The organism is Seohaeicola saemankumensis (genome assembly GCF_042678485.1).
Classification (GTDB): Bacteria; Pseudomonadota; Alphaproteobacteria; order Rhodobacterales; family Rhodobacteraceae; genus Seohaeicola; species Seohaeicola saemankumensis.
Genome location: NZ_JBHTKR010000001.1, coordinates 504234 through 730545, shown reverse-complemented (window position 1 = coordinate 730545; position 226312 = coordinate 504234). Strand labels below are relative to the sequence as shown.

The window sequence follows — 226312 nt, the reverse complement described above, 5'->3', positions numbered from 1 at the left end:
CGAACCGGATCGAATGCACGCCACCCACGGAATAGCGGGTCTTTTCGGTCAGCGAATGAAACCGCTTCAGCGTGATCTCGACCACGGCAGGCGTGCTGCCCTTGTGGCCGCTCCGGGCGATGGTCATGCTCTCGGCCAGGATCGCCTCGAGCTGTGCATGACGGTCGCCATAGGCGTCACCGCGCCAGACGATATCACCCATGGGGTAATAGCTGTTGGCCTCGGACACCTTCAGGCTGCGCGGCACCACGATACGCGTCTCGACGACATTGATCGAGGTTTGCGCCAGATGGGCCGCAGCGGATTGCAGCGCCGCATCGGATGACGCGTTACGCGTGGACAGATCATAGCTGCCGCAAGCGGACAGACCCAGAACGAGGACAAGGGCAAAGGCCCGGCGGAAAAGTGTCATACGATATCTCCTTTGGGAAAAAGGGTTTCCCGGAACTGTCGAAAGGTATGCAGGTGCAATAAGTCCAAATCAGGGCAAATTTTCCCCGAATCCGAGAAAGTTTTTCCGGCAAACCCCGGCTTTGCGGCAGGATCGGGGCAGCTTCGCCCCCCGAATGTACAGCGCCGGCACCACCCGCCACAAAGTTGTACCGTCCCTTCCGCGCCGATACGCTTGCACTGTTACCGCTAACGGAATATATCAGGGCCTGTCGTCACAGACAGGGCAGGACAGACCGAGGGGGGATTGCGATGTCATTGCACGATCAGGTGGCGCGCGTCACGGATCGGATCGCGGAACGCAGCCGCGACAGCAGATCGCGGTATCTGGACCTGATGCGCCGTGCCGCGGCGGAGGGTCCCCGGCGCGCGCATCTCAGCTGTTCGAACCAGGCCCATGCCTATGCCGCGATGGGGCCTGACCAGGCCACACTGGCGACGACGCCAGCCCCCAACATCGGCATCGTGACCGCCTATAACGACATGCTCTCGGCCCATCAGCCCTTTGAACGCTTTCCCGACCTGATCCGTCAGGCCGCGCGCCGCGTGGGCGCCACGGCGCAGGTCGCGGGCGGCGTTCCTGCCATGTGCGACGGGGTCACGCAGGGCCAGACGGGGATGGAACTGTCGCTCTTCTCGCGCGATGTGATCGCGCTGTCGGCGGGGGTCGCGCTGTCGCATAACACCTTCGACGCGGCGCTCTATCTCGGTGTCTGCGACAAGATCGTGCCGGGCCTGGTGATCGCGGCGGCGACCTTCGGGTATATTCCGGGCGTGTTCCTGCCCGCCGGTCCGATGACATCCGGTCTGCCCAATGACGAAAAAGCCCGCGTGCGCCAGCAATTCGCCGCCGGACAGGTGGACCGCGCGGCCCTTATGGCGGCCGAGATGGCCTCCTATCACGGCCCCGGCACCTGCACCTTCTACGGCACCGCCAATACCAACCAGATGCTGATGGAATTCATGGGTCTGCACCTGCCCGGCGCGTCCTTCGTCAATCCCGGCACGCCGCTGCGCGAGGCGTTGACGATCGCGGGCACGGAAAGGGCCGCAGCGATCACGGCGCTGGGGAATGACTTCACCCCCGTCTGCGACGTGCTGGACGAACGCGCCTTCGTGAACGGAATCGTGGGTCTGATGGCCACGGGCGGATCGACCAATCTGGTGCTGCACCTGCCCGCCATGGCCCGCGCGGCGGGCGTGCTGCTGGAGTTGCAGGATTTCCACGACCTGTCACAGGTGACGCCGCTTCTGGCCAAGGTCTATCCCAACGGGCTGGCCGATGTGAACCATTTCCACGCCGCGGGCGGTCTGGGCTACACGATCGGCCAACTGCTCGAGGCGGGGCTGCTGCACCCCGACACGATGACCGTCGCCGGCAAGGGGCTGGAGCGTTACACGCATGAGCCAAAACTGACCGAGGCGGGCCAGAACACGGGCCTGAACACGGGCCTGACATGGACACCCGGCGCGCGCGACAGCCAGAACACCCGCATCCTGCGCCCGGTCTCTGATCCCTTCGACGCGACGGGCGGTCTGCGCCAGCTGGACGGCAACCTGGGAACCGGCGTCATCAAGACCTCGGCCGTGGCCCCGGAACGCCATGTGATCCAGGCCCCGGCCCGTATCTTCGACACGCAGGACGCGGTGAAAGAGGCGTTCAAGGCGGGCGAATTCACCACCGATACCGTGGTCGTCGTGCGCTTCCAGGGACCGCAGGCCAATGGCATGCCGGAACTGCATGCGCTGACCCCGGTACTGGCCGTCCTTCAGGATCGCGGGCTCAAGGTGGCGCTGGTCACCGACGGGCGCATGTCGGGCGCCTCGGGCAAGGTCCCGGCCGCGATCCACATCAGCCCCGAGGCCGCCGCCGGCGGCCCCCTCGCGCGGTTGCGCGACGGCGACATCATCCGGCTGGATGCCACCACGGGCCTGATCGAGGCACAGGTACCGGATCTTGACGACCGCGCCCCCGCCACCCCGGACCTGACCGGCAATGGCAACGGCGTCGGCCGCGAGCTTTTCGCCATGTTCCGCGCCAATGTGGGGCCCGCCGCAACCGGCGCCGCCGTGGTGGTCTGATATGCGCGCGCGCCCCTGTTTCTTCTTGCTGCAAATATCCAGATCCCGACGGCAGCCCCGGTTGCCGGCCTTTGCGATGGAACCCTGACCATGACACCGCATCAAGCCTCTGACGCCACATTGGCGCTGTGCCAGATGGCCCCAGTCATCCCGGTTCTGGTGATCCGCGACCCGGCCCATGCCCGCCCGCTGGCGCAGGCGCTGGTTGCGGGTGGCCTGCCCGTGCTCGAGGTGACGCTACGCACCGCCGCAGCCCTCGAGGTGATCGCCGAGATGGGCCATGTCGCGGGCGCGGTCGTGGGCGCGGGCACGGTGCTGTCGCCTGCGGATGTGCGCGCGGTCAAGGCGGCAGGCGCCGCTTTCGCCGTCTCGCCCGGCGCGACCGACCGGCTTTTGTCCGCCTGCGAAGATAGCGCCCTGCCGCTGCTGCCCGGTGCCGCCACCGCGACCGAGGCGATGGCCCTGCTGGAACGCGGCTATACAACGCAGAAATTCTTTCCCGCCGAGGTCGCGGGCGGTGCCGCTGCCCTGCGCGCCCTGTCATCCCCGCTGCCGCAGATCACCTTCTGCCCGACCGGCGGGATCGGCCCGGCGAATGCCGCCGATTACCTGAGCCTGCCGAATGTTGTCTGCGTGGGCGGCAGCTGGGTCGCGCCCTCCGAGATGATCGCGCGCGGCGATTGGGACGGGATCACCGCCCTGGCCCGGGCCGCCGCCGCCCTGCCCCGCACGACCTGACCCGCACGACCTGACGCCCATCAGCCCTGACAGCGCCGCAGGCCGCGTCCCGCGCCCGTTCCGCGCCGTTCCGTCCCGCGCCCGTTTCGTCCCACGCCCGTTCCGCGCCGCGCCCGTTCCACCACGTGTTCGTTCCGTCGCGCGGCCGTTCAGTCGCGCGGCCGTCCGCGCCAGCCACCGCGCCGACCCTGCCGTGTCATCGCCTGCATGCCCTCGCGCATCACGGCCGTCATCGGGTGGTCGGGGGCATCGGCCTCGTGACGCGCAACCAGCACGGCAAGGATGGTGCGGCTGTCGCTGCCATCGGGCAGGCTCAGCGCCCAGTCCAGAAAGATCGTGCGGCACTCGCCAGGTGTGATGCCGTCGATCCGGTAGGCTTCGGCGATCAGACCCTTTGGGTCCTCGGGTGTGCCCTTCTTCATGCCGCATCCTCCGGCGCCTGGCCAAGGACCGCGCTGATCGCGGCGTCGGCGGCCTGTGCAACCTCGACCAAGGCAGCTTCAAGCCCTTCCAGCGTTTCATGACCTGTCTCGTGCAACAGCATCCTGCATCCTCCCTCACCGATCCGCGCAGGATCAAGCGGCTTGTCACTCAGCAGTTTCGATACCAGCTGCACCCGCCAGAACAGCAGATAGGCCTCGGACAGCGCTGCGCCAGCGGCGTCATCCAGCCAGCCGCAAGCGACACAATCGGCCAGCCCCTCGCGGACGCCGCGCGCCTTGCTGCGCGCCATCAGGTTGCCGGCCTGCGCCATCAGTTCCACATCCTGCAACCGGCCCGGTCCCAGCTTGGCGTCCCACGGCCCGTCGGGCGCCTTTGCCGCGGCGATACGCGCGCGCATCGTGGCCACCTCGGCGATGATCCTGTCGCGCGGATGGCCGCGTTCCAGAACCGCGTCGCGCACCGCCTCCACGTCAAGGGCCAGCGCCGTCTCGCCCGCCACGGGGCGCGCACGGGTCAGGGCCAGATGCTCCCAGATCCAGGCCTCGTTCATCTGGTAATCGCGAAAACTGGTCAGGCTTGTCGCGACCGGCCCCTGCGTGCCCGATGGGCGCAGGCGCATATCGACCTCGTAAAGCCTGCCCTCGGCCATGGGCGCGGTCAGCGCCGTCACCATCGCCTGTGTCAGACGCGCGTAATAGGGCCGCGCCGCCAGCGGGCGGCGGCCATCCGACATCTCGACCCCATCGGCATCGTAGATCACGATCAGATCCAGATCCGAGGTCGCATTCAGCCGCGCGGCCCCAAGCGATCCCATGCCCAGCACCATGGCCCCCCGCCCCGGCGGCGCGCCATGCTTGGCCGCGAACTGCGCCACCACGACAGGCCAGAGCGCGCGCAGCACCGCCTCGGCCAGATCGGCATATTGCGGGCCCACGGCTTCGGCCTCGATCAGGCCGCGCAGGTGATGCACGCCGATGCGGAAATGCCATTCCTTGGCCCAGCGACGCGCGGCATCCAGCTTGCGCTCGTAATCGCTCTCGCTGTCCAGCAGGGCCGAGAGTTCCTGCGCCAGCGCGGCGATCCCCGGCCAGGGTGCGAAGAACCCGCCCCCGATCACCGCGTCGAACACGCCAGAATGGCGCGAAAGATGCTGCGCCAGCGCAGGCGATGTGCCGACGATATCGACCAGCAGGTCGATCAGATGGGGATTGGCCTCGAACAGCGAGAAAAGCTGCACACCCGCGGGCAGCCCCGCGAGAAAACCATCAAAGGCCAAAAGCGCCTCATCGGGCTTGGCCGCGCGCGCCAGACGCGACAGGATCTCGGGGCGCAGGCGCTGGAAGATCTCGACCGCGCGGGCGGACCTGAGCGCCGGATAACTGCGCCAGCGGCTTGTCACCTCGGTATCAAACGTCTCGGCCTGCGCGGCAGGCACCTCGGGTGCCGCCACGATCCCGCTTCCGGCAAAGAAGCCTTCGGTCAGCTCGTGCACCTCGCTGATGCGCGCCTTCAGATCGCGCTCAAGCGCCGCCTGTTGCACCCCCATGAAGGCCGCAAGCCGGGCAAAGCCTTCATCGTTGCGCGGCAGGCTGTGGGTCTGCGCGTCATTGATCATCTGCAAGCGGTGTTCCACCTCGCGATGGGCGCGGTAATGCCGCGTCAGGGTTTCGGCCACCTCATCGGGCACCCAGCCCTTGCGCGCCAGCACCGACAGCCCCTCGACCGTGCCGCGCACCCGCAATTCGGGATCGCGCCCGCCCGCGATGATCTGGCGGGTCTGGGTGAAGAATTCGATCTCGCGGATGCCGCCGCGGCCCAGTTTCATGTTGTGATCGGCCAGCACGACCGGCCCGCCCAGCCCCTTGTGGGCGCGGATCCGCAGGCGCATGTCATGGGCATCCTGGATGGCCGCGAAATCCAGATGCTTGCGCCACACGAAAGGACGCAGGGTTTTCAGGAACCGCTCGCCCGCCGCCAGATCGCCCGCCGAAGGCCGCGCCTTGATATAGGCCGCGCGTTCCCATGTCCGGCCCAGGCTTTCGTAGTACCGTTCGGCCGCTTCCATCGCCATGCACACGGGGGTGACGGCCGGATCGGGGCGCAGCCGCAGATCGGTGCGGAACACATAGCCCTGCGCGGTATTGTCGTTCAGCATCGCCGCCATCTTGCGCGTGGCCCGGATCAGCGCGGCGCGCGCCTCGTGATAGTCGTCGGGCGCAAACCGGGTTTCATCGAACAGGCAGATCAGGTCGATATCCGAGGAATAGTTCAACTCGAACGCGCCCATCTTGCCCATGGCCAGCGCCACCAGGCCGCCGCCGGTTTCGGCATCATCCTCGGTTGCGCCGGGCAGCTTGCCGCGCCGGATTTCCGCGCCGATGGCGGCGCGCAGGGCCAGTTGGCAGGCCAGGTCTGCAAAACGCGTCAGCGCGCCGGTCACCTCCTCCAGCGGCCAGGCGCCCGACAGATCGGCCAGCGCCGTCAACAGGGCCACGCGCCGCTTGCCCTGCCTGAGCGCATCCGCCAGCGCATCGGGCGCGACCTGCGACAGATCATGATGCAGCCGCGCCAGCGCGTCCTCGGGATCGTCAAGCGCGGGCAGGATCCAATCCGCCTCTTTCTCAATCAGGGATTTCAGATAGGGGCTGCATCCCCCGGTGCCCTCAATGAGCAGGGCGATATCGCCCTTGGCTGCGGGAATGGCGGCGCGCGCTTCTGCACCCCGATCGGGGTCGAAGGGGCGTGGCATGCGGGTCAGGCGGCTTGCAATCGACATGGCCGCACCTTGAGCGCAACGCTCAAGGCTGGTCAATGGCGCATCGCAATCCGATAGTGGCGCAAGAAACCGCGCAGACACGAACAGACAGGGACAGACACCATGAGCAAAAGCATGGCACGCGTGCGCCGCGCATTGGAAGATGCAGGGCTGACCGCGGATATCCGCGCACTGGGCGAGGCGCGCACCGCCGCACAGGCCGCCGCCGTGGCGGGCTGCGCGCTGGACCAGATCGCCAAGTCGATCATCTTTGCAGGACAGGACAGCGGCGAAGCCTTGTTGTTCCTGACCGCCGGCGGCAACCAGGTGGACGCCAGCCGCGCCAGCACCCTTGCAGGCGAGGCCCTGGGCAAGGCCGATGCCGCGCTGATCCGCGCGCAAACCGGCTTTGCCATCGGCGGCGTCGCCCCCGTCGGCCACCTGACCAAACCCCGCGCCTTTCTGGATCCGCGCCTGATGGAATTTGCCGTCGTCTGGGCCGCAGCAGGCACGCCGCATCACATATTTCCCATCGCCCCCGCCGATCTGCATCGTCTGACAGGCGCGCAACTGGCTGATTTCACGGCCTGATTCCGTTAATGTAAATTTCTTTCACATTACCCCTTGCAAGCAGGCGGCGCCGTACCGATCTTGGGTATGTGAAAGGAATTAACATCAACCCGAAACGGAGAGCCTCATGAATACCGCACTGCATTATTCCGCCCCCCACACGCCGCCGATGAGCTGGCTGTCCCGCGCCGAGGCCTGGCTTGACGCCAAGGGCAAAGGCGCCTGGATCGCAGCCATGGTGTTGGGGTTCATCTTTGTCTGGCCCCTGGGCCTGGCCCTTCTGGCCTATATGATCTGGAGCAAGCGCATGTTTGGAAAATCCTGCCGCAACCGTTCGATGACCCGTCATGGCATCTCGGCCATGTCCTCTTCGGGCAATACCGCCTTTGACAACTACAAGGCCGACACGCTGCGCCGCCTCGAGGAAGAGCAGCACAACTTCGAAAGCTTCCTGCAGCGCCTGCGCGAAGCCCGCGACAAGGCCGAGTTCGACGAGTTCATGGCCGACCGCGCCCGCGCCGCCGCCGCCCCGCGCAACGCGGAAGACACCACGGGCCAGGACAGCGACAAGGCCTGAGCCTGACCAACACACCGACCGCCGCAGGCCCCGCGCCTGCGGCATTCACCTGATCCCTGTCCCTGCGAGTCACTCATGACCTATCACCCCTTGCCGCTGCCCGATCCCGTGACACAGCCCGAATTCTATGCCGATGTGCCGATGAAACGGCTGCTGGCCTGGCTGGTCGATACCGTACTGATCGCCCTGATCTGCCTGCTGATCTTGCCCTTCACGGCCTTCACCGGGCTGTTTTTCTTTCCGCTGCTGATGCTGGTGGTCGGCTTTACCTACCGGGTGGTCACGATCGCCAACCGCTCTGCCACCTGGGGGATGCGCCTGATGGCGATCGAATTCCGCACGGCGCAGGGCGAAAGATTCGGCCTTGGGCTGGCCACGGTGCATACGCTTGTCACCTCGTTTTCCTTCGCGCTGCCGGTGCTGCAGATCATATCGGTGGTGCTGATGCTGACCACGGCACGCGGTCAGGGCCTGACCGATCATGTGCTGGGCAGCGTCGCGCTGAACCGCGCGGCAGCCGCCTGAGCGGGGCGCGCAAGGCCACCCGCCAGCACGATGACAGCAGGACGACAGCACCCTGACAGCATGATGACACTGGGCTAACAGCGCGCGCGGCCTGGCACCGTACGCGTTGTTAACGTGGTCTTTATTCAACTCTTGGCGGATGGAGACTTCGTTGCTATCGTCCCGATACAGCCGGACCAAGGGATATCATGCGTCACACCCTTCCCATAGCGCCACAATTCTACGTGACGGCACCGCAACCATGCCCCTACCTGGAAGGGCGGATGGAGCGTAAGCTGTTCACCGCACTTCAGGGCGAGGGCGCGGAACGCCTGAACGACAGCCTGTCCAAGCAGGGCTTTCGTCGCTCCCAGAACGTTCTTTACCGCCCCTCATGTTCGGATTGCGCGGCCTGCCTTTCGGCGCGAATCCGGGTGGCCGATTTCCTGCCCTCGCGCAGCCAGAAGCGCACGATCAGGCGCAACGCGCTGCTGGAGCGTCGCGCGACCAGCCCCTGGGCGACCGAGGATCAATATGACCTCTTCCGCCGCTACCTTGACAGCCGGCACGCCGATGGCGGCATGGCCGACATGGATGTGTTCGAATTCGCCGCCATGATCGAGGAGACGCCGATCCGCACCAGGGTGATCGAGTATCACGACACAAGCACACGTGATCTTGCCGCGGTCTGCCTGACCGATGTGCTGGATGACGGTGTCAGCATGGTCTATTCCTTCTACCAGCCTGACCGGTCCGGCGACAGCCTTGGCACCTATATCATCCTGGATCACATCCGCATCGCCCGCGAGGCCGGACTGCCATATGTCTACCTGGGCTACTGGGTCCCCGGCAGCCCCAAGATGGGCTACAAGGCAAAATTCTCGGGGCTGGAGCTTTACGTCGGCGGCAAATGGCAGAAGATGCGCGACCCGGCCGACTATTCCGCCGAGATGCACCCGCTATCGACTGATCCGATCGCGGAACAGGTGGCCAATATCTCGCTTCCCGGATCCGTGCCAGCACGTCCCTGATCCGCCGCTCTGCACAGGTTCCGACTTGGGTTTCGCCATGGGTTTCGCCATGGGGTTCGGGATGGGTCCGGCCATTGTCGCCGCGCGCGCGGCCATTTTGACGCCCTGCGGCAGGCAATTAATTCCTTTCCTGACGTTTCAAGGGCGCAAAACGAAATAAAGATACAAAATAATTCGCCCCCGCGACATTAAATGTGCCCGATTGACGGTTGACGCTGCCGCGCAGCACTCATAATGTCCCGCCACGCACGAAGGAGCCGATGGCAATGACACCGCTAGTGATCATCGTAGGAACATGGCGCATGGGCCGGTAACGGACACCCTCAAGGTACCCCATGCGCCCCCGACAAAATCGGGGGCTTTTTTATGCGAATGGATGACGTCGACAACGGAGCAAAGCACATGACACGTCAGATGACCGGAGCGAGAATGGTGGTTCAGGCCCTCAAGGATCAGGGCGTGGACGTCGTATTCGGATATCCCGGCGGCGCCGTGCTGCCGATTTACGACGAGATCTTCCAGCAGAACGAGATTCAGCACATCCTGGTGCGCCACGAACAGGGCGCCGTGCATGCGGCCGAAGGCTATGCCCGCGCAACCGGCAAGCCGGGCGTGGTGCTGGTGACCTCGGGCCCCGGCGCCACCAACGCGGTCACCGGACTGACCGATGCGCTGATGGACAGCATCCCCATCGTGGTGCTGACAGGGCAGGTGCCGACCTTCATGATCGGCAACGACGCCTTCCAGGAAGCCGATACCGTCGGCATCACGCGGCCCTGCACCAAGCATAACTGGCTGGTCAAGGATACCGAAAAACTGTCCGCGACCCTGCACGAGGCTTTTCATGTCGCCACCGCCGGCCGCCCCGGCCCGGTGCTGGTGGACATCCCCAAGGATGTGCAATTCGCATCCGGCACCTATCAGGCGCCGCAGAAAGGTGGCTCGCGCCGCTATCAGCCACAGGTCAAGGGCGATCTTGAGGCGATCACCGAACTGGTGGCCGCGCTTGAAACCGCAAAGCGCCCGATCTTCTATACCGGCGGCGGCGTCATCAACTCGGGCCCCGCGGCCAGCCAGCTTTTGCGCGAACTGGTCGAGGCAACCGGCTTTCCCATCACATCGACCCTGATGGGCCTGGGCGCCTACCCCGCATCCGGCACCCATTGGCTGGGCATGCTGGGCATGCACGGGCTTTACGAGGCGAACATGGCGATGCATGGCTGCGACCTGATGATCAACATCGGCGCGCGCTTCGATGACCGCATCACCGGCCGCGTCGATGCCTTCAGCCCGAACTCGAAAAAGGTCCATATCGACATCGACCCCTCGTCCATCAACAAGGTGATCCGCGTCGATATTCCGATCGTGGGCGATGTCGCCCATGTTCTGGAAGACATGCTGAAGATCTGGAAGGCGCGCGGCCGCAAGACCAACAAGGAAGGTCTGGCCAAGTGGTGGAACCAGATCAACGAATGGCGCAAGGTCGATTGCCTGAAGTTCGAACAGAAAGGCAAGGTCATCAAGCCGCAATACGCGTTGGCGCGGCTTGAGGCCCTGACCAAGGGGCATGATCGCTATATCTGCACCGAAGTGGGCCAGCACCAGATGTGGGCCGCGCAATACCTGAATTTCGAAGGTCCGAACCGCTGGATGACCAGCGGCGGCCTGGGCACGATGGGCTATGGTTTCCCTGCGTCGATCGGCGTGCAGATGGCGCATCCGGATGCCCTGGTGATCAACGTGGCCGGCGAGGCGTCCTGGCTGATGAACATGCAGGAAATGGGCACCGCGATGCAGTTCAACCTGCCCGTCAAGCAATTCATCCTGAACAACGAACGCCTGGGCATGGTGCGCCAGTGGCAGGAGCTGCTGCATGGCGAGCGCTATTCGCACAGCTGGTCGGAATCCCTGCCCGATTTCGTCAAGCTGGCCGAGGCCTTCGGCTGCAAGGGGATCCTGTGCAAGGACGCCGATGACCTGGACGATGCGATCATGGAAATGATCAATTACGACGGGCCGGTGATCTTCGACTGCCTGGTGGAAAAGCACGAGAACTGCTTCCCCATGATCCCCTCGGGAGAGCCGCACAACAAGATGCTGCTGGGCGAAGCCAGCACCAAGGATGCGATCGGATCGAAAGGTGCCGTGATGGTCTGATCGTTCCCCGGAACATCAGCCCCCTGCCCCTGACGCCATAAAGGACCAAGACCATGTCTGCACTACAGATCAAGAAGGGCTCGACCAAGCATTCGGCCTATAACCTGCGGCCCAATTTCTCGGATGTCGAGGAACGCCACACCCTGGCGGTGATCGTCGACAACGAAGCGGGCGTTCTGGCCCGCGTGATCGGCCTGTTTTCGGGGCGCGGCTACAATATCGAAAGCCTGACCGTGGCCGAGATCGACCACGCCGGCCACCTGAGCCGCATCACCATCGTCACCACCGGCACGCCCCAGGTGATCGAGCAGATCAAGGCGCAGCTGGGCCGGATCGTGCCGGTGCATGATGTGCATGACCTGACCGTGGAAGGCGCCGCGGTCGAGCGTGAACTGGCGCTGTTCAAGGTCGAGGGCACTGGCGACAAACGGGTCGAGGCGCTGCGCCTGGCCGATATCTTCCGCGCCAATGTGGTGGACAGCACGCTGAGCAGTTTCGTGTTCGAGATTACCGGCGCGCCCGAAAAGATCGACGCCTTCGCCGAACTGATGCGGCCCCTGGGCCTGCTGGAAGTGGCGCGGACCGGCGTGGCGGCCCTGTCGCGCGGCGGCGCGGTCTGAAAGCATCCGCCATGAAGGGACAAGGCGCGCAGGCAGATGGCCTTGCGCGCCTTTTTCATGTCTCGGCTGTTTTCAGGTCTCGGCTGTCACCAGCCGGTAAAGATGCCAGGTCGCATGTCCCAGCAGCGGCAGCACCAGGAACAGGCCCAGGAAGGCCGGCAGCATCGCCGCGAAAGTCAGCCCCGCGATCAGCGCGGCCCAGGCCAGCATCGGCACCGGATTGGCCAGCACGACCTGGAAACTGGTGATCATGGCGGTCACGAAATCGACCTCGCGTTCCAGCAGCAGCGGCAGCGCGATGACCGTGATCATGTAGAGCAGCAGCGCGAAGATGCCGCCCACCACCGTGCCTACCGCCAGCATCGCAATCCCGTTCGGCGTCAGAAACACCGCATAAGAGCTTGAGACATTGGTCATCGTCGAAAGACCAAGGAACAGCGCAAAGATCATATGCGCCAGAAAGAACCAGAACAGGAACACCATGATGATGATCGCGCAGATCGAGGGCAGTTGCCGGCGCGACTGGCGCAGCACCACGCCAAGGATCTCGGACATGACCAGCGGTCGGCCCTGTTCGATCCTGCGGCTGACATCGTAAAGCCCTACGGCGGCAAAGGGACCGACCAGCGGAAAACCGACGGCGGCGAAGACCAGCCAATAGGTCTTGCCGGTCACCACGGTCACGCCAGCCAGAACAAGGCCAAGCGCCACGTAGACAGCCGCGAAAAACAGGCCATAGCCGGGGGCGCGACGCATGTCCGCCCAGCCACGCCTGAGCGCTTCGGCCAGCATGGCGGTGCTGACCGGGCCAACATCTGGCAGCCCTTCCTTGGGTGTATCCGGCATGGTCCCTCCCCGTCACATTCCGGTATCTGCGGATGAGACCCGCAAACGGGACAAAAAGCAAGTCTCAGGACAGGGGCGGCGGCATCCGGTTGGGCCAGTCGGTCGCCCGGTGCCAGGCCTGGGCCAGTTGCAGCAGGCCCGCATCATCGCCATGGCGTCCGAAAATCTGCATCCCCATCGGCAGCCCCGCCCCCGCTGTGCCCGCCGCGCCGAAACCCGCGGGCAGGTTGACCGCTGGCAGGCCGATCAGGCTGACCGGGATCACCACCTCCATCCAGCGGTGATAGGTATCCATCGGCTGACCTGCGATATCCTTGGGCCAGTCCCATTCCACCGGGAAGGGCCATAGCTGCGCCGAGGGCAGCACAAGCGCGTCATATGTGTCGAACAATTCGGCGGCCTTGGCATACCAGCGCGAGCGGGTCAGGCTGGCACGGTGGATCTGCAACGGGCTCAGCGACAGACCTGTCTCGATTTCCCAGATCGCCTCGGGTTTCAGAAGCTTGCGCTTGACCGGATCGGAATAGATCGCATCAAGTCGGCCGAGATTGGCAAAGGCGCGCAGGGCCACCCAGCTGTCCCAGATCTCGGAGGCGCTGAACGGCGCATCGACCGCCTCGACGATACAGCCCATGTCGCTGAAACCCGTCAAAGCCCCCTCGATCAGCGGCAGGATCCCCGGCTCCATCGGATAGGCCCCGCCCCAACTGCCCAGCCAGCCGATGCGCCGGCCCTTCACATCGGTGTCGATCCCGTCAAGATAGCGGTCTTTGGGCAGGCCGAAGGGCACTTGGGGGTTGGGTCCGGCCTGCACCTCCAAAAGGGCGGCCATGTCGCGCGGACTGCGCGCCATGGGGCCCAGCGTGGAAAGCGGATGCAGGAAGGTATCGCCCACCGGATCAGCCGGAACACGCCCCCAGCTTGGCCGCATGCCGTAGACATTGCACCAGCCCGCAGGGTTGCGCAGCGATCCCATCATGTCCGACCCGTCAGTCACCGACAGCATCCGCGCCGCCAGCGCCGCCGCCGCCCCGCCGGATGACCCGCCCACGCTGCGCGCCGTGTCATAGGGGTTATGCGTCGCGCCATGCACCGGGTTGAACGTGTGACTGCCCAGCCCGAATTCGGGCGTGTTGGTCTTGCCGATGAACAGGCCCCCCGCCGCGCGCATCCGCGCCACCATCCCGCTATCGGCAGCGGGGATATTCCCGGCAAATGCGGGCGAGCCCATCGAAGAGGGAATACCCGCCACATCGGCCAGATCCTTGACCGCCAGCGGGATCCCATGCAGCCAGCCTTTGCGCGGGGCATCATCGGCGATGCGCGCCTCGGCCAGCAGGCTGTCGGCATCGCGCAGGCTGATCACCGCATTGACCGGACCGTTGACGCGGGCGATCTGGTCCAGCGTCGCCTGCATCAGCTCGACCGCGCTGATCTGGCGCGCCTCAAGCATCGCTGACAATTCCAGCGCGTCGCGGTTCATCAGATCATCCATCGAAAAGCCTCCCTGCCCTTTTGCAGATCAGTTTCGACAGATAACCCGCGCAGGATCAAGCGGAATTCAACCCTCGGCCTGCGCCTCGGCGCGGCTCTTGCCCGACACGTCCATGGCCAGGGTCGCGGCCATCAGCCCGTCCAGATCACCGTCCAGAACGCCGCCCGTATCCGACGTCTCGAAGCCGGTCCGCAGATCCTTCACCATCTGGTAGGGCTGCAACACATAGGACCGGATCTGGTTGCCCCATCCGGCCTCGCCCTTGGCGGCATGCGCCTCGTTGATGGCGGCGTTGCGCTTGTCCAGTTCCAGCTGGTAGAGGCGCGATTTCAGCGCCTTCATGGCGATGTCACGGTTCTGGTGCTGCGATTTTTCCGAACTGGTCACGACGATCCCGGTCGGCAGGTGCGTGATCCGCACCGCCGAATCGGTGGTGTTCACGTGCTGCCCGCCCGCCCCCGAGGACCGGTAGGTGTCGATGCGGATGTCGTTAGGCGCGACTTCGATCTCGATATTGTCGTCCACCACCGGATAGACCCAGACCGACGAGAACGAGGTATGCCGCCGCGCCGCGCTGTCATAGGGGCTGATGCGGACAAGACGGTGCACGCCCGATTCCGACTTCATCCAGCCATAGGCGTTATGCCCCGAGATCTTGTAGACGACCGATTTGATCCCCGCTTCTTCGCCGGGGCTTTGGGCCTGCATTTCCACCTTGTAGCCCTTGCGCTCGGCCCAGCGGACATACATCCGCGCCAGAATGCTGGCCCAGTCGCAGCTTTCGGTGCCGCCCGCGCCTGCATTGATTTCCAGAAAGGCGTCGTTGCCATCGGCCTCGCCATCCAGCAGCGCCTCAAGCTCCTTTTCGGCGGCCTTGACCTTGAGCGCCTTCAGCGCGGCCTCGGCATCCTTGACGACCTCGGCATCGTCTTCCATCTCGCCCAGTTCGATCAGGTCGATGTTGTCCTGCAACTCCTGCGCGATGCCCTTGACCGTGTCGATCGCATCGACAAGGTTCTGGCGGTCGCGCATCAGGGCCTGCGCCTTTTCGGGATCGTCCCACAGGGTCGGATCCTCGACCCTGGCATTGAATTCCTCAAGCCGGTGGGGGGCCATGTCCCAATCCATGCGCTGGCGCAGCAGCTCCAGCGATTTCTGGATCTCGGCAATCGTGTTCTGAACCTCGGCGCGCATGGGTCTTCCTGCTGGATGGATCACGGGGATGGATCGAATGATCGCCCCGCCTGATAGACCAGCCATCGCGCCGGGGCAAGCGGGAGGCCCGGATCGGGCCAGCACGCGCGCTAGTAAAGGCCGCCCGACGACACGGTGCCGAAATCGGCCTTGGGCCCGACCGTGGCCGTCTGCCCCGTCGATGTGGTGACCTGACGACCGGCGCGTTCCTGCGCCTCCTGCACCAGTGGCAGGTTCGAGCCCATGGCGAAACCGCCATCGAACATCAAGCCGAAGACGGGTTCTTCGCCATCGCGGAAATATTCGGCCACGACATAATCACCCGAGGCGTCATCGGGCAGCGGCGAACCGGTGAAACGGTCGATCTTGATGAAACGGCCACCCGGCGGCACGGCAAAGGGGCCACCGCCATATTTTTCGGTCGCCTTTTTCATGAACTCCTGGAACACGGGTCCGCACATCCCCCCGCCCGAGGCACCGCGCCCCAGCGGGCGTGGCTGATCGTATCCGATATAACAGCCGGCCACGATGTTGCTGGTGAAGCCGACGAACCAGACATCCTTGGAATCGTTGGTTGTGCCGGTCTTGCCCGCCACAGGCACATCCAGCCCGACCGTGCGCGCCGCGGTGCCGCGTTCGACAACCCCCGTCATCATCGAAGTCAGCTGATAGGCGGTGATCGCGTTCATCACCCGCTCGCGGTTCGTCTCGATCCGCGGGGCCTGCCCCTGCGGGATGCCGGGCACCAGGCAATCGACGCAATTGCGCTGGTCATGGCGATAGATCGTGCGCCCGAAACGGTCCTGCACCCGGTCCACCAGGGTGGGCTGCACCCTTTCGCCACCATTGGCGAACATCGCATAGGCCGCGACCATCTGGAACAGGGTCGTCTCCTCGGACCCCAGCGAATTGGCCAGGAACCGGCCCATGTTGTCATAGACGCCGAATTTCTCGGCATATTCGGCGACAATATCCATGCCCACTTCCTGCGCCAGGCGGATCGTCATCAGGTTGCGCGATTGTTCGATGCCGGTACGCAGCGGCGTCGGTCCGTAATACTGGTTCGACGAGTTGCGCGGCCGCCACAGACCCTGGGGCGTGTTGATCTCGATCGGGGCATCCACCACGATCGTGGCCGGGCTATATCCGCTGTCCAGCGCCGCGGCATAGACGAAAGGCTTGAAACTCGACCCGGGCTGCCGGCGCGCCTGCGTGGCGCGGTTGAACACCGAATCCTGGTAGCTGAAGCCGCCCTGCATGGCGATGACGCGGCCGGTATTGACGTCCATCGCCATGAAACCGCCCTGCACCTCGGGCACCTGGCGCAGGCTCCAGCGCAGGAAACTGCCGTCCCCATCGGCGGTGATGGCGCGCACCAGAACGATATCGCCCACCTCCAGCAGGTCGGCAGGCGCTTGCGCGCGCCGGGCCAGCGTGCCGTTCTCAAGCCGCTTGCGCGCCCAGGTCACGTCATTGGCCTCGATCACGTGATCCTCGCCGGGCTGATCCTCGATCCCGAGACGCGCGCGGCCACCCGACAGTTCCAGCACGACGGCGGGGAACCACTCTGCGTTCAGGTCGATGTCGCGTGGCACTTCGGCCAGGGCCAGTGCTGCGCGCCAGTCGCCCATCTGGTCCGGTGTCAGCTTGCGCCCCGTTCCGCGCCAGATGCCGCCCTCGCGATCATAGGTTTCCAGCGCACGGCGCAGGGCGCGCGCGGCTTCCACCTGCATATCGGGGTCGATCGTGGCGCGTACGGTCATGCCGCCGGAAAAGAATTCTTCCTCGCCGAAATCGACGGACAGCTGCCGGCGGATCTCGTCGGTGAAATAGTCGCGCGGCGGCAAGGCCGAGCGGAAGGTTTCGAAATCGCCCGCCTGAACCGAGCGCAGCGGCATCGCCACCTCGGCCTGATAGACGGCTTCGGTCAGGTATCCGTTCTCGAACATCTCGCGCAGCACGAAATTGCGCCGCGACAGCAGCCTGTCGGCACGACGCACCGGGTGGTAATCCGACGGCGCCTTGGGCAATGACGCCAGGAACGCCGCCTCATGCGGGGCCAATTCGCGCAGCGGTTTGTTGAAATAGGTCGAGGCCGCCGCCGTCACCCCATAGGAGTTCTGACCCAGGAAAATCTCGTTGAGATAGAGTTCGAGGATGCGTTCCTTGCTCAGCGTCTCTTCCAGGCGCGTGGCCAGGATGATTTCCTTGATCTTGCGTTCTGCGGCGCGTTCGCCACCCAGCAGGAAGTTTTTCATCACCTGCTGCGTGATGGTCGAGGCGCCGCGCACATCCTTCCCGCGCGAGGCCACGGCATCATAGGCCGCAGCGGCGATACCGCGCGCATCATAGCCTTTGTGCGTATAGAAATTCTTGTCCTCGGCCGAAATGAAAGCCTGCTTGACCAGGTCCGGGATCTCGGACGCCGGGGTAAACAGGCGCCGTTCCTTGGCGAATTCGTCGATGATCCGCCCCTCGGCCGAATAGATGCGGCTGATCGTGGGGGGCGTGTATTGCGCCAGGCTTTCATGGCTGGGCAGGTCGCGGCCATAGATATAGAACACCGCGCCAATGCTGAGCGCCACGGCAAAGATGCCGAGCGTCACGAAGGTGAATAACCCGCCAAGGGTGGAAAGGATGAATCTGATCACACGGCGCCTCTGAACAAGTCGTTACATTCTATAGCCGCCGACCGCGACAGGGTCAAAACAAGAACCCGCGACCACTGGCGGTGATCCGCCCGCGGCCCCAAGGCCTATTGCCGCACCAGGTCAGACAGGATCGCATCCTCGGCCACCCAGAGCGTCAGCCCTTCGCGGATCGCCTCGGCCATGTGCAGCCGCCACTCCGGATCGCGCAGGTTCTTCAGGTCGCGCGGGCTGGACAGGAACCCCACCTCCAGCAGGATCGACGGGATATCGGCGGCCTTGAGCACTGAAAAGGCCGCGTGCCGCACCGGCCGGCTGTTGAGCGGCAATTCCGCCCCGCGAATGCCTGCAACCAGCGCCTGCGCCAGCCGTTCGGCGCGCGGCTGGGTTTCCTGCCGCGCCAGGTCCATCAGGATGCCGGCAACCTGGTCATCCTGCCCGGTCAGGTCGATGCCCGCCAGCAGGTCGTCGCGGTCATGCCGTTCCGCCAGCGTGGCCGAGGCCGCGTCCGAGGCGCTGTCGGCCAGCAGATGCACCGTCGCGCCATGCGCCTGCCCCTCGGACAGCGCATCCGCATGCAACGAGATGAAGACCTGCCCCCCCGCCGAATGCGCGATCGCCACGCGCCGATCCAGCGAGACGAAACTGTCATCCGTGCGCGTCAGCACCACCTCGAAATTGCCGTCGCGCAGCAGAACCTCCTGCAATTCGCGCGCGAAGGTCAGCATCATGTCCTTCTCGGTCAACCCGTCACGCTCGGCGCCGGGGTCGATGCCGCCATGGCCGGGGTCCAGCACGACGATCAGCGGCCCCTCGCCCACGCGGGGCCGGGCGGTCCGGTCCACCGGCGCGGGCGCAGGCAGATCGAACGCGGGATCGTGCGGCGCCCCCGACTGGGCCGCGAACTCTGCATCGCTGCCCGCGCGCAGCACCACCCGCAGCAACGCCGCCCCGGTGACGGGATCGACACGCAGGCCGGCCTGATCCAGGATCATGGGGCGCGTCAGATCAACGACCATGCGCGACCAGCCCGGCCGCACCGCGCCGAACCGCAGGCCCGCCACATCGGCCACCTGCCCCAGCGCATCGGGCGTCAACCCCTGCCAGTCCACCTCGCGGAAATCCAGCACCAGACGGCGCGGCACCGCGCCCGCCGCCTCCAGCGTATAGGCACGGTAGGGCACGCCCTGTGACAGCTCCAGCTCCAGCGTGACGCTGTCCCCGGCTTGCGCAAGGCGGCTCTGGGCCGGATCGACACGTGCCAGCGCGCTGAAACCGGCGGACTGGGCCTGCACCGCGGCGGCCAGCCCCATCCCCCACAGCAGCGCAACCGCTGCGATCACCCTTACCAGTCTGCTCATATGCCTCGTTCCGGCTGCTTTGTGGCAGGGTATACCACGGGCGCGCGCCATGCACATGACGATTTGTCCAGGAACCGGATGGCAAATACCCGGCAGGCCAGATCCCGGGGCATCACCCGCGCGCGGCCATGAACCGCTGCAACCGCGCCAGCCCCTCGACGATATCGGCCGTGGCCCGCGCATAGGAGAAGCGCAGCGTGCCGCCGCCGCGCACCGGGTCGAAATCCAGCCCCGGCGTCACGGCCACGCCTGCCTTGTCCAGGATTTCCGCCGCAAAGGCGCGGCTGTCATCGGTCAGGTCGCTGACATCGGCATAGACATAAAAGGCGCCATCAGGCGGGGCGATCCGGTCGAACCCCGCGCGCGGCAGCCCCTCAAGCATCAGGCGGCGATTCTCGCGGTAGACATCCATGTTGGCCTGCAATTCAGCTTCGCACTCCATCGCGGCCAGTGCCGCGATCTGGCTGGCATGGGGCGGGCAGATGAACATGTTCTGCGCGATCCGTTCGATGATGCGCACATGATCGGGCGGCACCACCATCCAGCCCACGCGCCAGCCGGTCATGCTGAAATACTTGGAAAACGAGTTGATCACATAGACATCATCACTGATCTCAAGCGCGGTCACGGCTTTCGCCTCGTATTCGATGCCGTGATAGATCTCGTCGCTGATGAAGGCGGCCCCAGCCCCCTGGGCGGCATGGATCAGCGCGGCCAGCGCATCGCGGTCCAGCATCGTGCCGGTGGGATTGGCGGGCGAGGCCACCATCAGCCCGGCCAGGTCAAGCCCTGCGAAATCCGCCGCCACCGGCTGAAACCGGTTTGCGGCCGAGGTGGGCAGATCAACGGGTTGCAGCCCCAGCGCGCGCAGGATCTGGCGGTAGCTGGGATAGCCGGGCGCGCCAATGCCGACCTTGTCGCCACTGTCGAACAGCGCCGTGAACGCCAGGATGAAAGCCCCCGATGACCCCGAGGTGACAACAACGCGCGCGGGATCCAGATCAACTCCGTACCATTCACCGTAAAGCCGCGCGATGCGCGCGCGCAGCGCCGGCAGACCCAGCGCCACGGTATATCCCAGCGCATCGGTCTGCATCGCCTGCACCAGGGCATCCCGCGCCCCTTGCGGCGCGGGTGTTCCCGGCTGGCCCACCTCCATGTGGATGATGTGCCGGCCTGCCGCCTCGGCGGCGCGCGCCGCCTCCATCACATCCATCACAATGAAGGGATCAACCGCCCCGCGCCTTGAGTTTCGCATCGCTTCTTTCCTATGCTGCCCGTTGAGGCGGCAATTCACAGGGAAATGGCGGGCAGGTCAATGCAGAGGCGCGAACGGCAGCTTGGACATCTGATCGCGACGGCGGTGATCTGGCTGGCGATGACCCTGCAGGCCGGGGCCGCGACGCTGATCCGCGATGCCGACCTGGAACATGCCCTGTCCGAACTGGCGCGCCCGGTCCTGCAGGCCGCGGGCCTGTCGCCCAATACGGTGCGGGTGCTGATCATCCAGGACGACACGATGAACGCCTTCATCGTCGACAACAGTCACATCTTCATCCATTCGGGCCTGCTGCTGCGGATGAAAACCGCCGCCATGCTGCAATCGGTGATCGCCCATGAGGCCGCGCATATCGCGAACGGGCATATGGCGCGGCGCGCGCAGAACCTGCAACGGGCCAATACGATCTCGGGGCTGGGGGTTGCCCTGGCCGCAGCCGCCGCCGTGGCTTCGGGTCGCGGCGATGCTGCGGCGGGTCTGGGGCTTGGCGTTCGGGGATCGGCGCAACGCATCTTCATGTCGCACACGCGGGCCGAAGAAAGCGCCGCCGACAGCGACGGCCTGCGCTACATGGAACGTGCGGGCCTGGACACGCAGGGCTTTTCGGACGTGCTGAACATCTTTCGCGGGCAGGAAATGCTGTCGCAGGGGCGGCAGGACCCCTATGCCCGCACGCATCCGCTGTCACGTGACCGCCTGCGCGCGGTCGAGGCCTATATCCAGGCCCGCCGGGGCGAGGTGAAACCCGATCCCGATGCCGCCTACTGGTTCGCCCGGATCGACGGCAAGCTGTCGGCCTTCCTGCGCGCGCCACGCTGGACGCTGGACCGGCTGGACCGCAGCGGAACCGCCGATATCGCCCTGATGCGCGAGGCCGTGGCCTGGCACCGCACACCTGACCCGGCCCGCGCCATTGCCGCCGCCGACCGTCTGGTGGCGATGCGGCCCAATGACCCATTCGCGCATGACCTGCGCGGCCAGATCCTGCTGGAAAGCCGTCAGTTTCCGGCAGCCGTGGCCGCCTATCGCAAAGCCGCCGACCTGGCCCCGCGCGACGCGCTGATCCAGGCGGGGTATGGCCGTGCGCTGCTGGCGGCGGGACAGCCCAAGGCCGCGCTGGGTCCGCTGACCGCCGCGCGCGACCGGGATTTCCGCAATGCCGCGATGCTGCGCGACCTGGCCGTGGCCTATGCCAAGACCGGACAGGAAGGCATGGCCGCGCTGGTCACGGCCGAACGTTTCGCCCTTCAGGGCCGCCTGCCCGACGCGCTGATCCATGCCAATCGGGCAGTGGGCCTTTTGCCGCGGGGATCGGCCCCTTTCAATCGCGCGCAGGATGTGGTCTTTGCCGCCGAAGCCGCCGCCAAACAACGGAGATGAAATTCATGACGCCCCTTTTCCGCGCAGCAACCTTCGGGATGGCTTTCGCCGGTCTTGCCCTCGCCGCCCCGGCGCAGGCCTTCGACATCACCGACATGTCCGAGACCGAGCGCAGCACCCTGCGCGACGAGATCCGCGCCTATCTTCTGGACAATCCCGAAGTGATCATGGAGGCGGTGGCCATCCTTGAACAGCGCCAGGCCGACGCGCAGGCTATGGGCGACGTGGAAATGGTCCGCGCCAATAGCGAGGCGCTGCTCAATGACGGGCATTCCTGGGTGGGCGGCAATCCCGACGGCGACATCACCCTGATCGAGTTCACCGATTATCGCTGCAGCTTCTGCCGCCGCGCCCATCCCGAGGTGGAGCAACTGCTGGAATCCGATGGCAATATCCGCTTCATCCTCAAGGAATTCCCGATCCTGGGCGAAGAATCCGTGCTGTCCTCGCGCTTTGCGATCGCGGTCAAGCAGATCGCGGGTGACGATGCCTACAAGGCCGCGCATGACATGCTGATCAGCTACCGTGGCAACATCACCCCCGAAGCGCTGGAGCGGATGGCCGGTGAACTGGATCTGGATGCCGCGGCGATCACGGCGCAAATGACCAGCGACGAGGTCACACAGGTCATCGCGGCCAATCACGCGCTGGCCGGCCGGCTTCAGATCAGCGGCACGCCGACCTTCGTGCTGCAAGACCAGTTGCTGCGCGGCTACATGCCCCTTGCCGACATGCAGCGCCTTGTCGCCGAAGCCCGCAAGGACTGAGCGCGGGCAGACAGGAATGTTCACTTCGACACAATGGGTCCGCGCGGTTATCTGCTGCGCGTGCCTGTCGTCCGGCCTGACCCTGCGGGCGGACCCCGCCCTGTTCACCCCGCAGGAGCGTGCCGCCCTTGGGGCCGAGATCCGCAAGCTTCTGCTGGACGAACCCGATCTGGTGGCCCGTGCCCTTGCGCCGCCATCGCCCTACCAGGCAGCCGTGGATGACGACATGGCGCGGCTTGAACGGCTTGGCCCGCGTCTTTTCGATCCCGCACAGGACGGTTTCGGCCCGGTCACGGCCCAAAGGCGCATCGCGCTGTTCACGGATGAGGATTGCACCGATTGCGATCAGGCCCTGGCGGACCTGCGCGCGATGGCTGCGGTTCATGATCTGCGGGTCACCCTGTTCAGCCTGTCGGATCCCGATGCTGCGGCCCTGGCGGCCGACCTGGAACTGTCAGACATGCCGGCCTATGTGCTGCCGCAGATGATGTTGCAGGGGCATATCCCGCCGGTGGTGCTGGACCGCTACCTGACCCGCTGAACGCGCCTATTCCGCCGCTTCGGTCGTGGCCTCGGCCTTTTTCTCGGTCTCGATCGCTTCGGCGCGCTTTTCGACCTGTTCGACGATATGGTCGATCATCTGGTCATTGCCCAGCTTGTGGCTTTGCTTGCCCGCCAGATAGACCATGCCCGACCCTGCCCCGCCGCCGGTGAACCCGACATCGGTCATCAGCGCCTCGCCCGGACCGTTCACGACGCAGCCGATGATGCTCAGGCTCATGGGCGTCTTGATATGTTCCAGCCGCTTTTCAAGGATTTCGACAGTCTTGATCACGTCAAACCCCTGCCGCGCGCAGGACGGGCAAGAGATGATGTTGACCCCGCGATGGCGCAGCCCCAGCGACTTGAGGATCTCGAACCCGACCTTGACCTCCTGCACCGGATCGGCAGATAGCGAGACGCGGATCGTGTCGCCAATGCCCATCCACAACAGGTTGCCCAGGCCAATGGCAGACTTGATCGTGCCGGACACGAATCCCCCCGCCTCGGTGATGCCCAGGTGGATCGGTGCATCGGTCGCCTCGGCCAGTTGCTGATAGGCGGCAGCGGCCATGAAGACGTCACTGGCCTTCACGCTGATCTTGAACTCGTGAAAATCGTTGTCCTGCAGGATCCTGATGTGATCCATGCCGGATTCCACCATCGCATCGGGGCAAGGCTCGCCGTATTTGTCCAGCAGGTGCTTTTCCAGCGACCCCGCGTTGACGCCGATCCGGATCGAACAGTTGTTGTCCCGTGCAGCCTTGATCACCTCGCGCACGCGGGCGGCATCGCCGATATTGCCGGGGTTGATCCGCAGGCAGGCCGCCCCCGCCTCGGCGGCTTCGATCCCGCGTTTGTAGTGGAAATGGATATCCGCCACGATCGGCACATCGACCTCGCGCACGATCTGACGCAGGGCGCGTGAACTTTCCTGATCGGGCACCGAGACGCGCACGATATCTGCCCCCGCCTCGGCGGCGGCGTTGATCTGCGCGACAGTCGCGGCCACATCGGTGGTCAGCGTGTTCGTCATCGTCTGCACCGAGATCGGCGCATCGCCCCCCACGGCCACACGACCCACATGGATCTGGCGGCTCTTGCGGCGATAGATATTGCGCCAGGGGCGGATGTGGTTGAGGGACATCGGGAATTTCCTGTTCGCGAGCGGCGCCATCACGCCTGTTGGCATGATCATATCGCGCGACAGACCGCGCCGCAATCACCGCACCGCGTCAATCGACGTGGATCAGTCCGCGACGGGAGCAGCCGGCCCGGCCTCGGCCACGGTGCGGGCCAGATCGGTATCGGTCTGAAGATCGGCCACCTGGTAGGTTGCCGTGACATGATCCACCGACAGCGTGACATTCGACGTGACTGTCCCACGCGGCCCGACCGGGCCATAGTGCTGCCCGTTGACCGCGAAATAGACCGAACCCGATTCGCCCACGCGCAACACGGCCGGGTCTTCCGTCGGCGGCACGGCATAGCGATCACCCGCTTCCATGATGCCTTCGAAGATCACGGTTCCGTCCGACGCGTTCACCCTGACCCAGGCAGAGCGTACGGCCACCATCTCGACCCCGGGGCTTGGCTCGGCCACGACACGCGGCATCTGCGGCCCGAAGGGCAAGGCGTCGCGCGCGTCGGTTTCGGCCAGGGCAAGGCTACGCTCGCCGGTCCCGCGATCGGCAAAGGCGCCAACCGTCGAAGGGTCGATCGTCGCGATGGGGGCATCGCGCGCCACAAGCACAGGCACGTCAAGCGCCTGCGGACGGTACATCCGCGACAGTGCATCGTTGCGTGCCGCCGTGCTGCCGCCAGAGGCAAGCGTATCGGTCACGCTATCGCCACGCGGCGCGGGGGCTGCCTTGAGCGGATCAAGATCGCTCAGCACATCGGGCGTATTCTCGACCGGGGCAAAGGTGACGCGCTGCACTTCGTTCAGAACCGACCAGCCGCCGTAACCGATCGTTCCGATCAGCATCAGCAACACCAGCGTGGATCCCACGGCACGCGGTTCGATCTGGCTGAAGAACGCATCCTTTGCGGGGGCAAACGGTGTGGTGGGCGTGGCGAAGGGGTCGCGTACGCTGGGGGCCTGCCGGGCCGCGGGCATCTTGCGGGCCGAGGATGCGGCCGCCGACATGCCATGGGCGGTGGAAAAACCGCTTTCGGCGCAGAAGGCCGCAAAAGCCTGATCGGGATCCATGTTCAGATAGCGCGCATAAGACCGCACATAGCCCGCGATGAAACCGGGGGTGTCAAAGGCAGAGGGGTCGCAATTCTCGATCGCGGCGATATAGGCTGCACGAATCCGCAGCTCGCGCTGCACGTCCAGCAGGGATTTGCCCATCGTGGCGCGTTCGCCCCGCATCAGGTCACCCAAACGCAGATCGTAATCGTCAAAGCCTTTCGGCTCGACAACCTTGTCTTCGACCTTTCGGGTGAATCTGCGCCCGATCATGCCCGCTGCCCCGTTGCTTGAGGTTTCAGACTCTCACCGTCGCCGATTCGAGCCTCACTCTTTCTTGATATAACGGTAACACAGCACAAGAACATTTACACGCAATCGGTGGTCAGGCGCTCATTTCGGCGCGATTCAGCGCACAATGCGCCCATAGCTCGTCCATAGCGTGTACGAGGCGGTCCATCTCCTTGGGTCCATGCACCGGCGACGGCGTGAAACGCAGCCGCTCGGTGCCACGTGGCACGGTCGGAAAGTTGATCGGCTGGACATAGATGCCATAGCCCTCAAGCAGCATGTCAGACAGCTTCTTGGTATGGACCGGGTCGCCCACGATGACGGGCACGATATGGCTGCCATGGTCGATGATCGGCAGGCCCAGCCCCTTGAGCCGGGTCTTGAGGATCTTCGCCTGTGTCTGGTGCTGCTCGCGCAGGGCATTGTCACGCTTCAGATGCGCCACCGACGCCGCGGCCCCCGCCGCGATCGCGGGCGGCAGCGAGGTGGTGAAGATGAAGCCCGGCGCATAGGACCGGATCGCGTCGCACATCTTGGCGCTGGCCGCGATATAGCCGCCCATCACGCCATAAGCCTTGGCCAGCGTCCCGTTGATGATGTCCAGACGGTGCATCAGGCGGTCACGTTCGGCCACCCCTGCCCCGCGCGGGCCATACATGCCCACGGCATGGACCTCGTCGATATAGGTCAGCGCGCCGAATTCGTCCGCCAGGTCGCAGATCGCCTCGATCGGGCCGAAATCGCCATCCATCGAATAGACGGATTCGAAGGCGATCAGCTTGGGCGCTTGCGGATCGTCCGCCGCCAGCAGTTCGCGCAGATGGGCCACGTCATTGTGGCGGAAGATGCGCTTGGCGCCGCCGTTGCGGCGCACCCCTTCGATCATCGAGGCATGGTTCAGCGCGTCGGAATAGATGATCAGGCCGGGGAACAGCTTGGGCAGCGTGCTCAGCGTCGCATCATTCGCGATATAGGCCGAGGTGAACAGCAAAGCCGCCTCCTTGCCATGCAGGTCCGCCAGTTCCTTTTCCAGCCGCTTGTGCCAGACAGTCGTGCCCGAGATGTTGCGCGTGCCGCCCGATCCCGCACCCGTGGCGTCCAGCGCCTCGTGCATCGCGGCCAGAACCGCGGGGTGCTGCCCCATGCCAAGGTAATCGTTGCCGCACCAGACGGTGATCGGCGCCTCCGTTCCATCGGGCTTGCGCCACACGGCATGCGGAAAATGCCCGCGCTGACGCTCGATATCGATGAAGGTGCGGTAACGGCCTTCCTTGTGCAGGTTGTTGATCGCCTGATCCAGCTGGGCTGAATAATCCACCGGCATCCCCCTTCTTTCGTCTTGACCCGCCAGGGCGGGACGGCCCCGAGGCCCATATAGCCAATTTGGAATGGATATAGTTTCAGACCATTCCATGCAACAGGTTACAAATTGCCGCTGCCGCGCCGCTTTGATCTGCATCAAGGGGATAGCACCTTCAACGCTGCTTTCCAGTGCCCGTGGGACCATGGGCGCAAAGGGTCGCACCTGGTCTCTGGACAGCGGGATCAGGCCTGCTACGGTCTGCGGCAAATGCCCCGCACCGGGCGCAAGACTGCACGGAAAGGACCCCCATGCCGCTGAAAGACGTACTTGCCCGCATCGACGCGGACCTGCCGGCCGCGACCGATCGTTTGCTGGACCTGCTGCGCGTCCCCTCGATCTCGACCGACCCGGCCTTCAAGGCCGATTGCCAGACCGCGGCCGAATGGCTGGTCAGCGATCTGGCCAGCATGGGAATCACCGCCAGCGTCCGGCCCACGTCGGGCCATCCGATGGTGGTGGGCCATGTCGATGGTCCCGAAAACAGCCCGCATGTTCTGTTCTACGGCCACTACGACGTGCAGCCTGTCGATCCGCTTTCGCTGTGGCATTCGGATCCGTTTGATCCACGCGTCGAGGATACGCCCAAGGGCAAGGTGATCCGCGGGCGCGGGGCGGCCGATGACAAGGGCCAGCTGATGACCTTTCTCGAGGCCTGCCGCGCCTGGAAGGCCGTGAACGGCAGCCTGCCCTGCCGCATCACCTTCCTGTTCGAGGGGGAGGAGGAATCAGGCTCTCCGTCCCTCATCCCCTTCCTGCGCGACAATGCCGACGAGCTGCGCGCCGATGTGGCGCTGATCTGCGACACCGGCATGTTCCAGGACACCGCGCCCGCGATCATCACCATGCTGCGCGGCATGGCGCGCGAGGAATTCACCATCAACGCCGCCACGCGCGATCTGCATTCGGGCATGTATGGCGGCCCCGCGATCAACCCGATCCGCGTGCTGACCCGCATCCTGGGCGGTCTGCATGACGATCATGGCCATGTCACCGTGCCGGGTTTCTATGAAGGCGTCCCCGAACTGCCCGACGCGATCCGCGCGCAGTGGCAGAACCTGGCCTTCGATCACGCGACCTTCCTGGGCGATGTGGGCCTGTCGCAGCCCGCGGGCGAGGATGACCGCACCCCGCTGGAAATGATCTGGTCGCGCCCGACGGCGGAGATCAACGGCATATGGGGCGGCTATACCGGCGAGGGGTTCAAGACCGTGCTACCGGCCGAGGCCCATGCCAAGATCAGCTTCCGCCTGGTCGGCCAGCAGGATCCCGACGCGATCAGCCGCAATTTCCGCGACTGGGTGACGGCACAACTACCGCCCGATTGCCGCGTGGAATGGAAGGAACTGGGCGGCGCTGCCGCAAGCCAGATGCAGATCGACCATCCCTTGTTCGAACAGACCCGCCACGCCCTGACCGAGGAATGGGGCACGCCCGCCTCTTATGTCGGCTGCGGCGGCTCGATCCCGATCGCAGGTTATTTCCAGTCGATCCTGGGCATGGAATCGATCCTTGCGGGTTTTGGTCGCGACGATGACCAGATCCATTCCCCGAACGAGAAATACGACATGGAATGTTTCCACAAGGGCATCCGCAGCTGGGCGCGGGTTCTGGATAAACTGTCATGATATCAGGTTTTTCCGAAGCGATCTTCAACAACGACGGCGTCGATGTGGCCTATGGTGCGGGCGGCGACGGCGCGCCGCTTGTGCTGCTGCACGGCTTTCCCCAGACACGGGCCATGTGGGCGCATATTGCGCCCGCGCTGGCGCAAGGGCGGCGCGTGATCTGCCCCGACCTGCGTGGCTATGGCAAATCCGGCAAGCCTGCCGATGTGGCCGATTACAGCTTTCGCGCCATGGGCGGCGACATCCTGGCGCTGATGGATCATCTGGGCCATGACCGGTTCGACCTTGTGGGGCACGACCGGGGCGCGCGCACCGCGCACCGGATCGCGCTGGATGCGCCCGCGCGGGTGAACAGCCTGACGGTGATGGATATCATCCCCACCCACATGCTGCTGACGCAACTTTCATACCAGGTTGCAAAAGCCTATTATCACTGGTTTTTCCTGGCACAGCCCGAACCCTTTCCCGAAACCATGATCGGGGCGGACCCGGATTTCTACTACCATTCCTGCCTGCTGGGATGGGGCGGCGCCACGCTGGAGGATTTCGATCCCGCGCAGCTGGCCGCCTATCGCGCGTCATGGCGTGACCACGACACGATCCGGGGCATGTGCAACGATTACCGCGCCGCGATCCAATACGATCTGGCGCTGGACGGGGCCGACCTTGACCGCCGCGTGACCTGCCCGACACTGGTGCTTTACGGGGCTGACGGGGCCATGGCGCGGGCCTATGACGTGCCGGCCACCTGGGCCGACCGCTGCACCGACCTGCGGACAGGCACCGTGCCGGGCGGGCATTTCTTCCCGGACACCGCGCCGCAAGACACATTGGCCGCGCTGCGCGCCTTTCTGGACCGGGGCTGACCCGGTTCAGACCACGCCGACGAACCGTTCCGGCAAGATGAACTGCTGCTTGTAATCCGGCCTGTCGAAACAATAAAATCCCGTATCGCCACGCGGGCGAAAGCTGCGGCGCATCTTGCGGCGATAGGGGGTCATGTCGAAACCCTCGACCATGTCCAAACCGGCGAACGCCTCGAAGACCGCGCGATCCTCGCCGCGCGCCTCGGCGAACCAGTGCCGTCCGATGGCGGTGTCCTTCACATCGCCGCCCACCTCGGCCGTGGTGGCATTGCGGCGGTCCATCACCTCGGCATAGGCCGAGAAATCGCAGAATTTCAGATGCAGCAGATAGAGCTCATCCGGCGCATGCAGCTTGGCATACTGGGTGTAATGCCCGCCCCGCGCGATCTTGGTCCCGGTCGATACGATGCAGGGTTTGGAATAATGCGGCGCCACGCGTACATGGCGTCGCGGACCGATGATCCGGTCGGTGACCGGATCGGGCTCCTGGTCGATGCGGTGGATCACTTCCAGCCCAAGCGGGGTTATCACCTGTTTTTCGGGCGTTACGGCAAGGTATTCAAGCAGATTTTGCCCCTTGGCGGGATCAATCACCACCAGTTCATCGACATCCCCGACGATCACATGGCTGTAATAGGATTTCAGCCCCGCCACCAGATTGTTCAGAAGCCGCCAGCGCTTCATGTCAAAATTCTTGTGAGGATCGCCCGGTATCCCGATGATATTGCAGCCTTTCGCCAGATCGTTGACGATATCGCCGCGCCCGTGATTGACCACGTAGCAATTCTCGCGCCCGAACAGGCCGCCATAGTGGCGCAACCACGCATTCAGAAAGAACGCATCATCCCGCACCATGGTCACGGCTGCCGCAACTGTCTGCATCACTGAACCTCACCTGCACTTGCCCATGCCCTGATTAGCCTGTTTGCTGCGCCAGGAGAATCATTAAAACACAAGTGGATGTTACCCGGTGGCAGGAAAGACCGAAATGATCCCGGCCGATTTTGCCCGGACCGGCCTGCACATCGCCGGTAACGGGACACGCCCCACCCGCTTTCAGGTTCTGGGCGAACGCAGTTCAGGCACCAATTACGTCAAGCGGCTGATCGGCAAGAACGTCGCCCTGAAACCGACCGAGGCGCTGGGATGGAAACATGCCCATACCCATGCAAAAGAGGTTCCCGCAGATCTGGCGCTGATCTGCGTGGTGCGCCATGCGGTGCCATGGGTGCTGTCGATGCATGCCAAGCCCTGGCACTGCACCCCCGCCATGCAGGCGCTGGAATTTCCCGCATTCATCCGCGCGCCCTGGGATACGATCTTTGACCGGTCGCGGTATTTCAACGTGCCCGAGCGCGTGCTGGGTCGCCCGCTCAAGCCGGACCGCGACCCCGAAACGCTGGAACGCTATCCCGACCTGATCGCGCTGCGACAGGGAAAGCTGGACAGCCTGCTGGCCCGTCGCGCCGCCGGATGCACCTTTGTCCTGCTGCGGATGGAAGAGGCCGTGACCCACCCCGGCGAAGTGCTGCAGGCGATCTGCTCGGGGCTGGACCTGCCCGCGCCCAAGAACCCGGTGCGGCGCGTGGTCAAACGCCTGGGCGCCAAGTTCAAACCTGCGATCCCGGACAGGCCGCAAACCCCCAAGGCCCTTGCCCCCGAGGATATGGAATGGCTGCGCGGTCGCCTGGACCTGGATCAGGAAGCCGCCCTTGGCTACAGCTACGACTGACGCAGACCGCGCCACCCTTTCAGGATGGCCAGCAGCCAGGGCAAGGCGTGCCACAGAAGATCAAAGACATCGATGGCGCGGCGCAGCTCGCCCGCCGCCAGCATCTTCAGCTTTTCCCACAGATGCGGTTCCGGCGCGAAGGGCGCCAGGCCCAGCGTCAGGCAAAGCACGGCCACGATTGGCCAAGAGATCCTGTCCAGCAAGGCCATGGGGCATCCTGTGAAGTCTGTAATAATGGCGCGGTTGACGGGGCTCGAACCCGCGACCCCCGGCGTGACAGGCCGGTACTCTAACCAACTGAGCTACAACCGCGCATCGCGCGAGGGGCAACAAGGGATAGCGATGGCGCGGTTGACGGGGCTCGAACCCGCGACCCCCGGCGTGACAGGCCGGTACTCTAACCAACTGAGCTACAACCGCTCGCTATCCGCATGGTCTCCCAAGCGTGAGAGGCTACTTATGCGGTCCATCCCGCCCCGTCAACAACGATTTACCCAAAAAGCGACAGCCCATCGGGCAGCGCGGATTACCGTGGCGGCAGGGGTATGTGTTCGGCATCGTCACCGGGCGGCAGGCGAAAGCGGCCATGCTCCCAGTCACCTTCGCGCCAGGCTTCCTTGGCCGCCTCGATCCGCTCTTTCGAGGACGCCACGAAGTTCCACCAGATATAGCGCGGCCCCTCCAGCGTCTCGCCGCCCAGCAGCAGCACACGCGCCCCCTGCGGCCCCGCCTTCAGGCTGATCCGGTCTGCGGGGCGGAACACCATCATCCGGCCCGCGTCAAAGCTCTGGCCCGCCACATCGACCTGGCCGTCCATCACATAGACGCCGCGATCCTCGTGATTGTCCGGCAGGGGAATCGCGGCGCCCGGCTGCAATACCGCATCGGCATAGAACATCTCGGACGGGGTCTTGACCGGCGCCTGCGCGCCCCAGGCATTGCCCAGGATCAGGCGCAGGGTCTTGCCCTCGCCCTCCAGCAGCGGCAAGGAGTCCTTGGCGGCATGCGCGAACGCGGCCGCGCCATCCTCGGCCCCCTTCGGCAGGGCAACCCATGTCTGGATGCCCAGCAAGCTGTGCGGCGCGCGGCGGATCTCGCCATCGGTGCGTTCGGAATGGGTGATGCCATTGCCCGCCACCATCCAGTTGACAGCACCCGGCGTGATCCATTGATCGGTGCCCAGGCTGTCGCGGTGATGGATCTGGCCTTTCATCAGATAGGTAACAGTGGCCAGACCGATATGCGGATGTGGACGCACGTCGATCCCCTGCCCGGTCACGAATTCCGCAGGCCCCATCTGATCGAAAAAGATGAAAGGCCCGACCATCTGGCGGCGCGGCGCCGGCAAGGCGCGGCGCACCTCGAACCCGCCCAGGTCACGGGCGCGCGGCACGATCACGGTTTCGATGGAATCGACGTCATCGCCGGTGGGGCAATGGGGATCAAGGGCGGGGTTCCAGCTCATGCTTGGCCTCTTTCGCAAGGGATTGATGACGACACCACCCTACACCCAAACATTAATGCACGAAACTTACGTATTTTGGCATTTAATGTGCGAAAATTCACATACTGGCGGCGCGCGCCTCATCCACCTGCGGCAGCGCCTCGACGGCATCGGCATTCATCAGGCCCGCGACCCGCTCCAGCGCCGACATCAGCATCAGCTGCTCCCACTCCGGCAGGCCCTCGAAACGCGCGCTGAAGGCGGCGTAAAGCGGGTTGGGCGCATTTGCCAGCAACCTGCGCCCCTCTTCGGTGGCGGCAACACGGATCAGCCGGCGGTCCTGCACGCTGCGGCGGCGGGTCACCAGACCGCGCGCCTCTAGCTTGTCGATCAGGGATGTGATGGTGGCCTGGCTGACGCCGGACCGGCGGGCAATCTCCTTGGGGGTGGTGCGATCATCCTCGGCCACGATTTCAAGAACGATCATCTGCGCCAGGGTCAGCCCGGTGCGCCGCGCCAGCGCGCGCGCGTTCGTATCCGTGACATGCATGATGCGGCGCAGGGTGATGAGGGCGGATTCGGATCGGCTGGTCATGTCGATACCCCATGTGGACGGCGCGCCATTCTGGGCGGAACCCGTTTCACTTGCAAGAATATCGTTAGACTGACGAAGCATGAAGCTTCCTCCTTTAAATTCGATTACCAAAGCATTTATCCAGGATTTCTACAGGATCATCCTGGCCACACATCCAATATATAGTGAATATAAGCATAAATAGCAAATTCCTGCTCATTTCCGTAAAGGGGTTGCAATTCGATGACCAAAGCTTATGTTTCGGCCATCGAATGAAATAGCGACATGAGGGACTGATGTCTGACACTGCAAATCCGCTCAAGACCCGAAGGCCGAACGTCCGGCTGCGCAAACCGACCGTCGCGGACGGCTCGGATGTCTGGGCGCTGATCAGCGCCTGCAAGCCGCTGGACGAAAATTCGATGTATTTCAACCTGATCCAATGCGACCATTTCGCGGACACCTGCATTCTGGCCGAACGCGACGGTCAGATCGTCGGCTGGATTTCGGGGCATATCCCGCCCGAAAAGACCGACACGCTGTTTGTCTGGCAGGTTGCCGTCAGCGCCGAAGCACGCGGGCTTGGCCTTGCAGGCCGGATGCTGCGCGCGCTGTTCGATCGTCCAGAACTGGCCGATGTCAGCCGGATCGAAACCACCATCACACGGGACAACAAACCCTCTTGGGGATTGTTCCGGGCCTTCGCGCGCAAGCGCGGCGGTATATTGACCCATGCCCCCCATTTTGAACGCGGCGCCCATTTCGACGGCGCGCACGCGACAGAATACCTGGTCGAGATCGACTTTTCCGAAGCAACGAAAGCCGCCGTGCAAGACGCGGCGCGCGCAGCATCGGACGCCCGCCAGGCCCAGGACAGCGCCCGCCAGCAAGCGGCCTGATCCACCTTCCCTCATAAGCACCGAAAGGTTCACACCATGACACGCACCGACCACGCCGGTGTCTCCGGCATCTATACCCGTCGCGAATCCGAAGCCCGCAGCTATTGCCGCAGCTTCCCCACCGAATTCGTCAAGGCGTCCAACGCCACGATGACGGATGCATCGGGCCGCGACTACATCGACTTCCTGGCGGGCTGTTCCTCGCTGAACTACGGGCATAATGACCCGGACATGAAGGATGCGCTGATCGCCCATATCGCGGCGGACGGCGTGACCCATGGCCTGGACATGCATACCAACGCCAAGACCGCCTTTCTGGAAACCTTCGAAGACGTGATCCTGAAGCCGCGCGGCATGGATCACAAGATCATGATGACCGGCCCCACCGGCACCAACGCGGTCGAGGCCGCGATGAAGCTGGCCCGCAAGGTCACGGGGCGCCACAATATCGTGGCCTTCACCAACGGCTTTCACGGCATGACGCTGGGCGCGCTTGGCGCCACCGGCAACGCGGGCAAGCGCGGCGGTGCGGGCATGCCGATCCCCGGCGTGACCCACCTGCCCTATGAAGGCGCCTTCGGCCCCGGCGTCGATACGCTGGCACAGATCGAGATGATGCTGGACAACCCCTCCTCCGGCATGGACGCGCCCGCTGCCTTCCTGCTGGAACCCGTGCAGGGCGAAGGCGGTCTGAACGCCGCATCCGCCAAATGGATCAAGGGCATCGCAGCCCTGGCCAAGCGTCATGGCGCGCTGCTGATCCTGGATGACATCCAGGCGGGCATCGGCCGCACAGGCACGTTCTTTTCCTTCGAGGAGATGGGCGTTGTCCCCGACATGATCCCGCTGGCGAAGTCGCTGTCGGGCATGGGCCTGCCCTTCGCGGCCCTGCTGATCCGGCCCGAATTCGACATCTGGAAGCCGGCCGAGCACAACGGCACGTTCCGGGGCAACAACCATGCCTTCATCACGGCCCGTGTCGCGCTCAAGAAATTCTGGTCGGACGACAGGTTCCAGACCGAGATCGCGGAAAAGGCCAAGGTGCTGAACCAGCGTCTGGCCGATATCGCCGCCCTGGTGCCCGGCGCCACCCTCAAGGGGCGCGGCATGATGCAGGGCGTCGATGTGACCTCGGGCGAGCTGGCCGGTGCGATCTGCGCCGACTGTTTCGATCAGGGCCTGATCATCGAAACCTCGGGCGCGCATGACGAGGTGGTCAAGGTACTGGCCCCGCTGACCATTCCGATGGCGCAGCTCAAGGCCGGTCTCGATATCCTCGAGGCCGCGACACGCGCCCGGACCGCCCCCCATAGCCACAGCCAGAAGATTGCAGCGGAGTAAGCAGACATGATCGTTCGTGATTTCAATATCGAGAAGAAGACAGATCGCCGGGTGGCGGATCAGAAATGGGAATCCGTGCGCCTGCTGCTGGCCGATGACGGAATGGGCTTTTCCTTCCACATCACCACCATTCAGGCCGGTAGTGAGCATACGTTCCACTACAAGAACCATTTCGAGAGCGTCTATTGCATCTCTGGCGAGGGCGAGATCGAGGATCTGGCCACCGGCAAGGTCCATCAGATCACGCCCGGCGTGATGTATGCGCTGAACCTGCATGACAAGCACACGCTGCGCGCGCGCCGCGAACTTGTGCTGGCCTGCTGCTTCAACCCGCCGGTCACCGGCAAGGAAGTGCACCGCGCCGACGGCTCCTACGCGCTGGCCGACTGATCGGCTTCACCGCGGCACATCCTGACATTTCACATACGAAAGGGCGACCGGCCGTCACTGGCCGGCGCGATTCCCACATGACACATACCGTTGAAAAGATCGGCGGCACCTGCATGAGCCGCGCCCCCGAACTGCTGGACAGCCTCTATCTGCGTGATGATCCCTATGGGCGCATCTTCGTGGTCTCGGCCTTTGGCGGGATCACCAATGCGCTGCTGGAGCACAAGAAATCCGGCCAGTCCGGCGTCTATGCCCTGTTCGCGGATGCCGATAACGACGAAGGCTGGTCCGAGGCGCTGACCGCCACGGGCGCCGAGATGATGCGCGTGCATGGCGAGATCCTGACCGACATCGGCGACCGGCACAGCGCCGACGCCTTCGTGCGTGACCGGATCGAGGGCGCGCGCGCCTGCATGATCGACCTGCAGCGCCTGTGCTCTTACGGGCATTTCCGGATCAACGCCCATCTGCTGACCCTGCGCGAACTGTTGTCGGGCCTGGGCGAGGCGCATTCCGCCTTTGTCACCACGCTGCTTTTGAACCGCCACGGGGTGAATGCGCGCTTCGTCGACCTGACAGGCTGGCGCGACGACAGCCAGCCCAGTCTGGACCAGCGCCTTGAACAGGGGCTGGAAGGGCTGGACCTGACCTCGGACCTGCCGATCGTGACGGGCTACGCCCAATGTTCCGAAGGGTTGATGCGCGAATATGACCGCGGCTACACGGAAGTGGTCTTTGCCCATCTTGCCGCGCGCACAGGTGCGGCCGAGGCGATCATCCACAAGGAGTTCCATCTGTCCAGCGCCGATCCCAAGCTGGTGGGGCTGGAGGCCGTGCACAAGATCGGGCGCACATCATATGACGTGGCCGACCAGTTGTCGAACCTGGGGATGGAGGCGATCCACCCCAATGCCGCCAAGATCCTGCGCCAGGCCGATGTGCCGCTGCGCGTCAAACATGCGTTCGAACCCGAGGATCCCGGCACCTTCATCGGCCCCGATGGCGGCACGCCGGGCCGGGTCGAGATGGTCACGGGCCTGGGCGTCTATGCGTTCGAACTGTTCGAGCCGGACATGGTGGGCGCGAAAGGCTATGACGCGGCCATTCTGGATGCGCTGACGCGGCATGACATCTGGATCGTGTCCAAGACCTCGAACGCCAATTGCATCACCCATTGGCTGGACGGATCGCTCAAGTCCATCCGCAGGGCCGAGCGCGATCTTGCGAAACGCTTTCCCAGCGCCGAGATCACGACACGCAACCTTGCGCTGGTCTCGGTCATCGGCAGCGACCTGTCCAGCCTCGGTGTGATGCGCCGCGCGCTGAACGCGCTGGATGCGGCGGGCATCCACCCCATCGCGATGCAGCAGGGCACCCGCCGCGTCGAGATGCAGGTGATGGTCGACAAGTCCCAGATGGCCCAGACGATCAAGGTGCTGCACAAGGCGCTGATCGAGGACGCACAGGACGACGATACCGCCCCTTTCCGCCCGGCAATCGCCGCAGCCTGATCCGCGTCAAACCCGGTGATCTACAGGGCGCGCACCATACCGGTGCGCGCCTTATCCTTTTGAAAACACCGCCATCTGGCTGGCGCCGCCCAGATCCGGATGCGCCCCCGCGATATCGCGGATCCGCACCGCATAGCCTGTCCTGCCGGCCACAGCCGTGACCCAGTCGCGAAACTGCGCCCTTGTCCATTCGAACCGATGATCAGGGCGGCGGAACCGTGTCCTTGGCACCCCCAGCAGATCGTTGAATTCGGCATTGGGCGTGGTCACGACCACCGCCCCGGGCCGCATCACGCCGAACACGGCCCGTTCCAGCGCGGGCAGTTCGGCAGGCGGCAGGTGTTCGATGGTTTCCACAAGGCAGGCACAATCGAAACCCGCAAGATCGGGATGCAGCCCGGTCATGGACCCTTGCCGCGCCTCGCCTCGCGCCCCCCGTGGATGGGCGGCCAGCCGCGCGCGGCACCTCTCCAGCGAGGTTTCGGACAGATCAAGCCCTACAACGCGCGCGATCCAGGGCTGATCCAGCAGCGGCAGCATCAGATCACCAGACCCGCAGCCAAGATCCAGAACGCGCCCTGCGCCCGTGACCTGCACGGCCTCCAGCACCGCGGCCAGCCGTTCCTGATGCCACCAGGTGCTCATGCGCTGTGCCGGATCGTCATGCGGGGCCCTCTGTCCGGATGGTTGCAGACCTCTTAGCAGAGAGTTTGGCACTGGACAGCCCCAAGTCCTTGGCCGATCATATTCAAAATACGGAGGATATTGCATGACACTCGCCCCAATGATCCGGCGTCTTGGCCCTGTTCTTGCCGTCGCGTGGCTGGTGTTGGCGCCGGTTCAGGCCCTTGCCGATGTGCTGACCGTGCAGCCCGTGACGCAAGACATCTGGGCGATTGTCGGCCCCAAGGAACAGCGCAACGCCGAAAACCTTGCCAACAATGCCACCTTCGGGCTGATCGTGACGCCGGAAGGTGCGGTTCTGGTCGATCCGGGCGGATCGTGGAAAGGCGCCGCCATGATCCATACCGCGATCCGCACGATCACTGATCAGCCGGTGCGCCATGTGATCAACACGGGCGGACAGGATCACCGCTGGCTGGGCAATGGCTACTGGCAGGCACAGGGCGCGCAGGTGATCGCATCCGCTGCCGCCGTGGCGGACCAGACCGCCCGCGCATCAATGCAGATGAGCGGGCTGGCGCAATTCCTGGGCACGGGGCTGGACGGGACGGAACCCGCCTTTGCCGATGTCACCTTCGAGACGGATCACGTGCTGGACCTGGGCGGCTTGCGGATCGAGATCATGCACCGTGGTCAGGCCCATACGCCCGGCGACAGTTATGTCTGGGTGCCGGCGCGCCAGACCGTGTTGACCGGCGATATCGTCTATACCGAACGGCTGCTGGGCAACGGGCCGCAATCCAATGTCAGAAGCTGGATGACCGTGTTCGAGGCGATGGCAAGCCTTGCCCCCGCGCATCTGGTGCCCGGCCATGGGGCCGCAACCGATCTGGCAAAGGCGCGGCGCGACACCTATGACTACCTTGTGAACCTGCGCCAGCGGATCGGCGCATTGATCGAGGACGGCGGCAACATCATCGACGCCCCCGCCATCGACCAGTCCGCCTTTGCCTATCTGGAACAGTTCGACGCACTGGCCGGGCGCAACGCACAGGCCGCCTATGAGCAGATGGAATGGGAATGAACGCGCCTTGCCTCATTCAACCCGTTTGCCAGCCCGTTTGCCAGCCGCCCAGGAAACTGGTCAGGTTCGCGCCAAGATCGGGCTGCAGATAGCCGCCTTCCTGCACGATCAGCGCAGGCAGACCCATCGCGGCGATACGTGCCGCGATCTTGCCAAAACCATCCGTGGTCACGGCCAGGCCCTTGAAGGGATCGTTTTCATGCGCGTCCAGCCCCAGCGCGACCACGATCACGTCGGCCCCGAAATCCGCGATCCGCTGCAGCCCCCGGTCCATGACCGCCAGGAACCCCGCATCATCCGTGCCGCGTGGCAGCGGCAGGTTCAGGTTATAGCCCAGCCCCGCGCCCGCGCCCCGTTCATCCGCATGGCCCCAGAAGAAAGGATAGAAACGCGCCGGATCGGCATGGATCGACACGGTCAGCACGTCGCGGCGGTGATAGAAGATACCTTGCGTGCCATTGCCATGATGCACGTCCACGTCCAGAATCGCAGGCCGCTTGCCCGCGCGCAGAAACGCCTCGGCCGCGATGGCGGAATTGTTCAGAAAGCAAAAGCCCCCCGCCATGTCCGCGAAGGCATGATGCCCCGGCGGGCGCGACAGCGCATAGGCCACATCCGCGCCCCCCAGCACCGCCCCGGCGCCGCCAAGCGCCGTCTGCGCCGACCAATAGGCAGCCTGCCATGTACCCGCCGCGATGGGACAGGCCGTATCGGCCTGGTGATAGCCCGCCTGACCCACCGCCGACAGCGGATAGGACGCGCCGCGCCGGTCGGGATGAATATTCGGGATCACCTCGTCGCTGGCGCCTTCGATACGCGACCAGCGGGCGTGGATCGTTTGCAGGAAATGCAGATATTCCGGCGAATGGATCGCGGCCAGCGGCCCCATGCCGTGATCGGCGGGGGCGGCAAAGCGGCATCCGGCGGCCAGCGCGGCCCCATGCAGCACCTCGATCCGCCGCGGCTGTTCGGGATTGGGTGACAGCGCCCCGTTGGCCATGAACATCTTTGGATCATGCGCCCATTGGCGTTCGTCGAAAAAAGCTTTCATCGCGGTATTTTCCTTCAGTTTCAGGCCAGGGGCGGATCAGAACCCCACCTTGTCCGGCCCCTTCAGCCCCAGCATGGCGCGCGCCTCGTCCGGGGTGGCAAGGCTATGGCCCAGCGCCTCGAGCAATGCGCGCAGCTTGACCACCTGTTCGGCATTCGAGCGCGCAAGAACGCCCCTGGACAGGTACAGGTTATCCTCGAGCCCCACGCGCACATGCCCGCCCATGCTGGCCGAGACCAGCGCCATCGACATCTGCTGGCGCCCCGCCGCCAGGGTCGAGAAAAGGTAATCCTGCCCGAACAGCCGGTCGGCGGTTTCCTTCAGATGGGTCAGATGTTCGGGCCGGGCCGCCACGCCGCCCAGCACCCCCATCACGAACTGGATGAAGATGCGGCCCGTGATCAGCCCGCGATCGCGGAAATGCGCCAGCATGTAGAGATGGCCCAGATCGTAGCATTCAAATTCGAACCGCGCGCCGCGTTCGGCCCCCATCAGGCGCAGCACCGCCTCGATGTCGCGGGGGGTGTTCTTGAAGACCAGATCGTCGCTGTCGCGCAGAAAGGGTTCTTCCCAGTCGTGCAGCCAGTCGGTGCGCTTGCCCAGCATCGGGTAGAGGGCGAAATTCATCGTGCCCATGTTCAGGCTGCACATCTCGGGCGCGGCGGCCATGGGCCCCGCGATCCGGTCCTGCAGGGTCATCACGGCGCTGCCGCCAGTGGTCAGGTTCACGATGGCATCGCATCCTGCCTTGATGCGCGGCAGGAAGGCCATGAAATCCTCGGGCCGGGCCGAAGGGCGGCCATTGGCGGGATCGCGCGCATGCAGATGCAGGATCGCGGCCCCCGCGTCGGCGGCGGCGATGGAGTGTTGCGCGATCTGATCCGGCGTGACCGGTAGATGCGGCGACATGCTTGGCGTATGGATCGACCCGGTGATCGCGCAGGACAGGATGATCTTGGCCATGGCCTACACCGCCTGCGCCATGGCGCGCAGGGCCTGCGGGGCAAAGGCCGACAGTGCTGCGGTCAGCTTGTCGATGATCTCGTCCACATGGGTTTCGGTCGCGGTCATCGGCGGACAGACCAGGAAATGATCGCCCGCGCGCCCGTCGCGGGTGCGGCGGGCATAGATGATCAGCCCTTCGGCATAGGCCAGTTCCACCAGTTCCACATAGGCGTTCAGCTCCGCGGGCAGCGGGTCCATCGTCTGGCGATCCGCCACCAGCTCGAAGGCCAGCAGCAGCCCCTTGCCGCGCACGTCACCGATGAAGGGAAAGCGGTCCATCAGCCCTTCCAGCCGCGATTTCAGCAGCGCGCCGATACGGGCGGCATTGGCGGTCAGGCCCTCGGCCTCGATCACCTCGAGCACGGCCAGACCGGCGGCGCAGGCCAGCGGGTTGCCCGCATAGGTGAAGCCATGCGCGAAGCCGCCCTGGTCCAGCACAGGGTTCACGATCCGGTCATGGGCGATCATCGCGCCAAGCGGCGCATAGCCCGCGCCAAATCCCTTGGACAGCGCGATGATATCCGGGGCCACGCCCCAGTGATCGCCCCCCAGAAAAGCGCCGGTGCGCCCGCCGCCGCACATCACCTCGTCATGGATCAGCAGCACGCCGTGGCGCGTGCAGATCTCGCGCACCGCCTGCATGTAGCCCGCAGGCGGCACCAGCGCCCCGGTCGAGGCGCCGCCTATCGGCTCCACGATGAAGGCCAGCACGCTGTCAGCGCCCTGCGCGATGATCTCGGCCTCAAGCATTGCGGCGTAATGCGCGCCGGTGGCGGGATCATCCGCATCCAGACCGTCCAGGTAGGCGCGCGGCGCGGGGATCTTGGGCATCACCCGCATCATCGGCGCGAATGGGTCGGCCAGCGGGCCATAGCCGGTGATCGCCAGCGCCCCCAGCGTGCAGCCGTGATAGCTGGGCTGGCGCGAGATCACCTTCCACCGGCTGCCCTGCCCCGTGGCCAGCGCGTATTGGCGCGCGATCTTGAGAGCACTTTCCACCGCCTCCGACCCGCCCGAGACGAAGAACACCTTTTCCATCCCCTCGGGCATCAGCGCGGCGGTCTTCGCCGCCAGCCGTTCGGATGGATCGGTTTCGAAATGCAGCCGGTAGCCGAAGGTGGACTTGTCCATCTGCGCGCGCATCGCGGCCAGAACATGCGGATGCGAATGGCCGATATTGCTGACCATCGCCCCGCTGGAGCCGTCCAGATAGCGCTTGCCCTCGACATCCCAGATATGGAGGTCGCGCGCCTCGGCCAATACGGGGCGGCGGGCACGGGTCTGGTAGAACAGGTGACTTTCGGGGCGGGCGTTCAACAGGGGCTGGGTCATGTCAGGGGTCTTTCAGCTGACGGGAAGGGCCGCGCAATCGCGTGGCAAGAGGCGCAGCATCACGCTATCGCCTGCACGGAAAGGCGCAACATCGATCATGTTGATGGCCTGCAGCGCGTGATCGCCCACGCGCAGGAAATAACGCGCGGACTGGCCCTGGTAATCCACACCTTCCACCTTGGCGGGGATCATCATGGCCTTGTCGTCACGGCTGTCCTGCGGCATCAGGTGCAGTTTCTCGGCGCGGATCACCAGCCTGGCATCGGGCGCATCGCCCAGGTGCGGCGCGCGCGCGCGCGGGATCACCACGCGGGCGAAACCGGGCACATCAAGCGCCAGATCATCGCCGCGCCGGTCCGTCACCCGCGCCGGCAGGATATTGGCCGCCCCAAGGAAGCGCGCCACGAATTCGGTGGCGGGGGTATTGTAGACCTCGGCAGGGGGGCCGACCTGTTCGATCCGACCCTCGGACATCACGATGATCTGGTCCGACATGGCCAGCGCCTCGGACTGGTCATGGGTCACGAAAATCGACGTGACGCCCAGCCGCGTCTGGATATTCTTCAACTCGACCCGCATGTCCTCGCGCAGGTTGGCGTCCAGCGCCGACAGCGGCTCGTCCAGCAGCAGCACGTCAGGTTCGATCACCACGGCGCGGGCCAGCGCGATGCGTTGCTGCTGCCCGCCCGACAGTTCAGACGGGTAGCGCTGCGACAGATGCGGCAGCTGCACCAGCTCCAGCGCCTGCGCCACCCGGCGCGCGGCGCTGGCCCGGTCGACATTGCGGTATTTCAGGCCGAATCCCACGTTCTGCGCCACGGTGCGATGCGGAAACAGCGCGTAGTTCTGGAACACGATCCCCAGGTTGCGCTTGTGGATCGGGATATCGTTCACCCGCTTGCCACCGATGCTGATATCGCCCTCGGTCGGGTCAAGCAGCCCTGCCACCATACGCAACGTGGTGGTCTTGCCGCAGCCTGACGGGCCCAGAAGCGTGCAGAAACTGCCCTCGGGGATATCCAGGGACATCGGATGCACCGCCGTGAAACGGCCGAACCGCTTGACGATATTGCTTAGGGTCACAGTGGCCATTGGCTTTCCTTTGGAACCGGATGCGGATGCCCCAAAGCGGGGCATCCGGCGTTTCAGGCGCGGATCAGAAGCCGCGTTGCACACGGCTGAAGGCTTCGGACCATTCCGCTTCGTTCCCGTTCCAATAGGTCGGATCCGCAAAGGTCAGCGCCGACAGCGTGCCGGTCGGGTCATAGGCGGGCAAGGTGGGGATCTTGGTGCCAAGATCCACCTTGGTGCCATCCAGCGCGGGCGGATAATTCTGCCCTTCGGCCACCGCGATCGAGGTTTCGGGCGCCAGCATGAAGTTCAGCAATTCCTCGCAGGCTTCGACCGGCGAGCCCTTGATCACGAACAGGCATTCCTGCCAACCGAAACCATTGGGCGGGTCGTAATAGCCGATATCATGGCCTTGCTGCTGCAGCGCCGCGATCCGGCCTGACCAGCCCTCGGTCACGTAGATCTCTTCCTCGGCCAGCAGGCTCATCAGCTCGGCCCCCGATCCCCAGTATTTCAATGCAAGGTCGCGATGGCTGCGTACCGCATCCCAGACCGCTTCCATGTCGGCGATGGCGTTGGGATCCTGCCCGGTTTGCAGCGCGCCATACCAGACGCGGGTGCGCCAATCGGCCCAGCCGCCGATCTTGCCCTTGTAGGCGGCATCGATCAGGATGCTGGCGCCTTTTTCCTTCATCTCCTCGTCCGAGATATATTTGCGGTTATAGGCCAGCCCCGTGGTGCCGTAGTCATAGGGCACCGCCGAAAGGTAATCCGGCGTGACGCGCCGGTAGGCATTGGTCAGCGCGTCCATCACCAGCCCCATGTTGGGGATGTTGTCCGTGTTCAGTTCGACCGTCAGGCCGAAATTCGCGTAGCGGGCATAGTCGAAGACGCCCGACAGATGGGCGATGTTATACTCCCCCTCCTGGCTGGAGCGCACCTGCGCCAGGTATTCGTCGCCGCCCGAAAACGTGCCGTCGACCACGTTGATGCCGGTCGCCGCAGTATAGGGATCGAAGGCATGTTTGCGGAACGCCTCGGATACCACGCCGCCCCACCCGTCAAAGCGGACCTGCTGCACGCCTTGCGCCCTGGCGTATCTGGCGAAGGGGGTCTGCAGGCCATAAGCCGCCCCCGCCGCACCGATCAGCCCCAGAAAGCTGCGCCGGTCCATGTCGCCGTTGCGATACCGCTCCAGCAGGCGTTCGTATCTCTTGGTATTGTCCATTTTCGATCTCTCCTTGGTTGGGATGCGCGGTTCTAGGCGCCGCGTTTCATTGACAGGCTGCGGGCGATGGCCGCCCCCAGAAGTGGAAGGCCCACGGTCAGCACGATCATCACCGTGCCCAGCGCGTTGATTTCAGGGCTGATCGAATTGCGCAGCATCGAGAAGATCTGCGTGGGCACCGTCTCGACGCCACCGGGCTTCCAGAACAGCGTGCCGGTGATGTCGTCGAAACTGATGGTGAAGGCGAACAGCGCCCCCGCGGCAACGGCGGGCAGCAGAAGCGGCAGGGTGACGGAAAAGAAGGTCTGCACCGGGGATGCGCCAAGGCTCAGCGCCGCCTCCTCGACATCGCGGCGGATGCTGACAAGCCGCGCCTGCACCACAAGGATCACGAAAGGCAGCGTAAAGATCACATGCCCCGCCAGCAGCAGCACGAAGCTTTTGCCGATGCCCAGCCAGTTCAGAAACAGCAGCAGCGCCACCGCCAGCACCACCTCGGGCACGAGAATGGGCGCGATCAGCACGGTCGTGATCAGGTTGCGGCCGGGCAGCCTGTAGCGCACCAGCGCCAGGCTTGCCAGAACGCCCAGCGTGGTCGATATCACCGCCGTCATCAGCCCCAGCACCAACGAGGTGCGGAAGGCCCGCATCACGGCTTCATTGTTCCACAGCGCCTCGAACCAGCGCAGCGACAGGCCGGTCATGGGAAAGCTGCCGAACTGGTTTGCATTGAACGACAGCAGCACCACCACCGCGACCGGCAGGAACATGAAGCCATAGACCGCGATGGCGTAAAGACGGATCAGACCCCAGCCCATCAGCCCAGCCCCTTGGCCAGCTGCGCCATGCCCAGATAGCGGTTGTAGACCGCCACCAACGCCCCCAGCACCAGCAGAAGCAGCAGCGACAACGCCGATCCCAGCGGCCAGTTGAGTTGTGTGATGATCGCCTCATAGACGAGGTTGGCGAACATCGCGTCACGCGGCCCGCCCAGCACCAGCGGCGTGATATAGGTGCCTGCCCCCAACACGAAACACAGCAAGCCCCCGGCGGCCAGCCCCGGCAGCGACAGCGGCAGCGTCACCTGCATGAAGGCCTGCCATCGCGAAGCCCCCAGCGAGGTGGCGGCATCTTCGAGGTTGGTGTCGATCCCGTCCAGGCTGACATAGACATTCAGAACCATGAAGGGCAGCAGGAAATGGACAAGCCCAAGGATCACGGCGGCCTCGTTGTACAGCATCTGCAGCGGTGCGCCGATCACGCCCAGCGCCAGCAACGCACTGTTCAGCGCGCCAGATGCGCCAAGAATGTTGATCCAGCTCATCGTGCGGATGATGTAGCTGATCCAGAAGGGCAGCATCAGAAGCAGCAGCAGGATCATCCTGTTGCCGCCGGAACGCGCGATGAAATAGGCGGCCGGATATCCCAGAACCGCGCAAAGCACCGTGGTGATTGCCGCGATCTTCAGCGTGTTCAGCAGGATGTAGCGATAGAAGGGATCGGTCAGCGCCTTTACCCAGTTGTCCAGGTGAAACCCCGCCGTATCGGCCCCCACGGCGGAACGCAGCCAGAAGGAATAGACCACGATGAACAGCAGCGGCACCAGCAGCAGCAGGCTGACCGCGCCCAGTGCGGGGGATAGCAGGATCCAGGGCTGACGCGCTTCGCGCCGTTCGATGCTCATGTCGGGTGCTCCGTGTTGGCGGCAGGTTGACACGGGGCAATTCATTGATCCAATAGATAACTAAGATACCGACTATAGGCTTGATCAATGCACCCATCGCCCGAGAAGCTGGCCCGCGACCTGGACTGGAACCTGCTGCGTACCTTCGTGGTGCTGGTCGATGCGGGGTCGGTCACCCGCGCCGCCGAAGCGCTGGGATTGCAACAGCCCAGCGTCTCCAGCGCGCTGAAACGGCTGGAAAGCCACATGGGCCGGCAGTTGATCGACCGCAAGCCGGGCCGTTTCGTTCTGACCGATGCGGGGCGTCTGCTTTATGCCGAGGCTCTGGACATCACCGGCGCGATCCTGCGGATCGGCACCGTCATCCGCGAGGTCGAGGAAGAGGTAAGAGGCCATGTCAACATCGCGATCGCCAGCCATGTGGTTTGCCCGCTTCTGAACGAGGCGCTTGGCGAATTTCATGCCCGCCACCCCGCGGCCACCCTGTCGATCGATGTCAGCGCCAGCCGTCAGGCGCTGGAAAAGGTGCTGGCGCGGCGCGTGTCCTTCGCGGTCTGCCTGGTCAAGGACCGCAACCCCAGGCTGGAATACCGCCACCTATTCCGCGAGTTCTTCGGCCTGTTCTGCGGCCCCTCGCATCCGCTGTTCGGGCGCGAGGGGCTGTCCACCGCCGATCTGGCGGGCGCGGCATCGGTCAGTTTCGTCACCGACCAGATGAACGATGCGCTGCGCCCGGTTACCCTGATGCGCGCCGCGGCGGGGCTGGAGGATCGGGTCGTCGGGTCCTCGTCGAACCTGGAAGAGGTGCGCCGCATGATCATGGCGGGTATCGGCGTGGGTCCCCTGCCCCTGCATGTGATGCGCGAGGATGTGGCCATGGGGCGGCTGTGGCGTCTGCCCCCCTACGAAGATCCGCCCGCCATCGACGTGCATGTGGTCTGGAACCCCCGCGCGCGACTGAACCGGGCGGAACGGTCGCTGCTGGAAGGGTTGCAGGCCAAGATCGAAACCACCCCCGAGGCCGATCGCATCTATAGCTGACCACCTGACGCATCGCCCTTGAAGCGGCCCCGAATCTGCCCTAGCCTTACCCGTGCAAACCGTTGGGGTGCCCCGCAAGGGGCTGAGAGGCGACACGCCAACCCATCGAACCTGATCCGGGTCATACCGGCGGAGGGAACGGTGCTTTAGATGGGCCATTCACGCCCCTGATCCGTTCCTTGCCGTCGCTGATCCCCATGACGCAAGGACAACCGGGCATGACGGTCATCGCACTTACCATCGCAGGCTCCGACAGCGGGGGCGGCGCCGGCATCCAGGCCGATCTCAAGACCTTCTCGGCGCTTGGCGTCTATGGCGCCAGCGTTATCACCGCGCTGACCGCGCAGAACACCCGTGCGGTGACGCGTGTGGAACCCGCAAGCCCCGCGATGATCGCCGCCCAGATCGCGGCGGTTTTCGACGATCTGGACATTCGCGCCGTCAAACTGGGGATGCTGGGCGGGGTGGACGCGATCCGCAGGGTCGCCGCGGGCCTGTCCCATCGCAACGTGCCCCTGGTGCTGGACCCGGTGATGATCGCCAAATCCGGTGATGCGCTCTTGCCGGATGACGCCGTGGCCAGCCTGCGTGCCGACCTGCTGCCCATGGCGACACTGCTGACCCCCAACCTGCCAGAGGCCGCGCGCCTGCTGGACACCGCCCCCGCGCGGGACGAGGCCGCGATGCAGGACCAGGGCCGCGCGCTACTGGCGCTTGGCGCGGGGGCGGTTCTGATGAAAGGCGGGCACGGTTCGGGCGAGACCTGCACCGATCTGTTGATCACCGCGGGCGGCACCCTGCGCCTGACCGCGCCACGCCGCCTGACACGCAACACCCACGGCACCGGCTGCACCCTGTCCGCCGCCATCGCCGCCGGTCTGGCGCAGGGCATGGACATGCCCGCCGCCGTCACCCGCGCCCATGCCTATCTGCAAGGCGCGATTGCCGCCGCCGACACGCTGCATGTCGGCCATGGGCACGGCCCCGTGCATCATTTCCACGCGGTCTGGTCGCATGGCTGACGTGACCATCATCGGTGCAGGCGTTGCGGGTCTCTGGGCCGCCTACGCGCTTGCCCGGCGCGGCATCACGCCCCGCCTGATCGACCGCAACGGCGCCCCCGGCGCGCATGGGTGTTCGTGGTGGGCCGGCGGGATGCTGGCGCCCTTCTGCGAAGGCGCCACATCGGAACCCGCCGTGATCGCGCATGGCCGGCAAGCGGCAACAGACTGGGCCGAGGTGACGCAGGTTGTGCAGAAAGGCTCTCTCGTCGTGACCCTCGCCCGCGACCGGGCCGAGCTTGACCGCTTCGCCCGCCGCACGACAGGCCACAGCCGCATCAGCGGCGCGGCGCTTACCGACCTGGAACCCGACCTTGCGACAGCGGGGCGCGAGGCGCTGTTCTTCGCAACCGAATCCCACCTGTCACCGCGCCGCGCGCTGGCCGATCTTGTCGCCGCCCTCGCCCAACGCGGCATCACCATCGAACGGGACGAAGCGCGCCCCGACGACATCCCCGGCACCGTTCTTGATTGCCGTGGTCTTGCCGCCAAGGCCCCCGGCCTGCGCGGCGTGCGGGGCGAAATGGTGATGCTGCACACCCCCGAGGTCACGCTCTCGCGTCCCGTGCGGCTGCTGCATCCGCGCCATCCGCTTTATATCGTGCCACGCGGCGACGGTGTCTTCATGCTGGGTGCAACCCAGATCGAAAGCGCAGGGCCCGGCCCCGTCACGGCCCGCGCCCTGCTGGAACTGTTGTCGGCCGCCTATGCGCTGCACCCCGCCTTTGCCGAGGCCGAAGTGATCGAAACCGGCGCGGATCTGCGCCCCGCCTTTGCCAATCACGTCCCCCGCGTGATCCGACAGGGCCGCGTGCTGCATCTGAACGGCCTTTTCCGCCACGGCTACCTGATGGCCCCGGCACTGGCGCATCAGGCGGCGGATTACCTGCAAACCGGCACGAAAGGAGACCTGTTCCATGAGGATTGAGGTGAACGGAGAACCACGCGAAGTGACTGCAACAACTCTGGCCGATGCGCTGGTCGAACTGGGCTGGGGCGCGGCGAAGGTCGCGACGGCCATCAACGGCGATTTCGTCCCGGCCAGCGCCCGCGCCACGCAGACCCTGCGCGACGGCGACCGGATCGAGGTGCTTGCCCCGATGCAGGGGGGCTGAGCGATGCGCGATTTCTATGGCGTGACGCTGGACAGCCCGCTGATGCTGGGCACGGCGCAATACCCCTCGCCCGCCGTGATGGAGGCGGCGTTCCGCGCCTCCGGCGCCTCGGTCGCCACCGTGTCCCTGCGCCGCGAAACCGCAGGCGGGCAAATGGGTGGCGGGCAGGCGTTCTGGCAGATCATCAAGGGACTGGGCGTTCATGTGCTGCCCAATACCGCCGGCTGCTACAGCGCGCGCGAGGCGATCACCACCGCCCGCATGGCCCGCGATGTGTTCGAGACGAACTGGATCAAGCTGGAGGTGATCGGCCATGCCGACACGCTGCAACCCGACCCCTTCGGCACGCTTGAGGCGGCCGAGACCCTGTCGGCCGACGGGTTCGAGGTGTTTCCCTACATGACCGAAGACCAGGTGCTGGCCCAGCGCCTTGTCGATGCGGGGTGTCGCGTGCTGATGCCATGGGGCGCGCCCATCGGCTCCGGTCTGGGGCTGAACAACCGCTATGGTCTGCGGACGCTGCGCGCGGCCTTTCCCGACATTGCCATGGTCGTGGACGCCGGGCTTGGCCTGCCCAGCCATGCCGCCGACGCGATGGAGACCGGATTTGACGCGGTGCTGCTCAATACAGCCGTGGCGCAGGCAGGCGATCCCGTCGCCATGGCCGAAGCCTTCGGCCTGGCCGCGCGCGCAGGTGCGCTTGCGTATCGCGCGGATCCCATGGCGCCGCGCGACATGGCTGTCCCCTCCACCCCCGTGATCGGAAAGGCATGGCTATGACGCTGCCCCGTTTCTATCCCATCTTCGACAGCGCCGCATGGCTTGCCCGCGCCCTGCCGCTTGGCGTCCGGCTGGTGCAACTGCGGATCAAGGACAAGGACAGCGCCAGCACCGAGGCCGAGGTCCGCGCCGGTCTGACACTGGCCCGCCAGCATGGTGCCGCACTGGTGATCAATGACCACTGGCAGATCGCCATCGACGCGGGCGCGGACTGGCTGCATCTGGGGCAGGAAGACCTTGAAACCGCCGATATCCCCGCGATCCGCCGTGCGGGGCTGAAGCTGGGCCTCTCGACACATGACCATGCGGAACTGGACCGCGCACTGGCGCTGTCGCCCGATTATGTCGCGCTGGGGCCGGTTTACCCCACGATCCTCAAGCAGATGAAATGGCATCAGCAGGGGTTGGCGCGGGTGACCGAATGGAAGCGGCTTGTTGGTGACGTTCCGCTCTGCGCGATCGGCGGGCTGACCCCCGAACGTGGGCAAGCCTGCCTGAACGCCGGGGCCGATCTGGTCGCCGCGGTGACCGACATCACGCTGAACGCCGATCCCGAGGCGCGGATGCGCGACTGGCTGAAGGTGGCCGGATGACCCGCTACGCCCGTCAGGTGATCCTGCCGCAGGTCGGCGCAGAAGGTCAGGCACGGCTGGCCGCAGCCCATGTGCTGATCGTGGGCGCGGGCGGGCTGGGCGTGCCGGTGCTGCAATACCTCTGCGGCGCGGGCCTGGGGCGCATCACCCTGGTCGATGGCGACCGGATCGCCGCCCATAACCTGCACCGTCAGCCGCTTTACCGGATGGACCAGGTCGGGCAGTTCAAGGCCGGGGCAGCCGCCACGGCCATGGCCGCCCTGAACCCCGAGGTCACGGTCAATGCCGTCACCGCATGGCTGGACCCGGCCAATGCGCCCGCCCTTGTCGCCCGTGCCGATCTGGTGCTGGATTGCGCCGATACATTCGCGGCCAGCCTGACCCTGTCGGATGCCTGCATGGACGCAGGCAAGCCGCTGATCGCGGCCTCTGCCCTTGGCCTGTCGGGCTATGCGGGGGGCTTTTGTGGCCCGGCACCCAGCCTGCGGGCCTTGTTCCCCGACCTGCCCGACCGGGGCGCCACCTGCGACACGGCGGGGGTGATGGGGCCGGTCGTCGCCACCATCGGCGCGATACAGGCGCAGATGGCGCTGTCGAGCCTTCTGGATCTCAGCCCCTCGCCCCTTGGACAACTCATCAGCTTCGACGCCGCGCGCTGGCGCTTTGGCGGCTTTCGTTTCGATACCGCACCGGAACCGGCACACAGCCTGCGGTTCATCGCGCCCGCGCAGATCGCGGCGGATGACCTGATCATCGACCTTCGCACCGAAGAACCCGCCCCCTTCCGCGCCGATGCCCTGCATCTTGGCCCCGATCAAGGCTACACCCCACCCCCCGGCACGTCGCGCGTGATCCTCGCCTGCCGCACCGGCCTGCGCGCGCATCACGCAGGGCTGGCCCTGCAATCCCGCTGGCCGGGCAAGATTGCCCTGCTGGCCGTCCCTCCCACCGATTCCTGACCCCCTGAAAGGCCCGTGATGAAACGCATGCTGACAACCCTCGCCCTGAGCCTGAGCCTCGCCCTGCCCCTACAGGCACAGGCACAGGACAAGCTGACCCTGATGCTGGACTGGTTCGTGAACCCCGATCACGGCCCGATCATCCTGGCCCGTGAAAAGGGGTATTTCGCCGAAGCGGGGCTTGAGGTCGAGATCGTCACCCCCGCCGATCCCAACGATCCGCCCCGCATGGTGGCGGCGGGCCGGGTGGACCTGGCGGTGTCCTACCAGCCGCAACTGCACCTCAGCCGCCATGCGGGCCTGCCGCTGGTGCGTGTGGGCACATTGGTGGAAACCCCGCTGACCTGCCTTGTTGTGCTGGCGGACGGGCCGGTGCAATCCATCCCCGACCTGAAAGGCCGCAAGGTCGGCTTTGCCGTGGCCGGCGTACAGGAGGTGATGCTGAATGCCATGCTCGCCCATCACGGGCTGACCCCCAAGGATGTCGAACAGATCAACATCGGCTGGTCGATCAGCCCCGCGCTGATGTCGGGGCAGGTCGATGCGGTGATCGGCGCCTTTCGCAATTTCGAGCTGAACCAGCTGGCTTTGGAAGGCAAGACCGGGCGCTGTTTTTTCCCCGAGGCCGAAGGCATCCCCAGCTATGACGAGCTGATCTATGTCGCCGATCCCACACGCATGGACGCGGCCCTGATCGCGCGCTTTCTGACCGCCACGGAACGCGCGGCGCTGGATATCGTCAACGATCCCGACACGGCATGGCAGATCTTCCGCGACACCGACAAGGCGCTGGATACCGATCTGAACCGGCTGGCCTGGGCCGATACCTGGCCGCGCTTTGCCCTGCGCCCCGCCGCGCTGGACCTGGGGCGCTATCAGCGCCTCGAGGCGTTTCTGGCCGCGTCCGGCGCAACGCCCGGCGGCATCCCCGCCGCCGATCTGGCGGTGGATGTCAGCGGGGCCACGGAATGACCGATCCCGACTATGGCCGCGCCTTCGCCATCTGGCGCGATGCAGCGCCGCAGTGGCAGGCCTATACGCATCATCCCTTTGTCGAAGGGTTGCGGACGGGCCAGCTGCCCCGCGCGGCATTCCTGCGCTACCTGGCGCAGGATTACGTGTTTCTGATCCATTTCTCCCGCGCCTGGGCGCTGGTTGCCGCAAAGGCCGATACCCTGGCCGAGATGCAGGCGGCTGCCGCCACGCTGCACGCCCTGACCCATGTGGAAATGCCCCTGCATATCCGCATCTGCGCGCAGGCCGGGATCACCCCGGACGCCCTGGAAAGCACCGAGGAGGTAGCCGCGAACCTGGCCTATACCCGCTATGTGCTGGAGGCCGGGTATTCCGGCGATATCCTCGATCTTCTGGCGGCACTTGCGCCCTGCGTTCTGGGCTATGGCGCGATCGGCGCACGGCTGGCGGGTTCGGGCGGGCGCTATGCGGACTGGATCGAAACCTATGGCGGGCAGGACTATCAGCAGCTTTGCCACGATGTCGGCGCGCTGATCGACACCGCGCTGGAACGGCGCCTCGGGCCGGGCTGGGCCGACCTGCCCCGTGCGGCCACCCTGGCCGCGCGCTTTGCAACGGCGACACGGCTGGAGGTCGGCTTTTGGGACATGGCCGCGCCATGACCGCACCCGACCTGCATCTGATGGGCGATTTGCGGATGGGCGATCGGCTGCTCTGCCCCGGACTGGACCTGCATTGCGCGGCCGGTGCCTGGACCGTGCTGCTGGGGCCATCGGGGGTCGGCAAATCCAGCCTTGCGCGGCTAGTGGCCAGCCTGCCCTGCCCCGCGTATCTGACGGGGGGCATCACCGCTGACGATGGCGCATCACTGGCGGGTCGCGTCACACTCATGGCGCAGACCGACCAGCTGCTGCCCTGGGCCGATGCGCTGGAAAATGTCACGCTGGGCGCAAGGCTGCGTGGCGCGCGCCCCGACCGTGGCCGCGCCCTTGATCTGCTCAGGCGCGTCGGGCTGGACGGCCATGCCAACCGCCGCCCCGCCACACTGTCGGGCGGCCAGCGCCAGCGCCTGGCCCTGGCCCGCACGTTGATGGAAGACCGCCCCGTGGTCGTCCTGGACGAGCCGTTTTCCGCACTGGATGCCGCCACCCGCGCCACCATGCAGGATCTGGCCGCCGAGGTTCTGACCGGATGCACCGTGATCCTGATCACCCATGACCCGTTGGAGGCAGCCCGCATGGCGACACGGGCCTGGCTGCTGGATCCGGCGGGGGCTGCCCCCCTTGATCTGCCGGTGACACCGGCGCCGCGCCGGCTGTCGGACCCTGCCACCCTGGCCGCGCAGGCCAGCCTCTACCGCCGGCTGATGGCGGCGGATGACGCCGCATGAGACGCCTCATGCCCCCAATTCTGGCATTGGCCTTCGGGCTTGGCCTGTGGCAGGCGGTTGTCTGGGCGACGGCTGTTCCGCATTTCATCCTGCCAAGCCCCGTCCGGGTGGCGGCGGCATTATGGGAAAATACCGCCCTTCTGGGTGCACAGGCCGCAGTCACGCTGGGTAATCTGGCCATGGGGCTGGGCGCGGGGATCCTGCTTGGCATGGCCACCGCGCTCAATCTGGCCATCTCACCGTCCGCGCGCATCCTGCTGCGTCCCCTGATGGTCTTTGCCCAGGCCGTGCCGGTCTTTGCATTGGCCCCGATCGTGACCCTCTGGCTGGGCTATGGCGCGCCGTCCAAGATCGTGATGGTGGCGCTGGTCACCTATTTCCCGGTGACATCGGCCTTCTTTGACGGGCTGATGCGCCTGCCTGCCGATCTCGATGATCTGGCCCGCCAGATGCAGGCCCGCCCGTGGCCGCGCCTGATGCTGCTGCAACTGCCCCATGCCCTGCCGTCACTGGGCTCGGGCCTGCGGCTGGCTGCGGTGCAGGCCCCATTTGCGGTGATCATCGCAGAATGGGTCGGCGCCTCGAAGGGCCTGGGGCATCTGATGCTGTTGTCGAATGGCCGCGCCCAGACCGACCTGATGTTCGCCGCCCTGATCCTGCTGGCCGCAATCAGCCTTTGCCTTTTCCTGGCGGCTGACCGGCTGGCACGACACTGGGACCGCTGATCGGCGCAAGCGTCTGATCTGCATAGCCTAATTTCGCTTCATGACAGGATGGTGGGTGATGAGAGACTCGAACTCCCGACATCTTCGGTGTAAACGAAGCGCTCTACCAACTGAGCTAATCACCCCTGCGGCCTGATTAGCCAAAGCTGTCACCGCGCGCAAGACCGGATCGGCACGCTTCGCGCAGGGTGGATCAGAAAATCCCATGCACATGCAAAGCACCCCGCGCGGCACCGCGCAGGGAGGTTGGTGCACCATCGAAAAGAAAGGATGGTGGGTGATAAGAGATTCGAACTCCTGACATCTTCGATGTGAACGAAGCGCTCTACCACTGAGCTAATCACCCGGTCCGAGGGCTTTTAGACTCAGTCGTCGTCCTCTGCAAGAGCCTCTTTATCCGCTTTTTCGCCCCCGGCATTCTGGCGCAGCTTGCAGATCAGGACCTGCCCGCCATTGGTCGGCTTGACACGCGTCACCTTGAGCCGCCCCATCGGTTGCAGGACCATCTCGCGCTGCTCCGCAAGCGTCTCGCCCAGGATCGCCAGCATCGCGTCAACGACCTGCTTGGCATCCTTTTTCTTGACGCCCGAGCGTTTCACGACCGCATCCACCAGTTCGCGTTTCTTCATCTCGGGGCCCTGCACCTCAGGCGCGGTGGGCTGCACCAACTTGGGGGTTGCAGGGATCGCGTCGCTGATCGGCGGCAGACCTTCCAAGGCGGCAGGCTTGATCGGGGCTGCGGGGGGCTCTGCCGGTGGCATTGTTGCCGCCTCAGCAACAACCACCGCTGGCGTGACCGGCTTCACCGTTGGCGTATAGGACTGTCTTGCGCCAGTTTTCGCAGCCTGTGCAGGTTTGGCCGCAGCCTTGGTTCTCAAAGCGGACTTGGGCTTTGCCGTCGCGGATTTTGCTTTTGTCGCCTTGGGTTTGGTCATCATCATATTCCCTAACTTTTCAGAACCGTTCACCAGCACACCGCCCCTCGGCATGAGTCTGTTGCAAGACAGGAAACACATATCGCTGCCTGCAAGACAAGGCCGGAAAAAACGGCAGCCCCATCACAGGGCTGCCGTCTGCCTTTTTTGCACCGCATTCCGTCACGCCAAAAAGGCGCTCCGGCCGCGCGCCATCAATGGGCGATCGCGCTGGGCGGTTCGGACTTGGACACCGCGGCGGCGGCTGCCGCCTCTTCGGCTTCCTCGTCCCAGTCGATTGCCTCGGGCTCGCGGACAAGCGACAGTTTCAGAACTTCCGAGACATGGCTGACCGGGATGATCTTCAGCCCTTCCTTGACGTTGTCCGGGATCTCGGCCAGGTCCTTTTCGTTCTCGGCCGGGATCAGCACTGTCTTGATGCCGCCCCGCAAGGCCGCCAGCAGCTTTTCCTTGAGACCGCCGATCGGCATCGCATTGCCGCGCAGGCTGACCTCGCCCGTCATGGCGATGTCTTTCCGCACCGGGATCTGCGTCAGCACCGACACGATCGAAGTGACCATCGCCAGACCGGCGCTTGGCCCGTCCTTGGGGGTCGCCCCGTCCGGCACGTGCACGTGGATGTCGATCTTGTCGAACTTCGTGGGCTTCACCCCGATCTTCGGGCTGATCGAGCGCACATAGGAACTGGCGGCGTCGATGCTTTCCTTCATCACGTCACCCAGTTTGCCCGTCGTCTTCATCCGGCCCTTGCCCGGCAGGCGCAACGCCTCGATCTGCAGCAGGTCACCGCCCACCGACGTCCAGGCCAGCCCGGTGACGACACCGATCTGATCCTCGGCCTCGGCCAGACCATAGCGGAATTTCTTGACGCCCAGGAATGTATCCAGGTTGTCCTCGTCCACCACGACCTTGGTCGCTTCCTTCTTGACGATCATCGTCACCGCCTTGCGGGCAAGCTTGGCGATCTCGCGCTCCAGGTTCCGCACGCCCGCCTCGCGGGTGTAGCGGCGGATCATTTCGTTCAACGCACCATCGGTGATCGTGAACTCGCCTTTGCGCAACCCGTGATCCTTGGTCTTCTTGGGGATCAGGTGATGCTTGGCGATCTCGCGCTTCTCGTCCTCGGTGTAGCCGGCAAGCGAGATGATCTCCATCCGGTCCAGAAGCGGGCCGGGCATGTTGTAGGAGTTCGCCGTGGTCAGGAACATCACGTTCGACAGGTCATATTCGACCTCAAGATAGTGATCCACGAAGGTGGCGTTCTGTTCCGGGTCCAGCACCTCAAGCATGGCCGAGGCCGGATCGCCCCGGAAATCCTGGCCCATCTTGTCGATCTCATCCAGCAGGATCAGCGGGTTCGTGGTCTTGGCCTTTTTCAGCGCCTGGATGATCTTGCCAGGCATCGAGCCGATGTAGGTCCGCCGGTGACCCCGGATCTCGGATTCGTCGCGCACACCGCCAAGGCTGATGCGGATGAACTCACGCCCCGTCGCGCGCGCCACCGATTTGCCAAGGCTGGTCTTGCCGACGCCCGGAGGGCCGACAAGGCACATGATCGGGCCTTTCAGCTTCTGGCTGCGCTGCTGCACCGCCAGATATTCGACGATCCGTTCCTTGACCTTCTCAAGCCCGTAGTGATCCGCATCCAGAACCTCCTGCGCCTTGTGCAGGTCCTTCTTGACGCGGCTCTTCAGACCCCAAGGCAGGCCCAGCATCCAATCCAGGTAGTTGCGCACCACCGTGGCTTCGGCCGACATGGGTGACATGGTCTTGAGCTTTTTCAGTTCCGCATCGGCCTTGTCGCGGGCTTCCTTGCTCAGCTTGGTGGCCTTGATGCGCTCTTCCAGCTCGGCCAGTTCGTTGCCGCCTTCCTCGCCATCGCCGAGTTCCTTCTGAATGGCCTTCATCTGCTCATTCAGGTAATACTCGCGCTGGGTGCGCTCCATCTGGCTTTTCACGCGGGTCTTGATCTTCTTCTCGACCTGCAGCACGGACATTTCGCCTTGCATCTGGCCATAGACCTTTTCCAGCCGCTCGCTCACGCTGAGGGTCTCAAGCAGGTCCTGCTTCTGGTTCACATCGATGCCCAGGTGACCGGCGACCAGGTCGGCCAGCTTGGCCGGGTCAGTGGTTTCCGACACGGCGACAAGCGCCTCTTCGGGGATGTTCTTCTTGATCTTGGCGTAACGCTCGAATTCGGCCGTGACGGTGCGCAGCAGCGCCTCGATCGTGGCGGCATCGCCCGTGGTCTCGGTCAGGTATTCGGCGCGCGCCTCGAAGAAGCGGTCATTGGTCAGGTATTCGGTGATACGCACACGCGCCTGGCCTTCGACCAGCACCTTGACCGTGCCATCGGGCAGTTTCAGCAGTTGCAGCACGTTTGCCAGCACACCGGTGCCGTAGATCCCGTCAGACGCCGGATCGTCGATCGAAGGGTCGATCTGGCTGGACAGCAGGATCTGCTTGTCGTCGGCCATGACCTCTTCCAGCGCGCGGACGGATTTCTCGCGGCCAACGAAAAGCGGCACGATCATGTGCGGGAACACGACGATATCGCGCAGCGGCAGAACGGGATAGGAGGGGTTTAGGGGTTCTTGCATGCTCGGTCCTTTGTTCGGCAGACGTCGCGATCCCGACAATCGGCAACCGGGGCGTCTCCTTTTACCTGTTGTTAATCTGGGGCGCGGACACTCCGGTTTCAAGCGCTGGCCCCTGACACTTGTGCCTAGAATGCCCCCGCGCTTCGGTCAGGGCAAGGCGCGAAATGCGCATGATTTGATCATTGGCGGACAAGCGCGCCCTCAAACGGCGCGACCTCGGGCGCAGAAACACGACACCTCGACCGGCAGATCGGACCTGGCCTGGGCAAGGTCCAGCCGCTGGCGGATCAGCAGCGCCTCGGCCGTGGCATCGGCTCCGCGCGCCTTGAGGCAATCCATCAGACCGCGCAGCGCCCAGATGTTGTCGGGATGCACCTGCGCCCGCGTCAGGTTGCCCCCCAGACCCAGGTCTTCGCGATAGACCGCCTCGGCCTCCGCCACGCGCCCCTGTTCCAGCAAAAGCGCGCCCAGCGCGTGGCGCGTGGGCTGCATCCAGCCCCAGGGCTCGTCATAGGGCAGGTTGTCATCTGCCGCGACCGAGGCGCGCAGATGCGCGAAGGCCGCGTCGTAATTGCCCTGCCGGTATGCGATCTCACCCGACAGCATCTCCTCGGCGATGGCGAAAAGGTCCTGGCAGGTGTTGTTGTGCAAAAGCCGCGTGTCGGGCACACGGGCGCGGGCGGCCCGGAACAGCGCCTGTTCCGCCAGCGCCCGGTCGACCTGGCCCAATGCGGCATGCGCCACGCCCCTGGCGTAAGGGATCATCGCCGTCAGGTTCGAGAAAAGCACCGGGTCATCGGGCAAATCCTGCGCGATGATCTCCTCCCACTTGCCGAAACGCACCAGCACATGCTGCTTGACCGCCAGATAGCTTTCGAAGAAATCCGCCATCGGCGGTGACGGGATGCGCAGAAACTCTGCGGGCATCGTGGCGATCAGTTCCTCGGCCGCCGCCAGGGCGGGCCGGTACTGTCCCAGGAACATCGCACCATAGACCGCGAAATGGTAATCATGCACGCGGTAGCCGGTGTAGAAATTCATCACCCCTTCACGGTCCAGGTATTTGCGATCCGCCACGATGGCCGCCTGGTTCCAATGCAAGGCGTCGTGGTAATTGCCGCACAGCACGTCGATATGCGTGGGCATATGCACCAGATGACCCGCATCCGGCACCAGGGTTCGCAGAATATCCGCCGCCTGCAACGCCTTTTCGGGAAACGGCGACATCTCCATCAGATGCACATAGAGATGCAGGATACCGGGATGACCCATCGCGCCGGGCAGATCGCGCATGGCCCCTTCCAGCAGGGCGCGCACCTCGGCCGTCGCGGCCTTGGCCGCGGGCTGGCCGGTCTTCAGGTCCCACATCTGCCAGGGGGTCAGGTCCATGATCGCCTCTGCGGTGACCGACAGGATATCAAGATCGCCCGGATGCGCCCGTTGCGCCGCGCGCATGGCATCGGCAAAGGCCCGGTCCCAGGGCCGCATGTCGGGGATGGGTACGGCCTGCGGATAGCGCGCGGCCAGCGCGCGGATCAGCGCGGCCTCGGGCGGGGTGACGGTTTCGATCACATCCAGCGCCGCCTGGGTGGCCGCATGGGCGCGCGCCAGCGCCGCCGCCTTGCCCGGCTCATCGTAAAGCACCCAGGGCATGTTGTAATTCGGCCCCATCGCATAGGCGATGCCCCAATGGGCCATGGCGCAGCCGGGATCGGCCTCCAGCGCGCGCTGGAAACACGCCACCGCTTCCTCGTGATTGAAGCCGAAGGTCCAGTTCAGCCCCCGGTCGAACCAGGTTTGCGCCTGAGGCGATGCTGTGCTGACGCGCCGCCCGTAGCTACCCAGATCATAGCCGTAATCCATCCCCTGCCCCCCTTTGCGCCTGCCGCAGCGGCAGATGGATATTTAAGGCAAGAAGAAACCGAATGTTAAGGTTAATCCGCCAGAATGATCACGCGGTACAGGCGGGGACGCCGATGACCGTGCAAGGAGAAACCCCCTTCCGCGCCCGCCACCGGCCCCTCTGCCGCCCGGCCCCGTGCGGAAGGGGCGCAGGGCCTGCCCGTTTCTTCTTGCCTCAAATATCCATGCCGCCCTTGCGGCCAGGCTTAAAGCGGCGGGATATCCCCTTCGGCCCGCCGGGCGTGGAAATCGGCCTCGAATGCGGCGAAACGCTGTGCCGCGATGGCATCGCGCATGCCCTGCATCAGGTCCTGATAGTAATGCAGGTTGTGCCATGTCAGCAGCATGCCCGAGATCATCTCGCCCGCGCGGAACACATGGTGCAGGTAGGCGCGGCTGTAGCCCCGGCAGGCGGGACAGGTGCACCCCTCGTCCAGGGGGCGCGGATCGTCCTGGTGGCGCGCGTTCTTGATGTTGACTACGCCGTGCCGGGTGAAAGCCTGGCCGGTGCGCCCGGATCGCGAGGGCAGCACGCAATCCATCATGTCGATGCCGCGCTTGACCGCGCCCACGATGTCGTCGGGCTTGCCCACGCCCATCAGGTAGCGCGGCTTGTCTTGCGGAAGCATGTCGGGCGCATAGTCCAGCACGCCGAACATCGCCTCCTGCCCCTCGCCCACGGCAAGGCCGCCCACGGCATAGCCGTCAAAGCCGATGGCGCGCAGCGCCTCGGCGCTCTCGGCGCGCAAATCCTGCGTCACGCCGCCCTGCTGGATCCCGAACAGCGCATGGCCCGGCCGGTCCCCGAAAGCATCGCGTGATCGCTGCGCCCAGCGCATCGACAGGCGCATGGCGCGGGCCACCTCGGCATCGGTGGCGGGCAGCGCGGGGCATTCGTCGAAGCACATGACGATGTCACTGCCCAGAAGGCGCTGGATCTCCATGCTGCGTTCGGGGCTGAGGTGGTGGCGCGATCCGTCGATATGCGATTTGAAGGTGACGCCTTCCTCGGTCAGCTTGCGCAGCGCGGCCAGACTCATGACCTGAAAGCCGCCGCTGTCGGTCAGGATCGGCTTGTCCCAGTTCATGAAACGGTGCAGGCCGCCCAGCCGGTCGATCCGTTCCGCGGTAGGGCGCAGCATCAGGTGATAGGTATTGCCCAGCAGGATGTCGGCGCCGGTCGCGGCGACGCTTTCGGGCAGCATCCCCTTGACCGTCGCCGCCGTGCCAACGGGCATGAACGCCGGTGTGCGGATCGTGCCGCGCGGCGTCGTGATCGCCCCGGTGCGCGCCTTGCCATCGGTCGCCGTGAGGTCGAAGCGAAACCGCCCTGCCGTCTGTGTCATCTGTCAGCCTCTTGTGCCCATCGTCGCATGCGCCCCCTATGGGACGTTTTGCGCCAAATGCCAAGACGGCAGGCCGGTGGGCGCGGGGCCGCTACTTGACGGATTTGCCGCCAACGCTCAGCGCGGTCTTTCCCGCGCCGGAATTGGCTGTCGCCAGAACCCGCGGCTTTTCCTGCTTGGGTTTCTTGGCTTCCTTGTTGCCTTTGGTCTTGTTGCCTTTTTTGGACATGACCGGTTCCTTCCGGCTGAAGCGCCGCGCGGCGGATGCCGTGCGGGTCGATCCCGGCCATCACCCGCGTGACCACCCCGCACGAAAGCTGCGGGATAACGGCACGGGGGCGAATGAAAAAACGACCGGGGGCAGGCAGGCGGCGGGCCGGGTCAGCCTCGGCGCGCAGCACACCATCCAAAGATAGGCTTGCGGGCCTTGCGTTGCAAGAGCGGCGCCTGATGCCGGGCGTCCCGCCCAATCTTGCCACCGATGCCGCGGCGACACTGGACGAATCCGCCCCCTATCCTTATATGTTCAGTCAGGAAATCCGCAGGACAGACCCCAGGACAAAGAATGACCCAGAATGCAGAGCCGCTTGAAGGCACCCCGTTGATCGCCCCCTCAAGCACCGATCACCCGCTCTACGACCAGGTCGTCGAGGCCTGCCGCTCGGTGTATGACCCGGAAATCCCGGTCAATATCTATGATCTGGGGCTGGTCTACACCATCGACATCAACCCGCAGAACGAAGTGCGCGTGATCATGTCCCTGACGGCCCCCGGCTGCCCCGTGGCCGGCGAGATGCCGGGCTGGGTCGCCGATGCGATCGAGCCGCTGCCGGGCGTCAAGCATGTGGATGTGGAACTGACCTGGGAGCCCCAGTGGGGCATGGACATGATGAGCGACGAAGCCCGGCTTGAGCTGGGGTTCATGTGATCCGGCCCGCAGGGCCGACGAAACGCTGAGAGGCTGGAACGATGTTCGCCATACCCGGAAAACAGGCTGTCACCATCACCGAGGCCGCCGCGCGCCAGATCGCGCGACTGATGCAGAAGGATGGCCACAAGGGCCTGCGCATCGGCGTCAAGAAAGGCGGCTGCGCGGGGATGGAATACACGATGGAATATGCCTCGGACGTCAACCCGATGGACGAGGTCGTGGAACAGGACGGCGCGCGGGTGATGATCGCGCCGATGGCGCAGATGTTCCTGTTCGGCACGCAGATCGACTATCAGACATCGCTGCTGGAATCGGGGTTCAAGTTCAACAACCCCAATGTCGAGGATGCCTGCGGTTGCGGCGAATCGATCAAGTTCAAGGATGTCGAGGCCCTCGCCGCGGAACGCGGCGAAAACTGACAGCTCGCGGAACGCGGCGAAAACTGACAGCTCGCGGAACGCGGCGAAAACTGACAGCTCGCAGAACGCGGCGACAGCCGATCGGGTGGATGGCCGGCTTCGGTCTGGAATTGCGCGCCCCCTGTCTGTAAGGAAAGGCGGCAACGGAACGGAGGGCGGCACATGCGGCGCAAGATGGCGGCGGGCAACTGGAAGATGAACGGTCTGCTGGCCGATCTGGTGCAGCTGGACCGCATCGCGGCGACCTGCCCCGCACCTGACGCCGATCTGCTGATCTGCCTGCCTGCCAGCCTGATCCATCCCGCATCGCAACAGGTCCGTCACAGCGCCATGATGATCGGCGCGCAGGATTGCCACTGGAACGCGGCGGGCGCGCATACGGGCGACATCTCGGCCGTGCAACTGGCAGATGCCGGTGCTGCGGCCGTGATCCTTGGCCATTCCGAGCGTCGCGCCGATCACCAGGAGGACGGCGCCACGGTGCGCGCCAAGGCGCAGGCCGCCCAGGCGTCTGGCCTGATCGCGGTGATCTGTGTGGGCGAGACACTGGCCGAGCGTGACGCCGGCGCCACGCTGGATGTGATCGGCGCGCAGCTTGATGCCTCGGTGCCCGACAGCGCCACCGCCGACAGCGTGGTGATCGCCTATGAACCCGTCTGGGCCATCGGTACGGGCCGCATCGCCACCACCGACCAGATCGCCGAGGTGCATGCCTTCCTGCGCGCGCGCCTGATCGACCGTTTCAGCCCGCAGACAGGCGGCGCGATCCGGCTGCTTTATGGCGGCTCGGTCAAGCCCGACAATGCCGCGCAGATCTTTGCCGTGCCAGAGGTGGACGGTGCTTTGGTCGGCGGTGCCAGCCTGACGGCGGATGATTTCTGCCCCATCGTGGCCGCGCTCGAGGCCAGTCGGACCTCCTGAAAACGAACCACGTCAAAATGAAGAACGGCGCGAGGTTGCCCCCGCGCCGTTTTGCGTTTCCGTGACCCTGGCGCGCTAGCGCACCAGTATCTCTGGTCCCATCATCAGTGTCGGCAACCACGTCGAGATGATCGGCACATAGGTGATCAGGATCAGGAACACGAACAGGACCGCCAGGAAGGGCAGCGCCGCGCGCACGACGCGCATCATCGGCATGCCCGCCACGCCCGAGGTCACGAACAGGTTCAGACCCACCGGCGGCGTGATCATCCCGATCTCCATGTTCACCACCATGATGATGCCCAGATGGATCGGGTCGATCCCCAGTTCCATCGCGATCGGGAAGACCAGCGGTGCCACGATCACGATCAGCCCCGAGGGTTCCATGAACTGTCCGCCGATCAGCAGGATCACGTTCACGATCACCAGGAACATGACCGGGCCGAACCCCGCCGCCAGCATGGCGCCCGCGATCTGCTGCGGGATCTGCTCGTCGGTCAGCACATGCTTGAGGATCAGCGCGTTGGCGATGATGAACATCAGCGTGACCGTCAGCTTGCCCGCCTCGAACAGGGTGTTGCGAATGTCACGATGAAAGAAGGCCGTGACCAGCGCGATGGGTCTGTCCAGCAGGGTCAGGTTGCGCTCGCCCTCGGGACGGGCCAGCGGGCCCATGTCACGATAGACGAAGCAGGCGATCAGGAAGGCATAGACCGCCGCCACCGCTGCCGCCTCGGTCGGGGTGAAGATACCGCCATAGATACCGCCCAGGATGATGACGATCAGCATCAGCCCGAAGCCCGCATCACGGCCCGAGGCCCAGACCTCGCCCCAGCCCAGCCACTCGCCCTTGGGCAGGTTGCGGACACGCGCGATGACATAGATCGTGACCATCAGCATGAAGCCGGCCAGAAGGCCCGGAATGACGCCCGCGAGGAACATACGTCCCACCGACACATCCGTGGCCGAGGCATAGACCACCATCACGATGGACGGCGGGATCAGGATGCCCAGCGTGCCTGCCACCGCGATCACGCCAGCGGCGAAATCGCGGGTATAGCCGACCTGCCGCATACCCGCGATCACGATCGTGCCGATCGCCACCACGGTGGCGGGGCTGGATCCCGACAGGGCCGCGAACATCATGCAGGCAAACACGCCCGCGATGGCCAGACCGCCCGGCAGATGGCCCACCAGCGCGATGGAAAAGCGGATGATCCGCCGCGCCACGCCGCCCGTGGACATGAAGCTTGACGCCAGCACGAAGAAGGGGATCGCCAGCAAGGTGTAATGCCCGGCCATGCCGTTATAGAGCGAGGCCGCCACCGCCGCCAGCGAGGTATCGCTGAGCGCCAGCATGAACAGGATGGAAGACAGGCCCAGCGACACGGCGATCGGCACGCCGATCAGCATGAGGCCGATGACCATCGTGAAAAGGATGAAGACGTCCATTTACTGCTCCTGTTCCCGACGGTTCCGGGCCATTTCGTCAAGCGCGTCCTCGACTTCATGGCTGACGATCATGCTCTGCTGCTCGCCCTTCACGATGCGGATCGTGACCTGGATGATGCGGAACAGCATCAGCAAGGAGGCAATCGGCAGGATCATGTAGGGAATAGCGCGCGGCAACTTGGAATAGGTTTCGCCCTGGTTGATCGCATCCTCCAGAAAGCGCAGCCATTCCAGCATGGGCACCTGATCGGTTTCGAAGAAGGCGCGATCCCGCGTTCCGGCATCGAATCCGGTGGGGAACCAATGGCCCGTGGTCTGCTGCAACCCGGCGAAAGGCGCCCAGTAATCCCAGGCTCCCTTGGCGATCAGCATCGCATAGGCCAGGCAGCATGCGGCCGCCAGCAGCGCCAGGACATAGCGCGCCCGTGGCGACACGATCGAGATGATTGCATCCACGCCCAGGTTCGCCGTGACCTTGAACGCATAGGTGATGCCGAACAGCACCAGCCACGCAAACAGGATCAGAACGACCTCAAGGCCCCAGATCACCATCGAGTTGAAGACATAGCGCATGATGACGTTGACGAAGGTCAGCAGCGTCATCAACCCGAGCATCACCGCGATGGCGGTTTCCTCGAACTCATGCACGACCTTCCCCAGCATGCTGCGCGGCTCGTATCGGCCTGGCCCAGACATCGGTAGTCCCCCATGTTGTAATGATTTCGTGTTCCGCATCCGGAACGACGGGGCGCGCCTGTTGTGGCGCACCCCGGTGTGATCCGGTCGGATCAGTTGTTGAAGGCTTGTGCCGCAGCGATGTTCTCGGCGCCGACTTCGGCCTCAAACTGCGCCCAGACGGGCTTCATCGCTTCAACCCATGCCGCACGCTGCTCGGGTGTCAGCTCGACGATCTTGCCGCCGGCATCCAGGATCGACTGACGTGCAGCACGGTCCACTTCCAGAACGGCCGCGTTGCGCGCGGTGGTGACTTCGTCAAGGATGGTGGCCAGCTGGTCACGCACGTCGGCGTCCAGCGATTCCCACCAGTCGACACTGGTCACGACCATGTAGTCGATGATGCCGTGGTTGGTTTCGGTGACACCGTCCTGCACTTCGAAGAACTTCTGGCCGTAGATGTTGGACCAGCTGTTTTCCTGACCATCGACAACGCCGGTCTGCAGCGCGCCGTAGACTTCGGCAAAGGCCATCGGCTGTGCGGTGGCGCCCAGCGCGTTCATCTGCGCGACCAGCACGTCGGACGGCTGCACGCGGAACTTCAGGCCCTTCGCATCTTCGGGCATGATCAGCGGCTTGTTGGCCGAGAACTGCTTCATCCCGTTGTGCCAGAAGCCCAGGCCCAGAACGCCACGGCGGGTCATCGACTGCAGCATCTCCTGGCCGGTGCCCGATGCCTGGAACGCGTCCACGGCCGCGATGTCCTTGAACATGAAGGGCAGGTCAAACAGGCGGAACTGCTTGGTGATCGGCTCGAACAGCGACAGCGAGGGGGCCGCGAACTGAACGTCGCCCTGCAGCATCGCTTCCAGGACCTTCTCGTCCGTGTAGAGCGTGGAGTTCGGGAAGACCTCCATGCAGGCCTTGCCGTTCATCTCGGTGTTCACGCGCTCGGCCAGAAGCGTGGCGGCGATGCCCTTGGGGTGCTTGTCCGAGTTGGTCACGTGGCTGAACTTGATGACGATCTCACCCGGATCACAGGCTGCTGCGGCAGCCCCTGCGGTCACGGTAAGTGCCAGTGCCATTGCGGCGGATGTCAGGAATTTCATAGGTCTCTCCTCCCAGAATTGAGACGTTGCATGTCTTGCCCCCACGGGGGGCGCTGCGGTGCAAACACTGACCGCAATCACGCAAGTCTCAAGCAAATGTGCGCGATTCACGGGCGGTTTGAGAAAACCCATATAAGGCAATCACTTACCCATGCACTCAGCGCATGGCGGCGTTGCGCGCAACGCCGGCCGTGCGGAAATCCGCACAGGCATGAGGCCGATATTGCGGAAATCCGCACAGAGCGAAACGAATCAGTGGCACGAATCGGTTTTATCGATTCCCCGGCTGCCCCCCATACGCCCCCGGTTGCGCCCCCGTGGCGCCCCCGTCGCGCGGTTCAGCGAAAATCCTCGGGGCGCAGGCCATAGCGCGTCAGCTTGTCGTAAAGCGTCTTGCGTGGCAGCTTCAACTCGCGCGCGGCCTCGGCCGCGCGACCCGCATGCCGCCGCAGCGCCGCCACGAGGATCGAGCGTTCGACCTGGGCCATCTGTTCGGCAAGACCGCGCCCCGCATCCTGCCCGTCAACATCATCGCCGCCTGTTCCGGCCTCAAGCCCAAGCGCGAACCGCATCGCGGCCGACATCAGCGCGCGGGCATTGCCCGGCCAATCCCTGGCCATCAGCGCGCCGATCACCTCGGGCCCGACCGGCGGCGGGGTCAGCCCCGCCTGTTCGCTGGCCAGGGCCACGTAATGGCGAAACAGGATCGGAATATCCTGCGGCCGTTCGGACAGGGCGGGGATCTGCACCGGCATCACGTCCAGCCGGTAGTAGAGATCCGGGTTCATCCGGCCTTCCGCGACCATCGCCGCCAGGTCACCGCTGCTGCCCGCGATCAGGCGCATGTCCTGACCGGTCTCAAGCTGTTCCAGCAGGGCAAATTGTGCATCCGCGGGCATGGCGCCCAGTTCATCCAGAAACAGGCTGCCCCCCTTGGCGCTGTCGATCGCGGCGGCGACACCGGCCGCATCCAGCCCGGCGGCGGGTACCTTGACGAAAGGCCCCTTGGCCATGGCGGAACACAGGTGAATGACCTCGGCCACCTTGGAAATGCCGCTGCCGGGCGGGCCGCTGACCAGCACCTCGGCGCGGGTGCGCGCCACGGCACGCACCCTGTCACGCAGCGCCACGGCCAGCGGCGATGTGCCGAACAGCATCCGCGCCGCCGGATCGCCCGCCTCAAGCTGGGCCTTCAGACGGCGGTTTTCCAGCACCAGCGCGCGGGTTTTCAGCGCGCGCTCGACCTCGGCCAGAAGATCGGCGGCAGCGCAGGGTTTTTCCAGAAAGCCGAAAGCCCCCTGCCCCATGGCGCGCACGGCCATGGGAATATCCCCCTCACCCGTCAGCAGGATCACCGGCAGATCGGGATCAATCTTGCGGCTGTGTTGCAACAGGAAGAACCCGTCGCGCCCCGGCATCCGGATATCGGACAGGATCACCCCCTCGAACCCTTCCGAGATATGGTCCTTGGCTTCGATGAAACTGCCGGTGCAGCGCGGGCTGAGATCGGCCAGCTCAAGCGTCTGGGCCAGCGCCTCGCGCACGGCGGCGTCATCGTCGACGATCAGCACCTGCCGGATCATGCCGCGACCTCCGGGGCGGGCATGTCAGGGCGCGCGGCGGGCGTCAGTTCCACCGTGAAGATGGCGCCACCCTCGGGTCGGTTGCGGCCACGGATGGCGCCGCCAAAGCTCTGCACCAGCCCGTAGGAGATCGACAGCCCCAGCCCCATCCCCTCGGCCGCGCCAACGGCCTTTGTGGTGTAGAACGGATCGAATATCTTCTCGGGCTCCTCGATCCCGGGCCCGGTGTCGGCCACCTCCAGCAGCACCCGCTCATCCTGGTGGCGCAACGAGATCTGAATGCGCCGCACCGGCAGACCCGCCATCGCATCGGCGGCGTTCCCGATCAGGTTGACCAGAACCTGGCCCAGCCGCACCTCGCCGCCCAGCACATGGATCGGCGCGGGCGGGGCCCAGTCCACGGTGATCCCGTCGCGCGCCAGGCGCGTTTCCGACAACTCCAGCGCGGCATTGATCACGGCCACCAGATCGACCCGGCCCATCGGCTCGCTTTCCTGCCGGGCAAAGGCGCGCAGGTTGCGGATGATGCGCGCCATGCGATGGGCCAGATCGCCGATGCGGCGCAGGTTCTGGGCCGCCACCTCGGGCTTGCCACGCTCCAGCAGGGCCGCGCCATTCTCGGCATATTGGCGGATCGCCATCAGGGGCTGGTTCAACTCGTGGCTGATGCCCGCGCTCATCTGCCCCAGCGCCGACAGCTTGCCCGCCTGCACCAGATCGTCCTGCGCCTTTTTCAATGCAGCTTCGGCCGCGATACGCTCGCTGACCTCGCGGCGCAACGCGGCATTGGCGCCAGACAGCTCGCGCGTGCGCTCGGCCACGCGCCCCTCCAGGCGCGCATTGGCCAGGGCCAGGGTGCGCCGCCGTTCGGTCGCCAGGAACAGCAGCGCGCCAAAGGCCAGGCAGACGGCCGCCACCAGACCGGCCTGCAACATGGCCAGCCGTCGCGCGGGCTCGACATCCACCAGCGCCTCGGCGCGCATGCCGATCACCGGCAGATCGCGTGACAGATGCATTGCGCGTTCCGGGATATAGGGGCTCCAGTTTTCATGCCAGATCACGTGATCGCCCTGACGCGTAAAGGAAAATTCACCCGCCGTCCCCTCGGGCGGCGAAAGGCCCACCTGCCCCGGCGCGCGCGTCCACAGCAACAGCTCGGACCGGTTTGTGATGAACACCAGCCCGGCATCATCGGTGAAAAACACCGTGGGGCGCGCGCCGCGCCACTCGGCCTCGACCAGGCCGATATCGGCCAGCACCATGACCGCGCCCTGCACCCGGCCATCGTCACCGAACAGGGGTGCGGCAAAGGTATAGCTGCGTTGCCCGCCCACCGGGTTGATCCCGTGCCCCTCGCCCAGGGCGCCGGTCATCGCGCGCTGGAAAAAGCTGCTGCCGCGCAACTCCGGATCGGCCAGCCCATTGGCGCTGGCCAGCACCCGGCCCTGCCGGTCCGCCAACTGGATATCCATCGCACCGGTCTTGTCCGCCGTCGACACCAGAACCGCGGCCACCGCCGCCCCCTCGCCCGTGGCCAGGGCCTGCGCCAGCGCGGGATGCGCGGCCATGATCACCGCCAGCTGCTGATAAAGCTGCAACTGCCCGGTCAGCCGGTCCGACGCCAGCAACAGGTCAGCCTCGCCGCGCTGCGCCGCCTGGTCCAGCGCCTGCAGGTAACCCGTACGCCAGACTCCGGCCGCGAAAACGGCAACAGCCAGAAGGAACAGGGCAAGAACCGCAATGCGGCGGGTGGTATCGGGTTTCATCCGCACAATCTAGCCGCTGTGGCCTTGCCTTGACCAGAGGGCTCGGGCATCCCTTGGCGCATGTATCGCTGGCAGCAATCCCCCACCGATCCCGCCTTCGTGCAGGATCCCTACCCGGCCTATGCCCGCGCGCGGCGCGACGGCGGCCCGCTGGTCTGGTGGCAGGATTACGACATGCCCTGCGCGCTCAGCCATGGCGCGGTCAACATGATCCTGCGCGACCGCCGCTTCGGCCGCGAAATCCCCGCCGAACTGGCCAGCCCGCCACCCGCGCACCTGGTCGCCTTCCACGCGGTCGAGGATCATTCCATGCTCGAACTGGAACCGCCCCGCCACAAACGGCTGCGGGGGCTGGTGCTGCGGGCCTTCACCTCTGGCCGGATCGCGGGGCTTGCGCCTGACATCGCCGCGCTGGCGCATCGGTTGATCGACGCCTTCCCGCAAGGCGATGCGTTCGATCTGCTGCCCGCCTATGCACAGGCCATCCCGGTCATCACCATCGCGCGTCTGCTGGGCGTACCCGAAGACCGCGCCCCTGACCTGCTCGCCTGGTCCAACGCCATGGTCGGCATGTACCAGGCGCGCCGCACCCGCGCGATGGAGGATGCGGCCGACAGCGCCGCCGCCGCGTTCACCGCCTTCCTGAGCGATCACATCGCAGGGCGGCGCAACCGCCCCGCCGACGATCTGATCACCCATCTGATCGCCGCCGAACAGGACGGCGCGCGCCTGTCCATCCCCGAGATGATATCGACCTGCGTGCTGCTGCTGAACGCCGGACACGAGGCGACGGTACATGCCATCGGCAATGCCACCCGCCTTTTGCTGGCCCAGCCCGACCCGCGCGCGCATCTGGCGCCTGACCGGATCGCGGCCACGGTCGAGGAACTGCTGCGCCTTGATCCGCCTTTGCACATGTTCGCCCGCTACGCCTATGAGGACGTGACCCTGCATGGCCATGCCTTCCGGCGCGGCGACCGTGTGGGCCTTTTGCTGGGCGCGGCCAACCGCGACCCTTCGGCCTGGCAGGATCCAGACCGCTTCGATCCCGCACGTCCGGTCAAGCCGCATATGGGCTTTGGCGCCGGTCTGCATTTCTGCCTCGGCGCGCCGCTGGCGCGGCTGGAAATGCAGATCGCCCTGACCACCCTCTTCGATCGCTGCCCGAACCTGCGCCTGGCCACCGCGCCGCGCTTTGCCGACAGCTACCATTTCCACGGGCTCTCGGCCCTGATGGTCAGCATCTGACCCCCGGTTCTTCTTGCCCTAAATATCCATCCGCCCTGGCCACCCGCCACCACGGGCGGCGGGGGCGGCGGGGGCGCGGATCAGAGTGGCAGCGCGGTGGTGGACTTGATCTGCTCCATCGACAGAAGGGCCGTGACGTTATGCACCTTCACCTCGGAAATCAGCGCCTGGTAGAACGCGTCATAGGCCCGCGCGTTCTTGACCCGCACCTTCAGGATATAGTCGATATCGCCGGCCAGGCGATGCGCCTCCTGCACCTCGGGGCGCTTCTGAAGCGCCTTGAGAAAGGCCGCCTGCCAGGCCGCCTCATGTTCCGATGTGCGGATCAGCACGAAGAAACAGGCCTCGAATCCCAATGCCTCGGCATCAAGGATCACGGTCTGCGGGCCCATGATTCCCGCCTCGCGCATTTTGCGGATTCGGTTCCATACAGGCGTCTTTGAGGACCCCACCTGTTTGGCGATCTCATCCAGCGACTGGCCCGCATCGCGCTGCAACTCTGCCAGAATTTTCCTGTCCGTGGCATCCAACCGGATCGACATTTCCTTTGACTCCGCTTCAGTGGAATTTCATCACGCCAACCCCTCCTGACAGAAACATTGTTCCTTATCTGCCGGTGATACTGGCGCATTACCGGGAATATTTCCTATATTGCGGCAAAGGTCAAACCGAAAACAGACCGCTTCGGAACACGCGTCAAGGAGATGTCCATGCCCCGCTTCACCCCCAAGGTCGTCACGGCCAACGCGCTACTGGAAGGTGACGTGATCTACCTGGCCGCCGATGACAGCTGGACCCGCAGCCTGTCGCAGGCCGAGGTGATCGACGATGAGGCCATCGCCCAGTTGCGCCTGCTGGATGCCCAGCGCCAGCCGCACCGCGTCGTGGGTGCCTATCTGGCGGATGTGATCCCCGGCCCCCGCGGGCCGGAGCCTGCCCATTTCCGCGAGGATTTTCGCCGCAAGGGCCCGTCGAACCATGCCCATGGCAAGCAGGAGGATACAGCGCATGTATGAATATACCGAATTCGACAGGGCCTTTCTGGCCGAACGCAACGCGCAGTTCCGCGCCCAGGTCGCGCGCCGCATTGACGGTTCGCTGACCGAGGATGAATTCAAGCCGCTGCGCCTGATGAACGGTCTCTACCTGCAACTGCATGCCTATATGCTGCGGGTCGCCATTCCCTATGGCACGCTGAATTCCGCCCAGATGCGGCAATTGGCGCTGCTGGCCGAGAAATGGGACAAGGGCTACGGCCATTTCACCACCCGCCAGAACATCCAGTACAACTGGCCCAGGCTGACGGATGTGCCCGACATGCTGGACGCGCTGGCCGAGGTGGGGCTGCACGCGATCCAGACCAGCGGCAACACGATCCGCAACGTCACCGCCGATCATTTCGCAGGTGCCGCCGCGGATGAGCTGGCCGATCCGCGTCCCGTGGCCGAGCTGATCCGCCAATGGTCCACGGATCACCCCGAATTCCAGTTCCTGCCGCGCAAGTTCAAGATCGCCGTGACCGGCAGCCCCAATGACCGCGCCGTGACCCGCGCCCATGATATCGGGCTGCGTATGGTCGAACGGAACGGGGAGGTCGGGTTCGAGGTGATCGTGGGCGGCGGGCTGGGCCGCACCCCGATGATCGGGCAGGTGATCCGGCCTTTCCTGCCACGCGCCGACCTGCTGCCCTATCTCGAGGCGATCGTCAGCGTCTACAACCTGCTGGGACGGCGCGACAACAAATACAAGGCGCGCATCAAGATCACCGTGCATGAGAACGGGATCGACCGCGTCCGCGACCTGGTCGAGGAACGGTTCACCACCCTGCGCCGCGCCTTCAACGGGGCGGATCAGGCGCTTCTGGCAGGGATCGAGCCGCAATTCGCGCCGCCCGCCTTTGCCGCGCGCGACACGCACCCCTATGACATCGCCTATCAGAACGATCCGGTGTTCCGGTCCTGGGCCGATACCAACCTGACCGCGCACCGCCGCGCGGATCATGCGATCGTGTCGATCAGCCTCAAGGCGCATGGCGCGACACCCGGCGATGCCACCGCGGGCCAGATGCGCCTGATGGCCGATCTGGCCGCGCGCTATGCCTATGACGAGCTGCGTATCAGCCACGAACAGAACGTGATCCTGCCCCATGTCGCCCGCGCCGATCTGCCCGCGCTGCATGCCGCGCTGAAAACCGCCGGGCTGGCCACCGCGAATATCGGCCTGATCAGCGATATCATCGCCTGCCCCGGCATGGATTACTGCGCCCTGGCCACGGCCCGGTCGATCCCCGTCGCACAAGAGATCGCAACCCATTTCGACGCGCTCAGGCTCGAGCATGACATCGGCCCGCTCAAGATCAAGATCTCGGGCTGCATCAATGCCTGCGGGCATCACCATGTCGGCCATATCGGCATTCTGGGGCTGGATCGCGCGGGCGTGGAAAACTACCAGATCACGCTGGGCGGCGATGGCACGCAGGATGCGGTGATCGGCGAACGCGCAGGCCCCGGCTTTGCCGCCGAAGATCTGCTGCCCGCCATCGAACGGCTGATCCGCGCCTATCTGGCGCTGCGCGAAGATGCGTCGGAAACCTTCCTTGAGGTCTATCGCCGCCTGGGCCTGGCGCCCTTCAAGGCAGCACTCTACCCGGAGGCACGCGATCGCCATGCCGCTTGAGGCCCCGCTGGAACCCGTCGAGACGCGCGCGGACGATCTGAACCTGCGCTACCGGCACCACGCGGCCAGCGCGGTGCTGCGCCATGCGCTGTCCGATCCCCAAGTGGGCCGGATCGCGCTGGTCAGCTCCTTCGGGGCGGAAAGCGTGGTGCTTTTGCACATGCTGGCCGTGATCGACCGGACCGCGCCGGTGCTGTTCATCGACACCCGGATGCTGTTTCCCGAAACGCTGGACTATCAGCGGCAGGTGGCGGACCGGCTTGGCCTGACGGATCTGCGTATCATCCAGGCCCGGCCCGAGGATCTGGCCCGGCAAGACCCCGCGGGTGACCTGCACGGCAGCAACCCTGATGCCTGCTGCACGCTGCGAAAGACCCAGCCGCTGGAACGCGCGCTTGACGGGTTTGACGCCTGGATCACCGGGCGCAAGCGGTTTCAGGCCGGCACCCGCGCGGCGCTTGAGTTTTTCGAGGCCGATATCGACGGGCGCCTCAAGGTCAATCCGCTGGCCCATTGGGACAAGGCCGATGTGCAGGACTACATGATCAACAACCGCCTGCCGCGTCATCCGCTGGTGGCACGGGGCTATCCCTCGATCGGTTGCGCGCCCTGCACCTCGCCCGTGAAACCCGGCGAGGATGAGCGCGCCGGCCGCTGGCGCGGGGCCGCCAAGGAAGAATGCGGCATCCATTTCGTGAATGGAAAGATGGTCAGGACAGGAGCAGGCCAATGACTTTGAACAGCACCGTGATCGTGCGCGACAGCGGCTTTGTGGCCGATGACTGGACCCTTCCCTTTGCCACCCCGTCGAATGTCACCCCGGACACCCAGGCGTTGGACCTGCCCGCCGAGGCCGATCCGGACGCGCTGGCGCTGGACGGTTTGTGTCTGATCCGCATCCCCTTTGCCAGTTTCGCGGACGGGCGCGGTTTTACCCTGGCTCGCCGCCTGCGCCTGCGCGGCTATCAGGGCCGCTTGCGCGCCTCTGGTCACGTGATCGCCGATCAATATGCCATGGCGCGGCGCGCAGGCTTTGACGAGGTCGAGATTTCCGCCGAACTGGCGGCCCGCCAGCCCGAGGATCAATGGCTGGCCCGTGCCGACTGGCGCGCCCATGACTATCAGGCGCGCCTGCGCGGGTAATCCCGTGCTTTCATCTGACATGGATCAAAGATAGGAAAAGGATGCCGGTTTAGTGCCCGGCATGATGCATATGACCGAAAGCCTGACAGTGACCGAGATTTCGATTCCCAAGACCCCCACCCTGCCCGATGCCCAGACGGTGACATCCGTGACCCATTGGACGGACCGGCTGTTTTCCTTCCGCGTGACGCGCCCGCAAAGCCTGCGGTTCCGGTCGGGCGAATTCGTGATGATCGGCCTGATGGGCGAGAATGGCAAACCCTTGCTGCGCGCCTATTCCATCGCCTCGCCCAGCTGGGACGAGGAGCTGGAGTTCTACTCGATCAAGGTGCAGGACGGGCCGCTGACATCGAAGCTGCAGCATATCCAGCCGGGCGATCAGATCATCCTGCGGCCCAAGCCCGTGGGCACGCTGGTTCTGGACGCGCTGCTGCCGGGCAAGCGGCTGTGGTTCTTCGCCACCGGCACCGGGCTTGCGCCTTTCGCCAGCCTCATGCGCGACCCAGAGACCTATGAGCGTTATGACGAGGTGATCATGATGCACACCTGCCGCGATGTGGCCGAACTGGAATACGGCCGCCAACTGGTCGAAAGCCTGCCCGAGGATCCGCTGATCGGGGAATTCGTGGCCGGAAAGCTGCGCTACTATCCCACCACAACGCGCGAGGACAGCGCGCAGATGGGCCGGATCACCGACAACCTGACCAGCGGCAAGGTCTTCGCCGATCTGGGCATCCCGCCGATCTCGCCTGACACCGATCGCGGGATGGTCTGCGGCTCGCTGGCCTTCAACACCGACATGAAGCAGGTGCTGGAAGGGTTCGGCCTGCGCGAAGGGGCCAATTCGGACCCCGCCGAATATGTCGTGGAAAAGGCTTTCGTCGGCTGATCACGGCAGATCCGGCAAAACAGGCCGCACCGGGCTGCCCCGGCGCGGCCTTTCGCTTGGCGGCCTTTCGCTTGTCTGTGTCGCGATCAGAGACCCAGCGCGCTCCGGGTCTGGTCCAGGGCCAGCCTCAGCAGGTCAGGATTGCCCTGCGCCTGTTCCAGCCCGCTGGTCAGCAATGTTTTTCGCAGATCGCCCAGGTCCGAGGCCGCGACGATGGCGGCGGCACGATCGAAATCGAACCCCTCGACACTCAGCGCGGCCACTACATCCGCCTCGGTCATGCCTGCGTCTGCGGCGACTGACGCAAGCGCCTGAGCGGACGCCTCAGGGCTGGCCGGGGCTGCGCCCGTGGCCGTGTTCAGCGCCTCGCGCGCCGCATCGGCCACGGCCTCGGCGGCGGTATCTGCCGCTGTCGTGGCCTCTTGCACCGCGCGATTGACGGCGCTTGCAGCCTCCTCGGCGATGTCGCGCGCGGCTTGCGTTACGTCCTGCGCGGCGTCCTGCGCCGCCTCGGCGGCCTGGTTGACGGTCTCTTTCGCAGTCGTTTGGGCGGTTTCGGCAGGGGCCGGCGCAGTCTCGGGCGCGGCAGTCGCCGGCGCTTGGGTCGGCGCGGCGGGCGTGGCCGTCTCCACGGCGGGACTGTCGGATGTCCTGTCAGGCAGGGTGATGTAGATGGCAGCACCCGCAACCACGGCCACCGCAGCGGTCAGAATGGTCTTGTTCATGGCTGTCTTCCTTTCTGTGTGGTTGGCGCGCCGCATGATGCGAAACGCCCCTGCCCACCCAGATGAGAACCCCGCCTGCGCGGCGCAACCCGGCACCTGAACCCTCGGCAGGGATCAGCCGATTTGACGCTTGAAGAAAGCTTCGCCCAAGGTTAGGTTGCGACCTCGAAATATGCCAACAAATGAAGGAACAATACCATAGCCCGCAGACCGCATAACGCGCCCCCGCAGCGCGAAACAGGCCCCCGCATCAACGAACGCATCCGCGCCCCCGAAATCCGGCTGATTGGCGCAGATGGCGAGAACGTCGGCGTCGTCACGCCCGAGCGGGCCCTTGTGATGGCCGAAGAAGCGGGCCTTGACCTGGTCGAGATTTCTCCCAATGCCGCGCCGCCGGTCTGCAAGATCATGGATTTCGGCAAGTACAAATACGAGACGCAGAAGCGCGAATCCGAAGCGCGCAAGAAGCAGAAGATCATCGAGATCAAGGAAATCAAGTTCCGCCCGAACACCGACAAGCATGACTATGAGGTCAAGATGCGCTCGGTCTTCAAGTTCCTGGAGGAAGGCGACAAGGTGAAGATCACCCTGCGTTTCCGGGGCCGCGAGATGGCGCACCAGAACCTGGGCCGCGAATTGCTGGAACGGGTCGCCGAGGACACCAAGGAGGTGGGCCGCGTCGAGAACTTCCCCAAGATGGAAGGCCGCCAGATGATCATGCTGATCGGACCGCTGCCGAAGTAATCCGGCCAATATGGCTGATTGAACCGCCCCCGTACACGCGACGCCGGGGCGGTTTTAATTTGGGCCGGGGCCAAAGGCCCGTCCCACGATGGGACATTTCCCGCATAGAGCGTTTTCAATGGGTTACGCGGAGGCGTTCAGGATCTGTTAGGGATGATTGAGGGTTTGGCAAGGGCTTGAGGTCATGTCGGAAGGGGGCCCCACAATCGAAGCCTTGCGCACCGGTCCGACGTGAGACGTCAAAATGAGCCAAAGACGCTCTGCGTTCCGGTGATGTTCAGCAATTCAATGGCCGCGTGAGCATCGTCGTGGTCCGTGTCGCGCGTTTGAACGTCATTCTCGGAAGTGGGAAGGCCTTGCCATCAACGACCACGGCCCTGCGACCTGCGTCGAGTGTCACTGTTGCAGGTAAATCCCTGCCGATGTCGATTTCCAGACTCAGCGAGCTCCCCCACATGAAATCCGTATACCGGTTTTCGGAACTGTTGCGGGACTGGCGTGACTTGCCATCGAGCCTGATCCGAATGTCCGAAGCGTCAAAGTAGATCGACTTGCGGCTTCTTGTGGACCAGCCCGTGAATACCACCTCCAGCACACCGTCTTTTGGCAAGACGCTGACCCTGACCTCTTCCGGCTTGGTACGCCACGCGGGCACGGGAAGACCAGGGTCATCCAGATTGAATCGGTAATAGGACCAGGCGACACCCGTGCAGCCGCCACCCGAGCCTTTCTCGGCACCTGGGCCCTGGGCTTCGTAGACGACGGTGGTGGTTTGCGACGGAAGAGGAACGCATCCGGTTGCCAGAAGTGCGGCGACAAGGACCATCAGGATTTTCTTTTTCATCTCCCCCCATCGGTTTGATCCGGGCAAGCCCCTGATGCTTACAGGCCGTAGGGTGCGTGCTTGCACGCACCGCTTGTTGACGCGGAAGGGCTAGTGGTGCGTGCGAGCACGCACCCTACGAAAACGCCCCCGCGGTGTCCCGCGGGGGCGTTTCCTAATACATCAAACCCAAATCACGCCGCGGCGGCAACGGCCCGCTTGGTCATGACGGCGACCAGATGGGCGCGGTATTCTTTCGACCCGTGCAAATCTCCGATCATGCCATCGGCGGGGACGGTCAAACCGTTCAGCGCGTCGGCGGTGAAGGATTTGGACAGCGCCTCCTCGGCCTCAGCCCAGCGGAAGACGCCTTCCTCGGATGCGCCCGTGACGGCCACGCGCACACCGTCGGCGTATTTGGCCACGAACACGCCCACCAGCGCGAAGCGCGAGGCGGGTTGTTCGAACTTCTGGTAGCTGGCCTTTTCCGGCACCGGAAAGCGCACTTCGGTGATGATCTCGCCGTCATGCAGGGCGGTGGTGAACATCCCCTGGAAGTAGTCATCGGCCGCGATGTGGCGGGTGTTGGTGACGATCACCGCGCCCGACCCCAGCGCCGCAGAGGGGTAGCAGGCCGAGGGATCGTTATTGGCCAGGCTGCCGCCGATGGTGCCACGGTTACGCACCGCCGGGTCACCGATATGGCTGGCAAGCCCCGCAAGCGCCGGGTATTTCGCCGCCGCCTCTCGCGCGACCACGGCATGGGGGGTGGCCCCCCCGATGCACAGATGGCCCTCATCCGAGGTGCAGACGCCCTGCATCTCGGGGATGCCGGTCAGGCTGACCAGCGTTTCGGGGCTGGCCAGACGCTGCTTCATGGTGGGCAGAAGGGTCTGCCCCCCGCCCAGCGCCTGCGCGCCTTCATGGCCCAAAGCCGCCACGGCATCCGCGATCGTCTTGGGGCGGACAAACTCGAAGTTATACATGATGGCTTCTCCTCAGGCGTTCATTGCGGCCCACACCCGGTTGGGCGAGAGCGGCATATCGATATGGGTCACGGTTTTGCCGGCCGATTGCAGCGCGTCGATCACGGCATTCACGACAGCGGGTGGCGATCCGATGGCCCCGGCCTCGCCGCAGCCCTTCACGCCCAGCGGGTTGTGGGTGCAGGGCGTGACGCAGGAATGATCCACCGTGTAGAACGGCACATCCGAGGCGCGCGGCATCGCGTAATCCATGTAGGACCCGGTCAGAAGCTGGCCGTTCTCGTCATAGACGCAGCCTTCCAGCAGCGCCTGGCCGATACCCTGCCCGATCCCGCCATGCACCTGCCCCGACACGATCATCGGGTTGATGATATTGCCGAAATCATCCGCAGCGCTGAACCGTTCGATGGTGACGCGCCCGGTGTCCGGATCGACCTCGACCTCGCAGCAATAGGCGCCCGAGGGGTAGGTGAAGTTCGACGGATCGTAGAAGGCGGTTTCCTCGAGCCCCGGTTCGATATCTTCCAGCGGGTAGTTGTGCGGCACATAGGCCGCCAGGGTCACATCGCCCCAGGCCACGGATTTGTCGGTGCCCGCGACGTGGAACTTGCCGTCCTTCACCTCGATATCCGCGTCCGAGGCCTCCATCAGGTGGGCCGCGATCTTCTTGGCCTTGTTGATGATCTTCTCGGTCGCGCGGACCATCGCGCTGCCGCCCACGGCCAGCGAGCGCGAGCCATAGGTGCCCATGCCCATCGGACCCTTGGCGGTGTCGCCATGCACGATTTCGATCATCGACTCGTCGATGCCCAGCATTTCCGCGATCACCTGCGGGAAGGCGGTTTCATGCCCCTGCCCGTGGCTGTGGCTGCCGGTCATCACGCTGATCGAGCCGGTGGCGTTCACCCGCACGGTCGCGCTTTCGTAAAGCCCGGCGCGCGCGCCAAGCTGGCCCACAAGGTTCGACGGCGCGATGCCGCAGGCCTCGATATAGCAGTTCACGCCAAGGCCGCGCAGCTTGCCCTTGGCCTCGGACGCCTTGCGGCGCGCCTCGAAGCCGGACAGGTCCGCGATCTCTTCCAGCTTGTCCATCGTGGCGACATAGTTGCCGGTGTCATATTCCACCGCCACCGGGGTGGCATAGGGGAATTGCGTGATGAAGTTCTGACGGCGCAGCTTGATCGGGTCCACACCCAGTTCCCGCGCGGCCTTGTCGATCACGCGCTCCAGCTGATAGGTCGCCTCGGGACGGCCCGCGCCGCGATAGGCGTCAACCGGCACGGTGTTGGTGAACACCGCCTTGACGTTCACATAGATCAGCGGCGTGCGGTAGTTGCCCGCCATCAGCGTGCCATGCAGCCATGTCGGCACTGACGGCGCGAAGGTGGACAGATACGCGCCCATGTTCGCATAGGTTTCAGTCCGCAGCGCGACAAAATTGTTGTCCTTGTCCAGCGCCAGTTCGATCTTGGTCACATGGTCACGGCCATGCGCGTCAGACATGAACGCCTCGGACCGGGTCGAGGTCCATTTCACCGGGCGCTTCAACTGCCGCGCGGCGAAGGTGCAGAAGGCCTCTTCGGCATAGTGGAAGATCTTGGTGCCGAAACCGCCGCCCACATCAGGGGCCACGACACGAAGCTTGTGCTCGGGGATACCCAGCACGAAGGCGCCCATCAGCAGGCGGATCACATGCGGGTTCTGGCTGGTGCTATAAAGCGTCGATTCATCGGTCGAGCGGTTATAGTCGCCTACGGCCACGCGCGGCTCCATCGGGTTGGCCACAAGACGGTTGTTGACCAGTTCCAGCGTGGTCACATGCGCGGCTGTCTGGAACGCCGCGTCGGTGGCGGCCTTGTTTTCCTCGACGAAACCCCAGTCATAGCAGAGGTTCGAGGTCAGATCGTCATGCACCTTCGGCGCGCCCTCCTTGAGCGCGGCCTTCATGTCGATGACGGCGGGCAGTTCCTCGATATCCAGCACGATGGCTTCGGCGGCGTCGCGCGCCTGCTCGTAGCTTTCGGCGACGACGGCGGCGATGGGATCGCCTACATGGCGCACCTTGCCCTGGGCCAGAACCGGGTGGCCCGGTTCCTGCATCGGCTGGCCGTGCTTGTCGGTGACCTGCCAGCCGCAGGGCAGACCGCCCACCCCGGCGAAATCGTCGCCCGTGAAGATCCGCACCACGCCGGGCATGCCTGCCGCATCCGAGGTATCGACCTTGTTCAGCCGCCCATGCGCCACATCCGAGCGCAGGAAATGCACGTAAAGCTGTCCGTAAAGATTGATGTCATCCGTGTAATTGCCGGTTCCGGTCAGAAACCGCAGATCCTCGCGCCGCTTGGGGCTGGCGCCAATTCCATGATCCTTGGGCATGGTGTTCCTCTCCCTGAGTGAAAGACGGCCCCCTCCTCGGGGCGGTGCCTTCCGTTATCCTAGGTTATGCGAAGACAGCGCCGCGGTGGCGCATCCCTCGATCTTACTCGGCTGCGATCTTGCTCACGTCCTGGCCGGCTGCGGCCATGATTGCCTTGACGATGTTGTGATAGCCGGTGCAGCGGCAGATATTACCCTCCAGGTAGGCGCGGATTTCGGCCTCGGTCGGGTTGGGGTTCTCGGCCAGAAGGGCTGATGCGGACATCACCATGCCGGGCGTGCAGAACCCGCACTGCAGGCCATGATGGTCCTGAAATGCCTGCTGCACGGTGTTCAGCGATCCATCGGCATTGGCCATGCCTTCGATCGTGCGGATCTCGGCGCCTTCGGCCTCGGCCGCAAGCATGGTGCAGGCTTTGACCGCCTGACCGTTCACATGCACCACGCAAGCCCCGCATTGCGAAGTGTCGCAGCCCACATGCGTGCCCGTCAGGTGCAGGTTTTCGCGCAAGAATTGTACCAGTAGTGTACGGCCTTCCACGTCTCCCGACGCGGCCTTGCCATTCACGGTCATAGAGACCTGTGCCATGACGCTCCTCCCAGAGTCTGTTTTTATGTCGTTCACATCGCCAGTCTAAGCATGGCCCCGGCCATATGAGAAGCACGAATTTTACCGCCACTCGCAGGGATGTGACTTGCTATCGCTTTCGCGGTTGGAGCTGCGCGTCAGTCTTGATCACCGGCAGGTGTGGCGGCCTTGCGCCCTGCGCGCGGCATCGGCCTTGACGGGATTTCCTTGAGCAATCCGCCGATCCCCATGCCCGCGATGTCCTGCGCCGACACCGTCAGACCGCAGGCCAGACGCGACAGGACCCAGTCCGCACCATTCAGCGCAGGCGAGCGCGCGCAGCCCGGCAGACCCAGGACCGGGCGTCCGTCGCAATGCCCCAGAAACAGAAGGTTGCCGGGATCGACCGGCATGCCGAACCTGTCCACCTGCCCGCCCGCAAGCCGCAGCGCCGAGGGGCCCACATCGTCGATATCGGACGTGGCCGATCCGGTCAGGATCAGAACCATGTCACTATCTGCTGCTGCAATGGCCTGCGCCAGTTCTTGCATTCGGTGCGGCACGGCCACGACCGCGTCCAGCGCCATGCCCAGCGCCGTCAGCCGCGCCATGATGGCGGTGCGGCCCTTGTCGGGGCCTGTCGCCTCGGTGCTGTCCAACCCGCCGCCGATCTCTGTCACGATCAGCGTGGCGCCGCGCAGAACGGGTCGCGCCAGCCGGATCGTGCCCGCGCCCGCGCCCCGCGCCAGCGCGCAGGCCTGATCCAGATCCGCCCCCGCGACCCCGTAGGAAATGATCTTGACCGTCGCGACCATGCCGCCCCTGGCCATCTGCTGAAACGGCGGCACGGTCGCCAGGGTGATCATCGGGGCCACAGCGTTCAGCGCGGTCAGGGCCGGCACATCCAGCACCGCGACACCCGGCCCCTCGGCGATCAGGTTCACCCGGCCGGTAAAAGGCGCGGTCAGGCGCAGCCCCGCGGCCCCGGGATTGGGCACCAGCGCGGCGGCAAGGGCGGCAGCGGCGGCATCCTCATGCACATCGCCCGCCTCAAGCCGCGCCACGATCACGCGCGCATGCCCCGCCGCCGCCAGCGCCGCCACATGCCCCGCCTCCAGCATCACGCCCTTTCGCAGCCGCTTGCCGCCCAGATCGACGGAATGCGCGAGGATCGCGCCCGTGGCATCGGCCAGGGGGACGGGTCCGAATTTCATCCTTTCCTCAGCACTTGCGTGCATTCCGCCAGGATCGACAGCGCGATCTCGGCCGGTCCGGCAGCACCTATGTCCAGCCCCACGGGACCATGGATGCGCGCGATCCGGTCCGGCGCGATCCCCTTGGCCGCAAGGCGTTCCACCCGTGACGCATGGGTGCGTTTCGATCCCAGCGCCCCGATATAGAACACGTCCGAGGCCATGGCCGCCTCGATCGCGGGATCATCAAGCTTGGGATCATGGGTCAGCAGCACCAGCGCGGTGCGCGCGTCCAGACCCAGCGTGGCGATGGCATCATCGGGCCAATCGTTCAGGATCGTCTCGCCGGGAAAGCGGGCCTGGCTGCCGAAGGCATCGCGCGGGTCCACGATCACCGGGTCATAACCCAGGATCCGCGCCATCGGCACCAGCGCCTGCGCGATATGGACCGCGCCCACCACGATCATCCGCAGCGGCGGGTTGTGGATCGCGACGAAAACGCGCCCTTCGTCCTCAAAGCCCGAACGATCCATGCGGAACCGCTCGGGATAGCCATCCGTGGTCAGGCGCCGCGCGCCGCTGTCCAGATCGGCGACATAGGCCACCGCGCGGCGCGCGGTGCGTGCCGCCACCAGGGCCGCCAGCAGATCCTCGGTCAGTTCGGCGCCGACAGGTTCCACCAGCACGCGGATCGTGCCGCCACAGGCCAGGCCCACGGCAAAGGCGTCGCCGTCGCTCACGCCATATTCCAGCATCCGCGCGCGGCCCTCCTCCAGCGCCTCCAGCGCCTCGGTCACCACCGCGCCCTCGACACAGCCGCCCGAGACGGACCCCTCGATCTCGCCCTTGCCGGAAATCACAAGCTGACTGCCGACGCGGCGCGGGGCCGATCCCCAGGTCTCGACCACCGTGGCGATCGCGGCGCCGCGCCCGTCGCGGTGCCAGTCCAGCGCGATCTCGGGGATCCGGTCATATCTTTCGGTCATGTCTTTGCCCTCCCTTGGCGCGCGTGACGCGCGCGGGCCACGTCGGTCATCCCGACCGCAGCGCCGCCATCAGCCGTGTCTTCTCGCCCGTATCATCCTGCTTTGATATCGCGGCGGCAAGCGCTTCCAGGCTGTCGATGGAATGCCCGGCGCGGAAGCTGTCCACATGCGGCAGCATGGCGGCGATCCCGCGCGCCTTGGGCGCAAACCCGTCCCAGCGCAAGAGCGGATTCAGCCAGATCAGGCGGCGGGACGACAGGTGCAGGCGGTCCATCTCGCGGCCCAGGTCGGCGGCACTGTCGCGGTCCAGCCCGTCGGTGATCAGCAACACGACCGCCCCCTGCCCCATGACGCGCCGCGACCAGTCGCGGTTGAAAGCATGCAGGCAAGTGCCGATCCGCGTGCCGCCCTCCCAATCCTGCGCCTCGGCCCCGGCGGCTTTCAGTGCCTGATCCACGTCGCGCGTGGCCAGGTGGCGGGTGATATTGGTCAGGCGCGTACCAAAGGTGAAGGCATGCACCTTCGCCCAGCCCGCCCCCTTTTCATTCGCCACGGCATGGAGGAAATGCAAAACCATCCGGCTGTATTGGCTCATCGAGCCGGAAATATCGCAAAGCACCACCAGATTGGGCCAGCGCGGGCGCGGTGTATTCAGCGCCAGGCCCTGCAGTTCGCCGCCCCGCCGCATCGACGCGCGCATCGTGCGCCGCCAGTCGATACGGTGGCCGGTCAGACTGGGCTGGCCACGCCGCGAGGGGATCGGCTTCACCGGCAGGCTCATCCGCGCCAGCATCCGCTTGGCGGCCGCGATCTCGGCCGTGCTCATCTGTTCGAAATCCAGTGTCTTCAGCCGCTCCTCGGTCGAGATGGTCATCGAGGCATCGACCTCGATCATCGTCTCTTCCTCGCGCGGGCTGTCCTGCTCGACAGGCCGGTTCGCGCCGTCCAGCAACGCCTCGGCGGCGCGCTTTTCGGCGGCCTGGGCCGTGCGCTCCTCCTGCACGCCGCGAATGGCGGGCAGCATCATCGACATCATATGCTCAAGATAGCGCGGATCGCGCCAGTAGAGGCGGAAGATCTGCGCGAAAACCGCCCGGTGTTCGGGCCGGTTCACGAAACAGGCATGCAGCACCCAGAAGAAATCGCGCTTGTCGGTGAACCCCGCCGCCTGCACGGCGCGGATCGCGTCGATCACGCGGCCTGTGCCGATGGGCAGGCCCGCCTTGCGCAGGGCGCGGGCGAAATGGGTGATGTTCTCGGCCAGTCGCGGATTGTCCGGCAGGTCCAGGGGGATGTATTCGGCCACGCCCTACCCCCGCTTCTTCTTGCGGCAAATATCCTCGGGGGGGTGCGGGGGGTGGAAAGCCCCCCGCTGCAACGCGGACCGCATCACGCAGGCTCCAGCGATGCGCGCGCCTCGTCCAGCAGGCGTTTGGCCTCGCTGCCCTGCAATCTGGCGATATCGTCCTGATATTTCAGGATCGCGCCCAGCGTGTCGGCGATCACCTCGGGGCTCAGGCTGATCACATCAAGCGCCAGCAAGCATTTCGCCCAGTCGATGGTTTCCGCGACACCCGGTTTCTTGAACAGATCCTCGGTCCGCAGGCGTTGGACGAAGGCCACCACCTCGCGGCTGAGCGCCTCGGACGCTTCCGGCGCGCGGGCCTGCAGGATCTCGATCTCGCGCGCGAAGGTCGGATAATCCACCCAGTGATAGAGACAGCGACGTTTGAGCGCGTCATGCACCTCGCGGGTGCGGTTCGAGGTCAGGATGACGATGGGCGGCTCGGGCGCGCGGATCGTGCCCAGTTCGGGGATCGTCACCTGGAAATCCGACAGCGCCTCCAGCAGGAAAGCCTCGAACGGCTCATCGGTGCGGTCAAGCTCGTCGATCAGCAGCACCGGCGCGCCGCCCGGCTGCGGTCGCATCGCCTGCAACAGCGGACGCTCGATCAGATAGTCTTCGGTGAACAGCTCGGAGGTCAGCGCGTCACGGTCGGCCCCGCCCGCAGCCTCTGCCGTGCGAATGGCGATCATCTGCGCGGCGAAGTTCCATTCATAGACGGCCGATGCCGCATCCAGCCCCTCATAGCATTGCAGCCGGATCAGACGGCGGCCCAGTGCTGCGGCGATGGCCTTGGCGATCTCGGTCTTGCCGGTGCCGGCCTCGCCTTCCAGAAACAGCGGACGTCCCAGTTTCAGCGACAGGAACGTGACCGTGGCCAGCGCCCGGCCGCAGACATAATCCTGTCCGGCCAGCAGGCTTTGCACCTCGTCGATGGATTGCGGCAGCGGCATGAATGATCCTCCCTTTCGCGAGAACCCTGCAACTGACCCTGCCCGCCGTCAAGGCAAGACGGCGCGCCCCCGATGCCCGAAGATTGCGGAAAATTCATCGAAAGATTGACGGATTCGGCATGACCTGCGATGGTTTTGCACAAGAACAACCTGCCACAATGGCGGGATATCGGATGGTGGAAAAGCTGTCCGGGGCAGACGACGGGCAATGGTGTCATGAGTGAACGGGACAAGGCCCAGCAGGCGGGCCTTCGCAGCGAACAGGACGCGGGCATGCGGATCACCGCGGTGACCTGCGTGAAGAACGAAGGGCCCTTCCTGCTGGAATGGATCGCCTTCAACCGCGTGATCGGCGTGACCGATTTCCTGTTTTATTCCAACGACTGCAGCGATGGCACCGACCGTTTGCTGGATGCGCTGGCCGCGCGCGGCGTGTTGCGCCACCTGCCCAACCCCGCAGAGGGGCGCAATTACCAGATGGAGGCGCTGAAACACGCCACCACGCAGGACATCGTAACCCGGGCCGACTGGGTCTGGATCGCGGATGTGGACGAATTCCTGAACATCCACGTGGGCAATCACACCATCCCCGCGTTGATCGACGCCTGCGGCGACCCGCAGGCGATCAGCGTGACCTTCCAGTTCTTCGCCAATGCCGGTGTCGAGGCTTTCGACGATCGCCCCGTGATCGCGCAATTTACGCGCAGCCATAACCCCGACATCTGGTGCGGTGAAACCGCGATCGAGGTCAAGTCCCTGATCCGGCGTGACTTTCCGCTTCAATATTACGGCGCACACCGGCCCTTTTTCAAATCCAAGCTGCCGCCGCGCAAACATCCGCGCTGGACTGACGCCGCCGGGCGGGAGGTGCCGCACAAGTTCCTTGTCGCCGCCAATCCGCGCCGCATCCGCAAGTTTCCGGCCGCCGGTGCGCGCCTGCACGCCACGCTGAACCACTACGCGCTTCGCAGCCTGGACAGCTACCTGGTCAAGAACGACCGGGGCGATGTGAACCGCGAGAACCGCGCCTTCGATGACACCTACTGGCGCGAGCGTAACGATCCCGCCATAGAGGACACCAGCATCCATCGCTATCTGCCGGCGCTTGAGGCCGAATTGGCCCGGCTGCGCGCCGATCCCCAGATCGACGCCCTGCACCTGGAATGCGTGTCCCTGCACCGCGCGCGCCGTGACGCGCTGTTGCAGCAACCCGCCTACCAGCAGATGCAGGCGCAATTGCGCGCAGCCTCCACCCTGCCCCCGCAGGAAGAGGCGCTGCTGCGCGAACTGAACCTGTGGGAGGGTGCCGCATGACCGATCAACATTACCGCCTGCGGGTCATTAACCTTGGTCTGCCGAAGACGGGCACGACGTCCCTGGCCCATGCGCTGAAGCTGACGGGTCTGAAAGTAGCGGATTTCCGCATTCGCCGCCGACAGACCACCGACACCCGGCTGCATGGCGCCTATGTGGCCCGCAGCTTTTATGATGGGTATTTCAATACCGGCGATCCCCTGGCCGGGCTTGAGGCTTTCGACGCCTTCACCGAGATCAGCAGCCTGCGCGATGGTCAGTCGCTTTGGCCGCAGATGGATTATGGCCTGATCCGGGCCCTGCGCGCGCATCACCCCGGCCTGCGCTTTCTGGCCAGCTGGCGCGAGCCGCGCGCCCTGTCCGACAGCATGCTGCGCTGGTCCGACCTGGGCACCGAACGCCTGCCTGCCAGCGATATCCCCGGCCTGCCGCGCGGTTTCGGCGCCACCACGGCCGAACGTATCCGCTGGATCGAAGGCCATTACGCCCATCTTGACGCGCTGTTTCGCGACGATCCGAGCTTCCTGCGCTATGACGTGGCCGATCCCGAGGCGCCGGCGCGGATCACGGCCCATATCGGTCGGAAACTGACATGGTGGGGCCGCGCCAATCGCAACCCCAAGGCGGCCCAAAGCGCGCAAGGATGTGCAGCATGACCCGGATTCACCTGCATATCGGGCTTGATGCCCCGGCCACCGCGCGCCTACAGGCGGTCTTGGCCGACAAGCGCGAACAATTGCTGTCCAAGGGCATCCTGTTTCCGCGCGCGGCGGGGGCGCGCAACCACACGCGGCTGTTCATGGCCGTGACCGACCCCGATCATGTGGATGCACTGCGCTTCAATCGCGGCCATGCCGATCCGGTCAGGCAGGCCGCCCTGCGCGCCGAACTGGCCACGACCCTGGCCCGCGACATCGCCACGCATCAGCCGCGCGCGGTGATCCTGTCGGCCAGCCACCTGGGCCAGTCCCTGGCCCGCCGGTCCGAGCTTGAGCGGCTGCGCGACCTGCTGGCGCCGCTGGGTGACGATATCCGCCTGCATGCCCATGTCGACACCCCTGCCCGCATGCTGGCGCATCACTACGCCGCGCAGGTCATGGAGGGGCGCACCCGCCCGCTGACGCTGGAACAAGGGCTGACCACGGGCCCATGGTGGGACGCGGCCCTGGCCGAAGCCCCCGCCATTGATCCGGCCATTGACCCCGCGAAGGGCAATTTCTTCGAGACGGAAACGCCGCCGTTCTGGCTGGATCTGCCCCGTCTTGTGCAGCACTGGGAGGGTGTCTTTGGTGCGGGCAGTCTGACCCTGCGGCGCAGCGATACGCCCGACATCTACGGCGAGGACGCGACCGAAGAGATCCGCGCCACCTTCGATATCCCCGAAACACTGGGCCGCGCGGCGCCCGCCACCCCGGCCGGGCAACCTTCGGCGGCCTGGATCACCCGCGCCCGCCAGTTGAACCAGATGTTGCAACGCCTGCAGGAGGTGACCGGCCAGATCGTGCCGCGCCCGCTGTGGCAAAAGTTGATTCAGGAAATCAGCATCGACGGCGATCCCATTGATCACGCGTCACTTTCCGCAATCGTCAAACCGCTTGACGTTGATCTGCACAAGCTAATGGGCAGCCAACCCGGCCTTGCGGGGCTGCTGCCCGAGCAGCCTGCGCCCCGCAAAAGCAGGGCCCGGACGGTCAAGCCCCTGCCCGAGGCCGATCCCGGCCAGGGCTTCCGCGCCAGCCAGTACCTTCTGGCCTTCCGGGCCCGGATCGAACGGGCCCAGCGTGTCGCCGCCAGGGAAGCGCGGCAGGAGGCACGCGCCGCGCAGGCCCCGACGCCATCCACGGCCCCGGCGGCCCCGGTGACGCAGACAGCCCCGCATGTCGACCCCCAATCTGCGCCCCAAGCCGCGCCCCTGACCGGGCAACCTTCGGCCGCGCCGCGACCGGCGGCAGCGCGCGGCAGAACGCCCCCCACCCCGCTGAGCGACGTGGCCGCACGGATCATGCCGCCGCTGGCGGTGGAAAACTTTCACAAGCTGCACGCCTCGCCCTTTCGGCCGCATAACCGGCTTGGCATGGTCAACGAGGAAGATCTGGCCGCCGCCTACACGCCCCTGTCCCCGCGCAGCCTGCCAGCCGGATCGACCGGGCGCGTGATCGTGGGATGCATGAAGAACGAGGCGCCCTATATCGCGGAATGGATCGCCTATCACCGCGCCATCGGGGTCGATAACTTCCTGATCTATACCAATGATTGCACCGACGGCACCAGCGAGATCCTGGACCGGATGCAGCAGATGGGCCTGCTCCAGCATCGCAACAACGATGGCTGGAAGGGCAATTCGCCTCAGCAATCGGCCCTGAACAAGGCGCTCAAGGAACCGCTGATTCGCGACGCGGAATGGATCATCCATATCGACGTGGACGAATTCATCAATGTGCGCTGCGGCAATGGCACGCTGGACGATTTCTTTGAACGCGTGCCGGATGCCACCAATGTGGCGATGACCTGGCGGCTGTTCGGCCATGGCGGCGTGACCGACCTGTCGGACGGGTTCGTGATCGACCAGTTCGAATGGTGTGCTCCGCGTTTTTGTCCCAAGCCGCACACGGTCTGGGGCTTCAAGACCATGTTCCGCAACATGGGCGCCTATGCCAAGCTGAGTTGCCACCGGCCCAACAAGCTGCGCGATGACCTGCGCGACCAGGTGCGCTGGGTCAACGGATCGGGCCAGGACATGACGCGCGAGGCGGCGGAAAAGGGCTGGCGCAACTCGGTCAAGTCGATCGGCTATGACCTGTTGCAACTCAATCATTACGCGCTGCGATCCGCCGAAAGCTTTCTGATCAAGCGCCAGCGCGGCCGCGCGCTGCATGTGGATCGCTCGATCGGGTTGAACTACTGGATCCGCATGGACTGGTGCGATGTGCGCGACATCACGATCAAGCGCAACACGCCCCGGATGCAGGCGGAATACGACGCCATGATGCGCGATGATACGCTGCGCGCCTTGCAGGAACGGGGCCTGGACTGGCACCGCGCCAAGGCAGCCGAGTTGCACGAAATGCCCGAATTCAAGGAATTGTACGAGCAGGCGCTGGAGGTCAGGCTGACCGCGCAGGAGCGGGTGGCCTATGCGCTGGCCCTGGACATGGAAAGCTGATGCGCGCGCTGGCCATCCTGACCCAGCGCAACGAGGGGGCGTTCCTGCTGGAATGGCTGGCCCATCACCGCGCCGTCGGCTTCACCGATTTTCTGGTGTTGTCGAACGATTGCCAGGACGGATCGGACCGGATGCTGGACCGGCTGGCGGAACTGGGCGTGCTTGCACATGAACGCAACCTGCCCCCCTATGACAAGGCGGGCATCCAGTTCTCGGGCCTCAAGCGGGCGGCGGGTCATCCGCTGTTGCGGCAGGCGGACTGGATCCTGCCGCTGGATATCGACGAATTCGTCAACATCCATGTGGGCGACCGCAGCCTTGCGGCCCTTCTGGCCGCCCTGCCGGACGCGACCGCGATCACACTGACATGGCGGCTGTTCGGCAATGCCGGTGTTGTCGCCTACGCCGACCATCCGGTGACCGCGCAATTCACCCGTGCGGCCCCTGCGGTGATCCACTGGCCCTGGCGCGCGGCGATGTTCAAGACGCTCTATCGCAACGATGGCACCTACGGCAAACCCGGCATTCACCGCCCCCGCGCGCCCGATCCGGGCCGGGTGGACAGCGCGCGCTGGTTCGATGGCGAGGGGCGCGAACTGCCCACGCGCTTTCGGCGCACGGGTCTGTTTTCGCCCTTCGGCCGCCCGAACCACCGGCTTGTCCAGCTGAACCACTATCCGCTGGGCGCGATGCAAAGCTATGTGCTCAAATCCGACAGGGGCCGCGCGGTGCATGCCGCAGACCGCCTGGGCCTTGATTACTGGGTCGAGCGCAATTTCTGCAGCGATGAGGACCGGTCGATCCTGGCGCTGGCCGCGCAGATGCAGGCCGAACTTGACCGGCTGCTGGCCGATCCGGTGCTGGCCGGGCTGCACCGGGATGCGGTGGCGTGGCGGCATGCGCGATTCGACACGCTGATGCAGGACGAGGAGATGCGCGCCCTGATGGGCCGGCTGCAGATGACGCCCCCATCCCGCGCGCTGGACCGGGCGGAGGCTGCCCCTCTTCTGGCCCATGCCATGGCCGCGATGGCGGCCCGCGCAGATACCCGCGCCGACGACTGAGAACCACCACGCCCGGCAGGGGCGGTCTTATGCCCTGCAATGGCCTTGAACTGGTTCCAATTCTCCCCAATTTCGCCCAAAATGACCGCTATTCCAGATTGCAACGAAACCTGCCACACAAGGCAGGCAAATGAGGACGTGCAGTCATGCCCGATACCGAGATCTTGCCAAACCGGTCGCTGTCCGGTCTGAAAAAACGCGAATGGATCGCGCAGATCTCTGCGATTGCAGAGGATTTCGGCAGTTTCGACGACCTTGGCGGGCGGCATTTCGCAACCCGCATCGACGGTGACAGCACGCTGCTGGTCAGTTTCGAGACCATTCAGGGGATCCAGCTGCATTCCGATATCGGACAGCCTCTGGGCTGGGAGATGGTGCGCGACAAGGGCTGGTCGCATCTGTGCCTGATCAGCGATGGCGATACATGGTTCCGCGATCCGCAGGTCTATGCCCTGTTCGATCGCCTGACCGATGAAGGTTATTTCGAGGAATATGACCGCGTGGTGTTCTACGGCGCCGGTCCCTGCGGCTATGCGGCGGCGGCCTTTTCCGTGGCCTCGCCCGGTGCCATCGTGCTGGCCGTGCAACCGCAAGCCACGCTTGACCCGCGCGTGACCGAATGGGACAGCCGCTTCACCCATATGCGCCGCACCAACTTTACCGACCGCTACGGGTATGCACCCGACATGATGGATGCCGCCCATCAAGCCTATGTGATCTATGATCCGGCCGAGGATCTGGACGCGATGCACGCGGCCCTTTTCACCCGCCCCAATGTCATCAAACTACGTCTGCGCCACATGGGCGACGCGCTGCAAGGCGACCTGGTCGAGATGGAAATCCTGGCCCCTCTGCTGATGCTTGCCGCCGAAGGCCGGCTGAACGCTGTGTCCTTTGCGCGCCAGGCGCGCGCCCGGCGGGATCATCCGGCCTATCTGCGCAACCTTCTGGGCCATCTGGACGCAGGGCATCGCCCCTACCTTGCGATGCTGCTGTGCCGCAATGTGGTTGAACGGATGAACGCGCCGCGAATCCGCCGCCGCCTGGACGGGCTGGAAAAATCCGCCGCCGCCGGCGAATTCACCCCGCCCCCGCCCGCGCGCAACGGCAATGGGTCCGCCACGGCGCAAAAGGCTTGAAAAGCGCCTGAAAAGCACCCGACTGCGGCGCTTTTGCCGCCGGCACCTCTAGCCCTGTGCGCGCGCATTGTGTAAGCGACGGGCATGAGCACCTCGATCACGATCCGCCGCCCCGACGACTGGCACCTGCATCTGCGCGATGGCGCAATGCTGCGCGCGGTCCTGCCGGAAACGGCCCGCCATTTCGCGCGGGCGATCATCATGCCGAACCTGGTGCCCCCCGTGGTCACCGGCGCGCAGGCGGCCGCCTATCGCGACCGGATCATGACAGCCCTGCCGGCGGGCATGACATTTGATCCGCTGATGACGCTTTATCTGACCGAAGACACCGATCCCGATGACGTGGCAGCAAGCCATGCCAGCGGCCTGGTGCGCGCGGTCAAGCTTTACCCGGCAGGCGCCACGACCAATTCGGCCTCGGGCGTCAAGAATTTCGACCATGTCCGCGCCGTGCTGGACCGGATGGCCGAGATCGGTCTGCCGCTCTGCGTCCATGGCGAAGTCACAAGCCCCGAGGTCGATATCTTCGACCGCGAGGCGGTGTTCATCGACAAGGTCCTGGACCCGATCCGCCGCGCCACGCCCGGCCTGCGCGTGGTGATGGAACATATCACAACCTCGGACGGGGTGGATTACGTCAAATCGGCACCCGAAGACCTGAGCGCCACGATCACCACCCATCACCTGATCATCAACCGCAACCATATCCTGGTCGGCGGGATCAAGCCGCATTACTACTGCCTGCCCGTGGCCAAACGCGAAAGCCACCGCCTGGCGCTGCGCGCGGCTGCCACCTCGGGCGATGCGCGCTTTTTCCTCGGTACGGACTCGGCCCCGCATGTGGATGCGCTGAAGGAACATGCCTGCGGTTGCGCCGGATGCTTCACCGCGACCAACACGATGTCGATCCTCGCCCATGTCTTCGAGGATGAAGCCGCGCTGGACCGGCTGGAAGGTTTCACCTCGATCAACGGTCCGGCCTTTTACCGCCTGCCGCTGAACGAGGGCCATATCACATTGACCAAGGGCGCGGATCCCGTCGCCTACCCGGCCAAGATCGACGGCGGCGATGGCCCGGTCACGGTCTTCGATCCCGGCTTTCCGCTTTACTGGCGGGTTGCCCCGTAACCCATCCTTGCCGATCAGAAGGACACGCTCATGATTCCCTCCTCCTACCCTTCCGCGCAGGAAATGGCGCGCCTGACCGCGCGGATGCTGCTGGAAATCAAGGCCGTGCATTTCAACTCGGACGAGCCTTTCATCTTCGCCAGCGGTCTGCCCTCGCCGGTCTATATCGATTGCCGCAAGCTGATCTCCTATCCGCGCATCCGCGCCACGCTGATGGATTTCCTGACCGTCACGGTAATGCGCAACGCCGGTTTCGAGGCTTTCGACAACATCGCGGGTGGCGAGACGGCGGGCATTCCCTTTGCCGCGCTGGTGGCCGAACGCATGGCCCTGCCGATGACCTATGTGCGCAAGAAACCCAAGGGTTACGGCCGCAACGCCCGGATCGAGGGCGCGATGACCGAGGGCGAGCGCGTGCTGCTGGTCGAGGACCTGACCACCGATGGCGGCTCCAAGCTCAGCTTCGTCGATGCGATTCGCGAAACCGGCGCATCCTGCGGGCATACTGCGGTGATCTTCTACTACGGGATCTTCCCGCAGACCGAAAAGGTGCTGGCCGATCATGGGGTCGCGCTGCATTACCTGTGCACCTGGTGGGATGTTCTGGCCGAGGCGCGCGCCTCGGGCGCCTTCGACGAGGCGACCATGGTCGAGGTCGAGGCCTTCCTGACCGCCCCCGACGCCTGGCGCGAGGCCCGCGCCGGAAAGTAACGCGCGCGCCTGGCAGCGGCCGAAAGGACCCGCGACGCACAGCCATCCGGCAGCGGACGCGCAACGGGCAGGCAGCGGGCGGGCACTGGCCAGCCACAAGTCGGACAGGGGTCAGGCCGGCGTCGCACCGCGCAGGCATGGCCGTCAGATCATCAACATGTTGACCTGCGCCCCCCGCAGGCCGCATGATGCGGTATGGTTCGGACAGGGTCAGGGATATGCACAGCCTATCCCCAGAAACATACAATTTGCTCTCGGCCTTCGCGCTTTCTATGACACTGGCTTGGGATGACAGGGACGATCATGAACACGATAACCGCATTCAACGCCACCGGCACCGTTGTCCAGGACCCCGACACGATGCCCCACTCGATCGAGGCCGAGCAGCAATTGCTGGGCGCGATCCTGACCAATAACGACGTCTATGACCGTGTCGCACAGATCATCGGGGCACAGCATTTCTTTGACCCGGTACATGCGCGCATCTTCGAGGTGGCGGCCGCCCGTATCGCCAAGAACAACCTGGCCTCGCCCGTCACGCTGAAGGCGTTTTTCGACGGCGACTCGGGGCTCGAGGAACTGGGCGGGCCGGCCTACCTGGCGCGGCTGGCGGGCGCGGCGATCTCGGCCTATGCGGTGCGCGATTACGCGCAGATGATCTATGACCTGGCGATCCGGCGCGAACTGATCGGGCTGGGGCGCGACATCGTGGCCAAGGCCGCCAAGGTGGATATCGCATCCGAGCCGCGCGAACAGATCGTCGAGGCGGAACAGGCGCTCTACAAGCTCAGCGAACAGGGCAAGGCGGATTCGGGTTTCGTGTCCTTCCTGCGCGCGGTTACAGATGCGGTGAACGTGGCCAACGCGGCCTATCAGCGTGAAGGCGGGCTGGCGGGCATCTCCACCGGCCTGATGGACATGGACAAGAAACTGGGCGGCCTGCACAAGTCCGACCTTCTGATCCTGGCGGGCCGTCCGTCGATGGGCAAGACATCGTTGGCGACCAACATCGCCTTCAACGTGGCCAAGGCCTACAAGCGCGGCATGCTGCCCGACGGGCATGAAGGCACGGTGGAAGGCGGCGTTGTCGGCTTTTACAGCCTGGAAATGAGCGCCGAACAGCTGGCCGCGCGGATCCTGTCCGAAGCGGCCGAAGTGCCCAGCGAACAGATCCGGCGCGGCGACATGACCGAGGGCGAGTTCCGCCGCTTTGTCGAAGCCGCCAAATCGCTCGAGGCCTGCCCGCTCTATATCGACGACACCCCGGCCCTGCCGATCAGCCAGCTGGCCGCCCGCGCCCGCCGCCTGAAACGGACCCATGGGCTGGACCTGCTGATCGTGGACTATCTTCAGCTGGTGCGCGGCGCTGGTAAGTCCGAGAACCGGGTCAACGAGATCTCCGAGATCACGATGGGCCTCAAGGCCATCGCCAAGGAGCTGAACATCCCCGTGATCGCACTGTCGCAGCTCAGCCGCCAGGTCGAAAACCGCGAGGACAAGCGCCCGCAGCTGAGCGATCTGCGCGAATCCGGCTCGATCGAACAGGACGCCGACGTGGTGATGTTCGTGTTCCGCGAGGAATACTACAAGGAACGCGAGAAGCCGGGCGATCACGAGCTGGAAAAGATGGCCACCTGGCAGGCCGAAATGGAACGCCTGCACGGCAAGGCCGAGGTCGTCATCGGCAAGCAGCGCCACGGCCCCATCGGCACCGTCGAACTGAGCTTCGAGGGCCGCTTCACCCGCTTCGGCAACCTGGTCAAGCCCTGGCAGCAGGGCAGCGGCGAGGACGTGGGATTCTGAAACGGGCGCGCGGGGGGGCTGTCTGCCCCCCGTCCCTGCGGGACTCCCCCCGAGGATATTTGACGCAAGAAGAAGCACGCGGCGCCTTCCTGCTTCTTCTTGCAAAAAATATCCATTCGCGCGGCCTGCCGGGCGCGCGCCGTCCGATTTGGCCTTGACCTTGGAAGCCTGCATGCCACAACGACGCCATGACCGCAGCCAGCCTGACCATTGATCTTGACGCGCTGACCGCCAATTGGCGGGCGCTTGATGCTGCCTCGGGGTCGGGTGTCGAAACCGCCGCCGTGATCAAGGCGGGCGCCTATGGGCTGGGCGCGGGCCGCGTGGGGCGCGCTCTGGCGCGGGCGGGCGCGCGGCGCTTCTTCGTGGCCGTGACGGAAGAGGCGGCCGAGCTGCGCGAGGCATTGGGGCCAGGCCCAGAAATCAACGTCTTTTCAGGGCATATGGCGGGCGATACGGACCGCATCCATGACCTGCATCTGACGCCGATGATCAATTCCATCGACCAGATGCTGCGCCATGTCGAGGCGTTGCCGGGGCATCCTTTCGGGGTGCAGCTGGACAGCGGCATGAACCGGCTGGGGATGGAGCCCGCCGAATGGGCGGGCCTGCGCGACATCGCGCTGGCGCAGAACATCACCCTGCTCATGTCGCATCTGGCCTGCGCGGACGAGCCAGATCATCCGATGAACGCGGCCCAGCTGGCCAGTTTCCGCGCTATGACGGACGGGGTGGATGTGCCGCGTTCGCTGGCTGCGACGGGCGGCATATTGCTGGGGCCCGCCTATCATTTCGACCTGACCCGTCCCGGCATCGGGCTTTACGGTGGCGCGCCCTTCGCGCAGGCCCAACCCGTGGCCCATGTCAGCCTGCCCGTGATCCAGACCCGCGTGGTGGAAGCGGGCGAAACCGTGGGCTATGGCAATGCCTGGACCGCCACGCAGCCGATCCGTCTGGCCACCGTTGCGGCGGGCTATGCCGATGGCATCCACCGGGCGCTGTCCAGGGGCTTGACCCTTTACGCGGGCGATACGCCCTGCCCGGTGCGCGGGCGGATATCGATGGACCTGATCACCGTTGACATCACCGGCCTGTCCGAAACGCCGGCAGCGCTGGATCTGCTGAACCATGTTCAGACCGTCGATACGCTGGCGGACCTGGCCGGCACCATCGGCTACGAGATCCTGACATCACTGGGGCGGCGCTATCAGCGGCGCTATAGTGGCGCATGAACCTGCTGTCGCCCATCGCCCGGCTGGGCCGTTCGGTCATGGTGCTTCTGGCCGCCATCGGGCGGTTTGCCATCTTTACCGCGCAGACGATCAGCCACCTTGTGCGGCCGCCCTTTTATCCGCGCGAATTCGGCCATGCCCTGATGCAGATCGGCTATTTCTCGTTGCCGGTGGTCGGGATGACTGCACTGTTCACCGGGGGCGCGCTGGCCTTGCAGATCTATGCCGGCGGGTCGCGCTTCTCGGCCGAGGCCGTCGTGCCCCAGATCGTGGCCATCGGCATGGTGCGCGAGCTTGGCCCCGTGCTGGTGGGTCTAATGATCGCGGCGCGGGTCACATCGAGCATCGCCGCCGAGATCGCCACGATGAAGGTGACCGAGCAGATCGACGCGCTGGTCACGCTATCCACCCATCCGATGAAATACCTGACCCTGCCCCGGGTTCTGGCGGCGACGCTGGTGATGCCGCTGCTGGTGGGCGTGGGCGACGTGATCGGGATCTACGGCGGCTTCCTTGTGGGAACCGAAAGGCTGGGCTTCAACGCGACCACCTACCTCAAGAATACCGCCGATTTCCTCGAGATGCGGGACATCGTCTCGTCGCTGGCCAAGGGTGCGGTCTTCGGCTTCATCGCCGCGCTGATGGGCTGCTATTACGGCATGAATTCCGCGCGTGGCGCGATGGGCGTGGGACGGGCGACCAAGGGATCCGTGGTGGCCGCCGCCGTGCTGATCCTGGCCGCCAACTTCCTGCTGACGGAGGCGTTTTTCTCGGCATGATCAGGCTGACCGACGTTCACAAGGCCTTCGGGTCCAACCGTGTGCTGCAAGGGGTGAACCTTGATGTGCCCAAGGGTACGTCGATGGTGATCATCGGCGGGTCGGGCACGGGCAAGTCGGTGATGCTGAAATGCGTCCTTGGCCTGGCGACACCGGACAGCGGCATGATCGAAGTGGATGGCGCGGATGTGCGCCGGGGCGACCGTGACGCCTTTCTGGCGCGGTTCGGGATGCTGTTCCAGGGCGGCGCGCTGTTCGATTCGCTGCCCGTCTGGCAGAACGTGGCGTTCCGGCTGATGCGCGGCGCGCTCAAGCGTCCCAAGGACGAGGCCCGCGAGATCGCGATCGAAAAGCTGCGCCGCGTCGGCCTGAAACCGGACGTGGCCGACAAGCTGCCTGCCGAATTGTCGGGCGGGATGCAAAAGCGCGTGGGCCTGGCCCGCGCCATCGCCGCCGCGCCCGAGATCATCTTTTTCGACGAACCCACGACCGGGCTGGACCCGATCATGGCCGGCGTGATCAACGAACTGATCCGCGAGATCGTGACCGAGATGGGCGCGACCGCCATGACCATCACCCATGACATGTCATCGGTCCGTGCCATCGCCGACAATGTCGCGATGCTGCATGAGGGGGTCATCAAATGGACAGGCCCGGTCACGCAGATGGACGCATCGGGCGATCCTTACGTGGACCAGTTCATCCACGGCCGCGCAGAGGGGCCGATCGAGGCGGTGCGATGAGCCCGCTGTTCGAGCCAAGCCCGATCCTTCTGGCCTTTCTGGCCGTCAAGACAACGCTGTATCTTCCCGCCTTGCTGCTGCTGGCCCTGTTGCGCGCACTGGTCGCGTCCGGCCCCGCACGGGCCATGGCGGTTTTGGCGCTGCTTGTGGCCCTTGCGGGTATCACCGCGCGCTTTGTTCCGCCGCTGCTGGGGCTGAGCGGCGGCACCGCGGCGCAGGCCGCCTATGCCCTGGCCAACGCGGGCAATGGCATGGCGCTGCCCTTGGTGGCCTCTGCGCTGATGCTGGGCTCGGGCCTTCTGGCCGGAACGCGCTGGCGCTGGATCGACCTGCTGCACCTTCTGCTGCTGGCAGCCCTGTGCGCTCTATGGCTGGCCAGCGCGTGACGCAGCCTGGCAGATCGACCTTGACCGCAGCGCGGGGACGGGTCTGACTGGGGCCATGCACATGATCTTGCGGATCGCCAACCTGTCGCTTCTGCTGCTTTATCCGGTGGCCTGGGTTGCCCCTCTGCTGCACGCGCAGGTGCTGCCCTTCTTCGGCGGGCGCGATATCTCGGTCATCTCGGGGCTGCGCGCACTATGGGCCGAGGATGTGTTTCTGGCCGTCGTGGTGGCGGTCTTCGCGCTGGTGGCGCCGATCCTGAAGACCCTTGGCCTTGCGCTGATCCAGGCCCGCAGGCTGCCCCGGCGGCTGATGCCGGTGGTCACGGTCCTTGGCCGTCTGGCCATGGCCGACATTTTCCTTGTCGCGCTCTACATCGTGTTGGCCAAGGGCATGGGTGTGGGCCGGTTGGAGGTTGGATGGGGGCTGTACCTGTTCACCTTCTGCGTGCTGGCCTCATGGATCATATCGCAGCTTGAAACGAAACATTGATGGTCAGTTACGGCTATTGTTTCTTAACTGGAAATAATAGCCCGCGAAAACGCGATCAGGTGACCGTTGCGGCGGGTCCGCGCGGCAGAACCGCACCCCTGCCCCCGCATTGAGGGTTTGACCGCCCCGCGCGGCTGGGGCATCACTGACGCATGGCAAAATCCAACAGTTTCTCGTGCAACGCTTGCGGCGCATCCTTCAACAAATGGTCCGGGCGCTGTGACGCCTGCGGGGCCTGGAACACCATCGTGGAAGAGGCACCGCTGTCGGCGGGCCCCGCGTCGAAATCGCTGGGCGCCAGGCGTGGCGCGCCGATCCGCCTGACGGATCTGGCAACCGAAGAGGCCCCGCCCCCGCGCACCAATTCAGGCATATCCGAACTGGACCGCGTTCTGGGCGGCGGGCTGGTCCCGTCCAGCGCCATTCTGGTGGGGGGTGATCCGGGCATCGGCAAATCGACGCTGCTGCTTCAGGCCGCGGCGCGCTTCGCGCAGGCGGGGCTCAAGACGATCTATGTCTCGGGCGAGGAAGCCTCGGCCCAGGTCAGGATGCGGGCGCAGCGGCTTGGGCTGGCGGATGCGCCGGTGCAACTGGCGGCCGCCACCAACCTGCGCGACATCCTGACAACGCTGGAGGCTGAAAAGCCGCAACTGGCCGTGATCGATTCGATCCAGACCATGTGGGCCGACAATGTCGAAAGCGCGCCGGGATCGGTCAGCCAGGTGCGCGCCGCCGCGCATGAGCTGACGACCTTCGCCAAGACGCGCAACATGTCGGTGATCCTTGTGGGTCATGTCACCAAGGACGGGCAGATCGCGGGCCCCCGCGTGGTCGAGCATATGGTCGATACGGTCCTCTATTTCGAGGGCGAGCGCGGGCATCAGTTCCGCATCCTGCGCGCGGTCAAGAACCGGTTCGGCCCCGCGGACGAGATCGGCGTGTTCGAAATGACGGGCGCGGGTCTGGCCGAGGTCGTGAACCCATCCGCGCTGTTTTTGTCCGAACGCGGTCAACCCAGCCCCGGATCGGTTGTCTTTGCGGGGGTCGAGGGCACGCGCCCGCTGCTGGTCGAATTTCAGGCGCTGGTGGCCCCTTCGCCCCATTCACAACCGCGCCGGTCGGTCGTGGGCTGGGATGGCGGGCGTCTGGCGATGATCCTGGCGGTGCTGGAGGCGCGCTGCGGCATTCCCTTTACCGGGCTTGACGTCTATCTGAACGTGGCGGGCGGCATGAAAGTGACCGAACCCGCCGCCGACCTGGCGGTCGCCGCGGCCCTGCTCAGTGCGCGCGAGGACGCGGCCTTGCCGGCGGAAACGGTGATTTTCGGCGAAATCAGCCTGTCCGGGGCCCTGCGACCGGTCAGTCAGACTGAAAACAGGTTGAAAGAGGCTCAAAAACTTGGTTTCACAGCAGCCATCGCGCCTTCGGGTGGCAAACCCGGCGCGGACAGCGGTATGACCTTGACACGCATGGGTGATCTGACCGCCTTTGTAGGTGAAGTATTCGGCGCGGGTTAAGCGTCACAAGGCAAGGAACGGGACGACATGGAAGGCTTTACCCTTATCGACGGCGTGGTGGCCGCGATCATCGTGGTCTCGGCGCTGCTGGCCTATAGCCGCGGCTTCGTGCGCGAGTCACTGGCGATTGTCGGCTGGATCGTGTCGGCACTGCTGGCCTTCATGTTTGCGCCGCAGGTGCAGCCGCTGGTCAAGGAAATCCCGGTTGTGGGCGCGATGATCGCCGACAGTTGCGAATTGTCCATCATCGCGGCCTTCGGCGCGGTCTTTGCCATTGCCCTTGTGGTCACATCCCTGTTCACGCCGCTGTTTTCCAGTCTGGTGCAACGCTCGGTTCTGGGCGGGCTGGATCAGGGCGCGGGCTTTCTGTTCGGGGTGCTGCGTGGCATCCTGTTGGTCGCCGTTGCCTTCTTTGCCTATGAAACCGTGGTATCGGCACAAGAGATCGCGATGATCGACGACAGCCGTTCGGCGCGGGTCTTTGCCAACCTGACCGGCCAGATCGGGGAACGGAACCCCGATCAGGCGCTGGGATGGATCGCGCAGCAATATGAATCCCTGGTAAGCGTCTGCGAGACCCCGCAATAAACAGCCCGAATTCCGGGCTGAAGCGGGGTTTGCGACGCGATGCCGGACATGTGAGCCCTTTGCCAGTGTGATCCTTTCGTGACACTGCCGCGCGGACCCCGTAAGAGGGGGCTGTGCCAAGCCCTACGGATTCGGAGCCTGCCTTGTCCAAACAGATGCCTCCCGCCCATCCTTTCGATTTCGACGCCTATGGCGATGAGAGCGATGACAAGCTGCACGAGGAATGCGGCGTCTTCGGCGTGCTTGGCGTGACCGATGCGGCCAATTTCGTGGCCCTCGGCCTGCACGCGCTTCAGCATCGCGGCCAGGAGGCGGGCGGGATCGTCTGCCACCATCCCGAACATGGCTTCAACTCGGCCCACCGTTTTGGCTATGTGCGCGACAGCTTCACCTCGCAGACACTGATGCAGACGCTGCCCGGCCCCCTGGCCATCGGGCATGTGCGCTATTCCACCGCCGGATCGAAAGGCGCCGTCATCCGCGACGTGCAGCCCTTCTTCGGCGAATTTTCCGTAGGCGGGGCCGCGATTGCCCATAACGGCAACATCACCAATGCCGATGCCCTGCGCCGCGAGCTGATCGAGCGCGGCTCGATCTTCCAGTCCAGCAGCGACAGCGAATGCATCATCCACCTGATGGCGCGGTCCCTGCAGCGCAATATCGCGGAGCGCATGGAAGACGCGCTGCGCCGGGTTGAAGGCGCCTTTTCCGTGGTTGCCATGACCCGCACCAAGCTGATCGGTGTGCGCGACCCGCTTGGCGTGCGCCCGCTGGTGCTGGGCCGGATCGCAGATGGATGGGTGCTGTCATCCGAGACCTGCGCGCTGGACATCATCGGCGCCGAATTCATCCGCGAGATCGAACCCGGCGAAATGGTCGTGATCGACCAGAAGAACGGGCTGGAAAGCCGCTTTCCCTTCCGCAAGCAATCCCCACGCTTCTGCATCTTCGAACATGTCTATTTCTCGCGCCCCGACAGCATCATCGGCGGGCGTTCGGTCTATGAGACGCGCCGCCAGATCGGTGTGGAACTGGCCCGCGAAGCGCCGCAGGATGCGGACCTTGTCTGCCCGGTGCCCGACAGCGGCACGCCCGCGGCCATCGGTTTTGCCCATGAAAGCGGCATACCCTATGGCATGGGCATCATCCGTAACCAGTATATGGGCCGGACCTTCATCGAACCTACCGAGAGCATCCGCAACATGGGTGTGCGGTTGAAGCTGAACGTGAACCGCGCCCTGATCCGCGGCAAGCGGGTGATTCTCGTGGACGATTCGGTCGTGCGCGGCACCACCAGCCGCAAGATCAAGGAAATGATCCTGGATGCGGGCGCCAAGGAGGTGCATTTCCGCATCGCTTCCCCGCCCACATCATGGCCCTGTTTCTACGGTGTGGACACACCGCAGCGCGACAAGCTGCTGGCCGCCACCATGTCGGAAGAGGAAATGCGCGAACATCTTGCGGTCGACAGCCTCAAGTTCATTTCGCTGGACGGGCTTTATCGCGCCGTGGGCGAGGCGCAGGGGCGCAATGCGAAATGTCCGCAGTATTGCGATGCCTGTTTCTCGGGGGAATACCCGGTTGCGCCCTCGGACATGATCGAAAAGGGCTTTCAGCTGAAGGCGGCCGAATAGCCCCCAGATCGCCGACAAGTCCGCCCGCGCAAGGCACCCTGACAATCCGTCGCAGCCGCCCTGGCCGCTGCGCGCGAAACCACGCCCATCCCGTCACCAGACAGGCAAGCTGCCGCCGAACCTTCAGGGGCGACGCGCGGTGGCCCTTTCCCTGCCCGCCCAACCATGGCAGATCGCGCAGCGGAAAAGACCTTGAACAAGGCGCGACACAGGCATGAGCACCACCGACGACACCACCCCGACCACACCCAAGACCGAAGGCGCGGCCACGCTGGAAGGGGTCTTGCCGCTGCACGGCATCACCCTTCTGGGCACGGTCGTGGCCGGCGACGCATCGCGCGCGCTGATCCGCGCGGGCGACGGGACAATCACCCAGGTCCGTCCCGGCGACAGGATCGGACAGGCCACGCTTCTGGTCATCGAACCGGGGCTGATCCATCTGAGCCGCGATGGCGAGACGCAAGCCCTGGCCATGCCCTGATCGGGGGGCGTCTCGCGCGCAGGGGTCGGCGCGCGCAGGGCATGCCCCCTTGACCTTGGCCCCGCGCTCGCCCAAACCCGGCAGGACCGCATCCCGCAAGGAGAGCAGAGATGTCCGACAAGATCGCCCTCATCACCGGAGCTTCGCGCGGGCTGGGCGCCGCCCTGGCCGAAGCCCTGGCCGCCACCCATCATATCGTGGCCGTCGCCCGCACCACGGGCGCCCTAGAAGAGCTGGACGACCGCATCAAGGCGGCCGGTGGCCAGGCGACGCTGGCGCCCATGGACGTGACCAAGCCCGATGCCATGGCGCAGCTGTGCCGGTCGATCCATGACCGCTGGGGCCAGATCGACCTTTGGGCGCATACGGCGGTACATGCCGCCCCGCTGTCGCCCGCCAACGTCATCGACGCGCGCGACTGGGACAAATCGGTGGCCTGCAACGTGACCGCCACGGGCCAGTTGATCCCCTATATCGCCCCCTTGCTGGGCGAACAGGGCAGCGCGCTGTTCTTTGACGATCCGCGCGCAGGGCAGAAATTCTTCGGCGCTTATGGCGCGACCAAGGCCGCACAGATCGCCCTGGCGCGAAGCTGGGCGGCCGAGACCCTCAAGACCGGGCCACGCGTGCATGTGCTGACCCCTGCCCCCATGGCCACCGCCACGCGCGCCCGCTTTTTCCCCGGCGAAGACCGTGCGCCGCTGGCCCATCCCCGAGACGAGGCCGCGCGCCTTCTGGCCAGCCTGGGCTGAACGCAGGCCCGCAAAAGCAAGACCTTGCAGTCGGGCAAGAAACGGCCCGTTTGAACGACAGGCACCTGCCATCGCCCTGATCACGCCTTGATCACGCTGGTGCGCCTTGGTCATCCGCAAGCAGACAGTCGACGTGTAACGAGTGATGTGAGTCCGAAAATGAACAAGAAGCCCGACTTTTTTCTTTGGGTCGATCCGAACTATGTGGCCGAAACCGCAAGGCAGGTGGGCTGGCATCTGCATGGCTGCCTGTTCGAACTGACCATGCAGACGGCCGAAACGAACGGACAGATCGACATTGACCAGGCGGTCGGCTTGCTGGCGTCGGCCCTTCAAATCGATCGGACGGCGGCGCGGCAGGCGATCCTTGATCTTCTGGACAGGGGCCAGTTGTCGCGTGATGGCGATCTGCTGACGCTGACGGCCTTTGGCACACATATCGTGCCCGACTATGACGATTGGGAACCGACCGCGAAGGCCTGATGCCAGGGCAAGCTTTCCCTGCCCTGCCTTCTTGCCCCTGACGCCCTGCTCCTCTACACCATGAAAAAAGGTGAAACGGGGCAGGCATGCGCATTCTCATTACCAATGATGACGGGATCAACGCACCGGGTCTGGCCGTTCTGGAACGTATCGCCGCCGATCTTGCCGGACCGGATGGCGAGGTCTGGGTCGTGGCCCCCGCCTTTGAACAATCGGGCGTCGCCCATTGCATCAGCTACACCCATCCGATGATGATCGCCAAACTGGGCGAGCGCCGCTTTGCCGCCGAAGGCAGCCCGGCAGATTGCGTGCTGGCGGGCATTCATGACGTCATGGGAGATGCCCGCCCCGACCTGGTGCTGTCGGGTGTCAACCGGGGCAACAACTCGGCCGAGAATGCGCTTTATTCGGGCACGCTGGGCGGCGCGATGGAAGCCGCGCTGCAACGCATCCCGGCCATGGCCCTGTCGCAATATCTGGGCCCGTCGAATTTCGCCGCGCCCGATCCGTTCGAGGCCGCCGCCGTGCATGGCCCCGCCCTGATCCGCAAGCTGCTGGCGGCCACGCCGCGCATCGAAGACGACACCGATTACCGGGTCTTCTACAACATCAACTTTCCCCCGGTCCTGGCCGAAGCCGTGCGCGGCGCGCGGGTGGTTCCGCAGGGCTTTCGCCGCAACACCCGCTTTTCGGTGGAACCGCACCTGTCCCCCTCGGGGCGGCGCTTTCTATGGATCAAGGGCGGCGAGCAGCATGTGCCGACCCTGCCCGGCACCGATGCCGCCGTGAACCTGGATGGCTATATCTCGGTCACGCCGATGCGCGCGGACCTGACCGCGCATGACCTTCTGGATCAGCTGAAAGGCATCGAATGAGCGACGAGGCGGAACGCAAGATGCAGTTCCTCTATGCCCTGCGCTCCAAGGGGGTGACGGACAGCCGTGTGTTGACCGCCATGGAAAAGATCGACCGCGGCCCCTTCATCCGCGGCCTCTTTGCCGAACGCGCCTATGAAGACATGCCGCTGCCCATCGCCTGTGGCCAGACTATCAGCCAGCCCTCTGTCGTGGGCCTCATGACACAGGCCCTCCAGGTCAGCCCGCGCGATACCGTGCTCGAGGTGGGTACGGGGTCGGGGTATCAGGCCGCGATCCTCGCGCAGTTGGCGCGGCGGGTCTACACGGTCGACCGTCACCGCCGCCTGGTGCAGGAGGCGCGCGTGCTGTTCGATGCGCTTCAACTCAGCAATATCACGGCCTTCACCGCCGATGGCAGCCATGGCCTGCCAGATCAGGCGCCGTTTGATCGCATTCTCGTGACCGCCGCCGCCGAGGACCCGCCCGGCCCCCTCTTGGCCCAGTTGAAAATCGGGGGTATCATGGTTCTGCCGGTCGGTCAGTCCGACACGGTACAAAGCCTGATCCGCGTGACCCGTCACGAGACCGGGTTCGATTATGATGAATTGCGACCCGTCCGCTTCGTGCCTTTGGTCGAAGGGCTGGGACGCGACTGAAACGACAGACCAGCGCCGGGACTGACAGGCAAACGGCGCCGGTCTGGCACAGACGACGGGACACTGCCCCAGATGCCCTGGGGATTGCGACGCCATAAGGAAAGCCCCGGCACAAGGGGCAGGACAGAGGAAATCGAGATGCCCCATACCAGCCGCCTTGACCGTCATGCCCTGCCCGCGGGGCAATTCCTGCGCCGCGCGATCCTGACCGGAACCGCCCTTGGCCTTCTGGCAGCCTGCGACAGGCCGCTGGATTTCGACTTGCGCGGCAATTTCGGCAATACGCTTGATACCGCCGAAGCCTCGCGGCAGCCCGTGGCCAATCGCCCGGCACCCGATGCGCGCGGCGTCATCTCCTATCCGAATTACCAGGTGGCCGTGGCGCGCCAAGGCGATACCGTTACCGATCTGGCCACCCGCGTGGGCGTCAGCCCTGACGAGCTGGCCCGTTTCAACGGCCTGCGCCCCGCCGACCCGTTGCGCCCGGACGAGATCGTGGCCCTGCCGCGCCGGGTTGCCGAACCCTCGCCCGCAACCGGCGGCTTCGGCGCGATCCAGCCGCCGGGCACCGACATCACCGCCCTGGCCAGCAGTGCGATCGACCGCGCGGGCGGATCGTCTGTCAGCACCACGACCCTGCCCCCGGCCGCTGGCGCGACCACATCTGCCGCAACGCCTGCGGCCGCTGCCGTGCGCCCGCAGGTCGGACTTGAACCCACCCGCCACAAGGTCGTGCGCGGGGAAACCGCCTTTACCGTCTCGCGGCTCTATAATGTATCCGTCCGGTCGCTGGCCGAATGGAACGGTCTGGGCCCCGATTACACCATCCGCGAGGGCCAGTATCTGCTGATCCCCGTGCCGGATGCCGAAGCGCCCGCGCGCCCCGCCGCCGTTGTCGCGGCACCCGGTACAGGGTCGGTGACGCCGGTGCCGCCATCCTCTGCCACGCCCCTGCCGGCGGCGACCCCGCCCGCCGCAGCCACGCCCGCACCGGCCACCGCCGCGCCCAACCTGGGCGCAACCCAGACCCCGGCCGCACGTAACGCGCAGCTGGCAACACCTGTGCAGGGTTCGGTCATCCGCGATTACCAGAAAGGCAAGAACGAGGGGCTTGATATTCAGGCCCCCTCGGGCACGCCCATCGTGGCCGCCGAAGCCGGCACAGTCGCCGCCATCACCGCCAGCGCCGATCAGGTTCCGATCATCGTGATCAGGCACCCGGACAACCTGTTGACGGTCTATGCCAATGTCGAAGGCGCGACGGTCAAGAAGGACGACAAGGTCACGCGGGGCCAGAAGATCGCGCAGATCCGCGCGGGCAGCTCGAATTACCTGCATTTCGAGGTCCGCAAAGGCTTCGACAGCGTCGATCCCACACCTTACCTGGCGCCGCGCTGACCGCTGGCGCGCGGCCGGGGCAGGCCCAAGGCGCTCAGGCTCCGGTCAGGCTGATCCCGTGGCGTCCGGCAAGATCGGTCACGAATTGCCAGGCCACGCGGCCCGAACGTGATCCGCGCGTGGCCTGCCATTCGATCGCTTCCGCGCGCAGCTGATCCTCGGGCAGCGTGATCCCGAAAGCCGTGCAATAGCCACGGATCATGTCCAGGAACTGATCCTGATCGCAGGCATGGAACCCCAGCCACAGCCCGAACCGATCCGAAAGCGAGACTTTCTCCTCGACGGCTTCCGAAGGGTTGATCGCGCTGGAGCGTTCATTCTCGATCATGTCGCGCGGCATCAGGTGGCGCCGGTTCGACGTGGCATAGAACAGCACGTTCTCGGGCCGGCCTTCGATCCCGCCATCCAGCACCGCCTTGAGCGACTTGTAATGCTGATCGTCATGGCTGAACGACAGGTCGTCACAGAACAGCACGAACCGTTCCGGCCGGGTCCGCAACATGTTCAGCAGACGCGCCACCGAAGGCAGGTCTTCGCGTTGCAGCTCGACCAGCTTGAGGGGCAGGCCCCGTGCCCGAACAGCGGCATGCACCGCCTTGACAAGGCTGGATTTTCCCATGCCGCGCGCGCCCCACAGAAGGGCATTGTTCGCCGGAAGCCCCTTCGCGAAATGCAGCGTGTTCTCCAGCAGCGTATCGCGGGCGCGGTCCACGCCGACCAGCAGATCCAGCGCGACACGCGCCACCTGTGGCACAGGTTCCAGCCGGTCAGGTTCGACATGCCAGACAAACGCTTCGGCCGCGTCGAAATCGGGGGCCACAACGGGCGCCGGTGCCAGCCGCTCCAACGCCTCGGCGATACGTTTCAGGGTCTTTCCGCTCACTTGCTCTTGTCCTCGGCCTCTGCATCGCGTGCCAGATCCTCGTCGAACTCACGCATCAGCGGATCTTCATCCTCGTCGTCGTAATACCCCTCGGCACGCAACTTCGCCTCGCGCTGGGTTTCGACGCGGCGCACCAGGAAAATCGAAATCTCGTAAAGCCCGTAGACCACGACGAACAGGATCACCTGGGTGATCACATCGGGCGGGGTCACCAGCGCCGCCAGGATCAGGATCGCGACCACGGCATATTTGCGCACATTGCCCAGACCTTCAGAACTGACCAGCCCCGCCTTGCCCATCAGAGTCAGCAAGACCGGCAACTGGAAGCACAGACCGAAGGCAACGATGAACTTGATGGTCAGGCTCAGGTATTCCTGGGCCGAGCCCTGGAAGGCGATGCCCGCCACCGCATTGCCTGCCGGCGCCTGATCCCCCAGGATCGTGCCCGGCTGCTGGAAGCCCAGGAAGAAATCGAAGGCCAGCGGGGTGACGACGTAAAAGGCAAAGGCCGAGCCAAGGAAGAACATGAAGGGCGAGGCCAGAAGAAAAGGCAGGAATGCCCCCTTTTCTGACTTGTAAAGCCCCGGCGCCACGAAGCGCCACAGCTGATAGGCGATATAGGGGAAGGACAGCATCAGCCCCCCCAGAAGCGAGATCGACACGGCGACAAAGAAACCTTCCTGCAGCCGGATCAGGATCAGTCCGCAATCCTCATGACCACGCTCGGCCATGGCCGAACACAGCGGATGGGTCAGGAAGTTGAAGATCGGGTTCCAGACCGTGAAGCAGATCACCATGGCGATGATGAAGGCCACCGCCGAATGGATCAGCCGCGTGCGCAGCTCTGCCAGATGCTCGATCAGCGGTGCGCTGCTGTCTTCGATCTCGTCTTGATTGGTCATGATCTACTCTTGAGACGTCGGATCGGCAGCTTTTGCCTTGCTCCGGGGTTTCGCAGCCGGCTTTGCCGCCGCTGCGGCTTTGGGCTGGGCCGCAGCTGGTGTTGCGGGCTTGGCGGTCTTGCCAGCGGCCGGTTTCGACGCCTTCGATGGCGCTTTGGCCGCAGCCGCCTGGGCGGTATCGGCAGCCGTGCGCGCCGCCTCGGCCTTGGCCGAAACCGCCTTCGCGCTGGTCTGTTCGCGCAGCTTGGCCGCGGCCTCGGCACGTTCGGCCGCCAGCTTGGCGGTCTCGGTGCCGGGCTTCCAGGATTTCAGCTCGTCCGTGGCTTCGCGGATCTTGTCCAGCCCCATCTTCTTGGGGTCGGCCACGGTCTTGAGGCTCTTGGCGACATCCCGCACGCCGGTCTCATCTGCCGCATCTTCCATTGCCCGGCTGAATTCCCGTGCCATGCCCCGCGCCTTGCCAACAAAGCGCCCGACATTACGGAACAGCACCGGCAGGTCTTTCGGCCCCACCACGATCAACGCGACGACGCCAATGAGCAGAAGCTCGGTCCAGCCAAGGTCGAACATGGATCAGACCTTGTCTTTCTCTTTCTCGGGGGTGACATCGCGCGCAACTTCGCCGGTGCCATCCTCCAGTTCCTTGGAACCGTCGCTCACGCCCTTCTTGAAGGCTGTGATCCCCTTGCCAACCTCGCCCATGAGCGAGCTGATCTTGCCGCGCCCGAAAAGCACCAGCACGACCACCGCGATCAGCAGAAGACCCGGAAGTCCGATATTGTTCAGCATAGCATTTCTCCCTTGCTTGGCCCCGTGCGGTCGGCGCCGCCGCTGCCATCACCCAACACATCTAATGACGAACCGCGCCGGTTGGAAGGACCAAAGCGGCGCGGATCAGGGGTTTTTGCGCCCTGACCCTGATAACGCGCGCCACAATCCGCCTATTCCCTGCCCGCTGTTTCTTCTTGCCCGAAATATCCCCGCCGGAGGCATCCGCCCGCCCTGCCAGGACCCCGCGCCCGCGTCAGCGCACCGGAAAGACAAAGCAGCGATCCCGCCGGATCATCAGCCAAAGCGGCTTGCCGGGCTGGGGCAGAAAGACATTGGGCACCGTCGCCTTGAGGATCGAGCCGTCGTGATCCATCCGGATCTCGACAAGGCTTTCGCTGCCCATGAAACGCGCGCGCATCACCTCGCCCCGCGCGGCGACACCGTCCTGCACCGTGGGGTTGGGGCCGCGCCCGCCCCGGTCCAGGTCGATCTTGATATGCTGCGGGCGGATCACGATCTCGACGGCGGCCCCGTCCGGCACGCCGGGGGCCAGGAACTGGCCGAAGGGCGTATTGGTCAGCGCGCCGCGCACCGTGCCCCGGATCACGTTGATATCGCTGAAGAACGCCACCGCGTCACGGTCCTTGGGGGCGTTGTAGATATTGTAGGGCGCGCCTTGCTGCACGATGCGGCCCGCGCGCATCAGCGCGATCTCGTCGGCCATGCGCATCGCCTCGTCGGGCTCATGCGTGACCAGCAGGACGGCGGCGTCCTCCTGTTTCAGGATCTCCAGCGTCTGGTCGCGAATGTCATCCCGCAGGCGGTTGTCCAGACCGGAAAACGGCTCGTCCATCAGCATGATCCGCGGGCGCGGCGCCAGCGCGCGCGCCAGCGCGACGCGCTGCTGTTCGCCGCCCGACAGCGAATGCGGATAGGCGTCGATGAAGCGGCGCAGGCCGACGCGGCCCAGCAGTTCCTCGACCCTGGCGCGGCGCGCCTCGCGCGGGCCGCTCAGCCCGAAGGCCACGTTTTCGGCCACGCTGAGATGGGGAAAAAGCGCGAAATCCTGGAACATCAACCCGATCGCCCTGCGTTCGGGGGGCACCCGGAACACCGTGTCGCAGATCAGCGAACCATCGACCCAGATCTCGCCCGTGTCCTGCATCTCGACCCCGGCGATCATCCGCAGCGTCGTGGACTTTCCGCAGCCTGACGGGCCCAGCAGACAGGTCACCTGACCCGGCATGACCCTGAGGGACACGTCATCGACAACCGCCACACCGTCGAACTGGCGGCGCAGATTGCGGATCTCGAGCCGTGGCACGGGGGCTGCGGCACGCGGGGCGGTCTGTGTCGGGGAGTCTGGCACGCGGCTATTTCCGATCAATACAGTCGGGAAAGGGGATTATCAGGGCCCGCGCCGCGCCGCAAGCCTGTTGCGGAGGCCCGCCCGCAGGACGGGGGGCTGTCCGCCCCCCGATGATGAACTGCGTTCAACACCCCCCGAGGATATTTGCAGCAAGAAGAACCGGGCGCGCCGCGGGTGCGATCAGATCGTGGCGTTCGTCGCGCCACCATCCAGCAGGATGTTCTGCCCCACGATGAAGCCCGCATGGACCGAGCAGAGAAAGGCGCAGGCCGCGCCGAATTCCGCGGCGGTGCCATAGCGGCCCGCCGGGATCGTGGCGGCGCGGCGCGTGCGCGCCTCGTCCAGGGAGATGCCCTGCGCCTTGGCCACGCCGCCATCCAGCGCATCGGCGCGGTCGGTGGCATGGATACCGGGCAGCAGGTTGTTAATGATGACGCCCTTGCCCGCCACCTGGCGCGCGGTGCCCGCGACATAGCCGGTCAGCCCGGTGCGCGCGGCATTGCTGAGGCCCAGCTGCGGAATCGGGGCCTTGACCGATTGCGAGGTGATGTTGACGACACGGCCCCAGCCGCGATCGATCATGCCGGGCATCAGCGCCTTCATCAGCGCGATCGGCGTCAGCATGTTGGAATCGAGCGCGCGGATGAAATCGTCACGGTCCCAGTCGGACCACAGACCCGGCGGGGGACCGCCTGCATTGGTGACAAGGATATCCACACCCGATGCGGCCTCGATCACGGCGGCGCGGCCGTTCTCGGTGGTCACATCTGCGGCGACCGTCTCGACCTCGACACCGAAATCCTCGCGGATCGCCGCTGCCGCCGCCTCAAGCGCCTCGACACCGCGCGCATTCATCACCAGATGCGCGCCCGCCTCGGCCAGGGCGCGGGCACAGCCAAGACCCAATCCCTTGCTTGACGCACAGACCAGCGCGCGTTTTCCCTTGATCCCCAGATCCATGTCTTTCTCCTTTTTTCGCTGCCCGGACCCTTGTCCGGCCGGCCCGGTGCGCCCTGACTAGCATTGCCGCGCAAGGAAATGCCAGCAAAAGGCCAGAGCGTTGACCGCGTCGTGACATAATCCTATTCTAATCCTCCAGAGGATCCGCGCCACAAGGCATCTTCATGACGCGCGGGTCCCGGGCACAGGCCCGTTCACAAGTATCAAGACACTGACCAGTTGATAGCCGATAGGTTGCCCGGAACATGATGGATACGTACAAACCTTCCGACCTGTCCGAAACCGCCTTTGCGGTGCCCGTCATGCCGGCGGCCGCCTTTCGGGTCGTGGCAGGCGCCAATCTGGATGATCCGCTGTCCTTTGCCGACGACCTGATCCACGACGACACCTATGCCCTGGGGCGCAACGCCGCCACACGCCGCCTGTCCCTTGTCCCCGAGGGTCCCGCGCGGTTCCGCGTCGCCTTGGATTCGGTGGCGGGACAGCCCGGCGCACTCGTGCATCTGGACAGCAGCCTGACCTTCATGTCGCAGGATGGCGAGACAACCGAGATCCTTGTGCTGGTCGAAGTCGATGCCGCGGGTGACGTGACCGAGGTGCATGCCCTGCCGCTGGTCCCCCTTCAGCCCAAGCTCCGCTATACGCTGGTGACCATCGACACCCAGAATGCCGTGACCCGCCTGGCCCAGATCGCCTGCGTGTCCTTCGCGCGCGGAACCCATATCACCATGGCCTCGGGCGAGCAGCGCCCGATCGAGGATCTGCGCCCCGGCGACCTGATCCTGACCCGCGACGACGGCCCGCAGGAAATCCGCTGGATCGGTCTGACGACGCTGCGCGCCAGCGGTGAACAGGCGCCGATCCTGATCAAGGCGGGCACGCTGCACAATGCCAATGACCTGCTTGTCAGCCCCGATCACCGGCTGTTCATCTATCAGCGCGCGGATATCCTGGGCGCGGGGCGCGCCGAACTGCTGGTGCGCGCGCGCCATCTTGTCAACGGCGTCACCGTCTCTCGCCAGGAAGGCGGCTTTGTCGATTATTTCCAGATCCTGTTCGACCGGCACCAGATCATCTACGCAGAAGGGATCGCGGCCGAAACCCTGATGCTGGACAAACGCACCCAGCCCGCCCTGCCTGCGGACCTGGCCGAAGCGCTGGTGCAAAAGCCGGGTGGCCACCAATCCGGCAGCGTCGACGGTTTCGAAGTCTCGAAACAGTTGCTGGACATGCCTGATGCGGCCGAAGCCCTGCGCCGCGCGTCGCTGGGCTGAGACGCGCCTGATTTCCTTGCCTTTGCGCGCGCGCCTGCCTATACGCGCGCTCATGTTGGACACCGCCCCGAACCGCCCCGCCCTGCCGCCCGAGATTGCCCGCCGCCGGACCTTTGCGATCATCTCGCATCCCGACGCCGGCAAGACCACGCTGACTGAAAAATTCCTGCTGTTCGGCGGTGCGATCCAGATGGCCGGACAGGTCCGCGCCAAAGGCGAGGCGCGGCGGACGCGATCGGATTTCATGCAGATGGAAAAGGACCGGGGCATTTCGGTCTCGGCATCGGCGATGTCGTTCGATTTCAAGACGTTCCGCTTCAACCTTGTCGACACACCCGGACATAGCGACTTTTCCGAGGATACCTATCGCACGCTGACGGCGGTGGATGCGGCCGTGATGGTGATCGACGGGGCCAAGGGTGTGGAAAGCCAGACCCGCAAGCTGTTCGAGGTCTGCCGCCTGCGCGATCTGCCGATCCTGACCTTCTGCAACAAGATGGACCGCGAAAGCCGCGACACCTTCGACATCATCGACGAGATCCAGGAAAACCTGGCCATCGACGTGACGCCGGCCAGCTGGCCCATCGGGACCGGGCGCGACTTCATCGGCTGCTACGACATGCTGCGCGACCGGCTGGAGCTGATGGACCGCGCCGACCGCAACGTGGTTGCGGAATCGATCGAGATCAACGGGCTGGACGATCCGCGCCTGGGCGATCACGTGCCCGCCGCCCTGCTGGACAAGCTGCGCGAAGAGGTCGAGATGGCGCGCGAACTGCTGCCCGCGCTGGACATCAAGGCGGTGCAGGACGGCAGCATGACGCCGATCTGGTTCGGCTCTGCCATCAACTCGTTCGGGGTCAAGGAACTGATGGACGGCATCGGCACCCTGGGGCCAGAGCCGCAGCCGCAGCGCGCCGAGCCACGCATGATCCTGCCTGAAGAACCCAAGGTCACAGGCTTTGTCTTCAAGGTTCAGGCAAACATGGACCCCAAGCACCGCGACCGTGTGGCCTTTGTGCGGCTGGCCTCGGGGCATTTCATCCGGGGCATGAAACTGACCCATGTGCGCAGCAAGAAACCGATGACGATCAGCAACCCGGTGATGTTCCTGGCCTCGGACCGCGAGCTGGCCGAAGAGGCATGGGCCGGTGACATCATCGGCATCCCGAACCACGGGCAATTGCGGATCGGTGACACGCTGACCGAGGGCGAGGCGCTGCGCGTGACGGGCATTCCGTCCTTTGCGCCCGAATTGCTGCAAACCTGCCGCGCGGGCGATCCGATGAAGGCCAAGCATCTGGAAAAGGCGCTGATGCAATTCGCCGAAGAAGGTGCGGCAAAGGTGTTCAAGCCGGCCTTCGGATCGGGCTTTATCGTCGGCGTCGTGGGGGCCCTGCAATTCGAGGTGCTGGCCAGCCGGATCGAGCTGGAATACGGGCTTCCCGTCCGCTTCGAGCCGTCGCAGTTCACATCGGCGCGCTGGGTCAGCGGCAGCCGACAAGCCGTTGAAAAGTTTGTGAATGTCAACAAGCAGCATATCGCGCATGACCATGATGGCGACATCGTCTATCTGACGCGGCTGCAATGGGACATCGACCGTATCGAACGCGATTACCCGGATGTGACGCTGACCGCGACCAAGGAAATGATGGTCTGACGCAAGCTGGCCGCGGCGCGCCATTGCAGCCGGGCCGCAGCGCGGCACAATCTGCCTTGCGCCCCTCGGCGCGGGCTTGCGCGGCGCCCCGCAGCTGACCATTCTATGCGGCATGAGTGATACCAGTGCCCCCACCTATCCCGGCGGTTTCGCCGCCATCCTGACCCAGATGGAGGGGCGGCGCGATCCTTTCACCTATGAGGATGGCGAGGCGCTGCCCCCGCTTGATGTCGATCTTGCCCCGCTCAAGCTGGCGCGGGTGGACGGGCGCGCCCTGTCTGTCGAGGGATCGAAATCCACCTATGCCCGCAAGCTGCGCGAACTCAGCCAGGAATTCGACGGCCTGCCCGCGTTGATGCTGCTGCATGGGCTGCTGATCGCCCATCTGCGCCGCCGCACCGCGCCTGACCATGCCGGCCCGCTGTTTCTGCGGCTTTGGGCCGAGGAATCGGACTGGTTGCTGCAACGCCTCGATGCGCGCTGGCTGGTCTCGGCCATCACGACTTTCGGCGATCATGGCGCAACCGAAACGCAGCGCCGCCTTGGCCAGTCGATCAGCGTGATGTTCGCGATGATGAAGCTCTATGAAACCGAGCGCGTCTATTCCGGTGCCGATCCCACCCGGCCTTTCGACTGGTCCAAGCGCAAGATCCCGCCGCTGGCCATGCAGATGGATGCCTATGCCCTGGCGGCAGGCGGTCTGGATGTGAACATGCTGGGCCGCCTGTGGCAGGATTCGGACGGCGATCCGGTGATCGCCCCGCTGGCGCGCCACCTGCTGGATCTGCTGATCGCCGATGACCGCACCGTGTTTCGCCGCTTGCGGCTGATGCGCCAGCACCGTGAAAAGGCACAGAAAGCCGAGGGAATTCGCCCCAGGCGCGGCCATGCCGCCCCCTCTGCCCATATCCCGGTACCCGCGCGGGCCGTGGCGCGCGACCCCGACACGCTGCGCTGGGGCACCGTGTCGCTGGTCAAGGCGCCGCTTGCGCGGATCGCCGGATTCGCGGCGCATCATCTGGACATGGGCGCGCATCGGCTGCACATCCATCTGGACGAGCCGCACCCCGAGGCCGCGGCCTTCCTGTCGCGTCATCCCGGGATCGAGGTCACGACCTGCGATGCCACCTGGTGGTCGGGCCAGAAGAAACCGCGCATGAAGGCCCATCAGCTGCGCCAGGCCTGGGTCGCGACCCAGACCTATCACCGCACTGATCTGGATTTCCTGGCCCATGTCGATGTGGATGAATTCATCCTCTCCGCCACGGCCCTGACACCTGCCCTGGCCAACCTGCCCGCCGATATCGCGGCCGTGCATCTGCCGCCGGCGGAATTGCTGGCAGGCACCACCGATCGTTTCAAGTTGACCCCGCACCATGCCGGACAGGAAAAAGCGGTGCTGGAAGACATCTATCCCAATTTCGGCGGCCATCTGCGCGGCGGCTTCATCAGCCACCGCGAGGGCAAATTGATCGTGCGCTGCGGGATCCCCGGCACCCGCCTCGGGCTGCACGCGCTGTTGCTGAACGGGCATCCCGCCAGCAACCGCTTGGCCCTGCCCGATGTGATCCTGGGCCATGCCCATGCGCCCGACTGGGATACGTTCCAGCAGCATCTGGCGTTCCGCATGACGCAAGGATCCTACCGCAAGACCGACGACGAGGTGCTGGGCCTGCGCGACATCCTTGAGCTGCTGCGCGACGAAGAAGGAGAGGCCGGGTTGCGAAGCTTCTTCACCGAAGTCTGCGAAGGCACCGACCGCCTGATGCAGGCATTGGACGCGCATGGGATGCTGGTGCGCGCGCCGCTGGACCTCGACCAGAAGATAAAGCGCGTTTTCGGCGCAATTCCAAAAGGTTGATCGCCATGCCCGATGCGGATCATCTGCCCCGATGGGGGATCGTGTCGACCATCAAGGCACCCGTGGACACGATATGCGCCTTCGCCGCGCATCACCTGGAACTGGGGGCGCACCGTCTGTTTCTCTATCTGGATGACGACAACCAGGCAGCTTTTCGCATCCTCAAGACCCACCCCAAGATACGGCCCGTCCTGACCGATGCCACCTATTGGCAGTCATTGGGCATGAAACGGCGCGCCAAACACCAGTCGCGCCAGTTCGAGAACGCCCGCCACGCCTATGGCCGCGCGTCCGATCTGGATTGGCTGGCCCATATCGACGTGGATGAGTTCCTGCTGCCGGCCCGCCCGCTGGGCGCGCAGTTGGCCGATCTGCCGCAGGATTGCCTCTGCGCGCGCATCCGCCCGATCGAGGCCCTGGCCCCGCAGGACCCCGGCCAGCCCCTTTTCGCCAAGGCCTTTGCCCTGGACCGCGCCACGCGCAACCGGCAGACCGAGGCGCTTTACCCCGATTACGGCGCCCATCTGAACGGAGGCTTCCTGAGCCATGTGGCCGGCAAGATGATCTATCGCACCGGCGTGCCCGACCTGAAGGTGAATATCCACAACATCACCGTGAGCGAGGTGCAGAACCCCGGCCAGCAGGAATTGACCGACACCGACCTTCTGCATTGCCATGCCAAAAGCTGGGCGGATTTCATCGCCGCCTTCCATTACCGGCTGGACAAGGGCAGCTACAGGTCCGAATTGAAGCCCAACCGCCCTGCCGATCAGGGTGGCCTGACCCTGCACGAACTGTTCGGCACCCTGCATGCGACCGAGGGCGAGACAGGTTTGCGCCGCTTCTACGATCAGGTGTGCAGCGCCACACCGGCGCATCTGGCCGCGCTTGAGGCGCAAGGTCTGCTGCGTCGGCCCGTGCTGGACCTGCCCGGCGCGGTGGCCCGCCACTTTCCCGCGACCTGAATCATGCGCTCAACGCCCTGATCCCCTGCTCTCATTGACCGCAGGTGCGCTTTGCGCTATGGCCTGCGCGGGGATCATATATGTGGATAACCACGGGGCCAGAGGGGCCCGACCCCCATCAGACGCAACGGGCCGTGACGTGTCCGTTATCAACGGATACACATGATAAAATTCTCTGATCTCAAACTCGACCCCAAGGTCCTCAAGGCGATTGAGGACGCGGGGTATGAAACCCCTACCCCCATTCAGGCCGGGGCGATTCCGCCCGCCCTGGAAGGCCGTGACGTTCTGGGAATCGCCCAGACCGGAACCGGCAAGACCGCCAGCTTCACGCTGCCGATGATCACGCTGCTGGCCAAGGGCCGCGCGCGCGCCCGCATGCCGCGCAGCCTGGTGTTGTGCCCGACCCGCGAACTGGCGGCCCAGGTGGCCGAAAACTTCGACACCTACACCAAGTATCACAAGCTGACCAAAGCGCTGCTGATCGGCGGCGTCTCCTTCAAGGAACAGGATCAGCTGATCGACCGTGGTGTCGACGTGCTGATCGCGACGCCGGGCCGTCTGCTGGATCATTTCGAACGCGGCAAGCTGCTGCTGACCGGCGTGCAGATCATGGTCGTGGACGAAGCCGACCGGATGCTGGACATGGGCTTCATCCCCGATATCGAGCGGATCTTCAGCCTGACGCCCTTCACCCGTCAGACCCTGTTCTTCAGCGCCACCATGGCGCCCGAGATCGAGCGGATCACCAACACCTTCCTGTCCGCCCCCGAGCGGATCGAAGTGGCGCGCCAGGCCAGCGCCTCGACCACGATCACGCAGGGCGTGGTCATGTTCAAGGCCAGCCGCAAGGATCGCGAAGCCAGCGAAAAGCGACAGCTTCTGCGGGCCCTGATCGACGCCGAAGGCGAGAAGTGCAAGAACGCGATCATCTTCTGCAACCGCAAGACGGATGTGGATATCGTCGCGAAATCGCTGAAGAAATACGGCTATGACGCGGCCCCGATCCATGGCGATCTGGAACAGTCGCAGCGCATGCGTACGCTGGATGGGTTCCGCGATGGCACGCTGCGCTTTCTGGTGGCATCCGACGTGGCCGCGCGTGGCCTGGACATTCCCAACGTCAGCCATGTGTTCAACTTCGACGTGCCCAGCCATGCCGAAGACTATGTGCACCGCATCGGCCGCACCGGGCGCGCCGGGCGCAGCGGCACCGCGATCATGATCTGCACCGGGCGTGACGACAAGAATTTCGCAGATGTGGAACGCCTGATCCAGACCGAGATCCCGCGCCTGGCCAATCCGCTGGATGGCGTGATCATGCCTGCAAGCGACGATGAGGCCGAGGGCGAGGCGCGGACATCATCCTCGCGCAGCCGCTCGCGGTCCTCACGCGGACGTTCGGGTGACAAACCCGCACCCAAGGACAAGCCGGAAGACGCGCAGATCGAAACCCGCCGCGAGGAGAAACCGCGCGACGAGAAACCGCGCGATGACCGTCCCCGGGATGAGAAGCCGCGCGAAGATCGACCCCGTGAAGATCGTCCTCGCGATGACCGTCCCCGTGAAGATCGTCCCCGTGACGACCGCGCCCGCAACGACAAACCCCGCGACGACCGTTCGCGCGACGCAAAGCCGCGCGAGGACCGTGCGCCTGAGGGACGCTCGGACGATCGGCGTGATCGGCCGCGTGGCGGTCAGGGACGCGATTCGGGGCGCGACAACGGCCCCAAGGTTGTCGGCATGGGCGACCACCTGCCCAGCTTCATCGCGCTAAGCTTTGACGAGCGGCGCACGGTCTGATCGGCCAACCAGATCCGCAGACAGAAACCCGCACCGTTCCCCGGTGCGGGTTTTTTCTTGTGCAGCCCCGGCGCAGATCAGACCGGAAAGACCGGCAAGCCCATGATCGCCATGGCAAAACCTGCAAGTGTCACCAGCACGAAACCCGCCGACACGGCCCAGACTGCCCGCAGCGCCGCGGCATCGGACAGCATCCGTGACGCCACCAGCCCCGCCAGCGGGATCACATGCATCGCATGGGTCGCCAGGAAATGCGGAAGACGCAGATCGCCCACCTCGCGCGACCAGCCCATGACCGGCACCCGCGCATCGGTGATCGGCACCCCAACCAGATGCCCCGGCTGCGATGACATGTATCCCGCCACCACGACGGTCAGCAGAAATGTCAGGACCAGCCCCAGCACCACGGACAGGCGCAGCGCCGCATCGGACAGGCCGGCCGGATTGCGCCAGATCGCGATGCCATAGACCAGGCTGGCCGAGGTCAGCGTGACGGCGAACAGTCCCATCAGGCCATAAAGCCCCTCCATCACCGGGGACGACAGGTTGAAATGCGAGGCGGTTCCGAACATGGCTGCACCACCGATCCAGGCCACTTCCCCCAGGATGCAAAGGATCACGACCGCGGAAAAGATCCTGAAACCGCGCCGGTCAAGCATTCCGGCAGGCAGGAAGCGCGCGAAGAACGCAAGGCTCAGAAGGTAGAACGCCAGTGCGAATTCGAACTTCAGGGGTTTCAGCCAGATGCTTTCGCCTTGAAACAGGCGCGGATCAATCAGCATCGCAAGACCGGTCGGGATCATGCTGCACAGCAGGACAGCCCCAAGCACGGCAAGGCGCGGATCGGGTCCGAACAGGGCGGGGATCATCCCGCGCAAGGACAGGGCGGGCATGGGCGGGGAAAAGGTTGCATCGGTCATATCAAGCCTCGATTTCGCGGGGGGTGACAAGGCGGCGCATGGCGCCGATGGACAGGAACAGGATCAGACCGGCAGGGCCGAACAGGAACGTCAGCAGCAGGCAGGGCAGCACAACCAGATGCGGGATGCCGTCACGCCGTGCCTGACGCGTGATCCAGCCCCCGATGAACAGATCGAAGGCCAGAAAATGCACCCATCCCGCCAGCGCCATCCAGGGGTTGGACAACAGCAGCATCACATTGGCCAGACTGTCGAAACCGCCCTGCCCTTGCCACCAATACCCCAGGATCACGGCCGTATATCCGACCGACAGGATCGCAGGGATGATGACCCCGCCGATCCGGTCGGCCCATTTCGGCGCCAGCGGCGCCAGCGCAAGAAAGATCCAACCGATCATGGCGATCGGACCGGCGATCTGGAACAGGCTGTCAGGGGTCATGGCTTACCTCATCTGGACATTGGCAAGATAAAGATGTCATTTCCATCTGGACACTGTCAAGACTATAACTTGACGCTGTCAAGATGATGGATTAAGGGGATGAAATGACGGAAGAAAAGACAGCCTACCATCACGGAGACCTGCGCGCGGCCCTTCTGGCCGCCGCCGAATCCGTGCTGGCGGAAACCGGGGTCGAAGGGTTTTCCCTGCGCCGCGTCGCGCGCGAGGTCGGTGTCAGCCACTCGGCCCCGGCGCATCACTTCGGTGATACGCAAGGGTTGCTGGCGGCGATGGCCACCGCAGGGTTCCGACGTTTCCTGGCCGCGATGCAAGCGCGACAGGCGGCTTGCGCCAGCGATGATCCCGAAGCGCTATTGACCGCCTCGGGGCTGGGCTATCTGGATTTCACCCTTGCCGCCCCGGCGCTGTTCAAGCTGATGTTCGGATCAGACCGGGTTGATACCTGTGACCCGGATCTTGAAAAGGCGTCTGCCGCCGCTTTCGATCATCTGGCCCGCGATATTGCCCGCCTGCGCGGTGTCTCGCCCTATGACGATCAGGACGCCATGGCCGATGTCATGGCCAGCTGGAGCATGGTGCACGGGTTCGCGTCACTGCTGCTCTCGGGGCGGATGCACAGGGTGCAGGCGATGACGCAAGTGGAACGCGAGGCGTTCTTTCGCAAGGTCTTTGCCCGCGTAACCCATTGATCACGCGGGCAAGCCGGTTTTTTCTTCAGGCGCTAAGCCGGCTGATGACCACTGTCACCTCGGGCTTCTTGCCGATCTCGTCCAGCGCTGTCTGGCGGACGATCTTTTTCAGCTGCTGTTCCAGCTTGTCGTCATCGGCCAGCGTCGCCTCGGACGCGCGGTTGATGAATTGATCCAGATCCGCCTCAAGAACCTCGACCAGGGGCGCGCGTGACCGTCCCGTCTGGGCCAGCCCCATGATCTCGCACCAGGGCTCGCCCAGGGGCTCGTTCTCGTCGTCCAGGATCAGGGTCACCGTCACATGCCCGTTCAGCGCCATGCGGATACGATCGCGCACCACCCCGTCCAGCGCGCCCACCTGCGCGGACCCGTCCAGATAGGTGCGCCCGGTTTCCACATAGCCTGCCACGCTGGGTTCGTTGCCGCCCAGGTTGACCATCATCCCGTTCGGGGCCAGGATCGACTGGAACCTGTTGCCCTTGGCGATCTTGACCATCTCGCGCAGGTGGCGGTGTTCGCCATGCATCGGGATCACGATCTGCGGCTTGACCAGCTTTTGCATGTATTCGATATCGGGCCGGTTGGCATGGCCGGACACGTGGTACTTGCCATTGCTGTCATCGACCACGTCAACGCCCATTTCGCTGAACTGGTTGATGATGCGGATCACACCCTTTTCGTTGCCGGGAATCGTCTTGGACGAGAACAGGAACAGGTCCCCATCCTTCAGCACGACCCCCTGGTACTTGCCATTGGCCAGCTGCGCGCTGGCGGCGCGGCGTTCGCCCTGGCTGCCGGTGACGATCAGCATGACGTTGTCACGCGGCATCGCCATGGCGTCTTCGGGGCTGACAACCTTGGGAAAGGACGACAGAACCCCGGTGTCCACCGAGGCTTCGATCATCCGGCGCATGGCGCGCCCCATCAGGCAGATCGACCGACCTGCCGCCTCGCCCGCTTCGGCCAAGGTCTTGACCCGTGCCACGTTGCTGGCGAATGTCGTCGCCACGACCATGCCGCGCTGCGCCGAGATCAGCTCGACGATCGCAGGGCCGAGGGTGGATTCCGACCGGCCTTCATGGGTGTTGAACACATTGGTGCTGTCGCAGATCAGCGCCTTGACACCGGGTGCGGCCACCTCGGCCCAGAGGTCGGGATCGAAGGCCTCGCCCACCAGCGGGTTATGGTCGATCTTGAAATCGCCCGTGTGGATGACGCGCCCCTCGGGGGTGTCGATCACCAATGACGAGCTTTCGGGAATGGAATGCGAGATCGGCAGGAAACCCACGGTGAACGGCCCCGCGGTCACGGTTTCGGGCCATTTCGACACGGTTTTCACGACCTTGTCGGAATAGCCGTATTCGGCCAGCTTGCCCCGCGCGATATTCGAGGTGAAGGCACGCGCATAGACCGCTGGCTGTCCCAAGCGTTCGAACAGATGGCCGATGGCGCCGACGTGATCCTCATGGGCATGGGTGATGAACACCGCCTCGATCCGGGTCTTGCGTTCTTCCAGCCAGGCGATATCGGGCAGGATCAGGTCAACGCCCGGTGTGCCATCCATATCGGGAAAGGCCACGCCGATGTCGACGACGATCAGCCGCTCGTTATCGGGCGCGCCATATCCGTAGACATAGCAGTTCATCCCGATTTCCCCGGCACCGCCGAGGGGAAGGTAGATCAATCGTTTGCTGCTCATATGTTGCCTTGGTCCTTGTTGTATTTGTGAATGACCGTCAGGCCATGAATGGTCAGATCGTCTTCGATCGTGTCGAACAGGTTTTCGGCCTGGGCAAACAGCGGCGCCAGCCCGCCGGTGCCGATCACCTTCATCGGTGCGCCGTATTCGGCCTTGATGCGGGCGATCAGCCCATCAATCAAGCCGATATATCCCCAGAACACGCCGGATTGAATGCAGGCGACCGTATTCGTGCCGATCACCTTCTCGGGTTGGCTGATATCCACATGCGGCAGGGCCGCCGCCCCGGCATGCAATGCCTCAAGGCTGAGGTTCACGCCCGGCGCGATCACGCCGCCGACATAGGCCCCATCATCGGAGACGACATCGAAATTGGTGGCGGTGCCGAAATCCACGACCACCACGTTGCCGCCATGCCGGTCGAAGGCCGCAACCGCATTGGCCAGACGATCGGGACCGGGGCGCGTGCCCGCATCGACGCGGGGCGCCACCGGCAGCAGGCAGTCGGGACGCCCCACCACAAGGGGCCTACAGGCGAAATAGCGATCCGCCAGAACCCGCAGATTGAACACCACGCGCGGCACCGTGGACGAGATGATGACCGCGTTGATATCCATCGGGATCTTGTTATGGGCCAGCAGCGTGCTGAGCCAGACGTAATACTGGTCCGCCGTGCGCTGATGCTCGGTCGATGTCCTGAGCGTGCAGAGGATGCGGGTGCCGTTCCAGATCGAGAAAACAGTATTTGTATTGCCACAGTCGATGGCCAGAAGCATGTCAGCAATCCTCAGAAGAACACATCGGCCGCAGCGATGCGGCGCGGGCCTTGCGGCGTTGATAGGACAAGTTGACCCTGCTCGTCCACCGTATCGAAGCGGCCTGTCACCTCTTCGCCCGGAAGGCGGGCGGTGATCACCTCGCCCCGGCGCGCGGCGCGATCCATCCATGCGGTGCGGATCGGGGCAAAGCCATAGGTGGCAAACTGCGCCTCATGGCGGGCGAAGGCCGGGGCCAGCAGGTCCAGGAATTCTTCGGGCGTGACCGATGCGCCGGTTTCCGACAGCAGCGACACAGGCCGCAGCGCGCCCGCTTCCACCTGCGCGGCCCCCGGTGCCTGCGCCAGGTTGACACCGATCCCGATCGACAGCGCATCCCCACGAGGCCCGATGGTTTCCAGCAGGATGCCCGCCACCTTGCCCCCGTTCAACAGAACGTCATTGGGCCATTTCAGCGCGAAACTGCCCGCGCGTCCGGTCACCGCGGCAAAGGCATCATGCAGCGCCAGCGAGGCCACGAAAGACCGCAGCGCCGCTGTGGCCGGCGCGATTGGACCGGGCAGAACCAGTGTTGCAGCGAAATTGCCAGCCGGATGGCGCCATTCGCGCCCCCGCCGCCCGCGCGCCGCCGTCTGGTGCAGCGCCAGGATCCAGGTCGGGCCGCGCAGATCGCCAAAGCGGCGCGCGGCCTCGTTCAGGGTGCTGTCCACCTCTGGCAGCACAACGCGGGCCGTGCCCTGTGGCCAGCCCGCAGACTGCGCGTCAGTTGACAAGCGTGGCCGCAGCGGCGGCCGCCGCGCCTTCGATCCCGAACAGGTTGACCACACCGAACAGCATCGCCGCCGCCGAAGCCATCAGGAAGGCCCAGAGCACCGGGGATTTGCCGCCGTCCAGTTCCTCGCCCTCATCGCCGAAATACATGTAGAAGACGATCCGCAGGTAATAGAAGGCCCCGATCACCGAGGCGATCACACCGGCAATCGCCAGCCAGGCCAGGCCCGCGTCATAGGCGGCGCGCAGCACGTAGAACTTGCCGAAGAAGCCGACCAGCGGCGGCACGCCCGCAAGGCTGAACAGCAGGATCAGCATGGCCAGCGCGCGACCCGGCTCGCGCTTGGCATACATGTTCAGCGCGGCGATGTCGGTGACGGGCTGGCCGTCCTTTTCCATCGACAGGATAAAGGCAAAGGTGCCGACATTCATTGTCACGTAGATCGCCATGTAGACCAGCATCGCCTGCACGCCGAACACGGTGCCTGCGGCCAGACCCATCAGCGCATAGCCCATATGGGCAATCGACGAGAAGGCCATCAGGCGCTTGATATTGCGCTGCCCGATTGCGGCAATCGCGCCCAGGAACATCGACAGCACCGACAACAGCGCAAGGATCTGCTGCCAATCCGCCGTCGCCCCGCCAAAGGCGTCATGCAGCACCCGCGCAAAAAGGGCCATCGCGGCCATCTTGGGGGCGGTCGCGAAGAAGGCGGTGACTGGCGTGGGCGAGCCTTCATAGACGTCCGGTGTCCACATGTGGAAGGGCACGGCCGAGACCTTGAAGGCCAGGCCCGACATCACGAAGACCAGGCCGAACAGCAGGCCAAGCGACATCTGCCCCTCGCCCGCCGCGGCGATGATGCCCGAAAACAGCGTTGTGCCCGCATAGCCATAAACCAGCGAGGCGCCATAAAGCAGCAACCCCGAGGACAGTGCGCCCAGGATGAAGTACTTCAGGCCCGCCTCGGTCGATTTCAGGCTGTCACGCCGCAAGGACGCGATGACGTAAAGCGCCAGCGATTGCAGCTCCAGCCCCATGTAAAGCGCCATCAGGTCGCCCGCGCTGACCATCACCATCATGCCGACAACGCTGAGCGATACCAGAATGGGATATTCGAAGCGCAGCAGCCCGCGCCGTTCCATGTAGTCCTGGCTCATCAGCAGCACGGCGGCAGCCGACAGCAGGATGGTGACCTTGGCGAAACGGGCAAAGGCGTCATCGTGGAACATGCCACTGAAGGCCACGTTGGACCCTTCGCCATTCAGCCCGATCCACGCGGCCAGCAGCACGAAAGCGCCCGAGGTCGTCCATGTCAGCAACGGCGCGACCTTGTCCTTGCCGGTATAGACCCCGAACAGCAGCGCCGCCATCGCATAGAGCGACAGCAGGATTTCCGGCAGGATAATGGTCAGATCAGCCTGGATCATCTCTCAGCGCTCCGTTCAGTTCTGCGCCAGCATGGGAAGGGTCGATCCTTCCGCGCGGGCAAGGTCATAATCGGCAATCAGCGCCTCGACCGAGGGGCCGATGATATCGGTCACCAGCGCCGGGTAGACACCCAGCAGCAGGGTCATCACCACCAGCGGCGCAAAGATCGCCTTTTCGCGGCGGGTCATGTCGCTGATCGTGCGAAGGCTTTCCTTGATCAGATCGCCCAGCACCACCCGGCGATAGAGCCACAGCGCATAGGCGGCCGACAGGATCACGCCCGAACAGGCCACCAGCGCTACCCAGGTATTGACCTGGAAGATGCCGACCAGCGTCAGGAATTCGCCCACGAAGCCCGAGGTGCCCGGCAGGCCCACATTGGCCATGGTGAAGAACATGAAGATCAGCGCATAGGCCGGCATCCGGTTCACCAGACCGCCGTAAGCGTCGATGTCGCGCGTATGCATGCGGTCATAGATCACGCCCACGCACAGAAACAGCGCCCCCGAGATGAAGCCGTGGCTGATCATCTGGAAGATCGCGCCGTCGATCCCCTGCTGGTTGGCGGCAAAGATGCCCATGGTCACGTACCCCATGTGCGCCACGGAGGAATAGGCGATCAGCTTCTTCATGTCTTCCTGCACCAGCGCGACCAGGGAGGTATAGACGATGGCGATGGCCGACATCCACAGGACCAGCGGCGTCATCACCTCGGACCCCACAGGGAACATCGGCAGGCTGAAGCGCAAAAAGCCGTAGCCGCCCATCTTCAGAAGGATCGCCGCCAGAACCACCGAACCGGCGGTCGGGGCCTGAACATGCGCGTCAGGCAGCCAGGTATGCACGGGCCACATCGGCATCTTGACGGCAAAGCTGGCAAAGAAGGCCAGGAACAGCAGCGTCTGCAGGCCGCCCACCACATGCACACCCAGAATGCTGAAGCTTTCCGAGCCGAATGTATGGCGCATCAGGGCCGGAATGTCGGTGGTGCCGGCATCCGAATACATCGCCACCATGGCCACCAGCATCAGCACCGAGCCCAGGAAGGTATAAAGGAAGAACTTGAAGCTGGCGTAGATCCGCGCCTTGCCGCCCCAGATCCCGATGATCAGGAACATCGGGATCAGACCGGCCTCGAAGAACAGGTAGAACAGCACCAGGTCCAGCGCCATGAACACGCCCAGCATCAGCGTTTCCAGCAGCAGGAAGGCGATCATGTATTCCTTGACGCGGGTGTTCACATCCCAGGATGCGGCGATGACCAGCGGCATCATGAAGGTGGTCAGCATCACGAAAAGAATGCTGATCCCGTCGATCCCCATCTTGTAGGTCAGCCCCATGATCCAGGTCCGCTCTTCCACGAACTGAAAGCCGGTGTTGGCGGGGTCGAACTGGAACAGGATGAACAAGGACACCAGGAATGTGACCGAGGTCGCGATCAGCGCCAGCCATTTGGCGTTGCGATTTGCCGCCTCTTCCTCGCCGCGCAGGAACACGATCAGGATCAGGGCCGCCAGCGCCGGAATGAAGGTGACGATGGAAAGAAGGTTATCCATTATTCCGCCCCTCCGGTGAGCGTCATCCACGTGATCAGGACCACGATCCCGACCACCATCGCAAAGGCATAGGTGAAGATGTATCCGGACTGTGCACGGCCCGCGAAACGGGTCAGCATCGGGATCACGCCCATGGCCACGCCATTGATCGACCCGTCGATCACATCGCCATCGCCGCGTTTCCAGAAGAACGCGCCGATGAGCCGCGCGGGGCGCACGAAGATCGCGTCGTAGATTTCATCGAAATACCACTTGTTCAGCAGGAACAGATACAGCGGGCGCTGCACCTCGGCCAGTTTGCGCGGCAGTTCCGGGTTCACGATGTAGAACCAGAAGGCCGTCAGGAAGCCGATGATCATGACCACGAAGGGGCTGAACTTGACCCATTTCGGCACCTCATGCGCGTCGTTCAGCACGGTGTTGCCGGGGGCCTGGTGAATCGCCCCCTCGCCCGGTGCGCCGGTGAAGACATAGTGATGGTCGCCTTCGGCCTTGGCCGCGCCATGGCCGTCATCCTTGGGGGCTGCGGCATGATCGTCGGCCTTGGCGTCGCCATGTCCGGCCTCTGCGCCATGGGCGCCCGCCTCGGCATAGGGCACGCCGAAGAATTTGCCCACCGTGTCGGTATGACCGAAGAAGCTGTTGTACCAGACCACGCCCGAGAAGACCGCACCCAGCGCCAGAACGCCCAGCGGGATCAGCATGACCTTGGGGCTTTCATGGGCGTGATCATGGGTGTGCTTGTCGCCGCGCGCCTCGCCGTAGAAGGTCAGGAACATCAGGCGCCAGCTGTAGAAACTGGTGAAAAGCGCCGCGATGACCAGCATCCAGTAGGCATAGCCCCCCGCCGTCGCCGCATAGGCGCTTTCCACGACCGCATCCTTCGAGAAGAAGCCCGCAAAGCCGATATAGGTCATCGGGATGCCGACGCCGGTGATGGCCAGCGTACCGATCATCATCGCCCAGAAGGTATAGGGGATCTTCTTGCGCAGCGCGCCGTAGTTACGCATGTCCTGCTCGTGATGCATCGCATGGATGACCGAGCCCGCGCCAAGAAACAGCATCGCCTTGAAGAAGGCGTGGGTAAAGAGGTGGAACATCGCCACCGAATAGACGCCCACACCGGCGGCCACGAACATGTAGCCCAGCTGCGAACAGGTCGAATAGGCGATCACGCGCTTGATGTCGTTCTGCACAAGGCCCACGGTCGCCGCGAAGAATGCGGTGGTCGCGCCCACGAAGGTCACGAACATCATCGCCTCGGGCGCATATTCCATGATCGGCGACATGCGGCAGACCAGGAAAACGCCCGCGGTCACCATGGTTGCGGCATGGATCAGCGCCGACACGGGCGTCGGGCCTTCCATCGCGTCGGGCAGCCATGTGTGCAGGAAGAGCTGCGCCGATTTCCCCATCGCGCCGATGAACAGCAGGAAGGCGATCAGGTTGGCGGCATTCCATTCGGTCCACAGGAAAGACAGCTGCGTTTCGGCCAGCTGCGGCCCCATGGTGAAGATATCGTCGAAGCGGATCGAATCCGTCAGGTAGAACAGCGCGAAAATGCCCAGCAGAAAGCCGAAATCACCCACCCGGTTGACCACGAAAGCCTTGATCGCGGCCGCATTGGCCGATGGTTTGCGATAGTAGAACCCGATCAGCAGATAGGATGCGACACCCACACCTTCCCAGCCGAAGAACATCTGCAACAGGTTGTCCGCCGTCACCAGCATCAGCATCGCGAAGGTGAAGAAGGACAGGTAGGCAAAGAAGCGCGGCTTGTAGCTTTCACCGTCTTTCCACTGCGGATCGTGATCCATGTAGCCAAAGGAATAAAGATGCACGAGGGCCGACACGGTCGTGATCACGATCAGCATGATCGCGGTCAGACGGTCCAGACGGATTGCCCAATCGGTACTCAGGCTGCCGCTTTCGACCCAGCGCAGGATCTCGACCTGCGTGGTGACGCCGTCGAAGGTCAGGAACACGATCCAGGACAGCAGCGCCGCCAGGAACAGCAGGCCCGTGGTGACCCACATGGCTGCCGTCTCGCCGATGATCCGCCAGCCGAAACCCGCGATCAGGGCCCCGATCAGGGGCGCGAAAAGGATGATCGTTGCCATGGTCTCAGCCCTTCATCACGTTGGCGTCTTCCACGGCGATCGTGCCGCGGTTCCGGAAGAAACACACAAGGATCGCAAGGCCGATCGCCGCCTCGGCGGCGGCCACGGTCAGCACGAAGAGGGTAAAGACCTGCCCCACCAGATCGCCCAGGAAACTGGAAAAGGCGACCAGGTTGATGTTCACCGACAGCAGGATCAGCTCGATCGACATCAGCAGGATGATCACGTTCTTCCGGTTCAGGAAGAGACCAAAGATCCCTATGACGAACAGCGCCGCCGCCACCGTCAGGTAATGTTCCAAGCCAATCATGTCGTCCCTCGGTTCTTCATGTGGCCGGGCCTTGCACCCGGCATGTATCGTTTGCCCAAGACGGGCGGTCGGGGGGGCCCTTACAGACCCTGCCCCGGTTTCACGTCCTTCAGTTCCATCGCCTTGGCCGGATCGCGCCACATCTGCGCCAGCACGTCCTGGCGCTTGATGTCCTTGCGATGCCGCAGGGTCAGGACGATCGCGCCGATCATGGCGACCAGCAGGATCAGACCCGACAGCTGGAACAGCAGGAAATACTTGTCATAGAGCAGCAGCCCAAGTGCGGCCGTATTGGTCACATCCGTGGGGATCACCGCATCGCGCGCCGCCATCGCCCCGTCCGAGGACTGCCAGACGCCGAAGGCCAGCGACAATTGCATCAGAAGCACGACGCCGATCAGCAGCGCCAGCGGCATGTAGCGCGCCATCTCGGCCTTGAGTTCGGCGAAATCCACGTCCAGCATCATGACGACGAACAGGAACAGCACCGCGACCGCGCCCACGTAGACGATCACCAGCAGCATCGCCACGAATTCCGCGCCCAGCAGCACGAACAGACCCGCCGCCGACAGGAAGGTCAGGATCAGCCAGAGCACCGAATGCACCGGGTTGCGGCTGATGACGGTGAACAGTCCCCCCGCCAGCGCGCAGAGCGCGAACAGATAGAAGGCAAAGGCGATCATGGTCATGACTTGTCATCCTCCGTCTCGTCCAGGACCTGCCGCGCCAGTTCCATCGCGCGGGTCATGGAGGGGATACCGGCGAACATCGACATCTGGGCGATGGTCTCGGCGATTTCATCCTTGGTGGCGCCAGCCTCAAGCGCGTGGCGCACGGTCTGGCGCAGGGCGGTGTCGCTTTGCGCGCCCTGCATGGTCAACCCGGCCAGCGTGAGCAGCAGCCGTGTTTTGGCGTCCAGCCCGTCCTTGCTGATGCCCTTGCCGAACCACATTTCCATGGCTTCCTTGGGCATGGTCGGCCACATCTTCTCGAACCCCTTGGGGTCAAAGGAACTCAGCGCCGGGTTCATGGCTTTCACCATTTCCTGGGCCTGGGCCATCATCAGTTCGAATGGGGTTTTTGCATCGGTCATCTGTAGGGCGCATCCAGTTCGAGGTTGCGGGCAATCTCGGCCTCCCAGCGGTCGCCGTTCTCCAGAAGCTTGGCCTTGTCGTAGAACAGCTCCTCGCGGGTTTCGGTGGCGAATTCGAAATTCGGGCCTTCCACGATGGCATCCACAGGGCAGGCTTCCTGGCAGAAACCGCAGTAGATGCATTTGGTCATGTCGATGTCATAGCGCGTGGTGCGGCGGCTGCCGTCGGCGCGCGGCTCGGCGTCGATGGTGATCGCCTGCGCGGGGCACACAGCCTCGCAGAGCTTGCAGGCGATGCAGCGTTCCTCGCCGTTGGGGTAGCGGCGCAGCGCGTGCTCGCCCCGGAAACGGGGGGACAGCGGGCCCTTTTCATGCGGATAGTTCAGCGTGGCCTTGGGCGCGAAGAAATACTTCAACCCCAGCTTGAAGCCCTTCGCGAAGTCCGACAGCAGGAAATAGCCCGCCGCGCGTCCGTAGTCGATCTGCGTCATGTCAGCCTCCAATCGCCCAGCGGGCATAGGCACCGCCAAAGAGTTCGAATTTCGCAAGGAATGCCACGATGACCACCCAGGCCAGGGACATCGGCAGGAACACCTTCCAGCCGATCCGCATCAACTGGTCATAGCGGTAGCGCGGGGTGATCGCCTTCACCATCGCGAAGATGAAGAAGAAGAAAGCCATCTTGCCCACCATCCACAGCGGACCGTCCGGCAGGCCGGGGATCGGCGACAGCCAGCCGCCGAAGAACAGCAGGCTCATCAGCGCGCACATCAGGAAGATCGCGATATATTCCCCCGCCATGAACAGCAGGAACGGGGTCGATGAATATTCGACCTGATACCCCGCCACCAGTTCGGATTCAGCTTCCGGCAGGTCAAAGGGGGGCCGGTTCGTTTCCGCCAGTGCCGAGATGAAGAACAAAAAGACCATCGGGAAATGCGGCAGCCAGTACCAGCTGAAAAAGCCGTAATTGCCATCCTGCGCGCGCACGATATCGCTGAAGTTCATCGACCCGGTCGAGATGATGATCCCGATGATGATCAGGCCGATCGACACCTCGTAAGAGATCATCTGCGCGGCCGAGCGCAAGGACCCCAGGAACGGGTATTTCGAGTTCGACGCCCAGCCCCCCATGATCACGCCGTAAACCTCGAGCGAGGAGACCGCGAAGACATAGAGGATGGCCACGTTGATATCCGACAGCACCCAGCCTTCGTTGAAGGGGATCACCGCCCAGGCGATCATCGCCAGCACGAAACTGGTCAGCGGCGCCAGCATGAAGACGGTCTTGTCGGCACCCGCCGGCACGACCACTTCCTTGACCACGTATTTCAGCGCATCGGCCACGGTCTGCAGCAGGCCGAAGACCCCCACCACGTTCGGCCCGCGCCGCATCTGGACCGCGGCCCAGATCTTGCGGTCGCCATAGACCAGGAACAGAAGGCTGATCATCACGAAGGCCACCACCGCAAGCGATTGCGCCACCAGAAGAACTGCGATCCCAAGCGGGGTTGTAAAGAAGTCAGCCATTGGTCCTCACACCGTCGGTATTCCGTTTTCCGCGCAATGCGCCACAACGACTTCGGCGTCGATGGTCTGCATGCCGCGGGGCAGCTGAGCCGAGATGGTGTAAACCGCATCCCCGCGCCAAAGGCCACCCTGTTCCGTCACATTCGTTCGCAAATGCCGTGCAAATCCGAAGTCTCGGATCAGCGCATATTGCGCGGCCGCGCATTCGGCATAGGCGGCCACATCGTCATTGCCGCGCGCACCGCGCATCGCCACCCGGAACCGCACCAGATCCCCGTCCAGCAGGCGCGTCTCGACGCCCTCGTAGACGGGTGCGAAACGCGTGACATCGGGTGCGGTATCCATGCACCCGGCCAGCACGCCCGCCCCCATCAGCGCAAGAGGGGATATGATCGCCTGCGGTTTCATCACTCGGCCGCCATCGCCTTTTGCTGCCGTGCCTTCGCCCCGGCGCTCAGCTCCGCCATCAGCTGGCTGGCCCGTGCGATCGGGTTCGTCAGGTAGAAATCCGTAATCGCGTTGCGGAAATCGGCCTTGCCCAGCGGTGCGGCGGGCAGCGGGGTCCAGCCATTGTCGGCCAGCGCGTCCACCTCGCCCAGATGCGGGTGCAAGGCCACCATCGCGCGGCGCAGCTGCGCCAGGCTGTCGAAGGGCAGCGTGGCACCCAGTTCCGCCGACAGCGCCCGCAGGATCGCCCAGTTTTCCTTGGCCTCGCCCGGTGCGAAACCGGCGCGCAGCGCCAGTTGCGGCCGCCCTTCGGTGTTCACGAACAACCCGTTTTCTTCGGTATAGGCGGCCCCCGGCAGGATGATGTCGGCCCGGTGCGCGCCACGGTCGCCATGGCTGCCCTGATAGATCACGAAGGCACCCGGCGCGATCTCGACCTCATCGGCGCCCAGGTTATAAATCACCTCGGCCCCGTCGATGGCGGCGGCCATGCCGCCTTCGGTGACGGCGCCCACATCCATCGCGCCAACGCGGGCAGCCGCCGTGTGCAGCACCAGCATCCGGCCCGACAGCGCCATGCAGGCGGCCAGAACAGCCTCGCCATCGGCCTCGCGCAGGGCGCCCTGGCCGACGATGACGATGGCACCCTCGGGCACCTTGACCCCGGCCAGCGCAGCACGGTCCGTGCCCAGATGCGTATAGGGATAGGTCAGATCGACCGCCTCGCCCACCACGGCCACGTTTGCGCCGCGTGTCCATGCCTTGCGGATACGCGCGTTCAGCACCGGCGCCTCGTCACGCGGGTTGGAGCCCACGATCAGAATGTCCGTTGCGGTATCCAGATCTTCGATGGCGACATTACCGACATAGGCGGAACGGTTCCCGACCGGCAGACGCGCGCCATCGGTGCGGGCCTCGACATGGCCGCTCTGCCCCTCGATCAGGGACTTCAGGGCGAACGCGGCCTCAACCGGCACAAGATCGCCCACCAGGCCGGCCAGTTTCTTGCCCTTCATCGCGGCGGCGGCGGCGCGCAGCGCCTCGTCCCAGCCCGCGCGGCGCAGTTTGCCGTTCTCGCGGATATAGGGGGTGTCCAGACGCTGACGGCGCAGGCCGTCCCAGACAAAGCGGGTCTTGTCGGAAATCCATTCCTCGTTCACGCCGTCATGGTTGCGCGGCAAAAAGCGCATCACTTCGCGCCCCTTGGTATCCACGCGGATGTTCGACCCCAGCGCATCCATCACGTCGATGCTTTCGGTCTTGGTCAGTTCCCACGGACGTGCCGTGAAGGCATAGGGCTTGGACACCAGCGCGCCCACCGGGCACAGGTCGATGATGTTGCCCTGAAGGTTGCTGTCCAGCGTTTCACCCAGGTACGAGGTGATCTCGCTATCCTCGCCGCGGCCGGTCTGGCCCATCTGGGTGATGCCCGCCACCTCGGTGGTGAAGCGCACGCAGCGCGTGCAGGAGATGCAGCGCGTCATATGGGTTTCGACAAGCGGGCCCAGGTTCAGATCCTCGGCCGCGCGCTTGGGTTCGCGGTAACGGCTGAAATCGACGCCGTAAGCCATCGCCTGATCCTGCAGGTCGCATTCGCCGCCCTGGTCACAGATCGGGCAATCTAGCGGATGGTTGATCAGCAGGAATTCCATCACGCCTTCGCGCGCCTTCTTGACCATCGGGCTGTTGGTCTTGACCACGGGCGGCTGGCCTTCCGGGCCGGGGCGCAGATCGCGCACCTGCATCGCGCAAGACGCGGCGGGCTTGGGCGGGCCACCCACGACCTCGACAAGACACATCCGGCAGTTGCCCGCGATTGACAGCCGTTCGTGATAGCAGAAGCGCGGCACCTCGACCCCGGCCTGTTCACAGGCCTGGATCAGGGTCAGCGCGCCCTCGACTTCGACTTCATGCCCGTCGATGATGATCTTGCGTAGGTCAGCCATTTGATCTCACTTCAGTCTCAGGAAGGCGCCGATCTGGCTGCCCTTCGCGATTTCCGCCTGACCCAGTTTGCACAGGTCGGCGGTGTTGCTTGGGTCAAGGCCCTGCGTGCGGACATAGGCCTCGCCACGGGCGCGCATCCGCGCCTTTTCGGCTTCGCTGTCCACATAGGCCTTGATCTCGGAGGTGGTGTACCCAAGCGCCTGCGCCTGGGTCCGGATGCTCCAGAGGTAGTTCAGGCCGCGCAGGGTGCGCGGTTCAATGGTCGGGCAGCGGTCGCTGATCTCGATGGCCATGGCCACCCACAGCATCCGGTCGTCGATCTCGGGCAGGTCGCGCAGGTTGGGTTTGCCCGCAGCCATCGCGGGCAGCCCCAGCCCCAGCGCCACGGCGCAGACCATCATCATGTTCGTACCAGAACGGATCATTCGCATGTCACATCTCCTTGCATGCCGCAAAAGGCGGCGGGCGCCATCACGCCCCCCTGCCATCCGGCACAGGTGGGGCGCAGGGTCGCCGCTATGCAATAACAGCCCCTCCGCAGCCCCGATATGACAGCGTCACCCTTCATCCCGCACAACGCCCGGTCAGCACCAGCGCATCACCGTCGAAGACCAGCGCGGTATCCGGGCTGTCCGGTCCGACCTGCCAGAGCGCGGCGGAATTGCCGAAATAGGTGATGCAATGTTTCGTCGCCTCATACCGTCCCGCCTCACGCGCACCGGCCAGCGACTTGCCCGCATCCTGCACACGCACCACGAAATCGGCCGGCGCGGTCTTGTCGAAGGCAACAGAGGCGCGGAAGAACTGGCCGTCAAAGGCCGGTTTGTTCCGGCCGATCAGCCTGTCGGTCACGCCCGTCACCGACGAACATCCCGTCAGTGCCACCACCGCACCAAGCGTCAGAAGGGAAAGCCGCATCCGCCCTACTCCGCCGCCACGGCGCTGACGCGGCCGCTGCGCTTGTGCTTGATGCGATCCTCGATCTCGTCGCGGAAATGCCGGATCAGGCCCTGGATCGGCCAGGCCGCCGCATCGCCAAGCGCGCAGATCGTGTGCCCCTCGACCTGCTTGGTCACATCGAGCAGCATGTCGATTTCCTCGACCTCGGCCTCGCCCTTCACCAGACGGTCCATGACGCGCATCATCCAGCCGGTGCCTTCGCGGCAGGGCGTGCACTGGCCGCAGCTTTCGTGCTTGTAGAACTTGGACAGACGCCAGATCGCCTTGATCACATCGGTCGAGTTGTCCATGACGATCACCGCCGCCGTGCCCAGGCCCGAGCGCTGTTCGCGCAGGTAGTCGAAATCCATGATCGCCTCGCGCATCGCGGCACCGGGGATCATCGGCACGGATGACCCGCCCGGGATCACCGCCTTGAGGTTGTCCCACCCGCCACGGATACCGCCGCAATGGGTCTCGATCAGCTCTTCGAAACTGATCGACATCGCCTCTTCGACCACGCAGGGGTTGTTCACATGGCCCGAGATCGCGAACAGCTTGGTGCCCGCGTTGTTCGGACGTCCAAAGCCCGCGAACCATTCCGGGCCGCGCCGCAGGATCGTGGGCACCACCGCGATGGATTCCACGTTGTTCACCGTGGTGGGGCAGCCATAGAGACCCGCACCCGCCGGGAATGGCGGCTTCATGCGTGGCATGCCCTTCTTGCCTTCAAGGCTTTCCAGCAGGGCGGTTTCCTCGCCGCAGATATAGGCGCCGGCGCCATGGTGCAGGTAGATGTCGAAATCCCAGCCCGACTTGCAGGCGTTCTTGCCGACCAGACCGGCCTCGTAAGCCTCGTCAATGGCGGCTTGCAGGGCCTCTTTTTCGCGGATGTATTCGCCGCGAATATAGATGTAGCAGGCATGCGCGTTCATCGCGAAAGAGGCGATCAGACAGCCCTCGATCAGCGTGTGCGGATCATGGCGCATGATCTCGCGGTCCTTGCAGGTGCCCGGCTCGGATTCGTCCGCGTTCACCACCAGGTAGGCCGGGCGGCCATCGCTTTCCTTGGGCATGAACGACCACTTGAGGCCGGTGGGAAAACCCGCGCCGCCACGACCGCGCAGCCCGGATGCCTTCATCTGCGCGATGATCCAGTCGCGCCCGTTTTTCAGGATGTTCGCCGTGCCATCCCAATGACCACGCGCCATCGCCCCTTTCAGCGTGCGGTCATGCATGCCGTAGAGGTTGGTGAAAATGCGGTCCTGATCCTTCAGCATCACGCCTATCCCTTGTCATCCTGGCGCAACCGCCAGATTTGGTAAATCATCCACATGGCCCAGACGAACCCCGCCAGCGCCATCAGGTCGAACAGGGCGCGGGTGCGCTGGGTCAGACCAAACTGCCCGCCCAGCACCGTGGCCAGGATCCAGAACAGGCCGGTGCCCGCGATGACGATCGCGACCATGCGTCCCTTGCGCGCCAGTTCCGTGTCCCGTTCCCGTGTCATGCCCTATCCGTTCCTGCTCTGCCGACGTCAGTAGACGTCGCCATCCTCGACCCGTTTCGAAAATTCCGTCTCGCCGCCGCTGGCCAGGATCTTTGCCTGGTCCACCCAGTTGTCACGGCTGGCGCGGCCCTTGAAACCGCTCAGGTTCTCATCGACCCAGGCCAGTTCGGCCGCAGTCCAGGCCGCGATCTGATCGAAATGGTAAAAGCCCATCCCGTTCAGCATCTTCTCCAGCTTCGGCCCCACACCCTTGATTTCCTTGAGGTTGTCAGCCTTGCCACCGCGCGCGGCGGTCAAGGTGGCGGGTTTTGCGCCTTCGGCCGCTGTCGCCGCTGTGGCCGGTGCGGCGGGTGCTGCTGCAACGGGTTCCGCAGCAGGTGCCGGGGCTGGTGCAGCGGCTGGTTTCGCAGCGGGCGCCGGGGCGGGTGCCGGTGCAGCTGCGGTTTGCGCGGGTGCGGATGTGTTTTCAGCCTCGTCCAACCCGGCCTTCACGCCACCCAGCGGCGGCAGCGGCTTGCAGAAGATCAGGGACATCAGCCCCCCCAGCACGACAAAGATGACTGCAGCGCCGAATACGGCCTGTATGAAACCCCATCCGCCAAGCGCCAGCAGCATCACGAAGGCCACAAGGCCCGCAGCAGCGCCCATGGCCCAGCATGCGATCTGGCAACTGCTTTTCTTCATCGGCTCACCCATTGTTCCAACTCCCTGTTGCTATCCGTTCGGTCCTGTCTCAGACCTTGCCCTTCTTAGCACGGTTGGAGAATTCAGTCTCGCCCCCTTCGGCCAGGATCGCGGCCTGCGCGACCCAGTCGTCACGGGTGACGCGCCCCTTGAAGCCTTCCAGGTTCTGATCGACCCATGCGACCTCTTCCGAGGACCATTGGGCGATCTGGTCGAAATGGTAAAAGCCCATGCTGTGCAGTAGCGCCTCAAGCTTGGGGCCGACACCCTTGATCAGCTTCAGATCATCGGCCCCGGCCTTGCGCGGCGCCTTCATGGTCTTGGGCTTTGTCCCCTCGCCCGCAGCGGGGGCCGGGGTGGCAGCAGGCTTGGCGGCAGGCTTTGCGATCTTTTCGGCCGCATCGGGGGTCGGCGCCTTGGGCGCGGCCTTGGCCTTGGGTGCGGCGGCTTTCGGCGCGGCTTTGCCCTGCCCCACCTTGTCCTGCCCTGCCTTGCCTTGCCACGGTGCGGTCAGCGGCACTTCGGTGCCGTCGATCCGCTTGACGGTATCGCCGATATCGACAGCCAATTGGGCCGACGCGTTATACTGCGTCTTTCCGCTGTCCATATCCTTGAGGCTGGTCAGGCCGGACAGCGGTTCGGAGGCATAGCGCCCGTTCTGCGGACCGGGCACCGGCACCTTGCCAGCGGCCAGTTCGTCGATGATCTCGCCCAGCCGCTTGGCGGTCAGATCCTCGTAATAATCCTTGCCGATCTGCGCCATCGGCGCATTCGCGCAGGAGCCCAGGCATTCCACCTCTTCCCAGCTGAACTTGCCATCGGCGCTCAGCGCATGGGGCTTGTCGGCGATCTTTTCGCGGCAGACGGCCACCAGATCCTCGGCCCCGCAGATCATGCAGGTCGTGGTGCCGCAGATCTGGATATGGGCCACGGACCCGACGGGTTGCAGCTGGAACATGAAGTAGAACGAGGCCACTTCCAGCGCGCGCATATAGGCCATGCCAAGCATCCCGGCCACATATTCGATCGCCGGACGGGTCAGCCAGCCTTCCTGCTCCTGTGCGCGCCACAGCAGCGGGATGATCGCCGATGCCTGGCGGCCTTCGGGGTATTTGGTGATCTGCGCCTCGGCCCAGGCCTGGTTGGCAGGCGTGAAGGCAAAGCTTGCGGGTTGGTCGTGATAGAGACGGCGAAGCATCAGGCACAGACTCCGGTGGTAAGTTTGATCCCGCCTTCCGGCAGGCTTTCGGCGCGGCGCGCGGCCAGCTGATACTGGGTCATCCCCAGCAACTGCTCACGGGTCAGGCCGGTCTGGATGCCGACGGCAAGGTAATCCGGTTCGGTCACAAGCGTGCAGCCAAGGCTGGCAACGGCGGCCTCGTAATTGGCAAGGTCAGCGGCCGATGTGCCGGTCGGCGGCGTGGCGCAGGCGGCCAGAAGCACCCCCGCGCCGGCCAGAAGGGCGGAATAACGCAAAGCCATGCTCAACGGTCAATCTCCCCGAACACGACATCCATCGTCCCGATGATCGCAGCCACATCGGCCAGCTGATGGCCCTTGGCCAGGTAATCCATGGCCTGCAGATGCAGATAACCCGGCGCGCGCAGCTTGGCGCGGTAGGGCCGGTTGGTGCCATCAGCCACAAGGTAGACGCCGAATTCGCCCTTGGGCGCCTCGACGCAGGCATAGACCTCGCCCGCCGGAACGTGGAAACCTTCGGTATAAAGCTTGAAGTGATGGATCAGCGCTTCCATCGAGGTTTTCATATCCCCGCGCTTGGGCGGCGTGATCTTGCCGCGCGCCATCACATCGCCCTTTTCCACGCGCAGCTTGGCAATCGCCTGGCGGATGATGCTGACCGACTGGCGCATCTCTTCCATCCGCACGAGATAGCGATCATAGCAGTCGCCGTTCTTGCCCACGGGGATCTGGAACTCGAACTCGTCATAGCATTCATAGGGCTGCGCGCGGCGCAGGTCCCAGGCCAGGCCCGAGCCGCGCACCATCACGCCGGAAAAGCCGTAGGTCTGGATATCTTCCTCGGTCACGACACCGATATCGCAGTTGCGCTGCTTGAAGATGCGGTTTTCGGTCAGCAGACCGTCGATATCGGCCAGAACCTTGGGGAATTCCACTGCCCAGGTATCAATATCCTCCAGCAGGTCATCAGGCAGATCCTGATGCACGCCGCCGGGCCGGAAATAGGCCGCATGCAGGCGCGCGCCGCAGGCCCGCTCGTAGAAGATCATCAGCTTTTCGCGTTCCTCGAAGCCCCAGAGCGGCGGGGTCAGCGCGCCCACGTCCATCGCCTGCGTGGTGACGTTCAGCAGGTGGTTCAGCACGCGGCCGATTTCGGAATAGAGCACCCGGATCAGGCTGGCGCGGCGCGGCACCTCGACCCCGGTCAGTCTTTCGATGGCCAGGCACCAGGCATGTTCCTGGTTCATCGGAGCCACGTAATCCAGCCGGTCGAAATAGGGCAGGTTCTGCAGGTAGGTCCGGCTTTCCATCAGCTTTTCGGTGCCACGGTGCAGCAGGCCGATATGCGGATCGCAACGCTCCACGATCTCGCCGTCCAGCTCCAGCACCAGGCGCAGCACACCATGCGCGGCAGGGTGCTGCGGGCCGAAGTTGATGTTGAAGTTGCGGATCTTCTGCTCGCCCGTCTGGGCGTCGTTGAATCCCTTGGAGCCGTCCATCACTTCGCCCCCTCTTTCTTCTCGTCACCCGGAAGAATGTATTGCGCCCCTTCCCAGGGACTCATGAAATCGAACTGGCGGTATTCCTGCACCAGCTTGACGGGCTCGTAGACGACACGCTTCTGCGCCTCGTCATACCGCACCTCGGTGTAGCCGGTGGTCGGGAAATCCTTGCGCAGCGGATGGCCGCGAAAGCCGTAATCGGTCAGGATGCGGCGCAGGTCCGGATGGCCGGTGAACAGGATGCCGAACATGTCGAACACCTCGCGCTCGAACCAGTTGGCCGAGGGGTGCACATTCGAGATCGAATGCACCATCTCGTCTTCGCGCACGGCCACGCGCAGGCGGATGCGCTGGTTCCGGTACATCGACAGGAAGTGATAGACCACGTCGAACCGCTTTTCGCGGCTGGGGTAATCCACGGCGGTGATGTCGACCAGGCTGGAAAAGCGGCAGTTGCGGTCGGTTTTCAGGAACTCGACAAAATCCTCGATATTCGAGGGCGCGATATCCATGTTCAGCTCGCCATGGCTGACATCCCAGGACAGGACGCATTGCGGTCGTCTGGCCGCGATATGCTGTCCCAATTCGTTCAACGCGTCACTCATTGTGTCGTTCCTTCTGGAGGCGAGGCGGCGGCCCCTGTCGCGGGGGCCGCGCGCATCAACGCACGATCGTTCCGGTACGCCGTATCTTGCGCTGCAGCTGCATCAGACCATAAAGCAGCGCCTCGGCGGTGGGGGGGCAGCCCGGCACATAGACATCGACCGGCACGATCCGGTCACAGCCGCGCACGACCGAATAGCTGTAGTGGTAATAGCCGCCGCCATTGGCGCAGCTGCCCATCGACAGCACGTAGCGCGGTTCGGGCATCTGGTCGTAGACCTTGCGCAGCGCGGGCGCCATCTTGTTGGTCAGCGTACCGGCCACGATCATCAGATCGGACTGGCGCGGGCTGGCGCGCGGCGCGATCCCGAAGCGTTCCGCATCATAGCGCGGCATCGAGGTATGCATCATCTCGACCGCGCAGCAGGCCAGACCAAAGGTCATCCAGTGCAGGCTGCCGGTCCGCGCCCAGTTGATGATATCCTCGGTCGAGGTCAGCAGGAAACCCTTGTCGGCCAGCTCGGCATTCAGGGCCTGCGTGGCATGTTCGCGGTCGCCGCCCGCGGTATTGGCGCCTGTCATCACTCCCATTCCAGGGCTCCCTTCTTCCACTCATAGGCAAAGCCCACGGTCAGCACGGCCAGAAAGACCATCATCGACCAGAACCCCACCATGCTGACATCCTGGAAGGCCACCGCCCAGGGAAACAGGAAGGCGATTTCCAGATCGAAGATGATGAACAGGATCGATACGAGGTAGAAGCGCACGTCGAATTTCATGCGGGCATCGTCGAAAGCGTTGAAGCCGCATTCGTAGGCGCTGACCTTTTCGGGATCGGGATTCCGCACCGCGATGATCACGGCCGACAGGATCAGGACAAGGCCAAGTCCGATGGCAATGGCCAGAAAGACCAGGATGGGCAGATATTCCCTAAGCATCCCTTCCAAGAGTGGCTCCTTCCGCGCATCAAAGCGCAATCTGCTGGCTACAGGTTTGCGCGCAGGTTTACTCCTGCCCCCGGTCAGGGTCAACCGAGAGGCCGTCACATTCGCCGCTTTGCAGGTGTCCGGAAAAGGTAGCGCATACAATGGGATACCGAAAAAAGCCCCCCTCCATGCGTCAAATCGTCTGGATAACGGCGCGAAGGAACGTCTGAATATTCAAGGCATTGGCCGAAAATTGCCGCGATGCGGCATGGTGATGCGCGATTCTGACAGGCGTGGCCGGGATATCCTATCCCTGCCAGCGCGGCTTGCGCTTGTCGAAAAACGCGCCGATCCCTTCGGGGGCCTCGATGCCTTCCCAGCAGGCGGTCAGTTCGGCGATGGTATGCTCGATCGTCGCCGCGTCGATCACCGGCCCCAGGCGCCGCAGCAGCGCCTTGGCGCGGGCGACGGCCTGCGGGGCACAGTCCAGGTAGGGGGCAACCTCGGCCGCGACGGCGCTGTCCAGGGCGTCGGCGGGAACGGCGCGGGCCAGCAGACCCAGCTCCACCGCCTCGGCGGCGGCAAAACGCCGGCCCGACATGAAGACGCGCCGCGCCCGCGCCTCGCCCATGCGGGCACAGACATAGGGGCCGATGGTGGCCGGGATCAGGCCCAGCCGCGTTTCGGTCAACCCCATCAGCACCCCATCCGCCCCGATCGCGATGTCACAGACCGAGGCCATGCCCACCCCGCCGCCAAAGGCATTGCCCTGCACCCGCCCGATCAGGGGCTTCGGCAGCGTGTTCAGCGCCTGCAACATCCAGGCCAGCTTGGCCGCCTCGCGCCCGCGCGTCACGGCATCCGCCGCCATCTGTTCCTGCATCCAGCCAAGATCGCCGCCCGCGCAAAAGCTTTTGCCCCGCGCCGCCAGCACGACCACGCGCACGGCCTCATCCGCGCCCAGCGCCTGCGCCGCCTCGGTCAGCTCTGCGATCATCCGCGCCGACAGCGCATTGTGCTTGTCCTGCCGCGCCAGCCAGACGGTCGCCACCCCGCGACTGTCCCGTTCGATCTCGATCGTCTCATAGGTCATTGCTGCCCCCTCATCGCCCGCGCCATCGCCGCGGCCCTGTCCAGTACCGCCGCATCCAGCCCCGTCTGATAGCCCAGCGCGGTCAGCCGCGCCTGCACCGCTTCCGTCGCCACATTGCCCGCGGCACCCGGCGCATAGGGGCAACCGCCAAGGCCGCCCACGGCCGCATCGAAGACCCGCAACCCGCGCGCCAGCGAGACCTCGATATTCTCCAGCGCGCGCCCCGCCGTATCGTGGTAATGCCCGGCCAGTTGCCCGGCAGGCAGCTCGTCCAGCACCGCCGCCAGCATGGCGTCGATCGTCTCGGGCCGTCCCTGCCCGATGGTGTCGCCCAGGCTGATCTCGTAGCAGCCCATGTCGCGCAGCGCCGCCGCGACCCGCGCCACCTGCGCCGGCGCCACCGGGCCGTCATAGGGGCAATCGGTCACGCAGGAGACATAGCCGCGCACCGGCAAACCCGCCGCCCGCGCAGCCTGGGCCACAGGGGCGAACCGCTCAAGGCTTTCGGCGATGCTGGCATTGATATTCGCCCGTGAAAACCCCTCCGAGGCCGCGCCGAAGATCGCCACCTCATCGGCCCGCGCCGCAAGCGCCGCCTCCAGCCCCTTCATGTTGGGCGTCAGCGCCGCATAGCGCACCCCGGGCGCGCGCCGGATGCCCGCCAGCACCGCGCCGCTGTCAGCCATCTGGGGCACCCATTTGGGGCTGACAAAGCTGGCCACCTCGATCCGGCGGAAGCCCGCGCCGCTCAGGCAATCGACCAGGGCGATCTTCTCGGCCACCGGAATGGCGCGCTTTTCATTCTGCAACCCGTCGCGCGGCCCGACCTCGAAAATCTCGACATATTCGCCCATCAGCACCGCCCTTTCATCGTTCCCCAAATACTCACTGCACCGGCCCCGACGCCTGTTCCCACGCGGGATAGAAGGCTTGCGTGTAGATCAGCGCCTCGCCGGGTTGCGGCAGGGCCGCGCGGAACCCGTCACGATCCGTGATCCGGGCCAGCCAGGCCTCAAGCTCGGGAAACCCGTCGGTCTTCGCGAAATGCCGCGCCAGATAGACGGCCTGCCCCACGGCGATGTCACAGGCCGAAAACCCGCTGGTCAGCAGGCAATCGCGGTTCTCGACCGGGGTGCTCAGCCGGGCCTCGATGGCGGCATAGCATTTCAACAGCCGCGCGGCTTCCAGCTTCATCACGATGGGGCTGCGCATCGCATCATCGTAAAGCAGGATATGCTGCTGGGTCAGGGCCGCGACATGCTGGCTGATGGTTTCGGCGAAATGCAGCCAGACCAGCCAGGCCATGCGGTCCGGATCGCCGGGCAGACGACCCAGCTCTGCCTCGGGGAACCGCTCGCACATATATTCCATGATGGCGGCACTTTCGAACATGCGCTCGCCGTCGATTTCCAGCGCAGGGACGCGGCCCGCGGGCGACAGGGTCAGGAAATCCGGCGCGCGCAGGCTCTTGTCGAAGGCGCGCAGCTGCACGACATGGGGCACACCCAGTTCCTTGAGCAGCCACAGCACCCGCATCGACCGGCTTTGCGGGCAATGGTGCAGCGTGATCATGCGCCCGCCCCCTGCGCGGCCTCAACCTCGGCTTCCAGCCGCACCAGCGCGGCACCGGCCTCGACCTGGGCGCCCGCAGCCACCAGCACCTCGGCCACCACGCCATCGCGCGCGGCCAGCAGGGAATGTTCCATCTTCATCGCCTCCAGCACCGCCAGCCGGTCACCCGCCTGCACCGCCTGCCCCGCCTGAGCGAAGACGGCCTTGACCAGCCCCGGCATCGGCGCCTCGATCAGATTGCCATCGCCCGCCGCCGCCGCGTCGCGCGCCAGCGGATCAATCCTGCGAAAGCCAAGGCCGGCCCCGGAAAAGACTGTCACAAGGTCACCCGTGACGCGCACGTCGGGCGCCACTTGGCCCTCCAGATGCCAGCGCCCGCCCTGCCGCCGCGCCTGAACCTGCACCGCGCCCAGCGTCACACAGCGCGCATCGGGCCCCGGGCAGCTGACCCGCGCCTCCAGCAGCTCGCCCTCATGCTCCAGCGTCACCTGCCAGGCCAGCGGCGACCACAGGGCAAAGCCACCCCGATCCTGTCTGCTGTCCAGCAGGCCCAGCGCCGCCAGCGCCGCCAGCGCCACATCGGCGGGCTGCGCGACCGGGGCCGCCACGAGTTGCGCGAGGTCACGGCCGATCAGGCCGGTATCCACATCGCCGGCGATGAACCCGTCATGGGCGCAGAGCGCGGACAGAAAACCAAGGTTCGTGACCGTCCCCGCCACCTGCGTACCGGCAAGGGCCGCGCGCATCCGCGCCAGCGCGACATCGCGCGTCGGCCCGTGGGTGATGATCTTGGCGATCATCGGATCATAGAACGGGCTGATCGCATCGCCCGTGCGCACACCGCTGTCGGCGCGGCAATCGGCGGGAAACGCCAGATGCGCCAGCGTGCCCGTGGCGGGCAGGAACCCCTTGGGCACATCTTCGGCATAGAGCCGCGATTCAAAGGCATGGCCCCGGATCGTCAGATCCTCCTGCCGCGCCGGAAGGGACTCGCCCGCCGCCACGCGCAATTGCCAGGCGACAAGGTCGATCCCGGTGATGGCTTCGGTCACGGGATGTTCCACCTGCAGGCGCGTGTTCATCTCCATGAACCAGAACCCGTCGGGGCGCAGGCCGCGGCTACCGTCGACGATGAACTCGATCGTGCCTGCCCCGCTATAGCCGATGGCCTCGGCGGCGCGCACGGCGGCGCGGCCCATCGCTTCGCGCACTTCTGCGGTCATGCCCGGCGCGGGTGCTTCCTCGATCACCTTCTGGTGGCGCCGCTGGAGCGAGCAGTCGCGCTCGAACAGATGCACGGCGCTTGTGCCGTCACCAAAGACCTGCACCTCGATATGGCGCGGTTTTGTCACGTATTTCTCGACCAGAACATCCGCGTTGCCAAAGGCGCCCCGCGCCTCGGAACGCGCGCTTTCCAGCGCCTCGGCAAAACCGGCCGGCGTCTCGACCAGCCGCATGCCCTTGCCGCCGCCCCCCGCCACGGCCTTGATCAACACCGGATAGCCGATGGCATCGGCGGCGCCCGCCAGATGCTCGGGGTCCTGATTGCTGCCGTGATAGCCGGGCACCACCGGCACGCCCGCCTTTTCCATCAGCGCCTTGGCCGCATCCTTGAGGCCCATGGCCCGGATCGCGCTGGCCGAGGGTCCGATGAAGACCAGCCCCGCCGCCACCACAGCATCCACGAAATCGGGGTTTTCCGACAGGAAGCCGTAGCCCGGATGGATCCCTTGCGCGCCCGTATCGAGGGCCGCCCGGATGATCCGCTCGCCGCGCAGATAACTGTCCGCCGGGGCCGCGCCGCCGATATGCACGGCCTCGTCGCAGGCCGCCACATGGGCCGCACCGGCATCGGCATCGGAATAGACCGCGACCGTCCGCACCCCCATGGCGCGGGCTGTGCGCGCCACCCGGATGGCGATCTCGCCGCGGTTGGCAATCAGGATCTTGTCAAACATGGGTCCTCCTTTTCGGCCCTGGTGCGGGCTGGCGCGGCGCAAGCGAGGGGCCAGCCCCTCGCGCACCCCGGGATATTTGGGGCAAGAAGAAACAGGGCCGGGTCATGCGAAGACCTCGACACAGGTGAAACGCTCGACCAGCATCTCGACATCCGGTGCGAAAAGCCCCGCGCGGGCAAGGTAGGCGCGGTAGCCTTCCCGCCAGTCGGCGAGATCGCGGAATTCGCCCTGTGCTGCGACCAGATCCTCGGTCATGGCGTCGAAGTGCATCCGCATCACATCCTCGGTGCGGATGGCCAGGATCGGCGCGCCTTCCCAATCGAGCGCGATATCGACGCGCCCCGGTTCCGGCAGGGGATCGCCGCGTCTGGCGAAATTCAGCACCGCGTCACAGGTGACGGTCTTGCGCCCCTGTCGCACCAGATCGAGGATCCGCGCGTTCAGCGCCCGGCTATCGCCAAAGCGGAAACTGCTGGCCCCTGTGTAGCGGGCGATGGCGTCGGCCTCTGTCATGATCACATCCGGAACACGCCGAAGCGCGTGTCCTCGATGGGCGCGCAAAGGGCCGCCGACAGCGACAGCGACAGCACCTCGCGGCTTTGGCGCGGGTCGATGATCCCGTCATCCCAGAGCCGGGCCGAGGCATAAAGAGGGTGGGACTGGCGCTCGAACATCTCGATGGTGGGGCGCTTGAACTCGGCCTCCTGCTCGGCCGACCATGCGCCGCCCGCGCGTTCGATCCCTTCGCGGCGCACGGTGGCCAGAACCCCGGCCGCCTGTTCGCCGCCCATCACGGAGATGCGGGAATTGGGCCAGGTCCACAGGAAGCGCGGGCTATAGGCGCGCCCGGCCATGCCGTAGTTGCCGGCCCCGAAGGAGGCGCCCACCAGCATCGTGATCTTCGGCACATTGGTCGAGGCGACGGCCGTCACCATCTTGGCGCCATGGCGCGCGATGCCCTCATTCTCGTATTTGCGGCCCACCATGAAGCCGGTGATGTTCTGCAGGAACACCAGCGGGATCTTGCGTTGGCTGCAAAGCTCCACGAAATGCGCGCCCTTCTGGGCGGCCTCGGAAAAGAGCACGCCGTTATTGGCCACGATCCCCACGGGGCAGCCCTTCACATGGGCAAAGCCCGTCACCAGCGTGTCGCCGAAGCGTGGCTTGAACTCGTCGAAGCGGCTTCCGTCGACCAGCCGCGCGATCACCTCGCGGATATCATAGGGCGTGCGCAGATCGCCGGGCACGACGCCCAGGATCTCTTCGGGATCATAGGCGGGATCCTCGGGGGATTGCCACTGCACGGTCGCAGGCTTGGCGCGGTTCAGGTGGCTGACCGCGCGCCGCGCCAGGGCCAGCGCATGGCCGTCATCCTCGGCCAGGTAATCCGCCACGCCGGACAGGCGCGTGTGCACATCGCCGCCGCCCAGATCCTCGGCGGTGACCACCTCGCCCGTGGCCGCCTTGACCAGCGGGGGACCGGCCAGAAAGATCGTGCCCTGGTCGCGTACGATGATCGTGACATCGGACATTGCGGGCACATAGGCGCCACCCGCCGTGCAGGAGCCCATGACGACCGCGATCTGCGGGATGCCCTTGGCGCTCATCCTCGCCTGATTGTAGAAGATGCGCCCGAAATGGTCGCGATCGGGGAACACCTCGTCCTGGTTGGGCAGGTTCGCGCCGCCGCTATCGACCAGGTAGATGCAGGGCAGATGGTTCTCCTCGGCGATCTCCTGCGCGCGCAGGTGTTTCTTGACCGTCATCGGATAGTAGGTGCCACCCTTCACGGTGGCGTCATTGCACAGGACCATCACCTCAAGCCCGTGGACCCGGCCGATACCCGCGATCACACCCGCGCCGGGGGCCGCACCGTCATACATGTCATGCGCCGCCGTCGCCCCGATCTCGAGGAAGGGCGCACCGGGATCGAGCAGGTTCGCCACCCTGTCACGCGGCAGCATCTTGCCCCGTTCCAGATGCCGCGCGCGGGCCTTGTCACCGCCGCCCGCAGCCGCGGCCTGCGCCGCGGCGGCCACCTGCTCCAGCGCCGCCAGATGGGTGGCGCGATTGGCCTGGAACGCTTCGGATGACGCGATCGCCCGGGATGTCAGTTTCATGTCTCGCTCTCCCTTTCCCGCGTGGCGCGGGCCTTGAGTTCCTTGCGGATCACCTTGCCGGTCACGGTCATCGGCAGGGCATCCAGAAATCCGATCTCGCGCGGATAGGCATGTTTCGCGACCCGCGCCTTGACATGCGCGCCCAACGCTTCGGCCAGCTCCGCAGAGGGCGCATGGCCCGGTTTCAACACCACGTAAGCCTTGACCAGTTCGGTCCTGAGCGGGTCGGGCTTGCCCACAACGCCCACGGTGGCGACGGCGGGATGGGTCAGCAGGCAATCCTCGATCTCGGAGGGGCCGATGCGGTAACCGGCGCTGGTGATCACATCATCCTCGCGCCCGACAAAGCGGATGAACCCGTCCTCGATCACGCCACGGTCGCCGGTCAGCATCCAGTCGCCGCGAAACTTCTCGGCTGTCGCGTCAGGCCGGTTCCAGTAGCCCAGCATCATCGAGGCCGCGCCACGCCGCACGGCGATATCGCCCTCGCCCGCCGTCGCCTGCCCCTGATCGTCGATCACCGCCACGTCAAAGCCCGGCACCGCCTTGCCGATGCAGCCGGGACGCGGCGCGAACAGCGCACCGCAGCTTGAGGCGACCATGTTGCATTCGGTCTGCCCGTAGAATTCGTTGATCGTCAGACCAAAGGCCCGCTGCCCCCAATCCAGCATCTCGGCCCCCAGCGGCTCTCCCCCGCTGGCCACGGAGCGCAGACCAGGGATCGCCGCATCCGCAGCCTTCAGCATCCTGAGCGCGGTCGGCGGAAAGAACACGTTCCGCACCTGCCCGCGCCGGATCACCTCAAGGCATTCGGCCACGCTGAACTTGGCCATGCGCGCTGCCACCACCGGCACGCCCAGCGCCAGCCCCGGCATCAGCACGTCGAACAGCCCGCCGATCCAGGCCCAATCCGCCGGCGTCCAGAGGCAATCGCCGGCCTGGCCCAACAGGTCATGGCTGATCTCGACCCCCGGCAGATGCCCGGTCAGGATACGGTGGCCATGCAGTGCGCCCTTGGGCGCGCCCGTCGTGCCGGATGTATAGATCAGCACCGCCGGATCTTCGGGGCCGGTATCGGCGGTCTCAAACAGCGCCATGGGCAGATCGGCATCCTCGGGCACCAGCGTTGCCAGATCGAAACCCTCCAGCAGGGCCGCGCCTTCGGCGTCGCAGATCACCAGCCCGGCCCCGGCATCGGTCAGCCGGGTCCGCAACGCATCCTGACCGAACAGCTTGAACAGAGGGATCGACACCGCGCCCAGCTTCCAGATCGCCAGATGCGCCGCCGCGGTCCAGCCCGATTGCGCGCGCAGCACGCCCACCCGGTCGCCTCGCGCCACGCCGCGCGCGACAAGCGCATGGGCCAGTGCATCGGCCATGCCGCGCAACTCGCCATAGCTGATGGGCCGCGCCTCACCATCGGACAGATCAAGGATGGCCAGAAGCCTGGGCGCGCGCGCCGCCCAGGCGTCGCAGGCCTGTGCGGCCATGTTCAGCCGCGCGGGCAAGTTCCAGCGGAAGCCTGCGACAAGTGCCTCATGGGTTTGTCCATGCTCCAGCATCCGCTCAGGCCTCCGGCGCCAGGGGGGCGGCAAAGGGGCGGTCACCAGGACGCCCCACATGCAGCAACCCGCCGCCGCGCCCGACGAAATAGGCGCGCTCCGCCTCACGCCCCTCGGCGCAGACGACAACCAGCCAGACGCGCGCATCCATCCCCGGCACCGCATGGCACATCCGGATGGCATCAGGCGCAAGCCCCTGGTCGGCGACATAGCGGTTGGCATAGGCCATGATCACATCCGTTTCGCTCAACTCCGCCTGCCGCGCCCCCGCCAGATAGCCCAGCGTACCCGCCGCCGCGGTCAGAACCGCGATAACAGCCAGGACGACGGGCGGCAGTTTCATGACATCGCGGCCATCATTTCGCGGCCCACCAGCATGCGCCGGATTTCCGAGGTGCCGGCCCCGATCTCCATCAGCTTGGCGTCGCGGAAGATCCGCGCGACCGGCGCATCGGCCAGGAACCCGGCCCCACCCATCGCCTGCACCGCCTGATGCGACACTTTCATGGCCTCTTCGCTGGCGTAAAGCACGCAGGCGGCGGCATCGGCGCGCGTCACCTCGCCCCGGTCGCAGGCCTTGGCCACTTCATAGACATAGGCGCGGGCCGAGTTCATGGCCGTGTACATATCTGCCAGCTTGCCCTGCATCAGCTGGAAATTTCCGATGCTTTGGCCGAACTGGCGGCGCTCGGCCATATAGGGCATGATCTCGTCCAGGCAGGCGGCCATGATGCCGGTGCCGATGCCCGACAGCACGACGCGTTCGTAATCCAGCCCCGACATCAGGACGCGCACGCCCTTGCCCTCTTCGCCAAGGACGTTCTCGAAGGGCACTTCCACATCGTCGAAGATCAGCTCGGCGGTATTCGATCCGCGCATGCCCAGCTTGTCGAAATGCTTGCTGGTGGAAAACCCCTTCATGGTCTTTTCGATCAGGAAGGCCGTGATCCCCTTGGATCCCGCATCCGGGTCGGTCTTGGCATAGACAACCAGCGTATCGGCATCGGGGCCATTGGTGATCCAGTACTTGTTGCCGCTCAGCCGGTAGTGATCATTGCGCTTCTCGGCGCGCAGCTTCATCGACACCACGTCGCTGCCAGCCCCCGGTTCGGACATGGCCAGGGCGCCCACATGCGCGCCGCTGACCAGGCCGGGCAGATACTTGCGCTTCTGCGCCTCGGTGCCGTTCAGCTTGATCTGGTTGACGCAAAGGTTGGAATGCGCGCCGTAGGACAGGCTGACGCTGGCGCTGGCGCGGGCGATTTCCTCGACCGCGATGACATGGGCAAGATAGCCCATCCCGGCGCCGCCGAATTCCTCGTCCACCGTGATGCCCAGCAGCCCCAGATCGCCCATCTCGCGCCACAGTTCGGCGGGAAATTCATTGCTGGTGTCGATCTGGCCCGCCATCGGCCTGATGCGCTCCTGCGCCCAGCGGTGCACCATCTCGCGCAGGGCGTTCACATCCTCGCCCAGATCGAACTTCATCGTTGCGGTGAACATGCAGCTACCTCCCCAAGATCGCGTGGCCGGCTCGTTATTGAACGGTTGTTCATTAATAGGCACGACACCTGAGTCGCGTCAACACTCTTGCAGGGCCGACGCCATGCGCGCGCCCGCTTCACCGTTCCCGAAATACTCAAAACCCGTTTCGGTCGTCACGCCGCCTGATGCACCGCGCTGACCTCGGCGCGGATGATGCGGGCCAGCAAGGCGCAATCGTCAAGGCTGAAGGTCAGCGGCAGGCGCATGTCCAGAATACCCGCCAGAATACGGTCGCTGGCGGGCATGGGCGCGCTGGGAGCGTAGCGCCAGCTGTCGTAGCGGCTGGTGAACCCGGCCGGCTCGGCCGCGCCGAACCATTTCAACTCGACCCCGCGCGCGGCGCAGCGCGCCACCACCTCGCGCACCTTCGGCGCCGCCCAGTCCAGCAGCAGGAACTGGAAGGACGATCCGACAAAGTCTTCATCCGCGGGCCGCTCGATCAGGCGCAGGCCGGGGCAATCGCGCAGGCCCGCCTCGACCACGCGGTAGCGGTCGGTCCATGCGGCGCATTGCGCCGCAAGGCGGCGCAGCTGCGGGCGCAGGATCGCCGCGCGCAGATGATCCATCCGTCCCGATATGTTGGGCGTGTCGTATTTCACCGCCTCGAACGCATCGGGCGCCGGGGCCGCCAGATGGCGCGGATAAAGCATGTAGGACCCCGACAGGATCACCGCGCGCGCCATGACCTGATCGTCATTGGTAACCAGAAACCCGCCCTCGCCCGAATTCATGTGCTTGTAGGTCTGCGTCGAATAGCAGCCGATGATCCCGTCGGTGCCCGACAGCCGCCCGCGCCAGCGCGCGCCCATCGTATGGGCGCAATCCTCGATCACCCGCAGGTCATAGCGCGCGCAGATCGCCAGCAGCCGGTCCATGTCGCAGATATGGCCGCGCATATGGCTGAGCAACAGGACCGAGGCGCGATCTGCCTTGGCCTCGAGATCATCAAGGTCGATGGTCAGCGCCTCGGTCACGCCCACGAAGACCGGAATCGCCCCCACGGCGGCAATCGCCCCCGGCACGGGCGCAAGGGTGAAGGCATTGCTCAGCACCCTGTCACCGGGTCTGACCCCCAGCGCCCGCAGCGCCGTGGTCATCGCATAGCCGCCCGAGGCGACGGCCAGGCAGTATTTCACGCCCATCGCGGCGGCGAATTCCTGCTCCAGTACGGCCACCTCGCCGGCCTCGTCACCCTTGACGTTGTAGCGGTGCAGGCGGCCCGACCGCATCACATCCACAGCCGCCGCGATCCCCTCTTCGGGGATGGGTTCCTGCTGGGTGAAACTGCCGGTGAATTTTTCGTTGGGGTTCTGTTCCATCTGCCTGTTGTGGGGCGGCAGGGGCGTTTCGTCAATCGGGGCGATGCATGATGTCGCAACCGCATCTGTCCGATGTCGGCTTTGTCGCGGCAAAGCCATGCTGCGGCGCCCAGACTGGCCCGATGGACCAGACCACAGCCCCCCGCCTCATCCATGACCTGCGCTGGCAGGATCTTCCCGCCGTCGTGCGGGCGCGCCTGCCGCTGGCCCTGCTGGACCTGATCGGGGTCGCGGCGGGCGGTGCGGGCACCCGCCTCAGCCGGATCATCCGCGACCATGCGGCGGCGGAATTCGCAGGGCCCCTGCCGATGCTCTTCGACGGGCGCGGCGCCAGCGCCAGCGGCGTGGCCCTGGCCGCCGGCATGACCATCGACAGCCTGGACGGGCATGACGGGTTCAACCCGTCGAAAGGGCATATCGGCTGCCCGACCCTGGCGGCGATCCTGCCACTGGCGGTCGAGACCGGCGCCAGCGGACAGCAGGTGCTGACCGCGCTGGCACTGGGCTATGAATTCGGTGCGCGCGCCGCCATGGCGCAGCATGGCACGGTCGCGGATTATCACACATCGGGCAGCTGGGGCGCCGTGACCGCCGCCGCCGTGGCTGCGCGCCTGCTGCGGCTGGATCACGCCCAGACCCGCCATGCGCTGGGGATCGCGGAATATCACGGGCCGCGCAGCCAGATGATGCGCTGCATCGACCATCCCACGATGGTCAAGGACGGCTCCGGCTGGGGCGCGATGGCAGGCGTGTCAGCCGCGCGTCTGGCCGCCGCCGGCTTTACCGGCGCCCCCGCCATCACGGTCGAGGAAGCCCCCGCCTACTGGTCCGATATCGGCACCCGCTGGTACACGATGGAGCAGTATTTCAAGCCCTACCCGGTGTGCCGCTGGGCCCAGGCCCCGATCGAGGGGGTGCTGGCGCTGCGCCGCGCGCATGGCCTGACGGCAGATCAGGTGGAGCGGATCGAGGTGACATCCTTCCACGAGTCGATCCGCCTGGCCACCCGCCGCCCCGAAGGCAGCGATGCCGCGCAATATTCCACGACCTTCCCCTGTGCGGTTGCACTGGTGCATGGCACGGTGGCGCCCGCGCATATCGCGGATGACGCGCTGACCGATCCCGAGGTGCTGCGCCTGTCGGATGGCATGGTGCTGCACGAATCCGATCATGCCAATGCCGCCTTCCCGCTGCGCCGTTATGCCCGGGTGGACCTGGTGCTGAAGGATGGCCGCACCCTGGCAGGCGACTGGATGGAACCGCGCTGGGATCATACCGCCCCGCCCACCGAGGCCGAATTGCGCGCCAAGTTCCGCGATCTGGCCGGTCACGCGCTGGGAAAGGACCGCGCCCGCCGGATCGAGGATGCCGTAGACGCCCTGCCCGATGGCGATGTCGCCCCCCTGGCCGATCTGATCTGTCAGCCGATCAGCCGCTGAACCGTACCGGGCAATTCGTCGAAATGCCCGATCAGCGCCTCGGGCTTCAGGGCGGCCACATCCTCGGCCCCCGGCCCGAAGGTGACCAGCACGCTTGGCACACCCGCGGCGCGGGCGGTTTCACGGTCGGTGACGGTATCGCCCACCAGCAGCGCGCGGCGCGGATCGCCGCCCGCGCGGCGCACCGCCTCGACCAGCGGGGCCGCATCGGGTTTTCGCACGCTCAAGGTGTCGGCCCCCACAAGCGAGGCAAAAGCCCCGCGCACCCCCAGCCGTGTCATCAGCGTCTCGGCCAGGCCTTCGGGCTTGTTGGTGCAGATCCCCACCGCATAGCCGTCGCGCGACAGCTGGGCCACGGCCTCCATCGCGCCGGGATAAAGCACGGTATGCACGTCGATGGCGGCGCCATAAGCCTCCAGAAGCACCGGGTAAAACCTGTCGATCTGGCCTTCAAGGTCGGCATGGCCGATCCGGCCCAGCCCCAGCCGCAGCATCGCGCGGCCACCGCGCAGCGCAGTGCCCGCATCGCGCGCAGGATCCAGCACGGCGCCCGCCCCCATCATGTCGAAACAGGCATTCGCCGCCGCGATCAGATCGCCGCTTGTGTCGGCCAAAGTCCCGTCGAGGTCGAAAATCACCGTTCTCATCATTCTGCCCTTTCCGGCGGTCTGCCGCCGATGCCTGTCATAACCCGCAATCAGACGTGAACCGATGCAGCCTTGCGCCCTTGGTCCAACCGGATAAAACGGGCGCAACAAAAGGGCAAAGAGAAACAGCATGAACACAGCACTTGTCATTCTGGCGGCCGGCATGGGCACGCGGATGAATTCGGATCTGCCCAAGGTACTGCACCCTCTGGCGGGCGCGCCGCTTCTGATCCATGCGATGAAGGCGGGGTTTGCACTGGACGCATCGGCCTGCGTCGTCGTGACCGGGCACGGGGCCGAGGCCGTGACAGCCGCAGCGCATGACTGGGACGAGACCGCGCAATGCGTGCTGCAGGATCCGCAGCTTGGCACCGCCCATGCGGTGGCGCAGGCGGCCCCCGTGCTGGCGGACTTCCAAGGTGACGTGATCGTGCTTTACGGCGACACGCCCCTGATCCGCCCCGAAACGCTTGAGGCGATGCAGGCCGCGCGCGCCGATCATGACATCGTCGTGCTGGGCTTTCACGCCGTCGATCCGGGCCGCTATGGCCGCCTGGTGATGGAGGGTGACCGGCTGGACCGGATCGTGGAATTCAAGGATGCCACGGATGAGGAACGCGCCATAACACTCTGCAACAGCGGCGTTATCGCAGCAGATGCCAAGACGCTGTTCGATCTGGTCGCGGCCGTCGGCAATGCCAATGCGGCGGGTGAATACTACCTGACCGACATCATCGGGATCGCCCGCGCGCGCGGGCTGACCGCCACCGCCGTCACCTGCCCCGAGGCGGAAACCATGGGCATCAACACCCGCGCCGAACTGGCGCAGGCCGAGGCGGGATTCCAGGCCCGCGCCCGCGCGCAGGCGCTGGAGGATGGCGTCACATTGATCGCCCCCGACACGGTGCATTTCGCCCATGACACGGTGATCGGCCGCGATGCGGTAGTGGAACAGAACGTGGTCTTCGGCCCCGGCGTCACCGTGGAAAGCGGCGCGCGCATCCGGGCATTCTCGCATCTGGAAGGCTGCCATGTCAGCCAGCGCGCCATCGTCGGACCCTATGCCCGGCTGCGCCCCGGCGCGGAACTGGCCGAGGACGTGCATGTCGGCAACTTCGTGGAAATCAAGAATGCCGTGCTGGATGCGGGCGCGAAAGCCAATCACCTCAGCTATATCGGCGATGCGACCATCGGCGCCGGCAGCAATATCGGCGCGGGCACGATCACCTGTAACTATGATGGCGTGATGAAGCATCACACCGAGATCGGGCGCGGTGCCTTCATCGGGTCGAACACGATGCTGGTCGCCCCCGTCCGCGTGGGGCACGAGGCCATGACCGGCAGCGGATCGGTGATCACGACCGATGTGCCCGATGGCGCATTGGCCCTGGGCCGCGCCAGGCAAGTGGTCAAACCCGGCATGGCGCTGAAGCTGATGGAGCTTTTGCGCGCCACGAAGGCCAAGAAAAACAAGGGGGCAAACTGATGTGCGGCATTGTCGGCGTTCTGGGCGATCACGAAGCAGCGCCCCTTCTGGTCGAGGCGCTGAAGCGTCTGGAATATCGCGGCTATGACAGCGCGGGCATCGCAACCGTCAACAACGGCAAACTGGACCGCCGCCGCGCGGTGGGCAAGCTGGTCAACCTCAGCGATCTGCTGGTGCATGATCCGCTGGCCGGAAAGGCCGGGATCGGGCACACCCGCTGGGCCACCCATGGCGCACCCTCGGTCACCAATGCCCATCCGCATCAGGCAGGCCCCGTGGCGGTCGTGCATAACGGCATCATCGAGAATTTCCGCGATCTGCGCGCCGAGTTGCGCGGCCATGGGCTGGACTTCGTCACGCAGACCGATACCGAAACGGTCGCCCTGCTGACCCAGCACTACATGGCGCAGGGCGCCAGCCCGGTCGAGGCCGCGCGCCAGACCATCGCCCGGCTGGAAGGCGCCTTTGCGCTGGTCTTCCTGTTCGAGGGCGAGGAGGATCTGCTGATCGCCGCGCGCAAGGGCAGCCCGCTGGCCGTGGGCCATGGCGATGGCGAGATGTTCGTCGGATCGGACGCCATAGCACTGGCCCCGATGACCGACCGCATCACCTATCTGGAAGAGGGCGACATCGCCATCGTCACCCGCACCAGTCTTGAAATCCGCGATGCAAACGGCGAACTGGCCAACCGCGCGATCAAGACCATCCAGATCGAATCCGCACAGGTCGACAAGGCCGGACACAAGCATTTCATGGCCAAGGAAATCGCCGAACAGCCCCGCGTCATCGGCGAAGCGCTGCGTTTCTACCTGTCGGGCGAGGGCGACACGATCCGCCTGCCGGGCGAGGGCATTGATTTCACCGCCATCGACCGGCTGTCGATGGTGGCTTGCGGCACTGCCTTTTACGCCTGCATGACAGCGAAATACTGGTTCGAGCAATTGGCCGGCCTGCCTGTCGATGTCGATATCGCCTCGGAATTCCGGTACCGCGAGCCGCCGATCCCGGCCCGCACCATGGCGCTGTTCGTCAGCCAGTCGGGCGAAACCGCCGACACCCTGGCCGCCCTGCGCTATTGCGAGGGCAAGGCCGCGCGGATCGTATCGGTCGTGAACGTGGCCGAAAGCTCGATCGCGCGGGAAAGCGATCTGGCGCTGCCCATCATGGCCGGGGCCGAGATCGGCGTCGCCTCGACCAAGGCGTTTACCTGCCAGCTGACCGTGCTGCTGCTGCTGGCGCTGGAGGCCGCGCATCAGCGGGGCCGCATCAGCCAGGAGGAGCTGTCGGATCACCTGAGCGCGCTGCGGTCGCTACCCGTCGCCCTGAACGCGGCGCTGGACCTCAGCGGCAAGATCAAGAATGCCGCGCGCAAGCTGTCGGAATCCACGGACGTGTTGTTCCTGGGCCGTGGCCTGATGTATCCGCTGGCCCTTGAGGGCGCATTGAAACTCAAGGAAATCAGCTATATACATGCCGAAGCTTATGCATCAGGCGAACTGAAGCATGGCCCCATCGCGCTGATCGACAAGACCATGCCCGTGGTCGTCATGGCCCCGCGCGACGCGCTGTTCGACAAGACCGTGTCGAACATGCAGGAGGTGATGGCCCGCGGCGGCAAGGTCATGCTGATCACCGATGCCGAAGGAGAGGCAGAGGCGTCCGACCAGACCTGGCAGGTGCTGGTGATGCCGCGCATAGACGCGGTGCTGACCCCGATCCTCTATGCGCTGCCCGCCCAATTGCTGGCCTATCACACCGCTGTCGCCAAGGGCACCGATGTGGACCAGCCCCGCAACCTGGCCAAATCGGTGACCGTGGAATGACCCTTGATGACGCCCTGGCGCAGCTGCGCGCCCTGTCCGACCCCGAACGCGCCAAAGGCATGGCCGATTATCACAAGGTGCCGCGCGAATACCTGGGCCTGACCACGCCGCAGATCACCGATCTGGCGACAGCCTGGCGCGAAGGCATGGACATGTCAGACCGCGTGGCCCTGGCCGATGCCCTGTGGAAGACCGATATTTTCGAAGCAAAGATCGCCGCCGCCAAACTGCTGACGCAGGCGCGGATGAAACCCGATGCGGCGGCCTGGGCGCTGATCGTGTCCTGGGTGCCCACCTTCGACAGCTGGGCGATTGCCGATGCGGCCGCGATCGCCGGGCAGAAACGCCTGCTGGCCGATCCCGCGCGGATCGACACGGTCGCCGAATGGACAAGATCCCCGCATCACTGGACGCGCCGCGCCGCGATGGTCTTTACCCTGCCCTGGACCAAGCAGAACCACCCCAAGCCCGCCGATGTGCAGATCCGTCAGCGCGTGCTGGAATGGGCGGCGGCCTATGTGCATGATCCGGAATGGTTCATCCAGAAATCGGTGGCCTGGTGGCTGCGCGAACTGTCCAAGCATGATCCTGACCGCGTGCGCTATTTCCTGAAGAACCACGCCCGGCACATGAAGCCCTTTGCGCGCCGCGAGGCGTCGAAACTGCTGCCGCCCCAGACGACACAGGATTCATCGCCAGAGACACCCCAAGCGACACCCCCTGCCGACACGCAGGGCTGAGACGGATCAGTTCGCGAAAACCTCGACCCGTGGCAAGGCCGTCAGTGGCGCGTCCAGCATACGCATGGCCGACAGCGACAGGCGGCTGCCGCCGGTGGCGGGCCCGGCAATCGGGATCAGGTCCAGGTTCAACCGCCGTCCGTTCGCCCGGTAAAGGACGCTGCCCCGGGTCGGCGCGCTGACCAGCGGCGTTTCCATCCAGAACCCCGGACGCGCCGGATCCCCCAGAGAGGCGATCGTCACGCCCAGCGATCCGGCCGCAGCGGGCGCCGGCGTCGCGGCAGCCTGCCGTTCCGCGGGTGTGGCCCTGTCCAGATCCTCGGGACGGATCGGCGCCCCGGTCAGGGGGGGGCGCTTACTGGTCTGCGGCGCAGAGGCCGGCGTGCCCAGCCGTTCGGGGAAAGGCAACTCGGCGCAGCCCGCGACAAGGGCTGCAAGGGCGATCATGGGCAATGCAATCTGTTTCATGCCGCGCAGTCTAGGGCGCAGCACGGGGCCGTGCAATCTTAACAATCCCCCTTGCCCAGACTTCCGCCGATCCTTAGTTTCGCCGCATGACGCAAAGCATTACATCTCCCGCTCCCGCACCGCTGGTCGATCCGTTCCAGCGCGCCATCAGCTATTTGCGCGTGTCGGTCACGGACCGCTGCGATTTCCGTTGCGTTTATTGCATGTCGGAGAACATGACATTCCTGCCCAAGGCGCAGTTGCTGACCCTGGAAGAGCTGGACGTGATGTGTTCGACCTTCATCAGGCTGGGCGTGGAAAAGCTGCGCATCACGGGCGGCGAACCCCTGGTGCGCAAAGGGATCATGACCTTTTTCGACGCGATGTCGCGCCATCTGGACAGCGGCGCGCTGCGCGAGCTGACGCTGACCACAAATGGCAGCCAGCTGGAGAAATTCGCCCCCGATCTGGCGGCGGCAGGCGTGCGTCGGATCAATGTCTCGCTGGACACGCTGGATGATGCCAAATTCGCCCAGATCACCCGCTGGGGCCGTCTGCCGCAGGTGCTGCGCGGGATCGAGGCCGCGCAAAAGGCGGGTCTGCGCGTCAAGATCAACGCGGTCGCGCTGAAAGGGTTCAACGAGGATGAGCTGTTCACGCTTGCGGCCTGGTGCGCGGATCGTGACATGGATCTGACCTTCATCGAGGTCATGCCGATGGGCGATATCGGCAACGAAGACCGGCTGGATCAATACTGGCCCCTGCGCGACCTGCGTGCACGGCTGGCCGAACGCTTTACCCTGACCGATCTGGCGGAACGCACAGGCGGCCCCGCGCGCTATGTCCGGCTTGAGGAGACGGGCCAGAAGATCGGCTTCATCACGCCGCTGACCCATAATTTCTGTGAAAGCTGCAACCGCGTGCGCCTGACCTGCACCGGAGAGCTGTACATGTGCCTGGGCCAGGAAGACATGGCCGATCTGCGCGCGCCGCTGCGCGCCAACCCCGGCGACACCGAGGCCCTGGAAGACGCCATTCGCGCCGCGATCCGGCTGAAGCCGAAGGGCCATGACTTCGACTATTCCCGGCAGGTCGTTGATGGCAAAATGTCCCGCCACATGAGCCATACCGGCGGATGACGCCGGCATGACGGGCGAGACCGCCCCCCGGCCGCAACCGCGGCTGACGGCGCTTTTGCGCGCCTACCTGGCCGCGACGGCACTGGCGCCCGGTATCCTTGCCCGATTGGCGCGCAAAGGCCACACCAGCCAGGGCGCGGACCCGTCCCGGATCTCTGAACGTTTCGGGCAGGCTTCCGCGCCGCGACCAGATGGCCCGCTGATCTGGATCAACGCGGCCTCGGTGGGTGAAGTCGCCTCGAGCCTTGATCTGGCGCGCGACCTGCAGGATGCCACCGGCGCGGGGCTGTTGTTCACCACCACCACGGCGACGGGCGCCGAAACGCTGGCGCGACGCCTTCCGCAGGCGATGCACCAGTTCCAGCCGATCGACACACCTGCCGCGGTGCGGGGCTTTCTGGACCACTGGCGGCCGGATCTGGCGCTGTTCATGGAAAACGACCTCTGGCCGCGCCTTATGATGCAGACGGACCGGCGCGGCATCCCCATTGCGGTGATCAACGCCCGTGCCTCGCGGACGCGGCTGCGCGCGCCGCGCACCGTCACGGCCATTCTGGGGCGGGCGGCGCTGATCAGCGCGCAGGATGCAGCCACGGCGACGCAGTTGCGCGCACTGGCGCTTGATCCCGCGCGCATTCTGGACACCGGCGATCTGAAAGCGGCGGCAGCGCCCCTGCCCGCCGATCCGCGGCGGCTTGACCCGCTCCGCCAGGCCATCGGCGCGCGCCCGGTCTGGGTGGCGGCCTCGACCCATCCGGGGGATGAGGCGGCCGTGATCGCCGCGCATCAGGCGGCGCTGCACACCCATCCCGATCTGCTGCTGATCCTTGTGCCGCGTCATCCGCAGCGCGGCGCAGACCTGGCCGCGCAGGTCAGTGGCGCGGGTCTGCACATGGTCCGTCGCAGCACCGGCGCCCTTCCCGGCGACGACACGCAAATCTACCTGGCCGATACGCTGGGCGAGATGGGCCTGTTCTACCGCCTTGCGCCCCTGGCCTTTCTGGGCGGTTCCTTTGGCCCCGAAGGCGGGCACAACCCCTATGAGCCCGCCGTCCTGGGGGCTGCCGTGCTGCACGGGCCAGGGGTTGCAAATTTCGCGCAGGCCTATGACGGCATGACCCGCGCAGGCGCGGCAAGGGCCGTGTCGGATGGCGCCGATCTGGGCGCGCAGGTATCCGCGCTGATCAACAGCGACAGGCTGGCGCGGATGCGCGATGCGGCAAGGTCTTTGTCACAGGACGGCGCACAGGCGCGGCGCGCCCTGCTGGCGCGTCTGACGCCGCTGTTGGCGCGGCGGTGACGGCGCGCGCTTGGGCGCGCCGTCAACATGGGGTCAGGCCGCAGGCATCCGGCGTTCCACGATCTCGGCCCACCAGCTGCACCCGACGGGGATCGCCTCGTCGTTGAAATTGTACTCGGGATGATGGACCTGCGCGCCGGGGCCATTGCCCACCAGGATATAGGCGCCGGGGCGTTCCTCCAGCATGAAGGCGAAATCCTCGCCGCCCATGACCAGCGGCGCCTCGATCACGTTGCCGCCCACGGATTGCGCCACGTCGCGGGCGAAATCGGTCTGCTCCTCTGCGTTGACCATCACCGGATAGCCGCGATGATAGGCCACCTCGGCCAGGCCGCCATACATCGTGCCGGTGGCTGCCGCGATGTCCTTGATGCGGCGCTCGGCCATGTCGCGGTTCTCGTTGCTCTGGGTGCGGACGGTGCCCTTGATATGCACCTTCTGCGGGATCACGTTGAAGGCGGTCGATGATGTCTCGAACGAGGTGACAGACACCACGATCTGACTGACCGGATCAGCGTTGCGGCTGGCGATGGTCTGCAAGGACAGCACCAGTTGCGCGGCCATCACGGTGGTATCGACGGTTTCCTGCGGGCGCGCGGCATGGCCGCCCTTGCCTTCCAGGAAGATTTCGAACTGGTCGGTCGCGGCAAAGAACGGGCCCGAACGGATCGCGAAATGCCCAACCGGCAGGTTCGGCATGTTGTGCATCCCGTAAACCTCCTGGATGTTCCAGCGGTCCATCAGCCCGTCTTCGCACATCTCGCGCCCACCTGCGCCACCTTCTTCGGCGGGCTGGAAGATCACCACGACCGACCCGTCGAAATTGCGCGTCTCGGCCAGGTATTTCGCGGCCCCCAGCAGCATCGCGGTATGACCGTCATGGCCGCAGGCATGCATCGCGCCGGGGGTCTTGGACGCATAGGGCAGCCCTGTCGCCTCGAGGATCGGCAGCGCGTCCATGTCCGCGCGCAACCCGATGACCTTGCCCGAAGTATCGGTCTTGCCCTTGATCACCGCCACCACGCCTGTGCGCCCGATGCCGGTCACGACCTCGTCGCAACCGAAGGCCCGCAGCTTGTCGGCCACGATCGCGCTGGTGCGATGGGTGTCGTACAGGATTTCCGGGTGTTCGTGCAAATCACGGCGCCAGGCAGTGACTTCATCCTGCATTTCTGCAAAGCGGTTCTTGATCGGCATGGTCTTTCCTTCAGGTCTGGTGCGGCACTCTGATGGCGTCCGCGCGGTCGATGCGGTCAATCCAGCGGTAGCCGCTGCTCCGCCAGGGTCGCAAAGAAACTGCTGCCCGCCGGAATGGCCTGATCGTTGAAATCATAGGCCGGGTGATGGCATGCAGCCGTATCGCCATTGCCCAGGAATATATATGCACCGGGGCGTTCTTCCAGCATGAAGGCGAAATCCTCGGCGGCCATCAGGGGGGCGACGTTGCGATCCACATGCCCTGCCACGGACTCGGCGGCCTGGGCGGCATATTCGGTCTGCGCGGGGTGGTTTACCGTGGCCGGGTAACCGGGATCAAAGGTGACCTCGGCCGTCGCGCCGTAAGCCGCGGCGGTGTGCATCGCGATCTCGCGGACCCGGTCATGGGACAGCTGGCGCATGGCGGGCGACAGGGCGCGGACCGTGCCGCTCATCCTGACTTCGTGGGCGATCACATTGGGCGCCTTGCTGTCGGTGTTGAACATGCCCACCGTCACCACCATGCTTTCCACGGGATCGGCGTTGCGCGCCACGATGCTTTGCAGCGACACGACGATCTGCGCGGCGACCAGCGTGGTATCCAGCGCCAGATGCGGCATGGCGGCATGACCGCCCTTGCCCGTCACGACGATATGGAAAATGTCGCCCGAGGCCAGCAGCCCGCCCGTGCGGATGGCGAACTGACCCACCGGGATGCCCGGCATGTTGTGCAGGCCGTAGACCTCCTGGATGTTCCAGCGGTCCATCAGACCGTCCTCGCACATCGCGCGCCCGCCTGCGCCGCCTTCTTCGGCGGGCTGGAAGATCAGCACCACGGTGCCGTCGAACGCGCGGGTTTCGGCCAGGTATTTCGCCGCCCCCAGCAGCATCGCGGTATGCCCGTCATGGCCGCAGGCATGCATCGCGCCGGGAATTTCCGAGGCGTATTCCAGCCCCGTCGCCTCATGGATCGGCAGCGCATCCATGTCGGCACGCAGACCGATCACCCTGCCTGAACCCGTTGCACGCCCCCGGATCACCCCCACGACGCCGGTGCGGCCGATGCCGGTTGTCACCTCGTCGCAGCCGAATTCCTTCAGCTTGTCGGCGACAAAGGCGCTGGTGCGATGCGTGTTATAGAGGATTTCGGGATGCGCGTGCAGATCGCGGCGCCAGGCGGTCACCTCGTCCTGCATCCCTGCAATACGGTTCTTGATCGGCATGAGTTTTCCTTCCGGTGGGTCTGTGGTCCCGGGCCGGGGGCCGCGTCAGAGCCGGTCCAGCAAACGGCGCATGAAATCATGCCCTGCCTCGAACTGCGCCTTGGTGATGTATTCATCCGGCTGATGCGCCTGGGCGATGTCGCCGGGCCCGCAGATCACGGCGGAATAGCCGCGTTCCTGGAACTGCCCGGCCTCGGTGCCATAGCTGACCACATGCCCGCCATTGTCGCCCGTGATGGCGCGCACCAGCGTTTCGGCCTCGCCCTCGGCTTCCGGCTTCAAACCGGGAACCACGAACTTTTCCGAGATGTCGATCCGTGCCGATGGATGGATCGCCTTCATCTCGGCCTCGACCTCGCGGACGCGGGCCAGGTAACGGTCGCGCCAATCGGCCAGGTTCTCGCCCGGCACAGCCCGGAAATCCATGCCGAAGCGGCAGTCCTTGGCGGTGATGTTATGCGCGGTGCCCCCCTGGATCGTCCCCACATGGGCAGTGGTCCAGGGCGGATCGAAAATCGCGGCCAGCGGGCTGGGGGCGCGGGCCATGCTTTCGGCATTCATCTGGTTGGCCCAGTCGACCAGCTTGGCGCCGAACATGATGGCATTGACGCCCGTATGCATGATCGAGCTGTGCACCTCGAATCCCACCACATGCGTATTGAAGCCCTGCCCGCCCTTGTGGCCGGTCACGGCCTTCATCATCGACGGCTCGCCCACGATCACGGCCGACGCCTTAGGCAGCACCTCGATCATGCGGTCGATCATCGGCGGCGCGCCGGTGCAGCCCACTTCCTCGTCATAGCTGAGCGCCAGTTGCAGTGGCCGCTTGACGCCGCGGTGATGCGCCTCGACCAGGGTCCAGATCGCCAGCGCGTCGAACCCCTTCATGTCGCAGGTGCCGCGCCCGTAATATCTGCCGTCCCGTTCGACCACGGTGAAGGGATCATCCGCCCAGGGCTGACCATCCACAGGCACCACATCGGTATGACCCGACAGCACCAGCCCGCCCGCCACGTCCGGGCCGACATGGGCAAAGATCGCCGCCTTTTCATTGTCTTCGTTGTAATGACGATGCGCGGTGATGCCGTGGCTGTTCAGGTAATCCTCGACCCAATCGACCAGCGGCAGGTTACTGTCACGGCTGACCGTGGGAAAGCTGACCAGCTTTTCCATCAGCTGGAGGGGGGTAAGTCTGGTGGTCATGACGGTCCTTGATCCGGTCTCAGTAGCCGCTATCCGTGGTCAGCACGAAATGGCCCTTCGACACTTCCTTGTATTCCGAGGGTGCGGGCTGATAGCCGCGCGGGTGAATGGGGGACGGGATGGGCCTGAAATTCAGGTCCTTCTCGCTTTTGCGCTGGCGCGGATCGGCCACGGGCACGGCCTTCATCAGCGCGCGCGTATAGGGGTGCTGCGGATCCTCGAACACGGCCTGACGCGGCCCCATCTCGACGATCCGGCCCAGGTACATCACGCCCACATCATGGCTGACCCGTTCCACCACGGCCATGTCATGGCTGATGAACAGGAAGGACAGCCCCAGATCGGCCTGCAATTCCATCATCAGGTTTAGAACCTGCGCCTGCACCGACACATCAAGCGCCGACACCGCCTCGTCCGCGATGATCAGCTTGGGGTTCAGCGCAAGGGCGCGGGCGATCGCCACGCGCTGGCGCTGGCCGCCCGACAGTTCATGCGGAAAGCGGCGCATGAAATTGCGCGGCAGGTGTACCCGGTCGAACAGATCGGCCACCTTGTCGGTCAGCGCGCTGCCGCTGTGGGTGCCAAAATTTCGCAGCGGTTCGGCCACCTGATCGGAGAGCTGCATCTGCGGGTTCAGGCTGGCGAACGGGTCCTGAAAGACCATCTGCATGTCCTGCCGCGCGCGGCGAAGCGCGGACTGATCCAGCGCCATGATATCGGTGCCATCCAGGATGATCGAGCCTGACATCGGCTCGACCAGGCGCAGGATCGAGCGCCCGGCGGTGGACTTGCCGCAGCCGCTTTCGCCCACCAGCGACAGGGTGCGCCCCTTGTTGAGGGTAAAGGACACATCCTCGACCGCGTGCACATTGGCGACCGTGCGGCGCAGCAACCCGCCACGCACCGCAAACCGCGTGACCAGATGCTTGACCGTCAGCAGCGGCGTCTCGGTGCCGGGAATCGGCAGGGCGGCGGGGCCTTCGGCGCCCAGCAGCCGCATCGGTTCGGGCAGCGCCTTGCCGGTCATCTCGCCCAGGCGCGGCACGGCGGACAGCAGCGCCTTGGTGTAATCGTGCTGCGGGTTCTCGAAGATATCCTCGACCGTGCCCTCCTCGACCTTGTTGCCGCGGAACATCACCACCACACGGTCGGCCATCTGCGCCACGACAGCCATGTCATGGGTGATGAACATCACCGCCGTGCCGGTTTCACGCTTCAGCCGGTCGATCAGGGCCAGAATCTCGGCCTGGATGGTCACGTCCAGCGCGGTGGTCGGCTCATCCGCGATCAACAGGCGCGGCTCGCAGGCCAGGGCCATGGCGATGACCACGCGCTGGCGCATGCCCCCGCTCAATTCATGGGGGTATTGCTGCAGCCGCCGCTCCGGTTCGGGGATCCGCACCTGCTTGAGAAGATCAAGCGCGCGATCTTCTGCCTCTTTTTTGGTCATTCCCTTGTGCAGGCGCAAACCTTCTGTCAGCTGCCGGCCCACGGTAAAGACCGGGTTCAGCGCCGTCATCGGCTCCTGGAAGATCATCCCGATCTCGTTGCCGCGAATCGTCCGCATCAGTTCCTGATCGGTTTTTCCCAGGTCCACCTGACCGCCCGTCTTGCGTTCGAACAGCAGCCGCCCCCCCGCAATCGTGCCGCCGCCGAATTCGACAAGGCGCATCAGGGACAGGCTGGATACCGACTTGCCCGAGCCGGATTCTCCAACCACACAGACGGTTTCGCCAGGGTTGATCGAAAAAGACACATCCTCGACCCCGACCACGGGACCGTCCTTGGTCTGGAATTCCACACGCAGGTTTTCGATCTGTGCAATGGGCCGTTCTGTCGGCTGGTCCAGCATGCGCTTCTTCCTGTCTCGGGGCTATGAGCCGTGACGCTACAGATACGCCAGAGAGGCTGTCAAACCCCTTTCGCCCTTCGCAAGGAACAACGCCCCTTGAAGGGCCGCCATCAAAACACGTGCTTGATTTTTACCTGCGGGCGGTCTGTGATGCACGAATGCGGGTAGGGTTCGGTAGCGCAAACAGCGTGGCGACCCCGGATGCCCGCACACACGCTGCATCCACGGTCACTGCTTCGGCGGCTGGCACAGGAGGCGGAACCAAGAACGAGAGACACCCACGTGTCCAACATGGAGTGAGAAATGACCCTTAAAACAACGCTGCTGGGCGCGGCAGCCCTTGTAGCACTGGCCCCCGCAGCCTTTGCCGAGCGCGGCGCGGACGGCCATGTCAACATCATCTACTGGCAGGCGCCGTCGATTCTGAACCCCTATCTGTCAGGCGGCACCAAGGACCTCGAATCGTCCTCGATGATCATCGAACCGCTGGGCCGCTACACCGAGACCGGCGCCATGGTGCCGTTCCTGGCGCAGGAAATCCCGACGCTGGAAAACGGCGGCGTCAGCGCGGACCTCACCTCGATCACGTGGAAGCTGAAGCCGGGCCTGCTGTGGTCCGACGGGACGCCCGTCACCGCCAATGACGTGAAATTCAGCGCCGACTACTGCATGCACCCCGAAGGCGGCTGCGCGCAGGCGGCGAAATTCGACGGCGTGTCCGCAATCGACGTGATCGACGATCTGACGGTCAAGGTGACCTTCTCGGAATCCAAGCCCAACCCCTACGGTCCCTTCATGGGCGCGCAATCCCCGATCATCCAGGCCGCGCAATTCGCCGACTGCCTGGGCGCGAAGGCGCCGGAATGCACCGAGGCGAACTTCAACCCGATCGGTACCGGCCCCTTCCGCGTGACCGAGTTCCGTCCCAATGACGTGATCTCGCTGGAAGCCAACCCGAACTACCGTGACCCGGCCAAACCGGCCTTCGCCACGATGACCTTCAAGGGCGGCGGCGACGCCACCGCAGCAGGTCGCGCGGTTCTGGAAACCGGCGAATTCGACTATGCCTGGAACCTGCAGCTGGCCCCCGAGGTGATCCAGCAGATGGCCAAGGGCGGCAAGGGCACCACCATCGCGGCCTTCGGCTCGCTGGTGGAACGCATCATGGTCAACATGACCGATCCGTCGGCATCCCTGCCGGAAGGCGAGCGGTCCACCGCGAAGCATCCGCATCCGTTCCTGACCGACCCTGCGGTACGCAAGGCGCTGTCCATGGCGATCGACCGCGAACTGCTGGTCGAAATCGGTTACGGCCAGGCCGGTCGCCCGACCTGCAACCTGGTGCCGGCGCCGGCGCTTTATGCGTCCGACAACACCGACTGCCTGGTGCAGGATCTGGCCGGCGCGAACGCCCTGCTGGACGAGGCAGGCTGGGTTCGCGGCGCCGATGGCATCCGCGCCAAGGACGGCGTGCGCCTGTCGCTGCTTTACCAGACCTCGACCAACGCTGTTCGCCAGGATTTCCAGGCGCTGATCAAGCAGTGGTGGGAAGAAATCGGCGTTGAAACCGAGCTGCGCAACCTCAGCGCGTCGGTCTTCTTCGGCGGCGATCCCGGCAGCCCGGACACGTTCCAGAAGTTCTATGCCGACGTCGAGATGTATGCCAACAACTTCGATGGCACCGATCCCGAAGCCTATCTGGCGGCACAGACCTGCGACAAGGCACCGCGTCCGGAAACCCAGTGGCAGGGCGAGAACATCACCCGTTTCTGCGATCCGGCCTATGATGCGCTGGTGGCGGAACTGTCGCGGACTGGCGAGCTGGAAAAGCGCGGTGAAATCGCCCGCAAGCTGAACGACATGGTGACCAAAGACGCCAATGTGATCATCCCGCTGGTGGATCGCGGCCGCGTTTCGGCCCATTCCAACACGCTGGGTGGCGTTGTCCTGAACGTCTGGGACAGCGAACTTTGGAACGTCGCCGACTGGCACCGTATCAAGTAACCAAGCGCCTGACATCGCGGCCCCGTTCCCATCGCGCGGAACGGGGCCGTCGATTTTCCGGTAGATCTCACAGCGACCCGCAAAGGCGCCGCCCATGCTGACCTTTACCATCCGGCGACTGGTTCTGGCCGTCCCGACCCTTCTGTTCATCTCCCTCGTGATCTTCATGCTGCTGCAGCTGGCCCCGGGTGATCCGATGGCCCAGGTGCCACTGACCGTGCCACCCGAGGTCAAGGAGAAGATGCGTGAGGCTCTCGGCCTCGGTGCCCCGGTGCATGTCCAGTTCTTCAAATGGATCGTGCAATTCTTCTGGGTCGAACCGCAGGTCCTGATTGATCATCTCTTTGGCACGACCTTCTCCGAGGGGCAGCTGCGCGTGCTGTCCTGGCAGACCCGCAGCCCGGTGATGGATATCGTCGTGCAGCGCTTGCCCCAGACCCTCTGGGTGGTGGGCATGTCCTATGTGCTGGGCGTGCTGATCGCGCTGCCCATCGGGATCTATTCGGCCTACCGGCAATATTCGGCCTTCGACCAGATCGGCACCTTCGTGTCGATGGTCGGCTTTTCCGTCCCGACCTTCTTTACCGGCGTGCTGCTGATCGTGATCTTCTCGGTGAACCTGGGCTGGTTCCCCTCGATCTACGACACCACGCACAAGGTGACGGATTGGGACAGCCTCATGTTCCAGCTGCGACAGATGATCATGCCCGTCATGGTGCTGGCGCTTTACAACGCGGCGCAGATCAGCCGCTTCATGCGCGCCTCGATGCTGGACAACCTGAACCAGGATTACGTGCGGACCGCCCGCGCCAAGGGCCTCGGCGAAAAGACCGTGGTTCTGGTGCATGTGCTGCGCAACTCGATGATCCCCGTGGTCACCGTGATCGCGCTGGGTGTGCCGCAGGTCTTCGGCGGCGCCATCATCACCGAGCAGGTCTTCAAGGTGAACGGCCTGGGCCAGCTGCTGATCACCGCGATCGAGGCGAATGACCTGCCGATGGTGCAGACCTTGACCTTCATCTTCGCGCTGCTGATCGTCATCTTCAACCTGATTGCCGATATCCTCTACGGCATCCTGGACCCGAGGATCCGCTATGACTGAACTGATCAACCAGCCGGTCCCCTCGGCACCGCCCCGCAGCCAGTGGCGCGATATCTGGGACCAGTTCAAGACCCATCGCGGGGCGCTGATCGGCGGTATCGTCTTTGTGGTCATCGTGCTGGCGGTCTTCATCGGCCCGTGGCTCTGGCCCTATGATCCGACCTTCATCGATATCCGGTCGCGCAACCAGAACCCGTCATGGGCGCATCCGCTGGGCACCGACCAGCTGGGCCGCGACATGCTGGCCCGGATGATGGCGGGGGGGCAGACCTCGGTGTCGGTGGGCATCACCGCGATGTTGCTGGCGCTGTTCCTGGGCAGCCTGATCGGGGTGCTGGCCGGCTATTTCAAGCGGCTGGACAACATGCTGATGCGGACGACCGACCTGTTCCTGGCGCTGCCCCTGCTGCCCTTGCTGCTGGTCATGGTGCTGCTGTTCCGCGAACCGCTGAACGCGGCCTTCGGGCCGGAAACCGGCATCTTCATCCTGATCGTCACCGCGATCGGGATCACCAGCTGGATGCCTACCGCGCGGATCGTGCGCGGCGATGTGCTGGCGCTGAAGGAACGTGAATTCGTGCTGGCGGCGCGGTCGATCGGCACCACCAACTTCCGCATGATCACGCGCCATGTGCTGCCCAACGTGATGTCGCCCATCATGGTGTCGGCCACGCTGGGCATCGCCAATGCGATCATCACCGAAAGCGCGCTGTCTTTCCTGGGCCTGGGCTTTCCGCCGGATTTCCCGACCTGGGGACGCCTGTTGTTCGACGCGGTCGATTACATGCAGCAATACCCCGAGCGCGTGCTCTGGCCCGGTCTGGCGATCTCGCTGACGGTTCTCAGCGTGAACTACCTGGGCGACGGCCTGCGCGACGCGCTGGACCCGCGGATCCGGGGACGCTGATCAGCAACCACACGCGAAATAAGAACATGCATACGGCCCGCATCATTGGTGCGGGCCGTTCCGTTTCGCGCAAGGTCGCAGGGCGAACGTTCATGCTTTGCAGACGCAGAAAATCGGAATATTGTTCCAAGTCGAAACATTTTTCTACCTGCCACCCCTCTTGATTATAAAGTGAAACACCGGCATCTGGGACAAAATTCCAGATTGCGGAGAAAACCCATGTTCGAATCCTTCGGCTTCGAGACCCTGACCGCCCCGCAGGCGGCCGTCTATTTCGCCCTCGCGCTGGGTGCGGTCTTCGGCGTACTGGCGCAGATCACCCGCTTCTGCTTTCGCCGGTCGATCGTGGGCGATGACAGCAGGCAGGCGGCAGGCGTCTGGCTGACCGCGCTGGCGGTTGCCGTCCTGGGCACGCAAGCGGCCGTTGCCGCGGGCTGGATCGGGTTTGCCGACCATCGCTTCATGGCCGCTGACCTGCCGGTGCTGGCCATCGTGGCGGGTGGTCTGCTCTTCGGGGCAGGCATGGTGCTGACGCGGGGCTGTGTCTCGCGGCTGACCGTTCTGACGGGATCGGGCAACCTGCGCGCGGCACTGGTGCTGGTCGTCTTCGCCCTTGTGGCCCATGCCACGCTGAAGGGCGTTCTGGCCCCTGTCCGCACCACGCTGGGAGCCGTGACCCTGTCGCTGGACAGCGCCGCCCTGCCCGGCAATCCGCTGCTCTGGGCCGGTCTGATCGCGCTGGCCGCCCTGGCCTTTGCCCTGCGGTCGGGCAACCGCGCAGGCCCGCTGGTTCTGGCCGCGCTGATCGGCGCGCTGGTGCCGCTGGGCTGGGTCGGTACGGGTTACATCCTGCTGGACGAGTTCGACCCGATCGCGATGGAAAGCCTGTCCTTCACCTCGGCCGCGGCAGAGGCGCTGTTCTTCACGGTCGCCTCGACCTCGATCTCGGCCAGCTTTGGCGCGGCGCTGATCGCGGCCGTGGCCCTGGGCGCCTTGGCCAGCAGCCTGATCCGGGGCGAGTTCCGCTGGCAGAGCTTTTCCAGCCCGCGCGAAACCGGCCGCTATATGTCCGGTGCCGCACTGATGGGCGTGGGCGGCGTCCTGGCGGGTGGCTGCACCGTGGGCGCGGGCCTGTCGGGCATCCCCACCCTGTCCATCGCGGCGATCCTTGCGATTGCATCGATTGCGGCGGGCGGGCTGATCGCCCACCGGCTGATCAATGCAGATGCTTCTGCACGCGGCGCACAAGCGCCCAGACCAACAGCATTACCGGCGGAATAAGCACCGCCGTCAATGTGCCCTTGCTGATCTGCATCAGTTCAGCAATCGGATAGACCGCATAGGCCATCAGCGACACCGCGTAGTAGCTGATGGCCACCACCGACAGCCCCTCGACCGTCTTTTGCAGGCGCAGCTGCATGTCGGCGCGGATGTTCATGCTTTCCAGCAGCTTCTGGTTCTGGGCCGAGCGTTCCACATCCACCCTTGTCCGCAACAGCTCGCCCGCGCGCATGGCCCGGTCAGCCATAGCCGCCAGCCGCGCCTGCGACGCCTTGACGGTCCGCATCGCGGGATCGTAGCGGCGCATCATGAATTCCGAAAACGTCTGCCGCCCGTCGAACCGTTCCTCGCGCAGGACCTCGATCCGCTGGTGGACGATCGCCTCATAGGCGGCAGCGGCGCCGAACCGGAAAGACGCGCGCGCGACCTTGTTTTCCAGCATCGCGGATACTTCCAGCAGGCCGGCAAGGGTCTGGTCGGCGGGCTTTTCGTTGCGCGTCATGTCATCCATCAGCTGCGTCAGCTGCGCGTCGATCGACGCCAGGGTGGATGACATGGATTTCACCTGCGCGAAGGCCAGCATCGACATGGTCTTGTAGGTTTCAATCTCGCACAGGCGCTGCACGACACGGCCGATCCGGCGCGCCCCGGTCTGGGGCGAGACGAAAATGGCAAAGCGCATATGGCCTGCCGGATCAATGCGGAAATCGCCGGCCACGATGGCGCTGTCGTCCAGCACCCGGCTGACCGCCAGGCTTTCGGGCACGAACCAGTCGTTCAGCTTGTCGATCACGGCCTGCTTTTCGCCCACTTCCTCCATCCGGATCAGGGCAGAGGTCACGCGCACGCCCGGCGCCCGTGCCAGCCAGTCCGCGGGAAACACCTCGAAATCGGCGGGGTCGAAGGCGCGGCTGCTAAGGCTTTCGGTAAAGGCCGTGTAGGTCACGAATTCGGTGTGGCTTTCCCATTTCAGCATGTGCCGCCCGATCCGGCCGAAATAATGGGTGGCGCCCGGCTGCGGATGGGCCGCGCCGAAACGGTCCAGCAATGCGGTCAGATGCGCCAGATCGGCGCCCCGATCCCGGCTGGCCGCATCCTCCTGCTTCTTGATGGCAAGATAGATCGCGGCACCGGGCGCATCGATGGAGGGGAACGGCCGCGCATGCAGTTCGTTTGCCAGCTCATAGCGCAGCGGATGATCCTGAATGGGCGACATGGCAGACTCCTGAGTTGCGCTGACTGTATATACTAGCCCCAAGAAGTTAAAGATAAAGTTGTTTTATATCAGATATTTACGGAACACGATTGTATACGGCGGCGGTTTATCGGGCAAGCCCATGACAGGACAATGAAAAAAGGCGCCCCGAAGGGCGCCTTTCATGTCTCGCGATCTGCACGGGATCAGCTGATCTTGGTCAGCAGCTCGTCCAGGGATTTCTTGGCATCGCCATAGAACATCCGCGTGTTTTCCTTGTAGAACAACGGGTTCTCGATCCCGGAATAGCCGGTGCCCTGCCCGCGCTTGGACACGAACACCTGCTTGGCCTTCCAGCATTCCAGAACCGGCATGCCGGCAATGGGGCTGTTGGGATCGTCCTGCGCGGCCGGGTTCACGATGTCGTTCGACCCGATCACGATGGCCACATCGGTATCCGGGAAGTCCTCGTTGATCTCGTCCATTTCCAGCACGATGTCATAGGGAACCTTGGCTTCCGCCAGCAGCACGTTCATGTGGCCCGGCAGACGTCCCGCCACCGGGTGGATCGCGAAACGCACGTTCTTGCCCTTGGCGCGCAGGCGCTTGGTCAGCTCGGACACGCTTTGCTGGGCCTGCGCCACCGCCATCCCGTAGCCGGGGATGATGATGATGCTGTCGGCCTCTTCCAGCGCGGTGGCGACACCGTCGACGTCGATGGCGATCTGTTCACCCTCGACGGCCATCTGCTCGCCCGCCGGGCCGCCGAAGCCGCCCAGGATCACGCTGATGAAGGACCGGTTCATGGCCTTGCACATGATGTAGGACAGGATCGCACCGCTCGACCCGACAAGCGCACCGACCACGATCAGCAGGTCATTGCCCAGGCTGAAGCCGATGGCCGCCGCCGCCCAGCCCGAATAGCTGTTCAGCATCGACACGACCACGGGCATGTCAGCCCCGCCAATGCCCATGATCAGGTGATAGCCGATGAACAGCGCCGCCGCGGTCATCAGCGCCAGCGGCAGAAGGCCGCCGGTGTTGAAATACCACACCAGGCAGAGCAGCGACAAACCGGCTGCGCCCGCGTTCAGCATGTGACCGCCCGGCAGCTTCTTGGCCGCGGTATCGACCTTGCCGGCCAGCTTGCCATAGGCAATCACCGATCCGGTAAAGGTCACCGCACCGATGAAGATGCCCAGGAACAGCTCGACCCGCAGGATCGCGATTTCAACGGCGTCCTTCTTGGCCAGCAGCGCGGCAAACCCGTCAAGCGCGGATTTGGCGGCATCGTCCATGGCCATCACGCGCCCCAGTTCGACATGGGCGATGACACCGACGAAAACAGCCGCAAGACCAACCAGCGAATGCATCGCCGCGACCAGTTCCGGCATCTGGGTCATCTGCACCCGCGTCGCCAGCTGATAGCCGATCGCGCCACCCAGGCCGATCAGGATGATGGATGCCGGCCAAAGCCCCGCACCGGGGCCGACCAGCGTGGCCGCCACGGCCAGCGCCATGCCGACAATACCGTACCACACCGCGCGCTTTGCGCTTTCCTGTCCCGACAACCCGCCGAGAGACAGGATAAAGAGGATCGCCGCGACCACATAGGCCGCTGTCGTGAATCCGTATTCCATTTCCCTGCCTCCTTACGATTTCTGGAACATGGCGAGCATACGCCGTGTCACCAGGAATCCACCGAATATGTTGATACCCGCCATGAACACCGACAGACCCGCCAGCAGGATCACCAGGATCGAGCCTGATCCGATCTGCATCAATGCGCCCAGGATGATGATCGACGAGATCGCGTTGGTGATCGCCATCAGCGGCGTGTGCAGGCTGTGGGCAACGCCCCAGATCACCTGGAAGCCCACGAAGACCGCCAGCACGAACACGATGAAGTGCTGCATGAAGCTGGCGGGCGCCACAAGACCCACGCCCAGCAACAGCGCGCCACCGATGCCCAACAGGGCAACCTGGTTGCGTGTCTGCTGCTTGAAGGCTGCGATTTCTTTCGCGCGCTTTTCTTCCGGCGTCAGTTCCTTGGCTTTTTCCTTGGGCTTCTGCGCCGCGATCGCGGCCACTTTCGGCGGCGGTGGCGGGAAGGTGACATCCTTGTTGAAGGTCACCGTCGCACCGCGGATCACATCATCTTCCATGTTATGCACGATCTGGCCGTCCTTCTCGGGGGTCAGGTCGGTCATCATGTGGCGGATGTTCGTGGCATAAAGCGTCGAGGATTGCGCGGCCATCCGGCTGGGGAAGTCCGTGTAGCCGATGATCGTGACACCGTTGTCGGTGACGATCTTCTCGTCCATCTTGGTCAGCTTGCAGTTGCCGCCACGCTCGGCGGCCAGATCGACAATGACCGAACCGGGCTTCATCGCCGCAACCATGTCCGGCGTCCACAGTTCGGGCGCCTCGCGGTTGGGGATCAGCGCGGTGGTGATCACGATGTCCATGTCGGGGGCCAGTTCACGGAACTTGGCCAGCTGCGCCTCGCGGAATTCGGGGCTGGAGGGGGCTGCATAGCCACCCGTGGCGGCACCGTCCTGCACGGCCTCGGCGAAATCCAGATAGACGAATTCGGCGCCCATGGATTCGACCTGTTCCGCCACTTCGGGGCGCACGTCGAACGCATAGGTGATGGCACCCAGGCTGGTCGCCGTGCCGATCGCGGCCAGCCCCGCCACGCCCGCGCCCACCACCAGAACCTTGGCCGGGGGCACCTTGCCCGCCGCCGTGATCTGGCCGGTGAAGAAACGGCCGAAATTGTTGCCCGCCTCGATCACCGCGCGGTAGCCTGCGATATTCGCCATCGAGGACAGCGCGTCCATCTTCTGCGCGCGGCTGATGCGCGGCACCATGTCCATGGCGATGACATTGGCGCCCTTGGCGGCGGCCTGTTTCATCAGCGCCTCGTTGGCGACCGGATAGAAGAACGAAATCAGGGTCTGACCCTCGTTCATCTTCTTGACTTCGGCCTCTGACGGCGGGCGCACCTTGGCCACCACATCGGCGGCTTTCCACAGGGCGGCGGCGGTCTTGACCACCTCGACGCCCGCATCCTGATAGGCCTTGTCCGAGAAGCCAGCGGCGGCGCCCGCCCCGGCTTCGATCACACAGGCATAGCCCAGCTTCTGCAACTGAAGTGCAGAGTCGGGGGTCATGGCCACACGGGCTTCACCCTCGAATATTTCCTTTGGCGTACCGATTTTCACGTCTCGCGTCCCCCTTTTCGCAGGTCTTTGTCCGATCCTGTCGGACCGGAAACTTGGTTATAGTGCGGCGCAACAATATTTCACAAGAACATCGGTGCTGCGATGCACTTATTGCGCCGGACTGTCAAATCCATCGACGGGTTTTCTGGCAATAGCGGGCGAAATCGGCCCGGAATTTGCGTCTGAGGCGGTTTTCCTCGGGGATCACGAAGCGCTTTTCCAGTATCCAAAGGAATACCGGCACCAGTGGTAGCGCAAGCACCGCATCAAAGCGCAGAATCAGCCCGGCCAGCACCAGCAGGTCGCCCAGGTAGATCGGGTTGCGGCTGCGGCTGAAGATCCCCGACTGCACCAGCCTGTCCGCGTCACGATGCGGAATGACGGTGGTGCGCGCCTTTCGCATCTCGTGCACGGCCAGCACCATCAGGATCAGCCCGCCCCCCACAAGAAGGCCGCCCAGGAAATCGGACCAGGCGCCGCCGAACCAAAGGCCCAGCGGCAGCCACGTCGCCTGCGCCCAGGCCAGTGCGATCATCGCCAACAGCCAGACCGGCGGCAGGTCGATCCATTTCAGCATCTGCGCCTCATTCCGGCTTGTAGGCGGCGGTAGCCTGCCAGCCGTCGAACCCCGTCTGCAGGACGAGCACGTTCTCGCGCCCCAGCAACCGCGCGGCAAAGGCGGCCTGCGCCGACAGGCTGCCGGTGTTGCAATAAAGGATGACCATCCCGGTGTCGGGCAATTCATCCAGCCGCCCCGGCACCTCGCGCCATTCGATATGCACCGCCCCCGGAACATGTCCCGCCGCGAATTGCGCAGCATCGCGCGTATCGACGAAAAGCGCCGCCTCGAACACGGTCCGGTCCAGCTGTTCCGGCACGATGATGCCGGAATCATAGGTGGCGAAATCCATGTAGCCGGTGATCGCCTCGGCCAACGTTTCCTCGGCCTGCGCGGCCAATGGCAGGCCCAGCGCGGCAGACAGGGCCAGAGCCCGCAAGAGATGGGTCATTCGAATTCCATCTCCTCGAAGACGCGGCCCGCGTTCTTGGTGGCCAGTTCGTCGAACGTGTCCAGACGCCGCCAGCGGTCCTGGTCCACGTAGAAGGCGCTGGCCAGATCGCCCCCTGCCTCGATATGCGCGCCGATCTTCTCGCGAAGGTCCACCAGGTAATCATGCGTATAGCGGCGCACCTGCGCCAGGTTCGTCGGATGGCCGTGGCCCGGAATCACATAGGTGGGGTTGAGCGGCTCCAGCCCCGTCTCCCATGTGTCGATCCAGCACGATGTGCAGGTATCGGCGAAGATCGGCGGCATGCGCTCGTGAAAGGCGATATCGCCCGCGATCATGATCTCCCACTGCGGGATCCAGACCTGCGTGTCACCGGGACCATGCGCGGGGCCAAGATACAGCACCTCGAAGGCCACGTCGCCCATGGTGAAGGCATAGCGATCCTCGAAGGACAGGTTCGGCACCACCACGCGCGTTCCCTCGGCCCGGTCCCTGTTGTAGCCCTGCATACCCGCCAGGATCACGCCGCCATGGGCCTCGACCTCGGCGATGGCATCCACATGCGCCAGGATATCCACGCCCAGATCCGCCCAGTAGGAATTGCCCAGCATGGCGTGGCCCTGGCCGTTCTCGTTGATCACCAGCTTCACCGGCTGATCGGTGATCGCCTTGATCTCGTCATGCAGGGCCGCCGCCAGCCGGGCCGAGGCGCCGCCATTGACCACCACCACGCCATCGCCCGTCACCACGAAGGACAGGTTGTTGTTGTGGCCCGCATTTTCATAGGTGGGCGGGGCCGTCGCGCCGATGGCGGACCAGACATGCGGGATCACCTCGACGGGTTTGTCGTAAAGCTCGGATTGCGGATACTTGTCCGCGATATCCTCGCTTGCCATGACCTGTGCGGCCAGCATGGCCAGCACCGCGGCATATGTCACACTCTGTCTCATCGGATCCTCCAGCCTTCGGGGTCTCTGCCCGATCGCGCATCACATTCACAGAGGCGAATGTCATTGTAAAGTGACCTTGCGGCGCGGCCAGGGACGCGCCCTTGCCTCGGGCGGCAGCGTCGGTAGTCTGGCCCGCAAAAGGGAGGATACCATGATACATGCAGGAAAACACGCGCTGGTCACGGGCGGCGGCACCGGGATCGGCCTGGCCATCGCACGGGCCCTGGCGGCCGAAGGGGCCCAGGTCACGATCACCGGCCGCCGCGCCGATGTGCTGGAGGCTGCGGCAAAGGCCACCCCCGGCCTGCACCCGCTGGTCATGGATGTGATGGACGAGGGCCAGATCGTGGAGGGCATCAAGGCCGCCGTGGACGCGCGCGGCCCGATCCAGGTCCTGATCGCCAATGCCGGCATCGCCGAGGGCAAGAGCCTGCAAAAGACGGATCTGGATTTCTGGCACCGCATCATGCGAACCAATCTGGACGGCGCATTCCTGACCATCCGCGAAGCGATGCGCGGGATGCTGGGCACCGATTGGGGCCGGGTCATCGTTGTCTCGTCGCTGGCCGGTTTGCGCGGGCTGAAGGGCGCGGGCGCCTATTCGGCCTCGAAGCATGGTGTGATCGGGCTGGTGCGCTCCTACGCCGAGGAACACATGGCAGGACCGATCACCTTCAACGCGCTTTGCCCCGGCTATGTGGAAACCGACATCGTGGTGCTGCAATCGGAATCGATCGCGAAACGCACCGGCATGACCGCCGAACAGGCGCGTCAGGCCATGGCAGACAGCAACCGCCACAAGCGCCTGATCTCGGTCGACGAGGTGGCAACCGCGGCGATGTGGCTGTGCCACCCGCTGTCGGGCTCCATTAACGCGCAATGCATCGAAATGGCGGGCGGACAGGTGCGCTGAAGGCGCTCTGCATCGGGTTTTCAGTGGACAAACCGGGGTGCAGGCTCTATCCGGTAAAAATGCTTTAGGCTTAAAATATCTCTGGGGGCTTGATGACCGATTTCGCCGCGACCAAGGCCATGTTCCACATCCCGGACGGGATGATCTATCTCGACGGGAACTCGCTGGGCCCGCTGCCGCGTGGCACGGCCGACCGCGTCGGGCGCGTGATCGCCGACGAATGGGGCGAGATGCTGATCACCGGCTGGAACAAGGCCGGCTGGATGGAGCAACCCACCCGCGTGGGCGACCGTATCGCACGGCTGATCGGTGCGGAACCGGGCCATGTGGTGATGGGCGACACGCTGTCGATCAAGGTCTATCAGGCGCTGGCCTCGGCGCTGGAGATGCGGCCTGACCGCCGGGTGATCCTGTCCGACAGCGGCAACTTCCCGTCGGATCTCTATATGGCCGAAGGGCTGATCGCCTCGCTGGGTCGGGGCCATGAATTGCGCGTGGTCGCCCCCGAGGATGTGGCCGCCAACATCACCGACGCGGTGGCCGTCACCCTGATCACCGAGGTCGATTACCGCACCGGGCGCAAGCATGACATGGCCGATCTGACTGCCCGCGCCCATGCGGCGGGTGTGCTGACCGTCTGGGATCTGGCCCATAGCGCGGGCGCCCTGCCCGTGGATCTGGCGGGCGCAGGGGCGGATTTCGCGGTGGGCTGCACCTACAAGTATCTCAACGGCGGCCCCGGCGCCCCGGCCTTCATCTATGTGGCCCCCCGCCATGCGGATGCAGCGCGCCCAGCCCTGTCGGGCTGGCTGGGGCACGCAGCCCCCTTCGCCTTCGACAGCGCCTATCGCCCCGGCGCCGGGATCGAACGGATGCGCGTGGGCACGCCGCCAGTGCTGGCGCTGGCCGCACTCGAGGCCGCGATGGACATCTGGGACAGGACTACGATGCAGGACATTCGCAGCGCCTCGATCGCGCTGACCGAACGGTTCATCAAGGGGATCGAGGCCACCTGCCCCATGCTGACCCTGGCCAGCCCGCGCGACGCCGACCAGCGCGGCAGCCAGGTTTCCTTTCGTTTCGACGATGGCTATGCCGCGATGCAGGCGCTGATCGCACGCGGCGTGGTGGGCGATTTCCGCGCCCCCGACATCATGCGCTTCGGCTTTACCCCGCTGTTCATCGACGCGGGCGATGTGGACCGCGCCATCGCCGTCATCGCGGACGTCATGACGAACAGCCTCTGGGACCGGCCGGAATACAAGACCCGCGCCCGGGTGACCTGATGCCGGTCCAGCGCCCCGCCACCGATGGCCTGCCGCTTTGCCGCCCCGCCGGGTGGGCCGCGCTGTGGCGCAGACTGGCCAATTGCGCGGCGCTGAACGCCTGACACGCGACCTCTTGTTTCTTCTTGCTTCAAATATCCATGGCGACGCCTGCCGCGTCGCGCAGCAGAACCCGAGGCCACGATGACCAACACACCCTATGATCCCGCCGCGGAAGGCGCGGAAATGTCCTTCGACGGGCGCATGTCCTATGGCGACTACCTGTCGCTCGACCTGATCCTGGGCGCGCAGAGGCCGCGCACCGATACCCATGACGAGATGCTGTTCATCATCCAGCATCAGACATCCGAACTGTGGATGCGACTGGCCATCCACGAGATCGCCGCTGCCCGCACCGCGTTGAGCGCCGGACAGTTGCGCCCCGCCTTCAAGATGCTGGCCCGTGTCGCGCGCATCTTCGAGCAGTTGAACAACGCTTGGGACGTGTTGCGGACCATGACGCCCAGCGATTACACCGCCTTTCGCAACGCATTGGGGCAGTCATCGGGCTTTCAGTCGCATCAATATCGCCAGATCGAATTCATGCTGGGCAACCGCAACCCGGCGATGCTGCGCCCCCATGCCCACCGCCCCGAGATCACCGCACTGCTTCAGGCGGAACTCGACCAGCCCTCGCTCTATGATGTGGCGCTCAGGCTGTTGCACCGGACAGTCCCGTTGCCCGAGGCTGTGCTGTCCCGCGACCTCGGCCAGCCCTATGCGCCCTCGGACGCGGTCAAGGCCGCATGGACCCAGGTCTATCGCGCCCCGCAAACCCATTGGGAGCTTTACGAACTGGCCGAAAAGCTGATGGATTTCGAGGATTATTTCCGTCGCTGGCGGTTCAACCACGTGACCACGGTCGAACGCGTGATCGGTTTCAAGCGCGGCACCGGCGGCACCGGCGGGATCAGCTATCTGAAGCGGATGCTCGAGGTAGAGCTGTTCCCCGAGCTGTGGCACCTGCGCACCGACCTGTGACGCGGCGCCCGGCCGAAGCTTGCGGATTGGATATTTGGGGCAAGATGAAACAGGGCGCGGTCAGCGCGATGCAAGCGCGCGGGCAAAGACACCGGCCAGAAGGTCCGCGTCGGCGCGGTAATCGGCAAGCGTGGGCATCGGTGTCTTCAGCCCGTGCAGCGCCGCCATCATTGTGGTGGCAAGGCGGGTCGCATCGCCCGCGCTGACGTCCAGGCTGATCTGCCCTGATGCAGCCTTGTGGCGCAGCCAGTCGGCATAGGCCGTGACTAGGCGCGCCTCGCCCGCCTGCGCGATATCGGCGCCATGGGCATATTTCGTGTTCAGCAACTCATCCCCGTGCGGCGATGACAGAAGCACCTCGAAGACCTGCCCCGCCTGCGCCGCAAATGCCTGGGACAGGGCCTGCTCCACCGGCAGGTCCCTTGCCAGAACGGCGCGCACCTGCGCGACCGCATCGTCATAGTAGAACTGGGTCAGCGAGCGGAAGATGTCTTCCTTGTTGCGATAATGCAGGTAGATCGCGGCGCGTGACATGCCTGCGCCACGGGCTATGTCTTCCATCGAGGTCCGGCGGAACCCATATCTGGAAAAGGCCTCGAACGCGGCCTTGAGAATGGCTTTCTGGCGCGGATCCTGCGGGGCGGTGCTGGCTGGATGCTCTTGCATGGTGACCATGTGACAGACTCTGTCCATTGCGTCAATTTCCCAGTTTGACATTATGACACTTTACGACTATTTTGTCATGGCATTCTCCTGACAGTCGGAACATCCCCATGCCAACCACCCTGACCATCAACGGAACCGATCATGCCGTCGACCTGCCGCCGGACGTGCCCCTGCTGTGGGTTCTGCGTGACGAGATCGGCATGACCGGCACCAAGTTCGGCTGCGGCGTGGCCGCCTGTGGCGCCTGCACCGTGCATATCGACGGTCAGGCCGTGCGCTCCTGCCAGGTGGCGCTTGGCGATGTCTGGGGCGCTGTCACCACGATCGAGGGGCTGGGCACGCCTGACGCGATGCACGCGCTGCAACAGGCCTGGGTCATCCATCAGGTCGCGCAATGCGGCTATTGCCAGTCGGGCCAGATCATGCAGGCCGCCAGCCTGCTGGCCGAGACACCCGACCCGACAGATGACGATATCGACGCCGCCATGCAGGGCAATCTTTGCCGCTGCGGCACCTATCCCCGCATCCGCGCCGCGATCCATGACGCGGCCCGCGCCTTGAAGGAAGCCTGAGCCATGGCCAGCATCGCCAAGATCGCCCGCCGTTCGTTTCTGATCGGCTCCGTCGCCATCGCGGGTGGCGTGGCCTTCGGGATCTACAAGGCGCGGCAAACCCCGCCCAACCCGCTGTCACCCGATCAGGGCGCGGCGCTGAACCCTTTCGTGCTGATCAATGCCGATGGCGTCACGATCATCACGCCGCGCGCCGAGATGGGACAGGGCATCCATTCCACCCTTGCCGCCATGGTGGCCGAGGAGCTGGATGTCGCATGGGAAGATATCACCACCCTGCACGGCCCACCCGCGCAGGCCTATTACAACGGCGCGCTGATGGGCGCGGGCCTGCCCTTCAAGGACTATGCCCTGACCGACATGCAGCATAGCCTGAAACAGGCGCTGTCCGTGCTGCCAAAGATGATGTCGCTCCAGGTCACCGGCGGGTCCACCTCGACCGTCGATGCCTTCGACAGGTTCCGTATGGCAGGGGCCACCGCGCGCGAGACCCTGAAAGAGGCGGCCGCGCAACGGCTGGGTCTCACGCGCGGTGCGCTGACGACCGAAGCGGGCCATGTCATCGCCCCCGATGGCACGCGGCTGTCCTATCTCGAACTGGCGGCGGATGCGGCCGGCCTTGATCCGGTGCAGGATGTCATCCTCCGCCCGGCGGCAGACTGGAAATACCTGGGCAAATCCATGCCCCGGCTGGATATTCCGGCCAAGGTCACGGGCACGGCCACATTCGGCATCGACATAAGGCTTGAAGGCATGAAATTCGCGGCCCTGCGTCGCAACCCTGCACTGGGCGCAGGCATGCGCGGCTTTGATCCCGCCCCCGCACTGGCCATGCCCGGGGTCGAGCGTGTGGTCGATCTGGGTGACGGCATCGCGGTTGTCGCCAACAACACCTGGATCGCCATGCAGGCCGCCGAGGCCGTGGAAGTCGACTGGGCGCCGTCCACCACACCGCAAACGACCGACGACGCCTTTGCCGTGATCGCCGCCACATTCGATGGCAAGGCCAATTCCACCATGCGCGACGACGGCAACGCCGACGACATTCCGCAGGGCGCGACCGAGGTCACCGCCGAATACCGCCTGCCCTACCTGGCCCATGCCACGATGGAGCCGATGAACGCCACCGCCCATATGACGGCGGATGGCCTGACCATCTGGTGCGGCAACCAGGCGCCCGTGATCATCCAGGGCAAATGCGCCGATGCCACCGGCCTGTCGCCCGAACAGGTGACGGTGCACACCACGCTTCTGGGCGGCGGCTTCGGGCGGCGCGGCGAAAGCGATTATGCCGTCTATGCCGCGCGACTGGCCGCCGCCATGCCCGGCACGCCCGTGCAACTGACCTGGTCGCGCGAAGAAGACATGCGTCACGACTTCTATCGCCCCGGCGCCATCGCGCGCTTTCGCGGCGCGGTGCAGGACGGGCGCGCGGTATTGCTGGACGGGCAGATCGCCGCGCAATCGACCACGCGTCAGGCGGGCCAGCGGCTGGCGGGCTTTGCACCGCCCGGCCCCGACAAGGGCCATGTGGAAGGCGCGTTCGATCAGCCCTATGCCATCCCCAACTACCGCATCCGGGGCTATCTGGCCGAGATGGATATCCCCGTGGGTTTCTGGCGCGCGGTCGGCAACTCCTTCAACGGGTTCTTTCACGACACCTTCATCGACGAGATGGCCCATGCCGCGGGCGCCAATCCGCTGGAGTTTCGCCTGGCGATGATGCGCCCCGCACATGCCCCGTCGGCAGGCACACTGGAGGCGGTGCGCGAGATGTCGGGCTGGACCGGCCAGACCCCCGATGGCGTGGGGCGCGGCGTGGGCTTCACCTACAGCTTCGGCTGTCCGGTGGCCCAGGTCATCGAGGTGATCGACGAAGGCGGCACGATCCGCATCAACCGCGCCTGGATCGCGGCGGATGTGGGCCTGGCCCTCGACCCGGACAATATCCGCGCACAGCTTGAGGGGGGCATGATCTTCGGGCTGTCGGCGGCGGTCTTTGGCCGGATCACCTTTGCGGATGGCGCCGTGGAACAGGGCAACTTTCCCGATTACGATGCCTTGCGCCTGCACAACACGCCAGCGATCGAGACGCGCATCCTGGAAACAAACCGGCATATGTCCGGCGTCGGCGAACCGGGAACACCCCCGGCCATGCCCGCGCTGGCCAATGCGCTGTTCGATCTGACCGGCACACGCGCGCGCAGCCTGCCACTGCTTGACGCCTTTCCGCTGCTGACCTGAGGACCCCTTGTTCGTGAAGCAGCACGTCCTGAAAACCCCGCCTGACGCCCCCCCTGACGCCCCCTGCCGGCAACGGCAGGTGACGGCGCGCGGCCTTTGCGTCGCCATCCAACCTGCCCTGAAAATGCCGCAATTTTCGCTAAAATCAGCCTGAACCCGACTGTATCCATTCTTGAAACAGAGTGTATCATCCCCGGCGGCGTGAACCCGGACTGGCGGATGTCGGGGTAATGGTCATGCCGAACGGTTACAGGGTCACACTTGGCAATGGTGCGCTGGACAGCGCCGATGTGATCGGCGGCCCGCTGATCACCTTCACCACCTCAAGCATCCTTGGGGCAGGCAGCTGGACCTGGTCGGGCACCTTTAACGGGACCACCTTCACCAATACGTTCGAGCCCGGTGTCTATTACCTTGGATCCGACGGATTTGTCTATTTCGTGCCGGATTACGGGCCGGTCGCCACGATCACGGCGGCCAAGGTGACCACGAACCCCAGCTTCGTGGCGCCTGACGGGATCGTCACGGGCACGGGCGGCAATGACCTGATCGGCACAGGTTTCACCGATGCCGACGGCACCAGCCCCGGCGCGGGCGCGGACCAGATCCGCGCAGGCGCGGGCAATGACAACGTGCAGGCCGGGGCCGGCAATGACACGATCACAGGCGGCGGCGGCAATGACGTCATCGACGGTGGCACCGGCAATGACGTGATCCATGGCGACATGAACGCAAACCCGGTCAGCGCCACTTCCGAGGTTCTGGACTGGACCGCGCCAGGGCCGGACGCGGCCAGCCTTGCCGCCGGGTTTACCCAGGACACCGGGACGATGCGGGTCGCGGTCAGTTTCGCCAGCTCCGGCAACAACAATCCGGGCTTCCGGATCGAATCCACGGATACGACCTATGTCGCGGCGGGAGAGCCGTTCGATCCCAATTCAAGCCTCTTGTTGTCCGGCACCGGTGACGCGGCGACCTCGACCACCACCATCAGATTCGCCGCCGAAGCCGGCAGCGGCATGTCGGACGCCGTGCAGAATGTCAGCTTTCGCATCAATGATATCGACTGGGCCAACGCCAGTTACCGCGATCTGGTCACGGTCAACGCCTTCGACCTGAACGGCAACCCCGTCACCGTCACGATCACGCCCGGCGCGGGCGATACGGTAACCGGCAACACGATCCAGGCCAATAACCAGACCGACAATATCAACAGTCCTGCGGGGTCCGCGCTGATCCAGATCACCGGCCCGGTCAGCCGGATCTCGATCTCCTATTCCAACGGCCTGACCGGAGCCCATTCGATATGGGTCTCGGATGTGCATTTCACCACGATCCCCCAGGTTGCGGGCAATGACACCCTGTCGGGTGGCGATGGCAACGACACGATCCATGGCGAGGATGGCAACGACTCGCTGTCGGGTGGCAATGGCGATGACCGGCTGTTCGGCGGGGCCGGCAACGATACCCTGAACGGCGACGCCGGAAACGATATCCTGTCCGGCGGGGCCGGCACGAACCGGCTGTTCGGTGGCGACGGCAATGACACCATCATCGGCGGGGCCGGTGCCGATACGATCTCGGGTGCGACCGGGATGGATTTCGTCGACTATTCCGCCTCGGGGGCGGGTGTGTCCGTCAATCTGTCCACCGGCACGCTTGCGGGCGGGGATGCCGCGAATGACACGCTGACCGACGGGATCGACGGCATCATCGGGTCCGGCTGGAACGACACGCTGACGGGCTATGACGGTCAGGGCGCGGACTGGACCAATGTGTTCTACGGCGGCGCGGGCGACGACCTGATCGACGGGCGCGGCGGCGATGACCTGCTGTATGGCGGCGATGGCAATGACACCATCATCGGCGGCACCGGCGCAGACCTGATCGAGGGTGGCGCGGGCGATGACCTGATCCTTGTGGGATCGGGCGACACGGTGTCGGGCGGCGCCGGCAATGATCGTTTCGTGCTGGATGCAAACGCGCTTGGCGGCGGCACGATCGCCATCGACGGTGGCGAGACCGACGAGCCGGGCGGCGACACGCTGGATTTCGGCGGGCTGCTGGACTGGGAGGACGTGACCTACACCAGCACCGATCCCAACGCCCTGTCGGGGACCGCCACGCTGGCCGATGGTACGATCGTCAATTTCAGCAATATGGAGAGCGTGATCATCTGCTTTACCGCAGGCACCCGCATCCTGACGCCGCAGGGCCCCCGCCCTGTCGAGGATCTGCGCCGCGGCGACATGGTGATCACCCGTGACAATGGCCCACAGCCCCTGCGCTGGACCGGGCGGCGCGAGGTTGACGGACAGGGCGATTTCGCCCCGATCCGCTTTGAAACAGGCGTGTTCGACAATACCCGCCCGCTGCTGGTGTCGCCCCAGCACCGGATGCTGCATCAGTCCACGGCGGCGGCGCTTTATTTCAACACGCCCGAGGTTCTGCTGTCCGCCAAGCACCTGGTCAACGGCCGGTCGGTCACCCGATCGGATTGCGCCCGCGTGACCTATCTGCATCTGCTGTTCGACCGGCACGAGATCATCTTTGCCGAAGGCGCTGCGACCGAAAGCTTTCATCCCGGCCATGTCGGCCTGCGCGCCCTGTCGGACGCCAGCCGCGAGGACCTGTTTCAATGCTTCCCGAACCTGCGCAGCAACCCGGCAAGCTATGGCGACACGGCACGCACCTGCCTGCATGAGCATGAAAGCCGGCTGCTGCAACCTGCCTGACAGGCGGTGGCACCTCAGCCGGGCCAGCCATCGATGAGGGCGCCCAGCGCCGCCCAATCGGTATATTCCTTGTCGGTGCCCGGCTCGACCGCCTCGCCCTTGTTATGGGCGATCCAGCGCATCGCCAGACCTTTGAAGAAGTCGTATTGCGTGAAACGGAAGGCCCCTGCAACATTCAGCGTGCGTGTTGGGGTCCAGCCAGAGGTTTTCACGAACTCATGGGCGATCCGCGCAAGATCCGCATGTTCTTCCGTGTCATTGCCTGCCGCGGCCAGGGACACCATCAGGAACAGGCCGGGGCGCGCATTCAGGGCCGCGGCATGGCGCGCGGCAAAGCGGATCAGGTGCGGCTGCAATTGCCCCCCGTGGACAGACCCCGCCAGGATCGCTGCATCAAAGCGAGACATCTCCAGCGGTTCCTCATCCTCAAGATCGACAAGCGGCAGCAGCTCGACACTTTCACCGCGCGCGATCAGGCGATCCGCGCAGAAACGGGCGATCTTGCGGGTCTGGCCCTCGGTCGTGGCATAGGCGATCAAGACAGTCATGGCAGCACCTTCCGGGTGTGGAAACTGCCCCATGTTTGCACGCGATGTGAACGGCGCACCTTGCGCTGGCTCAATAAACGTAAAAATTCATCCGAGAATTCACGCGGACTTCAGCACTTTCGCACCGCGCGCCGCCCAGGCGCGCACCGCATCGCCAAAAGCGGTAAACAGCGGACGCGACACCGGGTCATTCGCGGCATCCCATTCCGGATGCCATTGAACCGAAAGGGTAAATCCGGGTGCATCCTTGACGTATATCGCCTCGGGGGTGCCATCGGGGGCATGTCCGTCGATCACGATGCGCGCGCCCGCGCGGCAGATCCCCTGCCCGTGCAGCGTATTGGTCATCACCTCCTGCGCGCCCATCAGACGATGGAACATCCCGCCTTCCGTGAACTTGACCGTGTGGCGCAGGGCAAACTTTTCTTCCAGCGTGCCATCGGGGGGCATGCGGTGGTTCATCCGGCCCGGAAGCTCGCGAATCTCGGGGTAGAGGCTGCCGCCCATGGCGACGTTCACTTCCTGAAAGCCGCGGCAGATGCCCAGGAAGGGCTGGCCGCGTTCCACGCAGGCCCGCACCAGCGGCAGGGTGATCGCGTCACGCGCCCGGTCGAAGGCGCCATGCGCCTCTGTCTCGGCCTCGCCATATTCGTTGGGGTGCACATTGGGTCGCCCGCCGGTCAGCAGGAAACCGTCACATGTCTCCATCAGTTCGGTGACAGAGACAAAGCGCGGATCGGCCGGGATCAGCAGCGGCAAGCAGCCTGATACGCCTGCGATCGCTTCCGAGTTCATGGCCCCGCCCGCATGGGCAAGATACTGGTCGTTGATCAGATGTTGATTGCTGATGATGCCGACGACGGGTCGTGCCATGCCTGCTGTCCTGGTGGGGTTACGCGCCTGTTATCCTGCAAGATATAGCTTTCCGCACGGCATTGAAACACGAAAGCGGGGCATTTCTGCCCCGCTTTGACGCGAATGCCTTTATTTGCGGCGCTTTTGCGCCAAGGGACCGCGATCCGGACCTGCGACCGGCCTAGGCCTTGGCTGCGAAACCCGCAGCCTCGATCCCTGCCACGGCCGCGGCCGCGTCATTTTCCGAGGTGTCGCCGGTCACGCCGACCGCACCCACGACCGCATCGCCCTGCATCACCAGCACGCCGCCCGGCACCGGCACGACCTTGCCGCCGAAGGCACCGTTCACCGCCGCCATGAAATAGGCCTGACCCTCGGCGCGGGCCATCTGGGCCGATCCGGGCATGCCCAGCATCACCGCGCCGTAGGCCTTGCCGCGCGCGATCTCGAACCGTCCGGGGCTGGCGCCATCCTCGCGCTCGAAGGCCAGAAGGTGACCGCCCGCGTCCAGCACCACCACCGACAGCGGCTTCAGCCCCATCTCGCGGCCCGTCTTGCGCGCCACGTCGATCATGACCTTCGCCTGATCCAGTGTAATCATCGTCCTATCCCTTCGCCCTGTTCACTGTGCTGCCTTGAATTCCAGCCGGCGGCGATGCAGCACCGGCTCCGTGTAACCCGAAGGCTGCTCGCGGCCCAGGAACACCAGATCGCAAGCCGCCTGGAAGGCGATCCCCTGAAAGCCGGGGGCCATCGGACGGTAAAGCGGATCATGGGCGTTCTGACGATCCACAACCGCGGCCATCTTGCGCATCGCATCCATCACCTGTTCGCGCGTGACCACGCCGTGATGCAGCCAGTTGGCCACATGCTGCGCCGAGATGCGGCAGGTCGCGCGGTCTTCCATCAGGCCCACATCGTTGATGTCCGGCACCTTGGAACAGCCGACGCCCTGGTCGATCCAGCGCACCACATAGCCCAGGATGCCCTGGGCGTTGTTCTCGACTTCCGCGATCTTCTGCGCCTCGGTCCATTTCTGGTAGCTGGCCAGCGGGATATCCAGCACGCCTTCGACATGCGCGCGCCGCCCGCCGCGTGCCAGCCGCGCCTGCACGGCGAAGACGTCGATCTTGTGGTAGTGCAGCGCATGCAGCGTGGCCGCCGTGGGGCTTGGCACCCAGGCACAGTTGGCGCCGGCCTTGGGATGGCCGATCTTCTGTTCCAGCATCGCGGCCATCATGTCGGGCATGGCCCACATGCCTTTGCCGATCTGCGCCTTGCCGGACAGGCCGCATTCAAGGCCGATATCGACGTTCAGATCCTCATAGGCCGTGATCCAGCCCTTGCGCTTGATGAAATCCTTGCGGCTGAAGGCGCCTGCCTCCATCGAGGTGTGGATCTCGTCGCCGGTGCGATCCAGGAACCCGGTGTTGATGAAGGCCACGCGGGTTTTCGCGGCACGGATACATTCCTTGAGGTTGACCGAGGTGCGCCGCTCCTCGTCCATGACGCCGATCTTGACGGTGCTGCGCGGCAGGCCCAGCACATCCTCGACCCGCGTGAAGATCTCATCGGCAAAGGCGACTTCTTCAGGGCCGTGCATCTTTGGCTTCACGACATAGACCGATCCCAGCGCCGAGTTGCCGGGCCGCTTGCCCATGTCGCGCTTGAGGTCATGCATCGCGATCAGGACAGTCAGCATCGCATCCATCAGACCTTCAAAGATCTCGTCGCCATTGCTGTCGCGGATCGCCGGGTTGGTCATCAGATGGCCGACATTACGCACCCACAGAAGGGCGCGGCCCTTCAGGGTCAGGGTGCTGCCATCGGGCGCGATAAAGGTCCGGTCAGCCGCAAGGCGGCGCGTCATCTGCTTGCCGCCCTTCTCGAATGTCTCCTCGAGGTTGCCCTGCATCAGGCCCAGCCAGTTGGAATAGGCCAGCACCTTGTCTTCGGCATCGACGCAGGCCACCGAATCCTCGCAATCCATGATTGCGGACACGGCCGATTCAAGCACCACATCGGCCAGACCCGCCTGGTCGCGGCTGCCGATCGGATGGGTGCGGTCGAAGACCAGTTCCACATGCAGCCCGTTGTTGACCAGAAGCACCGCATCAGGCGCCTTTGGATGGCCACGGTAGCCTGCGAATTTCGCAGGCTGCATCAGCGGATGATCGTCGATCATCAGCTGGCCGTCCTGCACGTGATAGCGCCGCGCATCGGCGTGGCTGGTGCCCTGCACCGGAAACGCCTCGTCCAGGAACACGCGGGCCCGCGCCACGACACGGGCGCCATGTCCACGGTCATAACCGCCCTTGGGGGGCGTGCTGCCCATCGCATCCGTGCCATAAAGGGAATCGTAAAGGCTGCCCCAGCGGGCGTTCGCGGCATTCAGCGCGAAGCGCGCGTTGGTGATCGGCACGACCAGCTGCGGGCCGGGGATGCTGGCGATCTCGGGATCGACATTGGTGGTCTCGATCGTGAAATCATCGCCCTCGGGCAGAAGATAGCCGATATCCTCGAGGAAGGTCTTGTAGGCGCGCGCATCATGCGACTGGCCGCGCCGGGCCAGATGCCAGGCGTCGATCTTGCCCTGAAGATCGTCACGTTTCGCCAGAAGCGCGCGGTTCTTCGGCGTCAGATCCTGGACCAGGGCCGCGAAGCCATGCCAGAACCGGTCCGAATCAACCCCTGTTCCCGGCAGGGCGCGCTGTTCGATGAAATCGAACAGCTGGCGATCCACCTGTAACCCGTTCTGCGTCACGCGATCTGTCATGGCTCGGCTCCCTAATGCTTGCGGCATGCCACCGCATACCCACGTTGCGCCTGCTTTTAGGGCGAAAGTTTCCGATAGGCAACAGAGGCGGTCAGAATTCCTTACCAATGCCACGGGGTCACGACGCAGAGGTTTTGTCCCCCTTGCCCGGCTTGCCGCGCGCCCCCCGGCAGCGGTCCGAGCAATAGCGCACCTCGTCCCAGACCTTTGCCCATTTCTTGCGCCATGTGAACGGCCGCCCGCAGGTGGCGCAGGTCTTTACCGGCAGGTCGGATTTGCGCCGCATCGCCATCAGAAATCAAACCCCATCTGCCGGTCATCCTTTTTCAATCGCACCGGATCGCGCTGAAACCGCCCCTTCGCATCCTTGCGGCTGGCATGCTTGCGCACCACCTTTGCGGCTTGCGCCCGGAACCCGTCACCCTGCCGCACGGCCCAGACGCGGTCGCGCGCCGCTGCCGCCGCCGTCTTCACATCGACGATCGGCGCGGGGTAGCGCAATCCGCCCGCCCCGTCCCAACGCCAGGGCTCTTGCAGCAGCCCATCGGGCACATCGGCCAATTCGGGCAGCCAGGACCGGGTGAAGGCGCCCGTCGGGTCCTGATCCAGCCCCTGCTTGACCGGGTTGTAGATCCGCAGCGTGTTGATGCCCGTCGTGCCCGACTGCATCTGCACCTGTGACCAGTGGATACCGGGTTCGTAATCCGTGAACATGCGCGCCAGATGTTGCCCCGTCGCGCGCCAATCCAGCCAGAGGTGATAGCTTGCCACCGCCATCACCATGCTGCGCATCCGGAAATTCAGCCATCCGGTCGCGGCCAGTGACCGCATGCAGGCATCGACGAAAGGCAGGCCCGTCTCGCCGCGCGTCCAGGCCGCAAGCCGTGCCGCATCGGGCTGGTCGGGGCGCAGCCCTTCATAGGCGGGATGCAGGCAGCGCCATTCCAGCGCCGGCTCGTCCTCCAGTTTCTGGATGAAATGATCGCGCCAGGCCAGGCGCGACCGGAAGGATTGCACCGCGCCCGACCAGCCATCGCCCGCCCCGCGCACCTGCCCCGCGCGCCGCGCGGCCGCCTGTTCCGCCTCGCGCAGCGACAGCGTACCGAAGGCCAGATGCGGCGACAGGCGCGAACAGGCATCCGCCCCTTGCAGCGGCGATGACATGGCGCGGCGGTAATCCTGCCCCCGTGTCGTCAGAAAACTGCCCAGCAGCGCCAGACCCGCCGCGCGCCCGCCAACCTGCCGCGCCGGCGCATCCGCGCCAAGCCCAAGCGCCCCGGCCCCCGGCAAGGGCTGCGCGCCCACACCCTCCAGCATCGGCAACGGCGCGACCGTCACCAGCGGTTGCGCCATGAAACGGTCCCGCGCCACGGCCCAGCCATCGCGCCCGCGCAACCGCCGCACCACACCCGATTGCGGCAGTTCTTCCCAGGTGACGCCCTGCCCCCACGCCCAATCCGCAACGGCCCTGTCGCGCGCAAAGGTCCAGCCGTTGCCGGTTTCCTCATGGCTGATCAGCCGTGTGATGTGGTGGTCCCGGCGCAGCGCCTCCAGCACCGGGACCGCCGCGCCCACACGGATCACCAGGCGCAGCCCGATCCGCGCCAATTGTGCCTTCAGATCCAGCAGTGACTCGCGCAGAAAACCATAATGGCGCGCATCCGCATCGGGTTGGCGCCACAGATCCGGCTCGACGACATACAGGGGCAGCACGGGCGCGCCGGCCTGTGCCGCGCGCGCCAGCGCCGGATGATCCGCCACCCGCAGATCCCGCTTGAACCAGAGTATCGTGCCCGTCATTCCCTGCGATCTAGCGGTGCGATGCCAAAAGCAACGCCGCCCCGCTTCATCTTTCCAAAAATACTCATATCCGGCGGCGCCCGGCGCACAGACATTGCGAAGCTGCGGCCCGCGCCCTACCCTTACCGGCAGAGCACCCCGAGGAGAGCCATGAAAGACGCCGCCCCCCAGCCCGTATTCCTGTCCGACTACACGCCTTTCGGCTATCTGGTAGAGGATGTGCACCTCACCTTCCGGCTGGACCCGCAGGCCACCCGCGTGATCAGTCGCATCAGGTTTCGTCCGAACCCCGATACCACCGACAGGGGCTTTTTCCTGCATGGCGAACAGCTGCGCCTTGTCACAGCACGCATCGACGGCGCCACGATCACGCCCCGGATCACCGAGCGCGGCCTGACCTGCGATGTGCCCGATGCCCCCTTCACGTTTCAAGCCGAGGTCGAGATCGCGCCCGCCGCGAATACCGCGCTGGAAGGTCTGTATCTCTCCAACGGCATGTACTGCACCCAATGCGAGGCCGAAGGGTTCCGCAAGATCACCTTCTACCCCGATCGCCCCGACGTGATGTCGGTCTTTACTGTCCGCATCGAAGGGTCCGAACCCGTCAAGCTGTCGAACGGCAACCCGACGGCACAGGGCGATGGCTGGGCCGAATGGCATGATCCCTGGCCCAAACCTGCCTATCTCTTTGCGCTGGTGGCCGGCGATCTGGTCGCCCATGCGGATCGTTTCACCACCGCCTCGGGCCGCGATGTGGCGCTCAATATCTGGGTGCGACCGGACGATCAGGGCAAATGCGCCTTCGGGATGGAGGCGCTGAAACGCGCGATGCTGTGGGACGAAAAGGCTTACGGCCGCGAATATGACCTGGATATCTTCAATATTGTTGCAGTGGATGACTTCAATATGGGTGCCATGGAAAACAAGGGGCTGAACATTTTCAACTCCTCCTGCGTCCTCGCCTCGCCCGACACCTCGACCGACGCCAATTACGAACGCATCGAGGCGATCATCGCGCATGAGTATTTCCACAACTGGACCGGCAACCGCATCACCTGCCGCGACTGGTTCCAGCTTTGCCTCAAGGAAGGGCTGACGGTCTTCCGTGACGCGCAGTTCACATCGGACATACGCTCGGCCCCGGTCAAGCGGATCTCGGATGTCATCGCCCTGCGCGCGCGCCAGTTCCGCGAGGATAACGGCCCGCTGGCCCATCCCGTGCGCCCCTCCAGTTTTGTCGAGATCAACAATTTCTACACCGCCACCGTCTATGAAAAGGGCGCGGAACTGGTGGGGATGCTCAAGACGCTGGTGGGCGACGATGCCTATGCCGCGGCCCTCGACACCTATTTCGACCGCCACGACGGGCAGGCCGTGACGATCGAGGATTGGCTGAAGGTGTTCGAGGATGTGACCGGGCGCGACCTGAGCCAGTTCAAGCGCTGGTATACCGATGCCGGCACCCCGCGCCTGCGTGTCAGCGACGCCTGGCAGGATGGCACCTATACGCTGACCTTCCGCCAGATGACGCCCCCCACACCCGGCCAGCCCGACAAGGCCCCGCGCGTGATCCCCATCGCGGTCGGCCTTCTCAACCCCAACGGGGACGAGGTTCTGCCCACCACCCTGCTGGAAATGACCGAGGCCGAACAAAGCTTCGCCTTCCCCGGTCTCGCCACGAAACCCGTGCCCTCGATCCTGCGCGGTTTTTCCGCCCCCGTGATCCTGGAACGCGCCACCGACAATTCCGAGCGCGCCTTCCTGCTGGCCCATGACACCGATCCGTTCAACAAATGGGAAGCGGGCCGCGCCCTGGGCCGGGACATGCTGATGCGGATGGCGCTGACAGGTGGCGATGCCGATGCGGCCTATCTCGACGCCCTGCGCGCCGTACTGCGCGACGACAGCCTCGATCCCGCCTTCCGTGCGCTGGCGCTGCGCCCGCCCGCCCAGGACGATATCGCCCAGGCGCTGCATGACGCCGGCCACACTCCCGATCCGCAAGCGATATATCAGGCCGCGGACCGTCTGGGCCAGCAGATGGCGGGGCACATGGCCGACCTTCTGCAGGGTCTCTACCAGGCGATGGCCGTGCCGGGCCCCTACAGCCCCGATGCCGAGGCCGCGGGCAAGCGCGACCTGCAAGGGCTGGTCCTGTCGCTGCTGACCCGTCGCGACGGTGGCCAGACCGCCCGCGCCCAGTTCGCCGCCGCCGACAACATGACACAACAGCTGACCGCGCTGTCCTGCCTGATGGCACGCCAGCTGGGCCAACAGGAAAGCCAGGCCTTCCACGATCAATGGCGCCATGACCGGCTGGTGATGGACAAGTGGTTCGCCCTGACCGTCGCCCATGCCCGCCCGGAAGATGCCGCCGCCGGCGCCGCAGAGCTTGCCGCGCATCCCGATTTCAACATCCGCAACCCCAACCGGTTCCGCGCCGTCTTCGGCGCGCTGGCGGGACATGCGGCAGGGTTTCACCACGCGTCCGGTCAGGGCTATGCCACCTTGGCGGATTGGCTGATCCGGCTCGATCCGATCAACCCGCAGACCACCGCGCGCATGTGCGCCGCCTTCGAGACATGGCGCCGCTACGACAGCGCGCGCCAGGCCCATGCCCGCGCGGCGCTGCAGCGGATCCTGGCCACCGACACTCTCAGCCGCGACACGACCGAGATGGTCAGCCGCATTCTCGACGCCTGACACCGAAAGGCACGCCCCTGTTTCTTCTTGCCTCAAATATCCATCCGGCCCCTGCCCCGTGACGCAACATCTGCTGGATCATCGCGCGAACGGGCGCAATCCGCGCACAGCCCTGGCGCTGATCGGGGTCTGGGCGGTCCTTGCGCTGTTGCTGGTGGTCTTTCAGGCAGCGCCGCTGATTGTCGGGGGGCTGGGGCTTTTCACGTTGCCTGCGCTTTGGGATCTGGTCTCGAATCGCGGCTCCGGCCTGCGGGTGACGGATCAGGACCTGCACTGGTTCAGTGGCGCGAAGGCGGATACCATCCCGCTGCCGCGGATCAAGACGGTGCGGCTGGACCGGCGGCTGGACCTCAGCTACCGCGTCTCGGTCGTGCTGCGCGATGATCGCCGGATCCGATTGCCACAGGATTGCGTACCCGCCATCGACAGGCTGGAAGAGGTCCTGCACAAAGCGGGCATCGCCGTCGAACGTCACCCGTTCTCGCTGCTTTGATCCGGCCCCGATCCGGCGGGCCGCGCGCGGGGCCGCACGGCAGACAGCGGCGTGCAATAACTCTGCCGCTTCAGCCAGCCCTGCATCTGGTCGCGCCTGGCGGCACTGCGCATCGGGCCCCAGTCGGCGGCCACGCCGCGCCAGCGATCGTCCTGCCGGGCGATCACCCCGTCACGCGGGACGGTCCGCGCCATGATCCGCAGGCCGCAGGACAGGTTCGCGGCCCCGTTCCGCAAATCCGCCCCGCTGCGCGCCGCACAGCCATATCCCGACGCCGTGGCGGGCAGGATCTGCAACAGCCCGTGATAAAGCCCGCCACCACCCACCGCAGCCGCGCGGTGCCCGCTTTCATGCCGCGCCAGGGCCGAGGCCAGACCCGCCCAGAAGGCCCGCCGCTGCGCCGCGTTCGCGCCCCGATAGGCAGGGCACCAGGCGTCGATGTCGCGCGGCACGGTGTCGGTCAGGGCGGCGGCATGGCCCTGCAGCGCCGACAGCGCGGCGCGGGTCCAGAGCGCCGTACCCGTCTGCCGCCCCCAGGCCATGCGCGGCAGCGCCTCGGTTCGCGCGCGGGGGCGGATCGTCTGGATCGCGGTCGCGCCGGATGTGGACAGGCCGGGCTGGACCAGGGCACCGCCGCGATCCTCTGCCGCCGATACGGACAGGGGCAGGCAAAGACAGAGGCAGAAAAGGACAAGACGCGGCAGCAGCATCGGCGCAGACTGCCCGCAACATCCGAGTCGGAACAGCCCCCGCCGTCGCCACAGGCGCCTTGTTGCCGATCCGCACGCGACCCGGCCATGGCCGCTGCCCTCTTGCCCCGCCCCCGCCCCTGTCCTAGAACGCTGCCATCCCAGCCCAGAGGACCGCATCAATGCTTGATCTGACCTACGAGACCCCGAAACCCCGCGTGATCGCCGGTGCGAAACAGGATTGGGAACTTGTGATCGGCATGGAAGTGCATGCGCAGGTATCCTCGAACGCCAAGCTGTTTTCCGGCGCCTCGACCAAATTCGGCAACGAGCCCAATGCCAACGTGTCCTTCGTGGATGCGGCCATGCCCGGCATGTTGCCCGTGATCAACGAATTCTGCGTCGAACAGGCAGTGCGCACCGGGCTTGGCCTGAAGGCGCAGATCAACCTGTGGTCGGCCTTTGACCGCAAGAACTATTTCTATCCCGACCTGCCGCAGGGCTATCAGATCAGCCAGCTTTACCATCCCATCGTCGGCGAGGGCGAAATCCTGGTCGAGATGGGCCCCGGTGTGGCGCGCCTTGTCCGGGTCGAACGTATTCACCTGGAACAGGACGCGGGCAAGTCGATCCATGACATGGATCCCAACATGTCCTTCGTGGATTTGAACCGCACCGGCGTCGCCCTGATGGAGATCGTCAGCCGCCCGGACATTCGCGGCCCCGAAGAGGCCGCCGCCTATGTCACCAAGCTGCGCCAGATCCTGCGCTATCTGGGCACCTGTGACGGCAACATGCAGAACGGCAACCTGCGCGCCGATGTGAACGTGTCGATCTGTGCACCGGGCCAGTACGAGAAATACCAGGCCACTGGCGATTTCAGCCATCTGGGCACGCGCTGCGAGATCAAGAACATGAACTCGATGCGCTTCATCCAGATGGCGATCGAAGTCGAGGCGCGGCGCCAGATCGCCATCGTCGAGGCGGGCGGCAAGGTCGTGCAGGAAACGCGCCTCTACGACGTCGACAAGAACGAGACCCGGTCCATGCGCTCCAAGGAGGAGGCGCATGATTACCGCTATTTCCCCGATCCCGACCTGCTGCCGCTGGAAATCGAACAGGCCTGGGTCGATGACATCAAGGCCCGCCTGCCCGAACTGCCCGACGCCAAGAAGGCACGCTTCATGGGCGATTTCGGCCTGACCGATTATGACGCAAGCGTTCTGACCGCCGAACTGGATGCCGCCAGCTATTTCGAGGCCGTGGCGCAGGGGCGCGATGGCAAGATGGCGGCGAACTGGGTGATCAACGAACTCTTCGGGCGTCTGAAGAAAGACAGCCTTGATATCACCGACAGCCCCGTGTCCCCTGCCCAACTGGGCGGGATCATCGACCTGATCGCGTCCGGCGACATTTCAGGCAAGATCGCCAAGGACCTGTTCGAGATCGTCTATACCGAAGGGGGCGACCCCGCGCAGATCGTGGACGCGCGCGGCATGAAGCAGGTGACGGATACCGGCGCGATCGAAACCGCCGTGGACCAGATCATCGCCGACAACCCCGCGCAGGTCGAAAAGGCCAAGCAGAACCCGAAACTGGCGGGCTGGTTCGTGGGCCAGGTGATGAAGGCCACCGGCGGCAAGGCCAACCCTGCAGTCGTTAACCAGCTTGTGATGGCAAAGCTGGGGCTTTGACCGCCGCCCCCAACCGGCACCGCCACAGGAGATGCCCATGACAATTCCCGCGCCCTTCACATCCTCGGTGATGGAGGTCGAGCCGCAATGGATCGACTTCAACGGCCATATGAACATGGCCTATTACAACGTCCTGTTCGACCGCTGCGCCGATGAGGCCTATAGCCTGATGGGGTTCGGCCCCGACTACATCAAGACCCGCCAGCACACGACCTTCACGGCAGAGTTTCACATCTGCTATGTGCGCGAACTGCATCTGGGCGCGAAAGTCCGCAGCACCTTCCAGCTGATCGGGCATGACGAAAAGCGGTTCCACACCTATCAGGAACTCTGGCACGAGGATGGCTGGCTGGCCGCCACCGGCGAGGCGCTGGGGCTGCATATCGACATGTCCGGCCCCCGCGTGGCCCCGATGCCGGATGATATCCGCGCGAAGCTGGCCGCACTTCAGGCCGCTCATGACGTGCTGCCGCGCCCCGAACGGGTCGGCAGGTCCATCGCGCTCAAGCGCCGCTAGGACAAGGCGCCCGCACTGGCGCGCGATCTGCCGCTCATGCCGCCCGCCTTGGTCCGGTTTGACTGGAACAGGCGCGTCAGTCCTGTTAGAACCACGCGACCCAGATATCAGGACAGGTGCATGAGTTACGAATACCGCGTCATTCCCGCGCCCACGAAGGGCACCAAGGCCAAGGGCGTCAAGACAACCCAGGACCGTTTCGCGCTGTCCTTGCAGGAGACGATGAATGCCATGGCCGCCGATGGCTGGGAATTCCTGCGCGCCGAAACCCTGCCTTCCGAGGAACGGTCGGGCCTGACTGGCAGCAAGACAGTCTATCACAACGTTCTGGTGTTTCGCCGCACGCCCGAGGCCGATCTCGCCGCGTTCCGCCCGCGCCTGCTGGAGGCCCCGGCCGACAGCGCCCCGCAGGCGACGCCGGTGTTTCGTCCGGTCCTGAGCGCACATGCCGCCGCGTCGGACAAGGCGCCTTCGGTTCCATCGCCGCGCGCCCTTTCAGGAAGCCTGGCCCGCACGGATGACCAGGCGCCCGAAAAAGAGGCGTGATCAGTCCGACACGTCCAGCGCCAGGGCGTGAATGCGCCCGATCAGGACAGGCCCAAGTGCCGCATGGATGGCGCGATGACGCGCAATCCGGTTCATCGGGCCAAAGGCAGGTGCGCGGATGACGACACGAAAATGGCTCTCGCCGCCCTCGGCATAGCCGGAATGACCTCGATGCTGCTCGCTTTCGTCAATGACTTCAATATGTTGCGGCGAAAACGCTGCCTCCAGCGCCGATTTGATCTCTTCCGTCCTGTTCATAATTTTACCTGCTTGCCCCCTTCAATCCTTGTTCAAACAGTCTAAACTCTGTGCTCCGAGTCGAAAAGGTGAACCTATGACCAAGCCAGACCCCTTCGGGTTCGACATGTCTGTATCGTCGGCCAAGAAGAAAAATCCACGCGGTCGGCGGGGCATGTCGGGGGCTGTCGAAACCTCAAGCCGGATATGCGATCACGACGGCTGCCAGGAGGCCGGCAAGTTCCGCGCGCCCAAGGCGCCGGATGTGCTGGATGACTATTTCTGGTTCTGCAAGGACCATGTGCGCGAATATAATCTCAAGTGGAACTTCTTCGACGGCACCACCGAGGCCGAGATCAACGCGCAGATGTCCAAGGACAAGGTCTGGGAACGGGCCACGAAACCCATGGGCGACCCCGAAGCGCGCGCCTGGGCGCGGCTGGGGATCGAGGACCCGCATCAGGTTCTGGGCACCAACGCCACGCGCAACCCCGGAAAGTCGATCACCGGCGGCACCCGCAAGCTGCCGCCCACCGAACGCCGCGCGATCGAGATCCTGGAAGCCAAGGACCACTGGACCAAGGCCGAGGTGCGTAAATCCTACAAGGCGCTGATCAAGGTGCTGCATCCCGACATGAACGGCGGCGACCGCAGCCAGGAAGAACAGCTGCAAGAGGTCGTCTGGGCCTGGGACCAGATCAAGGACAGCCGCAACTTCAAGTAAGCCCTGCCCCGCAAGGGGCCGGGTCTGCTCAGGGCCTACTCAGGGCCGGACAGTATCGCCTTCATGGGCGGCCAGTCGCGCCCGCAGGTCCAGCATCATGGCCGACCCCTGCCGCACCTCTTCCATGTCCAGCCCCAGTTCCGCGATGATCTGCGCGGGGATCTCGGCGCAGCGCGCGGCCACCGCGCGGCCCGCATCGGTCAGGAACAGGTCAACCCTGCGTTCGTCGGCGGCGCTGCGCGCGCGCCGGACCAGCCCCAGCGCCTCGATCCGCTTGAGCAGCGGTGACAGCGTGTTCGTCTCAAGACAGAGATCCCGGGCCAGGCTGCCCACATGCTGCCCATCCCCCTCATGCAGGCGCAGCAACACCAGGTATTGCGGATAGGTCAGCCCCAGGGGCGTCAGAAGCCGTTTGTAATAACGGGTGAAGGCGTGGCTGGCCGCATAGAGGTTGAAGCACAGCATCGCATCGGGTTGGGGGCTTTTCGCCATTGTCGCCACTCCGGTCTGGCAGGGCCGAGCAGGGTCTTGGTCGCATCTGCCGGTCGACTATATCGCGCAGGTCGTTTTCCACAAGGCAAAGTCGTGATCACCGCCAACGGGCAAAACCATGGCATCACAAAGGGATGGACATGGGCGCGACGGAAAGTGGCAGGACGGAAAACAGCAGCCCCCCTTGCCCTTGCCTGCATTATGTTGCACCAAACCTGAAAGCGACACCAAGCGATGCACGCGGGCCGGCGGCCCGAGACGGGAAGGACAGGTCCATGGCCGACGGTATGATCGACATCAATGCAAAACCCACCGAAGACATCTCGGTCCGCGAGGTCTTCGGGATCGACACGGATATGGTCGTCAAGGGCTTTCCCGACCGGACCGAACGCGTCCCCGAGGAAGACAGCACCTACAAGTTCGACCCGGACACTACGCTGGCGATCCTGGCGGGCTTCAGCCACAATCGCCGCGTGATGATCCAGGGCTACCACGGTACGGGCAAATCAACCCATATCGAACAGGTCGCCAGCCGCCTGAACTGGCCCTGCGTGCGCGTCAACCTTGACAGCCACATCAGCCGGATCGACCTGATCGGCAAGGATGCGATCAAGCTGAAGGATGGCGTGCAGGTCACCGAATTCCAGGAAGGGATCCTGCCCTGGGCGCTGCGAAACCCCACCGCGATCGTCTTTGACGAATACGATGCCGGCCGTGCCGACGTGATGTTCGTGATCCAGCGCGTGCTGGAAGTGGACGGCAAGCTGACGCTGCTGGACCAGAACGAGGTGATCACCCCGCACAAGTATTTCCGCCTGTTCGCCACCGCGAACACCGTCGGTCTGGGCGACACCACCGGGCTTTATCACGGCACCCAGCAGATCAACCAGGGCCAGATGGACCGCTGGAGCCTGGTGGCGACGCTGAACTACCTCAGCATCGAGGCCGAGACGAATATCGTGCTGGCGAAAAACCCGCATTACAACACCGACAAGGGTCGCAAGACCATCAAGCAGATGGTGACCGTCGCCGATCTGACGCGCACCGCCTTTATGAACGGCGATCTGTCCACCGTCATGAGCCCTCGCACCGTCATCGCCTGGGCCCAGAACGCCGAGATATTCCGCAACGTGGGCTATGCCTTCCGGCTGACCTTCCTGAACAAATGCGACGAGCTTGAGCGCCAGACCGTGGCCGAATTCTACCAGCGCCTGTTCGATGAAGAACTGCCGGAATCGGCGGCCAGCATGGCGATGAAGTGATCGCAGGGCGCTTTATCCACCCAGGCGGGATGTCCTCGCGACACCTGCCCGCTGGGCGGAGGCGCGCCTGCGCTGGGCCCTTGGGCCGCATTGCGACCGGAGAGGTGAGATGAGCAAACCGACTGACAACCCCGCCGATCCGTTCAAGAAGGCCCTGGCCGAGGCCACCAAGGTCATGGCCCATGACCCCGATCTGACGATCAGCTATTCGGTCGATCCTTCGGGGCTGTCGGGCGATGCGATGCGACTGCCGCAGGTCAGCCGCCGCATGTCGCGCGACGAGGTGTTGCTGGCGCGCGGCACGGCCGATGCGCTGGCGCTGCACCGCCGCTATCACAATGACGCGCTGCACGCGCGCTACGCCCCGCCGGGCCAGATGGCGCGTGATCTTTACGAGGCGATGGAAACCGCGCGTTGCGAGGCGATGGGCGCGCGCGACATGCCCGGCACCGCCGGCAATATCGACGCCAAGATCGCGCATGAGGCCGCGCGCGCGGGCTATGACCAGATCACCCAGGCGTCAGATGCGCCGCTGGCGACCGCCGCGGGCTACATGATCCGGCATCTGGCCACGGGCCGCCCCCTGCCCGCAGGCGCACAGAACGTGATGGAACTGTGGCGCGGCTTCATCGAGGATCAGGCCGGCGGCACGCTGGAAGGTTTGCAGGACAAGCTGTCGGATCAGGCGGCTTTCGCGCGTTTCGCCCGCAAGGTGATCGAGGATCTGGGTTACGGCGATCAGCTGGGCGATGACCCCGATCAGCCCGATGACGATCAGGACGACGCCGAAGACAGCGCCGAGCAGCAGGAAGACCCCGACAGCAGCGGTCAGGACGACCAGCAACAGGAAGAGGCCGAGGCCAGCCCCGAACAGTCCCAGGACGATAGCCAGGATGCAAGCCAGGCCCAGGTCTCGATGGACGAACTGGCCGATCAGGAGATGGGCGAGGATACCGACCTGCCCGATGGCGAGGCCCCGCTGGAGCCGCCCGCGCCGCAGCCCGTATCGGACGCAGACCCGAACTATGCCGTCTATGTCACTGATTTCGATGAGGAAATCCTGGCCGAGGAACTGGCCGACCCGGTCGAACTGGAACGCCTGCGCGCCTATCTGGACCAGCAGCTTGAGCCGCTCAAAGGGGCAGTGGGCCGTCTGGCCAACAAGCTGCAACGCCGCCTTCAGGCGCAGCAGAACCGGTCCTGGCTGTTCGACATGGAAGAAGGCATTCTGGACGCGGGCCGTCTGGCGCGGGTTGTCGCCAACCCCACCACGCCGCTGTCCTTCAAGGTCGAAAAGGACACCGAATTCCGCGACACCGTCGTGACGCTGCTGCTGGACAACTCGGGCTCGATGCGTGGCCGCCCGATCTCGATCGCGGCGATTTGCGCCGATGTTCTGGCGCGCACGCTGGAACGCTGCTCGGTCAAGGTCGAAATCCTTGGCTTTACCACCCGCGCCTGGAAAGGCGGACAAAGCCGCGAGAAATGGCTGGCCGAAGGCCGTCCGCAGCAACCCGGCCGCCTGAACGACCTGCGCCACATCATCTACAAATCCGCCGACGCGCCATGGCGGCGGACCCGGTCCAACCTGGGGCTGATGATGAAGGAAGGCTTGCTGAAGGAAAACATCGACGGCGAGGCGCTGGAATGGGCGCATCGGCGCATGATCGGCCGCCCCGAGGCACGCAAGATCATGATGGTGATCTCGGACGGTGCGCCGGTGGATGATTCCACCCTGTCGGTGAACCCCGCGAACTACCTTGAAAAACACCTGCGCGACGTGATCGCCATGGTGGAAAAGCGCCGGGCCGTGGAACTGATCGCCATCGGCATCGGCCATGACGTGACGCGCTACTACCAGCATGCCGTCACCATCACCGATGTGGATCAGCTGGCGGGCGCCATGACCGAACAGCTGGCCGGTCTGTTCGACAGCGATCCGCGCGCACGGGCCCGGATGCTGGGCATGAAAAGGGCCATGTAGGATGTTCCAGACCTTCGAGGAAAGCGCCCGCCCCGAGCAGGGCCCACCCCGGCTGGCCGCGCTGCGCGACCATCTGGCGCGCGAAGGGTTGACCGGTTTCCTGGTGCCCCGCGCCGATGCCCATCAGGGCGAATACGTGGCCCCGCATGATGCGCGCCTGGCCTGGCTGAGCGGTTTCACCGGATCGGCGGGCTTTGCCTGCGTGCTGCCGCATGTGGCGGGCGTCTTCATCGACGGGCGCTATCGCACGCAAGTGAAAGGCCAGGTGGATCTGGCCCATTTCACCCCCGTTCCCTGGCCCGAGACAGGTCTGGCCGACTGGCTGCGCGGCGCGCTGCCCAATGGCGGCGTGATCGGCTTTGATCCCTGGCTGCATACGGCCGAAGAGATCGGCAAGCTGGAAGAGGCGCTGTCGGGCAGCGCGATCACGCTGAAGCCTGTCGCCAATGCGGTGGACAGCATCTGGCCGGATCAACCCGCTCCGCCCACCGGACCGATCACCCCCTATCCCGACGATCTGGCGGGCGAGACAAGTGCATCCAAGCGCGCGCGCCTGGCTGAAACGCTGCGCTTGGCGGGCCAGACGGCGGCCGTGATCACGCTGGCCGATTCCATCGCCTGGCTTTTGAACGTGCGCGGCGCGGATATCCCGCGCAACCCGGTGCCGCATGGCTTTGCCGTGCTGCATGACAACGGGCACATGACGCTATACGCCGATCCCGCCAAATGCGACGACGCGCTGCGCGCGCATTTGGGGGCCGAGGTCACGCTGCGCCCGGTCACAGCCTTCGGTCCCGGCCTGCGTAGCCTGACCGGCCCCGTGCGGGTGGACCGCGCGACAGCCCCGCTGTGGGTGTCGATGGAACTGGCCGAGGCAGGTGTGGCCTGCGCCTGGGGCCAGGATCCCTGCATTCTTCCCAAGGCCACCAAGACCCCGGCCGAGATCGCCGCCACCACCGAGGCGCATCTGCGCGACGCCGCCGCCATGGTGGAATTCCTGTGCTGGTTCGACGCGCAGGAACCCGGCAGCCTGACCGAGATCGACGTGGCGACCGCCCTCGAGGGGTTCCGCCGCGCCACCAACGCCCTGCGCGACATCAGCTTCGAGACGATCGCAGGCACCGGCCCCAATGGCGCAATCATGCATTACCGCGTCTCGCGCAGCAGCAATGCGCGGCTGGAACCGGGCCATCTGATCGTGGTGGACAGCGGCGGGCAATATCTGGACGGCACCACCGACATCACCCGCACCCTGCCCGTGGGCGAGGTGGGCGATCTGGAAAAAGCCTGCTTTACCCGCGTGTTGCAAGGCATGATCGGGATTTCGCACCTGCGCTTTCCCAAGGGTCTGGCCGGGCGCGACATCGACGCGATCGCCCGCGCGCCCCTGTGGGCGGCGGGGCTGGATTTCAACCACGGCACCGGGCACGGGGTGGGTGTCTACCTGTGCGTACATGAAGGCCCGCAGCGGATCAGCCGCGTGTCCGAAGTGCCGCTCCAGCCCGGCATGATCCTGTCGAACGAGCCCGGTTATTACCGCGAGGGCGCATTCGGCATCCGCATCGAGAACCTGATCGTGGTGCGCGAGGCCCCCGCCCTTGCCGGCGCCGACGATCGCGCCATGTTCAGCTTCGATACGCTGACATGGGTGCCGATCGACCGCCGCCTGATCCTGCCGGGTCTTCTGACCGCGCAGGATCGCATCTGGCTGAATGGCTACCATGCTGCATGTCACGACAAGATCGCCCCTCGGATTTCGGATGCGGCGCGGATATGGTTGTCGCAGGCAACCGCTCCGCTGTGATACGTCTCTGACAAATCAGGCGGGCCTGCCACTATCGAAACGGGGGAGAACGATGGCTGACCATATCAAGATTACCAAGGCTGATGGCACCTGGGTGGTCCGCGCCGGCGGTGCCGTTCTGGGCGAATCGCACGATGCGCTGGAACTGACGGAAGGGTCCATGCCCTTCGTGATCTACTTCCCGCGCAAGGATATCGCGATGGCCTTTCTGGACCGGACCGATCACAGCACCCATTGCCCCCACAAGGGCGATGCCAGCTATTTCTCGATCGTGACCAAAAGCACGACGCTGAAAAATGCCGCCTGGTCCTATGAGGATCCCAAACCGGGGATGGAGCGGATCAAGGATCACATCGCCTTCTACGCCTCGGACACAGTGGCGGTGGAACAGGTCTGATCCCCGGACCGCACTGGCGCCTTGCGGGCGCGCATGGATATTTGCAGCAAGAAGAAACAGGGCCCGCCGCGCATATTCAGCGGGCCTAGCTGTGTTCCTCCTTGGCCGTGGCGGCCAGGGCGCTGTTGTAGGTCTTGAGCGCGTCCACGTGGAAGAGCGCGCCCCAGAGCTGCGGCGCCTCATCCCCCTTCGACGGTGTGATCACCGGAAGAAAGGGCACGCCGGCCCGGTCAAAAAGGGGCAATGCCGCCTCAAGCGTCGCGGTCGCCTCGACGAAGATGCCATCCTCGATCATCTCGTGACAGGCGGTCTCGTCTGCCATGCCGGGTTCGCCCAGCTTGCGCATGACCGCGCCGACCCGGAACATCGACAGCAGATAGGCCTGCGGACCCGCCGCCAGATGCACACCGCGCCGTTCCAGCTGGGTCAGGAAAAACGACCGGTCCACGAGGCGCGAGGCCAGGACCGTGGACAGCGACACCGCCGTCAGCACCGCGATCCCGATCTGCCAGTCGCCCGTCATCTCGAAGACGATCAGCGTGGTCGAGATCGGCGCGCCCAGAACCGCCGCCGACACCGCCCCCATGCCCGCCAGGGCATAGATCGTGCTGGCCCCCGAGACCTCCGGGAAAAGCCCCGTGGCAATCATCCCGAAGGCAAGCCCCGTCAAGGCCCCGATCATCAGCGAGGGCGAGAATACCCCACCCCCCATGCGCCCGCCCATGGTGATGGCCACGGCCAGAACCTTGAGCGCGCAGAAGACCACCGCCTCATGCAGCAGAAGCTGGCCGGTCAGGGCATCCGATGTCGTCTCGTAGCCGACACCGATGATATGGGGAAACCAGATCGCCAGACCGCCCAGCATGGCCCCCGCAACCGCCGGACGCAGCCAGCGCGGCAAGCCGGTCATGTCCTGGATGCGATTGCCCACATTCTCGGCCAGAAAGATCGAGCGCATCAGCGCGGTCGCCACCAGCCCGCAGACCAGGCCCAGGATCAGGAAGGCAGGCAATTCGCCATAGAATTCAAGCGCGCTGAACCCCGGCAGGCTGAACTCGGTCACGCCGCCATATTCGAGACGGTTGATCACCGTCCCCGCCACGGCGGCAATCGCGATCGGCGCGAAAGCATGCACCGCGAAATGCCGCAACACGACCTCCAGCGCGAAAAGCGCCCCGGCGATGGGCGCGTTGAAGCTGGCCGAAACCGCCGCCGCCACCGCGCAGCCCAACAGGTCGCGCCCGGTGATCCCGTCGGCGCGGATGCGTTCGCTGACCCAACTGGAAATCACCGCGGCCATATGCACGACCGGGCCTTCGCGCCCGCTGGATCCACCGGTCGACAGCGTGATCAGCGAGGCCGCCGCCGAGGCGATGCCCGCGCGATGCTCAACCCGCCCATCCTGCAGCGCCGCCCCTTCGATCACATCCGCCACCGCGCGCACCCGACCGTCCGGCGTGAACCGGTGCAGGATCAGCCCCACCACAAGCCCCCCCGCGATGGGCAGGATCAGGATCCAGTACCAGGGCATGGTTTCGGCAAAGCTGTGCAGCTTGGCCACATCATCGGTCCCGTAAAGAAAGGCCTGCAGGGTCTCGATCCCCTTGCGGAACAAAAGGGCTGCGAAACCGGCGGCAATCCCGATGATCAGGGCGATCAGCCAGAACTGGAACTGGCTGGGGCCGCGCTTGCGCAACAGGCGCAGGGCCTCGGCCAGCCAGGTCACCATATCGCGCAACAGCTGCAGCACTTGGGCCATGATGGCCTGACGCATCAGACCGGCCCCTTGCTCAGGGCACGCAGATGCCGCCGCGCTGTTCTATCCATGCTCTTGCCCCTTCCCCGTCCTGTCGGCTTGGCCTAGGCTCGGTCCATCCGAAACGCTGGGAGACACGGATGATCCGCCAGACAGCTCTTGACGATCTGACTACCTTGTTAGGACAACGCGCCACCCGGTCCAAGTCCGAACTCGACCAGCACGGCCGCTCCGAGACGCATTTCCCCCTGATGCCGCCCGAGATGGTCGTCTATCCCGAAACCACGGCAGAGGTGTCGGCCATCCTGCGCCTGTGCGCGGCCCATGGCATCCCCGTGGTGGGCTATGGTGCCGGCACCTCGCTGGAGGGACAGGCCCAGTCGCCCCATGGCGGGGTCTGCGTTGATTTCCGCCTGATGAACCGGGTGCTGCAGATCAATGCCGCCGACATGGATGTGGTCGTGCAACCGGGCCTGACCCGCGAAGCGCTGAACGAGGCGTTGCGCGCCACGGGACTGTTCTTTCCGGTCGACCCGGGGGCCAATGCCTCGCTGGGCGGCATGGCCTCGACCCGCGCCAGCGGCACCACGGCCGTCCGCTACGGCACGATGCGCGACAATGTCCTTGGCCTCGAGGTCGTGCTGGCCGATGGCCGCATCATCCGCACGGGCACGCGGGCGCGCAAGACGGCGGCGGGCTATGACCTGACCGCGCTTTTCGTCGGCGCCGAGGGCACGCTGGGGCTGATCACCGAGATGACCCTGCGCCTGCATGGCCAGCCCGAGGCGACGGCCGCGGCGATCTGCGGGTTTGCCGACATGACCGATGCGGTGGCGGCCGTGATCGACACGATCCAGCTGGGCCTGCCCATGGCGCGGATCGAATTCATCGACGCCGCCAGCGTCGCCGCCGTCAATGCCTGGTCAGGCACCGACATTCCGCTGCAACCGCATCTGATGGTGGAATTCCACGGCTCGGACGCGGGCGTGCGCGAGCAGGTCGAAACATTCGGCGAGATCGTGGCCGATCATGGCGGCACCGGCTTCGACTGGGCCACCCGCCCCGAGGATCGTCGCGCGCTCTGGGCCATGCGCCACAATGCCTATTACGCGATCAAGGCCTCGCGCCCCGGCGCCATGGCGATTGTCACGGATATCTGCGTGCCGATCTCGCGCCTGGCCGATGCGGTCAAGCAGACACAGGCCGATATCGACGCCTCCGGCATCGCGGGGCCGATCCTGGGCCATGTCGGAGACGGGAATTTTCATGCCATCCTGCTCTACGACCAGGCCGAGCCCGCGCAGGAAGAGACCGCCAAGGCGCTGTCGCATCGCATGGTGACCCGCGCGCTCGAGATGGGCGGGACAGCCACGGGTGAACATGGCATCGGGCTGGGCAAGCTGGATTACATGCAGGCCGAACACGGGCAGGCATGGGATGTGATGCAAACGCTGAAGATGGCGCTGGACCCGGCCAATATCATGAACCCGGGCAAGATGCTGCGGCAAGACACCTAGCCGCGCGCGCCCCTTCGTTTCTTCTTGCTTCAAATATCCATACGCAACCGATGCAGCGGGCCTGACGGACGGAAGGCTCAGACCGTCCCGGCCAGCAGCGCCCGCGCTGCGCCGCGTGCCTCGTCGGTGATCGTGTCGCCCGCCACCATCCGGGCGATCTCATCCACCCGCGCGGCCGCATCCAGCGGCACGACGGTGGTTGTCGTCATCTCGGCCTGCACGCGTTTTTCCACGCGCCAGTGATGCGCGCCAAGGGCCGCCACCTGCGGCGAATGCGTCACGACCAGCACCTGCCCGCCTGTCGCCAGCGCCGCCAGCCGGCGGCCCACGGCATCGGCCGTCGCCCCGCCCACGCCGCGGTCGATCTCGTCGAAGATCATCGTGATGCCTGCATCACGATCGCTCAGGCAGACTTTCAGCGCCAGCAGGAATCGGCTCAACTCGCCGCCCGACGCGATCCGCGCCAGCGGGCCCGCCGGCGCGCCGGGGTTTGTCGCCACGCTGAAGGCCACGGTGTCGCGCCCCTCGGGGCCGGGGTCCGATGGCTCGATCACGGTGCGGAAGACCGCGCGATCCATCTTCAGGGGGGCCAGCTCCGCCGTAACCGCCCGGTCAAGGCGCGCCGCGGCCTCGGTGCGTGCGGCGGTCAGCGCAAGGGCCGCCGCATCATAGGCCGCATCGGCGCGGCCCAGTTCCGCCTTGAGCGTCTTGAGCTCCGCATCACCCCGGTCCAGCGCCGCCAGACGGTCGCGCAGCCCTTCCGCGAACTGTCCCAGGTCATCCGCTAGCACGTCATGCTTGCGCGCCAGCGCCCGGATCGCGAAAAGCCGTTCCTCCACCGTCTCAAGCTCGTGCGGATCAAAGCTCATCACATCCTGCGCGCGCTCGATCCCCTGCACGGCCTCGGCCAGTTCGTTCAGCGCGCGCCCCAATGCCTCCAGCGGCGCATCCAGCATCCCTTCGGCCCGGTCCGCGATCCCGTCCAGCCAGCGCAAGCCATCGCCCATCGCGCCCTCGGCCCCCTGTGGCCCCAGGATTGCATGGGCGCGGGCCATGTCTTCGCGGATCCGCTCGGCCCCTTGCATCATGCGGCGGCGGGTATCCAGCTCGGCCTCCTCGCCGGGTTGGGGATCCAGCGCGTCCAGCTCTTCCATGGCATGGCGCAGAAAATCCTCCTCGGCGCGCACGGCGTCCAGGGCGGCTTGCGCTTCGGCCAACTGGCGCATCAGCCTTGCGCGATGCCGCCAGGCGCCACGCACCGTGTCGAGCTGCCCCGCAAGTCCCGCGAAAGCATCCAGCAGCGTCCGGTGGCCTTTGGGGTCCAGCAGGCCGCGATCATCATGCTGACCGTGCAATTCGACCAGCGTCTCGGACAATGCGCGCAGCACCTCGCCGGAACAGCGCCGATCGTTGATCCAGGATGTCTTGCGCCCGTCAAGCGTGTTGATGCGGCGCAGGATCAGCTCGGGCCCGGTGGGCAGGCCCGCCTCCTCCAGCACGGCATGAGCGGCATGGCCCTTGGGCAATTCGAACACGGCGACCACCTCGCCCTGCTCGGCGCCCTGCCGCACCAGTTCGGCGCGGCCGCGCCACCCCAGCACGAATCCAAGACTGTCCAGCAGGATCGACTTGCCCGCGCCGGTTTCGCCGGTCAGCACATTCAGACCCGGCTGGAAGGCAAGATCCAGCCGGTCGATGATCAGCATGTCGCGGATTTCAAGCGCGCGCAGCATTCCCGGCCTGCCCCCGGCTCATGCCCGTCGGCCAGCGGTGCAAGGCATGGCCATCACAGCCACTGACCGCGGATCGTCTGGCGATAGATCTGCGCCAGCCAGCTGTCGCCCGCCGCCTCCAGTTCCAGGCCGCGCCCGTTCAGCAGCTTGAAGCTGTCCGCGTACCAAGTGGTTGACCGGAAGTTATGGCCCAGGATCGCGCCAGCCGTCTGCGCCTCCTGGGTCAGACCAAGGGACAGATACGCTTCGACAAGGCGATGCAGCGCCTCTGCGGTATGGCTGGTGGTCTGGAAATCCTGCACCACGACGCGGAACCGGTTGATCGCGGCGGTATAGTGATTGCCCTTCAGGTAATACCGTCCGATTTCCATTTCCTTGCCGGCCAGATGGTCGAAGGCCAGGTCGAATTTCAGGATCGCGGAACTGGCATATTCGCTGTCGGGATAAACCTCGATCACGGTACGCAGGGCCTGCAACGCCTGAAAGGTCAGGCCCTGGTCACGGCCCACATCGTCGATCTGGTCGTAATAGGAAAGCGCCAGCAGATATTGCGCGTAAGCCGCATCGTCATCGGCCGGGAAGAAATCGATATAGCGTTGCGCCGCGGCACGGCTGTTTTCGAAATCACGGGCCGAATGATAGGCATAGGCCTGCATGATCAGACCGCGCTTGGCCCATTCCGAATAGGGATAAAGACGCTCGATCTCGGAGAAATAGAAGGCCGCATCCTCGGGACGGTTGCGATCAATCTCGAACTCGGCCCGCTCGTAGATCTGTTCTGCCGTGAAACTGTCGAGGGGAATCGATCCGCGCCCCGCGCGTTCCACCGTACTGTCGCATCCAGCCAGCAAAACAGCCAGTAGAACGCCGCCGATCACACTTGCCCGGGACCCGCCTGTCATGCTTGCTCTCACCTTTGTCTGGTCTCGTCCGCAGGGCCGAACCCTGCTGTCAAAGACGGTCCTAGCACAGAAAATTCCGGTGCAAAACGTCTTTGGCGCAAATAGACAAAGACAGCGCTACAGCCGCCGTTGAAGGGTGGTTCATGCCACCGCCGGAATTTCGTCCATATGGACGCCCACACCGGGAAGCCGGGCGGTCATGGCGGGATCGCACACAACCATCCGATAGGCCGAGGGGCGTGCGAACAGGCAGCGCAACAACTCGTTGGTCAATGCATGACCCGCGCGATGGCCCGTATAGGCCCCCAGCAGCGGCGCTCCTGCCAGGGCAAGATCACCCAGCGCATCCAGCATCTTGTGGCGCACCGCCTCGTCACGGTGGCGCAATCCGCCGGGGCTGAGAACGCGATCACCATCGACGACAACGGCATTTTCCAGCGTGCCACCCAGGGCCAGCCCGCAGGCATGCATCGCCTCGACATCGGCCTGGCGGCAAAACGTGCGGCTGTCGCACAGTTCGCGCACGAACGTGCCGTTGGACATGGTCAGGCGCTTGGACTGCGCGCCGATCGCGGCATCGTCGAACTCGATGCGGAAATCGATGATCAGGCTGTCCGAGGGCGCAATCCGCGCCCAGGCATCGCCGCGCCGCACCTCGACCGTTTCCAGAACCTGCAGCGCGCGCACGGGGGCGGCCTGCGCCCACAGGCCACGCTGCATGATGCTGCGTACGAAAGCAGCGGCGCTGCCATCAAGGATCGGCACTTCGGGGCCGTCCACTTCGATCAGCGCGTTATGAACGCCACAGCCTGCCAGTGCGGCCATCACATGTTCCACGGTCGAGACAGTGACCCCGGACTGGTTTTCCATCAACGTGCACAGCGGCGACTGGCGCACCGCGTCCCAGCGCGCGGGAATCATCGCATCGCCGAACAGGATGTCGCTGCGGCGAAACCAGATACCATGTTCGGCGGCGGCGGGATGGATCACCATCTGCACCGGCTTGCCCGAATGCAGGCCCACGCCGCTGAAGCGAACCGCCGATTTCAAAGTATGCTGCACGTCAAGCCTCGGGTTTGGGAAATGGCGATCTGGCGCCTTGCCGAAAAAATAGTGGTGTGACGCTTTAGTAACAATTCAATCTTTGTAACCGATTGAAACATCCTCGAAACGCATGGGCGGATATCTGCCATCGCGGCATACCAGCCAGCGCAACACACTGTTCCAAATAGAAAAAGACCGCCCCAAAGCGGTCTTTTCCAAAAGCTGCATAGGCCGGAAATGGCCGGTTTCAGTTCGCCTGGCGCCGCAGGAAGGCCGGAATCTCGATCCGTTCCTGATCGGGGTCCTGCGCGTCGGTCGGGGCCGGCCGGGCCTGTTGCGCGTGACCCTGCGAGGCTTGCGCGCGCACCGGGGGTTGCTGACGTGCGGGCTGCGCCGGGGCACGATCCTGCGCCTCATGCGCGTGACCGGTCATGCGGTTGATCAGCGAGTTGATGCCGAAACGCGCACGATGCTCAGGCTCGGGCTGCGGCTGTGCGGCCGGGCGCTGCGCCTGGGGGGCTGCCTTGTTCACGGCATGGTGCAAACGCGCCAGCGCCTCGGGAGAGGGGGTGCCCGGCGCGGGCGCACGCGGCGCCACGAAGGCGGCTGCCTGATCCTCGTCCTCTTCGTAACGGGCCTGGGGCTGCACAGTGCGCGGCTGATAGGCCGGCGGCGGCAGGCTGTCGTCCTGATCCGCATCCTCGGCAAAGATGTCATCCATCTGCTCGGACGCGGCGGTGCGTTGCACATCCAGATCCTCGAAGAAGGTCGGCTCGGCCTTGCGCTGCACAGTGGCGGGGGCTTCCTGTGTCGCTTGAACCGGGGCCTTCTCTGCCTGACTTGCGGCAACAGGGGCCTGTGCCGCAGCGGCGGTTTCCTGGCTGACCTGCTGGGTCAGGGGTTGCGCCATACCGCGGCGGGGGCGGGGCATTTCGACTGCGGCCTCGACAACGTCGATCCCGGTCGCCACGACGCTGACGCGCATCATGCCTTCCATATCCGTATCCAGGGTCGAACCGACGATGATATTGGCATCGGCATCCACCTCTTCGCGGATGCGGTTGGCGGCCTCATCCAGCTCGAACAGGGTCAGGTCATGCCCGCCGGTGATGTTGATCAGAACACCCTTGGCGCCACGCAGGCTGATTTCGTCCAGCAGCGGGTTGGCGATTGCCTTTTCCGCAGCCTGGATCGCGCGATCTTCGCCCGAGGCTTCGCCAGTGCCCATCATCGCCTTGCCCATCTCGTCCATCACGGCGCGGACATCGGCGAAATCCAGGTTGATCAGGCCGGGGCGCACCATCAGGTCGGTCACACCCTTGACGCCCTGGTACAGAACGTCGTCCGCCATCGAGAAGGCTTCGGTGAAGGTGGTCTTTTCATTGGCCAGACGGAACAGGTTCTGGTTGGGGATGATGATCAGGGTATCGACCATCTTCTGCAGCGCCTCGACACCTTCTTCGGCCTGACGCATCCGCTTTGCGCCCTCAAACTGGAAGGGCTTGGTCACGACGCCGACGGTCAGCACGCCCAGTTCACGTGCGGCCTGCGCGATGATCGGGGCAGCACCGGTTCCGGTGCCGCCACCCATGCCGGCGGTGATGAAGCACATATGCGCGCCAGCCAGGTGATCCACGATCTGTTCGATCGATTCCTCGGCGGCGGCGGCGCCCACGGCTGCCCGCGCGCCTGCGCCCAGACCTTCGGTGACTTTCACGCCAAGCTGGATCCGGCTGGGGGCGTTGCTTTGCTGAAGCGCCTGCGCGTCGGTATTCGCCACGACAAATTCGACCCCGGTCAGCTTCTTCTCGATCATGTTGTTGACCGCATTGCCACCCGCGCCGCCGACACCGAATACGGTGATACGTGGCTTGAGCTCTTCATGTCCGGGCATCGAAAGGTTCAATGTCATGATCTGTCCGCCTGAGGTTAAAGCCCGCATTCGCGAGCATTTTTCTGCCTATTCGGTACTATTCATAACCCGTACCGCCGGGATCGTCACCAAAAAAACGCGAATTCACCACAAAATATGGCGATAGAATGCTCACCGCACGCGGGATTTCGCCGAATAGGCCATATCTAGCGGTTACCAGTTGTCCTTGAACCATTTCACGGCTCTTCTCAGCGACCGCGCCGGGTAGCGATCGACCGGAATTTCGAAATCCCACCACTCGTCCTGCGGATGTGCCGCGAACAGGCACAGCCCGACCGCGCTGGCGAAACCCGGCCCCGTGGCCGACTGCGGCAATCCGTGCACCCGCAGCGGTCGCCCAAGGCGGACCTGCTGGCCCAGGATGCGGCTGGCAAGCCCATCCAGACCCGGAATCTGGCTGCCGCCCCCGGTCAGGACGATTTGCTGGCTGGGCAGGTGTTCGAACCCGGCCGCGTCCAGCCGCCTGCGGACTTCTTCCAGAATTTCCTCGACCCGGGGACGCATGATCCCGATCAGTTCGGCCCGGCTGACCGTGCGCCGGTCATGTTCCCAATCGCCTGTATCGCCGCCGATCTCGATCATCTCGCGGTCGTCCATGCCGGTGGCGACCACCCCACCGTAGAATGTCTTGATGCGTTCGGCCGTCGCGGTCGGCACACCCAGACCCATCGAAATATCGCCAGTGACGTGATCACCGCCCATCTTGACGCTGTCGGCATAGATCATGTGCTTTTTCATGAAGATCGACAGGCCGGTCGTACCACCGCCGAGGTCGATGCAGGCACCGCCCAGTTCCTGTTCGTCCTCGACCATGGCCGAGATCCCCGACACATAGGAAGACGAGGCGACACCGGCCAGTTCCAGATCGCAGCGCTTGACGCAATGGGCCAGGTTCTGGATCGCGGCGGCATCCACCGTCAGCATGTGCATGTCGGTCGCAAGCCGCATCCCCATCTGGCCGCGCGGATCGCCCAGGCCAGACCGATGATCCAGCGCGAAATTGACAGGCTGGGCGTGCAGCACCTCGCGCCCCTCGCCGTATTCGGGAACCTCGCAGGCACTCAGGACGCGGCTGACATCCTGTTCGGTGACCACATGCCCTTCCAGATCAATCGCCCCCGCCAGACCATAGCTGCGTGGCGCACCGCCCGAAAAACAGGCAATCACGTGATCCACCCGGATATTGGCCATCTTCTGCGCGGCCTGGACGGCGGTGCGGATCGCGCGTTCCGTCTCTTGCATGGCGTGGATCTCACCGAAGCGCACCCCGCGCGACCGTGTCGTGGCCGCGCCGATCACCCGGAACCCCGCCTGCCCCGCCATCGGGCCGACACCCTCGACCTCCATCTCGCGATCGGAGCCGTCGAAGCGCAGCACCAGGCACCCTATCTTCGAGCTGCCCACATCCAGGATGGCCACGACACCGCGCTGCATGGCGGCGCGTCGCATGTTCCGCATGGCGCGCTGGCTTTCATAAAGCTCGATCATTGTCTTGCAATCCCTGCATGAGTTGTCTGCATTTCGCGCCACTGCTCGACAGCGGCGGGATTCATCCGGATGGTTGGTCTCTGGCTAAGCCGCATGTCCATGACGGACAGATCGCGTTCCAGCATCTCATGGACCTGGCCCATGGCGATCACGCGCTCCAGCGCCTGGACGGGACCGTCCTCGGGCAGCAGAATGCGCTGCTCGCGGTCCAGCACCACGTCCCAGCGCCTGTCGCCCACGCGCACAAGGCCACGCATCCGCGCGCCCAGAGGGCCCGCCGCGCGCACCAGATCAAGCGCCTCGCCGACATGGCGATCCGCCCCCTCGCCCGCGATCAGCGGCAAGACGGCATAGGCCTCGCGCGATGTGGCGGGCGCGATGACGGCACCGGTTCCGTCCAGCACCTCAAGACCCTGCATCGTGCGCCAGACCACGGCCGGGCTGCGCTCGACCACATCGACCTGCAGAATGCCGCCGGACCTGATCCGTACGCTGGCCTCCTGCACGGGCGGCAGATCGCGGATCTGGGCCAGCACTTCCTCGAGTTCCAGATCGAAGCTGCTGATCGGGAAATCCAGTTGCAGCACTTCGCGGATATCCTCGGCCACGCTGCTGGAGGCACCGTCGATCGCCATCAGGTTGACCATGAATTCGGGCCGCGTCTGGAACTGCTCGCGCAGGTCGACGACCGTCTGCACAACGCTGTCGCGGCGCTGATCGTCGGACATGTAAAGGCTGACAGAGCCGAACGCGATCGCGAAGGGCAGCCCGACCCGCAACAGGTTGCGATAAAGCGGCGTCAGCATCAGCCGCTGCATCCGGTAGGACCAGCGCGAGGGCGCCGGATCAAGCCGATGGTTCACCTGTTGCACGAGGCATCCTCCACCATCCAGGCACAGAACTGCCCGAAGCTCAGCCCGATCAGGGCGGCATGCTCCGGCGACAGCGACGTGGGCGTCATGCCGGGCTGCGTGTTGGTTTCCAGCAGCACCAGACCGTCCAGGCCGCGGCTGTCATCCCAGCGGAAATCGGTGCGCGTGACACCCCGGCAGCCCAGTGCGTCATGGGCGCGCCGCGCGTAATCCATGCAGGCATCGGTGATCGTCGCGGGCAGGTCCGCGGGGCAGACATGGCGCGACCCGCCGGGCTTGTATTTCGCGTCGTAATCATACCAGCCATCGGTGATGATCTCGGTCACGCCCAGGGCGCGATCGCCCATCACCGTGACAGTCAGCTCGCGCCCCGGTGCATAGGCCTCGACCATCAGGATGTCTGGAAGCCCCTCGGGCAGGCGCGGCGCATTCATGCCCTCGCGCACGATCACCACACCGACAGAAGATCCTTCGTCGAAGGGTTTGACCACATAGGGCGGCGGCATCAGATGCGCGGCGGAAATCTGGGCCTGCGTGGCAAGCACGCTGGGCACCACGGGCAGACCCTCGGCGCGGTAGATATCCTTGGTACGTTGCTTGTCCATCGCCAGCGCCGAGGCCAGCACACCCGAATGGGTATAGGGCAGGCGCAGCCATTCCAGCAGCCCCTGCACGCAGCCATCCTCGCCCCAGCGGCCATGCAGCGCGTTGAACACCACGTCGGGCGCGACCTCGGCCAGACGTGCAGGCAGATCGGTCCCCGCATCCAGCGTGACCACCTCATAGCCTTCAGATTGCAGCGCCGCGGCGCATTCGCGCCCCGATGACAGCGACACCTCGCGTTCGGCCGAAGCGCCGCCCATCAATACCGCAACCTTGGGGGGTGTCCTGCCCGACATACCCAATCCGTGCCTCAAATCCCGGGCCTTGAATGACCCTTTTGTTCAGGGGTCAGTGACCCTTATGTGTGATAGTGCCTGTCAACCGCTCTCAGGGGTCGTTTCGCCGACCCTCATGATTTCCCACTCTAGCGTGATCCCGGTTGAATCGTAAACCTTTTTTCGCACGCTCTCGCCAAGGTTTTCCAGATCGGCGGCGCTGGCGCCCCCGGCATTGATCAGGAAGTTGGCGTGCATTTCGCTCATCTGCGCGCCGCCCAGCCGCGCGCCGCGCATTCCGGCATCCTCGATCAGCTTCCACGCCTTGAGGTCATGCACGTCATCGGCGCGCCCGGTGCTGGAAAATCCGGCCGGATTGCGAAAGGTGCTGCCGGCGCTGCGATCCTTCGTGGGCTGGCTGGCATCGCGGCGCGCGATCTGCTCGTCCATCCGCGCCGCCAGCGCCGCCGGATCGCCGGCAGGCGCCTGGAACGTGGCGCGGGTCAGCACCCAGCCCTCCGGCAGCACGCTTTGCCGGTAGGACAGGCGCAGATCATCGCGCGACAGCGTGACGATGCGGCCATCGCGGGTCACGGCCTCGACCTCGGTCAGCACATCGGCCACGTAAGCGCCATAGCACCCCGCGTTCATCCTGACCGCGCCGCCGATGCTGCCGGGGATGGTGCGCAGAAAGGTCAGGTCCAGCCCGGCCTCCGCCGCGCGCCGCGCCACATGGGCATCCAGCGCCGCCGATCCAGCGCTGACCCGGTCGCCCGCGATCTCGATCGCGTTGAAGCCGCGCCCCAGCCGGATCACCACGGCGCGCAGGCCGCCGTCACGCACGATCAGGTTGCTGCCGACCCCCATCGGAAAAACCGCGACATCGGCATCAAGCGCACCCAGGAAATACGCAAGATCCGCGGTGTCGGCAGGCTGATAAAGCCAGTCCGCAGGCCCGCCCACGCGCAGCCATGTCAGGTCCGACAGTGGCTTGCCCGTGCTCAGGCTGCCGCGCAATCCCGCGATCCGGTCAGGTCGGGCCATCCTTCTTCTCCATCAGGCGCCGCATCCAGCGGCCAAGATAGATGACCGGCCAGCGCAACATGCTCATCCCCGCCATCATGACCACAAGCCCGATGACAGGCCCGTTCTCATAGGTCACATACCCCAGAAGGGGAATACCCAAGGCGATCAGCACATAGGCCCGGCGCCAGTGGTTGTCGCGTGACGGCAGTATCGCCGCCAGATTTGCCCCCAGCGCCCATAGACAGGCCAGGATCAGCGACCCGCTCATCCGCCGCCCCCCAGGAAAGAGGCCGCGAAGGTCAGCACACAGCTGATGACCCCCAGCACGGGCACGACCATGGGCACCACGAAGGGCCCCTCGGGCACGCGCCGCTTCAGCCCGATCAGCGCCACGTTGACGATGGCGAAGACGATCAGCAGCGCCTGGGTCGTGATCTCGGCCAGCACCGCGACCGGCAAGGTCAGCGCCGATGCCGTGACCGCGGCACCGATTACCACAGTCCCCAACGCCGGCGTGCCAAAGCGCTTGTGCGCCTGGCGAAAGACCGACAGACCCGGCGAGCGTTTGCCCAGGCCGAACAGTACCCGCGCCGCCATGACGATCTGCGCCAGCACCCCGTTCAGCGCGGCCGCGACGGCGATGGCCGACAGGAAGGCGGCCGATGTTCCCGTGCCCGCCTCCCATACCAGCGCAAGCGGACGTTCCGAGGCGCCCAGCAGCTCACGCGGAACCGCCCGGACCGCCGCCAGCGAGACCAGCATGTACAAAAGCCCCGTGATCGCCAGCGCCCAAAGGATCGCGCGCGGCATGCTGCGCCCCGGCGCATGCGTCTCCTCGGCGATATTGACGACATCGTCAAAACCGATGAAGGCAAAGAAGGCAAAGATCGTCGCCGCCGCCACCCCGGACCATTCCGGCGCGGGTGGTGCGACCCAGTCCGCCACGGGTGCCGCGGCAAAGCCCGCACCGATCACAAGTGTCAGGCCCAGCACCTCGATCACGGTCAGTACCGCCGCGAAGGTCAGGCTTTCCAGCACCCCCACCACCGCGATCAGCGTCATTGCCGCCCCAAGACCGACAATGCCCCAAACAAAGGGAATATCGACGATCGAGGTCAGATAGCCCACGCCCCCGCGCAGCACCGCGGCCGCCGCCACGACCCCCGCGATCACATTGACCGCCCCCACCGCCACGGCAAGCGCGTGGCGGCGCAAGCCCACTTCGACATAGGATGAATCGCCCGCCGCCTCGGGAATGCGCGCGGCCAGTTCGGCAAAGCTCAGCGCCGTGGGCACTGCCACGAT

General features: G+C 65.0%; 215 protein-coding genes, 4 tRNA genes and 1 riboswitch (2 of these 220 only partly in view). Of the genes, 96 read left to right on the top strand and 123 right to left on the bottom strand.

What is annotated here, in order from left to right:
- Positions 1 to 412: the 5' portion of a DUF6778 family protein gene (locus ACFQ3C_RS03485; protein ID WP_380789031.1), read on the bottom strand. 248 nt of this gene lie to the left of the window's left edge; the window shows 412 of its 660 coding nt (coding positions 1-412); its start codon is at positions 410 to 412; the stop codon falls past the left edge of the window.
- Positions 413 to 702: 290 nt separating this feature from the next.
- Between ACFQ3C_RS03485 and edd the strand changes: the two genes are divergently transcribed.
- Positions 703 to 2532, top strand: a complete 1830-nt coding sequence (gene edd / locus ACFQ3C_RS03480; RefSeq protein ID WP_380789030.1) for a phosphogluconate dehydratase — start codon at positions 703 to 705, stop codon at positions 2530 to 2532.
- A gap of 90 nt (positions 2533 to 2622) precedes the next feature.
- Positions 2623 to 3270 (top strand): bifunctional 4-hydroxy-2-oxoglutarate aldolase/2-dehydro-3-deoxy-phosphogluconate aldolase, encoded by a 648-nt coding sequence (gene eda, locus ACFQ3C_RS03475; RefSeq protein ID WP_380789029.1) that lies wholly within the window; start codon positions 2623 to 2625, stop codon positions 3268 to 3270.
- Between the two features lie 149 nt (positions 3271 to 3419).
- On the opposite strand, the gene ACFQ3C_RS03470 is transcribed toward eda, so the two are convergent.
- Both ACFQ3C_RS03470 and ACFQ3C_RS03465 read right to left on the bottom strand, forming a co-directional pair.
- Positions 3420 to 3692, bottom strand: coding sequence for a hypothetical protein (locus ACFQ3C_RS03470; RefSeq protein WP_380789028.1), 273 nt, complete (start codon positions 3690 to 3692; stop codon positions 3420 to 3422).
- Positions 3689 to 6490, bottom strand: a complete 2802-nt coding sequence (locus ACFQ3C_RS03465; RefSeq protein ID WP_380789027.1) for a [protein-PII] uridylyltransferase family protein — start codon at positions 6488 to 6490, stop codon at positions 3689 to 3691. The genes ACFQ3C_RS03470 and ACFQ3C_RS03465 overlap by 4 nt, the downstream gene beginning before the upstream one ends.
- A 102-nt stretch (positions 6491 to 6592) precedes the next feature.
- Between ACFQ3C_RS03465 and ACFQ3C_RS03460 the strand changes: the two genes are divergently transcribed.
- From ACFQ3C_RS03460 to ilvN, 6 genes are all read left to right on the top strand, one after another.
- Positions 6593 to 7060, top strand: coding sequence for a YbaK/EbsC family protein (locus ACFQ3C_RS03460; protein ID WP_380789026.1), 468 nt, complete (start codon positions 6593 to 6595; stop codon positions 7058 to 7060).
- 106 nt (positions 7061 to 7166) lie between these two features.
- Positions 7167 to 7616 (top strand): DUF2852 domain-containing protein, encoded by a 450-nt coding sequence (locus ACFQ3C_RS03455; protein ID WP_380789025.1) that lies wholly within the window; start codon positions 7167 to 7169, stop codon positions 7614 to 7616.
- A 75-nt stretch (positions 7617 to 7691) separates the two neighbouring features.
- Positions 7692 to 8141, top strand: coding sequence for an RDD family protein (locus ACFQ3C_RS03450; protein WP_380789024.1), 450 nt, complete (start codon positions 7692 to 7694; stop codon positions 8139 to 8141).
- A gap of 188 nt (positions 8142 to 8329) precedes the next feature.
- On the top strand, positions 8330 to 9151 hold the full coding sequence (locus ACFQ3C_RS03445; RefSeq protein ID WP_380789023.1) for an arginyltransferase: 822 nt from the start codon (positions 8330 to 8332) through the stop codon (positions 9149 to 9151).
- Between the two features lie 402 nt (positions 9152 to 9553).
- Positions 9554 to 11308, top strand: a complete 1755-nt coding sequence (locus ACFQ3C_RS03440; RefSeq protein WP_380789022.1) for an acetolactate synthase 3 large subunit — start codon at positions 9554 to 9556, stop codon at positions 11306 to 11308.
- 53 nt (positions 11309 to 11361) lie between these two features.
- Complete coding sequence (gene ilvN / locus ACFQ3C_RS03435; protein ID WP_380789021.1) at positions 11362 to 11928, top strand: acetolactate synthase small subunit; 567 nt, start codon at positions 11362 to 11364, stop codon at positions 11926 to 11928.
- Positions 11929 to 12000: 72 nt separating this feature from the next.
- Here ilvN and ACFQ3C_RS03430 read toward each other — a convergent pair whose 3' ends face one another.
- From ACFQ3C_RS03430 to ACFQ3C_RS03405, 6 genes are all read right to left on the bottom strand, one after another.
- Positions 12001 to 12774, bottom strand: a complete 774-nt coding sequence (locus ACFQ3C_RS03430; protein ID WP_380789020.1) for a DUF2189 domain-containing protein — start codon at positions 12772 to 12774, stop codon at positions 12001 to 12003.
- 64 nt (positions 12775 to 12838) lie between these two features.
- Positions 12839 to 14269, bottom strand: coding sequence for an amidase (locus tag ACFQ3C_RS03425; RefSeq protein ID WP_380789019.1), 1431 nt, complete (start codon positions 14267 to 14269; stop codon positions 12839 to 12841).
- 66 nt (positions 14270 to 14335) lie between these two features.
- Complete coding sequence (gene prfB, locus ACFQ3C_RS03420) at positions 14336 to 15463, bottom strand: peptide chain release factor 2 (protein WP_380789018.1); 1128 nt, start codon at positions 15461 to 15463, stop codon at positions 14336 to 14338.
- 110 nt (positions 15464 to 15573) lie between these two features.
- A complete protein-coding gene (locus tag ACFQ3C_RS03415; RefSeq protein ID WP_380789017.1) occupies positions 15574 to 18114 on the bottom strand; it encodes a penicillin-binding protein 1A in 2541 nt (846 codons plus the stop codon).
- Between the two features lie 104 nt (positions 18115 to 18218).
- Positions 18219 to 19472, bottom strand: coding sequence for an N-acetylmuramoyl-L-alanine amidase (locus ACFQ3C_RS03410; RefSeq protein ID WP_380789016.1), 1254 nt, complete (start codon positions 19470 to 19472; stop codon positions 18219 to 18221).
- Between the two features lie 112 nt (positions 19473 to 19584).
- Positions 19585 to 20730 carry a pyridoxal phosphate-dependent aminotransferase gene (locus ACFQ3C_RS03405; RefSeq protein WP_380789015.1) on the bottom strand — a complete coding sequence of 382 codons (1146 nt, stop codon included), beginning with the start codon at positions 20728 to 20730 and terminating at the stop codon, positions 19585 to 19587.
- Positions 20731 to 20790: 60 nt separating this feature from the next.
- Here ACFQ3C_RS03405 and ACFQ3C_RS03400 point away from each other — a divergent pair, with 60 nt between their 5' ends.
- From ACFQ3C_RS03400 to ACFQ3C_RS03390, 3 genes are read left to right on the top strand one after another with little or no spacing between them, the layout of a single operon-like run.
- A complete protein-coding gene (locus ACFQ3C_RS03400; RefSeq protein WP_380789014.1) occupies positions 20791 to 22131 on the top strand; it encodes a M48 family metalloprotease in 1341 nt (446 codons plus the stop codon).
- 5 nt (positions 22132 to 22136) lie between these two features.
- Complete coding sequence (locus ACFQ3C_RS03395; RefSeq protein WP_380789013.1) at positions 22137 to 22898, top strand: DsbA family protein; 762 nt, start codon at positions 22137 to 22139, stop codon at positions 22896 to 22898.
- Between the two features lie 16 nt (positions 22899 to 22914).
- Positions 22915 to 23439 carry a disulfide bond formation protein DsbA gene (locus ACFQ3C_RS03390; RefSeq protein ID WP_380789012.1) on the top strand — a complete coding sequence of 175 codons (525 nt, stop codon included), beginning with the start codon at positions 22915 to 22917 and terminating at the stop codon, positions 23437 to 23439.
- Between the two features lie 6 nt (positions 23440 to 23445).
- Here the strand turns inward: ACFQ3C_RS03390 and ispG are convergent, their stop codons facing one another.
- The 3 genes from ispG to hemA form a co-directional block, all read right to left on the bottom strand.
- Positions 23446 to 24585, bottom strand: a complete 1140-nt coding sequence (gene ispG / locus ACFQ3C_RS03385) for a flavodoxin-dependent (E)-4-hydroxy-3-methylbut-2-enyl-diphosphate synthase (RefSeq protein WP_380789011.1) — start codon at positions 24583 to 24585, stop codon at positions 23446 to 23448.
- A 102-nt stretch (positions 24586 to 24687) separates the two neighbouring features.
- On the bottom strand, positions 24688 to 25905 hold the full coding sequence (locus tag ACFQ3C_RS03380; protein WP_380789010.1) for a helix-turn-helix domain-containing protein: 1218 nt from the start codon (positions 25903 to 25905) through the stop codon (positions 24688 to 24690).
- Between the two features lie 112 nt (positions 25906 to 26017).
- The gene (gene hemA / locus ACFQ3C_RS03375) at positions 26018 to 27241 is read right to left on the bottom strand and encodes a 5-aminolevulinate synthase (protein WP_380789009.1); all 1224 of its coding nucleotides are present in this window, start codon (positions 27239 to 27241) and stop codon (positions 26018 to 26020) included.
- A 293-nt stretch (positions 27242 to 27534) separates the two neighbouring features.
- Here hemA and ACFQ3C_RS03370 point away from each other — a divergent pair, with 293 nt between their 5' ends.
- Positions 27535 to 28911, top strand: coding sequence for a M20/M25/M40 family metallo-hydrolase (locus ACFQ3C_RS03370; RefSeq protein ID WP_380789008.1), 1377 nt, complete (start codon positions 27535 to 27537; stop codon positions 28909 to 28911).
- Positions 28908 to 29777, top strand: a complete 870-nt coding sequence (locus tag ACFQ3C_RS03365) for an alpha/beta fold hydrolase (RefSeq protein ID WP_380789007.1) — start codon at positions 28908 to 28910, stop codon at positions 29775 to 29777. The genes ACFQ3C_RS03370 and ACFQ3C_RS03365 overlap by 4 nt, the downstream gene beginning before the upstream one ends.
- 6 nt (positions 29778 to 29783) lie before the next feature.
- On the opposite strand, the gene ACFQ3C_RS03360 is transcribed toward ACFQ3C_RS03365, so the two are convergent.
- Positions 29784 to 30659, bottom strand: a complete 876-nt coding sequence (locus ACFQ3C_RS03360; protein WP_375573822.1) for a glycosyltransferase family 2 protein — start codon at positions 30657 to 30659, stop codon at positions 29784 to 29786.
- Positions 30660 to 30747: 88 nt separating this feature from the next.
- Between ACFQ3C_RS03360 and ACFQ3C_RS03355 the strand changes: the two genes are divergently transcribed.
- Positions 30748 to 31509: a hypothetical protein gene (locus tag ACFQ3C_RS03355; RefSeq protein ID WP_380789006.1), complete on the top strand. Its 762-nt coding sequence runs from the start codon at positions 30748 to 30750 to the stop codon at positions 31507 to 31509.
- Here the strand turns inward: ACFQ3C_RS03355 and ACFQ3C_RS03350 are convergent.
- From ACFQ3C_RS03350 to ACFQ3C_RS03330, 5 genes are all read right to left on the bottom strand, one after another.
- Complete coding sequence (locus ACFQ3C_RS03350; protein ID WP_380789005.1) at positions 31500 to 31718, bottom strand: RND transporter; 219 nt, start codon at positions 31716 to 31718, stop codon at positions 31500 to 31502. The two genes, ACFQ3C_RS03355 and ACFQ3C_RS03350, sit on opposite strands and share 10 nt — an antisense overlap.
- Positions 31719 to 31744: 26 nt before the next feature.
- A tRNA-Asp gene (locus ACFQ3C_RS03345) sits at positions 31745 to 31821 on the bottom strand.
- Between the two features lie 31 nt (positions 31822 to 31852).
- Positions 31853 to 31929, bottom strand: a tRNA-Asp gene (locus ACFQ3C_RS03340).
- A 106-nt stretch (positions 31930 to 32035) separates the two neighbouring features.
- The gene (locus ACFQ3C_RS03335) at positions 32036 to 32974 is read right to left on the bottom strand and encodes a pirin family protein (protein WP_380789004.1); all 939 of its coding nucleotides are present in this window, start codon (positions 32972 to 32974) and stop codon (positions 32036 to 32038) included.
- Between the two features lie 97 nt (positions 32975 to 33071).
- On the bottom strand, positions 33072 to 33629 hold the full coding sequence (locus tag ACFQ3C_RS03330; RefSeq protein ID WP_380789003.1) for a MarR family winged helix-turn-helix transcriptional regulator: 558 nt from the start codon (positions 33627 to 33629) through the stop codon (positions 33072 to 33074).
- Positions 33630 to 33823: 194 nt separating this feature from the next.
- Here ACFQ3C_RS03330 and ectA point away from each other — a divergent pair, with 194 nt between their 5' ends.
- From ectA to ACFQ3C_RS03310, 4 genes are all read left to right on the top strand, one after another.
- On the top strand, positions 33824 to 34426 hold the full coding sequence (gene ectA, locus ACFQ3C_RS03325; RefSeq protein ID WP_380789002.1) for a diaminobutyrate acetyltransferase: 603 nt from the start codon (positions 33824 to 33826) through the stop codon (positions 34424 to 34426).
- Between the two features lie 36 nt (positions 34427 to 34462).
- Entirely contained in the window at positions 34463 to 35767 is a 1305-nt protein-coding gene (gene ectB / locus ACFQ3C_RS03320) for a diaminobutyrate--2-oxoglutarate transaminase (protein ID WP_380789001.1), read from the top strand.
- Positions 35768 to 35773: 6 nt separating this feature from the next.
- Positions 35774 to 36157 (top strand): ectoine synthase, encoded by a 384-nt coding sequence (locus tag ACFQ3C_RS03315; protein WP_375571572.1) that lies wholly within the window; start codon positions 35774 to 35776, stop codon positions 36155 to 36157.
- Positions 36158 to 36234: 77 nt separating this feature from the next.
- The gene (locus ACFQ3C_RS03310) at positions 36235 to 37668 is read left to right on the top strand and encodes an aspartate kinase (RefSeq protein ID WP_380789000.1); all 1434 of its coding nucleotides are present in this window, start codon (positions 36235 to 36237) and stop codon (positions 37666 to 37668) included.
- Between the two features lie 51 nt (positions 37669 to 37719).
- Here the strand turns inward: ACFQ3C_RS03310 and ACFQ3C_RS03305 are convergent, their stop codons facing one another.
- On the bottom strand, positions 37720 to 38313 hold the full coding sequence (locus ACFQ3C_RS03305; RefSeq protein ID WP_380788999.1) for a methyltransferase domain-containing protein: 594 nt from the start codon (positions 38311 to 38313) through the stop codon (positions 37720 to 37722).
- A 124-nt stretch (positions 38314 to 38437) separates the two neighbouring features.
- Between ACFQ3C_RS03305 and ACFQ3C_RS03300 the strand changes: the two genes are divergently transcribed.
- The gene (locus ACFQ3C_RS03300) at positions 38438 to 39376 is read left to right on the top strand and encodes an MBL fold metallo-hydrolase (protein ID WP_380788998.1); all 939 of its coding nucleotides are present in this window, start codon (positions 38438 to 38440) and stop codon (positions 39374 to 39376) included.
- Between the two features lie 16 nt (positions 39377 to 39392).
- Here ACFQ3C_RS03300 and ACFQ3C_RS03295 read toward each other — a convergent pair whose 3' ends face one another.
- The 7 genes from ACFQ3C_RS03295 to ACFQ3C_RS03265 form a co-directional block, all read right to left on the bottom strand.
- Positions 39393 to 40427: a histone deacetylase family protein gene (locus tag ACFQ3C_RS03295; protein WP_380788997.1), complete on the bottom strand. Its 1035-nt coding sequence runs from the start codon at positions 40425 to 40427 to the stop codon at positions 39393 to 39395.
- 36 nt (positions 40428 to 40463) lie between these two features.
- Complete coding sequence (locus tag ACFQ3C_RS03290) at positions 40464 to 41390, bottom strand: BKACE family enzyme (protein ID WP_380788996.1); 927 nt, start codon at positions 41388 to 41390, stop codon at positions 40464 to 40466.
- A gap of 3 nt (positions 41391 to 41393) precedes the next feature.
- Positions 41394 to 42764, bottom strand: a complete 1371-nt coding sequence (locus ACFQ3C_RS03285) for an aminotransferase family protein (protein ID WP_380788995.1) — start codon at positions 42762 to 42764, stop codon at positions 41394 to 41396.
- Between the two features lie 12 nt (positions 42765 to 42776).
- Positions 42777 to 43856 (bottom strand): ABC transporter ATP-binding protein, encoded by a 1080-nt coding sequence (locus ACFQ3C_RS03280; protein WP_380788994.1) that lies wholly within the window; start codon positions 43854 to 43856, stop codon positions 42777 to 42779.
- 64 nt (positions 43857 to 43920) lie between these two features.
- Complete coding sequence (locus tag ACFQ3C_RS03275) at positions 43921 to 45063, bottom strand: ABC transporter substrate-binding protein (RefSeq protein WP_380788993.1); 1143 nt, start codon at positions 45061 to 45063, stop codon at positions 43921 to 43923.
- Between the two features lie 32 nt (positions 45064 to 45095).
- The gene (locus tag ACFQ3C_RS03270; RefSeq protein ID WP_380788992.1) at positions 45096 to 45881 is read right to left on the bottom strand and encodes an ABC transporter permease; all 786 of its coding nucleotides are present in this window, start codon (positions 45879 to 45881) and stop codon (positions 45096 to 45098) included.
- Entirely contained in the window at positions 45881 to 46747 is an 867-nt protein-coding gene (locus ACFQ3C_RS03265) for an ABC transporter permease (protein ID WP_380788991.1), read from the bottom strand. The genes ACFQ3C_RS03270 and ACFQ3C_RS03265 overlap by 1 nt, the downstream gene beginning before the upstream one ends.
- An 87-nt stretch (positions 46748 to 46834) precedes the next feature.
- Here ACFQ3C_RS03265 and ACFQ3C_RS03260 point away from each other — a divergent pair, with 87 nt between their 5' ends.
- The 11 genes from ACFQ3C_RS03260 to ACFQ3C_RS03210 all read left to right on the top strand — a co-directional run bounded on the left by ACFQ3C_RS03260 (position 46835) and on the right by ACFQ3C_RS03210 (position 55386).
- Positions 46835 to 47788, top strand: a complete 954-nt coding sequence (locus tag ACFQ3C_RS03260; RefSeq protein ID WP_380788990.1) for a LysR family transcriptional regulator — start codon at positions 46835 to 46837, stop codon at positions 47786 to 47788.
- A gap of 53 nt (positions 47789 to 47841) precedes the next feature.
- A riboswitch (TPP riboswitch) is annotated at positions 47842 to 47943 on the top strand.
- Positions 47944 to 48006: 63 nt separating this feature from the next.
- Positions 48007 to 48810, top strand: a complete 804-nt coding sequence (gene thiD, locus ACFQ3C_RS03255) for a bifunctional hydroxymethylpyrimidine kinase/phosphomethylpyrimidine kinase (protein WP_380788989.1) — start codon at positions 48007 to 48009, stop codon at positions 48808 to 48810.
- Positions 48803 to 49777, top strand: a complete 975-nt coding sequence (locus ACFQ3C_RS03250; protein WP_380788988.1) for an FAD-dependent oxidoreductase — start codon at positions 48803 to 48805, stop codon at positions 49775 to 49777. The genes thiD and ACFQ3C_RS03250 overlap by 8 nt, the downstream gene beginning before the upstream one ends.
- On the top strand, positions 49767 to 49964 hold the full coding sequence (gene thiS / locus ACFQ3C_RS03245; protein WP_380788987.1) for a sulfur carrier protein ThiS: 198 nt from the start codon (positions 49767 to 49769) through the stop codon (positions 49962 to 49964). Before ACFQ3C_RS03250 ends, thiS begins: the two co-directional genes overlap by 11 nt.
- A 3-nt stretch (positions 49965 to 49967) precedes the next feature.
- Positions 49968 to 50744 carry a thiazole synthase gene (locus ACFQ3C_RS03240; protein ID WP_380788986.1) on the top strand — a complete coding sequence of 259 codons (777 nt, stop codon included), beginning with the start codon at positions 49968 to 49970 and terminating at the stop codon, positions 50742 to 50744.
- A complete protein-coding gene (locus ACFQ3C_RS03235) occupies positions 50741 to 51337 on the top strand; it encodes a thiamine phosphate synthase (RefSeq protein ID WP_380788985.1) in 597 nt (198 codons plus the stop codon). Before ACFQ3C_RS03240 ends, ACFQ3C_RS03235 begins: the two co-directional genes overlap by 4 nt.
- Positions 51334 to 52296 carry a HesA/MoeB/ThiF family protein gene (locus tag ACFQ3C_RS03230; protein WP_380788984.1) on the top strand — a complete coding sequence of 321 codons (963 nt, stop codon included), beginning with the start codon at positions 51334 to 51336 and terminating at the stop codon, positions 52294 to 52296. Before ACFQ3C_RS03235 ends, ACFQ3C_RS03230 begins: the two co-directional genes overlap by 4 nt.
- Before the next feature lie 18 nt (positions 52297 to 52314).
- On the top strand, positions 52315 to 53268 hold the full coding sequence (locus ACFQ3C_RS03225) for an ABC transporter substrate-binding protein (RefSeq protein ID WP_380788983.1): 954 nt from the start codon (positions 52315 to 52317) through the stop codon (positions 53266 to 53268).
- Positions 53265 to 53933, top strand: coding sequence for a TenA family protein (locus ACFQ3C_RS03220; RefSeq protein ID WP_380788982.1), 669 nt, complete (start codon positions 53265 to 53267; stop codon positions 53931 to 53933). Before ACFQ3C_RS03225 ends, ACFQ3C_RS03220 begins: the two co-directional genes overlap by 4 nt.
- Positions 53930 to 54661 carry an ABC transporter ATP-binding protein gene (locus tag ACFQ3C_RS03215; protein WP_380788981.1) on the top strand — a complete coding sequence of 244 codons (732 nt, stop codon included), beginning with the start codon at positions 53930 to 53932 and terminating at the stop codon, positions 54659 to 54661. Before ACFQ3C_RS03220 ends, ACFQ3C_RS03215 begins: the two co-directional genes overlap by 4 nt.
- Positions 54662 to 54669: 8 nt before the next feature.
- On the top strand, positions 54670 to 55386 hold the full coding sequence (locus ACFQ3C_RS03210) for an ABC transporter permease (RefSeq protein WP_380788980.1): 717 nt from the start codon (positions 54670 to 54672) through the stop codon (positions 55384 to 55386).
- A 49-nt stretch (positions 55387 to 55435) separates the two neighbouring features.
- Here ACFQ3C_RS03210 and ACFQ3C_RS03205 read toward each other — a convergent pair.
- From ACFQ3C_RS03205 to ACFQ3C_RS03175, 7 genes are all read right to left on the bottom strand, one after another.
- Positions 55436 to 55511: transfer RNA gene (locus ACFQ3C_RS03205), tRNA-Val, on the bottom strand.
- 146 nt (positions 55512 to 55657) lie between these two features.
- Positions 55658 to 55732, bottom strand: a tRNA-Val gene (locus ACFQ3C_RS03200).
- 19 nt (positions 55733 to 55751) lie between these two features.
- On the bottom strand, positions 55752 to 56147 hold the full coding sequence (locus tag ACFQ3C_RS03195; protein WP_380788979.1) for an HU family DNA-binding protein: 396 nt from the start codon (positions 56145 to 56147) through the stop codon (positions 55752 to 55754).
- Positions 56148 to 56515: 368 nt separating this feature from the next.
- Positions 56516 to 58921, bottom strand: a complete 2406-nt coding sequence (gene lon, locus ACFQ3C_RS03190; RefSeq protein WP_380788978.1) for an endopeptidase La — start codon at positions 58919 to 58921, stop codon at positions 56516 to 56518.
- A 201-nt stretch (positions 58922 to 59122) separates the two neighbouring features.
- On the bottom strand, positions 59123 to 60784 hold the full coding sequence (locus tag ACFQ3C_RS03185; RefSeq protein WP_380788977.1) for a tetratricopeptide repeat protein: 1662 nt from the start codon (positions 60782 to 60784) through the stop codon (positions 59123 to 59125).
- 245 nt (positions 60785 to 61029) lie between these two features.
- A complete protein-coding gene (gene tgt, locus ACFQ3C_RS03180; RefSeq protein ID WP_380788976.1) occupies positions 61030 to 62169 on the bottom strand; it encodes a tRNA guanosine(34) transglycosylase Tgt in 1140 nt (379 codons plus the stop codon).
- A gap of 91 nt (positions 62170 to 62260) precedes the next feature.
- The gene (locus tag ACFQ3C_RS03175; RefSeq protein WP_380788975.1) at positions 62261 to 62398 is read right to left on the bottom strand and encodes a hypothetical protein; all 138 of its coding nucleotides are present in this window, start codon (positions 62396 to 62398) and stop codon (positions 62261 to 62263) included.
- Between ACFQ3C_RS03175 and ACFQ3C_RS03170 the strand changes: the two genes are divergently transcribed.
- The 4 genes from ACFQ3C_RS03170 (at position 62397) to tpiA (ending at position 64440) form a co-directional block, all read left to right on the top strand.
- The gene (locus ACFQ3C_RS03170; RefSeq protein ID WP_380788974.1) at positions 62397 to 62585 is read left to right on the top strand and encodes a hypothetical protein; all 189 of its coding nucleotides are present in this window, start codon (positions 62397 to 62399) and stop codon (positions 62583 to 62585) included. The two genes, ACFQ3C_RS03175 and ACFQ3C_RS03170, sit on opposite strands and share 2 nt — an antisense overlap.
- Positions 62586 to 62734: 149 nt before the next feature.
- Complete coding sequence (locus ACFQ3C_RS03165) at positions 62735 to 63097, top strand: SUF system Fe-S cluster assembly protein (RefSeq protein ID WP_380788973.1); 363 nt, start codon at positions 62735 to 62737, stop codon at positions 63095 to 63097.
- Positions 63098 to 63138: 41 nt separating this feature from the next.
- Complete coding sequence (locus tag ACFQ3C_RS03160; RefSeq protein ID WP_380788972.1) at positions 63139 to 63519, top strand: HesB/IscA family protein; 381 nt, start codon at positions 63139 to 63141, stop codon at positions 63517 to 63519.
- 162 nt (positions 63520 to 63681) lie between these two features.
- The gene (gene tpiA, locus ACFQ3C_RS03155; RefSeq protein WP_380788971.1) at positions 63682 to 64440 is read left to right on the top strand and encodes a triose-phosphate isomerase; all 759 of its coding nucleotides are present in this window, start codon (positions 63682 to 63684) and stop codon (positions 64438 to 64440) included.
- Positions 64441 to 64515: 75 nt separating this feature from the next.
- Here tpiA and ACFQ3C_RS03150 read toward each other — a convergent pair whose 3' ends face one another.
- The 5 genes from ACFQ3C_RS03150 to ACFQ3C_RS03130 all read right to left on the bottom strand — a co-directional run bounded on the left by ACFQ3C_RS03150 (position 64516) and on the right by ACFQ3C_RS03130 (position 71025).
- Entirely contained in the window at positions 64516 to 65892 is a 1377-nt protein-coding gene (locus ACFQ3C_RS03150) for a TRAP transporter large permease (RefSeq protein WP_380788970.1), read from the bottom strand.
- Entirely contained in the window at positions 65893 to 66588 is a 696-nt protein-coding gene (locus ACFQ3C_RS03145) for a TRAP transporter small permease (protein ID WP_380788969.1), read from the bottom strand. It lies immediately after the preceding gene.
- A gap of 92 nt (positions 66589 to 66680) precedes the next feature.
- On the bottom strand, positions 66681 to 67676 hold the full coding sequence (locus ACFQ3C_RS03140) for a DctP family TRAP transporter solute-binding subunit (protein ID WP_380788968.1): 996 nt from the start codon (positions 67674 to 67676) through the stop codon (positions 66681 to 66683).
- Between the two features lie 338 nt (positions 67677 to 68014).
- Entirely contained in the window at positions 68015 to 69259 is a 1245-nt protein-coding gene (locus tag ACFQ3C_RS03135; protein WP_380788967.1) for a sigma-54-dependent transcriptional regulator, read from the bottom strand.
- Positions 69256 to 71025 carry a sensor histidine kinase gene (locus ACFQ3C_RS03130; protein ID WP_380788966.1) on the bottom strand — a complete coding sequence of 590 codons (1770 nt, stop codon included), beginning with the start codon at positions 71023 to 71025 and terminating at the stop codon, positions 69256 to 69258. Before ACFQ3C_RS03130 ends, ACFQ3C_RS03135 begins: the two co-directional genes overlap by 4 nt.
- A gap of 60 nt (positions 71026 to 71085) precedes the next feature.
- Here ACFQ3C_RS03130 and ACFQ3C_RS03125 point away from each other — a divergent pair, with 60 nt between their 5' ends.
- Complete coding sequence (locus tag ACFQ3C_RS03125) at positions 71086 to 72273, top strand: cytochrome P450 (RefSeq protein ID WP_380788965.1); 1188 nt, start codon at positions 71086 to 71088, stop codon at positions 72271 to 72273.
- 80 nt (positions 72274 to 72353) lie between these two features.
- Here ACFQ3C_RS03125 and ACFQ3C_RS03120 read toward each other — a convergent pair whose 3' ends face one another.
- Entirely contained in the window at positions 72354 to 72815 is a 462-nt protein-coding gene (locus ACFQ3C_RS03120) for an Lrp/AsnC family transcriptional regulator (RefSeq protein ID WP_380788964.1), read from the bottom strand.
- Positions 72816 to 72983: 168 nt separating this feature from the next.
- Here ACFQ3C_RS03120 and ACFQ3C_RS03115 point away from each other — a divergent pair, with 168 nt between their 5' ends.
- The 5 genes from ACFQ3C_RS03115 to ACFQ3C_RS03095 all read left to right on the top strand — a co-directional run bounded on the left by ACFQ3C_RS03115 (position 72984) and on the right by ACFQ3C_RS03095 (position 76981).
- Positions 72984 to 73289: a DUF2849 domain-containing protein gene (locus ACFQ3C_RS03115; RefSeq protein ID WP_380788963.1), complete on the top strand. Its 306-nt coding sequence runs from the start codon at positions 72984 to 72986 to the stop codon at positions 73287 to 73289.
- The gene (locus ACFQ3C_RS03110; protein WP_380788962.1) at positions 73282 to 74949 is read left to right on the top strand and encodes a nitrite/sulfite reductase; all 1668 of its coding nucleotides are present in this window, start codon (positions 73282 to 73284) and stop codon (positions 74947 to 74949) included. Before ACFQ3C_RS03115 ends, ACFQ3C_RS03110 begins: the two co-directional genes overlap by 8 nt.
- Positions 74939 to 75682: a phosphoadenylyl-sulfate reductase gene (locus ACFQ3C_RS03105; RefSeq protein WP_380788961.1), complete on the top strand. Its 744-nt coding sequence runs from the start codon at positions 74939 to 74941 to the stop codon at positions 75680 to 75682. Before ACFQ3C_RS03110 ends, ACFQ3C_RS03105 begins: the two co-directional genes overlap by 11 nt.
- On the top strand, positions 75679 to 76092 hold the full coding sequence (locus ACFQ3C_RS03100) for a DUF934 domain-containing protein (protein WP_380788960.1): 414 nt from the start codon (positions 75679 to 75681) through the stop codon (positions 76090 to 76092). Before ACFQ3C_RS03105 ends, ACFQ3C_RS03100 begins: the two co-directional genes overlap by 4 nt.
- Before the next feature lie 70 nt (positions 76093 to 76162).
- Entirely contained in the window at positions 76163 to 76981 is an 819-nt protein-coding gene (locus ACFQ3C_RS03095; RefSeq protein WP_380789117.1) for a ferredoxin--NADP reductase, read from the top strand.
- Between the two features lie 86 nt (positions 76982 to 77067).
- Here ACFQ3C_RS03095 and ACFQ3C_RS03090 read toward each other — a convergent pair whose 3' ends face one another.
- Positions 77068 to 77706: a translation initiation factor 3 gene (locus ACFQ3C_RS03090; protein WP_380788959.1), complete on the bottom strand. Its 639-nt coding sequence runs from the start codon at positions 77704 to 77706 to the stop codon at positions 77068 to 77070.
- A gap of 198 nt (positions 77707 to 77904) precedes the next feature.
- On the opposite strand from ACFQ3C_RS03090, the gene infC reads away from it, so the two are divergent.
- Positions 77905 to 78450 carry a translation initiation factor IF-3 gene (gene infC / locus ACFQ3C_RS03085; RefSeq protein ID WP_380789116.1) on the top strand — a complete coding sequence of 182 codons (546 nt, stop codon included), beginning with the start codon at positions 77905 to 77907 and terminating at the stop codon, positions 78448 to 78450.
- Between the two features lie 277 nt (positions 78451 to 78727).
- Here the strand turns inward: infC and ACFQ3C_RS03080 are convergent, their stop codons facing one another.
- The 8 genes from ACFQ3C_RS03080 to ACFQ3C_RS03045 all read right to left on the bottom strand — a co-directional run bounded on the left by ACFQ3C_RS03080 (position 78728) and on the right by ACFQ3C_RS03045 (position 87680).
- On the bottom strand, positions 78728 to 79294 hold the full coding sequence (locus ACFQ3C_RS03080) for a hypothetical protein (RefSeq protein WP_380788958.1): 567 nt from the start codon (positions 79292 to 79294) through the stop codon (positions 78728 to 78730).
- 173 nt (positions 79295 to 79467) lie between these two features.
- Entirely contained in the window at positions 79468 to 80259 is a 792-nt protein-coding gene (locus ACFQ3C_RS03075; RefSeq protein WP_380788957.1) for an FAD binding domain-containing protein, read from the bottom strand.
- 12 nt (positions 80260 to 80271) lie between these two features.
- On the bottom strand, positions 80272 to 82635 hold the full coding sequence (locus ACFQ3C_RS03070) for a xanthine dehydrogenase family protein molybdopterin-binding subunit (protein ID WP_380788956.1): 2364 nt from the start codon (positions 82633 to 82635) through the stop codon (positions 80272 to 80274).
- A 103-nt stretch (positions 82636 to 82738) separates the two neighbouring features.
- A complete protein-coding gene (locus ACFQ3C_RS03065) occupies positions 82739 to 83224 on the bottom strand; it encodes a (2Fe-2S)-binding protein (RefSeq protein ID WP_380788955.1) in 486 nt (161 codons plus the stop codon).
- 137 nt (positions 83225 to 83361) lie between these two features.
- On the bottom strand, positions 83362 to 84417 hold the full coding sequence (locus tag ACFQ3C_RS03060) for a molybdopterin-binding protein (protein ID WP_380788954.1): 1056 nt from the start codon (positions 84415 to 84417) through the stop codon (positions 83362 to 83364).
- Positions 84414 to 85382 carry an XdhC family protein gene (locus ACFQ3C_RS03055; protein ID WP_380788953.1) on the bottom strand — a complete coding sequence of 323 codons (969 nt, stop codon included), beginning with the start codon at positions 85380 to 85382 and terminating at the stop codon, positions 84414 to 84416. The genes ACFQ3C_RS03060 and ACFQ3C_RS03055 overlap by 4 nt, the downstream gene beginning before the upstream one ends.
- A gap of 46 nt (positions 85383 to 85428) precedes the next feature.
- A complete protein-coding gene (locus ACFQ3C_RS03050) occupies positions 85429 to 86688 on the bottom strand; it encodes a vWA domain-containing protein (RefSeq protein ID WP_380788952.1) in 1260 nt (419 codons plus the stop codon).
- A gap of 83 nt (positions 86689 to 86771) precedes the next feature.
- Positions 86772 to 87680: an AAA family ATPase gene (locus ACFQ3C_RS03045; protein ID WP_380788951.1), complete on the bottom strand. Its 909-nt coding sequence runs from the start codon at positions 87678 to 87680 to the stop codon at positions 86772 to 86774.
- 273 nt (positions 87681 to 87953) lie between these two features.
- Here ACFQ3C_RS03045 and ACFQ3C_RS03040 point away from each other — a divergent pair, with 273 nt between their 5' ends.
- The 22 genes from ACFQ3C_RS03040 (at position 87954) to ACFQ3C_RS02935 (ending at position 109998) form a co-directional block, all read left to right on the top strand.
- The gene (locus tag ACFQ3C_RS03040) at positions 87954 to 88994 is read left to right on the top strand and encodes a glycosyltransferase family 2 protein (RefSeq protein ID WP_380789115.1); all 1041 of its coding nucleotides are present in this window, start codon (positions 87954 to 87956) and stop codon (positions 88992 to 88994) included.
- On the top strand, positions 88991 to 89650 hold the full coding sequence (locus ACFQ3C_RS03035) for a sulfotransferase (protein WP_380788950.1): 660 nt from the start codon (positions 88991 to 88993) through the stop codon (positions 89648 to 89650). The genes ACFQ3C_RS03040 and ACFQ3C_RS03035 overlap by 4 nt, the downstream gene beginning before the upstream one ends.
- Entirely contained in the window at positions 89647 to 92157 is a 2511-nt protein-coding gene (locus tag ACFQ3C_RS03030) for a glycosyltransferase family 2 protein (RefSeq protein WP_380788949.1), read from the top strand. Before ACFQ3C_RS03035 ends, ACFQ3C_RS03030 begins: the two co-directional genes overlap by 4 nt.
- Positions 92157 to 93221 carry a glycosyltransferase family 2 protein gene (locus ACFQ3C_RS03025; RefSeq protein ID WP_380788948.1) on the top strand — a complete coding sequence of 355 codons (1065 nt, stop codon included), beginning with the start codon at positions 92157 to 92159 and terminating at the stop codon, positions 93219 to 93221. The genes ACFQ3C_RS03030 and ACFQ3C_RS03025 overlap by 1 nt, the downstream gene beginning before the upstream one ends.
- 146 nt (positions 93222 to 93367) lie before the next feature.
- A complete protein-coding gene (locus ACFQ3C_RS03020; RefSeq protein WP_380788947.1) occupies positions 93368 to 94360 on the top strand; it encodes a phosphoadenosine phosphosulfate reductase in 993 nt (330 codons plus the stop codon).
- Positions 94361 to 94444: 84 nt separating this feature from the next.
- Positions 94445 to 95488 (top strand): dihydroorotase, encoded by a 1044-nt coding sequence (gene pyrC / locus ACFQ3C_RS03015; protein ID WP_380788946.1) that lies wholly within the window; start codon positions 94445 to 94447, stop codon positions 95486 to 95488.
- Between the two features lie 30 nt (positions 95489 to 95518).
- Positions 95519 to 96199 (top strand): orotate phosphoribosyltransferase, encoded by a 681-nt coding sequence (locus ACFQ3C_RS03010; protein WP_380788945.1) that lies wholly within the window; start codon positions 95519 to 95521, stop codon positions 96197 to 96199.
- A gap of 303 nt (positions 96200 to 96502) precedes the next feature.
- Positions 96503 to 98002 carry a replicative DNA helicase gene (locus ACFQ3C_RS03005; protein ID WP_380788944.1) on the top strand — a complete coding sequence of 500 codons (1500 nt, stop codon included), beginning with the start codon at positions 96503 to 96505 and terminating at the stop codon, positions 98000 to 98002.
- Between the two features lie 188 nt (positions 98003 to 98190).
- Positions 98191 to 99234, top strand: coding sequence for an alanine racemase (gene alr, locus ACFQ3C_RS03000; RefSeq protein WP_380788943.1), 1044 nt, complete (start codon positions 98191 to 98193; stop codon positions 99232 to 99234).
- Entirely contained in the window at positions 99231 to 100013 is a 783-nt protein-coding gene (locus ACFQ3C_RS02995; RefSeq protein WP_380788942.1) for an MlaE family ABC transporter permease, read from the top strand. Before alr ends, ACFQ3C_RS02995 begins: the two co-directional genes overlap by 4 nt.
- Entirely contained in the window at positions 100010 to 100756 is a 747-nt protein-coding gene (locus ACFQ3C_RS02990; protein WP_380788941.1) for an ABC transporter ATP-binding protein, read from the top strand. Before ACFQ3C_RS02995 ends, ACFQ3C_RS02990 begins: the two co-directional genes overlap by 4 nt.
- A complete protein-coding gene (locus tag ACFQ3C_RS02985; RefSeq protein WP_380788940.1) occupies positions 100753 to 101142 on the top strand; it encodes a hypothetical protein in 390 nt (129 codons plus the stop codon). Before ACFQ3C_RS02990 ends, ACFQ3C_RS02985 begins: the two co-directional genes overlap by 4 nt.
- A 61-nt stretch (positions 101143 to 101203) precedes the next feature.
- Positions 101204 to 101632: a paraquat-inducible protein A gene (locus ACFQ3C_RS02980; RefSeq protein WP_380789114.1), complete on the top strand. Its 429-nt coding sequence runs from the start codon at positions 101204 to 101206 to the stop codon at positions 101630 to 101632.
- Positions 101633 to 101784: 152 nt separating this feature from the next.
- Positions 101785 to 103149, top strand: a complete 1365-nt coding sequence (gene radA, locus ACFQ3C_RS02975) for a DNA repair protein RadA (RefSeq protein WP_380788939.1) — start codon at positions 101785 to 101787, stop codon at positions 103147 to 103149.
- A gap of 27 nt (positions 103150 to 103176) precedes the next feature.
- On the top strand, positions 103177 to 103737 hold the full coding sequence (locus tag ACFQ3C_RS02970) for a CvpA family protein (RefSeq protein ID WP_380788938.1): 561 nt from the start codon (positions 103177 to 103179) through the stop codon (positions 103735 to 103737).
- Between the two features lie 155 nt (positions 103738 to 103892).
- A complete protein-coding gene (gene purF / locus ACFQ3C_RS02965; RefSeq protein ID WP_380789113.1) occupies positions 103893 to 105371 on the top strand; it encodes an amidophosphoribosyltransferase in 1479 nt (492 codons plus the stop codon).
- A 214-nt stretch (positions 105372 to 105585) separates the two neighbouring features.
- A complete protein-coding gene (locus tag ACFQ3C_RS02960) occupies positions 105586 to 105852 on the top strand; it encodes an amidophosphoribosyltransferase (protein ID WP_380788937.1) in 267 nt (88 codons plus the stop codon).
- Positions 105853 to 105962: 110 nt separating this feature from the next.
- Positions 105963 to 106604: an SDR family NAD(P)-dependent oxidoreductase gene (locus ACFQ3C_RS02955; RefSeq protein ID WP_380788936.1), complete on the top strand. Its 642-nt coding sequence runs from the start codon at positions 105963 to 105965 to the stop codon at positions 106602 to 106604.
- A gap of 159 nt (positions 106605 to 106763) precedes the next feature.
- Positions 106764 to 107087 carry a hypothetical protein gene (locus ACFQ3C_RS02950; RefSeq protein WP_380788935.1) on the top strand — a complete coding sequence of 108 codons (324 nt, stop codon included), beginning with the start codon at positions 106764 to 106766 and terminating at the stop codon, positions 107085 to 107087.
- 86 nt (positions 107088 to 107173) lie between these two features.
- Positions 107174 to 107962 carry a 5'/3'-nucleotidase SurE gene (surE, locus tag ACFQ3C_RS02945; RefSeq protein ID WP_380788934.1) on the top strand — a complete coding sequence of 263 codons (789 nt, stop codon included), beginning with the start codon at positions 107174 to 107176 and terminating at the stop codon, positions 107960 to 107962.
- Positions 107959 to 108600, top strand: a complete 642-nt coding sequence (locus tag ACFQ3C_RS02940; RefSeq protein WP_380788933.1) for a protein-L-isoaspartate(D-aspartate) O-methyltransferase — start codon at positions 107959 to 107961, stop codon at positions 108598 to 108600. Before surE ends, ACFQ3C_RS02940 begins: the two co-directional genes overlap by 4 nt.
- A gap of 138 nt (positions 108601 to 108738) precedes the next feature.
- The gene (locus tag ACFQ3C_RS02935) at positions 108739 to 109998 is read left to right on the top strand and encodes a peptidoglycan DD-metalloendopeptidase family protein (protein ID WP_380788932.1); all 1260 of its coding nucleotides are present in this window, start codon (positions 108739 to 108741) and stop codon (positions 109996 to 109998) included.
- Between the two features lie 34 nt (positions 109999 to 110032).
- On the opposite strand, the gene ACFQ3C_RS02930 is transcribed toward ACFQ3C_RS02935, so the two are convergent.
- The 6 genes from ACFQ3C_RS02930 to ACFQ3C_RS02905 form a co-directional block, all read right to left on the bottom strand.
- Positions 110033 to 110881: an ATP-binding protein gene (locus tag ACFQ3C_RS02930; protein ID WP_380788931.1), complete on the bottom strand. Its 849-nt coding sequence runs from the start codon at positions 110879 to 110881 to the stop codon at positions 110033 to 110035.
- Positions 110878 to 111783, bottom strand: coding sequence for a twin-arginine translocase subunit TatC (gene tatC / locus ACFQ3C_RS02925; protein ID WP_380788930.1), 906 nt, complete (start codon positions 111781 to 111783; stop codon positions 110878 to 110880). The genes ACFQ3C_RS02930 and tatC overlap by 4 nt, the downstream gene beginning before the upstream one ends.
- Positions 111784 to 111786: 3 nt before the next feature.
- A complete protein-coding gene (tatB, locus tag ACFQ3C_RS02920) occupies positions 111787 to 112353 on the bottom strand; it encodes a Sec-independent protein translocase protein TatB (protein WP_380788929.1) in 567 nt (188 codons plus the stop codon).
- A 3-nt stretch (positions 112354 to 112356) separates the two neighbouring features.
- On the bottom strand, positions 112357 to 112572 hold the full coding sequence (locus ACFQ3C_RS02915; protein WP_380788928.1) for a twin-arginine translocase TatA/TatE family subunit: 216 nt from the start codon (positions 112570 to 112572) through the stop codon (positions 112357 to 112359).
- Between the two features lie 235 nt (positions 112573 to 112807).
- Positions 112808 to 113923: an ABC transporter ATP-binding protein gene (locus tag ACFQ3C_RS02910; protein WP_380788927.1), complete on the bottom strand. Its 1116-nt coding sequence runs from the start codon at positions 113921 to 113923 to the stop codon at positions 112808 to 112810.
- A gap of 180 nt (positions 113924 to 114103) precedes the next feature.
- A complete protein-coding gene (locus tag ACFQ3C_RS02905; protein ID WP_380788926.1) occupies positions 114104 to 114883 on the bottom strand; it encodes an SDR family oxidoreductase in 780 nt (259 codons plus the stop codon).
- A 248-nt stretch (positions 114884 to 115131) separates the two neighbouring features.
- On the opposite strand from ACFQ3C_RS02905, the gene ACFQ3C_RS02900 reads away from it, so the two are divergent.
- The 5 genes from ACFQ3C_RS02900 (at position 115132) to ACFQ3C_RS02880 (ending at position 122446) form a co-directional block, all read left to right on the top strand.
- Positions 115132 to 116157, top strand: a complete 1026-nt coding sequence (locus ACFQ3C_RS02900) for a Hint domain-containing protein (protein WP_380788925.1) — start codon at positions 115132 to 115134, stop codon at positions 116155 to 116157.
- 52 nt (positions 116158 to 116209) lie between these two features.
- A complete protein-coding gene (locus ACFQ3C_RS02895) occupies positions 116210 to 117817 on the top strand; it encodes a peptide chain release factor 3 (protein WP_380788924.1) in 1608 nt (535 codons plus the stop codon).
- Between the two features lie 112 nt (positions 117818 to 117929).
- Complete coding sequence (locus tag ACFQ3C_RS02890; protein WP_380788923.1) at positions 117930 to 119678, top strand: glycosyltransferase family 2 protein; 1749 nt, start codon at positions 117930 to 117932, stop codon at positions 119676 to 119678.
- 5 nt (positions 119679 to 119683) lie between these two features.
- Positions 119684 to 120643 carry a glycosyltransferase family 2 protein gene (locus tag ACFQ3C_RS02885; protein WP_380788922.1) on the top strand — a complete coding sequence of 320 codons (960 nt, stop codon included), beginning with the start codon at positions 119684 to 119686 and terminating at the stop codon, positions 120641 to 120643.
- Positions 120644 to 120805: 162 nt separating this feature from the next.
- A complete protein-coding gene (locus ACFQ3C_RS02880; protein ID WP_380788921.1) occupies positions 120806 to 122446 on the top strand; it encodes a DEAD/DEAH box helicase in 1641 nt (546 codons plus the stop codon).
- A 77-nt stretch (positions 122447 to 122523) separates the two neighbouring features.
- On the opposite strand, the gene ACFQ3C_RS02875 is transcribed toward ACFQ3C_RS02880, so the two are convergent.
- Positions 122524 to 123366, bottom strand: a complete 843-nt coding sequence (locus tag ACFQ3C_RS02875) for a hypothetical protein (RefSeq protein ID WP_380788920.1) — start codon at positions 123364 to 123366, stop codon at positions 122524 to 122526.
- A 1-nt stretch (position 123367) separates the two neighbouring features.
- Complete coding sequence (locus tag ACFQ3C_RS02870; RefSeq protein ID WP_380788919.1) at positions 123368 to 123805, bottom strand: ABA4-like family protein; 438 nt, start codon at positions 123803 to 123805, stop codon at positions 123368 to 123370.
- A gap of 104 nt (positions 123806 to 123909) precedes the next feature.
- On the opposite strand from ACFQ3C_RS02870, the gene ACFQ3C_RS02865 reads away from it, so the two are divergent.
- Positions 123910 to 124515 carry a TetR/AcrR family transcriptional regulator gene (locus ACFQ3C_RS02865; RefSeq protein WP_380788918.1) on the top strand — a complete coding sequence of 202 codons (606 nt, stop codon included), beginning with the start codon at positions 123910 to 123912 and terminating at the stop codon, positions 124513 to 124515.
- 25 nt (positions 124516 to 124540) lie between these two features.
- Here ACFQ3C_RS02865 and ACFQ3C_RS02860 read toward each other — a convergent pair whose 3' ends face one another.
- The 34 genes from ACFQ3C_RS02860 to ACFQ3C_RS02695 all read right to left on the bottom strand — a co-directional run bounded on the left by ACFQ3C_RS02860 (position 124541) and on the right by ACFQ3C_RS02695 (position 156729).
- Complete coding sequence (locus ACFQ3C_RS02860) at positions 124541 to 126214, bottom strand: ribonuclease J (protein ID WP_380788917.1); 1674 nt, start codon at positions 126212 to 126214, stop codon at positions 124541 to 124543.
- On the bottom strand, positions 126211 to 126990 hold the full coding sequence (locus ACFQ3C_RS02855) for a type III pantothenate kinase (protein WP_380788916.1): 780 nt from the start codon (positions 126988 to 126990) through the stop codon (positions 126211 to 126213). The genes ACFQ3C_RS02860 and ACFQ3C_RS02855 overlap by 4 nt, the downstream gene beginning before the upstream one ends.
- Positions 126991 to 127001: 11 nt before the next feature.
- Positions 127002 to 127700, bottom strand: a complete 699-nt coding sequence (locus ACFQ3C_RS02850; RefSeq protein WP_380788915.1) for a biotin--[acetyl-CoA-carboxylase] ligase — start codon at positions 127698 to 127700, stop codon at positions 127002 to 127004.
- Positions 127701 to 127752: 52 nt separating this feature from the next.
- Positions 127753 to 129192, bottom strand: a complete 1440-nt coding sequence (nuoN, locus tag ACFQ3C_RS02845) for an NADH-quinone oxidoreductase subunit NuoN (protein WP_380788914.1) — start codon at positions 129190 to 129192, stop codon at positions 127753 to 127755.
- A 15-nt stretch (positions 129193 to 129207) separates the two neighbouring features.
- Positions 129208 to 130749, bottom strand: coding sequence for an NADH-quinone oxidoreductase subunit M (locus tag ACFQ3C_RS02840; protein WP_380788913.1), 1542 nt, complete (start codon positions 130747 to 130749; stop codon positions 129208 to 129210).
- Positions 130749 to 132869 carry an NADH-quinone oxidoreductase subunit L gene (gene nuoL, locus ACFQ3C_RS02835; RefSeq protein WP_380788912.1) on the bottom strand — a complete coding sequence of 707 codons (2121 nt, stop codon included), beginning with the start codon at positions 132867 to 132869 and terminating at the stop codon, positions 130749 to 130751. Before nuoL ends, ACFQ3C_RS02840 begins: the two co-directional genes overlap by 1 nt.
- 4 nt (positions 132870 to 132873) lie before the next feature.
- A complete protein-coding gene (gene nuoK, locus ACFQ3C_RS02830; protein WP_274558757.1) occupies positions 132874 to 133179 on the bottom strand; it encodes an NADH-quinone oxidoreductase subunit NuoK in 306 nt (101 codons plus the stop codon).
- An 80-nt stretch (positions 133180 to 133259) separates the two neighbouring features.
- Positions 133260 to 133862, bottom strand: coding sequence for an NADH-quinone oxidoreductase subunit J (locus ACFQ3C_RS02825; RefSeq protein ID WP_375573831.1), 603 nt, complete (start codon positions 133860 to 133862; stop codon positions 133260 to 133262).
- Positions 133863 to 133864: 2 nt separating this feature from the next.
- Positions 133865 to 134272: a carboxymuconolactone decarboxylase family protein gene (locus ACFQ3C_RS02820; protein ID WP_380788911.1), complete on the bottom strand. Its 408-nt coding sequence runs from the start codon at positions 134270 to 134272 to the stop codon at positions 133865 to 133867.
- Positions 134269 to 134763: an NADH-quinone oxidoreductase subunit NuoI gene (nuoI, locus tag ACFQ3C_RS02815; protein ID WP_380788910.1), complete on the bottom strand. Its 495-nt coding sequence runs from the start codon at positions 134761 to 134763 to the stop codon at positions 134269 to 134271. Before nuoI ends, ACFQ3C_RS02820 begins: the two co-directional genes overlap by 4 nt.
- Before the next feature lies 1 nt (position 134764).
- Complete coding sequence (gene nuoH, locus ACFQ3C_RS02810) at positions 134765 to 135802, bottom strand: NADH-quinone oxidoreductase subunit NuoH (RefSeq protein WP_380788909.1); 1038 nt, start codon at positions 135800 to 135802, stop codon at positions 134765 to 134767.
- A gap of 6 nt (positions 135803 to 135808) precedes the next feature.
- The gene (locus ACFQ3C_RS02805) at positions 135809 to 136210 is read right to left on the bottom strand and encodes a hypothetical protein (RefSeq protein WP_380788908.1); all 402 of its coding nucleotides are present in this window, start codon (positions 136208 to 136210) and stop codon (positions 135809 to 135811) included.
- A complete protein-coding gene (gene nuoG, locus ACFQ3C_RS02800; RefSeq protein WP_380788907.1) occupies positions 136210 to 138195 on the bottom strand; it encodes an NADH-quinone oxidoreductase subunit NuoG in 1986 nt (661 codons plus the stop codon). The genes ACFQ3C_RS02805 and nuoG overlap by 1 nt, the downstream gene beginning before the upstream one ends.
- A gap of 6 nt (positions 138196 to 138201) precedes the next feature.
- Entirely contained in the window at positions 138202 to 138627 is a 426-nt protein-coding gene (locus ACFQ3C_RS02795; protein ID WP_380788906.1) for a DUF5333 domain-containing protein, read from the bottom strand.
- Positions 138628 to 138760: 133 nt separating this feature from the next.
- Complete coding sequence (locus ACFQ3C_RS02790; RefSeq protein WP_380788905.1) at positions 138761 to 139114, bottom strand: hypothetical protein; 354 nt, start codon at positions 139112 to 139114, stop codon at positions 138761 to 138763.
- A gap of 5 nt (positions 139115 to 139119) precedes the next feature.
- On the bottom strand, positions 139120 to 140415 hold the full coding sequence (nuoF, locus tag ACFQ3C_RS02785; protein ID WP_380788904.1) for an NADH-quinone oxidoreductase subunit NuoF: 1296 nt from the start codon (positions 140413 to 140415) through the stop codon (positions 139120 to 139122).
- 5 nt (positions 140416 to 140420) lie between these two features.
- Positions 140421 to 140645 carry a DUF5337 domain-containing protein gene (locus ACFQ3C_RS02780; protein WP_380788903.1) on the bottom strand — a complete coding sequence of 75 codons (225 nt, stop codon included), beginning with the start codon at positions 140643 to 140645 and terminating at the stop codon, positions 140421 to 140423.
- 27 nt (positions 140646 to 140672) lie between these two features.
- Positions 140673 to 141329, bottom strand: a complete 657-nt coding sequence (locus ACFQ3C_RS02775; protein ID WP_380788902.1) for a hypothetical protein — start codon at positions 141327 to 141329, stop codon at positions 140673 to 140675.
- 49 nt (positions 141330 to 141378) lie between these two features.
- Positions 141379 to 142527: an NADH-quinone oxidoreductase subunit E gene (locus tag ACFQ3C_RS02770; protein WP_380788901.1), complete on the bottom strand. Its 1149-nt coding sequence runs from the start codon at positions 142525 to 142527 to the stop codon at positions 141379 to 141381.
- Complete coding sequence (locus tag ACFQ3C_RS02765; RefSeq protein ID WP_380788900.1) at positions 142527 to 142811, bottom strand: hypothetical protein; 285 nt, start codon at positions 142809 to 142811, stop codon at positions 142527 to 142529. Before ACFQ3C_RS02765 ends, ACFQ3C_RS02770 begins: the two co-directional genes overlap by 1 nt.
- 2 nt (positions 142812 to 142813) lie before the next feature.
- Positions 142814 to 144028 (bottom strand): NADH-quinone oxidoreductase subunit D, encoded by a 1215-nt coding sequence (locus ACFQ3C_RS02760; protein ID WP_380788899.1) that lies wholly within the window; start codon positions 144026 to 144028, stop codon positions 142814 to 142816.
- Positions 144028 to 144636: an NADH-quinone oxidoreductase subunit C gene (locus tag ACFQ3C_RS02755; protein WP_380788898.1), complete on the bottom strand. Its 609-nt coding sequence runs from the start codon at positions 144634 to 144636 to the stop codon at positions 144028 to 144030. Before ACFQ3C_RS02755 ends, ACFQ3C_RS02760 begins: the two co-directional genes overlap by 1 nt.
- Before the next feature lie 55 nt (positions 144637 to 144691).
- Positions 144692 to 145225 (bottom strand): NuoB/complex I 20 kDa subunit family protein, encoded by a 534-nt coding sequence (locus tag ACFQ3C_RS02750; RefSeq protein WP_068286593.1) that lies wholly within the window; start codon positions 145223 to 145225, stop codon positions 144692 to 144694.
- The gene (locus tag ACFQ3C_RS02745) at positions 145216 to 145581 is read right to left on the bottom strand and encodes an NADH-quinone oxidoreductase subunit A (RefSeq protein ID WP_068286590.1); all 366 of its coding nucleotides are present in this window, start codon (positions 145579 to 145581) and stop codon (positions 145216 to 145218) included. Before ACFQ3C_RS02745 ends, ACFQ3C_RS02750 begins: the two co-directional genes overlap by 10 nt.
- A 286-nt stretch (positions 145582 to 145867) precedes the next feature.
- A complete protein-coding gene (locus tag ACFQ3C_RS02740) occupies positions 145868 to 146653 on the bottom strand; it encodes a crotonase/enoyl-CoA hydratase family protein (RefSeq protein WP_380788897.1) in 786 nt (261 codons plus the stop codon).
- Entirely contained in the window at positions 146650 to 147507 is an 858-nt protein-coding gene (locus ACFQ3C_RS02735) for a hydroxymethylglutaryl-CoA lyase (RefSeq protein ID WP_380788896.1), read from the bottom strand. The genes ACFQ3C_RS02740 and ACFQ3C_RS02735 overlap by 4 nt, the downstream gene beginning before the upstream one ends.
- Positions 147508 to 147538: 31 nt before the next feature.
- Positions 147539 to 148225: a glutathione S-transferase family protein gene (locus tag ACFQ3C_RS02730; RefSeq protein WP_380788895.1), complete on the bottom strand. Its 687-nt coding sequence runs from the start codon at positions 148223 to 148225 to the stop codon at positions 147539 to 147541.
- Positions 148222 to 150183 carry an acetyl/propionyl/methylcrotonyl-CoA carboxylase subunit alpha gene (locus tag ACFQ3C_RS02725; RefSeq protein ID WP_380788894.1) on the bottom strand — a complete coding sequence of 654 codons (1962 nt, stop codon included), beginning with the start codon at positions 150181 to 150183 and terminating at the stop codon, positions 148222 to 148224. Before ACFQ3C_RS02725 ends, ACFQ3C_RS02730 begins: the two co-directional genes overlap by 4 nt.
- A gap of 102 nt (positions 150184 to 150285) precedes the next feature.
- Entirely contained in the window at positions 150286 to 150696 is a 411-nt protein-coding gene (locus ACFQ3C_RS02720; RefSeq protein WP_380788893.1) for an ASCH domain-containing protein, read from the bottom strand.
- 2 nt (positions 150697 to 150698) lie between these two features.
- On the bottom strand, positions 150699 to 152303 hold the full coding sequence (locus ACFQ3C_RS02715) for a carboxyl transferase domain-containing protein (protein WP_380788892.1): 1605 nt from the start codon (positions 152301 to 152303) through the stop codon (positions 150699 to 150701).
- Complete coding sequence (locus ACFQ3C_RS02710) at positions 152300 to 153865, bottom strand: AMP-binding protein (RefSeq protein ID WP_380788891.1); 1566 nt, start codon at positions 153863 to 153865, stop codon at positions 152300 to 152302. Before ACFQ3C_RS02710 ends, ACFQ3C_RS02715 begins: the two co-directional genes overlap by 4 nt.
- Before the next feature lie 4 nt (positions 153866 to 153869).
- Positions 153870 to 154208 (bottom strand): hypothetical protein, encoded by a 339-nt coding sequence (locus tag ACFQ3C_RS02705; protein WP_380788890.1) that lies wholly within the window; start codon positions 154206 to 154208, stop codon positions 153870 to 153872.
- Positions 154205 to 155368: an isovaleryl-CoA dehydrogenase gene (locus tag ACFQ3C_RS02700; protein ID WP_380788889.1), complete on the bottom strand. Its 1164-nt coding sequence runs from the start codon at positions 155366 to 155368 to the stop codon at positions 154205 to 154207. The genes ACFQ3C_RS02705 and ACFQ3C_RS02700 overlap by 4 nt, the downstream gene beginning before the upstream one ends.
- A 155-nt stretch (positions 155369 to 155523) precedes the next feature.
- Complete coding sequence (locus tag ACFQ3C_RS02695) at positions 155524 to 156729, bottom strand: DegT/DnrJ/EryC1/StrS family aminotransferase (RefSeq protein WP_380788888.1); 1206 nt, start codon at positions 156727 to 156729, stop codon at positions 155524 to 155526.
- A 50-nt stretch (positions 156730 to 156779) separates the two neighbouring features.
- Between ACFQ3C_RS02695 and ACFQ3C_RS02690 the strand changes: the two genes are divergently transcribed.
- Positions 156780 to 158168, top strand: a complete 1389-nt coding sequence (locus ACFQ3C_RS02690) for an MmgE/PrpD family protein (protein ID WP_380788887.1) — start codon at positions 156780 to 156782, stop codon at positions 158166 to 158168.
- Here the strand turns inward: ACFQ3C_RS02690 and ACFQ3C_RS02685 are convergent.
- On the bottom strand, positions 158150 to 158815 hold the full coding sequence (locus ACFQ3C_RS02685) for an HAD-IA family hydrolase (protein ID WP_380788886.1): 666 nt from the start codon (positions 158813 to 158815) through the stop codon (positions 158150 to 158152). The two genes, ACFQ3C_RS02690 and ACFQ3C_RS02685, sit on opposite strands and share 19 nt — an antisense overlap.
- A 130-nt stretch (positions 158816 to 158945) precedes the next feature.
- On the opposite strand from ACFQ3C_RS02685, the gene glmU reads away from it, so the two are divergent.
- Genes glmU through ACFQ3C_RS02670 form a run of 3 tightly spaced genes read left to right on the top strand, consistent with a single transcriptional unit; the run spans position 158946 to position 162864 of the window.
- On the top strand, positions 158946 to 160301 hold the full coding sequence (gene glmU / locus ACFQ3C_RS02680) for a bifunctional UDP-N-acetylglucosamine diphosphorylase/glucosamine-1-phosphate N-acetyltransferase GlmU (protein ID WP_380788885.1): 1356 nt from the start codon (positions 158946 to 158948) through the stop codon (positions 160299 to 160301).
- Complete coding sequence (glmS, locus tag ACFQ3C_RS02675) at positions 160301 to 162124, top strand: glutamine--fructose-6-phosphate transaminase (isomerizing) (protein ID WP_380788884.1); 1824 nt, start codon at positions 160301 to 160303, stop codon at positions 162122 to 162124. The genes glmU and glmS overlap by 1 nt, the downstream gene beginning before the upstream one ends.
- Positions 162121 to 162864, top strand: a complete 744-nt coding sequence (locus ACFQ3C_RS02670; RefSeq protein ID WP_380788883.1) for a DNA alkylation repair protein — start codon at positions 162121 to 162123, stop codon at positions 162862 to 162864. The genes glmS and ACFQ3C_RS02670 overlap by 4 nt, the downstream gene beginning before the upstream one ends.
- A 6-nt stretch (positions 162865 to 162870) precedes the next feature.
- Here ACFQ3C_RS02670 and ACFQ3C_RS02665 read toward each other — a convergent pair whose 3' ends face one another.
- Positions 162871 to 163332 (bottom strand): hypothetical protein, encoded by a 462-nt coding sequence (locus ACFQ3C_RS02665; protein ID WP_380788882.1) that lies wholly within the window; start codon positions 163330 to 163332, stop codon positions 162871 to 162873.
- A gap of 86 nt (positions 163333 to 163418) precedes the next feature.
- On the opposite strand from ACFQ3C_RS02665, the gene moaA reads away from it, so the two are divergent.
- Both moaA and ACFQ3C_RS02655 read left to right on the top strand, forming a co-directional pair.
- Entirely contained in the window at positions 163419 to 164450 is a 1032-nt protein-coding gene (gene moaA, locus ACFQ3C_RS02660; protein ID WP_380788881.1) for a GTP 3',8-cyclase MoaA, read from the top strand.
- Between the two features lie 7 nt (positions 164451 to 164457).
- Complete coding sequence (locus tag ACFQ3C_RS02655; RefSeq protein ID WP_380788880.1) at positions 164458 to 165750, top strand: 3-deoxy-D-manno-octulosonic acid transferase; 1293 nt, start codon at positions 164458 to 164460, stop codon at positions 165748 to 165750.
- 33 nt (positions 165751 to 165783) lie between these two features.
- On the opposite strand, the gene ACFQ3C_RS02650 is transcribed toward ACFQ3C_RS02655, so the two are convergent.
- Genes ACFQ3C_RS02650 through ACFQ3C_RS02635 form a run of 4 tightly spaced genes read right to left on the bottom strand, consistent with a single transcriptional unit; the run spans position 165784 to position 171225 of the window.
- Positions 165784 to 166947 (bottom strand): M20 aminoacylase family protein, encoded by a 1164-nt coding sequence (locus ACFQ3C_RS02650; RefSeq protein ID WP_380788879.1) that lies wholly within the window; start codon positions 166945 to 166947, stop codon positions 165784 to 165786.
- A gap of 56 nt (positions 166948 to 167003) precedes the next feature.
- Positions 167004 to 168170 carry a M20 aminoacylase family protein gene (locus tag ACFQ3C_RS02645; protein WP_380788878.1) on the bottom strand — a complete coding sequence of 389 codons (1167 nt, stop codon included), beginning with the start codon at positions 168168 to 168170 and terminating at the stop codon, positions 167004 to 167006.
- A 45-nt stretch (positions 168171 to 168215) separates the two neighbouring features.
- The gene (gene argE, locus ACFQ3C_RS02640) at positions 168216 to 169373 is read right to left on the bottom strand and encodes an acetylornithine deacetylase (RefSeq protein WP_380788877.1); all 1158 of its coding nucleotides are present in this window, start codon (positions 169371 to 169373) and stop codon (positions 168216 to 168218) included.
- Between the two features lie 19 nt (positions 169374 to 169392).
- Positions 169393 to 171225 carry an ABC transporter ATP-binding protein gene (locus ACFQ3C_RS02635; protein WP_380788876.1) on the bottom strand — a complete coding sequence of 611 codons (1833 nt, stop codon included), beginning with the start codon at positions 171223 to 171225 and terminating at the stop codon, positions 169393 to 169395.
- Positions 171226 to 171528: 303 nt separating this feature from the next.
- Here ACFQ3C_RS02635 and ACFQ3C_RS02630 point away from each other — a divergent pair, with 303 nt between their 5' ends.
- The 4 genes from ACFQ3C_RS02630 to ACFQ3C_RS02615 all read left to right on the top strand — a co-directional run bounded on the left by ACFQ3C_RS02630 (position 171529) and on the right by ACFQ3C_RS02615 (position 176519).
- Positions 171529 to 173229 (top strand): peptide ABC transporter substrate-binding protein, encoded by a 1701-nt coding sequence (locus tag ACFQ3C_RS02630; RefSeq protein ID WP_380788875.1) that lies wholly within the window; start codon positions 171529 to 171531, stop codon positions 173227 to 173229.
- A 94-nt stretch (positions 173230 to 173323) separates the two neighbouring features.
- The gene (locus tag ACFQ3C_RS02625; protein ID WP_380788874.1) at positions 173324 to 174331 is read left to right on the top strand and encodes an ABC transporter permease; all 1008 of its coding nucleotides are present in this window, start codon (positions 173324 to 173326) and stop codon (positions 174329 to 174331) included.
- Positions 174324 to 175238 (top strand): ABC transporter permease, encoded by a 915-nt coding sequence (locus tag ACFQ3C_RS02620; protein ID WP_380788873.1) that lies wholly within the window; start codon positions 174324 to 174326, stop codon positions 175236 to 175238. Before ACFQ3C_RS02625 ends, ACFQ3C_RS02620 begins: the two co-directional genes overlap by 8 nt.
- A 219-nt stretch (positions 175239 to 175457) precedes the next feature.
- Positions 175458 to 176519: a YeeE/YedE family protein gene (locus tag ACFQ3C_RS02615; RefSeq protein ID WP_380788872.1), complete on the top strand. Its 1062-nt coding sequence runs from the start codon at positions 175458 to 175460 to the stop codon at positions 176517 to 176519.
- Here ACFQ3C_RS02615 and ACFQ3C_RS02610 read toward each other — a convergent pair.
- From ACFQ3C_RS02610 to ACFQ3C_RS02585, 6 genes are all read right to left on the bottom strand, one after another.
- Positions 176455 to 177735 (bottom strand): DUF3422 family protein, encoded by a 1281-nt coding sequence (locus tag ACFQ3C_RS02610; RefSeq protein WP_380788871.1) that lies wholly within the window; start codon positions 177733 to 177735, stop codon positions 176455 to 176457. The two genes, ACFQ3C_RS02615 and ACFQ3C_RS02610, sit on opposite strands and share 65 nt — an antisense overlap.
- Before the next feature lie 185 nt (positions 177736 to 177920).
- Positions 177921 to 179354 carry an NAD(P)(+) transhydrogenase (Re/Si-specific) subunit beta gene (locus ACFQ3C_RS02605; RefSeq protein WP_380788870.1) on the bottom strand — a complete coding sequence of 478 codons (1434 nt, stop codon included), beginning with the start codon at positions 179352 to 179354 and terminating at the stop codon, positions 177921 to 177923.
- A 12-nt stretch (positions 179355 to 179366) separates the two neighbouring features.
- Positions 179367 to 180941: a Re/Si-specific NAD(P)(+) transhydrogenase subunit alpha gene (locus ACFQ3C_RS02600; RefSeq protein WP_380788869.1), complete on the bottom strand. Its 1575-nt coding sequence runs from the start codon at positions 180939 to 180941 to the stop codon at positions 179367 to 179369.
- Positions 180942 to 181065: 124 nt separating this feature from the next.
- Positions 181066 to 181515, bottom strand: a complete 450-nt coding sequence (locus tag ACFQ3C_RS02595; RefSeq protein ID WP_380789112.1) for a methyltransferase family protein — start codon at positions 181513 to 181515, stop codon at positions 181066 to 181068.
- A gap of 10 nt (positions 181516 to 181525) precedes the next feature.
- Positions 181526 to 181951 (bottom strand): rhodanese-like domain-containing protein, encoded by a 426-nt coding sequence (locus tag ACFQ3C_RS02590; RefSeq protein ID WP_380788868.1) that lies wholly within the window; start codon positions 181949 to 181951, stop codon positions 181526 to 181528.
- Positions 181948 to 182901 (bottom strand): MBL fold metallo-hydrolase, encoded by a 954-nt coding sequence (locus ACFQ3C_RS02585; RefSeq protein WP_380788867.1) that lies wholly within the window; start codon positions 182899 to 182901, stop codon positions 181948 to 181950. The genes ACFQ3C_RS02590 and ACFQ3C_RS02585 overlap by 4 nt, the downstream gene beginning before the upstream one ends.
- A 151-nt stretch (positions 182902 to 183052) precedes the next feature.
- Between ACFQ3C_RS02585 and ACFQ3C_RS02580 the strand changes: the two genes are divergently transcribed.
- From ACFQ3C_RS02580 to kynA, 3 genes are all read left to right on the top strand, one after another.
- Positions 183053 to 183814 carry an SDR family NAD(P)-dependent oxidoreductase gene (locus ACFQ3C_RS02580; RefSeq protein WP_380788866.1) on the top strand — a complete coding sequence of 254 codons (762 nt, stop codon included), beginning with the start codon at positions 183053 to 183055 and terminating at the stop codon, positions 183812 to 183814.
- 92 nt (positions 183815 to 183906) lie between these two features.
- Positions 183907 to 185100, top strand: a complete 1194-nt coding sequence (kynU, locus tag ACFQ3C_RS02575; protein ID WP_380788865.1) for a kynureninase — start codon at positions 183907 to 183909, stop codon at positions 185098 to 185100.
- Positions 185101 to 185283: 183 nt separating this feature from the next.
- Positions 185284 to 186120 carry a tryptophan 2,3-dioxygenase gene (gene kynA, locus ACFQ3C_RS02570; protein ID WP_380788864.1) on the top strand — a complete coding sequence of 279 codons (837 nt, stop codon included), beginning with the start codon at positions 185284 to 185286 and terminating at the stop codon, positions 186118 to 186120.
- Between the two features lie 60 nt (positions 186121 to 186180).
- On the opposite strand, the gene ACFQ3C_RS02565 is transcribed toward kynA, so the two are convergent.
- On the bottom strand, positions 186181 to 186786 hold the full coding sequence (locus ACFQ3C_RS02565) for a TetR/AcrR family transcriptional regulator (protein ID WP_380788863.1): 606 nt from the start codon (positions 186784 to 186786) through the stop codon (positions 186181 to 186183).
- A gap of 107 nt (positions 186787 to 186893) precedes the next feature.
- On the opposite strand from ACFQ3C_RS02565, the gene ACFQ3C_RS02560 reads away from it, so the two are divergent.
- The 3 genes from ACFQ3C_RS02560 (at position 186894) to ACFQ3C_RS02550 (ending at position 192337) form a co-directional block, all read left to right on the top strand.
- The gene (locus tag ACFQ3C_RS02560) at positions 186894 to 187358 is read left to right on the top strand and encodes a (2Fe-2S)-binding protein (RefSeq protein ID WP_380788862.1); all 465 of its coding nucleotides are present in this window, start codon (positions 186894 to 186896) and stop codon (positions 187356 to 187358) included.
- A 3-nt stretch (positions 187359 to 187361) separates the two neighbouring features.
- Positions 187362 to 189602 carry a xanthine dehydrogenase family protein molybdopterin-binding subunit gene (locus tag ACFQ3C_RS02555; RefSeq protein WP_380788861.1) on the top strand — a complete coding sequence of 747 codons (2241 nt, stop codon included), beginning with the start codon at positions 187362 to 187364 and terminating at the stop codon, positions 189600 to 189602.
- Between the two features lie 182 nt (positions 189603 to 189784).
- Complete coding sequence (locus tag ACFQ3C_RS02550; protein ID WP_380788860.1) at positions 189785 to 192337, top strand: Hint domain-containing protein; 2553 nt, start codon at positions 189785 to 189787, stop codon at positions 192335 to 192337.
- A gap of 14 nt (positions 192338 to 192351) precedes the next feature.
- On the opposite strand, the gene ACFQ3C_RS02545 is transcribed toward ACFQ3C_RS02550, so the two are convergent.
- The 6 genes from ACFQ3C_RS02545 to ACFQ3C_RS02520 form a co-directional block, all read right to left on the bottom strand.
- Entirely contained in the window at positions 192352 to 192885 is a 534-nt protein-coding gene (locus ACFQ3C_RS02545; RefSeq protein WP_380788859.1) for a flavodoxin domain-containing protein, read from the bottom strand.
- 99 nt (positions 192886 to 192984) lie between these two features.
- Positions 192985 to 193758: a gamma-glutamyl-gamma-aminobutyrate hydrolase family protein gene (locus ACFQ3C_RS02540; RefSeq protein WP_380788858.1), complete on the bottom strand. Its 774-nt coding sequence runs from the start codon at positions 193756 to 193758 to the stop codon at positions 192985 to 192987.
- A gap of 163 nt (positions 193759 to 193921) precedes the next feature.
- A complete protein-coding gene (locus ACFQ3C_RS02535) occupies positions 193922 to 194341 on the bottom strand; it encodes a GlcG/HbpS family heme-binding protein (protein ID WP_380788857.1) in 420 nt (139 codons plus the stop codon).
- Between the two features lie 21 nt (positions 194342 to 194362).
- Complete coding sequence (locus ACFQ3C_RS02530) at positions 194363 to 196516, bottom strand: malate synthase G (RefSeq protein WP_380788856.1); 2154 nt, start codon at positions 196514 to 196516, stop codon at positions 194363 to 194365.
- Between the two features lie 118 nt (positions 196517 to 196634).
- On the bottom strand, positions 196635 to 196802 hold the full coding sequence (locus ACFQ3C_RS02525) for a DUF2256 domain-containing protein (protein ID WP_380788855.1): 168 nt from the start codon (positions 196800 to 196802) through the stop codon (positions 196635 to 196637).
- Positions 196803 to 196807: 5 nt separating this feature from the next.
- A complete protein-coding gene (locus ACFQ3C_RS02520) occupies positions 196808 to 198316 on the bottom strand; it encodes an FAD-binding domain-containing protein (protein ID WP_380788854.1) in 1509 nt (502 codons plus the stop codon).
- 150 nt (positions 198317 to 198466) lie between these two features.
- Here ACFQ3C_RS02520 and pepN point away from each other — a divergent pair, with 150 nt between their 5' ends.
- Together pepN and ACFQ3C_RS02510 are read left to right on the top strand one after the other, a co-directional pair.
- Positions 198467 to 201019, top strand: coding sequence for an aminopeptidase N (pepN, locus tag ACFQ3C_RS02515; RefSeq protein WP_380788853.1), 2553 nt, complete (start codon positions 198467 to 198469; stop codon positions 201017 to 201019).
- Between the two features lie 58 nt (positions 201020 to 201077).
- Complete coding sequence (locus ACFQ3C_RS02510) at positions 201078 to 201512, top strand: hypothetical protein (RefSeq protein ID WP_380788852.1); 435 nt, start codon at positions 201078 to 201080, stop codon at positions 201510 to 201512.
- On the opposite strand, the gene ACFQ3C_RS02505 is transcribed toward ACFQ3C_RS02510, so the two are convergent.
- Positions 201491 to 202222, bottom strand: a complete 732-nt coding sequence (locus tag ACFQ3C_RS02505) for a transglycosylase SLT domain-containing protein (RefSeq protein ID WP_380788851.1) — start codon at positions 202220 to 202222, stop codon at positions 201491 to 201493. The two genes, ACFQ3C_RS02510 and ACFQ3C_RS02505, sit on opposite strands and share 22 nt — an antisense overlap.
- Positions 202223 to 202383: 161 nt before the next feature.
- Between ACFQ3C_RS02505 and gatB the strand changes: the two genes are divergently transcribed.
- The 3 genes from gatB to ACFQ3C_RS02490 all read left to right on the top strand — a co-directional run bounded on the left by gatB (position 202384) and on the right by ACFQ3C_RS02490 (position 204958).
- Positions 202384 to 203895 (top strand): Asp-tRNA(Asn)/Glu-tRNA(Gln) amidotransferase subunit GatB, encoded by a 1512-nt coding sequence (gene gatB, locus ACFQ3C_RS02500; RefSeq protein WP_380788850.1) that lies wholly within the window; start codon positions 202384 to 202386, stop codon positions 203893 to 203895.
- 37 nt (positions 203896 to 203932) lie between these two features.
- Positions 203933 to 204412, top strand: coding sequence for a thioesterase family protein (locus ACFQ3C_RS02495; protein ID WP_380788849.1), 480 nt, complete (start codon positions 203933 to 203935; stop codon positions 204410 to 204412).
- Between the two features lie 120 nt (positions 204413 to 204532).
- Entirely contained in the window at positions 204533 to 204958 is a 426-nt protein-coding gene (locus tag ACFQ3C_RS02490; RefSeq protein WP_380788848.1) for a DUF4177 domain-containing protein, read from the top strand.
- On the opposite strand, the gene ACFQ3C_RS02485 is transcribed toward ACFQ3C_RS02490, so the two are convergent.
- The gene (locus ACFQ3C_RS02485; protein ID WP_380788847.1) at positions 204959 to 205216 is read right to left on the bottom strand and encodes a BolA family protein; all 258 of its coding nucleotides are present in this window, start codon (positions 205214 to 205216) and stop codon (positions 204959 to 204961) included. It lies immediately after the preceding gene.
- Between the two features lie 76 nt (positions 205217 to 205292).
- Between ACFQ3C_RS02485 and ACFQ3C_RS02480 the strand changes: the two genes are divergently transcribed.
- Positions 205293 to 205919 (top strand): DnaJ domain-containing protein, encoded by a 627-nt coding sequence (locus tag ACFQ3C_RS02480; protein ID WP_380788846.1) that lies wholly within the window; start codon positions 205293 to 205295, stop codon positions 205917 to 205919.
- 39 nt (positions 205920 to 205958) lie between these two features.
- Here ACFQ3C_RS02480 and ACFQ3C_RS02475 read toward each other — a convergent pair whose 3' ends face one another.
- Positions 205959 to 206411 carry a MarR family winged helix-turn-helix transcriptional regulator gene (locus ACFQ3C_RS02475; protein WP_380788845.1) on the bottom strand — a complete coding sequence of 151 codons (453 nt, stop codon included), beginning with the start codon at positions 206409 to 206411 and terminating at the stop codon, positions 205959 to 205961.
- Positions 206412 to 206686: 275 nt separating this feature from the next.
- Between ACFQ3C_RS02475 and cobS the strand changes: the two genes are divergently transcribed.
- The 4 genes from cobS to ACFQ3C_RS02455 all read left to right on the top strand — a co-directional run bounded on the left by cobS (position 206687) and on the right by ACFQ3C_RS02455 (position 211858).
- Positions 206687 to 207673 carry a cobaltochelatase subunit CobS gene (cobS, locus tag ACFQ3C_RS02470; protein WP_380788844.1) on the top strand — a complete coding sequence of 329 codons (987 nt, stop codon included), beginning with the start codon at positions 206687 to 206689 and terminating at the stop codon, positions 207671 to 207673.
- Positions 207674 to 207782: 109 nt separating this feature from the next.
- Entirely contained in the window at positions 207783 to 209657 is a 1875-nt protein-coding gene (gene cobT, locus ACFQ3C_RS02465) for a cobaltochelatase subunit CobT (RefSeq protein WP_380788843.1), read from the top strand.
- A gap of 1 nt (position 209658) precedes the next feature.
- Positions 209659 to 211461 (top strand): aminopeptidase P family protein, encoded by a 1803-nt coding sequence (locus ACFQ3C_RS02460; RefSeq protein WP_380788842.1) that lies wholly within the window; start codon positions 209659 to 209661, stop codon positions 211459 to 211461.
- Between the two features lie 52 nt (positions 211462 to 211513).
- On the top strand, positions 211514 to 211858 hold the full coding sequence (locus tag ACFQ3C_RS02455) for a DUF427 domain-containing protein (RefSeq protein WP_380788841.1): 345 nt from the start codon (positions 211514 to 211516) through the stop codon (positions 211856 to 211858).
- 85 nt (positions 211859 to 211943) lie between these two features.
- On the opposite strand, the gene ACFQ3C_RS02450 is transcribed toward ACFQ3C_RS02455, so the two are convergent.
- The gene (locus ACFQ3C_RS02450; protein ID WP_380788840.1) at positions 211944 to 213632 is read right to left on the bottom strand and encodes a chloride channel protein; all 1689 of its coding nucleotides are present in this window, start codon (positions 213630 to 213632) and stop codon (positions 211944 to 211946) included.
- A 122-nt stretch (positions 213633 to 213754) separates the two neighbouring features.
- Here ACFQ3C_RS02450 and ACFQ3C_RS02445 point away from each other — a divergent pair, with 122 nt between their 5' ends.
- Positions 213755 to 215131, top strand: coding sequence for an FAD-binding oxidoreductase (locus ACFQ3C_RS02445; protein WP_380788839.1), 1377 nt, complete (start codon positions 213755 to 213757; stop codon positions 215129 to 215131).
- 77 nt (positions 215132 to 215208) lie between these two features.
- Here the strand turns inward: ACFQ3C_RS02445 and recN are convergent, their stop codons facing one another.
- The 10 genes from recN to ACFQ3C_RS02395 all read right to left on the bottom strand — a co-directional run.
- Entirely contained in the window at positions 215209 to 216864 is a 1656-nt protein-coding gene (recN, locus tag ACFQ3C_RS02440; RefSeq protein ID WP_380788838.1) for a DNA repair protein RecN, read from the bottom strand.
- Between the two features lie 53 nt (positions 216865 to 216917).
- On the bottom strand, positions 216918 to 217766 hold the full coding sequence (locus ACFQ3C_RS02435) for an outer membrane protein assembly factor BamD (protein ID WP_380788837.1): 849 nt from the start codon (positions 217764 to 217766) through the stop codon (positions 216918 to 216920).
- A 141-nt stretch (positions 217767 to 217907) separates the two neighbouring features.
- Positions 217908 to 218828 carry a UDP-3-O-acyl-N-acetylglucosamine deacetylase gene (gene lpxC / locus ACFQ3C_RS02430; protein ID WP_380788836.1) on the bottom strand — a complete coding sequence of 307 codons (921 nt, stop codon included), beginning with the start codon at positions 218826 to 218828 and terminating at the stop codon, positions 217908 to 217910.
- Positions 218829 to 219057: 229 nt separating this feature from the next.
- Positions 219058 to 220722 (bottom strand): cell division protein FtsZ, encoded by a 1665-nt coding sequence (ftsZ, locus tag ACFQ3C_RS02425; RefSeq protein ID WP_380788835.1) that lies wholly within the window; start codon positions 220720 to 220722, stop codon positions 219058 to 219060.
- Positions 220723 to 220896: 174 nt separating this feature from the next.
- Positions 220897 to 222231 carry a cell division protein FtsA gene (gene ftsA, locus ACFQ3C_RS02420; RefSeq protein WP_380788834.1) on the bottom strand — a complete coding sequence of 445 codons (1335 nt, stop codon included), beginning with the start codon at positions 222229 to 222231 and terminating at the stop codon, positions 220897 to 220899.
- Positions 222228 to 223103 carry a cell division protein FtsQ/DivIB gene (locus ACFQ3C_RS02415; protein WP_380788833.1) on the bottom strand — a complete coding sequence of 292 codons (876 nt, stop codon included), beginning with the start codon at positions 223101 to 223103 and terminating at the stop codon, positions 222228 to 222230. The genes ftsA and ACFQ3C_RS02415 overlap by 4 nt, the downstream gene beginning before the upstream one ends.
- Positions 223091 to 224002: a D-alanine--D-alanine ligase gene (locus tag ACFQ3C_RS02410; RefSeq protein ID WP_380788832.1), complete on the bottom strand. Its 912-nt coding sequence runs from the start codon at positions 224000 to 224002 to the stop codon at positions 223091 to 223093. Before ACFQ3C_RS02410 ends, ACFQ3C_RS02415 begins: the two co-directional genes overlap by 13 nt.
- Positions 224003 to 224083: 81 nt before the next feature.
- Positions 224084 to 225025, bottom strand: a complete 942-nt coding sequence (gene murB / locus ACFQ3C_RS02405) for a UDP-N-acetylmuramate dehydrogenase (RefSeq protein ID WP_380788831.1) — start codon at positions 225023 to 225025, stop codon at positions 224084 to 224086.
- Positions 225012 to 225275: a DUF2484 family protein gene (locus ACFQ3C_RS02400; protein ID WP_380788830.1), complete on the bottom strand. Its 264-nt coding sequence runs from the start codon at positions 225273 to 225275 to the stop codon at positions 225012 to 225014. The genes murB and ACFQ3C_RS02400 overlap by 14 nt, the downstream gene beginning before the upstream one ends.
- A protein-coding gene (locus ACFQ3C_RS02395) for an APC family permease (RefSeq protein WP_380788829.1) crosses the window boundary here: on the bottom strand, positions 225272 to 226312 show its 3' portion. 150 nt of this gene lie beyond the right edge of the window; 1041 of the gene's 1191 nt are visible here — the last part of the coding sequence; its start codon lies beyond the right edge, outside the window — the gene reads right to left on this strand; its stop codon occupies positions 225272 to 225274. Before ACFQ3C_RS02395 ends, ACFQ3C_RS02400 begins: the two co-directional genes overlap by 4 nt.

Bases quoted from the DNA above. Each gene is read 5' to 3' on its own strand.
- ACFQ3C_RS02400 (WP_380788830.1), bottom strand. From the start codon at position 225,275: ATGAGCGGGTCGCTGATCCTGGCCTGTCTATGGGCGCTGGGGGCAAAT.
- ACFQ3C_RS03130 (WP_380788966.1), bottom strand. From the start codon at position 71,025: ATGAAACCCGATACCACCCGCCGCATTGCGGTTCTTGCCCTGTTCCTT.
- ACFQ3C_RS02740 (WP_380788897.1), bottom strand. From the start codon at position 146,653: ATGACCTATGAGACGATCGAGATCGAACGGGACAGTCGCGGGGTGGCG.
- ACFQ3C_RS02655 (WP_380788880.1), top strand. From the start codon at position 164,458: ATGACGGGCGAGACCGCCCCCCGGCCGCAACCGCGGCTGACGGCGCTT.
- ACFQ3C_RS02880 (WP_380788921.1), top strand. From the start codon at position 120,806: ATGATAAAATTCTCTGATCTCAAACTCGACCCCAAGGTCCTCAAGGCG.
- cobS (WP_380788844.1), top strand. From the start codon at position 206,687: ATGGCCGACGGTATGATCGACATCAATGCAAAACCCACCGAAGACATC.
- nuoN (WP_380788914.1), bottom strand. From the start codon at position 129,192: ATGATCCAGGCTGATCTGACCATTATCCTGCCGGAAATCCTGCTGTCG.
- ACFQ3C_RS03055 (WP_380788953.1), bottom strand. From the start codon at position 85,382: ATGACCGAAAGATATGACCGGATCCCCGAGATCGCGCTGGACTGGCAC.
- ectA (WP_380789002.1), top strand. From the start codon at position 33,824: ATGTCTGACACTGCAAATCCGCTCAAGACCCGAAGGCCGAACGTCCGG.
- ACFQ3C_RS03465 (WP_380789027.1), bottom strand. From the start codon at position 6,490: ATGTCGATTGCAAGCCGCCTGACCCGCATGCCACGCCCCTTCGACCCC.
- ACFQ3C_RS03270 (WP_380788992.1), bottom strand. From the start codon at position 45,881: ATGGGCTGGGGTCTGATCCGTCTTTACGCCATCGCGGTCTATGGCTTC.
- ACFQ3C_RS03075 (WP_380788957.1), bottom strand. From the start codon at position 80,259: ATGTATAACTTCGAGTTTGTCCGCCCCAAGACGATCGCGGATGCCGTG.
- ACFQ3C_RS02900 (WP_380788925.1), top strand. From the start codon at position 115,132: ATGGATACGTACAAACCTTCCGACCTGTCCGAAACCGCCTTTGCGGTG.
- ACFQ3C_RS03235 (WP_380788985.1), top strand. From the start codon at position 50,741: ATGACGCTGCCCCGTTTCTATCCCATCTTCGACAGCGCCGCATGGCTT.
- ACFQ3C_RS02950 (WP_380788935.1), top strand. From the start codon at position 106,764: ATGAACAAGAAGCCCGACTTTTTTCTTTGGGTCGATCCGAACTATGTG.
- ACFQ3C_RS02765 (WP_380788900.1), bottom strand. From the start codon at position 142,811: ATGGCTTTGCGTTATTCCGCCCTTCTGGCCGGCGCGGGGGTGCTTCTG.
- ACFQ3C_RS03145 (WP_380788969.1), bottom strand. From the start codon at position 66,588: ATGTCTGGGCCAGGCCGATACGAGCCGCGCAGCATGCTGGGGAAGGTC.
- ACFQ3C_RS03020 (WP_380788947.1), top strand. From the start codon at position 93,368: ATGCCCGATACCGAGATCTTGCCAAACCGGTCGCTGTCCGGTCTGAAA.
- ACFQ3C_RS03210 (WP_380788980.1), top strand. From the start codon at position 54,670: ATGCCCCCAATTCTGGCATTGGCCTTCGGGCTTGGCCTGTGGCAGGCG.
- ACFQ3C_RS02650 (WP_380788879.1), bottom strand. From the start codon at position 166,947: ATGCCGATCAAGAACCGCTTTGCAGAAATGCAGGATGAAGTCACTGCC.
- ACFQ3C_RS02860 (WP_380788917.1), bottom strand. From the start codon at position 126,214: ATGAGCAGCAAACGATTGATCTACCTTCCCCTCGGCGGTGCCGGGGAA.
- ACFQ3C_RS03220 (WP_380788982.1), top strand. From the start codon at position 53,265: ATGACCGATCCCGACTATGGCCGCGCCTTCGCCATCTGGCGCGATGCA.
- ectB (WP_380789001.1), top strand. From the start codon at position 34,463: ATGACACGCACCGACCACGCCGGTGTCTCCGGCATCTATACCCGTCGC.
- ACFQ3C_RS02855 (WP_380788916.1), bottom strand. From the start codon at position 126,990: ATGCTTCTGGCCATCGACTGTGGCAATACAAATACTGTTTTCTCGATC.
- ACFQ3C_RS03295 (WP_380788997.1), bottom strand. From the start codon at position 40,427: ATGAAAGCTTTTTTCGACGAACGCCAATGGGCGCATGATCCAAAGATG.
- ACFQ3C_RS02520 (WP_380788854.1), bottom strand. From the start codon at position 198,316: ATGACGGGCACGATACTCTGGTTCAAGCGGGATCTGCGGGTGGCGGAT.
- ACFQ3C_RS03025 (WP_380788948.1), top strand. From the start codon at position 92,157: ATGCGCGCGCTGGCCATCCTGACCCAGCGCAACGAGGGGGCGTTCCTG.
- ACFQ3C_RS03450 (WP_380789024.1), top strand. From the start codon at position 7,692: ATGACCTATCACCCCTTGCCGCTGCCCGATCCCGTGACACAGCCCGAA.
- ftsA (WP_380788834.1), bottom strand. From the start codon at position 222,231: ATGATCGAGCTTTATGAAAGCCAGCGCGCCATGCGGAACATGCGACGC.
- ACFQ3C_RS03135 (WP_380788967.1), bottom strand. From the start codon at position 69,259: ATGATCCGGCAGGTGCTGATCGTCGACGATGACGCCGCCGTGCGCGAG.
- lon (WP_380788978.1), bottom strand. From the start codon at position 58,921: ATGCAAGAACCCCTAAACCCCTCCTATCCCGTTCTGCCGCTGCGCGAT.
- ACFQ3C_RS03035 (WP_380788950.1), top strand. From the start codon at position 88,991: ATGACCGATCAACATTACCGCCTGCGGGTCATTAACCTTGGTCTGCCG.
- ACFQ3C_RS02890 (WP_380788923.1), top strand. From the start codon at position 117,930: ATGAGTGATACCAGTGCCCCCACCTATCCCGGCGGTTTCGCCGCCATC.
- ACFQ3C_RS02505 (WP_380788851.1), bottom strand. From the start codon at position 202,222: ATGCTGCTGCCGCGTCTTGTCCTTTTCTGCCTCTGTCTTTGCCTGCCC.
- ACFQ3C_RS03430 (WP_380789020.1), bottom strand. From the start codon at position 12,774: ATGCCGGATACACCCAAGGAAGGGCTGCCAGATGTTGGCCCGGTCAGC.
- ACFQ3C_RS03410 (WP_380789016.1), bottom strand. From the start codon at position 19,472: ATGAGCAGACTGGTAAGGGTGATCGCAGCGGTTGCGCTGCTGTGGGGG.
- ACFQ3C_RS03300 (WP_380788998.1), top strand. From the start codon at position 38,438: ATGACACTCGCCCCAATGATCCGGCGTCTTGGCCCTGTTCTTGCCGTC.
- ACFQ3C_RS02865 (WP_380788918.1), top strand. From the start codon at position 123,910: ATGACGGAAGAAAAGACAGCCTACCATCACGGAGACCTGCGCGCGGCC.
- ACFQ3C_RS02715 (WP_380788892.1), bottom strand. From the start codon at position 152,303: ATGAAACTGACATCCCGGGCGATCGCGTCATCCGAAGCGTTCCAGGCC.
- ACFQ3C_RS02990 (WP_380788941.1), top strand. From the start codon at position 100,010: ATGATCAGGCTGACCGACGTTCACAAGGCCTTCGGGTCCAACCGTGTG.
- ACFQ3C_RS02525 (WP_380788855.1), bottom strand. From the start codon at position 196,802: ATGCGGCGCAAATCCGACCTGCCGGTAAAGACCTGCGCCACCTGCGGG.
- nuoG (WP_380788907.1), bottom strand. From the start codon at position 138,195: ATGGCTGACCTACGCAAGATCATCATCGACGGGCATGAAGTCGAAGTC.
- ACFQ3C_RS03280 (WP_380788994.1), bottom strand. From the start codon at position 43,856: ATGGCCACTGTGACCCTAAGCAATATCGTCAAGCGGTTCGGCCGTTTC.
- ACFQ3C_RS02795 (WP_380788906.1), bottom strand. From the start codon at position 138,627: ATGCGAATGATCCGTTCTGGTACGAACATGATGATGGTCTGCGCCGTG.
- ACFQ3C_RS03070 (WP_380788956.1), bottom strand. From the start codon at position 82,635: ATGCCCAAGGATCATGGAATTGGCGCCAGCCCCAAGCGGCGCGAGGAT.
- recN (WP_380788838.1), bottom strand. From the start codon at position 216,864: ATGCTGCGCGCGCTTGAAATCCGCGACATGCTGATCATCGACCGGCTG.
- ACFQ3C_RS03460 (WP_380789026.1), top strand. From the start codon at position 6,593: ATGAGCAAAAGCATGGCACGCGTGCGCCGCGCATTGGAAGATGCAGGG.
- ACFQ3C_RS02495 (WP_380788849.1), top strand. From the start codon at position 203,933: ATGACAATTCCCGCGCCCTTCACATCCTCGGTGATGGAGGTCGAGCCG.
- ACFQ3C_RS02590 (WP_380788868.1), bottom strand. From the start codon at position 181,951: ATGACCCATCTCTTGCGGGCTCTGGCCCTGTCTGCCGCGCTGGGCCTG.
- gatB (WP_380788850.1), top strand. From the start codon at position 202,384: ATGCTTGATCTGACCTACGAGACCCCGAAACCCCGCGTGATCGCCGGT.
- ACFQ3C_RS02555 (WP_380788861.1), top strand. From the start codon at position 187,362: ATGGCCAGCATCGCCAAGATCGCCCGCCGTTCGTTTCTGATCGGCTCC.
- ACFQ3C_RS03150 (WP_380788970.1), bottom strand. From the start codon at position 65,892: ATGGACGTCTTCATCCTTTTCACGATGGTCATCGGCCTCATGCTGATC.
- ACFQ3C_RS02685 (WP_380788886.1), bottom strand. From the start codon at position 158,815: ATGAGAACGGTGATTTTCGACCTCGACGGGACTTTGGCCGACACAAGC.
- ACFQ3C_RS03350 (WP_380789005.1), bottom strand. From the start codon at position 31,718: ATGGCCTTGCTGGACAGGATCTCTTGGCCAATCGTGGCCGTGCTTTGC.
- ACFQ3C_RS03400 (WP_380789014.1), top strand. From the start codon at position 20,791: ATGCAGAGGCGCGAACGGCAGCTTGGACATCTGATCGCGACGGCGGTG.
- ACFQ3C_RS02565 (WP_380788863.1), bottom strand. From the start codon at position 186,786: ATGCAAGAGCATCCAGCCAGCACCGCCCCGCAGGATCCGCGCCAGAAA.
- ACFQ3C_RS02790 (WP_380788905.1), bottom strand. From the start codon at position 139,114: ATGCGGCTTTCCCTTCTGACGCTTGGTGCGGTGGTGGCACTGACGGGA.
- ACFQ3C_RS02480 (WP_380788846.1), top strand. From the start codon at position 205,293: ATGACCAAGCCAGACCCCTTCGGGTTCGACATGTCTGTATCGTCGGCC.
- ispG (WP_380789011.1), bottom strand. From the start codon at position 24,585: ATGTCCCTCAACCACATCCGCCCCTGGCGCAATATCTATCGCCGCAAG.
- moaA (WP_380788881.1), top strand. From the start codon at position 163,419: ATGACGCAAAGCATTACATCTCCCGCTCCCGCACCGCTGGTCGATCCG.
- ACFQ3C_RS03195 (WP_380788979.1), bottom strand. From the start codon at position 56,147: ATGCCACCGGCAGAGCCCCCCGCAGCCCCGATCAAGCCTGCCGCCTTG.
- ACFQ3C_RS02770 (WP_380788901.1), bottom strand. From the start codon at position 142,527: ATGCTTCGCCGTCTCTATCACGACCAACCCGCAAGCTTTGCCTTCACG.
- ACFQ3C_RS02475 (WP_380788845.1), bottom strand. From the start codon at position 206,411: ATGGCGAAAAGCCCCCAACCCGATGCGATGCTGTGCTTCAACCTCTAT.
- ACFQ3C_RS02605 (WP_380788870.1), bottom strand. From the start codon at position 179,354: ATGGAATACGGATTCACGACAGCGGCCTATGTGGTCGCGGCGATCCTC.
- ACFQ3C_RS03105 (WP_380788961.1), top strand. From the start codon at position 74,939: ATGCCGCTTGAGGCCCCGCTGGAACCCGTCGAGACGCGCGCGGACGAT.
- ACFQ3C_RS03165 (WP_380788973.1), top strand. From the start codon at position 62,735: ATGACCCAGAATGCAGAGCCGCTTGAAGGCACCCCGTTGATCGCCCCC.
- ACFQ3C_RS02645 (WP_380788878.1), bottom strand. From the start codon at position 168,170: ATGCCGATCAAGAACCGTATTGCAGGGATGCAGGACGAGGTGACCGCC.
- argE (WP_380788877.1), bottom strand. From the start codon at position 169,373: ATGACCACCAGACTTACCCCCCTCCAGCTGATGGAAAAGCTGGTCAGC.
- ACFQ3C_RS02620 (WP_380788873.1), top strand. From the start codon at position 174,324: ATGACTGAACTGATCAACCAGCCGGTCCCCTCGGCACCGCCCCGCAGC.
- edd (WP_380789030.1), top strand. From the start codon at position 703: ATGTCATTGCACGATCAGGTGGCGCGCGTCACGGATCGGATCGCGGAA.
- tpiA (WP_380788971.1), top strand. From the start codon at position 63,682: ATGCGGCGCAAGATGGCGGCGGGCAACTGGAAGATGAACGGTCTGCTG.
- ACFQ3C_RS02940 (WP_380788933.1), top strand. From the start codon at position 107,959: ATGAGCGACGAGGCGGAACGCAAGATGCAGTTCCTCTATGCCCTGCGC.
- ACFQ3C_RS02820 (WP_380788911.1), bottom strand. From the start codon at position 134,272: ATGACCGATGCAAAAACCCCATTCGAACTGATGATGGCCCAGGCCCAG.
- ACFQ3C_RS03100 (WP_380788960.1), top strand. From the start codon at position 75,679: ATGACTTTGAACAGCACCGTGATCGTGCGCGACAGCGGCTTTGTGGCC.
- kynA (WP_380788864.1), top strand. From the start codon at position 185,284: ATGACCAACACACCCTATGATCCCGCCGCGGAAGGCGCGGAAATGTCC.
- ACFQ3C_RS03330 (WP_380789003.1), bottom strand. From the start codon at position 33,629: ATGCTTCGTCAGTCTAACGATATTCTTGCAAGTGAAACGGGTTCCGCC.
- ACFQ3C_RS02635 (WP_380788876.1), bottom strand. From the start codon at position 171,225: ATGCTGGACCAGCCGACAGAACGGCCCATTGCACAGATCGAAAACCTG.
- ACFQ3C_RS03140 (WP_380788968.1), bottom strand. From the start codon at position 67,676: ATGAAATTCCTGACATCCGCCGCAATGGCACTGGCACTTACCGTGACC.
- ACFQ3C_RS03170 (WP_380788974.1), top strand. From the start codon at position 62,397: ATGACCGGTTCCTTCCGGCTGAAGCGCCGCGCGGCGGATGCCGTGCGG.
- ACFQ3C_RS03030 (WP_380788949.1), top strand. From the start codon at position 89,647: ATGACCCGGATTCACCTGCATATCGGGCTTGATGCCCCGGCCACCGCG.
- murB (WP_380788831.1), bottom strand. From the start codon at position 225,025: ATGGCCCGACCTGACCGGATCGCGGGATTGCGCGGCAGCCTGAGCACG.
- ACFQ3C_RS02580 (WP_380788866.1), top strand. From the start codon at position 183,053: ATGATACATGCAGGAAAACACGCGCTGGTCACGGGCGGCGGCACCGGG.
- ACFQ3C_RS03240 (WP_380788986.1), top strand. From the start codon at position 49,968: ATGCGCGATTTCTATGGCGTGACGCTGGACAGCCCGCTGATGCTGGGC.
- ilvN (WP_380789021.1), top strand. From the start codon at position 11,362: ATGTCTGCACTACAGATCAAGAAGGGCTCGACCAAGCATTCGGCCTAT.
- ACFQ3C_RS02585 (WP_380788867.1), bottom strand. From the start codon at position 182,901: ATGAGACAGAGTGTGACATATGCCGCGGTGCTGGCCATGCTGGCCGCA.
- ACFQ3C_RS02630 (WP_380788875.1), top strand. From the start codon at position 171,529: ATGACCCTTAAAACAACGCTGCTGGGCGCGGCAGCCCTTGTAGCACTG.
- ACFQ3C_RS03060 (WP_380788954.1), bottom strand. From the start codon at position 84,417: ATGAAATTCGGACCCGTCCCCCTGGCCGATGCCACGGGCGCGATCCTC.
- ACFQ3C_RS02665 (WP_380788882.1), bottom strand. From the start codon at position 163,332: ATGAAACAGATTGCATTGCCCATGATCGCCCTTGCAGCCCTTGTCGCG.
- ACFQ3C_RS02825 (WP_375573831.1), bottom strand. From the start codon at position 133,862: ATGATCGCCTTTGCCTTCTATCTGTTCGCGCTCTGCGCGCTGGCGGGG.
- ACFQ3C_RS03315 (WP_375571572.1), top strand. From the start codon at position 35,774: ATGATCGTTCGTGATTTCAATATCGAGAAGAAGACAGATCGCCGGGTG.
- ACFQ3C_RS03265 (WP_380788991.1), bottom strand. From the start codon at position 46,747: ATGAGCATCGAACGGCGCGAAGCGCGTCAGCCCTGGATCCTGCTATCC.
- ACFQ3C_RS02760 (WP_380788899.1), bottom strand. From the start codon at position 144,028: ATGGACGGCTCCAAGGGATTCAACGACGCCCAGACGGGCGAGCAGAAG.
- nuoL (WP_380788912.1), bottom strand. From the start codon at position 132,869: ATGGCAACGATCATCCTTTTCGCGCCCCTGATCGGGGCCCTGATCGCG.
- radA (WP_380788939.1), top strand. From the start codon at position 101,785: ATGGCAAAATCCAACAGTTTCTCGTGCAACGCTTGCGGCGCATCCTTC.
- kynU (WP_380788865.1), top strand. From the start codon at position 183,907: ATGACCGATTTCGCCGCGACCAAGGCCATGTTCCACATCCCGGACGGG.
- ACFQ3C_RS03390 (WP_380789012.1), top strand. From the start codon at position 22,915: ATGTTCACTTCGACACAATGGGTCCGCGCGGTTATCTGCTGCGCGTGC.
- ACFQ3C_RS02560 (WP_380788862.1), top strand. From the start codon at position 186,894: ATGCCAACCACCCTGACCATCAACGGAACCGATCATGCCGTCGACCTG.
- ACFQ3C_RS03470 (WP_380789028.1), bottom strand. From the start codon at position 3,692: ATGAAGAAGGGCACACCCGAGGACCCAAAGGGTCTGATCGCCGAAGCC.
- ACFQ3C_RS03440 (WP_380789022.1), top strand. From the start codon at position 9,554: ATGACACGTCAGATGACCGGAGCGAGAATGGTGGTTCAGGCCCTCAAG.
- ACFQ3C_RS03125 (WP_380788965.1), top strand. From the start codon at position 71,086: ATGTATCGCTGGCAGCAATCCCCCACCGATCCCGCCTTCGTGCAGGAT.
- ACFQ3C_RS02725 (WP_380788894.1), bottom strand. From the start codon at position 150,183: ATGTTTGACAAGATCCTGATTGCCAACCGCGGCGAGATCGCCATCCGG.
- pyrC (WP_380788946.1), top strand. From the start codon at position 94,445: ATGAGCACCTCGATCACGATCCGCCGCCCCGACGACTGGCACCTGCAT.
- ACFQ3C_RS03065 (WP_380788955.1), bottom strand. From the start codon at position 83,224: ATGGCACAGGTCTCTATGACCGTGAATGGCAAGGCCGCGTCGGGAGAC.
- ACFQ3C_RS02870 (WP_380788919.1), bottom strand. From the start codon at position 123,805: ATGACCCCTGACAGCCTGTTCCAGATCGCCGGTCCGATCGCCATGATC.
- ACFQ3C_RS03455 (WP_380789025.1), top strand. From the start codon at position 7,167: ATGAATACCGCACTGCATTATTCCGCCCCCCACACGCCGCCGATGAGC.
- ACFQ3C_RS03250 (WP_380788988.1), top strand. From the start codon at position 48,803: ATGGCTGACGTGACCATCATCGGTGCAGGCGTTGCGGGTCTCTGGGCC.
- eda (WP_380789029.1), top strand. From the start codon at position 2,623: ATGACACCGCATCAAGCCTCTGACGCCACATTGGCGCTGTGCCAGATG.
- nuoF (WP_380788904.1), bottom strand. From the start codon at position 140,415: ATGCTGAAGGATCAGGACCGCATTTTCACCAACCTCTACGGCATGCAT.
- ACFQ3C_RS03005 (WP_380788944.1), top strand. From the start codon at position 96,503: ATGAACACGATAACCGCATTCAACGCCACCGGCACCGTTGTCCAGGAC.
- tatC (WP_380788930.1), bottom strand. From the start codon at position 111,783: ATGACCAATCAAGACGAGATCGAAGACAGCAGCGCACCGCTGATCGAG.
- ACFQ3C_RS02780 (WP_380788903.1), bottom strand. From the start codon at position 140,645: ATGACACGGGAACGGGACACGGAACTGGCGCGCAAGGGACGCATGGTC.
- ACFQ3C_RS03040 (WP_380789115.1), top strand. From the start codon at position 87,954: ATGCGGATCACCGCGGTGACCTGCGTGAAGAACGAAGGGCCCTTCCTG.
- ACFQ3C_RS03360 (WP_375573822.1), bottom strand. From the start codon at position 30,659: ATGCAGACAGTTGCGGCAGCCGTGACCATGGTGCGGGATGATGCGTTC.
- ACFQ3C_RS02915 (WP_380788928.1), bottom strand. From the start codon at position 112,572: ATGCTGAACAATATCGGACTTCCGGGTCTTCTGCTGATCGCGGTGGTC.
- ACFQ3C_RS03285 (WP_380788995.1), bottom strand. From the start codon at position 42,764: ATGACCCAGCCCCTGTTGAACGCCCGCCCCGAAAGTCACCTGTTCTAC.
- ACFQ3C_RS02435 (WP_380788837.1), bottom strand. From the start codon at position 217,766: ATGACAGGCGGGTCCCGGGCAAGTGTGATCGGCGGCGTTCTACTGGCT.
- ACFQ3C_RS03090 (WP_380788959.1), bottom strand. From the start codon at position 77,706: ATGAACAAGACCATTCTGACCGCTGCGGTGGCCGTGGTTGCGGGTGCT.
- ACFQ3C_RS02545 (WP_380788859.1), bottom strand. From the start codon at position 192,885: ATGACTGTCTTGATCGCCTATGCCACGACCGAGGGCCAGACCCGCAAG.
- ACFQ3C_RS02755 (WP_380788898.1), bottom strand. From the start codon at position 144,636: ATGAGTGACGCGTTGAACGAATTGGGACAGCATATCGCGGCCAGACGA.
- ftsZ (WP_380788835.1), bottom strand. From the start codon at position 220,722: ATGACATTGAACCTTTCGATGCCCGGACATGAAGAGCTCAAGCCACGT.
- ACFQ3C_RS02610 (WP_380788871.1), bottom strand. From the start codon at position 177,735: ATGTCGCCCATTCAGGATCATCCGCTGCGCTATGAGCTGGCAAACGAA.
- ACFQ3C_RS02935 (WP_380788932.1), top strand. From the start codon at position 108,739: ATGCCCCATACCAGCCGCCTTGACCGTCATGCCCTGCCCGCGGGGCAA.
- ACFQ3C_RS02460 (WP_380788842.1), top strand. From the start codon at position 209,659: ATGTTCCAGACCTTCGAGGAAAGCGCCCGCCCCGAGCAGGGCCCACCC.
- ACFQ3C_RS03225 (WP_380788983.1), top strand. From the start codon at position 52,315: ATGAAACGCATGCTGACAACCCTCGCCCTGAGCCTGAGCCTCGCCCTG.
- ACFQ3C_RS02775 (WP_380788902.1), bottom strand. From the start codon at position 141,329: ATGAAGAAAAGCAGTTGCCAGATCGCATGCTGGGCCATGGGCGCTGCT.
- ACFQ3C_RS02980 (WP_380789114.1), top strand. From the start codon at position 101,204: ATGATCTTGCGGATCGCCAACCTGTCGCTTCTGCTGCTTTATCCGGTG.
- ACFQ3C_RS03175 (WP_380788975.1), bottom strand. From the start codon at position 62,398: ATGTCCAAAAAAGGCAACAAGACCAAAGGCAACAAGGAAGCCAAGAAA.
- ACFQ3C_RS02750 (WP_068286593.1), bottom strand. From the start codon at position 145,225: ATGGGAGTGATGACAGGCGCCAATACCGCGGGCGGCGACCGCGAACAT.
- thiD (WP_380788989.1), top strand. From the start codon at position 48,007: ATGACGGTCATCGCACTTACCATCGCAGGCTCCGACAGCGGGGGCGGC.
- ACFQ3C_RS02700 (WP_380788889.1), bottom strand. From the start codon at position 155,368: ATGTTCACCGCAACGATGAAGTTCGATCTGGGCGAGGATGTGAACGCC.
- purF (WP_380789113.1), top strand. From the start codon at position 103,893: ATGCCTCCCGCCCATCCTTTCGATTTCGACGCCTATGGCGATGAGAGC.
- tatB (WP_380788929.1), bottom strand. From the start codon at position 112,353: ATGTTCGACCTTGGCTGGACCGAGCTTCTGCTCATTGGCGTCGTCGCG.
- ACFQ3C_RS02985 (WP_380788940.1), top strand. From the start codon at position 100,753: ATGAGCCCGCTGTTCGAGCCAAGCCCGATCCTTCTGGCCTTTCTGGCC.
- ACFQ3C_RS03380 (WP_380789010.1), bottom strand. From the start codon at position 25,905: ATGATCGGGCGCAGATTCACCCGAAAGGTCGAAGACAAGGTTGTCGAG.
- ACFQ3C_RS03405 (WP_380789015.1), bottom strand. From the start codon at position 20,730: ATGCGAAACTCAAGGCGCGGGGCGGTTGATCCCTTCATTGTGATGGAT.
- ACFQ3C_RS02540 (WP_380788858.1), bottom strand. From the start codon at position 193,758: ATGGCACGACCCGTCGTCGGCATCATCAGCAATCAACATCTGATCAAC.
- prfB (WP_380789018.1), bottom strand. From the start codon at position 15,463: ATGCGCGCCGAGGTTCAGAACACGATTGCCGAGATCCAGAAATCGCTG.
- ACFQ3C_RS02955 (WP_380788936.1), top strand. From the start codon at position 105,963: ATGTCCGACAAGATCGCCCTCATCACCGGAGCTTCGCGCGGGCTGGGC.
- ACFQ3C_RS02730 (WP_380788895.1), bottom strand. From the start codon at position 148,225: ATGATCACGCTGCACCATTGCCCGCAAAGCCGGTCGATGCGGGTGCTG.
- ACFQ3C_RS02735 (WP_380788896.1), bottom strand. From the start codon at position 147,507: ATGGGCGAATATGTCGAGATTTTCGAGGTCGGGCCGCGCGACGGGTTG.
- ACFQ3C_RS03010 (WP_380788945.1), top strand. From the start codon at position 95,519: ATGATTCCCTCCTCCTACCCTTCCGCGCAGGAAATGGCGCGCCTGACC.
- ACFQ3C_RS03160 (WP_380788972.1), top strand. From the start codon at position 63,139: ATGTTCGCCATACCCGGAAAACAGGCTGTCACCATCACCGAGGCCGCC.
- glmS (WP_380788884.1), top strand. From the start codon at position 160,301: ATGTGCGGCATTGTCGGCGTTCTGGGCGATCACGAAGCAGCGCCCCTT.
- ACFQ3C_RS02960 (WP_380788937.1), top strand. From the start codon at position 105,586: ATGAGCACCACCGACGACACCACCCCGACCACACCCAAGACCGAAGGC.
- ACFQ3C_RS02450 (WP_380788840.1), bottom strand. From the start codon at position 213,632: ATGCGTCAGGCCATCATGGCCCAAGTGCTGCAGCTGTTGCGCGATATG.
- nuoK (WP_274558757.1), bottom strand. From the start codon at position 133,179: ATGATTGGCTTGGAACATTACCTGACGGTGGCGGCGGCGCTGTTCGTC.
- ACFQ3C_RS02885 (WP_380788922.1), top strand. From the start codon at position 119,684: ATGCCCGATGCGGATCATCTGCCCCGATGGGGGATCGTGTCGACCATC.
- ACFQ3C_RS03115 (WP_380788963.1), top strand. From the start codon at position 72,984: ATGCCCCGCTTCACCCCCAAGGTCGTCACGGCCAACGCGCTACTGGAA.
- ACFQ3C_RS03260 (WP_380788990.1), top strand. From the start codon at position 46,835: ATGCACCCATCGCCCGAGAAGCTGGCCCGCGACCTGGACTGGAACCTG.
- ACFQ3C_RS03395 (WP_380789013.1), top strand. From the start codon at position 22,137: ATGACGCCCCTTTTCCGCGCAGCAACCTTCGGGATGGCTTTCGCCGGT.
- ACFQ3C_RS02485 (WP_380788847.1), bottom strand. From the start codon at position 205,216: ATGAACAGGACGGAAGAGATCAAATCGGCGCTGGAGGCAGCGTTTTCG.
- ACFQ3C_RS02805 (WP_380788908.1), bottom strand. From the start codon at position 136,210: ATGAAACCGCAGGCGATCATATCCCCTCTTGCGCTGATGGGGGCGGGC.
- ACFQ3C_RS03045 (WP_380788951.1), bottom strand. From the start codon at position 87,680: ATGCCGCTGCCGCAATCCATCGACGAGGTGCAAAGCCTGCTGGCCGGA.
- ACFQ3C_RS02895 (WP_380788924.1), top strand. From the start codon at position 116,210: ATGTTGGACACCGCCCCGAACCGCCCCGCCCTGCCGCCCGAGATTGCC.
- ACFQ3C_RS02535 (WP_380788857.1), bottom strand. From the start codon at position 194,341: ATGATTACACTGGATCAGGCGAAGGTCATGATCGACGTGGCGCGCAAG.
- ACFQ3C_RS02670 (WP_380788883.1), top strand. From the start codon at position 162,121: ATGACCCTTGATGACGCCCTGGCGCAGCTGCGCGCCCTGTCCGACCCC.
- ACFQ3C_RS02710 (WP_380788891.1), bottom strand. From the start codon at position 153,865: ATGCTGGAGCATGGACAAACCCATGAGGCACTTGTCGCAGGCTTCCGC.
- ACFQ3C_RS02410 (WP_380788832.1), bottom strand. From the start codon at position 224,002: ATGTCGGGCAGGACACCCCCCAAGGTTGCGGTATTGATGGGCGGCGCT.
- ACFQ3C_RS03185 (WP_380788977.1), bottom strand. From the start codon at position 60,784: ATGGATTACGGCTATGATCTGGGTAGCTACGGGCGGCGCGTCAGCACA.
- glmU (WP_380788885.1), top strand. From the start codon at position 158,946: ATGAACACAGCACTTGTCATTCTGGCGGCCGGCATGGGCACGCGGATG.
- tgt (WP_380788976.1), bottom strand. From the start codon at position 62,169: ATGACACAGACGGCAGGGCGGTTTCGCTTCGACCTCACGGCGACCGAT.
- ACFQ3C_RS02445 (WP_380788839.1), top strand. From the start codon at position 213,755: ATGATCCGCCAGACAGCTCTTGACGATCTGACTACCTTGTTAGGACAA.
- ACFQ3C_RS02995 (WP_380788942.1), top strand. From the start codon at position 99,231: ATGAACCTGCTGTCGCCCATCGCCCGGCTGGGCCGTTCGGTCATGGTG.
- nuoH (WP_380788909.1), bottom strand. From the start codon at position 135,802: ATGGCTGACTTCTTTACAACCCCGCTTGGGATCGCAGTTCTTCTGGTG.
- ACFQ3C_RS03365 (WP_380789007.1), top strand. From the start codon at position 28,908: ATGATATCAGGTTTTTCCGAAGCGATCTTCAACAACGACGGCGTCGAT.
- ACFQ3C_RS03425 (WP_380789019.1), bottom strand. From the start codon at position 14,269: ATGGATGATCTGATGAACCGCGACGCGCTGGAATTGTCAGCGATGCTT.
- surE (WP_380788934.1), top strand. From the start codon at position 107,174: ATGCGCATTCTCATTACCAATGATGACGGGATCAACGCACCGGGTCTG.
- ACFQ3C_RS03230 (WP_380788984.1), top strand. From the start codon at position 51,334: ATGACCCGCTACGCCCGTCAGGTGATCCTGCCGCAGGTCGGCGCAGAA.
- ACFQ3C_RS03370 (WP_380789008.1), top strand. From the start codon at position 27,535: ATGCCGCTGAAAGACGTACTTGCCCGCATCGACGCGGACCTGCCGGCC.
- ACFQ3C_RS03310 (WP_380789000.1), top strand. From the start codon at position 36,235: ATGACACATACCGTTGAAAAGATCGGCGGCACCTGCATGAGCCGCGCC.
- ACFQ3C_RS02970 (WP_380788938.1), top strand. From the start codon at position 103,177: ATGGAAGGCTTTACCCTTATCGACGGCGTGGTGGCCGCGATCATCGTG.
- ACFQ3C_RS02690 (WP_380788887.1), top strand. From the start codon at position 156,780: ATGTCGCAACCGCATCTGTCCGATGTCGGCTTTGTCGCGGCAAAGCCA.
- ACFQ3C_RS02695 (WP_380788888.1), bottom strand. From the start codon at position 156,729: ATGGAACAGAACCCCAACGAAAAATTCACCGGCAGTTTCACCCAGCAG.
- ACFQ3C_RS03290 (WP_380788996.1), bottom strand. From the start codon at position 41,390: ATGGCCAAGATCATCCTGTCCTGCGCGATCACCGGGTCGATCCATACG.
- pepN (WP_380788853.1), top strand. From the start codon at position 198,467: ATGAAAGACGCCGCCCCCCAGCCCGTATTCCTGTCCGACTACACGCCT.
- ACFQ3C_RS03335 (WP_380789004.1), bottom strand. From the start codon at position 32,974: ATGAGCTGGAACCCCGCCCTTGATCCCCATTGCCCCACCGGCGATGAC.
- ACFQ3C_RS02625 (WP_380788874.1), top strand. From the start codon at position 173,324: ATGCTGACCTTTACCATCCGGCGACTGGTTCTGGCCGTCCCGACCCTT.
- ACFQ3C_RS02705 (WP_380788890.1), bottom strand. From the start codon at position 154,208: ATGAAACTGCCGCCCGTCGTCCTGGCTGTTATCGCGGTTCTGACCGCG.
- ACFQ3C_RS02490 (WP_380788848.1), top strand. From the start codon at position 204,533: ATGAGTTACGAATACCGCGTCATTCCCGCGCCCACGAAGGGCACCAAG.
- alr (WP_380788943.1), top strand. From the start codon at position 98,191: ATGACCGCAGCCAGCCTGACCATTGATCTTGACGCGCTGACCGCCAAT.
- thiS (WP_380788987.1), top strand. From the start codon at position 49,767: ATGAGGATTGAGGTGAACGGAGAACCACGCGAAGTGACTGCAACAACT.
- ACFQ3C_RS02530 (WP_380788856.1), bottom strand. From the start codon at position 196,516: ATGACAGATCGCGTGACGCAGAACGGGTTACAGGTGGATCGCCAGCTG.
- ACFQ3C_RS03120 (WP_380788964.1), bottom strand. From the start codon at position 72,815: ATGTCGATCCGGTTGGATGCCACGGACAGGAAAATTCTGGCAGAGTTG.
- ACFQ3C_RS03305 (WP_380788999.1), bottom strand. From the start codon at position 38,313: ATGAGCACCTGGTGGCATCAGGAACGGCTGGCCGCGGTGCTGGAGGCC.
- ACFQ3C_RS03275 (WP_380788993.1), bottom strand. From the start codon at position 45,063: ATGGACAATACCAAGAGATACGAACGCCTGCTGGAGCGGTATCGCAAC.
- ACFQ3C_RS02455 (WP_380788841.1), top strand. From the start codon at position 211,514: ATGGCTGACCATATCAAGATTACCAAGGCTGATGGCACCTGGGTGGTC.
- ACFQ3C_RS02875 (WP_380788920.1), bottom strand. From the start codon at position 123,366: ATGACCGATGCAACCTTTTCCCCGCCCATGCCCGCCCTGTCCTTGCGC.
- ACFQ3C_RS02615 (WP_380788872.1), top strand. From the start codon at position 175,458: ATGTTCGAATCCTTCGGCTTCGAGACCCTGACCGCCCCGCAGGCGGCC.
- cobT (WP_380788843.1), top strand. From the start codon at position 207,783: ATGAGCAAACCGACTGACAACCCCGCCGATCCGTTCAAGAAGGCCCTG.
- ACFQ3C_RS03110 (WP_380788962.1), top strand. From the start codon at position 73,282: ATGTATGAATATACCGAATTCGACAGGGCCTTTCTGGCCGAACGCAAC.
- ACFQ3C_RS02840 (WP_380788913.1), bottom strand. From the start codon at position 130,749: ATGGATAACCTTCTTTCCATCGTCACCTTCATTCCGGCGCTGGCGGCC.
- ACFQ3C_RS03215 (WP_380788981.1), top strand. From the start codon at position 53,930: ATGACCGCACCCGACCTGCATCTGATGGGCGATTTGCGGATGGGCGAT.
- ACFQ3C_RS02905 (WP_380788926.1), bottom strand. From the start codon at position 114,883: ATGGATCTGGGGATCAAGGGAAAACGCGCGCTGGTCTGTGCGTCAAGC.
- ACFQ3C_RS03080 (WP_380788958.1), bottom strand. From the start codon at position 79,294: ATGAAAAAGAAAATCCTGATGGTCCTTGTCGCCGCACTTCTGGCAACC.
- ACFQ3C_RS02720 (WP_380788893.1), bottom strand. From the start codon at position 150,696: ATGACAGAGGCCGACGCCATCGCCCGCTACACAGGGGCCAGCAGTTTC.
- ACFQ3C_RS03095 (WP_380789117.1), top strand. From the start codon at position 76,163: ATGACCGAAAGCCTGACAGTGACCGAGATTTCGATTCCCAAGACCCCC.
- ACFQ3C_RS03445 (WP_380789023.1), top strand. From the start codon at position 8,330: ATGCGTCACACCCTTCCCATAGCGCCACAATTCTACGTGACGGCACCG.
- nuoI (WP_380788910.1), bottom strand. From the start codon at position 134,763: ATGACGCAGATCGACTACGGACGCGCGGCGGGCTATTTCCTGCTGTCG.